The sequence below is a fragment of the Tateyamaria sp. LSS28 genome, from assembly GCF_059611725.1.
Genome location: NZ_JCAPFI010000001.1, coordinates 618,983 through 846,342 on the forward strand (window position 1 = coordinate 618,983; position 227,360 = coordinate 846,342).

At 58.4% G+C, this 227,360-nt stretch carries 220 protein-coding genes (2 of these 220 running past the window's edge); 93 read left to right on the plus strand and 127 right to left on the minus strand.

Annotated elements, in window-relative coordinates; genetic code table 11:
* Window positions 1-1,185, plus strand: the 3' portion of a protein-coding gene (locus AC53L6_RS03135) for a gamma-glutamyltransferase family protein (protein WP_496906770.1). It extends 390 nt beyond the left edge of the window; only the last 1,185 of its 1,575 coding nucleotides appear in the window; its start codon lies beyond the left edge, outside the window; the stop codon is at window positions 1,183-1,185.
* Window positions 1,186-1,224: 39 nt separating this feature from the next.
* Here the strand turns inward: AC53L6_RS03135 and hspQ are convergent, their stop codons facing one another.
* Window positions 1,225-1,551 (minus strand): heat shock protein HspQ, encoded by a 327-nt coding sequence (gene hspQ / locus AC53L6_RS03140; protein WP_299202780.1) that lies wholly within the window; start codon window positions 1,549-1,551, stop codon window positions 1,225-1,227.
* Window positions 1,552-1,636: 85 nt separating this feature from the next.
* Here hspQ and AC53L6_RS03145 point away from each other — a divergent pair, with 85 nt between their 5' ends.
* Both AC53L6_RS03145 and AC53L6_RS03150 read left to right on the plus strand, forming a co-directional pair.
* Window positions 1,637-2,518 (plus strand): AEC family transporter, encoded by an 882-nt coding sequence (locus AC53L6_RS03145; protein WP_496906771.1) that lies wholly within the window; start codon window positions 1,637-1,639, stop codon window positions 2,516-2,518.
* 69 nt (window positions 2,519-2,587) lie between these two features.
* Window positions 2,588-3,163: a transglycosylase SLT domain-containing protein gene (locus AC53L6_RS03150; protein WP_299202786.1), complete on the plus strand. Its 576-nt coding sequence runs from the start codon at window positions 2,588-2,590 to the stop codon at window positions 3,161-3,163.
* Between the two features lie 9 nt (window positions 3,164-3,172).
* On the opposite strand, the gene AC53L6_RS03155 is transcribed toward AC53L6_RS03150, so the two are convergent.
* The 4 genes from AC53L6_RS03155 to AC53L6_RS03170 form a co-directional block, all read right to left on the minus strand.
* Complete coding sequence (locus tag AC53L6_RS03155) at window positions 3,173-3,766, minus strand: LolA family protein (protein ID WP_496906772.1); 594 nt, start codon at window positions 3,764-3,766, stop codon at window positions 3,173-3,175.
* Window positions 3,767-3,862: 96 nt separating this feature from the next.
* Complete coding sequence (locus tag AC53L6_RS03160; protein ID WP_496906773.1) at window positions 3,863-6,754, minus strand: DNA translocase FtsK; 2,892 nt, start codon at window positions 6,752-6,754, stop codon at window positions 3,863-3,865.
* Between the two features lie 18 nt (window positions 6,755-6,772).
* Entirely contained in the window at window positions 6,773-7,951 is a 1,179-nt protein-coding gene (locus AC53L6_RS03165) for an aminotransferase class I/II-fold pyridoxal phosphate-dependent enzyme (RefSeq protein WP_299746210.1), read from the minus strand.
* A gap of 213 nt (window positions 7,952-8,164) precedes the next feature.
* Window positions 8,165-9,493: an amidase gene (locus AC53L6_RS03170; protein ID WP_496906989.1), complete on the minus strand. Its 1,329-nt coding sequence runs from the start codon at window positions 9,491-9,493 to the stop codon at window positions 8,165-8,167.
* Window positions 9,494-9,577: 84 nt separating this feature from the next.
* On the opposite strand from AC53L6_RS03170, the gene AC53L6_RS03175 reads away from it, so the two are divergent.
* Window positions 9,578-10,804, plus strand: coding sequence for an FAD-dependent monooxygenase (locus tag AC53L6_RS03175; RefSeq protein WP_496906774.1), 1,227 nt, complete (start codon window positions 9,578-9,580; stop codon window positions 10,802-10,804).
* Window positions 10,805-10,950: 146 nt separating this feature from the next.
* Here the strand turns inward: AC53L6_RS03175 and AC53L6_RS03180 are convergent, their stop codons facing one another.
* From AC53L6_RS03180 to AC53L6_RS03270, 19 genes are all read right to left on the minus strand, one after another.
* Window positions 10,951-11,127, minus strand: coding sequence for a Trm112 family protein (locus AC53L6_RS03180; protein ID WP_299202801.1), 177 nt, complete (start codon window positions 11,125-11,127; stop codon window positions 10,951-10,953).
* Window positions 11,124-11,765 carry an LON peptidase substrate-binding domain-containing protein gene (locus AC53L6_RS03185; RefSeq protein ID WP_299202804.1) on the minus strand — a complete coding sequence of 214 codons (642 nt, stop codon included), beginning with the start codon at window positions 11,763-11,765 and terminating at the stop codon, window positions 11,124-11,126. The genes AC53L6_RS03180 and AC53L6_RS03185 overlap by 4 nt, the downstream gene beginning before the upstream one ends.
* A gap of 27 nt (window positions 11,766-11,792) precedes the next feature.
* Window positions 11,793-12,710, minus strand: coding sequence for a thioredoxin family protein (locus AC53L6_RS03190; RefSeq protein ID WP_299600430.1), 918 nt, complete (start codon window positions 12,708-12,710; stop codon window positions 11,793-11,795).
* 34 nt (window positions 12,711-12,744) lie between these two features.
* Window positions 12,745-13,185: a GNAT family N-acetyltransferase gene (locus AC53L6_RS03195; protein WP_496906775.1), complete on the minus strand. Its 441-nt coding sequence runs from the start codon at window positions 13,183-13,185 to the stop codon at window positions 12,745-12,747.
* A gap of 32 nt (window positions 13,186-13,217) precedes the next feature.
* Window positions 13,218-14,006, minus strand: a complete 789-nt coding sequence (locus AC53L6_RS03200; protein ID WP_299600434.1) for an exodeoxyribonuclease III — start codon at window positions 14,004-14,006, stop codon at window positions 13,218-13,220.
* Window positions 14,007-14,277: 271 nt separating this feature from the next.
* Complete coding sequence (locus AC53L6_RS03205) at window positions 14,278-16,368, minus strand: FAD-binding protein (RefSeq protein ID WP_496906776.1); 2,091 nt, start codon at window positions 16,366-16,368, stop codon at window positions 14,278-14,280.
* 19 nt (window positions 16,369-16,387) lie between these two features.
* Window positions 16,388-17,554: a Gfo/Idh/MocA family protein gene (locus AC53L6_RS03210; RefSeq protein WP_496906777.1), complete on the minus strand. Its 1,167-nt coding sequence runs from the start codon at window positions 17,552-17,554 to the stop codon at window positions 16,388-16,390.
* Between the two features lie 91 nt (window positions 17,555-17,645).
* Window positions 17,646-18,650 carry a LacI family DNA-binding transcriptional regulator gene (locus AC53L6_RS03215; protein ID WP_496906778.1) on the minus strand — a complete coding sequence of 335 codons (1,005 nt, stop codon included), beginning with the start codon at window positions 18,648-18,650 and terminating at the stop codon, window positions 17,646-17,648.
* A gap of 36 nt (window positions 18,651-18,686) precedes the next feature.
* Entirely contained in the window at window positions 18,687-18,995 is a 309-nt protein-coding gene (locus AC53L6_RS03220; protein WP_496906779.1) for a Dabb family protein, read from the minus strand.
* Window positions 18,992-20,587: a GMC family oxidoreductase gene (locus AC53L6_RS03225; RefSeq protein WP_496906780.1), complete on the minus strand. Its 1,596-nt coding sequence runs from the start codon at window positions 20,585-20,587 to the stop codon at window positions 18,992-18,994. The genes AC53L6_RS03220 and AC53L6_RS03225 overlap by 4 nt, the downstream gene beginning before the upstream one ends.
* Window positions 20,584-22,077, minus strand: a complete 1,494-nt coding sequence (locus tag AC53L6_RS03230) for an FAD-dependent oxidoreductase (protein WP_496906781.1) — start codon at window positions 22,075-22,077, stop codon at window positions 20,584-20,586. Before AC53L6_RS03230 ends, AC53L6_RS03225 begins: the two co-directional genes overlap by 4 nt.
* Window positions 22,077-23,189, minus strand: a complete 1,113-nt coding sequence (locus AC53L6_RS03235) for an ABC transporter ATP-binding protein (protein WP_496906782.1) — start codon at window positions 23,187-23,189, stop codon at window positions 22,077-22,079. The genes AC53L6_RS03230 and AC53L6_RS03235 overlap by 1 nt, the downstream gene beginning before the upstream one ends.
* 5 nt (window positions 23,190-23,194) lie before the next feature.
* Window positions 23,195-24,076, minus strand: a complete 882-nt coding sequence (locus AC53L6_RS03240) for a carbohydrate ABC transporter permease (protein WP_496906990.1) — start codon at window positions 24,074-24,076, stop codon at window positions 23,195-23,197.
* Window positions 24,076-24,969 (minus strand): carbohydrate ABC transporter permease, encoded by an 894-nt coding sequence (locus AC53L6_RS03245; protein ID WP_189367462.1) that lies wholly within the window; start codon window positions 24,967-24,969, stop codon window positions 24,076-24,078. The genes AC53L6_RS03240 and AC53L6_RS03245 overlap by 1 nt, the downstream gene beginning before the upstream one ends.
* A gap of 91 nt (window positions 24,970-25,060) precedes the next feature.
* On the minus strand, window positions 25,061-26,320 hold the full coding sequence (locus AC53L6_RS03250) for an ABC transporter substrate-binding protein (protein WP_496906783.1): 1,260 nt from the start codon (window positions 26,318-26,320) through the stop codon (window positions 25,061-25,063).
* 36 nt (window positions 26,321-26,356) lie between these two features.
* A complete protein-coding gene (locus tag AC53L6_RS03255) occupies window positions 26,357-27,892 on the minus strand; it encodes an aldehyde dehydrogenase family protein (RefSeq protein ID WP_496906784.1) in 1,536 nt (511 codons plus the stop codon).
* Window positions 27,882-28,649, minus strand: coding sequence for an enoyl-CoA hydratase/isomerase family protein (locus AC53L6_RS03260; protein WP_496906785.1), 768 nt, complete (start codon window positions 28,647-28,649; stop codon window positions 27,882-27,884). The genes AC53L6_RS03255 and AC53L6_RS03260 overlap by 11 nt, the downstream gene beginning before the upstream one ends.
* Window positions 28,646-30,217 (minus strand): acyl CoA:acetate/3-ketoacid CoA transferase, encoded by a 1,572-nt coding sequence (locus AC53L6_RS03265; protein ID WP_496906786.1) that lies wholly within the window; start codon window positions 30,215-30,217, stop codon window positions 28,646-28,648. Before AC53L6_RS03265 ends, AC53L6_RS03260 begins: the two co-directional genes overlap by 4 nt.
* Before the next feature lie 383 nt (window positions 30,218-30,600).
* Window positions 30,601-31,287, minus strand: coding sequence for a response regulator transcription factor (locus tag AC53L6_RS03270; RefSeq protein WP_299202856.1), 687 nt, complete (start codon window positions 31,285-31,287; stop codon window positions 30,601-30,603).
* 162 nt (window positions 31,288-31,449) lie between these two features.
* On the opposite strand from AC53L6_RS03270, the gene ribA reads away from it, so the two are divergent.
* Complete coding sequence (gene ribA, locus AC53L6_RS03275; protein WP_496906787.1) at window positions 31,450-32,538, plus strand: GTP cyclohydrolase II; 1,089 nt, start codon at window positions 31,450-31,452, stop codon at window positions 32,536-32,538.
* Window positions 32,535-33,029: a L,D-transpeptidase family protein gene (locus AC53L6_RS03280; RefSeq protein WP_496906788.1), complete on the plus strand. Its 495-nt coding sequence runs from the start codon at window positions 32,535-32,537 to the stop codon at window positions 33,027-33,029. The genes ribA and AC53L6_RS03280 overlap by 4 nt, the downstream gene beginning before the upstream one ends.
* Before the next feature lie 235 nt (window positions 33,030-33,264).
* Here AC53L6_RS03280 and AC53L6_RS03285 read toward each other — a convergent pair whose 3' ends face one another.
* The 3 genes from AC53L6_RS03285 to AC53L6_RS03295 all read right to left on the minus strand — a co-directional run bounded on the left by AC53L6_RS03285 (window position 33,265) and on the right by AC53L6_RS03295 (window position 35,265).
* Window positions 33,265-33,507, minus strand: coding sequence for a hypothetical protein (locus AC53L6_RS03285; RefSeq protein WP_299746262.1), 243 nt, complete (start codon window positions 33,505-33,507; stop codon window positions 33,265-33,267).
* Window positions 33,507-34,160, minus strand: coding sequence for a YggS family pyridoxal phosphate-dependent enzyme (locus AC53L6_RS03290; protein WP_496906789.1), 654 nt, complete (start codon window positions 34,158-34,160; stop codon window positions 33,507-33,509). Before AC53L6_RS03290 ends, AC53L6_RS03285 begins: the two co-directional genes overlap by 1 nt.
* Window positions 34,161-34,281: 121 nt before the next feature.
* Window positions 34,282-35,265 carry a porin gene (locus tag AC53L6_RS03295; protein ID WP_496906790.1) on the minus strand — a complete coding sequence of 328 codons (984 nt, stop codon included), beginning with the start codon at window positions 35,263-35,265 and terminating at the stop codon, window positions 34,282-34,284.
* A 265-nt stretch (window positions 35,266-35,530) separates the two neighbouring features.
* Between AC53L6_RS03295 and AC53L6_RS03300 the strand changes: the two genes are divergently transcribed.
* From AC53L6_RS03300 to holA, 4 genes are all read left to right on the plus strand, one after another.
* Entirely contained in the window at window positions 35,531-36,016 is a 486-nt protein-coding gene (locus AC53L6_RS03300; RefSeq protein WP_299600482.1) for a DUF3576 domain-containing protein, read from the plus strand.
* 81 nt (window positions 36,017-36,097) lie between these two features.
* Window positions 36,098-38,650 (plus strand): leucine--tRNA ligase, encoded by a 2,553-nt coding sequence (gene leuS / locus AC53L6_RS03305; protein ID WP_496906791.1) that lies wholly within the window; start codon window positions 36,098-36,100, stop codon window positions 38,648-38,650.
* A 5-nt stretch (window positions 38,651-38,655) separates the two neighbouring features.
* Entirely contained in the window at window positions 38,656-39,123 is a 468-nt protein-coding gene (gene lptE, locus AC53L6_RS03310; protein WP_496906792.1) for an LPS assembly lipoprotein LptE, read from the plus strand.
* Window positions 39,120-40,121, plus strand: coding sequence for a DNA polymerase III subunit delta (gene holA, locus AC53L6_RS03315; protein WP_496906793.1), 1,002 nt, complete (start codon window positions 39,120-39,122; stop codon window positions 40,119-40,121). The genes lptE and holA overlap by 4 nt, the downstream gene beginning before the upstream one ends.
* 98 nt (window positions 40,122-40,219) lie before the next feature.
* On the opposite strand, the gene AC53L6_RS03320 is transcribed toward holA, so the two are convergent.
* Window positions 40,220-40,663 carry a GFA family protein gene (locus AC53L6_RS03320; protein ID WP_496906794.1) on the minus strand — a complete coding sequence of 148 codons (444 nt, stop codon included), beginning with the start codon at window positions 40,661-40,663 and terminating at the stop codon, window positions 40,220-40,222.
* Window positions 40,664-40,781: 118 nt separating this feature from the next.
* Here AC53L6_RS03320 and AC53L6_RS03325 point away from each other — a divergent pair, with 118 nt between their 5' ends.
* A complete protein-coding gene (locus tag AC53L6_RS03325) occupies window positions 40,782-41,372 on the plus strand; it encodes a glutathione S-transferase family protein (protein ID WP_496906991.1) in 591 nt (196 codons plus the stop codon).
* On the opposite strand, the gene AC53L6_RS03330 is transcribed toward AC53L6_RS03325, so the two are convergent.
* Together AC53L6_RS03330 and AC53L6_RS03335 are read right to left on the minus strand one after the other, a co-directional pair.
* The gene (locus tag AC53L6_RS03330; protein WP_496906795.1) at window positions 41,369-42,541 is read right to left on the minus strand and encodes a TIGR03862 family flavoprotein; all 1,173 of its coding nucleotides are present in this window, start codon (window positions 42,539-42,541) and stop codon (window positions 41,369-41,371) included. The two genes, AC53L6_RS03325 and AC53L6_RS03330, sit on opposite strands and share 4 nt — an antisense overlap.
* Window positions 42,538-43,812 (minus strand): mechanosensitive ion channel family protein, encoded by a 1,275-nt coding sequence (locus AC53L6_RS03335; protein WP_496906992.1) that lies wholly within the window; start codon window positions 43,810-43,812, stop codon window positions 42,538-42,540. Before AC53L6_RS03335 ends, AC53L6_RS03330 begins: the two co-directional genes overlap by 4 nt.
* 92 nt (window positions 43,813-43,904) lie before the next feature.
* On the opposite strand from AC53L6_RS03335, the gene AC53L6_RS03340 reads away from it, so the two are divergent.
* Complete coding sequence (locus AC53L6_RS03340; protein WP_496906796.1) at window positions 43,905-44,249, plus strand: HNH endonuclease; 345 nt, start codon at window positions 43,905-43,907, stop codon at window positions 44,247-44,249.
* Between the two features lie 222 nt (window positions 44,250-44,471).
* On the opposite strand, the gene AC53L6_RS03345 is transcribed toward AC53L6_RS03340, so the two are convergent.
* Window positions 44,472-45,080, minus strand: a complete 609-nt coding sequence (locus AC53L6_RS03345) for an enoyl-CoA hydratase/isomerase family protein (protein WP_496906797.1) — start codon at window positions 45,078-45,080, stop codon at window positions 44,472-44,474.
* Window positions 45,077-45,829, minus strand: coding sequence for an SDR family oxidoreductase (locus tag AC53L6_RS03350; protein ID WP_496906798.1), 753 nt, complete (start codon window positions 45,827-45,829; stop codon window positions 45,077-45,079). Before AC53L6_RS03350 ends, AC53L6_RS03345 begins: the two co-directional genes overlap by 4 nt.
* 125 nt (window positions 45,830-45,954) lie before the next feature.
* Between AC53L6_RS03350 and AC53L6_RS03355 the strand changes: the two genes are divergently transcribed.
* From AC53L6_RS03355 to lpxK, 6 genes are all read left to right on the plus strand, one after another.
* The gene (locus tag AC53L6_RS03355; RefSeq protein ID WP_496906799.1) at window positions 45,955-47,490 is read left to right on the plus strand and encodes a DUF2125 domain-containing protein; all 1,536 of its coding nucleotides are present in this window, start codon (window positions 45,955-45,957) and stop codon (window positions 47,488-47,490) included.
* 87 nt (window positions 47,491-47,577) lie between these two features.
* Window positions 47,578-48,927, plus strand: a complete 1,350-nt coding sequence (locus AC53L6_RS03360) for a TldD/PmbA family protein (RefSeq protein WP_496906800.1) — start codon at window positions 47,578-47,580, stop codon at window positions 48,925-48,927.
* Window positions 48,914-49,696 (plus strand): 3'(2'),5'-bisphosphate nucleotidase CysQ, encoded by a 783-nt coding sequence (locus AC53L6_RS03365; protein WP_496906801.1) that lies wholly within the window; start codon window positions 48,914-48,916, stop codon window positions 49,694-49,696. Before AC53L6_RS03360 ends, AC53L6_RS03365 begins: the two co-directional genes overlap by 14 nt.
* A gap of 78 nt (window positions 49,697-49,774) precedes the next feature.
* The gene (locus tag AC53L6_RS03370) at window positions 49,775-50,017 is read left to right on the plus strand and encodes a DUF4170 domain-containing protein (protein WP_496906802.1); all 243 of its coding nucleotides are present in this window, start codon (window positions 49,775-49,777) and stop codon (window positions 50,015-50,017) included.
* 7 nt (window positions 50,018-50,024) lie between these two features.
* On the plus strand, window positions 50,025-51,245 hold the full coding sequence (locus AC53L6_RS03375) for a 3-deoxy-D-manno-octulosonic acid transferase (RefSeq protein ID WP_299600513.1): 1,221 nt from the start codon (window positions 50,025-50,027) through the stop codon (window positions 51,243-51,245).
* Complete coding sequence (gene lpxK / locus AC53L6_RS03380; protein ID WP_496906803.1) at window positions 51,245-52,243, plus strand: tetraacyldisaccharide 4'-kinase; 999 nt, start codon at window positions 51,245-51,247, stop codon at window positions 52,241-52,243. Before AC53L6_RS03375 ends, lpxK begins: the two co-directional genes overlap by 1 nt.
* A 133-nt stretch (window positions 52,244-52,376) precedes the next feature.
* Here the strand turns inward: lpxK and AC53L6_RS03385 are convergent, their stop codons facing one another.
* Complete coding sequence (locus AC53L6_RS03385; RefSeq protein WP_299202917.1) at window positions 52,377-53,075, minus strand: DsbA family protein; 699 nt, start codon at window positions 53,073-53,075, stop codon at window positions 52,377-52,379.
* Window positions 53,072-53,593 (minus strand): DUF721 domain-containing protein, encoded by a 522-nt coding sequence (locus AC53L6_RS03390; protein WP_496906804.1) that lies wholly within the window; start codon window positions 53,591-53,593, stop codon window positions 53,072-53,074. Before AC53L6_RS03390 ends, AC53L6_RS03385 begins: the two co-directional genes overlap by 4 nt.
* Before the next feature lie 82 nt (window positions 53,594-53,675).
* Between AC53L6_RS03390 and mutY the strand changes: the two genes are divergently transcribed.
* Entirely contained in the window at window positions 53,676-54,719 is a 1,044-nt protein-coding gene (gene mutY, locus AC53L6_RS03395) for an A/G-specific adenine glycosylase (RefSeq protein ID WP_496906805.1), read from the plus strand.
* Window positions 54,720-54,803: 84 nt separating this feature from the next.
* Complete coding sequence (locus tag AC53L6_RS03400) at window positions 54,804-55,940, plus strand: alkane 1-monooxygenase (RefSeq protein WP_496906806.1); 1,137 nt, start codon at window positions 54,804-54,806, stop codon at window positions 55,938-55,940.
* On the opposite strand, the gene AC53L6_RS03405 is transcribed toward AC53L6_RS03400, so the two are convergent.
* From AC53L6_RS03405 to AC53L6_RS03420, 4 genes are all read right to left on the minus strand, one after another.
* Window positions 55,937-57,289: an adenylate/guanylate cyclase domain-containing protein gene (locus AC53L6_RS03405; RefSeq protein WP_496906807.1), complete on the minus strand. Its 1,353-nt coding sequence runs from the start codon at window positions 57,287-57,289 to the stop codon at window positions 55,937-55,939. The genes AC53L6_RS03400 and AC53L6_RS03405 overlap by 4 nt on opposite strands.
* A gap of 136 nt (window positions 57,290-57,425) precedes the next feature.
* A complete protein-coding gene (locus AC53L6_RS03410) occupies window positions 57,426-58,526 on the minus strand; it encodes a site-specific DNA-methyltransferase (protein WP_299202930.1) in 1,101 nt (366 codons plus the stop codon).
* 87 nt (window positions 58,527-58,613) lie between these two features.
* On the minus strand, window positions 58,614-59,213 hold the full coding sequence (gene rnhB, locus AC53L6_RS03415) for a ribonuclease HII (protein WP_496906993.1): 600 nt from the start codon (window positions 59,211-59,213) through the stop codon (window positions 58,614-58,616).
* 188 nt (window positions 59,214-59,401) lie between these two features.
* Window positions 59,402-59,851 carry a hypothetical protein gene (locus AC53L6_RS03420; RefSeq protein ID WP_299202932.1) on the minus strand — a complete coding sequence of 150 codons (450 nt, stop codon included), beginning with the start codon at window positions 59,849-59,851 and terminating at the stop codon, window positions 59,402-59,404.
* 173 nt (window positions 59,852-60,024) lie between these two features.
* Between AC53L6_RS03420 and AC53L6_RS03425 the strand changes: the two genes are divergently transcribed.
* From AC53L6_RS03425 to AC53L6_RS03435, 3 genes are all read left to right on the plus strand, one after another.
* Window positions 60,025-60,306 (plus strand): hypothetical protein, encoded by a 282-nt coding sequence (locus AC53L6_RS03425; protein ID WP_299202935.1) that lies wholly within the window; start codon window positions 60,025-60,027, stop codon window positions 60,304-60,306.
* Window positions 60,278-60,982, plus strand: a complete 705-nt coding sequence (locus AC53L6_RS03430; protein ID WP_299700892.1) for a winged helix-turn-helix domain-containing protein — start codon at window positions 60,278-60,280, stop codon at window positions 60,980-60,982. Before AC53L6_RS03425 ends, AC53L6_RS03430 begins: the two co-directional genes overlap by 29 nt.
* Before the next feature lie 158 nt (window positions 60,983-61,140).
* Window positions 61,141-61,908, plus strand: coding sequence for an HpcH/HpaI aldolase family protein (locus AC53L6_RS03435; RefSeq protein ID WP_496906808.1), 768 nt, complete (start codon window positions 61,141-61,143; stop codon window positions 61,906-61,908).
* Here AC53L6_RS03435 and AC53L6_RS03440 read toward each other — a convergent pair.
* Entirely contained in the window at window positions 61,905-63,035 is a 1,131-nt protein-coding gene (locus AC53L6_RS03440; protein ID WP_496906809.1) for a DUF3095 domain-containing protein, read from the minus strand. The two genes, AC53L6_RS03435 and AC53L6_RS03440, sit on opposite strands and share 4 nt — an antisense overlap.
* Before the next feature lie 103 nt (window positions 63,036-63,138).
* Here AC53L6_RS03440 and AC53L6_RS03445 point away from each other — a divergent pair, with 103 nt between their 5' ends.
* The 3 genes from AC53L6_RS03445 (at window position 63,139) to AC53L6_RS03455 (ending at window position 67,108) form a co-directional block, all read left to right on the plus strand.
* Complete coding sequence (locus AC53L6_RS03445; RefSeq protein ID WP_299202947.1) at window positions 63,139-64,311, plus strand: MFS transporter; 1,173 nt, start codon at window positions 63,139-63,141, stop codon at window positions 64,309-64,311.
* A 63-nt stretch (window positions 64,312-64,374) separates the two neighbouring features.
* A complete protein-coding gene (locus tag AC53L6_RS03450; RefSeq protein ID WP_299553607.1) occupies window positions 64,375-65,397 on the plus strand; it encodes an aspartate-semialdehyde dehydrogenase in 1,023 nt (340 codons plus the stop codon).
* A gap of 97 nt (window positions 65,398-65,494) precedes the next feature.
* Window positions 65,495-67,108 carry a DUF4139 domain-containing protein gene (locus tag AC53L6_RS03455; RefSeq protein ID WP_496906810.1) on the plus strand — a complete coding sequence of 538 codons (1,614 nt, stop codon included), beginning with the start codon at window positions 65,495-65,497 and terminating at the stop codon, window positions 67,106-67,108.
* 507 nt (window positions 67,109-67,615) lie between these two features.
* Here AC53L6_RS03455 and AC53L6_RS03460 read toward each other — a convergent pair.
* Genes AC53L6_RS03460 through AC53L6_RS03470 form a run of 3 tightly spaced genes read right to left on the minus strand, consistent with a single transcriptional unit; the run spans window position 67,616 to window position 69,583 of the window.
* The gene (locus tag AC53L6_RS03460; RefSeq protein WP_299202956.1) at window positions 67,616-67,927 is read right to left on the minus strand and encodes a P-II family nitrogen regulator; all 312 of its coding nucleotides are present in this window, start codon (window positions 67,925-67,927) and stop codon (window positions 67,616-67,618) included.
* A gap of 3 nt (window positions 67,928-67,930) precedes the next feature.
* Entirely contained in the window at window positions 67,931-68,908 is a 978-nt protein-coding gene (locus tag AC53L6_RS03465) for a sodium-dependent bicarbonate transport family permease (RefSeq protein ID WP_496906811.1), read from the minus strand.
* 24 nt (window positions 68,909-68,932) lie between these two features.
* Window positions 68,933-69,583, minus strand: coding sequence for a carbonic anhydrase (locus AC53L6_RS03470; RefSeq protein ID WP_299202962.1), 651 nt, complete (start codon window positions 69,581-69,583; stop codon window positions 68,933-68,935).
* 209 nt (window positions 69,584-69,792) lie between these two features.
* Here AC53L6_RS03470 and AC53L6_RS03475 point away from each other — a divergent pair, with 209 nt between their 5' ends.
* The 3 genes from AC53L6_RS03475 to AC53L6_RS03485 all read left to right on the plus strand — a co-directional run bounded on the left by AC53L6_RS03475 (window position 69,793) and on the right by AC53L6_RS03485 (window position 72,349).
* Window positions 69,793-70,137 carry a hypothetical protein gene (locus tag AC53L6_RS03475; RefSeq protein WP_299700877.1) on the plus strand — a complete coding sequence of 115 codons (345 nt, stop codon included), beginning with the start codon at window positions 69,793-69,795 and terminating at the stop codon, window positions 70,135-70,137.
* A gap of 74 nt (window positions 70,138-70,211) precedes the next feature.
* Window positions 70,212-71,582: a leucyl aminopeptidase family protein gene (locus AC53L6_RS03480; RefSeq protein WP_496906812.1), complete on the plus strand. Its 1,371-nt coding sequence runs from the start codon at window positions 70,212-70,214 to the stop codon at window positions 71,580-71,582.
* Window positions 71,579-72,349: a C40 family peptidase gene (locus tag AC53L6_RS03485; protein WP_496906813.1), complete on the plus strand. Its 771-nt coding sequence runs from the start codon at window positions 71,579-71,581 to the stop codon at window positions 72,347-72,349. Before AC53L6_RS03480 ends, AC53L6_RS03485 begins: the two co-directional genes overlap by 4 nt.
* 90 nt (window positions 72,350-72,439) lie before the next feature.
* Here AC53L6_RS03485 and AC53L6_RS03490 read toward each other — a convergent pair whose 3' ends face one another.
* Window positions 72,440-72,787 carry a DUF2794 domain-containing protein gene (locus AC53L6_RS03490; RefSeq protein ID WP_299203632.1) on the minus strand — a complete coding sequence of 116 codons (348 nt, stop codon included), beginning with the start codon at window positions 72,785-72,787 and terminating at the stop codon, window positions 72,440-72,442.
* 115 nt (window positions 72,788-72,902) lie between these two features.
* On the opposite strand from AC53L6_RS03490, the gene paaI reads away from it, so the two are divergent.
* Window positions 72,903-73,337 carry a hydroxyphenylacetyl-CoA thioesterase PaaI gene (paaI, locus tag AC53L6_RS03495; protein ID WP_299600550.1) on the plus strand — a complete coding sequence of 145 codons (435 nt, stop codon included), beginning with the start codon at window positions 72,903-72,905 and terminating at the stop codon, window positions 73,335-73,337.
* Window positions 73,334-74,626 carry a phenylacetate--CoA ligase PaaK gene (paaK, locus tag AC53L6_RS03500; protein WP_496906814.1) on the plus strand — a complete coding sequence of 431 codons (1,293 nt, stop codon included), beginning with the start codon at window positions 73,334-73,336 and terminating at the stop codon, window positions 74,624-74,626. Before paaI ends, paaK begins: the two co-directional genes overlap by 4 nt.
* 8 nt (window positions 74,627-74,634) lie before the next feature.
* On the opposite strand, the gene AC53L6_RS03505 is transcribed toward paaK, so the two are convergent.
* From AC53L6_RS03505 to AC53L6_RS03530, 6 genes are all read right to left on the minus strand, one after another.
* A complete protein-coding gene (locus tag AC53L6_RS03505) occupies window positions 74,635-75,177 on the minus strand; it encodes an inner membrane-spanning protein YciB (protein ID WP_299770622.1) in 543 nt (180 codons plus the stop codon).
* A gap of 188 nt (window positions 75,178-75,365) precedes the next feature.
* Complete coding sequence (locus tag AC53L6_RS03510) at window positions 75,366-77,672, minus strand: glycoside hydrolase (RefSeq protein WP_496906815.1); 2,307 nt, start codon at window positions 77,670-77,672, stop codon at window positions 75,366-75,368.
* Between the two features lie 11 nt (window positions 77,673-77,683).
* On the minus strand, window positions 77,684-78,808 hold the full coding sequence (locus AC53L6_RS03515; RefSeq protein ID WP_496906816.1) for a polysaccharide deacetylase family protein: 1,125 nt from the start codon (window positions 78,806-78,808) through the stop codon (window positions 77,684-77,686).
* Complete coding sequence (locus AC53L6_RS03520; protein WP_496906817.1) at window positions 78,786-79,628, minus strand: penicillin-binding transpeptidase domain-containing protein; 843 nt, start codon at window positions 79,626-79,628, stop codon at window positions 78,786-78,788. Before AC53L6_RS03520 ends, AC53L6_RS03515 begins: the two co-directional genes overlap by 23 nt.
* Window positions 79,629-80,006: 378 nt before the next feature.
* Window positions 80,007-81,665, minus strand: a complete 1,659-nt coding sequence (locus AC53L6_RS03525) for a Y-family DNA polymerase (protein WP_496906818.1) — start codon at window positions 81,663-81,665, stop codon at window positions 80,007-80,009.
* Between the two features lie 73 nt (window positions 81,666-81,738).
* Window positions 81,739-82,356 carry a TetR/AcrR family transcriptional regulator gene (locus AC53L6_RS03530; protein WP_496906819.1) on the minus strand — a complete coding sequence of 206 codons (618 nt, stop codon included), beginning with the start codon at window positions 82,354-82,356 and terminating at the stop codon, window positions 81,739-81,741.
* A gap of 136 nt (window positions 82,357-82,492) precedes the next feature.
* On the opposite strand from AC53L6_RS03530, the gene mbfA reads away from it, so the two are divergent.
* The 7 genes from mbfA to AC53L6_RS03565 all read left to right on the plus strand — a co-directional run bounded on the left by mbfA (window position 82,493) and on the right by AC53L6_RS03565 (window position 88,235).
* Complete coding sequence (mbfA, locus tag AC53L6_RS03535; RefSeq protein ID WP_299700845.1) at window positions 82,493-83,467, plus strand: iron exporter MbfA; 975 nt, start codon at window positions 82,493-82,495, stop codon at window positions 83,465-83,467.
* Between the two features lie 28 nt (window positions 83,468-83,495).
* On the plus strand, window positions 83,496-84,419 hold the full coding sequence (locus AC53L6_RS03540) for an AEC family transporter (RefSeq protein ID WP_496906820.1): 924 nt from the start codon (window positions 83,496-83,498) through the stop codon (window positions 84,417-84,419).
* Window positions 84,420-84,519: 100 nt separating this feature from the next.
* Window positions 84,520-85,350 carry an S-formylglutathione hydrolase gene (gene fghA, locus AC53L6_RS03545; RefSeq protein ID WP_496906821.1) on the plus strand — a complete coding sequence of 277 codons (831 nt, stop codon included), beginning with the start codon at window positions 84,520-84,522 and terminating at the stop codon, window positions 85,348-85,350.
* Window positions 85,347-85,796 (plus strand): YaiI/YqxD family protein, encoded by a 450-nt coding sequence (locus AC53L6_RS03550; protein ID WP_496906822.1) that lies wholly within the window; start codon window positions 85,347-85,349, stop codon window positions 85,794-85,796. The genes fghA and AC53L6_RS03550 overlap by 4 nt, the downstream gene beginning before the upstream one ends.
* Window positions 85,793-86,413, plus strand: coding sequence for an HAD family hydrolase (locus AC53L6_RS03555; RefSeq protein ID WP_496906823.1), 621 nt, complete (start codon window positions 85,793-85,795; stop codon window positions 86,411-86,413). The genes AC53L6_RS03550 and AC53L6_RS03555 overlap by 4 nt, the downstream gene beginning before the upstream one ends.
* Window positions 86,410-87,324: an ornithine cyclodeaminase family protein gene (locus AC53L6_RS03560; RefSeq protein ID WP_496906824.1), complete on the plus strand. Its 915-nt coding sequence runs from the start codon at window positions 86,410-86,412 to the stop codon at window positions 87,322-87,324. Before AC53L6_RS03555 ends, AC53L6_RS03560 begins: the two co-directional genes overlap by 4 nt.
* On the plus strand, window positions 87,309-88,235 hold the full coding sequence (locus AC53L6_RS03565; protein WP_496906825.1) for an alpha/beta fold hydrolase: 927 nt from the start codon (window positions 87,309-87,311) through the stop codon (window positions 88,233-88,235). The genes AC53L6_RS03560 and AC53L6_RS03565 overlap by 16 nt, the downstream gene beginning before the upstream one ends.
* Here the strand turns inward: AC53L6_RS03565 and AC53L6_RS03570 are convergent.
* On the minus strand, window positions 88,232-89,473 hold the full coding sequence (locus tag AC53L6_RS03570; RefSeq protein WP_496906826.1) for an MFS transporter: 1,242 nt from the start codon (window positions 89,471-89,473) through the stop codon (window positions 88,232-88,234). The genes AC53L6_RS03565 and AC53L6_RS03570 overlap by 4 nt on opposite strands.
* A gap of 135 nt (window positions 89,474-89,608) precedes the next feature.
* Between AC53L6_RS03570 and zapE the strand changes: the two genes are divergently transcribed.
* Window positions 89,609-90,664: a cell division protein ZapE gene (zapE, locus tag AC53L6_RS03575; RefSeq protein ID WP_496906827.1), complete on the plus strand. Its 1,056-nt coding sequence runs from the start codon at window positions 89,609-89,611 to the stop codon at window positions 90,662-90,664.
* Here the strand turns inward: zapE and AC53L6_RS03580 are convergent.
* From AC53L6_RS03580 to AC53L6_RS03600, 5 genes are all read right to left on the minus strand, one after another.
* Window positions 90,661-91,227, minus strand: coding sequence for a hypothetical protein (locus AC53L6_RS03580; RefSeq protein WP_496906828.1), 567 nt, complete (start codon window positions 91,225-91,227; stop codon window positions 90,661-90,663). The genes zapE and AC53L6_RS03580 overlap by 4 nt on opposite strands.
* Window positions 91,228-91,366: 139 nt before the next feature.
* Window positions 91,367-92,644 carry a bifunctional folylpolyglutamate synthase/dihydrofolate synthase gene (locus AC53L6_RS03585; RefSeq protein ID WP_496906829.1) on the minus strand — a complete coding sequence of 426 codons (1,278 nt, stop codon included), beginning with the start codon at window positions 92,642-92,644 and terminating at the stop codon, window positions 91,367-91,369.
* Complete coding sequence (gene accD / locus AC53L6_RS03590; protein WP_299203035.1) at window positions 92,641-93,579, minus strand: acetyl-CoA carboxylase, carboxyltransferase subunit beta; 939 nt, start codon at window positions 93,577-93,579, stop codon at window positions 92,641-92,643. The genes AC53L6_RS03585 and accD overlap by 4 nt, the downstream gene beginning before the upstream one ends.
* Before the next feature lie 57 nt (window positions 93,580-93,636).
* The gene (locus AC53L6_RS03595) at window positions 93,637-94,542 is read right to left on the minus strand and encodes a CPBP family intramembrane glutamic endopeptidase (RefSeq protein WP_496906830.1); all 906 of its coding nucleotides are present in this window, start codon (window positions 94,540-94,542) and stop codon (window positions 93,637-93,639) included.
* Complete coding sequence (locus AC53L6_RS03600; RefSeq protein ID WP_496906831.1) at window positions 94,542-97,625, minus strand: ABC transporter transmembrane domain-containing protein; 3,084 nt, start codon at window positions 97,623-97,625, stop codon at window positions 94,542-94,544. Before AC53L6_RS03600 ends, AC53L6_RS03595 begins: the two co-directional genes overlap by 1 nt.
* 166 nt (window positions 97,626-97,791) lie before the next feature.
* Here AC53L6_RS03600 and ilvD point away from each other — a divergent pair, with 166 nt between their 5' ends.
* From ilvD to AC53L6_RS03620, 4 genes are read left to right on the plus strand one after another with little or no spacing between them, the layout of a single operon-like run.
* Complete coding sequence (ilvD, locus tag AC53L6_RS03605; RefSeq protein WP_496906832.1) at window positions 97,792-99,555, plus strand: dihydroxy-acid dehydratase; 1,764 nt, start codon at window positions 97,792-97,794, stop codon at window positions 99,553-99,555.
* On the plus strand, window positions 99,536-100,183 hold the full coding sequence (locus AC53L6_RS03610) for a hypothetical protein (protein WP_496906833.1): 648 nt from the start codon (window positions 99,536-99,538) through the stop codon (window positions 100,181-100,183). The genes ilvD and AC53L6_RS03610 overlap by 20 nt, the downstream gene beginning before the upstream one ends.
* A gap of 49 nt (window positions 100,184-100,232) precedes the next feature.
* On the plus strand, window positions 100,233-101,006 hold the full coding sequence (locus AC53L6_RS03615; protein WP_299600599.1) for a DUF6478 family protein: 774 nt from the start codon (window positions 100,233-100,235) through the stop codon (window positions 101,004-101,006).
* Between the two features lie 13 nt (window positions 101,007-101,019).
* Window positions 101,020-101,391 (plus strand): hypothetical protein, encoded by a 372-nt coding sequence (locus AC53L6_RS03620; protein ID WP_496906834.1) that lies wholly within the window; start codon window positions 101,020-101,022, stop codon window positions 101,389-101,391.
* Here AC53L6_RS03620 and AC53L6_RS03625 read toward each other — a convergent pair.
* The 7 genes from AC53L6_RS03625 to AC53L6_RS03655 form a co-directional block, all read right to left on the minus strand.
* On the minus strand, window positions 101,388-101,573 hold the full coding sequence (locus tag AC53L6_RS03625) for a DUF2783 domain-containing protein (protein WP_496906835.1): 186 nt from the start codon (window positions 101,571-101,573) through the stop codon (window positions 101,388-101,390). The two genes, AC53L6_RS03620 and AC53L6_RS03625, sit on opposite strands and share 4 nt — an antisense overlap.
* Window positions 101,573-103,123 carry an FAD-dependent oxidoreductase gene (locus AC53L6_RS03630; RefSeq protein ID WP_496906994.1) on the minus strand — a complete coding sequence of 517 codons (1,551 nt, stop codon included), beginning with the start codon at window positions 103,121-103,123 and terminating at the stop codon, window positions 101,573-101,575. Before AC53L6_RS03630 ends, AC53L6_RS03625 begins: the two co-directional genes overlap by 1 nt.
* 345 nt (window positions 103,124-103,468) lie before the next feature.
* Window positions 103,469-104,419, minus strand: a complete 951-nt coding sequence (locus tag AC53L6_RS03635; RefSeq protein ID WP_496906836.1) for an MBL fold metallo-hydrolase — start codon at window positions 104,417-104,419, stop codon at window positions 103,469-103,471.
* Window positions 104,420-104,432: 13 nt separating this feature from the next.
* Window positions 104,433-105,077, minus strand: coding sequence for a maleylacetoacetate isomerase (gene maiA, locus AC53L6_RS03640; protein WP_496906837.1), 645 nt, complete (start codon window positions 105,075-105,077; stop codon window positions 104,433-104,435).
* Window positions 105,078-105,137: 60 nt separating this feature from the next.
* Window positions 105,138-106,139 carry an ABC transporter substrate-binding protein gene (locus AC53L6_RS03645; protein WP_496906838.1) on the minus strand — a complete coding sequence of 334 codons (1,002 nt, stop codon included), beginning with the start codon at window positions 106,137-106,139 and terminating at the stop codon, window positions 105,138-105,140.
* On the minus strand, window positions 106,118-107,473 hold the full coding sequence (locus AC53L6_RS03650) for a sensor histidine kinase (protein ID WP_496906839.1): 1,356 nt from the start codon (window positions 107,471-107,473) through the stop codon (window positions 106,118-106,120). The genes AC53L6_RS03645 and AC53L6_RS03650 overlap by 22 nt, the downstream gene beginning before the upstream one ends.
* Window positions 107,463-108,128, minus strand: a complete 666-nt coding sequence (locus AC53L6_RS03655; protein WP_299203635.1) for a response regulator transcription factor — start codon at window positions 108,126-108,128, stop codon at window positions 107,463-107,465. Before AC53L6_RS03655 ends, AC53L6_RS03650 begins: the two co-directional genes overlap by 11 nt.
* Before the next feature lie 104 nt (window positions 108,129-108,232).
* On the opposite strand from AC53L6_RS03655, the gene AC53L6_RS03660 reads away from it, so the two are divergent.
* The 5 genes from AC53L6_RS03660 to AC53L6_RS03680 all read left to right on the plus strand — a co-directional run bounded on the left by AC53L6_RS03660 (window position 108,233) and on the right by AC53L6_RS03680 (window position 113,337).
* On the plus strand, window positions 108,233-109,216 hold the full coding sequence (locus AC53L6_RS03660) for a Bug family tripartite tricarboxylate transporter substrate binding protein (protein WP_299203074.1): 984 nt from the start codon (window positions 108,233-108,235) through the stop codon (window positions 109,214-109,216).
* A gap of 142 nt (window positions 109,217-109,358) precedes the next feature.
* Window positions 109,359-109,853 (plus strand): tripartite tricarboxylate transporter TctB family protein, encoded by a 495-nt coding sequence (locus AC53L6_RS03665; protein ID WP_496906840.1) that lies wholly within the window; start codon window positions 109,359-109,361, stop codon window positions 109,851-109,853.
* A 4-nt stretch (window positions 109,854-109,857) separates the two neighbouring features.
* Complete coding sequence (locus AC53L6_RS03670; protein ID WP_299548136.1) at window positions 109,858-111,372, plus strand: tripartite tricarboxylate transporter permease; 1,515 nt, start codon at window positions 109,858-109,860, stop codon at window positions 111,370-111,372.
* Window positions 111,365-112,558, plus strand: coding sequence for a CaiB/BaiF CoA transferase family protein (locus tag AC53L6_RS03675; RefSeq protein ID WP_496906841.1), 1,194 nt, complete (start codon window positions 111,365-111,367; stop codon window positions 112,556-112,558). Before AC53L6_RS03670 ends, AC53L6_RS03675 begins: the two co-directional genes overlap by 8 nt.
* On the plus strand, window positions 112,555-113,337 hold the full coding sequence (locus tag AC53L6_RS03680; protein WP_496906842.1) for a citryl-CoA lyase: 783 nt from the start codon (window positions 112,555-112,557) through the stop codon (window positions 113,335-113,337). The genes AC53L6_RS03675 and AC53L6_RS03680 overlap by 4 nt, the downstream gene beginning before the upstream one ends.
* On the opposite strand, the gene AC53L6_RS03685 is transcribed toward AC53L6_RS03680, so the two are convergent.
* The 3 genes from AC53L6_RS03685 to AC53L6_RS03695 all read right to left on the minus strand — a co-directional run bounded on the left by AC53L6_RS03685 (window position 113,334) and on the right by AC53L6_RS03695 (window position 117,407).
* On the minus strand, window positions 113,334-114,101 hold the full coding sequence (locus AC53L6_RS03685; RefSeq protein WP_496906843.1) for an SDR family NAD(P)-dependent oxidoreductase: 768 nt from the start codon (window positions 114,099-114,101) through the stop codon (window positions 113,334-113,336). The two genes, AC53L6_RS03680 and AC53L6_RS03685, sit on opposite strands and share 4 nt — an antisense overlap.
* Window positions 114,098-115,132 (minus strand): zinc-dependent alcohol dehydrogenase, encoded by a 1,035-nt coding sequence (locus AC53L6_RS03690; RefSeq protein WP_496906844.1) that lies wholly within the window; start codon window positions 115,130-115,132, stop codon window positions 114,098-114,100. The genes AC53L6_RS03685 and AC53L6_RS03690 overlap by 4 nt, the downstream gene beginning before the upstream one ends.
* A gap of 91 nt (window positions 115,133-115,223) precedes the next feature.
* On the minus strand, window positions 115,224-117,407 hold the full coding sequence (locus AC53L6_RS03695) for a dehydrogenase E1 component subunit alpha/beta (protein WP_496906845.1): 2,184 nt from the start codon (window positions 117,405-117,407) through the stop codon (window positions 115,224-115,226).
* A 171-nt stretch (window positions 117,408-117,578) separates the two neighbouring features.
* On the opposite strand from AC53L6_RS03695, the gene pcaF reads away from it, so the two are divergent.
* The 16 genes from pcaF (at window position 117,579) to AC53L6_RS03775 (ending at window position 130,292) form a co-directional block, all read left to right on the plus strand.
* The gene (gene pcaF / locus AC53L6_RS03700) at window positions 117,579-118,781 is read left to right on the plus strand and encodes a 3-oxoadipyl-CoA thiolase (RefSeq protein ID WP_496906846.1); all 1,203 of its coding nucleotides are present in this window, start codon (window positions 117,579-117,581) and stop codon (window positions 118,779-118,781) included.
* A 4-nt stretch (window positions 118,782-118,785) separates the two neighbouring features.
* Complete coding sequence (gene paaA, locus AC53L6_RS03705; RefSeq protein WP_496906847.1) at window positions 118,786-119,763, plus strand: 1,2-phenylacetyl-CoA epoxidase subunit PaaA; 978 nt, start codon at window positions 118,786-118,788, stop codon at window positions 119,761-119,763.
* Window positions 119,760-120,224 (plus strand): DUF3291 domain-containing protein, encoded by a 465-nt coding sequence (locus AC53L6_RS03710; protein WP_496906848.1) that lies wholly within the window; start codon window positions 119,760-119,762, stop codon window positions 120,222-120,224. The genes paaA and AC53L6_RS03710 overlap by 4 nt, the downstream gene beginning before the upstream one ends.
* A gap of 4 nt (window positions 120,225-120,228) precedes the next feature.
* Window positions 120,229-120,513 carry a 1,2-phenylacetyl-CoA epoxidase subunit PaaB gene (gene paaB, locus AC53L6_RS03715; RefSeq protein ID WP_299600640.1) on the plus strand — a complete coding sequence of 95 codons (285 nt, stop codon included), beginning with the start codon at window positions 120,229-120,231 and terminating at the stop codon, window positions 120,511-120,513.
* A gap of 20 nt (window positions 120,514-120,533) precedes the next feature.
* Complete coding sequence (paaC, locus tag AC53L6_RS03720; RefSeq protein ID WP_496906995.1) at window positions 120,534-121,232, plus strand: 1,2-phenylacetyl-CoA epoxidase subunit PaaC; 699 nt, start codon at window positions 120,534-120,536, stop codon at window positions 121,230-121,232.
* A complete protein-coding gene (gene paaD, locus AC53L6_RS03725) occupies window positions 121,226-121,693 on the plus strand; it encodes a 1,2-phenylacetyl-CoA epoxidase subunit PaaD (protein ID WP_496906849.1) in 468 nt (155 codons plus the stop codon). The genes paaC and paaD overlap by 7 nt, the downstream gene beginning before the upstream one ends.
* The gene (locus AC53L6_RS03730; RefSeq protein ID WP_496906850.1) at window positions 121,690-122,754 is read left to right on the plus strand and encodes a 2Fe-2S iron-sulfur cluster-binding protein; all 1,065 of its coding nucleotides are present in this window, start codon (window positions 121,690-121,692) and stop codon (window positions 122,752-122,754) included. Before paaD ends, AC53L6_RS03730 begins: the two co-directional genes overlap by 4 nt.
* 9 nt (window positions 122,755-122,763) lie before the next feature.
* On the plus strand, window positions 122,764-124,779 hold the full coding sequence (gene paaZ, locus AC53L6_RS03735) for a phenylacetic acid degradation bifunctional protein PaaZ (protein WP_496906851.1): 2,016 nt from the start codon (window positions 122,764-122,766) through the stop codon (window positions 124,777-124,779).
* On the plus strand, window positions 124,769-125,515 hold the full coding sequence (locus tag AC53L6_RS03740) for a PaaX family transcriptional regulator C-terminal domain-containing protein (RefSeq protein ID WP_496906852.1): 747 nt from the start codon (window positions 124,769-124,771) through the stop codon (window positions 125,513-125,515). Before paaZ ends, AC53L6_RS03740 begins: the two co-directional genes overlap by 11 nt.
* Window positions 125,516-125,557: 42 nt before the next feature.
* Entirely contained in the window at window positions 125,558-126,172 is a 615-nt protein-coding gene (locus AC53L6_RS03745; RefSeq protein ID WP_472726495.1) for a ribonuclease D, read from the plus strand.
* Window positions 126,169-127,137 (plus strand): KpsF/GutQ family sugar-phosphate isomerase, encoded by a 969-nt coding sequence (locus tag AC53L6_RS03750; RefSeq protein ID WP_496906853.1) that lies wholly within the window; start codon window positions 126,169-126,171, stop codon window positions 127,135-127,137. The genes AC53L6_RS03745 and AC53L6_RS03750 overlap by 4 nt, the downstream gene beginning before the upstream one ends.
* A gap of 9 nt (window positions 127,138-127,146) precedes the next feature.
* Complete coding sequence (locus tag AC53L6_RS03755; protein ID WP_299600655.1) at window positions 127,147-127,743, plus strand: hypothetical protein; 597 nt, start codon at window positions 127,147-127,149, stop codon at window positions 127,741-127,743.
* A gap of 13 nt (window positions 127,744-127,756) precedes the next feature.
* Window positions 127,757-128,239, plus strand: coding sequence for a lipopolysaccharide transport periplasmic protein LptA (gene lptA / locus AC53L6_RS03760; RefSeq protein ID WP_299203644.1), 483 nt, complete (start codon window positions 127,757-127,759; stop codon window positions 128,237-128,239).
* Window positions 128,239-128,997 carry an LPS export ABC transporter ATP-binding protein gene (lptB, locus tag AC53L6_RS03765; protein ID WP_496906854.1) on the plus strand — a complete coding sequence of 253 codons (759 nt, stop codon included), beginning with the start codon at window positions 128,239-128,241 and terminating at the stop codon, window positions 128,995-128,997. Before lptA ends, lptB begins: the two co-directional genes overlap by 1 nt.
* A 230-nt stretch (window positions 128,998-129,227) precedes the next feature.
* The gene (hpf, locus tag AC53L6_RS03770) at window positions 129,228-129,791 is read left to right on the plus strand and encodes a ribosome hibernation-promoting factor, HPF/YfiA family (protein WP_299203133.1); all 564 of its coding nucleotides are present in this window, start codon (window positions 129,228-129,230) and stop codon (window positions 129,789-129,791) included.
* Between the two features lie 36 nt (window positions 129,792-129,827).
* On the plus strand, window positions 129,828-130,292 hold the full coding sequence (locus AC53L6_RS03775; RefSeq protein WP_299600658.1) for a PTS sugar transporter subunit IIA: 465 nt from the start codon (window positions 129,828-129,830) through the stop codon (window positions 130,290-130,292).
* On the opposite strand, the gene AC53L6_RS03780 is transcribed toward AC53L6_RS03775, so the two are convergent.
* The 9 genes from AC53L6_RS03780 to cysQ form a co-directional block, all read right to left on the minus strand.
* Window positions 130,289-131,716, minus strand: coding sequence for a sulfotransferase family 2 domain-containing protein (locus AC53L6_RS03780; protein ID WP_496906855.1), 1,428 nt, complete (start codon window positions 131,714-131,716; stop codon window positions 130,289-130,291). The genes AC53L6_RS03775 and AC53L6_RS03780 overlap by 4 nt on opposite strands.
* A 6-nt stretch (window positions 131,717-131,722) precedes the next feature.
* Window positions 131,723-133,420 (minus strand): DUF5927 domain-containing protein, encoded by a 1,698-nt coding sequence (locus AC53L6_RS03785; protein WP_496906856.1) that lies wholly within the window; start codon window positions 133,418-133,420, stop codon window positions 131,723-131,725.
* Entirely contained in the window at window positions 133,417-134,403 is a 987-nt protein-coding gene (locus tag AC53L6_RS03790) for a glycosyltransferase family 2 protein (protein WP_299600663.1), read from the minus strand. The genes AC53L6_RS03785 and AC53L6_RS03790 overlap by 4 nt, the downstream gene beginning before the upstream one ends.
* A gap of 211 nt (window positions 134,404-134,614) precedes the next feature.
* The gene (locus tag AC53L6_RS03795) at window positions 134,615-135,490 is read right to left on the minus strand and encodes a glycosyltransferase family 2 protein (protein ID WP_496906857.1); all 876 of its coding nucleotides are present in this window, start codon (window positions 135,488-135,490) and stop codon (window positions 134,615-134,617) included.
* Between the two features lie 160 nt (window positions 135,491-135,650).
* Window positions 135,651-136,634, minus strand: a complete 984-nt coding sequence (gene galE / locus AC53L6_RS03800; RefSeq protein WP_496906858.1) for a UDP-glucose 4-epimerase GalE — start codon at window positions 136,632-136,634, stop codon at window positions 135,651-135,653.
* A 14-nt stretch (window positions 136,635-136,648) separates the two neighbouring features.
* On the minus strand, window positions 136,649-137,542 hold the full coding sequence (gene galU / locus AC53L6_RS03805; RefSeq protein ID WP_299203152.1) for a UTP--glucose-1-phosphate uridylyltransferase GalU: 894 nt from the start codon (window positions 137,540-137,542) through the stop codon (window positions 136,649-136,651).
* Between the two features lie 125 nt (window positions 137,543-137,667).
* On the minus strand, window positions 137,668-138,897 hold the full coding sequence (locus AC53L6_RS03810; protein WP_496906859.1) for a glycosyltransferase family 2 protein: 1,230 nt from the start codon (window positions 138,895-138,897) through the stop codon (window positions 137,668-137,670).
* The gene (locus tag AC53L6_RS03815; RefSeq protein ID WP_299203156.1) at window positions 138,894-139,694 is read right to left on the minus strand and encodes a 3-deoxy-manno-octulosonate cytidylyltransferase; all 801 of its coding nucleotides are present in this window, start codon (window positions 139,692-139,694) and stop codon (window positions 138,894-138,896) included. The genes AC53L6_RS03810 and AC53L6_RS03815 overlap by 4 nt, the downstream gene beginning before the upstream one ends.
* Complete coding sequence (gene cysQ, locus AC53L6_RS03820) at window positions 139,694-140,491, minus strand: 3'(2'),5'-bisphosphate nucleotidase CysQ (protein WP_299203158.1); 798 nt, start codon at window positions 140,489-140,491, stop codon at window positions 139,694-139,696. The genes AC53L6_RS03815 and cysQ overlap by 1 nt, the downstream gene beginning before the upstream one ends.
* 120 nt (window positions 140,492-140,611) lie before the next feature.
* Between cysQ and AC53L6_RS03825 the strand changes: the two genes are divergently transcribed.
* Entirely contained in the window at window positions 140,612-141,436 is an 825-nt protein-coding gene (locus tag AC53L6_RS03825) for an ABC transporter permease (protein WP_299203159.1), read from the plus strand.
* A 24-nt stretch (window positions 141,437-141,460) separates the two neighbouring features.
* On the opposite strand, the gene AC53L6_RS03830 is transcribed toward AC53L6_RS03825, so the two are convergent.
* On the minus strand, window positions 141,461-142,060 hold the full coding sequence (locus AC53L6_RS03830; RefSeq protein ID WP_496906860.1) for an alpha-ketoglutarate-dependent dioxygenase AlkB family protein: 600 nt from the start codon (window positions 142,058-142,060) through the stop codon (window positions 141,461-141,463).
* A 191-nt stretch (window positions 142,061-142,251) separates the two neighbouring features.
* On the opposite strand from AC53L6_RS03830, the gene dnaK reads away from it, so the two are divergent.
* The 3 genes from dnaK (at window position 142,252) to radC (ending at window position 146,345) form a co-directional block, all read left to right on the plus strand.
* Window positions 142,252-144,162, plus strand: a complete 1,911-nt coding sequence (dnaK, locus tag AC53L6_RS03835; protein WP_299203164.1) for a molecular chaperone DnaK — start codon at window positions 142,252-142,254, stop codon at window positions 144,160-144,162.
* A gap of 78 nt (window positions 144,163-144,240) precedes the next feature.
* Window positions 144,241-145,398, plus strand: a complete 1,158-nt coding sequence (dnaJ, locus tag AC53L6_RS03840; RefSeq protein ID WP_299203167.1) for a molecular chaperone DnaJ — start codon at window positions 144,241-144,243, stop codon at window positions 145,396-145,398.
* A 197-nt stretch (window positions 145,399-145,595) separates the two neighbouring features.
* Entirely contained in the window at window positions 145,596-146,345 is a 750-nt protein-coding gene (gene radC / locus AC53L6_RS03845) for a RadC family protein (RefSeq protein ID WP_496906861.1), read from the plus strand.
* Here the strand turns inward: radC and AC53L6_RS03850 are convergent.
* The 3 genes from AC53L6_RS03850 to secA all read right to left on the minus strand — a co-directional run bounded on the left by AC53L6_RS03850 (window position 146,342) and on the right by secA (window position 151,734).
* Window positions 146,342-147,895: a substrate-binding domain-containing protein gene (locus AC53L6_RS03850; RefSeq protein WP_496906862.1), complete on the minus strand. Its 1,554-nt coding sequence runs from the start codon at window positions 147,893-147,895 to the stop codon at window positions 146,342-146,344. The genes radC and AC53L6_RS03850 overlap by 4 nt on opposite strands.
* Window positions 147,896-147,916: 21 nt before the next feature.
* Window positions 147,917-148,927 carry a hypothetical protein gene (locus AC53L6_RS03855; RefSeq protein WP_299700698.1) on the minus strand — a complete coding sequence of 337 codons (1,011 nt, stop codon included), beginning with the start codon at window positions 148,925-148,927 and terminating at the stop codon, window positions 147,917-147,919.
* Between the two features lie 107 nt (window positions 148,928-149,034).
* Window positions 149,035-151,734, minus strand: a complete 2,700-nt coding sequence (secA, locus tag AC53L6_RS03860; RefSeq protein ID WP_299746482.1) for a preprotein translocase subunit SecA — start codon at window positions 151,732-151,734, stop codon at window positions 149,035-149,037.
* Between the two features lie 177 nt (window positions 151,735-151,911).
* Here secA and AC53L6_RS03865 point away from each other — a divergent pair, with 177 nt between their 5' ends.
* Genes AC53L6_RS03865 through mutT form a run of 3 tightly spaced genes read left to right on the plus strand, consistent with a single transcriptional unit; the run spans window position 151,912 to window position 154,376 of the window.
* Entirely contained in the window at window positions 151,912-152,751 is an 840-nt protein-coding gene (locus tag AC53L6_RS03865; RefSeq protein ID WP_496906863.1) for a foldase protein PrsA, read from the plus strand.
* 3 nt (window positions 152,752-152,754) lie between these two features.
* On the plus strand, window positions 152,755-153,981 hold the full coding sequence (argJ, locus tag AC53L6_RS03870) for a bifunctional glutamate N-acetyltransferase/amino-acid acetyltransferase ArgJ (protein ID WP_496906864.1): 1,227 nt from the start codon (window positions 152,755-152,757) through the stop codon (window positions 153,979-153,981).
* Entirely contained in the window at window positions 153,978-154,376 is a 399-nt protein-coding gene (gene mutT / locus AC53L6_RS03875; protein ID WP_299203190.1) for an 8-oxo-dGTP diphosphatase MutT, read from the plus strand. The genes argJ and mutT overlap by 4 nt, the downstream gene beginning before the upstream one ends.
* A gap of 321 nt (window positions 154,377-154,697) precedes the next feature.
* Here mutT and infB read toward each other — a convergent pair whose 3' ends face one another.
* The 6 genes from infB to pip all read right to left on the minus strand — a co-directional run bounded on the left by infB (window position 154,698) and on the right by pip (window position 161,898).
* Complete coding sequence (gene infB, locus AC53L6_RS03880; protein WP_299203194.1) at window positions 154,698-157,169, minus strand: translation initiation factor IF-2; 2,472 nt, start codon at window positions 157,167-157,169, stop codon at window positions 154,698-154,700.
* 9 nt (window positions 157,170-157,178) lie between these two features.
* The gene (locus tag AC53L6_RS03885; RefSeq protein WP_299601145.1) at window positions 157,179-157,799 is read right to left on the minus strand and encodes an RNA-binding protein; all 621 of its coding nucleotides are present in this window, start codon (window positions 157,797-157,799) and stop codon (window positions 157,179-157,181) included.
* A gap of 22 nt (window positions 157,800-157,821) precedes the next feature.
* Complete coding sequence (gene nusA / locus AC53L6_RS03890) at window positions 157,822-159,441, minus strand: transcription termination factor NusA (protein ID WP_299203200.1); 1,620 nt, start codon at window positions 159,439-159,441, stop codon at window positions 157,822-157,824.
* Window positions 159,441-160,034, minus strand: a complete 594-nt coding sequence (rimP, locus tag AC53L6_RS03895) for a ribosome maturation factor RimP (protein ID WP_299203203.1) — start codon at window positions 160,032-160,034, stop codon at window positions 159,441-159,443. The genes nusA and rimP overlap by 1 nt, the downstream gene beginning before the upstream one ends.
* Window positions 160,035-160,159: 125 nt before the next feature.
* Window positions 160,160-160,930 (minus strand): ABC transporter substrate-binding protein, encoded by a 771-nt coding sequence (locus AC53L6_RS03900; protein ID WP_496906865.1) that lies wholly within the window; start codon window positions 160,928-160,930, stop codon window positions 160,160-160,162.
* On the minus strand, window positions 160,927-161,898 hold the full coding sequence (gene pip, locus AC53L6_RS03905; protein ID WP_299203209.1) for a prolyl aminopeptidase: 972 nt from the start codon (window positions 161,896-161,898) through the stop codon (window positions 160,927-160,929). The genes AC53L6_RS03900 and pip overlap by 4 nt, the downstream gene beginning before the upstream one ends.
* A gap of 49 nt (window positions 161,899-161,947) precedes the next feature.
* On the opposite strand from pip, the gene ubiG reads away from it, so the two are divergent.
* Window positions 161,948-162,694 (plus strand): bifunctional 2-polyprenyl-6-hydroxyphenol methylase/3-demethylubiquinol 3-O-methyltransferase UbiG, encoded by a 747-nt coding sequence (gene ubiG, locus AC53L6_RS03910; RefSeq protein ID WP_299746494.1) that lies wholly within the window; start codon window positions 161,948-161,950, stop codon window positions 162,692-162,694.
* On the opposite strand, the gene AC53L6_RS03915 is transcribed toward ubiG, so the two are convergent.
* Genes AC53L6_RS03915 through AC53L6_RS03930 form a run of 4 tightly spaced genes read right to left on the minus strand, consistent with a single transcriptional unit; the run spans window position 162,681 to window position 164,995 of the window.
* Complete coding sequence (locus tag AC53L6_RS03915) at window positions 162,681-163,133, minus strand: MarR family winged helix-turn-helix transcriptional regulator (protein WP_299700680.1); 453 nt, start codon at window positions 163,131-163,133, stop codon at window positions 162,681-162,683. The two genes, ubiG and AC53L6_RS03915, sit on opposite strands and share 14 nt — an antisense overlap.
* 6 nt (window positions 163,134-163,139) lie before the next feature.
* Window positions 163,140-163,970 carry a carbon-nitrogen hydrolase family protein gene (locus AC53L6_RS03920; RefSeq protein ID WP_496906866.1) on the minus strand — a complete coding sequence of 277 codons (831 nt, stop codon included), beginning with the start codon at window positions 163,968-163,970 and terminating at the stop codon, window positions 163,140-163,142.
* Window positions 163,971-164,228, minus strand: coding sequence for a glutaredoxin 3 (gene grxC / locus AC53L6_RS03925; protein ID WP_496906867.1), 258 nt, complete (start codon window positions 164,226-164,228; stop codon window positions 163,971-163,973).
* Between the two features lie 41 nt (window positions 164,229-164,269).
* A complete protein-coding gene (locus AC53L6_RS03930) occupies window positions 164,270-164,995 on the minus strand; it encodes a ComF family protein (protein WP_496906868.1) in 726 nt (241 codons plus the stop codon).
* 21 nt (window positions 164,996-165,016) lie between these two features.
* Here AC53L6_RS03930 and AC53L6_RS03935 point away from each other — a divergent pair, with 21 nt between their 5' ends.
* Entirely contained in the window at window positions 165,017-165,835 is an 819-nt protein-coding gene (locus AC53L6_RS03935) for a methyltransferase domain-containing protein (protein WP_496906869.1), read from the plus strand.
* 54 nt (window positions 165,836-165,889) lie between these two features.
* On the plus strand, window positions 165,890-166,951 hold the full coding sequence (hemH, locus tag AC53L6_RS03940) for a ferrochelatase (protein ID WP_496906870.1): 1,062 nt from the start codon (window positions 165,890-165,892) through the stop codon (window positions 166,949-166,951).
* 69 nt (window positions 166,952-167,020) lie between these two features.
* Here the strand turns inward: hemH and AC53L6_RS03945 are convergent, their stop codons facing one another.
* Together AC53L6_RS03945 and AC53L6_RS03950 are read right to left on the minus strand one after the other, a co-directional pair.
* A complete protein-coding gene (locus tag AC53L6_RS03945; protein WP_299203229.1) occupies window positions 167,021-167,200 on the minus strand; it encodes a hypothetical protein in 180 nt (59 codons plus the stop codon).
* Between the two features lie 138 nt (window positions 167,201-167,338).
* Window positions 167,339-167,932 (minus strand): L,D-transpeptidase, encoded by a 594-nt coding sequence (locus AC53L6_RS03950; protein ID WP_496906871.1) that lies wholly within the window; start codon window positions 167,930-167,932, stop codon window positions 167,339-167,341.
* Window positions 167,933-168,103: 171 nt separating this feature from the next.
* Here AC53L6_RS03950 and dalA point away from each other — a divergent pair, with 171 nt between their 5' ends.
* Complete coding sequence (gene dalA / locus AC53L6_RS03955; protein WP_496906872.1) at window positions 168,104-168,748, plus strand: divisome-associated lipoprotein DalA; 645 nt, start codon at window positions 168,104-168,106, stop codon at window positions 168,746-168,748.
* Here dalA and AC53L6_RS03960 read toward each other — a convergent pair whose 3' ends face one another.
* The 8 genes from AC53L6_RS03960 to hslO form a co-directional block, all read right to left on the minus strand.
* A complete protein-coding gene (locus AC53L6_RS03960) occupies window positions 168,749-169,249 on the minus strand; it encodes a L,D-transpeptidase family protein (protein WP_299203240.1) in 501 nt (166 codons plus the stop codon).
* Between the two features lie 105 nt (window positions 169,250-169,354).
* Window positions 169,355-170,122, minus strand: coding sequence for an ion transporter (locus AC53L6_RS03965; RefSeq protein WP_299203243.1), 768 nt, complete (start codon window positions 170,120-170,122; stop codon window positions 169,355-169,357).
* A 12-nt stretch (window positions 170,123-170,134) separates the two neighbouring features.
* A complete protein-coding gene (locus AC53L6_RS03970; protein WP_496906873.1) occupies window positions 170,135-171,364 on the minus strand; it encodes a class I SAM-dependent RNA methyltransferase in 1,230 nt (409 codons plus the stop codon).
* A gap of 39 nt (window positions 171,365-171,403) precedes the next feature.
* On the minus strand, window positions 171,404-173,236 hold the full coding sequence (locus AC53L6_RS03975; protein ID WP_496906874.1) for an ABC transporter ATP-binding protein: 1,833 nt from the start codon (window positions 173,234-173,236) through the stop codon (window positions 171,404-171,406).
* Window positions 173,233-175,074: an ABC transporter ATP-binding protein gene (locus AC53L6_RS03980; RefSeq protein WP_496906875.1), complete on the minus strand. Its 1,842-nt coding sequence runs from the start codon at window positions 175,072-175,074 to the stop codon at window positions 173,233-173,235. The genes AC53L6_RS03975 and AC53L6_RS03980 overlap by 4 nt, the downstream gene beginning before the upstream one ends.
* A gap of 162 nt (window positions 175,075-175,236) precedes the next feature.
* Window positions 175,237-176,409 (minus strand): CCA tRNA nucleotidyltransferase, encoded by a 1,173-nt coding sequence (locus AC53L6_RS03985; protein WP_496906876.1) that lies wholly within the window; start codon window positions 176,407-176,409, stop codon window positions 175,237-175,239.
* The gene (locus tag AC53L6_RS03990; protein ID WP_496906877.1) at window positions 176,382-177,029 is read right to left on the minus strand and encodes a CoA pyrophosphatase; all 648 of its coding nucleotides are present in this window, start codon (window positions 177,027-177,029) and stop codon (window positions 176,382-176,384) included. The genes AC53L6_RS03985 and AC53L6_RS03990 overlap by 28 nt, the downstream gene beginning before the upstream one ends.
* A complete protein-coding gene (gene hslO, locus AC53L6_RS03995; RefSeq protein ID WP_496906878.1) occupies window positions 176,974-177,960 on the minus strand; it encodes an Hsp33 family molecular chaperone HslO in 987 nt (328 codons plus the stop codon). Before hslO ends, AC53L6_RS03990 begins: the two co-directional genes overlap by 56 nt.
* A gap of 76 nt (window positions 177,961-178,036) precedes the next feature.
* Here hslO and AC53L6_RS04000 point away from each other — a divergent pair, with 76 nt between their 5' ends.
* The gene (locus tag AC53L6_RS04000) at window positions 178,037-178,474 is read left to right on the plus strand and encodes an NUDIX hydrolase (protein ID WP_299203265.1); all 438 of its coding nucleotides are present in this window, start codon (window positions 178,037-178,039) and stop codon (window positions 178,472-178,474) included.
* Here the strand turns inward: AC53L6_RS04000 and AC53L6_RS04005 are convergent.
* Window positions 178,462-179,745 (minus strand): PP2C family protein-serine/threonine phosphatase, encoded by a 1,284-nt coding sequence (locus tag AC53L6_RS04005; protein ID WP_496906879.1) that lies wholly within the window; start codon window positions 179,743-179,745, stop codon window positions 178,462-178,464. The two genes, AC53L6_RS04000 and AC53L6_RS04005, sit on opposite strands and share 13 nt — an antisense overlap.
* A 149-nt stretch (window positions 179,746-179,894) precedes the next feature.
* Between AC53L6_RS04005 and AC53L6_RS04010 the strand changes: the two genes are divergently transcribed.
* Window positions 179,895-180,212, plus strand: a complete 318-nt coding sequence (locus AC53L6_RS04010; protein WP_496906880.1) for an Hpt domain-containing protein — start codon at window positions 179,895-179,897, stop codon at window positions 180,210-180,212.
* 11 nt (window positions 180,213-180,223) lie between these two features.
* On the opposite strand, the gene ilvA is transcribed toward AC53L6_RS04010, so the two are convergent.
* Complete coding sequence (gene ilvA, locus AC53L6_RS04015) at window positions 180,224-181,450, minus strand: threonine ammonia-lyase IlvA (RefSeq protein ID WP_496906881.1); 1,227 nt, start codon at window positions 181,448-181,450, stop codon at window positions 180,224-180,226.
* A gap of 117 nt (window positions 181,451-181,567) precedes the next feature.
* Here ilvA and AC53L6_RS04020 point away from each other — a divergent pair, with 117 nt between their 5' ends.
* Window positions 181,568-182,785 (plus strand): argininosuccinate synthase, encoded by a 1,218-nt coding sequence (locus AC53L6_RS04020; protein ID WP_496906882.1) that lies wholly within the window; start codon window positions 181,568-181,570, stop codon window positions 182,783-182,785.
* Here the strand turns inward: AC53L6_RS04020 and AC53L6_RS04025 are convergent.
* Window positions 182,778-183,476, minus strand: a complete 699-nt coding sequence (locus tag AC53L6_RS04025; RefSeq protein ID WP_496906996.1) for a sulfotransferase-like domain-containing protein — start codon at window positions 183,474-183,476, stop codon at window positions 182,778-182,780. The two genes, AC53L6_RS04020 and AC53L6_RS04025, sit on opposite strands and share 8 nt — an antisense overlap.
* Window positions 183,477-183,604: 128 nt before the next feature.
* On the opposite strand from AC53L6_RS04025, the gene msrA reads away from it, so the two are divergent.
* Window positions 183,605-184,264 (plus strand): peptide-methionine (S)-S-oxide reductase MsrA, encoded by a 660-nt coding sequence (gene msrA, locus AC53L6_RS04030; RefSeq protein WP_496906883.1) that lies wholly within the window; start codon window positions 183,605-183,607, stop codon window positions 184,262-184,264.
* Here msrA and AC53L6_RS04035 read toward each other — a convergent pair.
* Both AC53L6_RS04035 and AC53L6_RS04040 read right to left on the minus strand, forming a co-directional pair.
* On the minus strand, window positions 184,261-185,136 hold the full coding sequence (locus AC53L6_RS04035; protein WP_496906884.1) for a ribokinase: 876 nt from the start codon (window positions 185,134-185,136) through the stop codon (window positions 184,261-184,263). The two genes, msrA and AC53L6_RS04035, sit on opposite strands and share 4 nt — an antisense overlap.
* Window positions 185,136-187,391, minus strand: coding sequence for an NADP-dependent malic enzyme (locus AC53L6_RS04040; RefSeq protein WP_299600755.1), 2,256 nt, complete (start codon window positions 187,389-187,391; stop codon window positions 185,136-185,138). The genes AC53L6_RS04035 and AC53L6_RS04040 overlap by 1 nt, the downstream gene beginning before the upstream one ends.
* A gap of 121 nt (window positions 187,392-187,512) precedes the next feature.
* On the opposite strand from AC53L6_RS04040, the gene mutS reads away from it, so the two are divergent.
* Window positions 187,513-190,143 (plus strand): DNA mismatch repair protein MutS, encoded by a 2,631-nt coding sequence (gene mutS / locus AC53L6_RS04045; RefSeq protein WP_496906997.1) that lies wholly within the window; start codon window positions 187,513-187,515, stop codon window positions 190,141-190,143.
* A gap of 34 nt (window positions 190,144-190,177) precedes the next feature.
* On the opposite strand, the gene AC53L6_RS04050 is transcribed toward mutS, so the two are convergent.
* Complete coding sequence (locus tag AC53L6_RS04050) at window positions 190,178-190,741, minus strand: nucleotide exchange factor GrpE (protein ID WP_299700620.1); 564 nt, start codon at window positions 190,739-190,741, stop codon at window positions 190,178-190,180.
* Window positions 190,742-190,744: 3 nt separating this feature from the next.
* Entirely contained in the window at window positions 190,745-191,815 is a 1,071-nt protein-coding gene (hrcA, locus tag AC53L6_RS04055) for a heat-inducible transcriptional repressor HrcA (RefSeq protein WP_299203300.1), read from the minus strand.
* A gap of 100 nt (window positions 191,816-191,915) precedes the next feature.
* Here hrcA and rph point away from each other — a divergent pair, with 100 nt between their 5' ends.
* The 3 genes from rph to hemW are packed head-to-tail and all read left to right on the plus strand — an operon-like array spanning window position 191,916 to window position 194,375.
* Entirely contained in the window at window positions 191,916-192,629 is a 714-nt protein-coding gene (rph, locus tag AC53L6_RS04060; protein WP_299203302.1) for a ribonuclease PH, read from the plus strand.
* A complete protein-coding gene (rdgB, locus tag AC53L6_RS04065) occupies window positions 192,626-193,237 on the plus strand; it encodes an RdgB/HAM1 family non-canonical purine NTP pyrophosphatase (RefSeq protein WP_299700616.1) in 612 nt (203 codons plus the stop codon). The genes rph and rdgB overlap by 4 nt, the downstream gene beginning before the upstream one ends.
* Entirely contained in the window at window positions 193,230-194,375 is a 1,146-nt protein-coding gene (gene hemW, locus AC53L6_RS04070) for a radical SAM family heme chaperone HemW (RefSeq protein ID WP_496906998.1), read from the plus strand. Before rdgB ends, hemW begins: the two co-directional genes overlap by 8 nt.
* Here the strand turns inward: hemW and AC53L6_RS04075 are convergent.
* The 7 genes from AC53L6_RS04075 to AC53L6_RS04105 form a co-directional block, all read right to left on the minus strand.
* On the minus strand, window positions 194,372-195,265 hold the full coding sequence (locus AC53L6_RS04075; protein WP_496906885.1) for a ParB/RepB/Spo0J family partition protein: 894 nt from the start codon (window positions 195,263-195,265) through the stop codon (window positions 194,372-194,374). The genes hemW and AC53L6_RS04075 overlap by 4 nt on opposite strands.
* Before the next feature lies 1 nt (window position 195,266).
* Window positions 195,267-196,076, minus strand: coding sequence for a ParA family protein (locus AC53L6_RS04080; protein WP_496906886.1), 810 nt, complete (start codon window positions 196,074-196,076; stop codon window positions 195,267-195,269).
* Window positions 196,069-196,680, minus strand: a complete 612-nt coding sequence (gene rsmG / locus AC53L6_RS04085; protein ID WP_496906887.1) for a 16S rRNA (guanine(527)-N(7))-methyltransferase RsmG — start codon at window positions 196,678-196,680, stop codon at window positions 196,069-196,071. The genes AC53L6_RS04080 and rsmG overlap by 8 nt, the downstream gene beginning before the upstream one ends.
* Window positions 196,677-198,545: a tRNA uridine-5-carboxymethylaminomethyl(34) synthesis enzyme MnmG gene (gene mnmG, locus AC53L6_RS04090; RefSeq protein ID WP_496906888.1), complete on the minus strand. Its 1,869-nt coding sequence runs from the start codon at window positions 198,543-198,545 to the stop codon at window positions 196,677-196,679. Before mnmG ends, rsmG begins: the two co-directional genes overlap by 4 nt.
* A 4-nt stretch (window positions 198,546-198,549) precedes the next feature.
* Window positions 198,550-199,833, minus strand: a complete 1,284-nt coding sequence (mnmE, locus tag AC53L6_RS04095) for a tRNA uridine-5-carboxymethylaminomethyl(34) synthesis GTPase MnmE (RefSeq protein WP_496906889.1) — start codon at window positions 199,831-199,833, stop codon at window positions 198,550-198,552.
* Window positions 199,834-199,855: 22 nt separating this feature from the next.
* Window positions 199,856-201,127 carry a transcription termination factor Rho gene (rho, locus tag AC53L6_RS04100; protein ID WP_299203324.1) on the minus strand — a complete coding sequence of 424 codons (1,272 nt, stop codon included), beginning with the start codon at window positions 201,125-201,127 and terminating at the stop codon, window positions 199,856-199,858.
* A 123-nt stretch (window positions 201,128-201,250) separates the two neighbouring features.
* Window positions 201,251-201,697 carry a CopD family protein gene (locus tag AC53L6_RS04105; RefSeq protein ID WP_299700597.1) on the minus strand — a complete coding sequence of 149 codons (447 nt, stop codon included), beginning with the start codon at window positions 201,695-201,697 and terminating at the stop codon, window positions 201,251-201,253.
* A 409-nt stretch (window positions 201,698-202,106) separates the two neighbouring features.
* Between AC53L6_RS04105 and AC53L6_RS04110 the strand changes: the two genes are divergently transcribed.
* The 4 genes from AC53L6_RS04110 to dnaQ are packed head-to-tail and all read left to right on the plus strand — an operon-like array spanning window position 202,107 to window position 204,822.
* Entirely contained in the window at window positions 202,107-202,706 is a 600-nt protein-coding gene (locus AC53L6_RS04110; protein WP_496906890.1) for a Maf family protein, read from the plus strand.
* Between the two features lie 16 nt (window positions 202,707-202,722).
* On the plus strand, window positions 202,723-203,553 hold the full coding sequence (locus AC53L6_RS04115) for a shikimate dehydrogenase (protein ID WP_299746570.1): 831 nt from the start codon (window positions 202,723-202,725) through the stop codon (window positions 203,551-203,553).
* The gene (coaE, locus tag AC53L6_RS04120) at window positions 203,550-204,134 is read left to right on the plus strand and encodes a dephospho-CoA kinase (protein ID WP_496906891.1); all 585 of its coding nucleotides are present in this window, start codon (window positions 203,550-203,552) and stop codon (window positions 204,132-204,134) included. Before AC53L6_RS04115 ends, coaE begins: the two co-directional genes overlap by 4 nt.
* 1 nt (window position 204,135) lies before the next feature.
* Window positions 204,136-204,822 carry a DNA polymerase III subunit epsilon gene (gene dnaQ / locus AC53L6_RS04125; protein ID WP_299203339.1) on the plus strand — a complete coding sequence of 229 codons (687 nt, stop codon included), beginning with the start codon at window positions 204,136-204,138 and terminating at the stop codon, window positions 204,820-204,822.
* A gap of 46 nt (window positions 204,823-204,868) precedes the next feature.
* Here the strand turns inward: dnaQ and secB are convergent, their stop codons facing one another.
* Both secB and AC53L6_RS04135 read right to left on the minus strand, forming a co-directional pair.
* On the minus strand, window positions 204,869-205,357 hold the full coding sequence (gene secB, locus AC53L6_RS04130) for a protein-export chaperone SecB (RefSeq protein ID WP_299600789.1): 489 nt from the start codon (window positions 205,355-205,357) through the stop codon (window positions 204,869-204,871).
* Between the two features lie 61 nt (window positions 205,358-205,418).
* A complete protein-coding gene (locus AC53L6_RS04135) occupies window positions 205,419-205,886 on the minus strand; it encodes an FxsA family protein (RefSeq protein ID WP_299203345.1) in 468 nt (155 codons plus the stop codon).
* Window positions 205,887-206,000: 114 nt separating this feature from the next.
* Between AC53L6_RS04135 and AC53L6_RS04140 the strand changes: the two genes are divergently transcribed.
* Genes AC53L6_RS04140 through AC53L6_RS04150 form a run of 3 tightly spaced genes read left to right on the plus strand, consistent with a single transcriptional unit; the run spans window position 206,001 to window position 208,278 of the window.
* The gene (locus tag AC53L6_RS04140) at window positions 206,001-206,660 is read left to right on the plus strand and encodes a Tim44/TimA family putative adaptor protein (protein WP_299203348.1); all 660 of its coding nucleotides are present in this window, start codon (window positions 206,001-206,003) and stop codon (window positions 206,658-206,660) included.
* Between the two features lie 41 nt (window positions 206,661-206,701).
* Window positions 206,702-207,691: a murein transglycosylase A gene (mltA, locus tag AC53L6_RS04145; RefSeq protein WP_496906892.1), complete on the plus strand. Its 990-nt coding sequence runs from the start codon at window positions 206,702-206,704 to the stop codon at window positions 207,689-207,691.
* Window positions 207,688-208,278 (plus strand): Smr/MutS family protein, encoded by a 591-nt coding sequence (locus tag AC53L6_RS04150; protein WP_299700577.1) that lies wholly within the window; start codon window positions 207,688-207,690, stop codon window positions 208,276-208,278. The genes mltA and AC53L6_RS04150 overlap by 4 nt, the downstream gene beginning before the upstream one ends.
* Here the strand turns inward: AC53L6_RS04150 and AC53L6_RS04155 are convergent.
* Genes AC53L6_RS04155 through hslU form a run of 3 tightly spaced genes read right to left on the minus strand, consistent with a single transcriptional unit; the run spans window position 208,261 to window position 211,967 of the window.
* Complete coding sequence (locus tag AC53L6_RS04155; RefSeq protein WP_496906893.1) at window positions 208,261-209,466, minus strand: MFS transporter; 1,206 nt, start codon at window positions 209,464-209,466, stop codon at window positions 208,261-208,263. The genes AC53L6_RS04150 and AC53L6_RS04155 overlap by 18 nt on opposite strands.
* A gap of 38 nt (window positions 209,467-209,504) precedes the next feature.
* The gene (locus tag AC53L6_RS04160; protein WP_496906894.1) at window positions 209,505-210,605 is read right to left on the minus strand and encodes an alpha/beta hydrolase; all 1,101 of its coding nucleotides are present in this window, start codon (window positions 210,603-210,605) and stop codon (window positions 209,505-209,507) included.
* Window positions 210,606-210,659: 54 nt separating this feature from the next.
* Entirely contained in the window at window positions 210,660-211,967 is a 1,308-nt protein-coding gene (gene hslU, locus AC53L6_RS04165) for an ATP-dependent protease ATPase subunit HslU (RefSeq protein WP_496906999.1), read from the minus strand.
* Window positions 211,968-212,138: 171 nt separating this feature from the next.
* Between hslU and AC53L6_RS04170 the strand changes: the two genes are divergently transcribed.
* Window positions 212,139-212,531 (plus strand): DM13 domain-containing protein, encoded by a 393-nt coding sequence (locus AC53L6_RS04170; RefSeq protein WP_299203369.1) that lies wholly within the window; start codon window positions 212,139-212,141, stop codon window positions 212,529-212,531.
* A gap of 52 nt (window positions 212,532-212,583) precedes the next feature.
* Here AC53L6_RS04170 and AC53L6_RS04175 read toward each other — a convergent pair whose 3' ends face one another.
* Together AC53L6_RS04175 and hslV are read right to left on the minus strand one after the other, a co-directional pair.
* Complete coding sequence (locus tag AC53L6_RS04175; protein ID WP_496906895.1) at window positions 212,584-213,621, minus strand: aldo/keto reductase; 1,038 nt, start codon at window positions 213,619-213,621, stop codon at window positions 212,584-212,586.
* A complete protein-coding gene (gene hslV, locus AC53L6_RS04180; RefSeq protein WP_496906896.1) occupies window positions 213,618-214,175 on the minus strand; it encodes an ATP-dependent protease subunit HslV in 558 nt (185 codons plus the stop codon). Before hslV ends, AC53L6_RS04175 begins: the two co-directional genes overlap by 4 nt.
* Window positions 214,176-214,273: 98 nt before the next feature.
* Between hslV and AC53L6_RS04185 the strand changes: the two genes are divergently transcribed.
* Entirely contained in the window at window positions 214,274-215,185 is a 912-nt protein-coding gene (locus AC53L6_RS04185; protein ID WP_496906897.1) for a capsular polysaccharide export protein, LipB/KpsS family, read from the plus strand.
* A 32-nt stretch (window positions 215,186-215,217) separates the two neighbouring features.
* Here AC53L6_RS04185 and trxA read toward each other — a convergent pair whose 3' ends face one another.
* From trxA to regB, 8 genes are all read right to left on the minus strand, one after another.
* Window positions 215,218-215,538, minus strand: coding sequence for a thioredoxin (gene trxA / locus AC53L6_RS04190; RefSeq protein ID WP_496906898.1), 321 nt, complete (start codon window positions 215,536-215,538; stop codon window positions 215,218-215,220).
* A 38-nt stretch (window positions 215,539-215,576) separates the two neighbouring features.
* Complete coding sequence (gene addA / locus AC53L6_RS04195; protein ID WP_496906899.1) at window positions 215,577-218,897, minus strand: double-strand break repair helicase AddA; 3,321 nt, start codon at window positions 218,895-218,897, stop codon at window positions 215,577-215,579.
* Complete coding sequence (addB, locus tag AC53L6_RS04200; protein ID WP_496906900.1) at window positions 218,894-221,845, minus strand: double-strand break repair protein AddB; 2,952 nt, start codon at window positions 221,843-221,845, stop codon at window positions 218,894-218,896. The genes addA and addB overlap by 4 nt, the downstream gene beginning before the upstream one ends.
* A complete protein-coding gene (locus AC53L6_RS04205; protein WP_496906901.1) occupies window positions 221,838-222,506 on the minus strand; it encodes a nucleotidyltransferase family protein in 669 nt (222 codons plus the stop codon). Before AC53L6_RS04205 ends, addB begins: the two co-directional genes overlap by 8 nt.
* Window positions 222,506-223,525: an aminoglycoside phosphotransferase family protein gene (locus AC53L6_RS04210; RefSeq protein ID WP_496906902.1), complete on the minus strand. Its 1,020-nt coding sequence runs from the start codon at window positions 223,523-223,525 to the stop codon at window positions 222,506-222,508. The genes AC53L6_RS04205 and AC53L6_RS04210 overlap by 1 nt, the downstream gene beginning before the upstream one ends.
* Window positions 223,518-223,991, minus strand: a complete 474-nt coding sequence (tsaE, locus tag AC53L6_RS04215; RefSeq protein WP_299700553.1) for a tRNA (adenosine(37)-N6)-threonylcarbamoyltransferase complex ATPase subunit type 1 TsaE — start codon at window positions 223,989-223,991, stop codon at window positions 223,518-223,520. The genes AC53L6_RS04210 and tsaE overlap by 8 nt, the downstream gene beginning before the upstream one ends.
* A gap of 44 nt (window positions 223,992-224,035) precedes the next feature.
* The gene (locus AC53L6_RS04220; RefSeq protein WP_496906903.1) at window positions 224,036-225,556 is read right to left on the minus strand and encodes a PAS-domain containing protein; all 1,521 of its coding nucleotides are present in this window, start codon (window positions 225,554-225,556) and stop codon (window positions 224,036-224,038) included.
* A 73-nt stretch (window positions 225,557-225,629) separates the two neighbouring features.
* Window positions 225,630-227,027, minus strand: a complete 1,398-nt coding sequence (regB, locus tag AC53L6_RS04225; protein ID WP_299700547.1) for a sensor histidine kinase RegB — start codon at window positions 227,025-227,027, stop codon at window positions 225,630-225,632.
* Window positions 227,028-227,101: 74 nt separating this feature from the next.
* Here regB and AC53L6_RS04230 point away from each other — a divergent pair, with 74 nt between their 5' ends.
* Window positions 227,102-227,360, plus strand: the beginning of a protein-coding gene (locus tag AC53L6_RS04230) for an SCO family protein (protein ID WP_496906904.1). It continues 362 nt past the right edge of the window; 259 of the gene's 621 nt are visible here — the first part of the coding sequence; it begins with the start codon at window positions 227,102-227,104; the stop codon falls past the right edge of the window.

Genomic DNA, 227,360 nt, shown 5'->3' on the forward strand with positions numbered 1-227,360 from the left:
CTCGACCGCATTCTGGCGCCTGCAATCCACTACGCCGAAACCGGCGTCCCTGTCGCCCTCCGAGTCGCCTTTGACTGGGCCAAAGACCAAGCCGTCCTCCAAGGGTCTGCCCGCGACACTTACCTTGTAAACGGCGCTGTCCCGACAACCGGCCAGATGTTTGCGGCCCCCAAGCAGGCCGACGTGCTGCGCCGCATCGCCAAAAACGGGCGCGACGCCTTCTATGGTGGAGAGGTGGCCGAAGACATGCTGGCCACCCTCAACGCCTTGGGCGGCAAGCACACCGCAGAAGATTTCGCGTCGACCAAATGCACAGACACCACGCCGATCAGCAGCAGCTATCAGGGTCGGGACCTGATCGAACATCCGGCAAACGGGCAAGGCGCAACAGCGAATCTGATGCTCAATATCCTCAAACATTTTGACGTCGCGGATATGGACCCATGGGGCACCCAGCGTGCGCATATCGAAGCGGAAGCCGCCAAACTGGCCTACGACGCGCGCAACCGCTTCATCGCAGATGCGGATTATGCCAACCGCATGGATCATATGATGTCGCCGGAAACAGCGACACAGCTCGCTGCGCTGATCGACCCCGGCAAGGCAATGCCGAATGCCACAACGCTCAGCGAACAGGTGCACAAGGACACGATCTATATCACCGTCGTGGATCGCGACGGTATGGCCGTCTCACTGATCTACTCGATCTTCCATGGGTTCGGATCAGGCATTGCCAGCGACAAGTTCGGTATTCTGTTCCAGAACCGAGGCGCTGGGTTCACACTGGAAGAAGGGCACCCGAACGAACTGAAGGGCGGAAAACGTCCGATGCACACCATCATCCCAGGGATGCTGGCCAAGAACGGAAAACCGATCATGCCCTTCGGCGTGATGGGCGGGGCATACCAGCCCAACGGGCACGCGCGCTTTGTCTCGAACCTCACGGATTTCGGCCTCGACCCGCAAACGGCAATCGACGCACCGCGCGCCTTCTCGGACGCGGGCGATATGAAGGTCGAGCGGGGCTATTCCGATCAGGTCAGATCAGAACTCGGCGATTTGGGTCACAATGTCAGTATCCCGGATACCGCCATCGGCGGCGCGCAGGCCATCCTGATCCGGGACGATGGCGTGCTCGAAGGGGCCAGTGATCCGCGCAAGGACGGGTGCGCACTTGGCTACTAGGCTGACAGTGTAAGGCGGAGGTGTCCTCCACCCCGCAGGTCAATTCAGCTGGAAGTGCAACGGATAGGATCCGTCTTCAAACGGACCAAACAGGTCCGGAATGTCTGGGTGATCCACTGGCTCCCCGGAATAGTCAGCAACAAGGTTCTGCTCGGACACATAAGCCACATAGTAGCTTTGATCATTCTCAGCCAGCAGGTGATAGAACGGCTGGGCCTTTTTTGGACGGCTGTCCTCTGGAATCGCCTCGTACCACTCTTCGGTATTCGAAAACTCGGGGTCCACATCAAAGATCACCCCGCGAAAGGGGTGCTTCTTGTGACGGACCACCTGGCCCAGATGATATTTTGCGCGTGTTCTAAGCATAACATTGCGCCCCCTACGGCACGTGACTACACGGTGCAAGGGACACTTGTCCAATAATTGAGCACAATTTCGCTGGAAACAGTTTGTGAACCTAACCTTAACAGTCCTCCAAATCGTCGCCCCCGTTTTCCTGCTCGCAGGCATCGGTTTCACATGGGTTAAGGTCGGCCTGGAATACCGTATTCAGTTCGTCACGCAGTTGGCCATGACCCTCTCATTGCCTTGCCTCATCTTCGTCTCCCTGATGCAAACAAAGATTGATCCGGTCGCCTTGGGAACCCTGTCAGTTGCATCGGTCGTCGCCTACGCCGCGGTCACTGTGGTCATGTTGGCACTGGTGCGCATCGCGCGTCTGAACACGCGCACATATGCCGCCCCCCTGATCTTTGGAAACACCGGAAATCTGGGCCTGCCCCTCGCCCTTTTTGCGTTCGGCGATGTCGGACTCAGCTACGCGATCATCGTCTTCGCCATCATGGCGCTCTGGTCATACACCTATGGTATATGGCTCGTGGCGGGAGCCGGTGCATTCGGCAAGGTGCTGCGCGAACCACTGGTGTGGAGCACTGTTCTGGGCGCGCTGTTTCTGTGGCAGGGCTGGCAGACACCCACCTTCCTCACCAACACGCTTGATCTGATCGGGCAAATGGCGATCCCGATGATGTTGATCACACTGGGCGTCGCCGTGGCCCGGCTGTCGACCAAGGGGATGCTGCAAGCCGCGGGGCTGTCCGCCATCAAGCTGACCCTGTGCACGGGCATTGCATGGGGGGTTGGACGGTTCTTTGCCCTTGATCCAGTTGCCTTTGGCGTGCTGGTTCTTCAGGTCGCCACGCCCGTTGCCGTGACATCCTATCTGCTTGCGGAAAAGTACGGCGCGCAGTCCGAAAAGGTCGCGGGCCTCGTCGTTGCCTCCACGCTGATGGCAGTCGCGGCACTTCCTGTGATCCTTGCGCTTGTGCTTTGACAAAACGTGTTTTCCACGCGGCTCATTTTCCTGTAAACTAACAAAAAAACATAAAAGCGAGTGAGGCAGATGAGCAGACTCTTTCGCGCAATGGCTTTGGTTCTTTTGGCTGCCAGCTGTGGTGGCGGGTCGGGTACGGCCCCCAACCAGCTGGACAACGCCTGTTCCATTGTCCGTGAGCGCCCTGAATACCTTCGCGCCTTCAAGGCGGTTGAACGCAAATACGGCGTGCCGGTGCACGTGCAGATGGCAACGATCTACCAGGAAAGCAAATTCATATCGGACGCGCGGCCCCCGTACCGCTATGCAGCCGGGGTGATCCCCACGGGCCGCATTTCCAGCGCCTTCGGCTACAGTCAGGCCCTTGATGGGACGTGGGATGAATACCGCACATCCACCGGCAAGCGTGTGGCCCGCCGCGATCGCATCCGCGACGCGACAGACTTCATGGGTTGGTATATGGCGGAAACAAACGCACGGCTGGGCATTCCCCTCAGCGACACGCGCAACCAGTACCTTGCCTATCACGAAGGGCGCACGGGCTATACGCGCGGAACCTACCGCAACAAGGCATGGCTGATGCGCGTCGCGGGCGAGGTTGATGCCCGGTCCGATCAGTACGCGGTGCAGCTGCGGTCCTGCTAAGGCCCCGGTCTAGTTTGACGTCCGGCGCGGCGCATCAAACAGGCGGTTCGAGAGAGAGCCGCCTGTTTGCAGCTCTCCCAGGACAACGGTCGTCTGACCACCACCACTGTCATTCACGACCCATTGGCGCAATTGCACCGGGTTACCCGTGAACTTCATTTCGATGTTCCCGTATTCCGGATGCTCGGGATCCTGCGCCGTGACAACGGTCGCCGTGCCGTCAAAGTCATGGCCGACCACCATATTGGCCTGACCCAGATTCACATTCCGCGCGAGGATCAATGACAACGGCGTGCGGCGCAGCGGATAGGTTTCGGGCGGTTGATTTGATTTGGAATCGACGATGTAAACCGCGTTCGCACTCGCAATCATCAGCGTTTCATTGGGCGCGTTGTACTCAAATCGCATCTTGCCCGGCCGCTTGATATAGATATTGCCGGTGTCGACAGTCCCATCATCATTGACCTGCGTGAACGTCCCCTGCGCTGTCCGCAAATCGTTCAAATAGCTGGAAATCGCGTTCAACGGCAGCTTGTCCGCCCACGCGGCCTGCGCTGTTACCACCGCGACAGAAATCGCTGCAATCCGGGTCCATAGGGTCATACCGCCCACCTTTCACATCTTTGTCTTGGCGATGATATAGGCCGGGACGGCCTGTTATACGATATCAACAGGCCGTACGGTACGGCAGGTCCCCGCTTACCCCTGTTCCGGCACCAGAATTTCGCGCTTGCCCACATGGTTGGCTGAGCTGACAACACCCTCGTCCTCCATCTGCTCAACCAGACGTGCCGCCTTGTTATAGCCGATGGCCAGCTTCCGCTGGATGTACGAGGTCGAGCACTTGCGATCCTTGATCACAATCGCCACCGCCTGATCATACAGCGCGTCTTCGCCATCCGTGTTGCCACCCAGACCCAGAACAGCGTCAATGTTGCTTTCCTTGTCCTCGGGCGGTCCTTCCACAACACCCGACACATAGTCCGGCGCGCCAAAGGCTTTGAGGTGGTTTACGATCTCTTCGACCTCTTCGTCGCTCACAAACGGACCGTGACAGCGCGTGATCTTGGCACCACCAGCCATGTACAGCATGTCACCCATGCCCAAGAGCTGCTCGGCCCCCATCTCGCCCAGAATGGTGCGCGAGTCGATTTTCGAGGTGACCTGGAACGAAATCCGCGTCGGGAAGTTCGCCTTGATCGTCCCGGTGATCACATCGACCGACGGGCGCTGTGTCGCCATGATCAGGTGAATACCAGAGGCCCGTGCCATCTGTGCCAGACGCTGGATGCAGGCCTCGATTTCCTTGCCCGCGACCATCATCAGATCGGCCATCTCGTCCACGATGACAACGATATAGGGCATCGCCTCGGGCGCGAATTCCTCGGTCTCGAACACGGGTTCACCCGTCTCGTCATCAAACCCGGTCTGCACCGTACGGCTGAACATCTCGTCCTTGGCCAGCGCCTCTTTCACCCGGCCATTGTAGCCGTCGATGTTGCGCACGCCCATCTTGGACATCTTGCGATAGCGTTCCTCCATCTCGCCCACGACCCATTTCAGGGCCACAACCGCCTTTTTCGGATCGGTCACAACAGGGGACAGAAGGTGCGGAATACCGTCATAGACGCTGAGTTCCAGCATCTTCGGGTCGATCATGATCAACCGGCATTCCTCGGGCGTCAGCTTATACAGCAGCGACAGGATCATCGTGTTGATCGCCACCGACTTACCCGACCCGGTCGTACCAGCAATCAAAAGGTGAGGCATCTTGGCCAGGTTCGCCACAACCGGATCACCACCGATGTCCTTACCCAAGGCAAGCGGCAGCTTCTGGTTGCCATCGCCAAAGTCACGGCTGGCAAGAATCTCGCGCAGCACAACCTTTTCGCGGTTCTCGTTCGGCAGTTCGATACCAATCACGGACCGGCCGGGCACGGTCGACACACGGGCCGACAGGGCGGCCATGGACCGGGCGATGTCATCGGCCAGACCAATCACACGGCTGGCTTTCAAACCGGGCGCAGGCTCCAACTCGTACATGGTGACAACGGGACCGGGACGGACCGAAACGATCTCGCCCTTCACGCCGTAATCATCCAGCACGTTCTCAAGCATCCGCGCGTTTTCTTCCAACGCCTCGTCACTCAGATGATGACGCTGCACGACGCTGGGACTTTCCAGCAGATTCAAAGGGGGCAATTCGAAACCGGGATGGGTGTCCTCAAAGCTCAGCTTGGGCTGTGCCTCCAACTGCGCGCGTGTGCTGGGCTGCACCGGCTTGCGGGTCGGCTGATGAACCACTGTGCGCGGCTCGGCCACAGGAATGACCGGGGCAGCTTCAACAGGTTCTGGAATGGGTGCATCCAGTTGTTCCGGCTCCGGCACGTACTCCTGCACCGATTCAGGCGCATAGTCTTGTACCGGCTCAGGCGCATATGCACCGGGCGCAGCCGTCAAAGGTGGTTCCGCACGACCAAGCGATGCGGCAGCGGTCAACGGCGGTTCCGGCGGCAAGATCGGTTGTGACGCGGTGTTCAGCACCAGCGGATCCGGTCCGCGCCCACGGCCCTTGGTCAATGGCGCGACGCTTTCCGCCTGCACGGCCGGGTTCGACCGCACACGCGCCTTGATCACATCAGCAATCTTGGTCTTGATCCGCTCGTTTCCGGGACCTTCGCCCACATCCACGTCGCTGTAGGTCTCGATCAGTTCCTGCTCAGGCATCTCATCCGGCATCTGATCGGGGCGTTTGATCAGCGCAGGCATCCGCGACAACAGGCTGGGTCTGGTCGGCTCTTCGACAAGCGGCTCATCATAGGCAGGCATCGGCGGAACCGCAGCAGCATAGGCTTCGGCCTCTGCCGCCTCGGCCTCACGCGCCGCACGGCGTTCTGCCTGACGTTCCTGCATGGTACGTGCAGCCTGCACCGCGCCGCTGGCACCACGACCCAAAACGGTCATCAACATGGCATAGACCACGACCAACCCGACAAGTAGGAAGCGGGCCAGACGCGCAATCTCGACCCGGGTAAAGCCCAGAACAAAGGCGCCAAAAACCACGATGCCAATGCCCATCAGCAACGACATCAACTTGACGGTAAAACTCGACCCGACAGGCAAAACCGTCAGGATAAAGGCCATGACAGTATCGCCGAACAGACCGCCCAGACCGAAGCCGTGGGTCGCTTGCCACACGTCACCCGGTTGCAGGGTCGCGGCATAGATCGACCCGAATGCAATCGCGATGGGGGCAAAGATCAAACGACCCAGCGCCCGTTCGGTCCCCAGATGCAAGCCAAAACGCACACCCCATGCCATCAGCACGATGGCAATGCCAAACACGCCCCAGCCGCCAATCATGAACAGTGGCGCGGCAATCGAGGCGCCCGTACGACCCAGCCAGTTCTGCACCGGCGCGTCGGTCGAGGCCATCCAGTTCGGATCGTCCGGCGTATAGCTCAGCATCATGGCCGCAGCCATCAGGCCCGCGATCAGCAGACCAATGCCCACCAACTCGCGTCCGCGTTTTTCCAACGCCGCCTGCATTCCGTGGTCAAAAAGCGGATCCCGCCGTGTCTGATATGCCATGCTTCGCCTCGTCTTTTCTTATGTGGCGTAAAGTACGTCACGAATAGCCGTCAGGCCCCGCTCCGTCTCTGCCCTTGGGGCCACAAGCGCAGCCCTGATAAACTCATGTCCGGGATTGAACCCGTCGATCTCACGCGCCAGATACGCGCCCGGCAGCACCCGCACGCCGGTCTCTTTCCACAACTTCAACGCCGCCGCCTCGCCATCGCCAACAGGCAGCCACAGGAAGAAACCGGCTTCGGGCGACATATATCCCGGCACATTGCCTAGGATGCGATCGGCCATGTCGTACTTCTCGTGATACTGCGCACGGTTCTGGATGACATGCTCCTCATCCGCCCAAACTGCCGCCGCCGCGTGTTGAAGCGGCGAAGGCAACGGTGTGCCTGCATAGGTGCGCAACTGCTTGGCCTCGCGAATAGTCGCAGGACCACCAACGATGAACCCGGACCGCAACCCAGGCAGGTTCGACCGCTTGGACAGCGAATGAAAGGCCACGACACGCTCGGGGTCCGCATCACCAATGCACTCCAAAACACCCACGGGCGGCACATCACGGTAGATCTCGGAATAGCACTCGTCGGCAAAGACCTGAAAATCGTACTTCTCGGCCAGCGCGATCAAGTCCCGCCAGTAATCCTTGCCCGCCACAGCGCCCTGCGGGTTCGCCGGCGAACACATGTAACACGCAACGGTGCGGTTCAGAATCTCCGGATCAACCGCCGTGTAGTCCGGCAAATGCCCCGTCTCTGCCGTGGCAGGCACCAACACCGGTTCCGCCCCCGCCGAAATCGCGGCGAGCATATAGACCTGATAAAACGGGTTCGGCATCAGCACGACCGGCTGTTGTCCGTTCTTCACCTCGGGGCAAAGCGCCATCCCCGCATTGTAAAGACCCTCGCGCGTCCCATTCAGCGGCATCACATTCGCATCGGCATCCATCGACACGCCATAGCGGCGGCCCAGCCAATCACAAAACGACTGCCGCAGCTCGGGCAAACCTTCGTTCGGGGGGTAGTTGTTGAACCCTGCCGCATGCTCGGCAATCACATCCGTGACCCAAGCAGGAAAGGCATGTTTCGGCTCCCCAATGGTCATATGCACGACATCGCCGCCCGGATCGTGATGATCCAAAAGGGCGCGCAAACGCGGGAACGCATAAGCCGGAAGGTTCGAAAACCGCTCGGGAAACTTCATCAAACTGCCTCAGGTTCGGGATCATTTTCGCCCCGTTTGCCTGAATGTACCCCAAGGGTGACTCCCTCGTCCAGAAAAACCACGCCAAATCGTCACCTTGTGGCAAATCCGCCAATCAGCCCCTTCTTCTGACCGAAAATACCATGGGGGAGGCCAAAGGCCGGGGGTGAAACCCCCAACAAAATATGGTGTCGCCGCAAGGCGGCCTTTGGATCAGCCCAAAGCCGCCTCTGCCGCAACCCCCAACCGCAACAACGCCTCTTCGCCGTCCTGCACACCCATCATCATCAGGCCACAGCTCGGCACACCCGTCGGCAAGGTCAGGGCACAAATGCCCATCAAGTTGCCCACCCGCGTGTTGCGCAGGGCCAGCAGGTTCTCGGTCTTGTAGTAGTCACTGTCGCTGTTCAGCCGTTCCAGATTCGGCGGCAGGATCGGCGCCGTTGGGGCCAACACGGCGTCATAAGACGCAACGGCCACGTCCCAAGCCTGCCGAACTGCATCCAGTTTGGCCCAAGCCGCGTTGTAATCCGGCGCGCTGAATTCCTTGCCCAAACGGAACCGCTCCAGAATCTCGGAATACATCGCCTCCGGCTGTGCCTCGATCACATCGCGCCATAACCCGTACACCTCGCCGGGCATCAAAGGCCCAGCCTGCGCCATGGCCTCTTCCAACTCCGGCACTTCCAGCGGCTCAACCTCTGCCCCAGCCGCACGCAACTTCTCGACAGCACCGTCAAACGCAGCCTTGGGCGCATCCCGAATGTCATCCAAAACAACGGTTTTCAGCAGCGCAAACCGACGCCCCTGCAACGACGCACCCCGCAAATCCACCGAACCACGCCCCTCCAGCGCCGCCATCAACAGCGCTGCATCCTCAACCGTCCGGGTCAATGGTCCCACCGTGTCAAACTTCAGCGAAAGAGGCACACAGCCTTCCAAGGACAACCGCCCATGTGTCGTCTTCAGCCCCACCAGATCATTCCAAGCCGCAGGAATACGCACCGACCCGCCCGTGTCAGATCCAATGGCCGCAGGCGCCAGACCAAATGCAACCGACGCCGCAGCGCCCGAGGACGAGCCACCCGGCACAGCATCGGCATCGTTCACACATGGGGGCGTCGCGGTGGACGGATTGTAACCAAGACCGGAAAAGGCCAACTCGCTCAGATGCGTCTTGCCCAGACACACCAACCCCATCGCCGTCGCATTCTGCAAAACAACGGCATCTCGGTCCGGCACACGGCCCGCCAACAGCTTCGATCCAGCCTCGGTTCCGTCACCCGCCGTATCAAACAAGTCTTTCCAACTAATCGGCACACCGTCCAGCAAGGACAAACGCGCACCAGCCTTGGCGCGGACAGACGCGGCCTGCGCCTCGGCCATCGCACGGTCTTCGGTCAGTCGGGCGAAAATGCGGTCTGACAACGCATGTGCCTTGATCCGTTCAAGAAAGGCTTGGGTCAGGTTGACCGGGTCCACCTCGCCCGCACCGATGGCGCGGCCCAGATCCGCTGCACTCTTGTCCAACCACGCCTGCATGTCCTGCCCTCCATCCGGTTTTGTCGGACGGTAGCGACGTGACAACGCATGGACAATCCCAAGCACCCGTCCATATTGCGCGACATGACGCATGACAGCGATATCCTGATCGTCGGCGGCGGGCTGTCCGGCCCCATTCTCGCCCTCGCCCTTGCACAAACCGGGCAACGCGTGACCGTGATCGACGCACTGACGGAAAAGGTCCGCAAAAACGCAGCCTTTGACGGGCGCAGCTACGCCGTGGCGCTGACCTCGCAACGGCTGCTGGATGGAGTCGGCGTCTGGGACGCTATCGCGGACAACAGCCAACCGATCCTTGAAATCAAGGTCACGGACGGCCGCGCGGGCGAAGGACCATCGCCCTTCTTCATGCATTTCGATCATGCCGAGATCGAGGAAGGCCCGATGGGCTACATGGTACAGGACCGGCACATCCGGCGCGCACTTCTGGAGGCTATGGCGGCCACGGACGGCATCACGCACCTGTCGGGCGAAACAGTGACGGCACAGCATATCGACCCCGGCGCGGCTACGGTCACGCTGGCATCGGGCAAGGTGCTGACAGGCCGCGTTTTGATCGGCGCCGACGGGCGTGGCAGCGGCACTGCCGAACGGGCGGGGATCAAACGCACCGGCTGGGGGTATGGCCAAACGGCGCTGGTCTGCGCAATCGCCCATGAAAAACCGCATCACGGGATCGCACACCAGTTCTTCATGCCCCCGGGGCCGCTCGCTATCCTGCCGCTACCAGGCAATGTAAGCTCGATCGTCTGGAGCGAAACGGACGAAACGGCGGCAGCGTTCAACGCCCTGCCGGATGTCGATTACCTGACCATGCTGCGCCCCCGCTTCGGCGACTTTCTGGGTGAGATCAGCCTGTCGGGCCAACGCTATACCTATCCGCTGTCGCTGTCCTTGGCACATAGGCTGGCGGACGACAGGCTGGCGCTGATTGCTGACGCAGCACACGGCGTACACCCAATCGCAGGGCAAGGGCTGAACGCGGGCATGCGCGACATTGCTGCACTGGCGCAAGTGATCACCGACGCGGTGCGCCGAGGTGAAGACCCCGGCAGCATTGCAGTACTACGCCGATACGAAGAGTGGCGGCGCTTTGACAACACGACGCTTGCCCTTGCCACGGATGGATTCAACCGTTTGTTCTCAAACGACAACACGATGGTGCGTGGACTGCGCGATATCGGGATGGGCGTCGTGAATGCACTGCCCGGTCTGCGCCGTAGTTTCATTCGGGAAGCCGCCGGGCTGACCGGAGACCTGCCCCGCCTGATGCAGGGCCAACCCCTCTGATCGTAAGGCGGAGGTGCCCTCCGCCGGGCGCACGGCACGTGCGCCTTACAGTTTGAAAACAGCATTTCGGGGGCATCGCAGCAGGGTCGCAGCAAGCTGCGCCTTACCTGGCAATCGTAAGGCGGACGTGTCGTCCGCCCCGCGCGTCAATCCAACTTGCGCGCTTCGTCTTCCAACATGACAGGAATGCCGTTGCGGATCGGATAGGCCAGCTGCGCCGCGTCCGAGATCAGTTCCTGTTTTTCGGCATCATAGCGCAATGTCACATGGGTGAGCGGGCAGATCAGTGCCTCCAGCATCCGGCGATCAACATCCGTACTCATTGCATCATTTCGCCTTCACCGCCACGCAACGCAAACTCGATCAAAGTGATCAAGGTTTCGCGACGGGTACTGAGGGACGGCGCCTCGAGCAAGGCCTGTTTGTCCTCGGGGTCGAAGTCCAGCATCATCGACAAGGAATTGATCAGCAATTCGTCATCTGCGTCCTTCAACGTTTCCCAATCTGCCGACAAGGATTGCGCCGCAAAATAGCGACCCAGAAGGTCCAAAAACGTGGGCCGGTCAAAACTGGGATCTTCCTCGCAGCGGCCCTGATCACGATCAAAACCGGACCATGACACTTCGCATCGACGATACGGCGTGAACCCATCCACCTCATTCTGCACTCGAAAGCGCGAGATGCCACTCAGGGTGATCAGGTAGCGGTTGTCCTCGGTCTCGGAAAATTGCGTGACCCGGCCCGCGCAGCCAATCGTTTGCAGCCCATTGCCTTTGCGCCCTTCCACCTCGTTGGGCTGCACCATACCGATCAAACGGTGCGGCGTTTTCAGAGCGTCATCAAGCATTTGCAGATAGCGCGGTTCGAAGATGTGCAGAGGCAAACGAGAGCGCGGCAACAGCAGCGCCCCCGGCAATGGAAAGACCGGGATTACGCCGGGAAGGTCAGCCACTTTTATCATGCAATGTCAGCTAGCCCGTGAATCGCATCAGGCAAATATCATTGAGCTCAAACGACGACGTCCATTCAGAACAATCGGGTCGTTTGGCTTGAGAGCATCGAAGATGGTGAAGAGCTGTTCCTTGGCAGCGCCGTCGTTCCACTCGCGATCCCTGCGGAATATTTCGAGCAGCTCATTGACCGCTGCCTCTGCATCTCCGCTGGCGTGCAGCGCTTGCGCCAGTTCGAACCGGGCCTCCGAGTTGCCCTCATCCGCCTCAACTGCGGCGCGCAGCTCGGCGACCGGCCCCGCATCCTCGGCCTGACGGGCCAATTGCAATTGGGCATGGGCCGCTTCCACTTCGGCACTGTCAGAGATTTCGGCAGGTGCCCCGTTCAGGATCGCCTCGGCCTGATCCAAATCTTCCATCGCGATATGCGCTCGGACCAATCCACCGTAAGCGCCTGCATGGTTGGGGTCCTCTTCCAGGATCGCGGCAAAGGTCTGGGCCGCGTCCACGGCAGCACCTTCGGTCAGCATTTCTTCGGCGGCTTCAACGGCATCGTTCAGGCTGTCCCCGGGCGCTTCACCGCCGGCCGCCTTGATCACCCGATCCACGAACTCCGTGATTTCCGAACCCGGAACAGCGCCTTGGAATCCATCCACTGGCTGGCCCTGCCAAAAGGCATAAACAGTCGGGATCGACTGGATGCGCAGCTGGCCCGCGATCATCTGTGCCTCGTCTACGTTGATCTTGACCATCTTGACGGCGCCCTTGGCGGCCTTGACCGCATCCTCGAGCAGCGGCCCAAGCGTCTTGCACGGGCCACACCATGGCGCCCAGAAGTCCACGATCACCGGCACGGTCTGACTGGCCTCGACCACGTCCTGCATGAAGCTCGCTTCGGAGCCATCCTTGATCAGGTCGGCGTCATCGGGGCCTGCGGACAATCCCAAATCCATCATTTTGTCATTCCTTCTTGGCGCGGCGGGTCGCGCTTTATATGGACCCGCAGGCGTCCGGTGCCAAGCCACTAAGGTCAATCTGCATGAGTGGCAGGGTGCGACCGACGATGGCCTCGGACGGAACGCCCCCGATCACACGCGCGCCCATGCGTTCATAGAACGGCACAGCATCCGGGTCCGCTTCGATCTGCATCTGTGTGGCCCCCTGCGCACGTGCCTGGTCAATGGCCCAAGATACAAGAGCACGCCCGACACCCTGTCCCATCGCTTCAGGATCAACAAACAGCTTGTCGAGGTCCGCGCGATTCTCACGGACCACCAACTTGCACAGACCCTGCGGACCGTTGTTGTCGAACACACGCAGTTCGTCGCTCTCAATATCTCGCGGAGTCAAAACCAGAACGGCGCGGGCGGCCTTCATGAAGTCCTCGTCATAGCCCCAATGGGCCTTTGACCGGTGCATCAAGGTGGTCAATGCATCCAGTTCATCAAGGCGTGCGGGCCTGATCAAAGGTCGAAGCTCGCAAAGACCGGGGCGTGGTCGCTGGGTTTTTCCCAGCCGCGGGCGTCACGCATGATGCGGCTGGAATGCGCGGCGTTCGAGATGTCGGGCGTGGCCCAGACATGATCAAGGCGGCGGCCCTTGTCGGCGGCATCCCAATCCTTGGCGCGATAGGACCACCAGGAATAAAGCTGCCCCTCGGGGATGTCGGCACGTGTGACGTCAACCCAGCCACCGGCATCCTGCGTTTCGGCAAGGTGCTCGACCTCGATGGGTGTGTGGCTGACGACCTTCAGGAGTTGCTTGTGGGACCACACATCATCCTCGCGCGGGGCGATGTTGAGATCGCCGACGAGGATGGATTTCTGCGGTTTGTCGCCGTGGAACCAGTCGCGCATATCGGTGAGATAGTCGAGTTTCTGACCGAATTTCTCGTTCTTCTCGCGGTCAGGCACGTCGCCCCCCGCGGGGACATAGAAGTTGTGGACGGTCACGCCATTTTCGAGCTGTCCCGCAATGTGGCGGGCGTGGCCAAGGCCTGCGAAATCCTGCGCGCTGGATTCGACCATGGGGATTTTCGACAGGATCGCGACGCCGTTGTAGCCCTTGTCGCCCCGCGCAACCATGTGGGTATAGCCGAGCGCTTCGAACCCTTCACGGGGGATCTTGTCGACCGGGCTTTTGCACTCTTGCAGGCACAGCACATCTGGGCCTTCTTCCTTGAGCAGCTTGAGCACGATGGGTTCGCGCAGGCGGACCGAATTGATGTTCCAGGTGGCGAGGGTGAAGGACATGGGCGGCTCCAGAAATCCGGGTTTGGAGGCCAGACTAGACGCCGGAAACCGCAGTCTCCACCCGGAAAATGCGTTTTGTCCCCGTGGGGACAAGCCCTTCGGTCTGTTCACGGGATTTCAATGGTTCCGTTATTGTCACGACGTGTCAGCAGGTTGGGTGTGCGGACGGTGGATTATGTCCATTTTAACCGGCGCGGAGACAGACTGACCCACGAAGGCAGGCGGCTTCGCGGGTCAGGCGCGGCACTGGCTGCGTGTGATCGTACCGACTTTAGGGCGTTTGATCATTCTCGGCAGGCAGATCGTAGATGCCGCCAGTGAGCCAGGCAGGCCAATCTCGTTCGAAAAAGGATTTCGCATTGGCGTTAAAAGCGCGGTTGGGCCGGGTCGAGATCACGATGTCTGTGCCGTCGAGCCGCACGAGGATTTGTTCGCGCATATCCGCGTCACGCTCGGGGCGAAACCTTACATGCGACAGCGGCCCCGTTCGCGCCATGGGCAAGGCGGCGCCTGCCGGATCGCAGATGGCCCGTGCACCGCGGCTGCCCCCGCCGTTCGAGATGTAGTGATCAAGCGCGGACAGCACCGCCTCGGACGCGAGCGCCATTTGCTGCCATTGCAGGGCGCGGCCAATTTCGTTTTCGCGCGTATAGGCGATACCGTTCTGGCGGATGGCATCGTTCAATTGCCGCGCCTCTGAACGCGCCGATGTCACGTCTTTGGCGGTGCAGAGAATACCTGCGTGATCGCTCATCCGGGCCTGTATGTCGCTGCGAATGTCCTTGATCGTGTGCGGACTGTCCGTTTTGAGGACGGCCTTTATTTCAGTGATGGCGCGGTCGATGTGCGGCTTAGTATCTGAGGGCGCATGGGCTTTGCCGCTGGCGGCCACATGTTCGGCCACGCGGGTGCCAAACACCTGACCGGCATTCAAAGCCGAGCCGCCGGGCCGGGTCGCCCCGTGCGTACCTGACGCTTCGCCCACCGCATAAATACCTGCGATGTTGGTCCGCCCCCATGTATCGACGGCGATACCACCGTTCATGTGCTGATTGTTGACCGCAAATTCCAACGGGTCAGAGGTGATGTCGACCTTGTAGCGTTTGTAGAGCTCAATCGCGAGCGGGTTCATGTGGCGCAGCCGGTCGATGGGCAGGTCGTGCGCGGCACCGGCACTTGAAAGATACGTACGCACGTCGTCGTCCAGCCGTTCGAGATCAAAGCCCTGATCCCCCGGCACGGGCAGCGGGTTGCGGTTGAAGTCCATAAAGACCCGCCGCCCTTTCTGGCCTTCGGTGAAGATCGCGAGGTCCACGAGGCTGGACTGGAAATCCAGCATCCGACTGGCGTGGAAGGGCCATTGATAGCCCTTGCGGAAAATGTTCGAGGCCATTTCCTGCGTGGTGCGATAGTAGTCGGCGAGAAAGTGGTGCTCGGCCCCCGTATCATCCACGGAATAGATATGCGGGATCACCTGCACGTAGGTGCCGGACAGGTTCCACGGAAAACCTTCACGGCGGGTGCCGATGCCAAACTGGCTTTCCGTGATGTTGACCAGTTCCAGCCCGGTTTCAAGTGCGAGCCCAAGCGTGCCAAAACACCCGTTGGGGAACACGCTGTCGCGATAGAGCTCACCCGGACCACCTGCTGCAAGGATAAGCGCCGCGCATTGGAACAGCGCGAGACCAAGCGGGTTGGTATCCGTGCGTGCCTTGGGCCGGATCGTCAGCACACCCGTGACTTGCGTCTGATCCCCCTGCCCGTCGGTCAGCACCTTCAAGGCGGTGGTGTGGTTGAACAGTGGGACGCCAAGGCGGATCGCCTCTTCGGCCAGCACCTTGACCATGAGCCGTGAGGTGCGCGGACCGCAGGAGGTGGCGCGCCCGACCTCGTCATGGTCGGTCTGATACCGGAGCGTGCCACCAAGATCGTCCTGCGGCAGCGGCAGACCGAGATATTGCAGTGACGCCATGGCCCGGATCGAGCCGACGGCTTCGATATATGCCGTGTCTTCGTCCATCGCGCCGCCTGCGCGGATGGCGGCGGCCATGGCCTGGAAATTGTCGCCCTGGTCCTTGGTGTTGGCGGTGTGCAACGTTTGCTTGTCCGACCCGGAACAGGCCGACGTTCCGCCCCATGCGCTTTGGCTGATGACCGTGACATCCACGTTGCGGCGCTTCATCTCGACCGCCGCACGCAGGCCTGCCGCGCCGCTGCCGATCACGACGGCGCCACAGGGAAACACGGGGATTTCGTAGCCCGAGGCTGTTACGTGCCGGTCCGGCGCGGGTTCTGCCGGCAAACGCGGCATGACCACGTCCGTGAGCGCATCAAGAATGTGCTGGGGAACAGAAAGGCTCATTCATCCGGGTCCTTTGGGGTTAGTCGATGTCGACCCATCGTTTCAGACGCGCGGAGTCCATGCAGGCGTCTACGATCTGGCAGATGTGGTGGCCCGTCTCGAAGGTTGGCCACATGGGTTGGTTCGAGACAATGGATCGGATGAGCTCGGCCACTTCGATGATCTTGCCCTCGTTATAGCCCAGCGCGAAGTTTGGGAGCGGCAGGAACGCGCCATAGGTCGGGTGTTCCGGGCCCACGTCGATCTCACGGAAACCCCGCCGTCCGGTGGGGTCATCGTTGGAATAGAACCGCAGGCGATTGACCTCGTCGAACGTGTAAGCGAGGCTGCCCTTTGTGCCGTAGATTTCATATGTTTGCGTGAATTTGCGGCCCGTGGCGACGCGACTGAAGTCAATGATGCCTTTTGCGCCGTTCTCAAAGGTACAGAGCAGGTTTGTGCCATCAGGGTTGGTGACATCGCCCCACTCGGTCTGATCCGTGATCTCCGGGGCTGCGCCACCAAAGTCCACCCCTTCGATCTTGGGCCGTTTCGGGGCGGTAATGTAGCTGTCGGCGATCAGCGATGATACGCGCCCAATCAGAAAATCCATAAAGCTGAACACGTGGCTGCCGGTGTCGCCGATGATGCCTGTGGGGGCGAGGTCGCCATTGGCGCGCCACATGTAAGGGGCGAGCGGGTCGGCATAGATATCCACGTGTTGGCAGCCTTTGAACAGCTTGACCTCGCCAATTTCACCCGCCTCGATAATGTCTTTGGCGCGGTCATGGATCGGGTTGCGGGGAAAGGAGTGGCCGACGCGCGTGATCAGGCCCTTTTCGCGGGCTATGTCCGCAAGCTCGCGCGCCTCTTTGGCGGTGTCGGCCAGAGGCTTTTCACAATAGACGTGCTTGCCGGCCAGAAGGGCCGCCTTGGCCACGTCATAGTGCAGGTTGTCCGGCAAGCAGATGTCGATCAGGTCGATGTCGGGATCGTTCACCGCCTCTTGCCAACTGGTCAGGATCTTGGCCCCCGGGGCACGAAAGGCCAAATCCTTGGCCGCATCGGGGTTGGCCTCGACCAGGGCTGTGACGCGAGCTGTGCCACCACCGTCTCCGAAGAAATGCGGAAAGGTCTGGTAGGCCATGGTGTGAACCTTGCCCATCCAGCCCGACGCGCCCAGAACTGCGACTTTTACTTCCGTCATGTGCTTTTCCTTCTGTGTTGCTGGCGCTTGGAACGTTCCATCGTTTTGGCGCAGCGTGTTTCGGGGCCACCCACTGTCGGGCGCGTTGCAATCAGGGTCCGCTAGAGGCCCTCTTGATCAGTTGGACCGGGCTGCGGGCGGTCAGCGCAGGGCGTTTGCCGTCCTTGATCCACCCGAGGATTTGCGCAGCCGTTGATTTTGCAAAGTCAGGGATGTTGCAGCTGACCGAGGTCAGGGACGGATAGCTGTCGCGGCAATCTTCGATATCGTCAAAGCCCACGACCCGCAGGTCGGTGCCGACGCGCACGCCAAGCTCGGGACAGGCTGCAAGCACGCCGAGGGCGACAAGGTCGTTGAAACATAGCACGCCATCGACATCCGGGTGATTGGCTTGCAGGTCGGCGGCCATGGATTTGCCAAAGGATCGCGTCGCCTGCCCGGTCAGGACAATCGGTTCGATCCCGGCCTCGGACAAGACCGCGAGGTAGCCGCTCATCCGTTCTTCGGTGACAGGGCGGCCATCCAACCCGCCCAGAAACGCGATGCGCTTGCATCCCATCTCGAGCAAATGCTCGGTCGCGAGGCGTCCGCCCCGTTCATAGTCCGGTGCGACGAAAGGAAACTTGCGATCACTGGCATCGAGCGCCCGGAACACCTGTAGCGTGGGCGTGTTGGATGCTTCGAGGACGGCGAGGGCGTCCTGTTCAGCGCCATAGCTAGGTGAGACAATGAAGCCGGACACGCCATGTTCGACCAGCGAAGAGATCATGCGCGTCTGCAGGTCCGGGTCTTCGTCCGAGTTGGCAAGCACGGTCGCAAACCCGTTCTTGGCCAGTTCCATCTGAAACAGGGCCGCGAATTCGGTAAAGAACGGGTTGCGCAGGTCGTTGATCACAAGACCGATCAGGCCGGACGAGGACGAGCGCAACGTTGCGGCCGAGCGATTGTAGACATAGCCGATGTCGGCCATCGCCTGCCGCACCGCCTGCCGGGTCGATTCCTTGACCGTCTTGTTGCCTTGCAAGACTAGGCTGACGGTCGATTTCGACACGCCCGCCCGTTTGGCAACATCCAGTATGGTTGGTCTTTGACCCATCTGCAGGCTTTCCTTTGCTATCGGCCTTTTCTGGTCTCAAACATCGAGGTCGAGCACAAGGATGCCGTCGATCCCGCCCACGGCATTTTCAACAAGTTGCCCGCCAAGTGCCTTGTGTTCGTCATTGTCGGCATAGGTTTGCAGCGCATCCCAGCCATCGAAATCAATCACGAAGCCATGCATGTAGCCGCGTTCGATCTGTTCGGGGCTTTCTGACCGGCCGCCGGTGAAGTTTTGTGCGCCGGGCAATTTGTCCGCCAGTGCAGACAGGCCCGCATAGATACCGGCAATCTTGTCTTCGGACGTGTCCGGCTTGAACTTGGTGATTACGATGTGACGGATCATTGCATGAGTCCCTGATCTTGCTTGATCATGTCAGCGGCCTTTTCACCGATCATGATGGATGGAGCGTTGGTGTTGGAGGAGTTGACCGTAGGCATGACCGAGGCATCGGCCACACGCAGCCCTTCGATCCCATTGAACCGCAGGCGTGGGTCCAGCACGGCATCGGCATCATTGCCCATGCGGCAGGTGCCCGCGCAGTGGTGTGATGTTTTGGAATGCACGCAGATAAAGTTGAAGTAGTCCTCATCCGTCTGCACATCTCGCCCCGGCAAACGTTCGGCCATGATGAAAGGTTTCAGAGCGTCCTGCGCCAGAATGTTCTGTACCAGCTTCAGGCCCCGGATCGACATTTCCCGATCATAGGGGTCTGACAGATAGTTCGGGTCGATCAGGGGCATATCGGCGGGATTGTCGCTTTGCAGCCTGACGCTGCCGCGAGAGCGCGGGCGTAAGTGGCATGCGTTGAGGGTCACACCGCCGTTTGGCATGGCTTCGACCCCGGCCTCGATCCCCGTACCAAGCCCGAGATGCATCTGGATATCGGGCGAGCGTGCGTTTTCATCCGCATACCAGAAACCGCCGGTTTCAAAGAGGCTGGAGGCAACCGGCCCCTTGCGCGTGAACAGATATTGCAGCCCGGCCAGCGCGCTCAGGTGCAGCTTGGCAAAGCGGTCATAGGTATGTGGACCGGTCACCTCGCAAATCGCATAGAGATCAAGGTGATCCTGAAGGTTCGCGCCGACCCCCGGCTGGTCCAGCACAACGTTGATGCCAAGCCCGTGCAGGTGATCCGCCGGACCGATACCCGAGAGCTGCAAGAGGCGGGGTGATCCGATGGCGCCGGAGGACAGGATAACTTCGCGATCTGCTGCGACCTTGGTGCCGTCTGCCATCTCGACCCCTGTGGCGCGCCCGTTTTCGACGGTGATACGTCGGACCTGCGCCTGCATCTGAACGGTCAAATTGGGCCGTGACTTGGCTGGGGTCAGAAACGCCATCGCAGCCGAGGATCGGCGCGCATTGCGCTGTGTCAGCTGATAGTAGCCTGCCCCGTCCTGCTTGGCCCCGTTTACGTCGGTGGTCTTGGGAATGCCCAGTTGTTCTGCGGCCTCGATGAACGCGTCACAGATTGGCAGCGGTGCGGCTGGCATGGAGACGCCCAGTGGGCCGCCCTGGCCGTGATACTCCCCATTGTAAGTGTCGTTGTCCTCGGATTTTTTGAAGTAGGGCAGAACGTCTTCATAGCTCCACCCCTCGCATCCCATTTGCCGCCACTCGTCATAGTCCTGAGCCGCACCGCGCGTGTAGATTTGCGCATTGATCGCCGAACCGCCGCCGATGACCTTGGCCTGGGTATAGTTGAAGACCTTGTCCTGCATGGAGCGCTGCGGCGTGGTCGACCACCCCCATGATCCGATGCCCTTGGTCATCTTGGCGAAGCCTGCGGGCAGGTGGAAAAACGGGTGGCGGTCGCTGCCACCAGCTTCGAGCAGCAAAACACGCGCGTCTGGGTGTTCTGTCAGCCGCGCTGCAATCACCGACCCCGCCGATCCGCCCCCGATGACAATGAAATCATAGCCCTTGGCCGTCATGCCGCAAACTCCGTCTGGGCAATGTGCCGCCCGGCCCGGTGGGCGAGCGCCGCGATGGTCAATGCGGGGTTCACCGCCGCGGATGTCGGCAGAACCGAGGCATCGACGATAAACAGGTTCTTGTGGTCATGGCTGCGGCAGAACGTGTCCACGACGTTTGCCGCCGGGTCGGCCCCCATGCGTGCCGTGCCACACTGGTGTGATGGGGTGCGGCGGTCGAAGGGCCGCGACATCACGATGGGAAACCCTGCCTGTTTCAGTTTGGCCGTGAGCTTTTTCACCAAAAGTTCGTGCCCGGCCCAGTTCGACCGTTGCCAATCAAGCTTGATCTTCCCGTTCTTGAGCGTCACCCGGCTGTCCGGGTTCGGCAGGTCCTCTGACATGGCGTAGAAATCGAAACTGCGCGCGGCGATCTGGTGGGCCAGCCAGCGCGGCAGGCGTGCATTGGCCGCAAGGATGGGGCCGGTGATTTTACCAAGCAACTGGATGTTGCCAAGAGGACCGTCGCCGTCACTGTCCAGGTAGTAGTCATTCACCATCAGCGTTTTCTGGTACACCGCCCGGTTCCGCCGGAACGGATGCAGGGCCAGCACGGCGCTGCAATTGTGGTTCATGAAGTTTCGCCCGACCTGATCCGAGCGGTTGGCAAGGCCCGTCGGGCAGTTGTCATTGGCCGATGCAAGCAGCAGTGCCGCCGTCTGCACCGCACCAGCAGCCAGCACGATGATCGGTGCTGTCAGCGTTTCGGTGCCTCCATCCACCTCGCAGGTGACACCTGTCACTTGACCGTCCGGGTCCGCGATCAGGGCCGTTGCACGGCATCCGGTGCGGATCTGGACGTTGTCATGTGCCAGTGCGGTAGAGAGACCGCAGGTTTCCGCGTCCATCTTGCCGCCACAAGTGTCGGGATAGGCATCCCATGTGGTCTGCCCCGCCGCCAGCCAGCGGTCGATGTCGACGCCAAGCGGGAGATGGCTGGGCGTCAATCCAACCCGTTTCAACCGGGCGCGCAGATCGGCGACGTCGTCCTCATCCGGCACCGGTGTGTGCGGGTAGGTCCCGGAATGGGGCGGCTCTGTCGGGTCATCGCCCAAGGCCCCCCGCACAGCATAGAGCTGTTCCGCCGCCTGGTAGTCGGGTTCAAGCTCGTCATAGCTGATCGGCCAACCGGGTGTTGCGCCGCCTGCGTGATGCACAACACCAAAATCCTCGGCCCGGTATCGGATCAGCACGGCACCGTAGAATTTCGAATTGCCCCCGACATTGTAGTAGTTGCCGGGGTTGAAGGGCTGGTCTTTGCCATCCAGCCAAACCTCGTCCGGGCGAAAGACACCGTCCCCGAAAATCGCCTGCGCGTCACGGTCCCGTGGCGACGGGCGCAGGTGGTCCCCCCGTTCAAGGATCAGGATGCGGCGGCCCGTGGGAGCAAGCACCGCAGCCAGTGTCGCGCCGCCCATGCCCGAGCCGATTATGATAACGTCGGGCTGCATTAAGGTGCGATGCGCGCCTCGGTCGCGGGATCAAAGGCGACCGCTTTTTCCATGTTCACGGCAAAGGTGAAATCCGCGCCCGGATGTACCTCGGCATCAGAGCGCATCCGCGCGATCACGTCCTTGCCACCCATGGTCATCGTCACGAAAGTGTCGGAGCCTGCGGGTTCCGTCACAACGATCCGATTGGTCATATGCGCGATGTTCGAGGATTTGCGGTCTGCCGCGTCTTCGTCCGTGATCGTTTCGGGCCGGATGCCCAGAAGGATGTCTTTCCCGTCCCAGTCCGCCATGTTGTCCTGGCTGAATGGCAGGGCGGTTTCGGTCCCGTCGTGCAACGCAACGCGCGCCATGGGCTTGCCGTTTTCGACCGCGACCCGTGCCGGTACGACGTTCATCGCCGGTGACCCCATGAAGGTCGCCACAAAGATGTTCGCGGGCGTGTCGTAGATATCCTGCGGCGTACCAAGTTGCTGGACATAGCCGCCGTTCATCACGGCAATGCGCGTCGAAAGCGTCATCGCCTCGATCTGGTCATGGGTCACATAGACGATGGTTGTGCCAAGCTTCTGGTGGAGCTTCTTGATCTCTGTCCGCATGTCGACGCGCAGTTTCGCATCGAGGTTGGACAGCGGCTCGTCAAACAGAAACACATCCGGATCGCGCACCAGTGCGCGGCCCATGGCAACCCGTTGCCGCTGCCCACCGGACAGTGCACCGGGTTTGCGATCAAGCAGTTGTTCGATCTGCAAGAGGTTGGCCACCTCCTTCATCGCCTTCTCGCGCTCGGGCTTGGGCGTGCCGTGCATTTCCAGCCCGAAGGTGATGTTCTGTCCAACCGTCATGTTCGGGTAGAGCGCGTAGGACTGGAACACCATTGCGATGTTGCGCTTGGACGGGTGGACCCCGTTCATCACCCGATCCTTGATCCGGATTTCACCGCTGCTGATCTCTTCCAGACCGGCAATCATGTTCAGAAGCGTGGATTTCCCACAGCCCGACGGGCCGACGAGGACAAGAAACTCGCCCTCTTCGATCGAGATGTCCACGTTGTGCAGAACTTCGACCGCGCCATAGGACTTGGTTGTGTTGTCGATATCGAGAAAGCCCATGGGTCTTATCCTTTGACGGAGCCAGCCATCAGACCGCGCACGAAATAGCGGCCCGCGACGATGTAGACGAGGAGAGTGGGAAGCGCGGCCAGGATCGCACCGGCGAAGTGAACGTTGTATTCCTTCACCCCGTGGCTGGCCTGCACCAGATTGTTAAGCGCAACCGTCATGGGCTGGCTGTCAGCGCCCGCAAAGGAGGCGCCGAAGAGGAAGTCGTTCCAGATATTGGTGAACTGCCAGATGATCGACACCACCGCGATGGGGCCTGACGAGGGCAGAAGAATACGCCAGAAAATCTGGAAAAACCCCGCCCCGTCGATCTGTGCCGCGCGCACCAGTTCGGTCGGGAAGACGGCGTAGTAGTTGCGGAAGTAGAGCGTCGTGAACCCGATCCCGTAGACCACGTGGACCAGCACAAGACCCCATGTTGTTCCGGCCAACCCCATCAGGCCCAGCATCCGCGCCATGGGGATCAGAACGATCTGGAACGGGATAAAGCAGGCAAAGAGCATGAGGCCGAACAGGATCGTGTCCCCACGAAACCGCCATTTGGTCAGAACATAGCCATTGAGGGCGCCCAGGATGGTCGAGATGGCGACAGCAGGCACGACCATCTTGATTGAGTTCCAGAAATACGGGGACAGGCCTGTCGGCTCGACCCCGATCTGCGCCGAGGACCACGCCTTGGCCCACGGTTCCAGCGTCCAGAGCTGCGGCAGGTTCATCATGCCGCCGCCTGTGATTTCTTCCAGCGGCTTCACCGAATTCACCAGCATCACGTAGAGCGGCAGCATGTAGAACAGCGCAAACAGGACCAGCACGAGGTAGATCAGCATGCGCACGGCGCGCCCTGTGCGGATGGCGGTATCTTGGGTTGCGTGCGCCATCATTTCTTCTCCCGCAATTCGGCGTAGAGGTATGGGATCATGATGGCCGCAATGGTCATCAGCATGATCGTGGCCGAGGCCGCACCGATCCCCATCTGGTTCCGCGAGAACGTGTAGGAATACATGAAGGTCGCGGGCAATTCGGTTGCCCGCCCGGGGCCACCGCCGGTTAGAGCGATGACAAGGTCAAACGTCTTGATGGCGAGGTGGCTGAGGATCACGAAGGCCGACAGGAACGCGGGCCGCAACTGTGGAATGATGATCCGGCGATAGAGGTTCCAATTCGAGGCGCCATCCATCTGCGCCGCCTTGAGGATTTCGTTGTCGATCCCGCGCAGACCCGCAAGGAACATGGCCATGACAAACCCGCTTGTCTGCCAGACTGCCGCAAGAACCACGGTGTAGATGGCGAAATCCCGGTTCTTGATCCAATCGAACTCAAAGCTGGTCCAACCCCAGCTTTGCATGACATTCTCAAGCCCGATGCCGGGATCGAGAAACCATTTCCACGCCGTGCCTGTCACAATGAAGCTAAGCGCCATCGGATAGAGGTACACGGTTCGAATGAACCCTTCGGCCCGGATTTTCTGATCGAGGAAGATCGCAAGGCTAAGCCCAAGGACCGTACAGATCCCGATATAGAGCAGGGCAAAGATGCCCATGTTGGTGATCGACGTTTCCCAATGGCTGAGGCGCCAGAGCTTGGAGTAATTCTCCCATCCGACCCAACCGAAGGACGGCAGAAGCCGACTGTCGGTAAAGGACAGATAGACCGAGAACGCGATGAACCCGTAGACAAAGATCAGGACCATGGCCAGCGATGGTGAAAGCACCAGCTTGGGCAACCATGTCTGTAGCCGTGTCTTGAAATCCGCGTTGGCAGCCTGTGCCATGACGCGCCCTCCTCACCCAGAAGTCATTGGTTTGTTTTGCATCCAAAGTGACGGGGCGACGGCACTGTGCCACCGCCCCACCAAGGGAGGATCACTTGGCGATCGACACCGCGTCGACAAGTTCCACAATAGCGGTTTCGCTGTCGTACTCGCCGTTGAAATGCGCCGTGACCACGTCGTAGATCGCGTTCTTCACCGACGCAGGGTTGGCATGGCCGTGGGCCATGGAACCAAAGAGGTTACCCGAAGATGCGGCGGCAGCCAGATCGGCCATGCCTTTCTTGCCGCAATCGTCAAACGCCTCGTTCGACACGTCGGTGCGTGCGGGAACCGACCCTTTCACCACGTTGAAGGCGGATTGGAACGAGGGCGACAGGATCGCCGTGGCGAGCTTGGCCTGTTCCGGGGAAACGGCACCGCCTTGGTCGAACATCATGAACTGGTCCGCGTTGAACGTGACCTGATCAGACGTGCCGGGGAAGCGGAAGCACAGGAAGTCCTGACCCGGCACCTTGCCCGCGTTCAGAAACTCGCCCTTGGCCCAGTCGCCCATCATCTGGAAACCGGCTTCGCCATTGATGACCATGGCAGTTGCGAGGTTCCAGTCACGGCCCGAGAAATTCTCGTCCACGTTTTCGCGGATCACGGCCATGCGATCGAACGCCTCTTTCATGCCGTCACCACCCAGAACGCTGTCGTCAAGGTCGATGAACGCGGCCTTGTAGCCATCCGGTCCAAGCACCGACATCGCCACAGCGTCAAAGACAGTGGCTTCTTGCCAGGCCTGCCCACCGTGCGCGACCGGCGTGACACCGGCTGCCTTGAGCGTATCCAGTGCGGCGGTGAACTCTTCCCATGTGGTTGGCACCGCGATGCCATTGGCATCAAGCACAGCCTTGTTGGCCCAGACCCAGTTGGTCGAATGCACGTTCACCGGGGCAGAAACCCACTTGCCATCCACTTTGGCGAATTGCTGCAGGGCGGCCGGGATCACGTCGTCCCACCCTTCTGCCGCGGCAACATCATTGAGGTTCGCCAGAGCGCCCTGGTTTGCCCAGTCGAGAATGTCAAAGCCAAGGCCCTGAACGGCTGTCGGTGCATTGCCAGCAGTGACGCGTGCGCGCAGAACAGTCATCGCCTGTTCGCCGCCGCCGCCTGCAACCGGCATGTCGGTCCAGCCGACACCCTGACCTTCCAGGTCATCCTTCAGAACGTTCAGCGCTGCGGCCTCACCGCCCGATGTCCACCAGTGCAACACCTCGACACCGCCGTGTCCATCTGCATGAGCAGCACCGGCGCTGACCGTCAGCGCCAGCGCGATTGCTGTTTTGGTCTTCAAAAAAGAACGCATTGGTTTCCTCCCATTTTGCGTTTGCAGTGACGCGCGCTATGCGCACGTCTCGACCCAAGGTGCCCGGCTGCGTCCGATGCGCATGACCATTGATTTCACCTCGAGAAATTCATCAAAGCCATAGCGGCCAATCTCGCGTCCCTGCCCCGATTGCTTCATGCCGCCAAAGGCCAGTTCTGGGTATCCGTCCATCCAGGTGTTGGTCCAAACCGTACCCGCTTCGGCGCGGCGTGCAAACTCCAGACAGGTATGGACGTTTTCGCTCCAGACTCCAGCAGAGAGGCCATAGTTGCTGTCATTCGTCAGCGCGATGGCCTCGCCCAGTGTGCGGAACGTCAAGACCGACAGAACCGGGCCAAAGACCTCTTCCCGCGCAATCGCCATGTCAGGTGTCACGCCGCTGATGATCGTCGGCTGATAGAATTGTCGGCCAAGCCCATCGACGGACAGAGCACCCCCGCCCAGTTCCAGCTTGGCACCGGCGGCAATGGCGGCTTGCACATATCCGTCAATCTTGGCGTTGTGTTCGGGCGTAACGATGGCACCGACTTGCGTGGACGGATCAAGCGGGTCGCCAAACTTCACCTGTTTGGACAGCGCAACCACGCGGGCCACAAACGCATCCGCGATATCCTCGTGCACGATGATGCGACTGGACGAATTGCAGCATTGTCCGACATTGAAATAGACGCCGAAGGTCACAGCGTCAGCGGCGCTTTCCAGATCGGCGTCGGGAAAGATCACCTGCGGGTTCTTGCCACCCAGTTCCAGCGCGACTTTCTTCAGTGTTCCAGACGCGCTTTGCGTAATCAGCTTGCCCACAGCAGTTGAGCCGGTAAACGTCACCATGTCCACGTCGGGGTGGGTCGACATCAGGCTTCCGACCGGCTCACCGTAGCCCAGAACGATGTTGCAGACGCCCGCAGGCAACCCCGCCTCCACCAGTAGTTCACCCATCATTACGGTCGAAGACGGCGTCATCTCGGACGGTTTGACCACCACCGTGCAGCCAGCGGCCAAAGCGAAAGGGAGTTTCTGGGACAGGATCCAGAACGGGAAATTCCATGGCGTGATGATGGACACCACGCCAACTGGTTCTTTGACGACAACGCCCAGCATGTTATCGCCAAGCGTGTTGTGACTGTCGCCATGCGTGGTCCGCGCAAGGGATGCGGCGTAGCGCCATAGGTCTGCCGCACCGCCCACTTCGCCACGCGCCTGGGAGATTGGCTTGCCACTTTCCAATGTCTCTTGCAACGCGATGCGTTCAACTTTGGCCTCGATCAAGTCCGCGACCCGAAGCAGAACGGTCGCACGTTCCTTGCCCGAGATGCGGCTCCAAACCCCCGCATCATAGGCACGCCGCGCGGCCAGGATGGCTTGCTCTGTAACCGCCGCGTCGCCCTTGGCCAATACACTGACAACCGTACCGTGCGACGGCGATACACGGTCGAATGTCTCGGTGCCTTCGACCCATTTGCCCTCAATCAGATGACGCCCGGCAAAGGCAGAAGGCAGTGCGTAGTCAATCGCCGTGTTGATCGTCAGGTCATTCATCGTCTCAAGATCCATCGAAACTAGCTGTGCGCTTTTCAAGGAAAGCCTGCACGCCTTCATCACGGTCGGCGCTGGCGGCAGCTGCCGCACTGCCGAGCACCTCAATCGCGGCGCCCCGATCTTCGCCGACGGCACCGTGAATCATTGCCTTGGTCAACTCATTTGCGCGTGGCGACAGGGCACTCAGGGATGCGGCCATGTCTTTTGCAGTGGTCAGCGCGTCGTCGGTCACATCCGACGCAAACCCGAGCATGTGCGCGCGTTCGGCAGTGATGCGCCGCCCGAATATCGCCATTTCTTTTACAACCGGCTCCGACAGAAGCCGCACAAGGCGCTGTGTGCCGGACCAACCCGGCACAATGCCGACCTTGCCTTCGGGAAGTCCAAGCGTCGCCTGAGTAGAAATCACGCGCACATCACAGCAGGCGGCCAGTTCCAGTCCACCACCAAACGCATGGCCATTGATGGCTCCGATCGTCGGCTTGGACAGCCGTGCCAGCATATCAAAGATCCGATGACCGTCTCGGACCCAATGGCGCGCAAACTCGGCCGGGCCAAGTCCACCCCACTCAGCAATGTCTGCACCACAGCAAAACGCCTTGGGGCCCGCACCGGTCACAATGACAGCCCGAATGTCGGGGCGGTGTTCAATGTCGATCAGATGCGCCTCTAGCGACCTGAGCATGGCTGTTGTGAAGGCGTTTAGCTTCGCTTCATTGGACAGCGTCAGAACGGCCGTGTCCTGATGATATGTGCAGACAACCTCGGTCATAGTGCGAGGCCCATTGGAGCGTCGGCAAGCAGCGCCTTCGGCATGATCTTGGCATTTTCCGCCACTTGCACGCGGCCTTGCGACGGTCCGACGATATGCTCTGCCGGGTCCACACCCGGCATGATTTCGGTTGCGACCAGCCCGTTGCCGGTCAGTGCGATTACGCAGCGTTCGGTGACATAAAGCACGTTCTGCCCCTGCTCGCGCGCGCGCTTTCCCGAGAACGTCACATGCTCCACCTCGTCCACCATCTTGGTGAACTTGCCGGGTGCCGCGATGTCGATCTTGTCATCAAGCAGGTTGACCTTTGCCCCTGCCTCAAACCACCCCGAGAATACGATGTTCTTGGCCCGGGCGGTGATGTCCACAAATCCACCGCATCCCGCCGTCAAATATGGTTTCTTGCCAAGCTTCGAGACGTTGACGTTCCCTTCAACGTCGACCTCAAGAAATGATAGGAACGACATGTCAAAACCGGCGCCCTGAAAGTAGATGAATTGCTGCGGCGAGGGCACGAACGCATCCGCGTTTGACGCGCATCCAAAGGCAAATCCGGTCAATGGCACACCGCCGACAGCGCCTTGCTCAATGGCCCAGGTCACGGCATCTGGGTGCCCTTCTTCAAGCAGAACCCGGGGCACCATCGCGCTGATGCCGAAGCCAAGATTGGCGGTCATCCCACGACGCAGTTCCATTGCGGCGCGGCGAGCGATCACTTTTTCAATGCCATGGTCCGCCAGCGAGAAGCTGTCCCAGGGCCGCATGATCTCTCCGGAAATGGCGGGGTCATAGGCGGTTTCGGTTGTTTGCTTTTGATCCGCATCGACAACGACGTAGTCCACGAGATGGCCGGGAACCCGCACATCATGGGGCCGAAGGCTGCCATTGGCGGTTACGCGTTTGACCTGCGCAATGACCACGCCACCGTTGTTACGCACGCAAATCGCCTGCTCCAGGCCGCCCAGATAAGCGCCTTCGTGTTCGTAGGTAAGATTGCCGCGCTCATCCGCCGTGGTGGCCCGAATGATGGCCACATTCGGTATGACATTCGGGAAATGCAGCCAGGTTTCACCGTTGAACGCCACGCGGTTGACGATGGGCGCTGCGGCGCCCTTGTCGTTCATCGCACAACCCTGAAGATTTGGGTCCACGAAGGTTTCAAGCCCCACTTTGGTCAAGACACCGGGACGATGCGCCGCCGCCTCACGATGCATGTCGAACATGATGCCGGACGGAACATTGTAGGCGGCAACGCGATCCTCGACGATCATCTTCCAGATCTCTGGCATTTCGACACTGGATGGACCGGACGGATAGGACCCGGCCAATACGCGGGCAAGCAAACCGTCTTTGGCAAGATGATCCATGCCTTTGACGCCATACACATCCCCGGCCGCAATCGGATGCAGTGAAGTGATGTTGCGTGGGTGCCCTTCGGTTGTGAACCGTTCGCCAATTGCCTTGAGCGTCGCATCCGGACACCCCAACGTCGAAGAAGAAGATACGGACAGCACGGCCCCATCCGGAATCTGACGCGCGGCTTCGGCAGCTGGAACGACCTTCTTCATAGTATCCTCCCCACGCCAAGCTCATCGCTTTTGGAACGTTCCATTAATCATTACTGGAACGTTCCAATTCTTGCAAGGCGTAATCTCATACCCGGCAAGGTGTTCAATTTACGGGACGAACTCCGGGTTTACTGGGTTAACGGCTGTGCGTCGCGCTTCATCCAGGATGAAGGACACGATCACCAGTGCCGTGACCGATTCGGCCGGAGATTTCGCGTCGCCGACCACAGAACCGAACCGCAATAAAAAAACCCGGGCACTCAGGCCCGGGCAAGTCCAACAGGGAGGTACATGCTTTGCCGCGCGGCGGCCCCGGCATGTGCGGGCTTTCGTGCCTTCAATCTGGGCCATGGCAAACATGTCTGCCTTGACCCAAATCAATCTCAGGCAATCAGACGATACCCACCAGATTCGGTCACAAGAAGGCGGGCATTGGACGGATCTGGTTCAATTTTCTGGCGTAGACGGTAGATATGCGTCTCGAGCGTGTGGGTCGTGACGCCTGCGTTGTATCCCCAAACCTCGTGCAGCAGCACATCGCGTGCTACCACGCCCTCGGTCGAACGGTAGAGGAACTTAAGGATGTTCGTTTCTTTCTCCGTCAGGCGGATTTTGCGGTCATCCTCGGTGATCAGCATCTTCACGGACGGCTTGAACGTGTACGGCCCAAGGGTGAACACGGCGTCTTCAGACTGTTCGTGCTGGCGCAGCTGGGCGCGGATGCGGGCCAAAAGGACGGGAAATTTGAAGGGCTTGCTGACATAGTCGTTGGCACCTGCATCAAGGCCAAGGATCGTGTCCGCATCAGTATCGTGGCCGGTAAGCATCAGAATGGGCGACTTGACCCCCTGCTTGCGCATGACCCGGCACAGTTCGCGACCGTCGGTGTCGGGCAGGCCGACATCAAGGATCACGAGGTCGTAGATCGCTTCCTTGGCTTTAACCAACGCGTCCTGACCGTTACCCGCTTCGAACACGTCGAAATCTTCGGTCATGATCAGCTGTTCGCTGAGCGCCTCGCGCAGATCCTCATCGTCGTCGACCAGCAGAATTTTTTTAAGTTGCGCCATGGGCCTCGTCTCCCTTGAAGTTGAATGATAAATGCGCTGCCTTCGCTGTTTCAGCAAGTTATGGGCCTTTTGTTTCACGCCCATGTGTCGGTGAACCGGCAAATGTTTCAATTCTCGTGCGATTTGCTTATGTCGGGCGGGGTGTAGGAGAGGATTTGTTACATGGGGCTGGGCCCGGATATCGTCGAGACGCTGGCGCGGGCACGGGCCGATCTGCGGATGGGTGTGCCAATTGTGGTCCTGGGTGACACCCATATGTTGGCCGTGGCAGTCGAGACGTTGACCGAGGCACGGTTGGTTGGGCTGCGAGCCCTTGGCGCAGCACCCGAGCTAGCCCTGACAGGCTGGCGGGCAGACACTTTGAAGGCCCGCGTTTACGATGGTGATGTGGCCCGGATCGCTGTGCCTGAAGCTGCGGCCTTGGGGTGGCTGAAGTCTTTGGCAGATCCGGCTGACGACTTGGCGACACCGATGAAAGGGCCCTTGCGTTCAGTCCGCGACGGGGATGCGGCTCCGCATCGTGCGGCGTTACAGTTATGCAAATCAGCTCAGTTATTGCCAGCCGCGCTGTGCGTTGAGATTACAGACGGGTTAGGTTTTGCGGCCACACATGGCCTGACCGCCGTGCCGCTGGCATTGGCAGCACCCCTGTTGGGCGGCTCAAGCCTTTTGCATCCGGTGGTGCAGGCCCGATTGCCGGTCGAAGCATCCGAAGCCGGGCGTTTGCATGTCTTCCGACCCGACGATGGGGGCGAAGAGCACTATGCGTTCGAGATTGGTCGGCCAGACCGCAGCCAGCCTGTTCTGGCCCGTTTGCATTCGGCCTGTTTTACCGGCGATGTGATGGGCAGTTTAAAGTGCGATTGCGGGCCGCAGCTGCGCGGCGCCTTGGCCCAGATGGGGGCCGAGGGGGCAGGTGTTTTGCTGTATATGAACCAGGAGGGCCGCGGGATTGGCCTGGCCAACAAGATGCGCGCGTATGCGCTACAGGATCAGGGCTTTGACACTGTAGACGCAAATCACCGCCTGGGGTTCGAGGATGACGAGCGGGATTTTCGGCTTGGGTCAGATATTCTGAAGTCCATGGGATTCACGGCAGTGCGATTGCTGACCAATAACCCGGCGAAAGTGAAGATGATGGAAGCGAGCGGCATTACTGTGGCTGAGCGTGTGCCGCTAAAGGTCGGTGAAAACCGGTTCAACCGGGACTATCTTGCGACCAAGGCGGCAAAGTCCGGGCATTTGTTGTGACACCACAGGATTTGGTGGTGACGCCGCGCGGGATGCGCTTTGCCGGACGATGGTTTCCCTGCACGATTGGCAAGGGCGGCATCAGCGATGCAAAGCGTGAGGGAGATGGAGCCACGCCGCGAGGCTGCCACAGGATTGTCGGAATGCTGTATCGCCCGGATCGCATGGCCGCTCCGACAGATTGGGCAGTGCCGATACGCCCCGGTGACCTGTGGTCTGATGATACCAACGACGCTGACTACAACCACATGGTGCACGCGCCCTATGCACCGAGCCATGAAGTCCTGCGCCGCGCCGATCCGCTTTACGACCTGGTGATCCTGACAGACTGGAACTGGCCCCATGCAGTGCCGGGGCGCGGGTCAGCCATATTTATCCACCGTTGGCGCAGGCCCGGCTATCCGACCGAAGGGTGTATCGGACTGCGGCCAGACGATCTGCGATGGATCGCCCTTCGGATCGGTTATGAAACCCGGCTGATTGTCCTCTAGCGGTTAGGCAAGCCTGCTGAGCGACGTTGCGCACGCAATTCAGATTTTGGTGGGATCGCCGCGATCAACTCATCCAGCCCCGCAAGCACATTGGCGTGGATCGCACCAAACCGCCCGCGCGGATAGGCCGGATCATCATTTTCAGCAGCCCATTTGCGGGCGCATTCCAATGCCGCAATTCAGTCGTCACGATCCCCGCCCAGCCATTGATTGATCGGTCGCGCCACGGTTTCGTTCAGGGATGCAAACAAGGCCGGGCACCGTCGGACGACTGGTCCGGTTCTGCCAACAACATTAGGCGCGCACGAAACTGGCCGCGATACATGACACAACCCACCTGCACCCGCGCACCTGCGTTGAACAGTTCGGCCGCACGGCGGTAATCATCCCAGGCGGTAGGAGTGATGGGACCCGGTTTCACGCCTTGTGCAAGTGCGAGAGCAGGCCAGAACATGGTAAGAAACAGAAGATATCGCATTAAATAACCTCCCGTTCCCCAAAGATGGCGGAGCCGACCCGGACATGGGTGGCCCCGAGCGCGATCGCGCTTTCAAAGTCGCCGCTCATCCCCATGGACATGCCCGTTAATCCGTTACGCGCCGCGATCTTGGCCAGCAGAGCAAAGTGCAACGACGGCTCTTCATCCATGGGGGGGATGCACATCAAACCGCGAACGGGCAAGTCAAGCGCGCGGCACTCGGCGATGAAAGCGTCAGCGTCCGCAGGTAATACACCGGCTTTCTGAGATTCTTCACCCGTATTGACCTGAAGAAAAAGGTCCGGGCATTTGCCCATCTCTTGCGCAAGGCGCGCGATCGTTTTCGCCAGTTTGGGGCGATCGACAGAGTGGATAGCCTGAAACAGCTCCATCGCCTGCCGGGCCTTATTGCTTTGCAGCGGGCCAATCAGATGCACATCAATTGCGCCGTACTGGTCGCGAAAATCGGGCCATTTGCTTGCCGCTTCCTGCACGCGGTTTTCGCCGAACAGGCGGTGCCCTTCGTCCAAGACGGCCTGAACCCGGTTAAGCGGCTGCACCTTGCTGACGGCGATTAGCTTGACAGTATCTGCTGCCCGCCCGGCCTTGATACAAGCGGCTTCGATCCTAGAGTTGATTTCGGAAAGGGACATGCGAGTACCTGTTGTATCTGGGGTATCCCGCAGAAAGCACGGTGCGCGTGCAATTGCAAAGGTCCAGAAACGAAAAGGGGCAGGCCAAAGGCCCGCCCCAAATCATTAGGCTGTGCCTGACTTAGAAGTCGAAGCGAACACCCAGGTCAGCAACGGTGTCGCCAGCAACTTCCGCAACACCACCTTGCAGCGATACACCGCCGCCCAGCGAGTGGCGGAAGCCGATGCCGTAGGCGTCGGTGTCGGAGCCAGCTGCGCCGGTTTCGGAGTAAGCAAAGCGGATTTCAGTCGCTGCGCCAACGTCATACTTCGCCGACACACCGTATGCGGTGTCAGGGTTTTTGTCTGTGTCTGCGATCAGCAGAGTAAATGCAAATGCACCGATTTCGCCGCCAAAGCCCAAGGCCCAGAAGTCGAAGTCGCCCTCATCACCGCCTACGGTGGCAGCGCCGCCGTCGACTACTACAGACTGTGTTACGTCTTCGTTACCGAAGGCAACACCAACATTGTAGTTGCCAAAGTTGTAGCCGAAGCCGATCTGCCACTCTTCCCGCGAAGTAGTAGTGCCTGTGATCGTACCGTCGGTACCCGAAACCTCGGTCAGAGTCACGTCGCGATCATCGGTGATCGACGCTGCAACTGTGAAGTCACCTGCGGTGTAGCGCAGTTTGATGGTTGCAGGGACGTCGTCGTCGCCGCTGATGCCGGAAACAGGCAGGCCAAAGCCGGTCGATGTTTCGACGATCGCTGTCAGACCAACGCCGTAACCGTAGTAGTCCAGAACGTCGCCGGAATCGATCACGTCGGAAGTGTTACCGATGTCCAGACGGAAGCCGCCGGATTCAACGTTGAATTCAGCCGCGCGAACGTCGGAGTCTGCACCGTCGTTGGTCTCGATACGCGCACGCGCACCAAATTCCAGACCGTTGTCGGATGTTGCAGTACCTGTGATGTTCAGGCGGAAACGCTGCTCGATGCTGGTTTCGTCGTCAGCACCATCGTTGTAGATCAGGCCGAAACGGCCAAAGCCACCAAAGCTAATGTCTGCAGCTGCCATGCCCGTGGTGGCAATCAGCGCAGTTGTAGCGAAGAGAACTTTTTTCATGAGTTTTCCCTCGGTTTTCAGTCACACGCCCTAACCGGGGAATCCGGCGAGGGGATGAATGCTGTCTCAACCATTTGCCTCGGCATCTCAAGCGACGCATCGGGTCGTGGCCGCAATTCCGACATGGTTGGTGCAGCTTTGCCACAGTACTGCCATCCTGCGCATGTCACTTTTCCGACCAGCCTACCTGGTATGTGACCCCGTCTTGCGAGCGCAGGTCAACTTGGCTATCACGGGCGTCAACGAATATGGGTTGGGAATTCCGATGCGTAAAACGCGAGTGGCAGGCCGGATGGTCACAATGTGCATGGCCATGTTTCTGGCTGGATGTGGGGGGTTAAACTTCCGTGGAAGCACCCCATCTTCCGACCCTGAAACATCTGGGCGCGAAAGAGGCCAGAGGAATGAAACCACCCTCGGCGAAGCCTTGCGTGCGCGGCGCAACCAAGAATCGATCGTCCGCGTCAACAAGTACATATGGTCGGCAAGCCTGCAGGTGCTGGATTTCCTTCCAATTCAATCCGTTGATCCATTCACGGGCGTCATCGTAACTGGCTTTGGTACCCCGCCCGGTGGCGGTCGTGCCTACCGCGCGACAGTTCTTATCAGCGACCCAGCACTGGACGCCCGCTCGCTCAACGTGGCGTTGCAAACGCGCAATGGTCCTGCCAGCACAGCAACCGTGCGCGCAATCGAAGATGCGATCCTGACCCGCGCCCGCCAGCTACGGGTGGCTGATAACCGCCTTTAGGCCCTTTCAGCGCAACCCATTCCCTATTATCAGATGCGCCGGGCTTCATGCCCGGCGTTTTTACATTCAGGACCAGAACCCATGGCCACCTATACCCCATCCGAGATCGAAGCCCGCTGGCAGGCCGCCTGGGAAAAAGCCGGCGTGTTCACCGCAACCCGCAGTGCCGACAAGCCAAAGTACTACGTGCTCGAGATGTTCCCCTACCCCTCGGGCCGCATCCACATGGGTCACGTGCGCAACTACACAATGGGTGACGTGATTGCCCGCTACAAGATGTCGACCGGACATAACGTGCTGCACCCAATGGGGTGGGATGCGTTCGGGATGCCCGCCGAAAACGCCGCCATGGCCATCGGAGGCCACCCCAAGACGTGGACCTACGACAATATCGCGGACATGCGCGGACAGATGAAGCCGCTTGGCCTGTCCATTGACTGGTCACGGGAATTCGCCACCTGCGATCCTGAATACTATGGCCAGCAGCAGGCGCTGTTCCTCGATATGCTCGAAGCCGATCTTGTCTATCGCAAGAATGCACAGGTGAACTGGGACCCGGTCGATATGACCGTGCTTGCCAACGAACAGGTAATCGACGGCAAGGGCTGGCGCTCGGGCGCCGAGGTGGAACGGCGTGAACTGACACAGTGGTTCTTCAAGATCAGCGATATGGCAGGGGAGCTGAAGGACGCGCTTGGCAAACTCGACAATTGGCCTGCCAAGGTCCGTCTGATGCAGGAAAACTGGATCGGTGAGAGCCGTGGGATCGACATTCCTTTCGTCCGTAAGGATGGGCAAGGCACCATCCTGTGCTATTCGACCCGCCCCGACACAATGCGCGGCGCATCTTTCGTTGCCGTATCGCCTGACCACCCGGTCGCCAAGGCGCTTGAGGCCGACAATCCTGACCTTGCCGCGTTCATCGATGAATGCCGCAAGATGGACACGACCGAAGCCGCAATGGAGAAGGCCGAAAAGAAAGGCATCGATACGGGTATTCGGGTCAAGCACCCGGTCTATCCTGATGTCGAACTGCCGGTTTGGATCGGCAACTTTGTTTTAATGGATTACGGCACCGGTGCCGTCTTTGGTTGTCCTGCGCATGATCAGCGCGACCTGGATTTTGCGCGCAAATACGATCTGAACGTTCAGAACGCATTTTACATGCCCGGTGACACCAACGAAGTAGAGAACGAAGCGCTTGTTCCGGCCAAGACAGAAAAAGTCGCCTTCATCGACCACTTTGCGGGCATTGGTGAGGTCACAAGCCAGGAAGCCATCGACGCCACGATCAACTATTTCGAGGCCAATGGGCTTGGCAAAGGCCAGACACAATACCGTCTGCGCGACTGGGGTTTATCCCGCCAACGCTATTGGGGTTGCCCGATCCCGGTTGTCCATTGTGACGATTGCGGCGTGGTGCCTGAGAAGAAAGAAAACCTGCCGGTCGAATTGCCAGATGATGTCAGCTTTGACATTCCGGGCAACCCGCTTGATCGCCATCCGACGTGGCGGAATGTGCCCTGCCCATCGTGTGGCAAACCTGCGCAGCGCGAAACGGACACGATGGACACGTTCGTTGATTCCTCGTGGTACTTCGCCCGCTTTACAGCGCCGCACGCAGCGGCTCCCACCGATCTGGAAGACGCAGCCTATTGGATGAATGTGGACCAGTACATTGGCGGCATCGAACACGCGATCTTGCACCTGCTCTATTCCCGCTTCTTTGCGCGGGCCATGCGCATCACCGGGCACTTGCCGCAAGGTTGTGAGGAACCGTTTGACGCGCTGTTCACGCAAGGGATGGTAACGCACGAGATCTATGTGACCCGGGACGAGAATGACCGGCCCGTCTACCATCTGCCCGAGGATATCGAGTGGACCGAATCCGGCGCCCGCCTTGGTGCCACTGGCGCCATGGTCCAGGTTGTCCCGTCGGCCAAGATGTCGAAGTCGAAAAAGAACGTGGTCGATCCGCTTGGCATTATTGCCAGCTACGGGGCAGACACGGCACGCTGGTTCGTGCTGAGCGACTCGCCGCCCGAGCGCGATGTGGAATGGACCGCAAGCGGGGCCGAAGCAGCATTCAAGCATCTGTCTCGCGTTTGGAACATTTGCGACCGCATCGGACAGATGGACAAAGAAGCTGCGGGCACGGGCGACGATGACCTGCTGCGCGTCATGCACAAGACTATCCATGATGTCACTTTGGGCGTCGAATCCTTTGGCTTCAACGCGGCCATCGCCAAGCTCTATGGCTTTACCGCGGCGCTGCAGAAGTCAAAAGCCAGCCATGCCGCCCAGCGCGAGGCCGTGATGACGCTTGCCCAACTCATGGCCCCCATGACCCCGCACTTGGCCGAGGATATATGGGCACGTCAGGGCGGCGACGGGCTTGTTATCAACGCCCCCTGGCCGACAGCGAACGAGGCGATGCTGGTGTCTGACACCGTAACATTGCCCATTCAGGTCAACGGAAAACGGCGTGGTGAGATCACCGTACCTGCCGACATGGACAAGGCTGAGGTTGAAAAACAAGCGCTGGCAACCGAAGCTGTGCAAAAGGCACTGGACGGCGGCACCCCCAAGAAGGTGATTGTCGTGCCGGGCCGTATCGTCAACGTGGTGGTCTGACCGACATGCGCATCATTGCAGCTCTTGCCCTGACCCTGATTCTGACCGGCTGCGGGTTCGAGCCCGTCTATGGCCCGGGCGGCACGGGCACGAAGCTGCAAAACCGTGTGCAGGTCGACACGCCCATCGACCGCGAAGGCTTCCTTCTGGTGCGGCAGTTGGAAGAGCGGCTGGGGCGCGCGGGTGACCCCGCCTACCGGCTTGGCATAGAGCTGGCGGTGCGGGAAGAAGCGCGCGCCATCGACCCGGATGGAGACATCCGCAGGTTCCACGTGATTGGCGATGCCACATATACGCTTTCGGACACTGCGACAGGTGCCGTTCTGCAATCTGACACTGTGGATAACTTCGTGGGTTATTCGGCAACCGGCACAACTGTTGCGACCCTTACGGCCAAACGTGATGCGGTCGAACGGCTTATGACCATCCTTGCAGACGAAATTATTCTGCAATTGCAGGCCTCTGACCTGTGAAACTGAACACGGCCCAGGCGACTGCGTATTTTGCCAAGCCGGACCCGGATGCAGCGGGCCTGTTGATATACGGTGCCGACGGCATGCGCATCGCCTTGAAAAGGCAACAGGTTGTGGCTGCCCTGATCGGTCCGCAGGGTGAAGAAGAAATGCGCCTGACCCGGATTGCAGCGGGTGATTTGCGCAAGGAGCCCGCCCTGTTGCTGGACGCGACCAAGGCCATCGGATTTTTTCCCGGCCCCCGTGTTGCCTTGGTCGAAGATGCAAACGAAACCGTCGGGCCCATCATCACCGAGGCCCTGTCGGATTGGATGGCCGGGGATGCACAGATCGTGGTCACCGCAGGCGCACTCAAGCCCACGTCAAAACTCCGAAAGGCGTTCGAGGCACACCCATCGGCCAATGCCGCAGGCATCTACGACAATCCCCCGACGCGAGACGAGGTTGAACGCGACCTAACCGCCGCTGGCATCACCAACCCGCCGCAAGAGGCGATGCACCTGCTGATGGACCTCGCACGCCAACTGGAGCCGGGAGATTTTCGACAAACACTGGAAAAGGTCGGGCTGTACAAGCTGAACGATCCAGACCCGCTAAGCGCAGACGACATTGCCGCTTGCGCGCCAGCCTCAATCGAAGCGGATGTCGACGACGTTCTGCTGGTTGTAGGTGACGGAAACGCAGCAGCCATCGGCCCGGTGATGCAACGGTTGCAGGCGCAAGGGGTAAACGCGGTCAGCTTGTGCATTGGTGCCATGCGCCATTTTCGGTCGCTGCACCGCGCAGCTTGCGATACCTCCGGTCGTCCCCAGATCTGGGGACCGAACCGCGACAAGATGCTGGCGCAAGCGCGAAACTGGGGGGCACCCAAGCTGGAAATGGCCCTGACGGAACTGACTGACACAGACTTACAGTTGCGCTCAGCCGGTCAGAATGCGCCGGCTCTTGCGCTGGTCGAACGCTGCTTCATCCGGCTTGCCATGCTTGCGCGTCGATAGATCAAGCGAGCGTCCTTCTTTCCTATCAAGAACCCATCTGAGCGCGTATCGCGAGGCGGAGCCTCTTCAATAATGTCGTCGCGCAAGCGGCCTTTGGATCACGGGTGCTCTTCAGGCGGGGCCGCAAACATAGCCATCACTTCAGTCTCCGTCATCTGGTGCCGCCCTTCACCGGCAAAGGCATAGCCGTCGGGTTTCAGGTCGATAAACAGTTCACCCGTCAAAGGAATGCCTGAAGCGTCAGTGAAGGTTCCCATTCCAACATGCATCTCACCATTCAGGGGACCGGGCGCTGTTACTCGGTAAAAAAGCGATGAGCCGCAGTGTTTGCAGAACGCCCGTTCGGCCCATTCCGACGAGGTGTAGACGGTCAGGTTGTCCTCCCCCTCAATCTGCATTCCACCTTTCGGCACCTGCACACCCAGGAAAACGCCACCGGACCATTTGCGGCACATGCTGCAATGGCACGCGCCGGTTTCCGTGATGGGTTTGGCTATGGTGAACTTCACGGCTCCGCACATGCAGGATCCTGATCGCGACATGGTGATCTCCTCTGGCTCGTTGCCCATGATGTATCCCACCCAACTGCCAAATTCTGTCAGTAACCTTGCAGCGTCGCCCCGGGCCTGCGATCCTCTGACCAACCAACTTGGAGGCCTCATGTACCGCGTTATTGGAACCGTCAAAAGCCGCGCCTTTCGCGTGCTCTGGATGCTTGAGGAGTTGGAGCAGCCCTATGAGCTGGTTGAGGCATTCCCTCGCTCGGACGAAGCGACAGCGCATAACCCGCTGGGCAAGATACCGGCGCTGGTAGATGGAGATGACGTGCTGACCGACAGCGTCGCCATCATGACATACCTTGCCGACAAACATGGTGGGCTGACAGCCCCCGCCGGTACAGCAGCCCGCGCCCGGCAGGACGCCATCACCCTATGGCTGATTGACGAGTTGGACGCACTACTCTGGACGCACAGCAAGCATACCTTTGTTCTGCCAGAGAAGCTGAGGCTTCCCGATATCTCATCGACGCTGCAAAAGGAGTTTGCCCGAAATGTGGACATTTTCTCTGGCATGCTGGACCAATCCGGCGACTTCATCATGGGCGATCACATTTCGCTGCCTGATCTGTTGGCCGTACACTGTTTTGGCTGGGCGTTTGGCGCCGAATTTCCAGCGCTACCCGACAGCATTAAGGCGTACTCGAAACGCCTGCGTGCCAGGCCCGCGTTTCGTGCAGCAGCAGGTCGCTAACGCTTCATGTAGCGCACGGCACCCTGTCCGGCCCAGCGGCCCGTGGCGAGGCACGCGGTCAGAAGATAACCCCCTGTCGGCGCTTCCCAATCCAGCATCTCCCCGGCGCAAAACACGCCCGGCCGTGCCCGCAGCATGAACGCGTCGTCCAGCGCATAGGCAGGCACACCTCCGGCAGTTGAAATAGCTTCATCCATCGGGCGCAGTCCGCTGTGTGTAATCCGCAACTTCTTCAGCCGCCGGGCAATCTTCAGGGTCTCAACCGGCCAAGGCCGCCCCCATTCCTGAGCCAATGCGATTTTCAACGGCGACAGACGCAGCATCTTTCGCAAATGATTGGCAAAGCTCGCCTTGCCGCGGGGGCGGTTCAGCCGGGCGACCACATCATCCACACTCAAATCGGGCAACAGGTCCATATAAAGATCGGCACCTTCGCGCACCCCGCGCGAGACGGAATAGATACCGCCGCCTTCGAGACCGCGATGTGACATCACCGCTTCCCCCCGCGAACGATACGGGCCCGCACGCCACGCGACGCCCTTGATCGGTTGTCCCATATGTTTGGCCATATGACCGGACCACCCCACCGCAACTGCGGCATTCGCCGCCGCGAAGGGGCGCGGATCGACACCGATCCAATCCGCCCAAGCCCCATCGGACCCAAGCCGTGCCCAACTGGCCCCGCCGCAAGCCAACACGACAGCGTCGGCGTCTATGGGTGACACCGTTCCATCCGGCCCTTTCATCATCGGTTGCTTACCCTCCCAACCGATCCACCGATGTCGGGGCAAGATGTTCACCCCCAGACCGTCCAGCCGTTGCAACCATGCCCGCAAAAGCGGTGATGCCTTCATCGCCTTGGGAAACACGCGACCGGTTGAGCCTGTGAACATCTCTTGTCCCAAACCTTCGGCCCAGTGGATAACAGCGGCGCTGTCCCACGCTTGCAGCGCTGGGGTCAGCCAATCCGTTGCATCTGTATAGTGCGGCAACATGGTGCTCAGATCTTCGGCTTTGGTCAGGTTCAAGCCCGACTTCCCGGCCATCAGGAACTTGCGTGCGACGCTTGGCTTTGCCTCATAGACTGTGACCGCGAGTCCCGCCTCGGCCATCACTTCCGCAGCGGCCAACCCCGCTGGTCCACCACCGATCACGGCAACGCGGGTCACTCCGAAGTGGTCCGAAGCTCACCCTTCATCTCGACCACTCGATGCGGATATGGGATTTCGATGTCGTTGTCCTTGAGTGCGTTCCAGATCGCAAAAAGCACATGGCTCTTGTATTTGTTCCGCCCGTCATCGATTCCGTTGACCCAGTATTCAACCGCAAAGTCGATGCCGCTGTCACCAAAGCCCACAAGCTCGCAATCTGGCCCTTCCGGTTTGTGCAGGACAAAAGGCAGCTTGGACACCGCTGCATTGATGATGTCAGGGACCATGTTGATATCCGTATTGTAGCTGACCGAAAACGGTGCCTCGTACCGGTTCGCCGATCCGCTGTCGGAATAGTTGACGACCCGGGTGGTAATGAAGTCCTCATTCGGGACAACGATCCAGCGGCCATCATAAGTTTCAAGGATTGCAGCGCGGGCGGTCATCTTGACGATGGTGCCCGCCTCGCCTCCATCCAGTTCAACATAATCACCAACGGTCGCCTGCCCTTCGACAAGCAGGATGACGCCCGAGATGAAGTTCGACGCGATCTTTTGCAGTCCAAAGCCAAGGCCGACACCGATCGCGCCCCCAAGCACAGCGAGGGCAGACAGGTTGATACCCATGATGTTCATGAGCACGAGGAAGGCGACACCAAAGATTAGGAATTCGACCGATTTCGCCACCAGTTGCCGGAGCGATGGACGCATCTCTTCCTGTTTCTGGATGAAGGTGCTGGACTGGCTGTTGGACCACTGCCCAAGCCAGAATATCACGCCACCAACGGCCAAAAATTGCAAGAGCCAGAGCAAGTTGAATGACAGGTTGCCAAGCGGCACAACCGTCTCTTCAAGGCGGGTCGCAGCCAATTCGAGCAGCCCCAGAGCATAAAGCGCTGCAATCGGGATCAGAACGTACCGCCCCAGAAGTTTCAGGAACGGATCGCTGATAATGTCCCGCACCAGCGCACGCACGGCCAGAAACAAGAACACCCGTTTGCCAAAGGCGATAACAGCGCCACTGTCAAAGATCGAGCGGACAACGCTTTCGCCGATCCCGGTCAGTACATAGGCCAGAAGCGGAAGCAGAAGCGGCAGGAATTGCGCCACGAAACGGCGCGCCTTGGCAAGGATGCCGTCACTATCGCCCGGGTCAAGCACACGGGCCAGCGTCGGCCGCAAGCGGCGCGTAATCACCACGGCAGCCAGATAAGCAACGATCAGTAGGGCAAACTGTGACCATGCGGCAGGGCTGAGCAGCCAGGACAGCGCCAGCTCCCATCCTTGCATGGTGTAGCCCGCAATGGTCTGCACAATCTCGGGCTGGCTTTCGAGATCAAACTCCACAGCGCACCTCTTGCCTCATTCAAACAACGCGCCAATTGTCACGGGCAACCCCATCTGCGCAAGAGAGCATACCACTGTCCGACCCGACCAAAGCCCCAATTTGTCCGCTCTGTGGCCGTCCTATCCCACCAGAGGCGCCGCAAAGCCTGCATCACCTGATCCCGAAACTAAAAGGTGGCAAAGGCGGCCCGACGGTGTTGCTGCATCACATTTGCCACCGCGAGATCCATGCAACGCTGACAGAGGTGGAACTGGCCCGCGACTACAACACGCCCGAGGCACTGCGCGCGCATCCCCGCTTGGCCAAGTTCTTTGCATGGGTGGCAAAACGTCCACCGGGCTTTGCATCAAAGGTCCCGGGGGCCCGCCGCAAGCGTTAGCGTTTGCGCGGGGACGTATCGATTGTGCGCTTTTCCTCAAGCCGAATGCTAACGTCACGCAATACGCCTGAAACCAGCAATTCTACACGCTCACACGTCGTCAGTTCCCGCGAACCCTGAGCAGGTTTGGGGTCGCGCCGTGCGTAGTCTATGCGTGAGTCGCGGGCCATTGATAGAAAGCCTACAACGTGTAACGTAAAGTTGACAACCGTTGTGTCTGAACTATCTACACATCGCCTTTATTGCGCGCGCCGTTTCACTCTTTGCCGCCGCAATATCGATACATAACTGCTGAGCCCGATCCAACACAGCCCCGTTCTCGACCAGTTCATCGACCAAGCCAAATTCATAAGCTGTTGCGGCAGGTAACTTTTGACCACCAAGGAAGATCATCTTCGTCCGTGCAGGACCGATCAGCGCCGCCATGCGGACCGGATCACTGGGTTGTGGCAGGTACCCCAGCTTCATGACCGGATAAAAGAACTTGGCAGATGGCACGGCAATGCGCAGATCGCAGGCCAACACCATTCCGGTGGCACCGCCCGCCACCGTTCCGTTCAGGGCTGCAATGGTCAGGCCGGGCAAGTCAGCGATGGCCCCCGACAGTTCTTCCCACAAGGGAGAGGTTGCGAGGCCCGCGCGCGCCGCATCCAGATCAGCACCCGCACTGAACACCTTGCCCGTCCCGGTCAGGATAACAGCGGCAGCTTGCCGTGCATCCCGTGCAGTGTCGCGCAGATCGACCAGCATCTGCTCAGTCAGTGCCCCCGCTTTGTCCGGGCGATTGATCGTGATGGTCCAGATCGGGGCAGAGCGATCAACCTCTATCATATCAGGCCCACCCGTGTACGAATGTCGGGATCTCGCAGTGAAATCTCCTGCCCGATCCAATCGTCTGCATCGGGGGAACACATCCAAAGGAGCGCCTTGGCGGGCCAGTCTGCTGGAATGTGATCGGACCAATCAAGCTGACTGACAGGGTTAATACCGCTGGCCTTGATCTCGCGTTGCATCTGGGTGGCGACGGTGCCGGGCGACAGTCCCATGGCGCGGATACCTGACCCCGCGTTTTCCTTGTCCACGCATCGGGTCAGCATGGCGGCTCCGGCCTTGGACGCGCAGTAATGCGACCAGGCTTCGACCGGACCATGCGCAGCGCCGGAACTCACGGTCAAGATCGTGCCGCCCCCTGCCTTCAACATGAAGGGTAGGGCCGCGCGCATGCCATAGAAGACGCCTTTGAGGTTGATGTCGATCGCGTGGCCCCAGGCATCCGGGTCGGCATCGGACAAATGAGAGATGGGTTCAATCACGCCAGCGTTGCCGACCAGCACATCCAGACCTCCGAACTGGCGAACCGTGTCGTTCATAGCACTTTCGACGGCAGCATAGCTGCTCACATCACAGGGCAGAGCGATGGCTTGCGTGCCAATTTCTGAAGCCAAGGCAGCGACAGCATCGGAACTGCGCGCCACAAGGGCAACATTTGCCCCGGCTTGGGCAAAGACGCGGGCCGTGTCTGCGCCTATCCCGCGGCTGGCACCGGTGATCAACGCCGTCTTTCCGCTCATATCCTGCATTCTGTCCTCCACTTCATAGACTTGGTCTTGTGGTACGGACAACAGCGGCTTAGGTCCAGCCTGCGGCCTTGACGCTCCGCGCACTGTCCCGGACGATATGGCCAAAGCTGTTTAAGGATTCTGATATGTCTCGTATTTCTCATCTTTTTTCCGGTACCGCCTTGGCGCTGTGCCTGCCCGCCACTGCCGCTTTAGCGGATCTGACAGCCGAGGAGGTATGGGCCGACTGGCAGTCTTACATGTCCAGCGCCGGCTACACTATTACAGCATCCGAAGCAGTCGAAGCCGGGAGCGTTTCCGTATCCGACATGACCCTGGACGTGGAATTTGCGGATGACACCGGTGCGGGTGCCTTCAAAGTGGTGCTTGAGTCCATCAACTTCGTCGAGCAAGGCGATGGCACTGTGGCAATCGAACTGCCCTCAAACACAACAATGAACATGTCCTTTACGCCGGAAACCGGTGAAGACGTGACAGTAGCTGTCGATTTTGACCAAACCGCGCCGAGCCTGGTTGCGTCCGGTGATCCGGGCGACCTGACATACACCTATGCGGCTGAAGCCGCACGCATGGCCTTGCAAAGCCTCACAATCGACGGCGTTTCGGTTGGCCCCGAGATCGCGCAGGTGGACGTGACCATGACCGATCTGGCACAGGTCGTTCAAACGTCCGTGGGCGAAGTGCGAAAGATGTCGCAGGACATGTCCATCGCATCCGTCGACTATGACTTCGCGTTCAACGATCCGGAAAGTGACGACAATTTCCAGATCAAGGGCGTGATGAACGATCTGAAGCTGGACGGCACAGGCGACCTGCCCATCGAAACAGATGTTCAGGACATGAACGCAATGCTGAACGATGGCTTTCAGGCGCAGGCGTCTTTCACCACAACCGGTGGCAACTACGATATGTCATTCAGCAGCGAGGAAGACGGCAGCGGCACCGCCAACGCGACATCGACCGGTGCAAAGTTTGACGTCACCATCGGACCGGATGGCCTGCTGTACGACGTGGCGCAAAGCGGTGTGGACATGAACATGCTGCTGACAGAGCTGCCTCTGCCCTTGTCCTTCTCCGCTGCAGAGATCGGTACACGCTTTTTGGTGCCTCTGCAGAAATCGAATGATGAGCAGGATTTCGGCATGGCCGTGACACTCAGCGAGTTTTCGATGTCGGACGCGATCTGGAGCTTGTTTGATCCAACTTCGCAACTGCCGCGGAACCCAGCGACGCTTGTTGTCGATCTGAGTGGTAAGGCAAAGGTGTTGTTTGACTTCCTGGACCCGGCGCAGGCCGAAGTGCTCGAGCAAGCCGATACCGTACCTGGGGAACTGAACGCCCTGACCGTCAACAAGCTTGAGCTTGACGCGGTTGGCGCCCGTCTCACCGGTGCCGGTGACTTCGTCTTCGACAACACAGATCTGACCACATTCGACGGCATGCCGCGCCCTGAAGGTGCAGTTGATCTGACATTGGTCGGTGGCAACGGGTTGCTCGACAAGCTGGTGGGCATGGGCCTGCTGCCCGAGGATCAGGCGATGGGTGCCCGCATGATGATGGGCCTGTTTGCCGTTCCTGGCGAAGGCGAGGACACGCTGAACTCGAAAATCGAAGTCAACGGCGAAGGTCACGTGCTGGCCAACGGTCAGCGCATCCGCTGACGCAGACATGCGGGGCGGCGCCTGTCGCCGCCCTTGCACCTCACCCCCTGCACCGCTACCTCAGGCCCAAGAATGCGGAGCAGACGAATGACCCCAACCGACCTTTCGACCCTCAGCCAACGCTTGCTTGACGCGGCCAAGGCCGCTGGCGCGGATACGGCAGACGCTATTGCCGTTCAGGGCACATCCCTGTCTGTCGATGTACGCGGCGGGGCACTGGAACAGGCCGAGCGGTCCGAAGCCATCGACATCGGCTTGCGCGTATTTGTTGGTCAGAAACAGGCCAACGTCTCTGCCTCTGATACAAGCGATCGCACGATCGAAGAGATGGCAATGCGTGCCGTTGCCATGGCTGGCGAAGCACCCGAAGACCCGTTTGCCGGGCTCGCAGACCCGAACCAGTTGGCAACGGATTGGGACATTGAAGCGCTCGAACTGAACGACACCTCGCCGGAACCTGCGGCGGAAGATCTGCAATCCGATGCGCTTGCCGCCGAGGCAGCCGCAATGGCCGTCAGGAATATCAGCCAAGTTGAGCAAGCCTCGGCGGGATACGGGGCACGCAACATCTGGTTGGCGGCCAGCAACGGATTTTCTGGCGGCTACCGTCGCACCGACCGCGCCCTGAGTTGTGTCGCGATTACCGGAAGTGGCACCGAGATGGAGCGGGATTACAGCGGCGACAGCCGTATCTTTCAATCCGACCTTCGCAGCGCAGAGGATATCGGCACCGAAGCTGGCACGCGAACCATAGATCGTATTGGCGCTCGGAAGCCTCCGACGGGAACATACCCGGTCCTGTTCGACGAACGGATTTCATCGTCATTAATTGGTCACCTTTTGGCGGCTGCAAACGGTTCAAGCATTGCACGTGGCTCATCCTGGTTACGGGACAAGTTGGGCCAATCTGTTTTGCCAGACGGCCTCAACCTGATTGAGGACCCCCATCGCCCGCGTACCGCAGGTACACGCCCCTTCGATGCCGAAGGGTTGCCCACACAACGACGAATAATCGTGGAGAACGGCGTGCTGACGGGTTGGACACTCGATCTTTCAACAGCACGGAAGTTGAAAATGGCGCCCACGGGCAATGCAGCGCGCGGTACATCCGCCCCGCCTAGCCCATCGAACTGGAACGTAACACTGGATGCCGGAACAGCCACCCGCGACGACCTGATCCGCGATATGGGCACCGGGCTGCTTGTTACGTCGATGATCGGCTCAACCATAAATCCGAACACAGGCGACTATTCTCGCGGCGCAGCAGGTATGTGGATCGAGAATGGAGAGATTACCTACCCCGTCAATGAGTGCACCATTGCGGGCAACCTGATCGACATGCTGCGTCAAATCACGCCAGCCAATGATGCACGCTCATATCTGAGCCGTGTGGTCCCGTCCCTGTTGATCCCGAGCATGACTCTTGCCGGCAGCTGATCTGCCTCTTCTGATTGATGCCGCCCGCGTCGCGGGTAGGGTTGCGACCAGCTTTGTCGGTCCATCCGCGGCCCGCTGGGACAAACCCAACGATGCAGGCCCTGTCACCGAAGCCGACTTGGCCGTAAACGATGCGCTTGCCTCAACTCTACGCCTCGCGCGCCCGGACTATGGCTGGCTGTCTGAAGAAACCGAAGATAACGACACTCGTCTTTCGGCTGACACGGTTTTCATCATCGACCCAATCGACGGAACGCGCAGCTTCGTCGAGGGCGGACGGACCTGGGCCATTTCAATTGCCATCGCACACAAAGGACAGATCAGCGCTGCCGTCATCTATTTGCCGCGCCGCAACAAACTCTATGCCGCTGGCATTGGTTTGGGGGCCACGTTGAATAGTACCTCGCTGACAACAACGCAGGTCGGCATGGCACCCGGCAGCACCGTTTTGGCTGCGCGACCCACGTTCGATGACGAGCATTGGCGCGATGGCGCACCGTCAATTGACCGGCATTATCGTCCATCGCTCGCGTATCGTCTGTCGCTTGTCGGCCAAGGCCGGTTCGACGGAATGCTCACCCTGCGGCCCAGTTGGGAATGGGACATCGCAGCTGGTGCACTGATCGTAACAGAGGCCGGTGGCAGGATCACGGACCGCACTGGCGCACCGCTGCGCTTCAACAACGCCCATCCGGCTTTGAATGGTGTCGTCGCGGCGGGACCGCATCTTCACGGCGCATTGGTTGGTCGGCTGGGGCCTGTCCGTTAGACCTGATTACCTTGACCCTCCGACCCATATGCGCAAACTGCGCGCGGCAAGCCCAGCCCATAGTTAAAGGAAATTGCAATGACACAGCGCCTGCACCTCGTCTTTGGTGGCGAACTGGTGGACCCGTCCCAGAACGTGTTCAAGGACGTTGACGACTTGCATATTGTCGGGATTTTCCCGAACTACCAGGCAGCCTACGACGCCTGGAAATCCGAAGCGCAGCGCACCGTCGATAACGCGCACATGCGTTACTACATTGCGCATCTCCACCGCCTGCGCGACGAAGAGAACGCGGCAACTGCAACCGAAGAACTCGGCTGATAACCACGTGCGCGGATCGCTTGGGCTGTCGGCCTATCGCACGGTGTCAGGGCGGCGCGCGCCGCCCCCATTTGCACCCACTCGGGACAGACCATCCGGTGAACTGGTTTGGATTCATGCGGCCGAACCGGGCAACAACCGTGCGCTCAATGATCTAGCCCATCGGCTGACCGCAATGCGACCTGGATGCAGCGTTTTGTTGACGGCAGCACATGATGATTTTGGCGACCGCGGCTCTGACTGCATCTGGCAGGAATCAATGCCGCCCGATCATCCCGTTGTTACAGACGCGTTTATTGCCCACTGGGCGCCCGATGTTCTGATCTGGGCCTGGGGTGATCTGTTGCCCAACTTAATCCTGTCTGCGGCCGAGAAGGGTACCCACATGATGTTGGTGGATGCTGCCCGGGATGGATTTGAAAGCAGACGTGACCGGTGGCTACCGGAAGTGCCGCGCGCCCTTCTTGCGCAGTTTGACCACGTCACCGCGCGCGACGAAGACGCGCATCTCCGTCTTGCGCAGATGGGTCGCCCGGTCTCTGCAATGGAACTGGCACAGCCGCTGCATCCGTTTGGTAAAATGATGCCCGCTGTTGAAAGTGATTTGGCAGATCTGGCGGCTGCGCTTGGGGGGCGACCGACATGGCTGTCTGCACGCACCTCGCCGGCGGAATGTCCAAGCGTGTTGGCAGCGCATAAAACGGCGCTCAAGGCATCGCACCGGTTGCTGCTGGTGCTGCACTTCTCCGATCCGGCGCAAGCGCAAGAAGCGGAAAAACATGCAAGCGATCAGGGACTACGCGTTGCCAACTGGGCCGACAGTGCCTTTCCGGACGAGAACACACAGATTCTGATCGCTGACGAAGATGCGGAACTCGGGTTATGGCTTCGCGTGGCCACCGTAACATTCCTGGGTGGGTCCATGAGAACTGGTTCAGACGTATGTGACCCTTACTCCGTTGCAGCACATGGAACGGCTATCATTTACGGCCCCCATGTCGGCCCCCATGTCGATGCTTTCACGCGATTGATGAATGCTGGTGCCGCGCGGATCGTGAATGACACTACATCACTCGGCCGGGCTGTGGGTCAGATGATCACACCGGATCACGCTGCACATATGGCCATGGCCGGATGGGATGTGGTGACACGCGGCGCGGACAGTCTCGACCGGATCATCTCGCTGACGCAAACCCGCCTTGACGCACGACACAAAGGAAAACCCTAATGCGGGCCCCGGCTTTCTGGTCCAAACCGCAACCTGACTGGACGGCGCGGCTGCTGAAACCACTTGGTGCGCTCTATGCACGCGCCACGGCACGCCGACTTGCCCGCGGCACGCCGGAAAGGATGCCGGTTCCCGTTATTTGCGTTGGCAATATAAACGCAGGCGGCACCGGCAAGACACCCACGGTGATGGCAATCGCCGAACGGCTAAGGAACGCCTTTCACGACCCTCATATTGTCAGCCGTGGCTATGGTGGCACCGAAACTGGCCCCGTTGAGGTAAACCCGACCCAACACAAGGCCGAACAAGTTGGGGACGAACCGCTACTGCTCAGCGCCTTTGCCCGGACATGGGTTGCGCGCGACCGCGCTGCTGGCGCACAGGTTGCCATTGCAGCCGGGGCGACGGCAATCATCCTGGATGATGGTTTCCAGAACCCAACCCTGCACCAAGACATATCCATCGTAGTTGTGGATGCCGAAACCGGCTTCGGCAACGGTCTGTGCCTGCCGGCAGGACCATTGCGCGAACCTGTGGAAACCGGACTGGCGCGGGCGGACATGATATTGTCGATCGGCCCGAAAGAGGCACAAAGCCAGTTTGACACCAGCCGCCTTCCACAAGCGTTGCCGCACATCCGCGCCGACCTGCAGCCGCTGCAAACCGGGATGGACTGGACGAACACACCGATGGTCGCCTTCGCCGGGATCGGACGACCGGACAAGTTTTTCAACACCTTGCGCGGGCTTGGAGCAAAAGTTGTCCGCACCGAAGCACTCGGCGATCACCAGAAACTCAGCACTGCATTCCTGACCCGTCTGGAACGCGAAGCACGCAGCATCGGTGCACAACTGGTCACAACGGAAAAGGATGCAGCGCGATTGCCGGCCGCTTTCCGATCACGGGTCATCACCCTGCCCGTCAGACTCGTCTTCGAAAACCCGGACCAACTGGACGCGAAACTCAACGCGCTGCCAAAACCAACTTCTTCTGACTGAAAATACCACCGCCGGAGGCGCAAACGCAGCCGCCAGGCGCGTATGGAAAACATCATGTCGCGCGTTAGCGCGTCTATTCGACGGATACAAAAGGCGCGGTGCCCAACCATCAGGCCGGGCACTGCATATCAGATCAGCTGCCTGCCGCCTCGTCGATCAGGCGGGACATCTCGTTGTAAGCCATGTTGTTGTACTTGGTGCCGTTGATGACAAAGCTCGGTGTCGAATTGATGCCATCCTCTGCCGCGTTCTGCTGATACCAGGCGACAAGCGTACGAAGGTTGTCAGCATCTGTCAGGCACGCCTCAATCGTGTCACCCGACAGACCGGCCAAGCGACCGATTTTGCGCAACTCATCCGCGATCTGTGCTGGATCCCCGCCACCAGCACGCGCCCATTCGGACTGCCCGGAATACAGCATATCTGTGACGCCAAAGAAGGTTTCAGGCGTGCCAGCGCAGCGTGCAATGGCCGAGGCCCAGAGGCCAAAACGATCGAAATAGACCTCGCGGTAGATGAAGTTGACCTTGCCCGCATCGATGTAGTCCGACTTGAGTTGCTTGTACGCACCGGTGTGGAAAGTGGCGCAGTGCGGGCAGGTGTAGCTCGCGTACTCGATCACTGTGACAGGCGCATCTGGGTTGCCCAACTGCATTTCGACCACCGATGACGTGTCGATATCATCCGATGCTTCCTGTGCATTGGCGGCACCAAGCAAGCGCTCGGCCTGTGCCTGTTCCTGCGCGCTCGGCCCGCTGGATTGCATCGAACTATAAAGGAAATACCCTCCAACGCCGACAACAACGGCGAGGATAGCAACGATACGGTTCATGAGCGTGTTCCTTGTTTTTCTTTTGTAAGGATATGTGCGCCCAGCCGTTCCAAGGCTGCGCGCAGTGTTTCATCTTCGACAGGGGCGACAACATCGGCTGCGGCTTGCGTCATTTCAGGTGCCGGTTGCGCCGGTCCCGCATCCTTTGGACGATGCTCAAAGGCGACTTGCCCATCGGCAAAACCGGTGGCCGCTGTTTGCGTGATCCGAATGCGCGCAATGGCATTGTAGCCATAGACCGCATTTACCCGTTCGCGCAGCTGGTCCTTCTGCATCTCCAGCATTGGGGCTTGTGCCCCCGTGGTCAGCAGGGTCAACGTCGCCCCCATACCACCACGGCCATAGCTGACCTCGACCGGGCGAGCGATGGCAGCCACGTCCGCCCCAGCCACTTCGGCCCAATCTGTCAATAGGCGGCTTTGGGCAAAACCCCGGCTTTCGCTGGCCTGCCGAATCCGCCCGGTCAGCAAAGATGCTGTCCGTTTGAACCCTTTTGTACTGGCACGCCGCATGGCCATGGCTATGTTCCCTGTCACTCACTCGTGATCATAGCGGATCAATGCGTGATCACCAGCAATCTCAATAGGAGAGCCATAACTCTTGCGTGACCTCAGCAATGAACTTCTGGACTGGTACGACGTCCACGCCCGCAAGATGCCGTGGCGGGTTGGCCCGGCAGACAGGAAAGCGGGCGTGCGTCCGGACCCTTATGCCGTCTGGATGTCCGAGATCATGTTGCAACAAACGACCGTTGCCGCCGTCACAGAGTACTTCAAACGGTTCCTCTCACGTTGGCCTACGGTAACCGACCTCGCGACAGCGGAAGACTCGGAGGTCATGGGAGAATGGGCCGGCCTTGGATACTACGCCCGCGCCCGTAACCTGTTGAAATGCGCACGCGCCATTGTCGCCGATCACGATGGCGCATTTCCTGCGGACCACGCCGCCCTGCTCAAACTGCCCGGCATCGGCCCCTATACGGCCGCTGCCATTGCATCGATTGCCTTTGGCTTGCGGCACGTCGTGGTCGATGGAAATGTCGAGCGGGTCATGGCACGCATGTTCGACGAACATACCCCCCTGCCCGCATCCAAGCCGGTCCTGACCGAACACGCCGACAAGCTGACACCACAGAACCGCCCGGGCGACCACGCACAGGCGGTCATGGATTTGGGGGCCACCATTTGCACCCCCAAGTCGCCAGCTTGCGGCATTTGCCCCTGGCGCGATCCGTGCAAGGCGCGTGCGGCGGGAACGGTACCAGAACTGCCGAAGAAAACCCCGAAGAAAGCCAAGCCGATCCGGCACGGCACCATCTACCTTGCCCAGCGATCAGATGGCGCATGGTTGGTCGAAACGCGCCCGAACAAAGGGCTGCTGGGCGGCATGATGGGCTGGCCCGGGTCAGATTGGGTAGACACCTCGCAACCACGCCCCCTGAACGCGCCGCTTGAGACCGACTGGAGCAAGCTGGAAGGAGAGGTGCGGCACACCTTCACTCACTTCCACCTGATTCTCGATGTGATGGTCGCCAAGGTCAGCAACACGGAACCCGAGCGCGGATACTACCTTCCGCAAGACAAATTCCGGCCCTCCGACCTTCCAACCGTGATGCGTAAGGCCTTCGATCTGGCACAGAAGTGACGACACGCGGCGTCGCGTCACCCTTGGCAGAAACGGGCACTTGTCATTAAGCTACGGCGCGCGCAACCAGAGGATCAACCGAGCATGACACTCCCGCCGGAAACTGTCGCAAGAGTGCAGAATGCCCTGCCCTTTGCAATGTCCTTCCTGTTGATCCCGCTGGCAATCATCAGCGCCATCTACGGTGGCTGGACCGTTATCCTTTTGCCTGTGGTGACGTGGTACATGTTCTCGATCCTCGATCTGGCGGTGGGCCTGAACACCGACAACGCCGATCTTGAAGCGACCGATGATGACCTGTTCTGGTACCGGATGATCACGACGGCCTGGGTGCCCGCGCAATTCCTGATGCTGTTCGGCCTGATCGCTTACGTCGCCCCGGCAGATCACCTCAACACGCTCGAAAAACTGGCGATCTTCTTTGGCGTGGGCGTCATTACCGGCACGGTCGGGATCAACTACAGCCACGAGTTGATGCACCAGAAGAACAAGCTCGAACGCTGGTTGGGCGATGCGCTCTTGGCTATGGTGCTCTATTCCCATTTCAGGTCCGAACACCTGCTGGTGCATCACCGCTATGTCGCAACCCCACGCGACCCGGTCACGGCCCGCATGAATGAAAGCTTCTACCGATTCTACCCGCGCGTTCTGAAACAGTGCTTCCTGTCTGCGTGGACCGCCGAGAAGGCGATGCTGGCCCGTAAGGACCTACCAACCACGGACAGCTCAAACCCGTTCTGGAAATACGCCTACCTACAACTGGTGTGCTTCCTTCTGGCCTTTGCGCTTGGCGGCTGGCCGGGCGTGGGCCTGTTCATCCTGCAAGCGGGCGTCGCCATCTGGCAGCTGGAACTGGTCAACTACATCGAACACTACGGCCTGACGCGCAAACATCTGGGCGATGGCAAATACGAACACGTGCAACCGCGCCATTCGTGGAACGCCGCACACAAGGCATCGAACTGGTTGCTGATCAACCTGCAACGGCATTCCGATCACCACTACAAGCCCGACCGCCGCTTCCCAGTGCTGCAAAACTATACCGAAGCCGATGCACCCCAGTTGCCCTACGGCTACCCCGTCATGACCATCGCCGCGATGATGCCCAAGGTTTGGAAACGGGTTATGAATCCGCGCGTTCAGAAGTGGCGGGATATGTACTACCCCGAAATCACAGACTGGACAGCCTATAACAAGGCCGCGAATCCGCTCCCGCGCTAGTCCATCACCCATACAGGCAGAGGTTCGGTAACACCACGCACAGACTGGTCGGGCGCACGGCGGAAACCCTCTGACGCTCCGGCAGCAGTTACAACAGCGTCGCTCACGATGGCCCGCACATTCAGCGCACGCGTCATCGCTTCAAGCCGGTTTGCCACGTTTACCGTATCGCCAAGAACCGCGAACTCCAGCCGATTTGCACCGATATCCCCTAGAACAACTGGCCCGTAGTGAAGGCCAAATCGTGCATCGATTTCAGGCAAGCCATCTGCACGGCGATCAACATTCAGCGCATCCATCCGGTCCGCCATCGCCTTCACACAGGCCACGGCGCGGGCCGCGTCGTCCTGCAATGGCAATGGCGTGCCAAATGTCGCCATCAACCCGTCGCCCAGGTACTTGTCGAGGGTTCCACCATGGGCAAACACCTCGCTCTCCATCCTGGCGTGAAAGGCGCGCAGGGTCTCGATCACCTCTTGGGCCGGTCGCTTGTCGGCATAGGCGGTAAAACCCGCGATATCGACAAACAGCACCGCCGCATCATGGCTACGGATCTGGCCCAACGGCTCGTCCTTGGTCGACAACTCTTCGACCATAGTGGGGGAAAAATACCGCGCCAGGTTGGTCCGTTCGCGCGCCATCTCGGCACTGTCGAGGACAAGCATCTGATACCGGCGCACGGCCACGGCCAGAATCACAGCCACCACAAGAAAGACGACAACCTGCTGGAACCGCAAATCCCAATTGACGTTATTGGGGTCGAACGCCCGGGCCAGATCAGGATGGTTCGGAAACATCGCATTGGCTGCATCAGTCAGCTCAGGAAACGTCCGACCAAACCACCAGACACACAATGTCCCTATTAGCCACAGGGCCATGGTCCAGTTGCCAATGGCTATGATCGTTCGCCAAGAATAGGTCAGGACCCCGGCGGCCAGTATGATAAAGAAATACTGAAAAACCTCGAAGTTGTAGATCAACGCTGTCGGCATCGGTTCGCTCTGCAGCGGGTTAGGCACCAGCAGTGCAAGTGTCATCAGCAGAAGGTCCGCAAATAGCAGTGCCAACTCGGCCCGCGACTGTCCCACGCGGCCGACACGGCGCTGCGCCAAACCGACGAGAATCAGACAGAACAGCAAGAACAGATACCAGATCACGTCCCAGTTCGGGTTCAGAAAGACCAGCATGACCGCCGTCACCGACAACGCGCCCACACGCGCCTTCACCGCCAGGTCCATGCCTTCCCGCTTGTTGCGGGCCAGCGCTTCCTGCGCGTGCCGATGTGCGGGAATTTCGTCTTCGCGATCCGTGCGTTGCGACACCGGCAACGCACTGCTTGCATCCACCATGATCTCTGCCCTCTTTGCCTCCACCGTCTAATGTAAACCGTATTAACAAAAAAGCCCCGCCAAAAAGGCGGGGCATAGGTGCAGTGCCCTATTGGGCCTTCACTGAGGCCGCAGGCACCTGGCGGTGTCTCGTGAATTAGTCGTGCATCTCCGACCGGATCTGCTGGCGCAGCACGTCGATTGGCACAACCTTGCCTTCGCGCTTGAAGCACCAGTATGTCCAACCGTTGCAGCTGGGCGCGCCCTCAAGATGGGCGCCGACCTGATGGATCGATCCCTTGATATCGTCGCCGATCAACGTGCCATCGGCACGGACCTTGGCCTTGTGACGCTTGTTCATGGAATATAGCTCTTCGCCCGGACGCAGCATGCCGCGTTCAACCAACTGGCCAAAGGGCACGCGCGGTTCGGCACGCTTGGAGGCGGACACGGACAAGGCTTCCTTGTCGAACTTGCGCACGGATGCGATGCGTTTCTCGGCAACCTTACGATAGGCGGCTTCACGCTCAATCCCGATGAATTCACGGCCCAGCATCTTGGCAACAGCCCCGGTTGTGCCCGTACCAAAGAACGGATCAAGCACAACGTCACCCGGATTGGTCGACCCAACCAGCACACGGTGCAACAGGCTCTCGGGCTTCTGTGTCGGATGCGCTTTATCCCCTGCCTCGTCCTTCAGACGTTCATGGCCGGTGCAGATGGGCAGAACCCAATCGCTGCGCATCTGGATACCTTCGTTCAGGGCCTTCAGTGCTTCGTAGTTGAAGGTGTATTTGCTGTTCTCGTCTTTGCCCGCCCAGATCATCGTCTCGTGCGCATTGGTAAAACGCTTGCCACGGAAGTTCGGCATCGGGTTGGACTTGCGCCACACCACATCATTCAAGATCCAGAACCCTTCGTTCTGAAGCGATGCGCCCACGCGGAAGATGTTGTGGTAACTGCCAATGACCCAGATTGCGCCATTAGGCTTCAGCAGGCGGCGCGCGGCTTTTAGCCAGGCAGTGGTGAACTCGTCATAGGCACGGAACGAATTGAACTGGTCCCAATGATCGTCAACTGCATCAACTTTCGAGTTGTCCGGGCGGTGCAGCTCACCCTTGAGCTGCAAATTATAGGGCGGATCAGCAAAGATCAGATCAACGCTGCCAGCAGGCAAGCTATTCATCACATCAATGCAGTCACCCGCAATAATTTGGTTCAAGGGAAGCGCGTCGGCGCCCTTTACATGTTTCGTCATCGTCTGCCTCTGTCCCGGCGCTTTGTGCGCTCATTGGTTGCAGCCAATGTGAGTCATACCCGATTCGCCGTCAAATTCTTTTTTGAATCAGGAGCTTACGATTTTTTCTTGATACAATATATTGTGGACGGGTTTGAAGGTTCGTCTATGGTGTGGGGTCACCCCAAGATTTTCCAATGCCAACCTGTGGTTTTTTGACGGATATCCCATGTTCGTTTCCCAACCATAGCCGGGATGCTGTTGCGCCAAATCCACCATGATCCGATCGCGACATATTTTGGCCACAATTGAGGCCGCCGCGATGCTGAACGACCGGGCATCGCCGCGCACGATCGGGGTCGCAGGTAATGTCAGGCCACGCGGCAACATGGTGCCATCAATCAACAGGTGATCAGGGCACTCACACAACCCAGCCACAGCGCGCTCCATCGCCAGATGTGAGGCACGTAGGATATTCAGTTCCTCGATCTCATGTACGGTGGCATGGGCAACAGAAACATCCGCAGTTGCCAGGATCGCCCCCCACACAGCCTCCCGCTTGCGCGCGGTCAGTTTCTTTGAATCATCCAACCCCTCGGGGATCGCACCAGGGTCCAAGATCACGGCTGCCGCCGTCACAGGCCCTGCCAATGGCCCACGGCCAACCTCGTCCACGCCAGCCACACGCCCGCCAATCCGCGCTTCCATCTCAAAGTCTGGCACAGCCTGTCCGTTTCTTCTGACCCAAAATACCACCGCCGGGGGCACAAAACGCACTTTCTGGAAGAAAGTGCAAACATCTCGTGCCGCCGCAATGCGATGCAACAAAAAAGGGCGGTGCCCGAACACCGCCCTTTGCAAGGTGGACCATGGGGGCATGGTCCATCCGCCCGCTCTTACCGACGGGCCAACTGATATCCATGACGGTTCAGGCATCGCGCCGCGTAACCCCGACGCCAGCCACGATCTGTATAGACTTCGCGGTGACATGCGGCAGGCAGGCTGCGCGCGAACTTGTAATGGTTGTTCAGACAACGCTGACCAAAGATGCGGCGATGACCGCGATCAGTGTTGAAGCTGCGCAGACATTTTTGCGGCAACAGCTTGCGGTCCACACGCTTGGGCAATGGCTTCGGATGCACCGGCGTGTGAACAGTATGACGACGCTTTTTGTCTTTCTTCTTTTCGTGAATGACGGCGCCCACGATGGCCAGACCCAACAAGGCAGCAAGCGCCGCACCAACCTCATCATCACCTGCTCGGGCAGGGGCAGCACTGAAACCTGTGATGGCAATGGCAACGGCGGCAATAGTTCCGATAAACTGGCGGTGAATGCGAAGTGTCATGGGGCGTCCTTTCCAACGTGATTTGACCGAGCAGACCAAGCAGCATCTGCGCTGGTTCAAACTTGGGGCCACCCCCGCCAGACAGGCAATAACGCCCCCTTGCTATCGAATATCAGGTATCTCAGCCCTCTGATGTTATTGAATATCTGCCCAAGTCAGCGCAGGTTGGGATCATGAAAAAGATCGCCATATCTATCGCCTTGTCGCTGGCACTGGCCGGGGCTGCTCAGGCCCAGTGCTTTGCGGACTACAAAGCCAAACAGGACAACCCCCTGCGCCTGCATTATGGTGTGGCGCAAGTCTCTGGCGCATGCAGCGCTGGGAACGCCACGCAACAACTCAGATCACGACTGGCGGCGCAGGGCTGGACATTGCTGCAGGTCCAATCTGTATTCGGCCCCGAAGGTCTCGATCAAAGGAAAGCCAGTGCAGGACAATACTACCTCCGCTTCTGACATGCGGCGCACGGGCAGCAGGCTCGTTACCCTTGGCATCGCGGGTATCCTCCTTCTGCTGGTTCTGGCCGCTGCCCTTCTCTTTTTCACTCTGCCCGATGCAGGCGCCTTTGATGCCCGTGTCGAGCGTATGTTTATTGAAAACGCTGACCTCACCAGCCAGGCCGAAATCAAGCTGCTGGAAATCCTCGCCCAGTCCGGCACCGCCTTTGCCGACACTCTGGCAAGCTACCGTTTGGTGATCTTCGTGCTGCTGGTCTTTGCCACCGCCATGATGATCGCCGCCCTCGTGTTCGTCATACTGCTGGTGGGCTTCAACCGCCGTATGGCCCAAATCGAACGGGCAGGTATTCAGGTGAACTCCCTATTGATCAGTCGCGAGGAAAACACGGTCTACCTCAACAACCTCGGCTTCAAACTGACAGACGCAGCGATGGAAACGATGTCTGTTCTGGCCGAGGCGCGAATGGACGACGATGTCCTCTCGGGCTCCGAAATCGAAGGGGTCATCTCGGGCCGCTCCGCCGCCGATTGCGAGGAAGCTGCGGGCGCCACCCGCATCAAGCGCCTGCGCGATACCCTCGGCAACCAGATCGTCAGTGAACTTCTGGTCAAGAACATCGCACGGCGCGGTTACATGCTGGCGGTCGAAAAGGACGTGATCAAAGTTCTCTGACAAGCCTCTTCATCTTGCCAAATAAACTTCCGCCGGCGGCACACCCATCTGCCAGCGGCAGATGTATAAAATCGCGTGGCGCGTATGCGCCGCATTTCAGCAGTAGCCACCGGCGCGCGCGCGGGTCTAGGGTGCTCCCAAAGACAAGGAGACCACCCATGCCCGCGCCCATCAACCCGTTCAAAGCCGCGATCAAAAGCGGTGACACAGTCATCGGCTGCTGGCTCAGCCTCGGCGACCCGCTGGCCACCGAGATCGCGGGCACCGCCGGGTTCGACTGGTTGCTGATCGACGGCGAACATACACCTTATGACATCTCGAAAATGCGGATGCAGTTGATGGCACTGGAAGCATCGGACAGCCACGCCGCTGTGCGCGTTCCGGTGGGCGAGACATGGATTATCAAACAGGTGCTCGACGCAGGCGCGCAAACCGTACTGGTGCCCATGGTCGAAACGGCAGAACAGGCTCGGCAACTGGTGCACGACGTCCGCTACCCCCCGACCGGCGGGCGCGGGGTGGGCTATTCCGGCGCGCGGTGCAGCCGCTTCGGCGCAATCACCGATTACGGCCCCACCGCCGATGACCAGATCTGCCTGCTGATCCAAGTGGAAAACCGCGCGGGCATCGCGAATCTGGACGACATCCTCGCAGTCGACGGCATCGATGGCGTTTTTATCGGCCCAGCAGACCTCTCTGCAGATATGGGCCATATGGGCCAACTCACCCACCCAGATGTGCAAGCCACGATCAAGGATGCCATCACCCGGATCGAAGCGGCTGGCAAAGCGCCCGGCATCCTCGCCACAACGCCCGACTTCACGCAGGACGCACTCGACTGGGGCGCACGGTTCGTCGCTGCAGGGCTCGACCTCCTGATCCTCGCCAAAAGCCTGCGCGAGTTGGCGCAACGCTGGAAACGCTAGGACGCGGCCTTCAGCCCGACCGACGCCTGTGTGTAGCCGCCCGCAGCGCCGTCGATGAAGTGCACATGGGTGTCATCCATGATGGAGGGCACGATACATGTCATCATGGCTTCGTCTTGGGTGTGCATGCCGTAGCGCACGACACCCTCGGCCCGCGCCTTGTCCAACACATCCCGCAATCGCGCGACCGTGCCCGCATCGCAATCAATCGTCATTTTCAGCCCGTCATCGAACTTGCGGAAATCCGCGTTGCCGCCGACCGTCTTGCGATAATGCGTTGGATCAAAACCACCGAGCTTGATGCCGGTCTTGATCAACACCCAGGCGATAAACGTCTCGAACAATACCTTACGACGCGCCGCCTTCACACCTTTTCCGCCATGGCTTGCATGCGCCTCAAGCGTTGCCCCCACCGGCGGCCAATCCGTGCCCGGACCCTCGGGCGGCGACGGGTGACCGCCCCGATCCAGATGCGCTACCTCGGCCAGCACAACCTCGACCACCGCGCCAAACCGCGCTTGATCCACTCCCTCAACCGGCGACAAAAGCAGCGAGAGGATTGTCCCGTTCCGCGCCTTCATGTGGCTCCACCGACAACTTAAGCCTGTCAGATCGGGCTGTGTCCCCGCGGGGACAGGCGGCACGGTGTCGGCTCCTGCCTTCATCTCTGCCTCGGCCCAACTGACGCCGCCACCGGCAAACATGGCGTAATCCACTCCGTCCGATACAGCATAGCGGGCCACGGCCACCTCTGGCCCAGCAGCCCGAATGTCGGCCACGGAATACTGCCCCACACGCAGACCCATATCAAATTCGGTGCGTGCCCAGTTTTGAACTGCAGCCAGCGCCCGCCCCGCCTCTTCCGCGAACTCCGGCGGGTGTGCAAAGGCCGCCCCATCCCCGCCAAAGACAAAAGGAAAAGCCCGGCCGCCAGCCGCATTCATCTGGGCCGAGATCACCGCCGCCCCAATCATGTTCACCGTCTTGTACTTGCCCGCAGCCACCGCATCCGTGGACCCCACGATGTCAGAAACACCGACCACCCAATCGTCAGGCAAAGGCGTGTAGTGGCTCAAATCAGCCACATCCGCAAAGACCGTCAATTGCGGCAGATCGTCATAAAACATCTTGTACCTCTTCCCCCCGACCCTATCACGGGCGGGTCCCCACACAATGCGCCTTGCACCTCCCCGCGCCCCATGCCACGCAAGCAGCAGAAGTGAGGACCCCATGCAAACCGGATTGATCCTGCTGGCGCTGGCCTATGTGCTGAGCCAGTTCTTTCGCGCCTTCCTGGCAGTTCTGACAGGCCCGCTTGAGGCTGATCTGGGCATCACGCCCGACGTGCTTGCCACGGCTTCTGGCTATTGGTTCCTTGCCTTCGCACTTATGCAACTGCCCGTGGGCAAGGCGCTGGATACGCTTGGTCCCCGCCGCACGGGTGGCTGGCTGTTTCTGGTCGGTGGCGCAGGCGGGGCGGCCCTTTTCGCTGTGGCCCAAGGCCCAATCTACATCCACGCCGCCATGGCCCTGATCGGCATTGGCTGCTCACCCGTCCTTATGGCCAGTTTTTACATCTTCGCGCGCGAGTTTGATCCGGCCCGGTTTGCGACGCTGGCGGCGCTGATGATCGGGATTGGTACCATCGGCAATCTAATCTCCAGCTACCCCATGGCCTTTGCGGTCGACATGATGGGCTGGCGCCTCAGCATGTGGGCGCTCGCAGCCGTCACAGCCATGGTCGCAATCGGAGTCCTGCTGTCTGTCCGCGACCCGGCCAAAGCCGACTCTGCAGGCAATGGATCCTTGTTTGACCTGCTGCGCATGCCGGTCCTGTGGTTCATCATCCCGATCATGTTCGTCAACTACGCTCCTGTCGCTGCCGTGCGTGGCCTGTGGATCGGGCCCTACCTGCGCGACGTGTTCGACCAGACCACGGCCCAGATCGGGATTGCCACGCTGGTAATGAGCCTTGCCATGATCCTCGGCACCATCGCCTATGGCCCGCTCGACCGAATTTTTGGGACCCGCAAGTGGATCGTCTTCACAGGCAATGCCCTGACGGTTGCAATTCTGGCCCTGGTGATCTTCTGGATCGACGCTGGCCCATGGACTTCGATCATACTCTTCGCCGCCATCGGCGCACTCGGCGCATCCTTCCCGGTCATCATCGCCCATGCCCGCAGCTTCTTCCCCCCGCACCTCACTGGGCGCGGTGTTACCCTGATGAACCTCTTTGGAATCGGGGGCGTCGGAGTCATGCAAACCATCTCGGGGCGCATCCACACGGCCACGGCAGGCGGCGATCCATCCGCACCTTACATCGCAATCTTCGGCTTTTTCGCCATCGCGCTCGCGATAGGTGTGGCGATCTATGCACTAAGCCGTGACTCCACCGACTGACGCCCTTTCCCCCATCCGGCAATGGGTGTAAGGGCCACGCACCTACCCGAAAAGGAGTTGATTATGGGGTATCGTGTCGTCGTCGCGGGCGCCACCGGTAACGTGGGCCGCGAAATGCTGAACATCCTGGCCGAGCGCCAGTTTCCCGTGGACGAGCTCGCCGCGCTGGCAAGCCGCCGCAGCTTGGGGACAGAGGTGTCCTTTGGCGAGCAGACATTGACGACAAAAGACCTGGACACGTTCGACTTCACGGGCTGGGACATCGCGCTCTTTGCCATCGGCTCGGATGCGACCAAGAAATACGCACCCGTCGCGGCCAAGGCTGGCTGCGTGGTCATCGATAACTCGTCGCTCTATCGCTACGACCCTGATGTGCCGCTGATCGTGCCCGAAGTGAACGCCGACGCGATCGAGGGCTACGCGAAGAAGAACATCATCGCCAACCCCAACTGCTCGACCGCGCAAATGGTCGTGGCGCTGAAGCCGTTGCATGATCGCGCCAAGATCAAGCGCGTGGTGGTCAGCACTTACCAATCCGTGTCCGGTGCTGGTGCTGCCGGCATGGATGAGCTGTGGGACCAGACCAAGGCCGTGTACAATCCCACGACCGATGTAGAGCCCGCCAAGTTCACCAAGCAGATCGCCTTCAACGTGATCCCGCATATCGACAGCTTCATGGACGACGGCTCGACCAAGGAAGAGTGGAAGATGGTCGCCGAGACAAAAAAGATCATTGATCCGTCGATCAAGGTCACGGCCACTTGCGTGCGGGTGCCCGTGTTCGTTGGCCACTCCGAAGCTGTGAATATCGAGACAGAGGATTTCCTCGACGAAGACGAAGCCCGCGACATCTTGCGCGAAGCGCCCGGGATCATGGTGATCGACAAGCGCGAGGACGGTGGTTACGTCACGCCGGTGGAATGCGTGGGCGACTTTGCCACGTTCATCAGCCGCCTCCGGCAGGACAGCACAATCGACAACGGCCTGAACTTCTGGTGCGTTTCGGACAACCTGCGCAAGGGTGCTGCCTTGAATGCCGTGCAGATTGCCGAAGTGCTGGGCACACGGATCCTGAAAAAGGGCTGAAGCCAAAACGCATATTGCGGGGAACAAGGGGCCAATCGGCCCCTTTTCTTTTGCCCGCCCCGGTGCAGAGTAAGGATATCAAACAAAAGGTGTCCACATGCGTTTTGCCGTGATCCTCGCCCTGCTGCCATTGCCCGCCATCGCCGATACATTTGTGGTGCAGGCTCCACCGGTTGCGGCAACCATCTATGCCCAAGGAGCCCTTGTTTCACGCAACACCAGCCTGCAATTGCCTGCCGGTCAGCACAGGCTGGAACTGCGGGACATGGACCCATCCCTGTCACTGGATGCGATGAACATCCGCCTGAACGGAGCAACCATTACCTCGCGCAGCTGGACCGCTCGACCGGACGGCCCCTATCGTGCGCCGCGCACCCCCGAATGGATGGTAGCGAAAGCTGCACTGGAAGCCGCCACAGAAGTCTTGGCCGTACTTGATGATGAGATTGCACTGGCTCAGGCCTCGGCCCAGGCGGCGCAAGATCAGATAGACTTCCTGAACGGCCTGACCGTTTCCGAGGATACAGCGACAGATGTGGATACGCTGCGCGCCATCGGACAACTGATTGCAAGCGACGGAACCGCTGCACGCGCGGCCATGCGAGGCGCCGAGGTCGAGATACGGAAACTGCAACGCGAGCGGCCCGACCTTGAGTTTGCCGTTGCCAAAGCGCAGGCAGCGCTTGATGCAGTGACGCCCACCAACACGGCGCCCGCAACGCTCGCCTTGAATGTCTCCGTACCGCAATCAGTCGAAGCAACGCTCGACCTCTCCTACATAACCGGCGGCGTGTCATGGGCGCCCGTCTATGCCTTTGATCTGGTGGACAACACATCGCTTTCCATCAGGCGCAGCGCCGTTATCTCACAGTTCACAAACGAGGATTGGACCGACATCGAACTGACGCTGTCCACGCTCGAACCCTTTGCCCAATCCGAACCCAGCCAGTTGTGGACACAACGTCGCCGGATCGAAGATCCGGTACAGCAGAAACGTGAACTGCTGCGCATTGAATCCGACAGCGCCATGGGTATTGCCGAGCCCATCATCGAAACGCCGGTCATCGTCCAAGAGGTGGCCTCCGCCAATTTCGACCGCATCGGGGTGACCTACACCCTACCCGCACCCGCAACGATCCGTGCACAAAGCGAAGAGCTTGAGATCGCCCTGGATACGTTAGTGATGGACGCAGCACTGAGCGCACGCGCTGTCCCGCGCTTTGATGATGCTGCTTTCCGACTGGCTAAGGTCACCAACACCAGCGCCGAAATCCTGCTGCCGGGGCGCGCATTGCTCTATGTAGACGGGCAGCTTGTGGGCAACACCCAAGTAAGCGCACTGCCGCCGAATGCCGAGGCAGACATATTCTTTGGCCGCATCGAGGGCCTGCGCCTGACCCGTACCGTCCTCAACCGCAACGAAGGTGATCGCGGGATTATCACCCGCTCGAACGAAGAAACCGAAGAGGTGCGGATCGAAGTTGAGAACCTGACAGGCCAAGCATGGGACTTGGCAGTGCGTGACGTCGTGCCCTTCTCAGAACAGGAGGACCTCGTTATTGATTGGTCTGCTTCGCCTGCGCCGGACATCAGCGCGGTGGACGATCAGCGCGGCATTCTCGAATGGCAATTGGTAGTTGCTGCTGGGGAAACACAAAGCATATCGGTAAATACCAAGCTTACCTGGCCCGAAGACAAAGTGCTACGCTAGCAACCGCCCGAATAGCAGTGATCTAGGCGGTTTCATCAAAGTTTAGCCAAGTAGAGACCTCACTCAATCACCTGATTTTGTTCAGTGTTTACAGGTCTTGGGCGGTTTTCGGCATAATGCTGGTTTCTGGAAAGGAATCGGTAATTCCGCGCTGGGATACTTACATCACCAACGGGGGCCCCGGGGCCGCATACGACGCAGGACACCGCAACTCCGGTTGCCCATGATCCTGAAATCGGGGCGATGCAAAAGCGCGCCGGCCTGCAGTACATGATGCTGCATGGGTCAGTGGCAGGACGCCATGTTTAGTTCGCCTGATCGATGGATGCGCGGGCTTCGGGTTTTTGCACATGCATCACAGCTTCGACGGCGCTGCGCCTCGTGCTGTGCCATCGAAACAAGACTTCTGCGCGGTGAAGGAACCAGTGAATGGGTGAGTGGCGTGCGGATGAGTGCGGTAACGAGTGGTTTGGGCGGTGCATCCAGTGGGAGGCACCGCCATTTTTTTTAAAACCGTTCGGCCCGTAGCACTTCGCAATCGCCCACAGTGACAATGCCGATATGACGCTCCACCACGGTAAAAGCCGCATCCAACAATGCGTCCAACCGCTCGGGCCGTATCACACAGATTACCTGCACCATGCCCGTTCCACGGCTGACCTGACCTTCACGGCTCCATGTGCCAGACTGACCGGACCCACCCAGAACGGGCAATATGGTCCATCCCGTTACACCAGCGTCGGCCATGGCATCAGTCAAACGACTCTGCATCACTTGCTCAATGATGATGGCAACGCGTTTCGCCTTGTGCGTCTGCATGGTCTATCCTCCGGTCAGCGCGCTGGCGACGGCAACATAGATCGGGATGCCCAGCGTCAGGTTGAATGGAAACGTGACCCCCAGCGACAGGGTCAAGTAGATGGATGGGTTCGCCTCGGGCAGCGCTACGCGCATCGCGGCGGGCACAGCAATGTAGCTGGCTGACGCAGACAACACCATAAACAGCGCCACGCCCCCGGTGCTGACGCCCAGCAGCAGACCTGTAAGACAACCAAACGTGGCGCCAACCAGCGGCATCACCACACCAAAAGCCAGTACACCTGGCCGCAAAACACTTGATCCACCGCGCAGGCCGCGCCCCGCAACCAGTCCCATGTCCAACAGGAACAGACACAGCACACCCTGAAACGGCGATACGATAAACGCCTCGATCTTCGCCAGCCCGTCCGTGCCGGTGATCCAACCAATCAAAAAGCTGCCGACCAGCAACACGATGGACCCGTTCAACAGGATCTCACGCGTCAGCTCTGGGTCCATGCGACGGCTATCTCCGCCGCGAGAGATCAGCCATAAGGCCGACAGGATCGCTGGCGCTTCCATGGCAGCGGCAACGGCCACCATGTACCCTTCGGCCGCAATCCCGCTGCCCTCCAGCACAGACGATGCGGCCACAAAGGTCACGATGGAAATCGAGCCATAGTGGGCTGCCACCGCTGCTGCATCCAGGCGGCTGAGGTTCCCCATCACCTGCAGCAACCCAAAGGCCACCATGGGCAAAGCCGCCGATAACACGATCCCCGCCAAAAGGGAGGCCGCCAGCGTTCCGTCAATGCCGTGATCAGCCACGCTCACGCCGCCCTTGAAGCCGATGGCAAACAGCAGGTAGATCGACATGCCCTTGGCCACGGCCTCTGGAATATTAAGGTCGGACCGCGCCAGCGACGCGGCCACACCCAATGCAAAACTCAGAATGATGGGCGACAACAAGTTTGTCGCCGCAAGGCTCAGGATCTGATCCAAATCTGTCCCCTCGGGTGTGCCGGCTCAGACCGGCTGGAAATCAAGTGTTTTGCCCATGAACTGCTTCAGCCCGCCCTCGGCAATGTCCGTCCAGAGACCGTGGATGCTCAAAGAGCCATTGTTCACCCGCTCTTCGACAAAGGGGAAGGACATCAGATTCTCCATCGAGGTTACGACGGCCAACTGCTCAAGCCGTTCGGCTTTGTCCTCGGGGGTTTTCATATCGGCCACCTCGGGGAACTTCGGACGCAGGATGTCCATCCAGCGTCCCACAAAGCTGCCCCTTTCTTCCAGCTCAGGCGCACGCCCTTCGCACATGTCAATACAGCCCTGCACACCGCCGCAACGGGAATGGCCAAGCACAACCAGATGCGCAACTTCCAGAACATTGACCGCATATTCGACCGCCGCAGACGTGCCATGATGCTCTCCATCAGGCTCAAAGGGCGGCACCAGATTCGCAATGTTGCGATGGATAAAGAACTCGCCCTGATCCGCACCAAAGATCGAAGTTACATTCACCCGGCTGTCACAGCAGGAAATAACCATGGCGCGCGGGCGCTGCCCTTCGGTTGCAAGACGTTTGTACCAAGCCCCATTCTCGGCATAGGTCGTCGCCTTCCATCCCTGATAGCGCTGCAAAAGGAAGGTCGGAAGCGGCTTGATCCTGTGCATGTGCGTCCCCGGTTCATCTGGTCATTGATTGTCTGGCAGGGTGACTAGCCCGAATTCTTGTCAAATTCGAGCGAAAAGACTGACCCATCATAACGATTTGGGAAGAGTGTTTGACCCATAACGGACCCAAGCCGTGGGGGCATACCGACTTTTGGGTGAGTAGAGGTGACGTTTTGTCGACAGTAACACAAATTCAGTTGCACGAATCCGTGCAAGTCAATCATGACCGCCTGAATGCGCTATACGGGGAGATGGACCCCGCCAATGCGGAAGATGTCGTGTGCCGCGCGATGGAGGAGTTGGCCCTGCGCATGGCACATTGTGATCGGCTGTATCGCAAGGGCGAACTGGACGATCTGCGCCGCGCAGCCAAATCCATGATCGCAATCGCGGATCAGATTGGCATGGATGTGCTGGCAGGCGTTGCGGGTGACGTTGTCCGGTGTGCGAAGGCGCGGGATCAAGTGGCACTGGCAGCCACGCTTAGTCGCCTTATGCGCACCGGCGAAGGATCGTTGAGTGCGATCTGGGATCTGCAGAACATCACTTTGTGATCTGTACGACCACTTGCGGCAGCAACCAAACAGTCTAGGCTCTGCGCGACACGACACGCAGGACCTTCACCGCCATGAACCTCAGCTTTGCCAAGCCGGATGACGCAATCCGCCCTATCCACATTCTTGATGAGACTGCGGCGCCTGATTGGCTGAAAAAACAACCACAGGCTGTTCAGGATTGGGTTACGACACATGACTTCAAGGGCGCGCTGGGGCAAGCTCTTCTTCTGCCAGATGATGCAGGGGCGGTCATTGGCTACGGCAATGAAGAAACACGCGCCCGCGGCCGTTTTCATCTGGCCGCCGGGGCCGCCAAGTTACCCGTAGGCACGTACAGCCTTGTCTCCGACCTTGATGCCGACACCCTCGCCAACGAAGCGCTCGGCTGGCTGTTGGCCAGCTACCGGTTCGACCGGTACAAGGACCAACCACCGATGCGTGCCCATCTAGTCGCACCGGACGGCATCAATGCTGCACAAATAGAAGCGATCGCGAATGGCGAAGCGCTTAGCCGCACCTTGATTAACACGCCGGCCTCGGACATGGGTCCACCCGATCTGGAACAAGCCGCCCGTGACCTCGCATCCACATTCAGCGCGCAGGTAAGCGTCACCGTTGGTGACGACCTGTTGACGCAGAATTTCCCGATGATCCACACGGTTGGCCGGGCCGCAGACCGCGCGCCACGACTGATCGACATGACGTGGGGCACCACTGGCCCGAAACTCACCCTGGTGGGTAAGGGGGTCTGTTTTGACACCGGTGGGTTAAACCTGAAACCCGGTGCGTCCATGGGACTAATGAAAAAGGATATGGGCGGGTCCGCCGCCGTGCTCGGCCTCGCGCACATGATCATGGCAACCGGTCTGGCAGTCCAACTGCGTGTCCTGATCCCGGCGGTGGAAAACAGCGTTTCCGCCAACGCCTTCCGCCCGCAGGATATCCTGACCAGCCGCAAGGGCCTCACGGTCGAGATCAACAATACCGATGCCGAAGGGCGCTTGGTTCTCGCTGACGCATTGGCACTGGCAGATGAGGACAATCCAGACCTCATCATCTCGATGGCCACGCTCACCGGGGCAGCGCGTGTGGCAGTTGGCCCGGACCTTGCGCCCTACTATGCCGACGACGCCAGTCTCGTCGCAGCACTCGAAGCCGCGGCCCTCACCTCCGCCGACCCGGTCTGGCGCATGCCGTTCCACGCACCCTACGAGTCCATGATCGAACCCGGCATCGCCGACCTCGACAACGCGCCCAAGGGCGGGTTCGCAGGTTCGATCACTGCGGCCCTCTTCCTTCGCCGGTTCGTGGAGCAAAGCCGCTACATGCATTTCGACATCTACGGCTGGCAACCCACCGCTGCACCCGCCCGCCCCAAAGGTGGCGTGGGTCAGGGCACGCGTGCGCTGTTCGCCGCCCTACCAGACATGTTGAACCTGTGACGGACCGCCGAACCACCCCCGATCCACGTCTGGTGGACGGCAACAGACCGGGTCAGGTCATCGTGCCTCACGTGGATCTGCTGTCACGCCCGAATGGCCTCCGCGACCGGCAACTGATCGGTGGCGCAACGCTCACAGTGCTCGGCAACAGCGATGACCACGCCTATGTGCGCGCCGATCTCGATGGTTATGTCGGCTTCGTCCCCGCCGCTGCGCTTGGCCCTGTCACGAACCCCACACATGTCGTCACATCACCTGCCGGACACACCTATTCAGACGCCAGCATTAAATCCTCGGAAACGGCCAACCTGACTTTCGGAACGAGGCTTACAGCTCTCTCCGACACGCCAGATTTCATCGAAACCAACCTCGGCCACGTCCCAAAATCCCAAATCTCGCCTGCGCCCTACACAGCAGACGCCATCCAGACCGCACGCCTCTTCCTCGGGACACCCTACCTCTGGGGCGGCAACACGCGGTCCGGCATCGATTGTTCTGGCCTCGCTCAGATCGCATTGACCACCGCGGGTATACCCTGCCTCGGTGACAGCGACCTGCAGGAAACAGCCTTCAAAGACGCCACGGGGCCATACGCACCCGGTGACCTGATCTTCTGGAAAGGACATGTCGCGCTTGTGACCAGCCAAACCCACATGATCCACGCGAACGCCTTCCATATGAAAGTAATCGAAGAACCCATCGCCGACGCAACAAATCGCATCGCGCAAAAAGGCGACGGCGATATCACCAGCCACAAACGCCCCTGATTTTCTTCTGACCAGAAATACGATCAAGGGAGTTCGAGTGGGCAGACCGCCCCCTGGTCAGCAAACCGACCTCGCCCGCGTCAGCGGACCTTACTCAACCGCACGGATCAGCTTACGCTCCAAAACGCGCAAAACGGTTTTCAGGTCCTGCCCCCGGCGCAGCACCTGACCATCCATGCCAATGACGGCGTACATCCCCTGCTTGCCCCGTAGCTTCGGACGCTTCTCGATCCGATACATCGGGTTCTCGGCTGTCCGACGAAACACCGAAAACACGGCCACATCACGCAAGCACGAAATGCCATAATCCCGCCATTCCCCAGCCGCCACCATGCGACCGTAAAGGGACAGGATCACTGACAACTCGGTCCGGTGAAAAGCCACCTGCGGGCTCGGCATTTCGCGTAGATTTGAGGGGGGAGGCGTGTGCAACGTCATGCCGCCACAGTTGCGCGACCCGCTCACAATTTCAAGAGCCATGGCAACACGCTTGAAAGCGTTACAGAAGCGGGGCAAAGTCGCGCGAGTCTGAAACGCATGGGGAGGATGCCGGATGACACCACAAGAACGCGCCCAGCGCTGCGCCGACACCATGTGGGCGACGGATGAGGCAAGCCAGGCTCTGGGAATGCGGATCGTGCACATCGCGCCCGGTGCGGCGACGCTCACCATGCAGGTGCGCAAACATATGCTGAACGGACATGGCATCTGCCATGGTGGCATGATCTTCACACTGGCTGACAGTGCCTTTGCCTTTGCGTGCAACACCTACAACCAGATCACGGTCGCTCAGCAAAACCAAATCACATACCTTGCCCCCGGCAATGCGGAAGAGGTCCTGACAGCCACCGCCACGGAAACCGCCCGCCAAGGCCGCTCCGGCACCTATGATGTCACTGTCACTGGTGCGGACGGGCGCAAGATCGCCCTGTTTCGCGGCCTCTCCCGCACGATCACAGGCACTCATTTCGACGAGGACCCGACATGAAAGACCTCACACCCGACCGCAGCACACTCGATCCCATCGAAATCGCCAGCCGGGACGAGATTGCGGCGCTGCAAGTCGACCGTCTGAAATGGTCCCTGAGCCACGCTTACACGAATGTCCCGCACTACAAGGCTGCCTTCGACGCAGCAGGTGTGCACCCGGACGACCTGACAGCGCTCAGCGATCTGTCGAAATTCCCCTTCACGACCAAACAGGACCTGCGCGCAAACTACCCGTTTGACATGTTCGCAGTGCCGCGAAACCAGGTTAAGCGCATTCACGCGTCCTCGGGCACCACAGGTCAGCCAACCGTCGTGGGCTACACGGAAAATGACCTGGCCAACTGGAGTCAGGTCGTCGCCCGCAGCCTGCGTGCAGCGGGCATGCAACCCGGTGACCTTCTGCACAACGCCTATGGTTACGGGCTGTTCACTGGCGGGCTTGGCATCCACCTCGGCGCCGATGCACTCGGGCTCACCACCATCCCCATCTCGGGCGGTATGACCCCGCGACAGGTCCGCCTGATCGAAGATTTCAAACCAAAGGGGATTACGGTCACACCGTCCTACGCCCTGTCTGTTCTCGATGAATTCAACGCGCAGGGGCTCGACCCACGTGCCTCCTCTCTCGAAGTAGGCATATTTGGCGCAGAACCCTGGACGAACGCCATGCGGACCGAGATTGAGCAGGCTTTCGATATGCACGCTGTCGACATCTACGGTCTATCCGAAGTTATCGGCCCGGGCGTGTCGATGGAATGCGTCGAAACCAAGGACGGGCTGCATATCTGGGAAGATCACTTCTTGCCCGAAATCATCAATCCAGAAACGGGCGAACCCGTGGCTGATGGCGAAATAGGCGAGCTTGTCTTTACCTCACTGACCAAGGAAGCGTTTCCGATTGTTCGCTACCGCACCCGTGACCTGACACGGCTGCTGCCAGGCACGGCGCGCAGCATGCGGCGGATGGAAAAGGTCACGGGACGCAGCGACGACATGATCATTCTGCGCGGCGTCAACGTCTTCCCCACCCAGATCGAAGAATGCCTGATGGCCTCGCCTGGCCTCGCCCCGCATTTCCAGATCGAACTGAGTAAACCTGGCCGCATGGACCAGATGCGCGTGCTTTGCGAGGCGGCAGATGCCAGCACAAATCGCGCGGATGCAGGGAAAACACTGGCCAGCCGGATCAAGCAAACCATCGGGATCAGCGTCGCCGTGGATGTGGCCAATCCGGGTCAGGTTGAGCGATCACAAGGCAAGGCAGTGCGGATTCTGGACAAACGATAGGGTCGCGCTCAGGCCTCGCTCTCTTCGATCCAATACCAGTACGCCACCGACCACGTCGCCAACCAGATCAAGCCAAACAACGCCGGGTCAGATAGCACGTTGTAAATAGCCCACTGATCTGTGGTCAAAGCCCGCCGTGCCATCTCGTTTGCTCCAGCCGATAGCAGCGTGATCGCGATCCACGCGGCATGCAACACATGCCAGCCCTCAGGCTCAATCTCCAGCGCATGGCCCAACGTGCGCTCCAGCAGGCTGGGACGCGCAAGTGCACCAACAGCAAGGATACCAGCAAAAGCAACGGCCCCTACGGTCGGGCGGATCAACACGAATGTCTCGTCGTTCAACACGATACCAAAGGCGGTCAGGATCAAGGCAAGGACCAGCGTCGACACCGCCAACCACGGAACACTGCCATCCCATCGCCATCGCACGGCGACAGCCAGGGCAGTTGCCACAACGGCCAAAGCGGCGGCCCACAACAGCCCGCCGATCACATGCCCCAGCAGAAACGCGGCGCCGGGCAACAGCTCCAGTACAATGCGGCGATCCATTGGAGCGATAAAGTAACGCGCTGGCCTTGCGACAAGATGCAGGGCGACAAAACTGGCAAGGGACAGAGCTTTTCTGCCTCAGCATTTGAGAGTTTGGACGGTCAAAACGCTTCCACGCCGTACAGGAAATACTCCGCGCAATTGATGTATTGGGCGGCTTGAATGTTACCGAGCCGCAATGCTGAAACTCAGTCAGCCCCGAGTTGAGCGGTGGACAGCACAAAGGGATCATGCCCAGCCAGTTCTATTCTGATTGAAAACGGTGGTATCTCATGCCCATCCGGTACCACACGCGCGTGGTCTGAAAAATTTGCCAAGGCTGTTGTGCCATCTGCAAACTCTGTCCTCTGCACCAACCGATCCTCCGAGGCGAATTCAAAACCTGTCATCTGTTCGGTCATGAGGCGGCGATGCAGCGGAGCGAAATCCGAGACATAGCGAGCGATTCCGGGCAGATCATGCTCAAGCACACTTGTATTGAGATGATAGAGAGGCGGCACCGCATAGAGTAATCCAATTAGCTCGTTATGCGTACGCTCACCTTGCGGTTTGAGAGTGCTGAAATGCCAGTGATGTGTCGTAACCACGCTGTCCCCAAGTGCGATCTGATACAGCGGAATACGGTTGGCGGGGTCAAACACGATCTTACGCATATTGGGCGGAGGCGGTGTGGGATCAAAGAAGCGGACTGGAGCCTCGGGAGGCCAGTAGCCGCCGACATTATAGGCCGGGTCCGGATCGCGCCGCATTCTTGGGTCCATCCAATCGAACGCGGGGGTTGTGACACCGTGTGCGAAATCAATGTGAGGCGCAAAGGCGGCCACGCCAACCTCTGATCCCAGAACTAGGCTGAGATCTTGTGTCACAAAATCAAGTCGTTGCTTCACTGCCTCCAAGGCCGCAGCTCGGGTGGTCCGGCGTCCGGCCATATAGTCCTCGAACAACAGGCCGGTGGCATCGACATCAAGGAAGTAGCTGTTGAAACCAACACTTTCGGACACCGCCGTGATGCGGGACTTTGCATAATCGGCGACGGCGCTTGGGTTCACATAGGCCCCGATCCCGCGAAACCCGGACCGCGCAGACCCATCTGGGCCGATGACCCTCGCGTGCTCAAAAAGGGTGTCCCCCATTTGAGCGGTCAGCCAAGTCTGCTGAGCGCCCTCGGAATGGGCGCTTGCGTAGCTGTCATAAGGGCCGATCAGATAGCCCCGCGCCTTTGCCTCAGCCACGGCCTCGGGATGCCCAATGGCGTGACGCCAGTTTTCCACTCCAAGCCAAGCCGCGGAAATCCCCGCCTCGGCAAGAGCCTCCAGCATGCGCAACCCAATACCGCCGCCCCATGTCTCTGGTGAAGCAAGAGTGCCCTCAAACTCTTCGAACAGGTCCGAACGCAACTCCATCATATGCGCGCGTTCCTCAACAGGATCATGTCCACCAGCAAGCGCCGTGTCGGTCGGGAAAGGCCTGGCGCGCAGCAATGCGGCGTTGATCGCGCGCGTCACATGCGTCCGGCTGTATCGCGATACAAACCCGTCAGCGCCCTGTGCCTCACGGATCGCCGCCTCAAAGTCGGCCCGCATGTCGTCAGGCATAGCTTCCCACAGTTGGGCAGAAAGTGTCATGGCAGTCTCGCGCTTCCGGGCGAACTGACGCATGAAACGGCGCCATGCGGTAACATCCTGCGGCGCAAGCAATCCGTCCGACCACAGATAAATGTGAGGTGCGCCAGCGAGCATGGCGACATCGGGCCTCGCCGCGATTTTTTCGTTCAAGCTGCGGAACACACCCGCCTCTTCCAGATGCGCCCTGTACAAGCGCGCACCGACCACCGGGTCACGGGGGCCGAGTTGAGCAGTCATGCGATATGGCTGATCCAAATTGAGCGACGTGAACTGCTGAACAATACCCACGGTCAGAGCAAATTCAGTGTCCAGAAAGGACAACCGTGCATCCCAAGGGCTGTTCATGCGCCATGTGACCGACCCCTCAGCGTCCAGACGTGTCCAGAAGGGTTGCGAAAACTGCTCTCCCGCAGCGCCGCCATCCAGAACATCCACGAGAAACGTACGCCAGTTTTGATCCCGCGCTTCAACAAGGCGGCCCTCACCGAGAATGGGCAAAGCCCACTCATCCGAAGGTCGTGCAGGGACTTGCGGCCATGCCAAGTCCGTCAGGTGATCCGAAGCGATTTCGAAGGTCACACGCTCACCAATTGCGCGGGCAACGATGGAGAACTGTCCGCCATCGATGTCGATCTGCCATTTAGCAGCGGACCCGTCCCTGACCAAACCCTGCGTCTCTCCAGCAAAAGCAGGCAGCGCAATCACCTCCTGCTCCGCTCCGATCAGGGCTGCAGACACAGCCAGTGTATCCGTATCGACGTCGAACGTGGCTGTGCCTGTCTGCAAGGTTACTTGTTCGGCGAGCACAGAGTGACCCAGTAAGCCCATGCAAAACACTAGGCTAGACAGCAGATAAGCGTTTGTTTTCATGTCGAATAACCCTATTGGCGTGGTAACAGACCACTCGTGACAAACCGTGCTCTCAGAACTTCCTCTTCTTCCGCGGGCGACACCAATTGCCCGGGATGCGCGCCATTGGCATGCGCAATGGCGGCAACGCGACCTTGACCATTGAACTGTGTATCCGGGCGCTCATCCGCTATGGGGTCGGTATAAGCTTCCGCCACGGGGACAATCTCCCATCCGTCGCGCATGAGGGCCTCGGCCAATTCATCGACAAACAGGGCAGCCAAGTCGTTTTCGTGCAACAGAAGTACGTGGTCCGGATGTCGCCCAAGCGTTTGCACGGCAAGCGCGTCGTAAAACTCGATCGTCTCGACAAGAACCTCGACATAGACCTGTTCGAGTTTGCCCATGTCGATCTGGTGACCCGCCTCAATGGCCTCGGCCACCAGTGCCTGCATGTACCAATCATAGGTGTCGATGGTGACATAGCCGTTCGAAAGACCACGCGCCGTTAGTCCATCGACCACGTTCAGCCGTTTTTCCCTCGTGTTCCCCTCATCAAGATACGGGTAGCGAAAGTAGGGTTGAACACTGCCGAATGTGTCCAGCATCTCGGCAGCTTGGTCGATATCGGCGAGGTAGGCTGTTGGCGCAGTCTCACGCAGCCAAGGATGGGTGTGCGTGTGATTTGCCAGCACATGCCCGGCGCCGGTGTATGCACGCAGACGCGCAGCGCCATCGGGGTTGTGAACAAGTGATTGGGTCAGAACAAAAAATGCAGCGCCATGGATGTCTACTGTTTCAAGCGCCGCGATCAAGGTTTCCGTTCTTTCCAGACCGTTCAAAAGCGGGCCGTCGCCCATCGGCGCATCATCAAAGCTGAAGGCGATGCGGCGTGTTTCTTCGGCCAAAACCACATTTTCACAGCACAACAGAGCCAAGACAGCGAAGCAGCCAACGCGTAGAAGGCGTGTCGCGTCCTTCCAGCAGGCTTTGGCCCACGGCTTCCGGGATGTTTTCGTCACGATCACCTTGGCATCCTCCTGCAAACCTGTTGCGATACGGATCAACTTGGCCCGGCAAAGGTGGTGCGCCGGGTCAGCACGGCGCGGCACCGTGCTCCCTTGGCAGATGTCTTCACTGGCAATCGAAAGCGCCAATTGCCTCCAGCACGGCAGTAGATGTCGTGATGCGCAAGTTCCGAAAGGACGCGTCGGGCATGTCCATATTCAGCGCAAACACATAGGTGTCTGAACCGCACCGCACCCAACCGGCGTACCAGCCGATGTCCATGATATCGGCCCCATGGCGCCAGCCGGTCTTGCTGTACATGGTCCAACCATCGCCCGTATCTGTCTGCATGATCGCATCGGCCGCAGCGTAGGTTGTATCAGAGAGCGGCAGGTCACGTTCGACCAGGCGATGCAAGAAATTTACCTGCTCCACTGCCGAAACCAGCAAGATGTCCTGCAGCCAGTACGTGGTCAGCGTTGCCTCGGTCCCGATATTGGCGTTGCCGTAATCGAACCGATCCAGCCACTCCGCCATGCCCGCTGCGCCAACGCGCTGCACGATGTCCTGATAAACCCAGACGGCCGAAACCTGGAAAGCTGAAGTCAAAGTTTGATCGCGGTTCCACGCATCGACCCAGCGCGACTTGCCGTCCCATTTGAACACGGTATCCGGCGCGGCAACACCGGTTTCCAGTGCGATCAGCGTGTGCGGAATCTTTGATGAGGACGCAGGCGAAAACCGTTCCTCGGAACGCGCGGCATTGCTGACCCAGACTTGTCCGTCCGACAAGCGTTGGACCATTACAGTCGATGCCGCTGCTTCAACGCCATTGTCCTGAACAACCTGCGATATGTCGATTGGTTCGGCGGCACTGGCTGCACCCGACAGCGCCAAAATGAAGCCAGATATCGCGAGAACGCTCGCCTTTAGTGTCCCACCTTTTCGGTTGGGGAGAATACTGTTCATATTTTTATTTCCCTGATACACAAATTCGAGGGCTGAATAGGAATTTGTGAATTGTTTACAAGAACATGGGCGGAAACGCATATGTCAGAAAATTGACCGACGGCGTAGTGCCGCATGCAACTTCTGTATGAACTGTGACCACCCGTTCGACAAGCCGCAGACGCGGTATTGTGCGGCCGTTGGCCGGAAATCGCCCAAAGGTGTTCAGGCGCCTCTTGGAACTGCTCGAAGCAGGCTTAGCAATACTGATACGCCCGTGACTTTGACACCCATAACGAAGCGTTGCCTGCAGGATGACAAGAGCCAATGACTGCGGGATGGACATCATTGGACACAATGGCTCGCGATCTGGAAGCCTGTGTTAACCTCACCATGCGCTCAAGCAAAAGATCCCTGACAAAACCACCCCGGCGACATGGCAGCGCCGTGCGCATAGAACAACCACAGCCGCTGTCCGTCCTCTGTATCAGCCACCCAGTAATCCCGAGTGCCTGACCGCCAGTTCGGGTCGTCCAGCCACCATTCCGGCGCAATCCGTTCGGGGCCGATGGCACGATGCCGCTTCAAATCCATACCGCGCCACCGGAATGTCTCGGGTAATTCGGGCGTCGCAGGGGCGTGCACAGGCTCGGGGTGCCATAACAACAAAGGCCGCGGATTGGTCGGCCGTGGCCAGGGCCCCTTGTGTGGCTTCGACCACGCGGCCGCCATGATTTTATGGGACTTCTCGGGGATATGACTGTCCGCAGGTTCAAAGCGCCGGATCGCGTCCAGCCCAACACGCGCACCCAGTCGCCCGATCAAATCGTCCATGGCGTTGGCATTGTTCAAACGCGCCTGCACCGCCGCGCCCGCCTCGCGGTGGCCGACGGTCATAGCATCATGGACGGGTTCGACCTGCACAGCCAGCAAGCGGATCATATCGATGCCAAAGCCGGCATCGATGTCCTCGATCTTCATCTCCAGCAACGGTCGGATGCGATGTGGGTCATGGCTGGGACGGGCCAGCCCCACCTCAACAGTCTCGACCGCATGGTCACTCCGATAGGCTTGCAGCATGACCTGCCGCGTACCTTTCCCCTTGTCCTCCAGCATCTTGCATAGGCGGGGCAGCACACGGTCTATGGCTGCCATAACATCTTCGACCAGCCCAATGGGGTCAGGCAAGGTCATCCGTACTGCAAAATGATCAGGCGGCTTGGCCGGCGACACAGGCTCGGGCGCGCTGCCCATCGCCTGATCCAACCGCAAAACCACCCCCCGGCCAAAGCGGCGCGCCAGCCCGGCGCGCGGTTGACCCAGTAAATCCCCGACGCGACGCAGCCCAAGGCGGCCCAATTGTGCTGTCATATCAGGCTCCAACCGCAGTGCAGCAATTGGTAAGGGGGACAGCGCACTATACGTTTGACCCGGTTGCGCAATCCGCCTGATGTCCGGGGCTTGGGCCGTAACGGCAGGCGCAGAGCCTCCCTTGGTCCAATGCCGCCGCTTGCCCGCACGCGACCGCGTGGCACGGGCCTCCTGATCAATGGAATCTCCTGATCGATCCGACCCTGTCGCCTTGCCCGCATACCGGGCCAAGGCCCATGCCGCCCCCCGCGTATCAGCCAGCCCTATCAACGCGCTCAGCCCCAGATCAGTGCAATCGTCCTGCACGACCTGCATCAACCGCTCTTCGCCTCCGAACAGATGCGCGCAACCGGTCAGGTCCACCACCAGTGCATCTTCATCCTCGGGCGCTACCCACGGGCTGAAGCGGCTCGCCCAGCGCTGCAGCGCTTCCAGGAACTGTGTCTCACCCTGCGGGCTCCGGGGAAATGTCAGTAGCCCCGGACACATGGCATGGGCATCACGTACTGGCTGCCCAATCTGCAAGCCATCCGCCTGCGCCATCTCGTTCAAGGATGTAATGATCTGCATATTGTGATGTTCTTCAACCACAGCCACAGGCCGATCCCCCAGCATGGGTTGGCGACGGATCAGACGCTCGGCCCCCAGCCGGGGGAACCAGATGGACAGGATACGGCGGTTAGACATAAAATGTTCTACATTTGTTCCATTCCTGAATACGCTGAGTCGCCTGTCAGAGTCGAGCAATCAGATCCGGAGATCAGGTGCCGTAGCGGGCCAGAAAGGTCTGGACCGCATTATCCACAACCCGGTCAATGTCTGCATCCGACACCGTATCGACCACACCGAACATCAGACGCGGCCAAACATCAGCTTTGCACAACTCGCCAAACTGATCAGCAGCCAACGTAAAATCGTCGATATCAAGGTCACCGCGTTCAACCGCAGCGCGGAAGTACTCACCCATCACGGCCCGCATACGTTCAGGGCCAGATTTGTAAAAGGCGCGCCCGATCTCTGGAAAACGATCCGACTCTGCCACGCATATGCGAAAAATCTGTTGCCCGAACTTCGAAGTGATGAATCGCAGAAAATGTTTACCTGCCTGACACAACACATCTCGCGGGGCGGCATTCATATCGATGAAATCCACGGCTGACTGGCTTTGTCGCGCGCATTCCATGTTGGCCACTTCCATGAACAACAGCCGCTTGTCCGGGAAATAGCTATACAACGTCGCCTTGCTGACACCAGCAGCGCGGGCAATATCGTCAACGCTGGCACCTTCGAACCCGTCCACCATGAATACGTCGCGTGCACCATCCAGCACCTGGTCAAATTTCCGGCCTTTGCGGACAATCAGGGTCGCGTCGTTCATTGAGATTCCTGCATGAGAGACACCGCACAATATAAACTGTTCCGTTCAGTTTCTATAAAAAAACGACAAACGACATTGCATCATCCATCAGGAACGCCTTCATTGTTTGGAACAGTTCTAAAGAAGCAGGCAACCCATGCGCTTCACCATCCAACGCAAACGCTTCAGAGACTTGTCGGAACAAGAGGTTCTGGCCCTCGCCATTTCCTCCGAAGAAGACGACGCACGCATATACCGCGGTTATGCCGAACGACTGCGCACAGACTATCCCGCCAGCGCAGCGATCTTCGAGGAGATGGCGCTTGAGGAAGACAGCCACCGCCACCGCCTCATCGATCTACACCGCACCCGGTTCGGCGAAACGATCCCATTGATCAGGCGCGAACATGTGTCCGGCTATTACGCGCGTAAACCTGTCTGGTTGGTTGAAAACCTAAGCCTCGCGCGTATCCGCTCAGAGGCTGAAGCAATGGAGCGCGATGCCGAACGCTTCTACACTGCTGCCGCCGCGCGATCATCCGACGCGGCCACCCGGAAGTTGCTTGGCGACCTTGCCGCCGCCGAGGCTGGCCACGAAGCCAAGGCCGAAACACTGGAGGCGACCCACCTTGATCCCGACACCCGGACGGAAGAGGACGACAAGGAACGGCGCCAGTTCATACTGACCTATGTCCAGCCGGGCCTTGCCGGTCTGATGGATGGGTCGGTCTCGACTCTCGCACCCATCTTTGCTGTGGCCTTTGCGACCCAAGACACATGGACCACGTTCCTTGTGGGTCTGGCCGCGTCTGTGGGCGCAGGCATCTCGATGGGATTTACCGAAGCCGCATCCGATGATGGCGAACTCTCGGGACGCGGCTCACCCATCAAACGCGGCTTTGCGTCCGGCATCATGACGACGGTTGGCGGGCTGGGTCACGCGCTGCCTTACCTGATTCCCGATTTCTGGACAGCCACCATCACCGCGATCTTCGTCGTATTTGTCGAATTGTGGGCTATCGCATGGATCCAGAACAAGTATATGGACACACCCTTTTGGCGCGCGACTCTGCAAGTGGTCGTGGGTGGGGCTCTTGTTTTTGCGGCAGGGGTACTTATCGGCAGTGGATAGGCAACGCAACACGCGCTATCCCTGACCCATGCTGCCGATCCTGTTGAAGACCCTGCCCTTTTTTGCCCTGATCGGCCTTGGATACTGGGCCGGACGCACGCGGTTTTTTACGGAAGAGGCAACCGCGTACCTGACCAAGTTCGTATTCTACTTCGCGCTGTCTGCGATGATCTTCCGCTTTGCGGCCAATCTGGAACTGGCACAGGTCTGGGATGGGCGTTTGGTCGCCGCCTACCTCTGGGGAACGGCCTTCGTCTACGGCATTGCGACGTTGGTCGGCTTCCTGCGCGGCCTCGACGTCCAAACCAACGCAGTCGAAGCACAATGCGCCGTCATTGGAAACGCAGGGTTCCTTGGCCTGCCTATGCTGGCGCTTCTCTTTGGCCCACAGGCCATCGGCCCTGTGATGCTGGTTCTAGCAACCGACCTGATCGTCTTTTCCAGCCTGATCGTCATCCTGATCACCGTTGGGCGCGACGGGCGCGTGTCTCCGGCGATCTTCAAGACCATTGGCATGGGGCTGATCAAAAACCCGATGATCGTTGCCATGGCGCTTGGCCTGACGTGGTCCGGCCTGCAAATCCCGATCCCTGACCATATGAATGATTTTCTGAGCATCCTGGGTGGTGCCGCCACACCCGGCGCACTCTTTGCCATCGGGGCCTCGCTTGCGTCAAAATCGACCGAACGCATCCAGATCGCGGGCTGGCTCAGCTTTTGCAAACTGGTGCTGCACCCCGCCTTTGTTGCGTTTTCAGCAATCTTCCTGTTCAGCGTTGAACCTTTCGGCGCGGCCATGATCATCGCTTGCGCAGCAATGCCTGTGGCGGGCAACATCTACATGCTCGCGCAGCACTACGGCGTTGCCCCACAACGCGTCTCGGCAGCTATCCTTGTCTCAACGACACTCAGTGTCGCAACTTTGACTGCAGTTATTGCCTGGATCAGTTGAGCCTCCTTCATCTTGCCAAATAAACTTCCGCCGGAGGCTCCCGAAACTTGCCGCACGGCCCACCGCCAGATAGCGATAGAGCAACGAAAGGATCACGCCCATGGAAACCAAATCCGAAAACGCCTGCTTCGGCGGCACCCAAGGGGTTTACACCCACCCCTCATCCTCCTGCGCGTGTGACATGACATTCGGACTGTTCCTGCCGGAAGAGACCAAGGACGGGCCGGTGCCCTTGCTGTGGTATCTGTCGGGCCTGACCTGCACGCATGAGAATGCCATGACCAAGGCCGGGGCACAGGCGTGGGCGGCTGAACACGGGATCGCGCTCTGCTTTCCCGACACCTCGCCACGCGGCGATGATGTGGCAGACGACGAAGGATATGATCTGGGCAAGGGTGCGGGGTTCTATGTGAACGCGACCGAAAAGCCATGGGCCCCGCACTACCGCATGTGGGACTACGTGATGGAAGAGCTGCCCGCTTTGCTGGGTGAGCATTTTGCCCTCGACATGGACCGCCAGTCGATCACCGGACACTCCATGGGCGGGCATGGCGCACTGACTATGGCGATGTCCCCGCGGGGACAGTTCCGATCGGTCTCCGCCTTTTCGCCCATCACCAACCCAACCGCCAGCGATTGGGGGCGTAAGCAACTGACTGCATATCTGGGCACCGACGAAGAGCTTTGGTCGCCCCATGATGCGACGCGGTGCATGCGCGCACATGGCTTCGATGGCCCGATGCTGATCGACACAGGCACCGATGACCAGTTCATTGACCTTCTAAAACCCGACGCGCTGGCCGAAGCCGCTGCAGCCCGTCGCCAGCAGATCCAGTTCCGGATGCAGCCCGGATACGACCACTCGTATTTCTTTGTCTCGACCTTCATGGAAGATCATGTGGCCTTCCACGCAGAACACCTTTGGGCATGACAACGCTCTACATCGACGCTGACGCCTGTCCTGTGAAGGCAGAGGCAGAGCGGGTCGCCACCCGGCATAAGATCCCCATGAAAGTGGTGTCCAATGGCGGACTGCGCCCATCGCAAAACCCCTTGGTAGAGACTGTTATCGTCCCGGATGGCCCTGATGTCGCCGACATGTGGATCGCCGAGCGTGCGGGCGCAGGTGACGTGGTGATCACCGGCGACATACCCCTTGCCGCCAAATGCGTAGAAGCAGGTGCGCGGGTGCTGAAGCATAACGGAGAGGCATTGACCCAGGCCAATATCGGCAACGTATTGGCCACCCGCGATCTGATGGCAGACCTGCGCGCGGCAGACCCGTTTCGGCAGGGCGGCGGCAAAGGCTTTACCAAGGCGGACAGATCGCGTTTTCTGGACGCATTGGAACGAGAACTAAGGGCAGCCAAACGATGACGATCAAAGCTGTAGTATTCGACATCGGCAACGTATTGATCGAATGGCAACCCGAGCGCTTCTATGACAGCGTCATTGGCGAAGAGCGCCGCCGCGCGATGTTTGATCAGGTCGATCTGCACGGCATGAACGACAAGGTCGACATGGGGCATCCTTTCAAGGAAACGATCTATTCCGCAGCCGAAGAGTATCCCGGTTGGCAGGACGAGATTCGCATGTGGCATGACCGCTGGATCGAGATGGCCTCGCCTGCCATCGACCACTCCGTTCGCTTGATGAAGGCGCTGCAATCAAAGGCGATACCGGTCTTTTCCCTGACTAACTTCGGGATTGGAAGCTATGATTTTGCCGCCACGCGCTACGACTTTCTGAACGACTTCGACCGCGATTTCATCTCGGGCCATATGCAGGTCATCAAGCCCGACCCGACCATCTACGAGATGCTGGAGCAGACCAGCGGGTTGAACGGCGACAGCCTGATTTTCACGGATGATCGCGCCGACAACATCACCGCTGCTCAAACGCGCGGTTGGCGAACCCATCATTTCGATGGCCCCGAAGGCTGGGCCAACCGTCTTGTCGCAGAGGGGCTGCTGACCGAAAGCGAGGCGGCGTGACATCCGTTCCGTTCATCCCCTTTGCAGAAGGCGAGGCCCTACTGGACTGGATCGGCCTGACCGACGCGCTGGCAGCTGGGCACGATCTACCCAAGGCCGAGATTGGGGACACATTTCTCTACCGCGATCCAGATACGCTGCTGAGCCGGGCAGCATGGATCGACGGGATGGGCATGGCAGTCAAGACGGCTACAGTATTTCCGGGCAATCCCAGTCGCGGTGCGCCGATGATCAATGGCGGCGTGAACCTGTATTCCGACGGAGACGGGACACTGCAGGCCATCATTGACTTTCATCTGGTGACCAAGTGGAAGACGGCAGGTGATAGCCTGCTGGCCGCGCGGAAGTTGGCGCGCTCTGATAGCAAAAACATCCTGATCGTCGGGGCAGGAACGGTGGGGCGGTCACTGCATGACGCCTACTCCGCCGCTTTCCCGGAGGCACATTTCCAGGTCTGGAACCGCACCCGCGCCAATGCTTTGGCCATGGCAACCGAGCGCCCGATGCTGACCGTGGCCGATGATTTGGAACAAGCGGTGCGCAGCGCCGACATCATCACCAGCGCCACCATGTCGACCGAACCTTTGATCCAAGGAGACTGGCTGCAACCCGGCCAGCATATCGACCTGATCGGTGCCTACCGGCCAGACATGCGCGAAGTGGACGACGCGGCCCTCCAGAAGTCCCGCGTTTTTGTTGACAGTTTCGACACCACCATCGGCCATATAGGAGAGGTGAAAATCCCACTTGAGGCAGGCACGATCACCCGCGACCACCTATTGGCCGATTACTATGAACTCGACGCTTTCCGACGGGCGCCCGATGATATCACCCTGTTCAAGAACGGGGGCGGTGCGCATTTGGACCTGATGACCAGCCGCTACATCCTGGATCGGTGGACAGCAAAATGATGTGGGTCACGCTGGTACTGCTTGGCCTGCTGGCAATCCCGGTCACCACGGAACTCACGCGCTCGGGAATGACCGACGCGGTGCGCGCCAAGGCGCCGGGTCAATTTGCGCTGCTATCGCAAGGCACCACGCATTTCGAATGGCTGGGACCTGAGCGTGGTCCCGTTGCAGTTTGTATCCACGGCCTAACCACACCGTCTTTTGTCTGGTACGGCATGGCCAAGGGGCTCGCATTAATGGGGTTCCGGGTGCTTGTTTATGATCTGTATGGTCGCGGATACTCGGACCGGACGCGTGGAAAACAGGATGCCGATTTCTTTAACCAACAGCTGACCGACCTCTTGGCACACGAGAACGTGGGCAATCACCTGACGGTCCTTGGCTATTCAATGGGCGGGGCAATTGCGGCTCATTTCGCCGCGCGACATCCCCAGCGGATCAAACAACTGATCCTGCTGGCCCCGGCGGGCATGTTTGAATTGGCTGGGCGCAAGATTGCCCTTGCCCGCGACCTTCCAGTGATCGGCGATTGGCTGTTCCTGGCCGCCTACCCTTGGGAAGTCCGCCGCGGAATCGCATCCGAAGCACATTTGCCGACGTCGGTTGAGGGTATCCACGATCTGCAACAGGAAGAGACCGGGCGCCGGGGGTATTTTCCCGCTGTCTTGTCCAGCCTGCGCGGGCTGCTGAGAAAACCTTGCGATGACCAGCACCGCGCCATCGCCGCCGCTGGCATTCCCGTTCTGGCCGTCTGGGGCGATCAGGATGATGTGATCCCACTGACCTGCAAAGACACTCTGGCCGATTGGAACTCGGCCGCGCAGCAGGCAATGATACATGGCGCAGGGCATGGCCTCCCCCACACGCACACAGAGGCTGTGCTGGACGCAATCCGGTCGTCGCGCGGTTAGGCGGTGGCGGGCTGACCCAAGGGCCGTTCGCGGATCGGCAGATGCACGACCGCGCTGAACGCACCGATTGCCACGCCAATCCACCACACCTGCTCATACGACCCATAAAGATCGTACAAACGACCACCCAACCAGACACCCAAAAACGACCCCAGCTGGTGGCTCAAGAAAACGATGCCATAGAGCGTTCCCATGTATCGCAAGCCGTAGATATGTGCGACCAACCCCGATGTAAGCGGTACCGTCGCCAGCCATAACGCACCCATGGAAATGGAAAAGACGATGACAGTCATCGGTGTCATCGGAAAGATGATGAAAAGGGACGCCACAACGGTCCGGCCCGCGTATATACCCGCCAGCAGATACTTTTTGGGGAAATGCTTGCCCGCCCATCCTGCCAGCAACGTGCCTGCGATGTTCGCCAAGCCGATCAATGACAGCGCAACCGCACCCAAGGCTGACGTCGTTGTGATACCAATGTTGTGCAGCATGCCACCCGGGACGATGGGACCACACACTTCGGTCACAAAGGCGGGCAGGTGGGCGGTCATGAACGCGACCTGATAACCACATGAGAAGAAACCGAGGAAGATCAGGGTATATGACGGATCACGAAAAGCCTTGATCAGAACCTGACCAAGCGATTCCTCCAGCTCCGCCTTCGTTGCCATCGGCGGTACGCGCATCGCTGGCAAGGTCAACACCAGCAAAATGACAGCAAGCGCAAACCACAGGAACACCGATTGCCATGGCATGAAACTTAGCATCCATTCAGCCACCGGCGCACCAAAGATCTGGCCGCCCGACCCCATGGCCGCCACGATAGCAAGGGACATGGACCGGTTTTCATCGCTGCTGGAGCGGCCCACAACGGCAAGGATCACGCCAAAGCCGGTGCCAGCAACACCAAATCCAACCAACCAGGCATAGAGTTGATGTTCGATGGGTGTGGTTGCCCCGGCACTCAACACGAGGCCCACGGCATAAATCACGGCACCCATCAGGATCGCCTTGCGGTCTCCGATCTTCTCGGCAATTGCGCCAAAGATCGGCTGGCCGATGCCCCAGGCAAGGTTCTGGATCGCGATGGCCAGCGAGAATTCGGTCCGCAGCCAGCCGAACTCTTCGGCAATCGGGATCTGGAAGACGCCAAAGGACGCGCGAACCGCGAAACTGACCATAATGATGACGCAACCCACGATCAGAACGGGGGTAAAGATGGGGGTGCGAGTAGTCATCGGAAATCCCTCAAACGTGTGTGGTGACTGTATGGACGTGATGGCCTGCGTCAAATCAGGAATTCTGCGCCGCGCTTAACCATTCCTGAACTGACCATGCTTCCCATGGGCGAACCTGCACGCTACCACGGGGAAATGACTAATTTGCTGACTGAATATCAGGCGCTTGTAGACAAGAGCGAGTTACAGGCCGACGCCGCACAACTGGCTGTTCTGCCCGAGTTCGAGCGCATCCGCGCCGCCCTTGCAGCGCCGGTCAAAAAGGGGCTGTTTCGCAAGGCGCCCGAGCCACCCAAGGGACTGTACCTGTGGGGTGGTGTAGGGCGTGGCAAATCCATGCTGATGGATTTTTTTGCATCCCGGCTTGATGTGCCTGCCCGGCGCGTCCACTTCCACGCCTTCATGCAGGAAATCCATGCGGCGATGCACGCAGCACGCAAACGTGGCGTAGACGATGCGATAGCCCCCGTTGCTGCTGACGTCGCAGCATCGGTTCGCCTTTTGGCTTTTGACGAAATGCAGATCACGGACATCACAGACGCCATGATCGTCGGACGCCTGTTCGAGGCTCTGTTCGCGGCAGGGGTTGTGGTGGTCACTACGTCAAACCGCGTGCCAGATGATCTGTACAAGGACGGGCTGAACCGGCAACTCTTTGTGCCCTTCATCGACCTACTCAAGGACAAGATGGTTGTCTGGGAGCTCGCCTCGCCCACCGATTACCGGCAGGACCGGCTGTCTGGCAGCCCGGTTTACTTCACGCCCTTGGGCGCCACTGCACGGGCCGAGATGGATGACATCTGGGCGGATCTGTCCGGCGGAGCGGCTGATCCGCTTGATTTGACCGTCAATGGGCGCACCGTGAACATTTCTCTGTTCCGAAACGGGATCGGGCGCAGCAGCTTTTTCGATCTGTGTTCAAAACCATTGGGACCAGCCGACTACCTTTCCATTGCCGAAGCCTGCAGGGTGCTGATGATCGATGATATCCCGTGTCTGGGACGCAGCAACTTCAACGAAGCCAAGCGGTTCGTCACCCTGATCGACGCACTGTACGAGGCGCGTGTACGGCTGATTTGCTCTGCCGCCGACACCCCCGAAATGCTGTACCTGGAAGGGGAAGGCACGTTCGAGTTTGAACGCACGGCGTCGCGCCTGCGCGAGATGCAAAGCGTGGATTGGGCTGCCTAGCCTTGTGATTGACTGACCAGAGCCGTCAACAGGGTTTCCGTGTCCAGACGCCCCGCCGCCGTGGTCAACTGGCGGGGCAATTTAAACTCACCGCGTGCCGCTGCCGTGTTCAAAAGCGCATCAATGTATGCGTTGGACTGCCCCTCGGTCAGGGCCTGCACCAGCAACGCCTGCAAACGGTCATCTTGGGCAGGCGTATGGCCAAAACCGATCAGTACAATCCCCGTCAGGCTGCGCAGGTCCGTATGGCGCGCATCGGTGTCGGTCAGCCGGATTGGCTGACGCAGCTGACGGCTGACAGCCTCGGAGGCAGGTAGGGGTTGCGGCTCCAGCAAGGAGGTATCCGCACGCGTAACCTCGGCCTCATCTTCAACGTCAATTGCGATCTCGGCAAAGGACTGGTGTTCGATCGTAGGCCCACCCGGTTGCATCAGGATTAAGCCAATTGTCACGACCAAAAAGGTCGCCGCAATCACCAGCATCTTGATGTTGGACGAGGAGTATTCCTCTGGCTCTATGGCCGCTCGCGACACCGTTTCGGTCGCATCATCACGCCTGAACATACTGCTTCCCCAAAAGCAGACCCGTCACGGTTGATCCGTGTTGGGGCCAAAAACTATACTAGATGTAGCAAATACGATGCCGTTTGGTCAATATCCTGTGATTTGACCGGATTGCATGTCGCTCAGGGGTTGAGCGTTTTCACCCGTTTTCGCGCAAGACCGCACCAGCGAGATAAAGCGATCCGCAGATCAGAACGCGCGCATGCGGATCACGGGCAAGGATCGCATCCAAAGCCGCACCCACATCTTCCGCCTCGTGCGCCACCATGCCCACCTCGCGCGCCGCCTTGGCTGTATCTGCCGCAGACAGCGTATTGGCCTCACCCGGAATGGAAAGGGCAGTCAGGCTGTCTACCTCAGCCGCAAGAGGCGCCATGTAACCGCCCGCATCTTTGGTGTTCAACATGCCGCAGATCATGTGGGTGGGTCGTTTGGGTAGGCTCCGCAAAACACTGGCGAGCGCCGCCCCGGCCGCAGGATTGTGCCCGCCATCCAGCCACAGTTCTGCCCCCGCTTGCGCCGCTCGTTCGGCCAGTGGTCCTGAGCGCAAACGCTGCATCCGAGCAGGCCAATGCGCTTGCGTCACTGCAGCGTGGCACGCGGCCTCATCACATCCAAGATGGCGCAACGCGGCCAAGGCCATTCCGGCGTTCTGGATCTGGTGATCCCCCGGCAGAACCGGACGGGGCAGGTCCAACAGGCCAACCTCGTCCTGGAATATCATCCCATCCCGTTCAGGCGCTGCATGCCAATGCTGCCCATACGCCAGCACAGGCGCACCCAGTCGAGCGGCCCGCGCCTCGATAACATCCAGCCCTTCTTCGTCCTGCGGACCGACGATACAAGGCACGCCGCGCTTGATGATCCCGGCCTTCTCTCCCGCAATCTTTGCCAGCGTGTCGCCCAGAAATGCCTCGTGATCCATGGACACGGGCGTGATGATCGTCAGCGCCGGGGTATCAATGACATTGGTCGCGTCCAAACGCCCACCAAGGCCAACCTCAAGCAGTGTGTAATCCGCCGGAGTCCGAGCAAAGGCAAGGATGGCGGCGCAGGTTGTGATCTCGAAATAAGTGATGTTGGCCCCGCCATTGGCGGCATAGCATTCATCCAGATAGACCGTCAGATCGGGTTCAGAGATCAACTCTCCGGCAAGCCGGATACGTTCATGAAATCGCGCGAGGTGGGGCGACGTATAGGCATGAACCTTGTGACCCGCAGCCTCAAGCCCAGCGCGGATCATGGCCTGCGTCGATCCTTTGCCATTTGTCCCGGCAATATGAATGACGGGTGGCAGGTCGTTCTGCGGATTGCCCAGCGCCTCAAGCAGTCGCCACACGCGGTCCAGCGTCAGGTCGATCACCTTGGGATGCAGCGCCATCATCCTTGCAAGGATGGCGTCGGAACCCGTGCTCATTCCTTGGGTGCGTCTTCGGCCACCGGTTCTTCCGGTGCAGGGTCAGCATCCGGTTCAGGGGCCGGCAAATCGCCTTTGATAGCGGGTGGCTGACCCATCAGCATGCGCGCGATGGTGATCAACTCTTCCCGCATCTCGGTCCGCTTGGTCACACGGTCAAGCATGCCGTGATCCAGAAGGTACTCAGCCCGTTGAAACCCCTCGGGCAGCTTTTCCCGGATTGTCTGTTCGATCACACGGGGACCCGCAAAGCAGATCAGAGCGTTGGGTTCGGCGATATGCACGTCACCCAACATGGCGTACGAGGCCGTCACACCACCGGTCGTCGGATGGGTCAAAACGACGATGTAAGGCAGGCCCGCCTCTTTCAGCATCTGCACAGCAACAGTGGTACGCGGCATCTGCATCAGGCTGAGGATACCTTCCTGCATACGTGCGCCACCGGCGGCGGAAAACAGGATCAGCGGGCGCTTCAGCTTCACCGCTTCTTCAGCCGCGGCGATAATGGCATTGCCCACATACATGCCCATGGACCCACCCATGAAGGAAAAGTCCTGCGCACAGGCCACGATGGGCGTGCGGCCCATCTCACCCGCAGCGACAAGCATCGCTTCTTCTTCGCCCGTAGACTTCTGGGCGGTCTTCATGCGGTCGGGATACTTCTTCTGATCACGGAAATTCAACGGATCGGCCAGCGGGGCCGGCACCTCGACCTCGGTAAAGATGCCACCATCGAACAGAGCCGTGAACCGGTCCCGCGGCGTGATCGCCATGTGGTGATTGCAGTTGGTGCAGACGTTCAGATTATCCGACAACTCGCGGTGAAACAGCATGGTGCCGCACTCATCGCACTTGGTCCACAGATTGTCCGGGGTTTCGCGCCGCGAAAAGATCGAGTTGATCCGGGGCCGGACGTAATTGGTGATCCAGTTCATAAGGGCTTCCTGCTGCCGTTCCGCATTTCAGATAATCCGGTGGACCAGCAAATGCAATCAGGCGCGGATGGCAAGGCGGGCCGCCAGCCAACTGACAAGCATGAACCCGAAGTCGACCGGCAACCACGCAGCCATCGCCGCTTCGTCCCCCATGCCAAAGGGCAGAACATACAGCGCAAGGCCTGACATCTCGTCCGGGGTGGCGGTTAGAACCATGGCAGAAATGTTGTTGGAAAAGTGCACCGCCATCGCTGGCCCCAACGTACCGGACCGGGCAGTCAGGTCCGCCATAAGCAAACCAAACATGGTCGCCCAAAGGGCAATGGTGAACGCGTTGCTACCTGCGCTTTCCGGCAAGTAATGGCCAGCCCCAAACAGGGCTGCAGGGGCAATCATCCAGATCAGGGGCGACCGGAACCGCGCCGCCAGTTGCTGCTGAAGATAGCCGCGAAATACGATCTCTTCTGCGCCAATCTGCACCAGCACGGCAACAAGAGCGAAAGGCAAAAGGATCAGCCAGCGGCCAACGGGCATGTTCAGAGCAAGCGGCTCACCCGCATCGTAGGGCGGCAACACCCACAGCGCGACGGTCAGCAGGAACATCATAAACAAAACCGACCCGAACTGCCGCACGGCCAGGCCAATCGGCCCAATCAGGGTCGAAGGACCCCGATTGTGCACCATGATCACAACCATGGCTGCCGCGACTCCCAACAATCCCAATTGGAACAACAAGAGCAGCATCCCACCGGCTGTCTGACCCGTTCGCGCGCCCCTCAAAATCGCGCGTGCAGTCTCCGGGTCAAGCAGCCCGAGAATGGCACCAAACACCAACTGACTGAGCACAAGGAAAAAACCTGCGACAAGCACAACGCCCAGAACCAGACGCCAGATCTGTGCCCGATCCCTTGCCGGCGCAACGAAAAGGTCATGCGGTCGGTAGTCGAAGCTCAGAACACCCATCACACGTCCAACGGAGGAGGCGGCGGCCCCTCATCTTGCGGAATCTGCACATTGGCTTGGCGCAACAACTCGGCGGCGCCCGTCAGATGCCCGGCAACCGTGTGCAAGAGGCTCATCAGAACCGTTGAATCCTCTTCCAAAACCGCGCGGAACTCGGCGGCGCCAATACGCAGGAACGTCACCTCGGTCAAAGCGGTCAGATGCAGCTGGCGCGGCTCGTTCAGGATGATGGCAAGATCGCCAATCAAGCGGCCGGGTTCGATGACCGACACTTGGCGGTCTTCACCGTCTTCACTGTCATAACTCAGCACGGCGCTGCCCTTGACGCACAGATACGCCGCGTCCGGCTTTTCATCCATGGAGAAGATGCGCTGCCCCGGTTCAGCCGTGTACCATTGCGCCGCAAAGGCCAAGAGCCGTTGGTTCCGGCTTTCCACACCTGAAAACAGCTCGGCTCGCGCGATGACGCGCAGCTTGCGGCTCAGATCATCGGTTTCTTCGTCGTCTTCGTCATGGGCCTGAACACCGTCAACGCGCCCGTCCTTGATTTCGACAAACAGGTCGTAAGCATCGGGATTATTGAAATTCTCTTCCAGGAAGATCAGCGTGGCATCGGGCAAAAGCTTGCGTAATGCGGCCCGGGTCTCGCGCCGTTGATCGGCGCCGTGGCTTGCCAGGGCGCGATCCAGAACAAGCACATCTGGCCGCTTGATCCCGGCGCGGGAAAAGGCAGCACGCTCATGGAAAATCGTGGGCAAATTCGACCCACCCAAACCTGTAGGTATATCAAAGACGGTTTCGGCAACCTGACGACGCAAACCGTTGTCATTGATCAGCTCGGCCACCAGATCCTCGATCAGATCGCCCTTGGTACCTGCCACCATCGAAACTCGGCCATACAATGCGTTTTCCAAAAGATTCAGGCGCGGCAGGTATGTATCCGGCTCTATAGGAATAAAGATTTCCTCGGTCTGCGCCCGCAATGCGGCCCCGCTCGTCTTGCGGATCTGTACGATCTCGTTCTTGAAGCTTTCGGGAAAGGCGGGACCGATTTGTTCAGCCGTGAAAGCGAATGGAACAGTCAGCAGCAACGAAAACTCGTCATCGGTCAGCGCGACATCGCCACGCTCTCGTCGGCGCTGGGAAATGTCGACAAGCTGCTCGTACATTTCTTCTTCGATGTTGAGCGCAGTAAACAGCGGATGGCTTGTGCCATCGCGACCAAAGGTCTGGTGCAGCGTCTCGATCAGGGTCTGCGATATGGCGATACCCTGTTCCGCCAGCCCGTGTTCAAAGACCAGGTTGATGAACCGGTGATCCCGGGCAAGGCCCTGCTGCGAAATCTCACGCGAGGGGGACGCAAACAACAGGTTCCCGCCAAGCGGCACCGCCGGATTGAATTCGTCCGGATCAAAGCGATAAACCGCGTCCAGCACACCCTTTTCGCGCAGGCATTCCTCTACAGCGGGGCGTAGATCAACAATCGCCTTGGCAAGTTCAGGGTGCTGTTGCGGATCGATGTGGCTGACCAGCATGCGGCGGAACATGAACTCGTCGATACCCATCGCCTCGACCAGCTCGAACCACCACGCGCGCACCTCGTCCTCTGTCCCGAGACCGGCAAGGCCGGGATCAACCCAATCCACATCCACACGGTCCGCGCTGTTGCCAGACCGCATTGCTTCGTTTGTATATCGATCCTTTCGCCCCTGATCCCAAGGCACGGAGTTCGGACGGGTCATCAGCGGCATCAACAGATTGCTGCCTAGTGTTCCGTCAAAAAGATACGGGCGCGACTGGGCGTAACCGATCCGGGCAGACACGACCTCTTGGTGCAATAGCGACAGATCGTGCCCTGCAATGGTGATCACGCCCCGCGTTGGCAACACCTCCCGCGTCAGCAACTCGGCCAGCGCCGTTCGCTCGGTCTGGTTCTTGACCTGGATCGCGACACGTGCGCCCTTGGGAATGGTCAGATCAATCCGCTCCAGAACGGGCGTGTTCTCCGTGTTGCGGATGGTCACGTTGTCCAGAACAATATCGCCCTGCAGATGCGGAATGACCTCCGGCTCACCTTCGAACAGCGCCTCGTCGATCATGTCGCGCGGGGCAAAGCGATCGGTGACAATCTCCCACCGCAGTGACATATCCTGCGTCTGGTTGTAGTAGGTCAGTAACTCTTTCCACGGGCTGGACAGGTCCTTGTAGGCAGCAATCGCGGCCACAAGTGCACCCACCGTGATGTCACCCCGGATGGCAAGATACCCCCCAACGGAATAGAAGAAGAACGGCGTCAGCTGCGTGATGAAGTTGTTGAGAAACTTCATGAAGAATTTCTGCTGGTAGATCTTGAACCGCAGTTCAAATATCCGGCCCAACCGTTCAGTGAACTGCGCCTGCCGATAGCGCAGACCACCATTGGTGCGCAGATCAGAAATACCCGCGGCACTCTCGCCAATCTCGGCCGAAAAGGCACGGACCTGCTTGATCCGGTCCTTGTTCAGCAGGTTGATCCGACGCTGCAACATGGGAATGATCCACGCCTGCAGCGGGATCAAGGCGATACCGGCAAGCCCAAACCAAACCGACTGCAGAAACAGGAACACCACGATGATCAGCATCTGGCCCGCCTGGAACACGGGCTGGGCCACCATGTCGCCCATCAACCCGCCCATCGGCTCGGCCTCGGACGTGACCATGCTCACCAGCTCGCCCTGACTGGTGGATCGGAAGTAGCTGCGCGGAAAACGCAGCATGCGACTGATCAGCTGGAAGCGGAAGCGGCGCAGCAGCCGTTCGGCTGTCACACCCTTCATCGTATTCAGCCGCATCTTGAGCAATCCATGCGCCAACACGGCTGCCAGATAGCCAAAGCACAGGGCCAGCAGAAACTGGATCTGGCTCAGCTCGTAACCGAAGGCGTTGATGACACTGTCCGTTGCACCGATGGCATCGTTGATGATGCGCTTGGGCAATTCCAGCGTGGCGTAGAGAAACGGGAACGTCACCACGGTCAACGCAAGTAGCATCAACTGATCACGTTTTGAGTGCCTCCAGATGAAAGCAAAGATAGTGGAATCCATTGTCTATCCCAATCGGCAGCGCCCCTGTCCAATTGGCCGCCAATTCAGCCTGGTGCCACGCGTTGGAAACAACTAGTGCCAGCAACGCTTTATTACAACCGCGGGCGCTTGCAGCAGGGCAGGGCAATGGCTATTGCAGTGCGGACGCTTTCAGGGGAGACGCCAGATGCTTAAAGGCAAGTTCGATAAGTCCAAGCTACCCAGCCGGCACGTGACCGAAGGGCCCGCGCGCGCGCCGCACCGGTCCTACTACTATGCCATGGGTATGACCGAGCATGAGATTCACCAACCGCTCGTCGGCGTGGCCACATGCTGGAACGAAGCAGCCCCCTGCAACATCGCCCTGAACCGTCAGGCACAATCGGTGAAGATGGGTGTAAAATCAGCCGATGGCACGCCCCGCGAATTCACCACCATCACCGTCACCGACGGCATCGCCATGGGGCACGAGGGCATGCGGTCTTCGCTGGCCAGCCGCGAGGCTATCGCCGACACTGTTGAGCTGACCATGCGTGGCCACTGCTACGACGCCCTTGTCGGACTTGCAGGTTGTGACAAATCCTTGCCGGGTATGATGATGGCGATGATCCGTCTGAACGTGCCGTCCGTCTTCCTCTATGGTGGGTCGATCTTGCCGGGCCGTGCGCCCGTCGGCGCCAAGGTGCCCGCGGAATATGCCAACCGCGACTTGACCGTGCAGGACATGTTCGAAGCGGTTGGCCACCAGCAAAACGGCACCATGACCGAGGCGGAACTGGACGTGCTTGAGCGCGTCGCTTGCCCCTCTGCCGGGGCCTGCGGCGGCCAGTTCACCGCGAACACCATGGCCTGTGTGTCCGAAGCGATCGGCCTTGCGCTGCCCAACTCTGCCGGGGCCCCTGCACCTTACGAGAGCCGCGACCAATACGCCGAAGCCTCCGGTGCCGCGGTCATGAACCTGATCGAAAAGAACATCCGCGCGCGTGACATCTGCACACGGCAGGCATTCGAAAACGCGGCCCGCGTGGTTGCCTGCACGGGCGGCTCCACCAACGCCGGTCTGCACCTGCCCGCCATGGCGCACGAGGCAGGGATCGATTTCTACCTCGATGACGTGTGCGAAATTTTCCGCGACACCCCTTACTTCGTCGACCTGAAACCGGGCGGCCAATACGTCGCCAAGGACATGTACGAAGCGGGCGGCATCTATGTGGTGATGAAGGAACTGCGCAAAGCGGGCCTGATCCACGAGGATTGCATGACCGCCACCGGCAACTCCATCGGCGAAGAGCTGGACAAGATCAGCCTCGAAGCCGACGGGCGTGTGATCTACCCCATCGAAAACCCGATCACCAAAACGGGCGGCGTTGTGGGCCTGAAAGGCAACGTGGCCCCCGAAGGCGCCATCGTTAAGGTCGCAGGCATGGAAGCGCAGCACCAAATCTTTACAGGCCCTGCGCGCGTGTTCGAATGCGAGCAGGATGCCTTTGAGTCGGTCCAGAACCGCACCTACGAAGAAGGCGACGTGTTCGTGATCCGCAATGAAGGACCGTCTGGCGGCCCCGGCATGCGCGAAATGCTGGCAACCACCGCAGCCTTGTCTGGTCAGGGCATGGGCAAGAAGGTGGCGCTGATCACCGATGGCCGCTTCTCGGGCGCAACACGCGGCTTCTGCATCGGCCACGTTGGCCCCGAAGCGGCCCATGGCGGTCCCATCGCATTGCTGAAAGACGGGGACGTGATCACCATCAACGCGATCGAAGGATCGATCAATGTTGACCTCTCGGACGAAGAATTGGCGGAACGCAAGGCCGCCTGGTCCGGCGCGCGCGAAACCATCTATGCCTCGGGTGCGCTGTGGAAATACGCGCAGCTTGTGGGCGAGACATACAAGGGCGCGGTCACGCATCCGGGTGCCAAGGCGGAACGGCATGAATACTGGGACCTCTAAGGGTCTCCTGCTCGGCGCGCTGCTTTTCGGTCTTGCGGCTTGCGAAGATTTCGCAGGGCTCAACCTTGGCGGCGCGACGGGTGAAAACCTTGCACTCAGCAGCGCTAGACTGGCGGACGGCAAGGTACGTTTGGTGCCACCACCAGGCTTCTGCGTGGACAAGCGCAGCCTGCGCCAGAATTTTGCACTCATGGCGCGCTGTGACGCGTTGGGCGGTAGGCTCACGACAGACGCCCCGCTCGCCATCATCACGGCCACTACCGTCATGGCCAACGGTACGACACAAATCAGCACATCGGCCTTCGACAGCACCACGGAATCTGTGATTCAACGCATTGATGACGCGCCGCTCGCCCTTGTTCAGGTCAAGGGCAAGCCACCCAGCGCTGACATGCGCGACACCTACTGGCGTGGCGCGACCCGGATTGGCGATCGGGTGATTGGCCTTACGCTGTATCAAAAGGCCGACGAAGCGGATTTGGGCAATGTTGCACCCGATCTGCTGATCCAAACGGTCGAGCAAACGCAGGAACAATCCATCGTCGCCGCCATTGCACTGCAGGACAATTCTGCAACGCAAACGCCGAAACCGGTAGGCAAGGGGTTTCTCGCGGGTTTATTTGAGTGAAACCTTTGGCATAGATAAACTACCGGCAAGAGAACCGGCGCAGGGGCATATGGCAGGCAACCGCATCTCATTCCTGGACAGGGTCACGCACCGTCATACGGTGCGTCGTTGGGCACGCGCAGCCCGCAACGCCAATGATGCGCATGTTTCCGAGTTGCGCGGACTGCGCTCAGCCGCACGACTGTTGCGCAGTCATCTTGACCGTCTGATCCACCGCGCCGATGAACGGTTGGCCCTACCCGCCATCGGCTCCACCGCCTTCCCCCGTCCGCACAACGCGGACTGGGCGTGGCGCCCTGAACTTTGGCGTGGTTCGCTGCCCAGCCCGGGCATGTCGTCGGTCCAGACGAAATCGATGCTCGGCAACGAGGTTACGCTGTTCCACGACTGCGCTTTCAGTGAACTGACCCTCCGCCAGCTTCGTAACCTGCGCGAAGAGGATCTGGCCCCCTATGGCGTGCGTCTTGATGTCTTCAAATTCGACGGCTCGTTCCTGTCGCTCGTGATCGATCTACCCGAGGATGCGGTCAAAGGGCTGACCAAGAACCATCTTCTGGGCATGAACACGATTGTCGAGATGGAAAAACCGCTCGAAATCTTTGCCCGTCTCAACGTGCGCCATGGTCCCAACACCGAACAGATCGTGCGCGAACTGCCCCTCAATCAAGAGGACGTCACGGTCGAATTCGATCTTGCTTATTCCAAGTTGAACGAAAAGCGGGTCGAACGGGCCTGGATCGACCTGATCTTTGAAGGCCCCGAAATGAACCAGGTCACTCTGCGTGACCTCACCTTCTCGCGCCGCCCCCGCGCCGCCTTGTGATGAAAGGGAAGCGATGAGCACTCTGACCCTCACACCGACCAAGATGCGCTATGGGATCTGGCAGGGACTGATCCAGCAGAACGGCACCGGCGTGCCCCAGATCAAGGTGACCCACCTGAACAACGATGTCCCCGACGTGCAAGTCACCGAGCAGGACGAAGACGGGCAATGGCTGTTGCAGGTGCCCGTCCCGGCCGAGGCAATTGCCGACGGTGTGCAGGTCTTTGTTATCGCCGATGCGACCGACGACGAAAAGCTGGGCCATTTCACCCTTATCGCGGGTGAGGCCCTGGGCGACGATATCCGGGGCGAAGTTGCCCTTCTGCGCGAAGAGCTCGACATGCTCAAACGCGCCTTTCGCCGCCACTGCGTCGAAACCAGCTAACGCTGCGCCGCCTTCAACGCGGCGTTCAACACCTCCCGATCCCCAACGTGATTGGCAAGGATCAGTATCAGCCGCGCGTTCAGGGCGTCGCTCTCCTCCTTGCTCAGCCCCTGATGCACCGCCAGCAGCTCGTCATAGAACCCATCCGGGTCCGCGATGTTCGGCTCAAGGTTCAAGTCCATCACGCGCCCTTTCCCAATGCGATGCGCATCGCCACCGCCACATCCTCCGCAGACGCCTCTGGCCACCGCGCCACAACATGTTGATCCGGACGGAACAGGTACACCGCACCCCTCGCATCGCCCAGGTAACGCTCTTTCAGAAACGGATTGCCTCGGGCGGTCAAGCCCAGATGGGTCAGTGGCACGCCGTCCACCTCGTCAATGTCCGGCGCAGGCACATCAACGCAAAGCAGCGTGAACTCACCCGGCAACCGATCCAGCAAATAGGTCTCGCCCAGCTTCGCATCCACCGCGGGCGTCCCAACGCGAGTCCGTTCCGGCCCGTCCAGCATATCCGGTCCATTCAGTGACAGCCCGTCATACACACACGGCACCGACAACCGCCCCGAATTCACCAAGGGCCGGCCAAAGGGATGATCCCGCGCCAGTTCCAGCACCGCATTGCGGAACACCTTGCTGATCTCGCTTTTGGGGGTCAGGAAATCGGTCGCTCGGGTGGAGTTCAGAATATTCTCATCCGCCCCATGCACCCGCTCCTCCGAATAGCTGTCCAGCAGCGCCTCGGGCGCCAAGCCTCGGATCACGAAATCCAGCTTCCACGCCAGATTGTCCGTATCCTGCACCCCGCTATTCGCCCCGCGCGCGCCAAACGGCGACACCTGATGCGCGCTGTCCCCGGCAAAGATCACGCGGTCATGCCGAAACTCCTGCATCCGCCGGCACTGGAAGGTGTAGATCGAGGTCCACTCCAACTCATATTCCGCCCCTTCATCCAGCATCGCATCGACGCGGGCGCGAATGTTCTCTTCCTTCAGCTCCTTCTCACGGTCGATGTCCCACCCAAGCTGAAAGTCGATGCGCCAGATGTCGTCAGGTTGCTTATGGAGCAGCGCCGACTGCCCCGCATCTTTGAACGGCGGCTCGAACCAGAACCACCGCTCGGTCGGGAAATCGGCGGTCATCTTGACGTCAGCAATCAGGAAATTGTCCTCGAATACCCGCCCGTCAAAGCTCAACCCCATCATGTCCCGCACCGGCGACCGCGCGCCGTCACAGGCAATCAGCCACTCGGCTTCGATCTGATAAGGACCATCGGGCGTGTCCACATCCAACAGAACGTGATCGTCCCGCTGATCCATCGCGGTGACAGCGTTGCGCCCACGTATCTCAATCGGCGCGCCCTCGCTCTGCGCCACCCGAATCTCATCGACCAGAAACTTCTCGAAATAGGGCTGCTGCAGATTGATAAACGCCGGGCAGCGATGCCCGTCCTCGGGTTGCAGGTTGAACTGAAACACGCGGTCCTCACCGTGAAAGACCTTCCCCACGTTCCAGACAACCCCCTTGTCGATCATGCGCTGCCCAGCGCCCAACCGATTGGCGATCTCCAACGTCCGCTTGGCAAAACAAATCGCCCGACTGCCCTGACCCACACCGTCATGGTCATCCAACACCAGCACCGGCGTGCCCTTGCGGCCAAGGTCGAGGGCCAGTGCCATGCCGATAGGTCCTCCGCCGACAATCACAACGGGGTGCCGTTGCGCCGGCATCGTCTGCGCTGAAACAGGGGCGTACGGGTAGAGCTGGAATTGAGTTTTATAGCGTTGCTTGATCACGTCAGGCCCCGATCTGGCTTACCAAGTAACTTGCCATTGCAAGGACGAGCGCCAGGACAGCCGACACCACGCTAAGCCGCCCCACCCTTGATCGAAACACGGTGGCAAAGATGTATCCCCAAGTACTTGCCGCAATCTTCGAATTCCGGGGGTAATCCCGCGGCGTTTCAAGTGTCGCCCTCGAACCAATTGTAAGTAGTGGCGCTGCATGAAAAAAGAAAAGAATCCACGCGCAAAAACCGGTTGCGCCAGAAGTCCACCCAAGGATCACAGCCCAACTCACCCCTGCAACGCCTCCCACATCTCGATATCCCGCTTGTCCGTCCAGATGCGCGGATGCGCAATGCCACGGGCCTCGTCATGGGCGCGGGCGACGTTGAATGGCAGGCAGTGTTCATAGATGGCATAGTCGCTGAACTTCGGATCGCATTCGGCGCGCACCGCATCCCAAGCCTCTTTCAACGACCCGCCGCGCGCCGCGATCCGTGCTGCCGGGCGGTAGGTGCTATCGACAAAATCCCGTGTGCTCTCAATGGCCTTGTTCACCATCTCGGACCCCACAAGCGCATCGCCGCGCCCCGGCGCAATGGCATCAACGTCATATGCTTTGATCGCATCCAGCGTCCCACCCCAATCACCAAAGTATCCATCCCCGCAATAACAGGCCGAGTGATACTCAACGATGTCACCCGTAAACATCACGTTCTGATCCGGCACATGGATCACAGCATCCCCCGCCGTATGGGCGCGGCCCAGATGCTTGATGTCCACCCGGCGCGACCCGAGGTAGACCGTCATAGACTCCGAAAACGTCGTCGTGGGCCATGTCAGCCCCGGAATGCTCTCGTGCCCCTCAAAGAGCCTCGGAAAACGCTGAAACTCGCTGTCCCAATCCTCCTGCCCCCGCTCGGCCACCATGCCACGCGCCATGTCCGACATGATGATCTGATCGGCGCCATAGGCCGACGCCCCCAGCACGCGCACGGCGTGATAATGGGTCAGCACCACATGGCTGATCGGCTTGTCGGTCACGCCGCGCACCTTCTCAATCACCTTCTCGGCCAGACGCGGGGTCGCCTGCGCCTCGACAATCATCACGCTGTCATCGCCGATGATCACACCTGAATTCGGATCGCCCTCGGCGGTAAAGGCCCATAGACCCTCTCCGATCTCGTCAAAGGTGATCGTTTTTTCGGTCATGTCGCCTTGAGAGGCGAAGGCTTTGGCCATGTATCAGGTCCTTTCAGGAAGCGTCGGGTTGTTGGTCGGGATGGGCGGCGGCAATGGCGGGCACGTTCAGACAGGCCGCCTCGATCCGCTGTACTTTGGGAAAGGGGGTCACATCCACCCCCCAGCGATGCGCGTTGTAAACCTGCGCCACAAGGCACAGATCGGCAAGGTCAGGCGCGTGTCCAAAGGCAAAGGGTGTGTCGTCCTGCACCAGCGTCTCGAAGGCCATGAAACCTTCGACCATCCAGTGCCGCATCCAATCCATCGCGCCGTCCGTGTCCGCGCCATAGGCATCTCGCAGATGGGTCACGACGCGCAGGTTGTTCACCGGGTGCACATCCACGGCAATGGTATGGGCCGCCGCCTGCACCCGTGCCCGCACCAGCGGATCGGTGGGCAGCAGTGCAGGTTCAGGCCAACGCGCGTCGATATAGTCCAGAATGGCCAACGACTGCGTCAGCACCGACCCATCCTCCAACACCAACGTCGGCACGCCTCTGCCGGGGTTGATCTCTGCATATTCTGCGCTCTTCTGCACCCCGGCCAATAGGTCTACGGGCGCCGTTTCAAACGGCACACCCTTGAGGTTCAGGGCCGCACGTACACGGTAGGACGTTGTCGAACGCCAATAGCTGTACAGGGTCAAAGGGGCAGTCATGTAAGTGTCCGTTGCCAAAGTCGTCGCATCGGTAACTGTTGATTTTGTAACCAACAAGCCTCAGCGCAGCAGCGCCGACGACCACGCCTCAAGAAACAGCTCGCGTTTCAACCGGTCCAGGTAGACAAGCAAACCGGGATCAAGGCTGACGACGTTCAGCACCTGTGCATCCGCATCCCCAATCGATGGCAAGGGAAAGCCGGGCCGATCCTGCGCCGCCCAAGCCCCGGACGTCAGGTAAGACACCATTGCCTCAGCCGCGCCGCCCACATCCGTGCTGTCCAGCACCAGCGCTGTACGCATCATCGTCGTGGCAAAATCCTCGGGCGTGATGATTGTGACCGTGTCCAGCGTCTCGGGTCGGGTCGACGCGTAGCTTCCCAGCACATTATAGGCCACGAACAATTCACCCGAGGCCAAGTCGTCAATCATATCGCCCGAACAACAATAAAGCTGCGCATCCAAGTTCCCGAACACCTCCATCAGCCGCCAAAACGTCTCGGACGCGCGGGCATCCTGCGTGGCGAACAAATACCCAAGGCCGGACAGACGCACATCGTAAGTGCCAAGCCGCCCACGAAAATGCTCTGGGTCCGCGCGCAGTGCTTCGATCAACTCCTGCCGCGTGCTGGGCAGTGGGCGCCCTTTGAACGCTGCGCGGTTCAGTACCACGGTCGCAGGTTCCAGCGTGAAACCAAACACGCTTTGCCGCCACTGCGACCCGCCCTGTTGCGCCAAGCCTGGCAAGCGGCGCGCCAGCCCGTCATTCGCCAGCTTCAATTGCAAATCCATGGCGCTCGAAATCACCACGTCAAAGCAATCACCGCAATCCGCAATCAAGGTCAGAATGTCCGCTGACCCCGCAACGGCATAGTCCACCGAAACGGACGGATTGCGGGCGATAAACCCCTCGACAATAGGCGCGAAAATATCCGTGTCCGTGCTCGACAACACGCGCAATGTCACACCGTCCTCGCCGTGAAACATCTGGCGGTCTTCCAGCTCTGCCGCGGCCAGCGCACCCGCCCAAAGGCACAGGATCACAGATACAAAGTTGCGCATGCCCCACCCTCATCCAAGTTCGCCAGTCCCAGCCGCCCGCCATGGGCTTCGGCCACATCCTGCGCGATGGTCAGACCCAAACCAGAACCCACCGTATCGCCTGCATTCGCACCGCGCTGAAAACGCTGCGACAGCTCCGCCATCTGCTCGGCAGGAAACCCGCCACCTTCGTCACACACAACAACGGCGACCGGATCGCGCTGCACCTCGATCCGCACCACCCCTTCGGGCGGGGAATACTTCAGCGCGTTGTCAATCAGGTTGCGCACCGCATTCTGGATCAGAATAGGATCACCCTGCACCTCGACCAGTCCCTCGGCAATCAGCACCAATTCCAGGTCCTTCATCTCGGCCACGGGCGTCAGCCGGTCCACCAGCTCCCGACAGATGCCGACCAGATCAATCTGCCGCCGCTCCAACTGGTCCCCGCGAAAGGTAACCATGGCATGGTCCAGCAACTGTCCCGCTGCCCTGCTGCTCTCGTCAATCGCGCGGATCATGGATCGCAAGGCGGCGCGGTTCTCGTCCTTGTCCACGCGCATCAGCGTCGCTTCGGCATGGGTGCGCACAGTGGCCAAAGGCGTCCGCACCCGATGCGCGGCCTCGGCAATGAATGTCTCGGATTGGGTCAGCGAATGGCTCAGCCGGGTCATCAGTGAATTCAACGATGTGACCAAGGGCGACAACTCGGTCGGCACCGGGCGCACCACAGGGCGCAAATCACGGGGACCCCGCCGCGCCACAGCTTCAGCCATCTGGCTCAGGGGGCGCACCGTCGACCGCGAAGTCCACAACGCCATGCCCGCCGCCAAGACAAAAAACGCCCCACCAAACAGCGCCGCATTCACCGAAATCGCCCAAAGCGTCCCGGCCAGACTATCGCGCGTCTGGGCCACGCTCACGGTCAGCAACACGGGCGCAGGACCCGCAGGCAAAGCACGGGTCAACGTTGCACGTCGCACCTCTGCCCCACCAAACGCTTGCGTCTGAAAATCCAGCCCCACCGTCGGATCAAAAGGACCCTCCGCCAACCCGTCATAACCGGTCAGCAACGCATCCCCCTGATGTACGGCATAAAACACACGGTCATCGGCCGCCGTATCCAACATGGCAAAGGCGGCATAGGGGACATCCACTTCGATCTCCCCATCGCGCACCACCGCCGCATCCATCAAAGACGTCAAGGACGCCTCAAGAATCCGATCCTGACTTTGCTGCGCGATCTGCTGGGCATAGGTGCGCACAACAAGGAAAAACAGAACAGCCAACAGCGTGGCGCCCCCAATCAGGGTCCAGGTCAGCCGCCGCCGCAAGGATGTCGCGCTACGCCTCATCCAACCGGTACCCCAAACCCCGATGGGTCGAAATGGTCAGGCTCGATGGCTCCAGATGCTTGCGCAACCGGCCCACATAAACCTCGATCGCGTTCTCGGTTACCGTCCCGTCATAGGAAAACAGCCGATCCACCAGCTTGTCCTTGGAAAAGATCTGGCCGGGCGCGTTCATAAACAGCTCCAGCAAACGCAGCTCGCGATTGCGAAGGGTCACATTCTGCCCACCAATGGTCAAAACGGATGCCACCGGGTCCAGCGCAGCATTGCCCCGGCGAATGACAGTCTGCGCCGACCCCGTGCGACGGCGCAGAACGGCGCGGCAGCGGGCCTGCAATTCAGCGTGGTCAAAGGGCTTGGTCAGGTAATCATCGGCCCCAAGGTCCAACATGCTCACACGGTCCGACACTTCGGATCGCGCTGTCAGGACAATGACAGGCGTGTCATCCTCTTGCGCGCGGTGACGCTCCAGAAACACGCGACCGTCGCCGTCGGGCAGCATAATATCCAGCAGGATCAGATCGTACTCTCCGACACGCAAAAAGTCTGATCCCTCGGACAATGTCGCGGCATGGTCAATCACGTGCCCATCCAAGCGCATCCGGGTACAAAGTGCACCCGCCAGTTCTGCATTGTCCTCAATCAGCAGGTATTTCATCCAATCCGCCCAGAACTGCGCCGCCATGACAGGTTTATGTCAGGTTCGCATGTTTTCAGGGCAGCATTCGCGTGAAAACGCGTGAAGTCAAATGGGAGGACATCATGAAAACGTTCCAAATGGGCCGCAGGGCCCTGCTTGGCGCAGCTATGGCATTTGGCCTGGGCGGCGCAGCAATTGCAGACGGCCACCAGGTCGTTGACAGCATCCACTTCCTGATCCCCGGCGGCGCCGGTGGTGGTTGGGACGGCACTGCCCGCGGCACAGGCGAGGCGCTGACCGGCGCAGGCCTTGTGGGCACCGCATCCTTTGAAAACATGTCGGGCGGCGGCGGCGGCAAAGCCATCGGCTATCTGATCGAAAACGCGGAAAGCAACCACGGCACGCTGATGGTCAACTCGACCCCTATCGTGATCCGCTCGCTGACGGGCGTGTTCCCGCACAACTTCCGTGACCTGACGCTCGTTGCAGGCACCATTGGTGACTACGCTGCGATGGTCGTGGGCAAAGACAGCCCCATCAATTCGATGGAAGAATTGCTGGCAGCCTATGACGCAGATCCGAACAGCACTGCCATCGGCGGCGGCTCGGTTCCCGGTGGCATGGACCACCTGGTTGCAGCCATGGTGATGGAAGCCGCGGGCAAGGATGCGCTGGGCGTGAAGTACATCCCCTACGATGCGGGTGGCAAAGCCATGGCGGCGCTGCTGTCGGGCGAAATCGCGGCGCTCTCCACCGGCTTCTCCGAAGCGGTTGATCTGGCCAACGCGGGTGAGGTCAAAATCATCGGCGTGACAGCACCCGAGCGCGTGGACGCAGCCCCGGATGCCATGACCATGAAGGAACAAGGGATCGACACCGAGTTCGTGAACTGGCGTGGGTTCTTCGGTGCCCCCGGCCTGCCCGAAGACAAGGTGGCGATGTATCAGGACGCACTGACCAAGATGTATGACACCCCCGAATGGGAAACCGTGCGCGCGCGCAACGGCTGGGTCAACATCCACAACAACGGGGACGAGTTCAAAGCGTTCCTCGAAGATCAGGAACAGGTCATTGGCGACCTGATGAAGAAGCTCGGCTTCCTCTGATCTGAAGCGCCTTTGGTGCGGAGCGAACACGCTCCGCACCTGCCCCATGGGGGGCTAAACCGTTAAAATTAAGTAAAATTAACCCTTTTTCTCAATGGAATCAGAGTTGTCCCCGCGGGGACAGATCAATCGGGGGGATATCATGGCACTGGATCGCTGGATCGGACTGATCCTTTTGGGCATTTTCGCCGCCTACGGCTACGCCGCGTGGTTCACGATGGACGGCAGCCTTGCCCCCTTCATGCAGCGCAATCCCATCTGGCCCTCGACCTTCCCGAAGGTACTCAGCATTCTGGGTATCCTCGTTGGCCTGGTCATCGTTCTTGGCTTGGAAAAAGGCGACAAACCGCGCGAGGAAAATCCCTCCGTCATCGTCTACCGCCAACTCCGCGAATTCAAGCTGGGTCAGGCCGGTCTGCTCCTCGGTCTCATGGTTGCTTACGCCCTGCTGCTGCGCCCCGCCGGTTTCGTCATCGCTACGGTCGGCTTCCTGGTCATGGGTTCCGTCATCCTTGGCGAACGTCGGTGGATCGCAATGATCGTGACCGCGGGCCTTGCCACCGGCATCGTCTGGTATCTGGTGCAGGTGGTGCTTGGCATCTTCCTGCGCCCCCTACCCGCATTCATGGGGATCTAAGACCATGCTCGAAGGTATCCTGATCGGCCTGCAAACGGCCTTCTCCATCCAGAACCTGCTTATGGTCATCGGCGGCTGTCTGATCGGCACGTTCATCGGCATGTTGCCGGGCCTTGGCCCGATGTCGATCATCGCCATCATGATCCCGGTCGCCATCTCTTTGGGCGATCCGTCGGCCGCGCTTATCCTGCTGGCGGGTGTCTACTACGGCGCCATTTTCGGCGGCTCGACGTCCTCCATCCTGCTCAACGCGCCGGGGGTTGCAGGCACCGTCGCGACCAGCTTCGATGGCTACCCAATGGCCCGCGACGGCAAGGCGGGCAAGGCACTGACCATCGCCGCCATCGCATCCTTCTGCGGCGGCTCAATCGGGGCGATCCTGCTGATGATCTTTGCGCCGATGCTGTCGTCGGTCGCGCTCCTGTTCCACTCCGCCGAATACTTCGCGTTGATGGTCGTCGGCCTGTCGGCCATCGCCGCCTTCGCGGGTACGGGTCAGGTCGCCAAAGCGATCATGATGACCCTGCTGGGCCTCATCATGGCAACCGTGGGCGAAGGCGCGCTGTTCAACATGCCACGCTTCACCATGGGGCTGATGGACCTCCAATCCGGGTTCGCCTTCATCACTCTTGCCATGGCGATGTTCGCCTTGCCCGAGGCGCTCTACCTCGTGATGGACCCGAACCGTTCCAAGTCCGGCCAGTCCGGCGACATCAAGGATCTTCGGATCACACGGGACGAAGCCAGGTCCATCGCCCCAGTCATCGGTCGTCAGTCCCTGCAGGGCTTCTTCATCGGCGTGCTACCGGGGGCCGGAGCGACCATCGCGTCCTTCCTCGGCTACGCGGTCGAACGCAACATCGCACCCGAAAAGGAAAAGCAGGAGTTCGGCAAGGGATCCATCAAGGGCCTCGCCGCCCCTGAGACAGCGAACAATGCCGCGTGCACTGGGTCGTTCGTGCCGCTCCTGACGCTCGGCATCCCCGGTTCCGGCACCACCGCCATCTTGCTAGGTGCACTGATCGCGCTGAACGTCACACCCGGCCCACGCCTGATGGTGGACGATCCGCAGATTTTCTGGGCTGTCATCATCTCGATGTATATCGGCAACCTCGTCCTGCTGATCCTGAACCTGCCGCTGATCCCCTACATTGCAAAAATCCTCGCAGTGCCGCGCAACTTCCTGATCCCCTTCATCCTCTTCTTCACGCTGATGGGGGCGTATATCGGGCAGAACAACGCGACGGAGCTTCTGCTGCTCGTCGGCTTCGGCATCTGCGCCACGATCCTGCGTTTTGCCGACTACCCGCTGGCCCCGCTGCTGATCGGTTTCATCCTTGGTGGTATGCTTGAGGACAACTTCTCTCGCTCGATGCAGTTGTATGATGGCGTCAGCTTTGTCTGGGAACGGCCCATGACGCTGGGCCTGCTGGTCATTGCAGCGCTTCTGGTGATCTTGCCCAGCTACCGTGCACGCCGTGCGCGTCTGCGGGCGCGGGGGGTGGCGGACGGTGACTAAACCGCTGGACGGGGTCCGGGTCCTTGACCTGACCAACGTCCTGGCGGGGCCGTTCTGTTGCCACCAACTGGCCCATATGGGCGCCGAAGTGATCAAGGTCGAGGCCCCCGGTCGTGGGGACCTTGCCCGGCAACTGGGTGCCGATCCCGCGCTGAATGCGAAAGGGATGGGGGTGTCTTTCCTTGCCCAGAATGCCGGCAAGAAATCGGTCACGGTGAACTTCAAACATGTAGAAGGAAAGGCGCTGTTCCTAAGGCTCGTCGAGACCGCCGACGTGGTGGTCGAGAACTTTCGCCCCGGCGTCATGGACCGATTGGGGCTGGGGTACGAGGTGTTGAAGGAGCGCAAGCCTGATCTCATCTATTGCGCGATTTCCGGGTTTGGACAGGACGGTCCTTGGGTGGATCGACCCGCCTATGACCAGATCGTGCAAGGTGTATCCGGCATCATGTCGATCACCGGCGATGACTCCAGCGCACCCCTGCGCGTGGGCTATCCGGTGGCAGATACGGTGGGCGGGATGACGGCAGCCTTTGCCGTCGCTTCCGCCCTCAATGCCCGTCCCCGCGGGACGTTTATTGATTGTTCGATGCTGGAAAGCGTGCTGGCCACCATGGGGTGGGTTGTGTCCAACCATGTCATCGCTGGGGTGGAGCCACGCGCAAACGGGAACGAGAATCCGACGTCCGCCCCATCCGGCACATTTGAAACCGGCCTTGGGCTGATCAACATCGCGGCCAACAAGGATGAGCAGTGGATGTTGCTGACAGACTTCCTTGGTTTGGATGAACTGCGCGACCGGGCCGAATACAACACACGAGAAGATCGAAAACGGAACCGTATGGTGCTGCGCACAGAGATCGAGGCGGCGCTTTTGGAATGGACTGCAGTTGATCTTGCGCAAGCATTGAACGCCATCGGTGTTCCCGCAGGCGCAGTAATGTCGGTGCCAGAGGTGTTGTCCCATCCACAGATTGCAGACCGTGGGCTGATGTCGCGCTACCCGGACGTACCGGGGGTGGGGCGCGATATCGAGGTGGTGAATACAGGGGTCAAGCTGAATGGTGCACCGCTGACGGTGCCCACCCCGCCGCCACAGCTTGGGGAACATGCGCACGAAATTTGGCGCGCACTGGGTCTGAGCAACCAAGACATTGCGGACCTGACCGACAAGGAGGCGATATGAGTGACGTTTCGGATTGGTGGTCCACCGACATCATCGACATGGCACCCGGTCAGATCCGGCTGCGCGGACATCCGATTGAGGACCTGATTGGCGCGGTGAGCTTTCCGCAAATGATCTGGTTGATGACGCGGGGCGACATGCCGTCCGAGGCACAGGCGAAACTGTTCGAAGCGGCCTTGGTCGCCGCTGTGGATCATGGGCCGCAAGCCCCGTCAATTGCGGCGGCGCGGATGGCCGTGACTTGTGGTTTAAGCCTGAACGGGGCAATGGCCTCGGCCGTGAACATGCTGGATGATGTACATGGTGGCGCTGGTGAGCAGGCGGTTGAGTTGTACTGTCGTATTGATGCCAGCGATGCCCCCTTGGCCGAGGTTCTTGATGCGTGGCGTGCGGAGCATGGGCCGTTTATTCCAGGTTTCGGCCACCGATTTCACAAGCCGGTCGATCCGCGCGCACCAAGGCTTTTGGCGCTGGTTGATGAGGCCAAAACATACAGTGTCGTATCTGGCAACTATGTTACGGTGGCGCGCAGTATTGAGGCGGTTCTTGCCGCAGAAAAAGGCAAGCCGGTGCCCATGAATATCGACGGTGCGACGGCTGTTATTTTTGCCGAGCTAGGCTTTCCCGCACCTTTGGCACGAGGGCTGTTCTGCCTTTCCCGGTCCGTCGGCATTCTCTCGCACGCATGGGAGCAACAGCAGCAGGGAGGCCGGAACAAGGGACCGACCCCGCCGAGCTATCGCTGGACGTATACCGGTCCTAATCCCATTGAAGACTAGCGGCCCATCCAGCCGCCATCGACCAACATGACATGGCCGTGCATATAGGCTGACGCGTCCGAAGCGAGGAAGACAGCGGGACCTTTGAAGTCTTCTGGTTTGCCCCAACGGCCCGCCGGGATACGTTCTAGTATAGACTTGGAGCGAACCGGGTCATTGCGCAGCGCTTCGGTGTTGTCGGTGTCGATATAGCCGGGGGCGATGGCGTTCACGTTCACGCCCTTGCCTGCCCATTCATTGGCAAAGGCCATGGTGAGTTGGCCGATCCCGCCCTTCGAGGCTGCATAGCCGGGCACCGTGATCCCGCCCTGGAAGGTGAGCAGGGAGGCGGTGAAGATGACCTTGCCCGACCCGCGTTCGACCATGGTCTTGCCGACCTCGCGGGTGAGGATGAACTGCGCGTTCAGGTTCACCTCGATCACTTTGTCCCACATGTCGTCGGGATGTTCGGCGGCGGGGGTGCGCAGGATGGTGCCGGCGTTGTTGATCAGGATGTCGATCTGCGGGTGATCTGTGAGGACCTGCGCGGCGAAAGCTTTGACTGCTGCACGGTTCGAAAAGTCGCAAGAGTATGGTGTGAATGTGCGACCCATGGCTTCAATGCGTTGTTGGACGTCCGAACCGGGGGCGAGTGTTGCGCTGACACCGATGATGTCGGCCCCGGCTTCGGCCAGCGCCTCGGCCATGCCGCGTCCTATACCGCGTTTTGCGCCTGTTACGAGGGCGGTTTTGCCAGACAGGTCGAAGGAGTTGCGAACGTTCATTGCAGCCCCTCCGTGACCCGGATCATGGATTTCATGGCATTGGGGTTTTCGGTGAGCGTTTTGAACGCGCCTTCGATGTCGTCCAGCCCCTGGATGTCGGTGATAAAGGCATCACAATCGACGACGCCTTTGGCGAGCAGGTCCATGGCCTTGTCATAGTCCTCGGGTCGGTAGACTCGGGCACCGATCAGGTCGAGCTCGCGCCAGAAGAACTGGAACATGTCGATCTGCGGTTTGGTGGCGTGGATGGCGACCATAACGATACGTCCACGTGTGGCGGCAGCGGCAGTCATCAGGTCGACACCCGGTTGGCTGCCAGAGACTTCGAAGGCAACATCGGCGCCCTTGCCGTCTGTCGCCTCGTGCATGGCCTTGGCGACATCGGTGGTTTTGGGGTCCATCGTTGTGAACCCGATCTTTTGCGCGAAGGCGAGGCGGTTGTCGTTGATTTCGGCCACTGTGACACTGGCACCCGCATCGCGCGCGGCCATTGCAACAAGCATACCAATGGGGCCGCCGCCGATAACAAGCACGTCTTCGCCCGGCTGCACCTTGCCCCGGTCCACGTCGTGGACGGCCACAGCAAGAGGCTCGATCAGGGCTGCGTGAGCGAGGTTCAGATCGTCGGGCAGAATGTGCACAGTATGGGCGGGGACGTTCCATTTTTGCTGGAACGCACCATCGCTGTCGATGCCGATGAATTTCAGATTGTGGCAGATGTGCTGGTGACCGGCATTGCAGGCAGGGCAATCGCCACAGTGGTCGAGCGGGCGGACGACAATGCGTTGGCCCGGTGCGAACCCGCCAACGCCCTCACCAACGGCAGAGACAACGCCGGACATCTCGTGCCCGATGGTCCGTTCGAAACCTACCCGTGGGTCCATGTGGCCAAGGTAGATGTGCAGATCCGTTCCACAGATTCCGCAATATGCGACGTCGATCTGTACCTGGCCGGGGCCAGGTGCGGGTGTCTCCACCGCCTCAACAGAAAAGCGTTTTTCGCCACGGTAAAAGGCCGCCTGATGCGTCATGTCCCTGTCCTCTCTCCCTGTTTTGCCGGGACATTGGACCGGATTGAAACACGCGATCAAGAGCACGGGCGAATTTCGTGAAACCGGAATCTCAGGACTTGGAGAACAGGGCCTTGGCGGCGTCCACAATCCCGTCGGCGGAAGGCAGCGTCGCGGCGTAGGCAGGGCCGGTGGCGATAAAGCAATCTTCGGCCGTGACGCGGGCGAAATTGGTGATGCCAGCCTCGGAAAAGAGCGCCATGAGTGCTTCGGATTGGCTGCCCGTGCGACGGCATTCATCAACGATCAGGGTCGCGCCACACATCTTGGCCTGTTCGATCAGCGCCGCTTCTGGAAGGGGCGCGAGCCAGCGCATGTCGATGACACGGGTGTTTATGCCGCTTGAGCGCAATCGTTCAGCCGCTTGTTCAGTCAGGTAGCGCCCATTGCCATAGGTCACGATGGCAAGATCGGCGCCGGTACCGCTGACCCCAACTTCGCCCAGCGCGATCCGCTCGTCGGGGGCGGGGTAGACCGACATCCATCCCTTGTCGCCCTCAGCGTGCAGGTCGCGCATGGGATAGAGGGCGATAGGTTCAACAAAGACCACGACCCGCTGTTCCTCGCGCGCAAGGCGGACGGCTTCGCGCAGCATCTTGGCCGCGTCGTCACCGCGCGACGGGCAGGCGATGATGAGGCCCGGGATGTCACGCAGAACCGCCAAGGAATTGTCGTTGTGGAAATGCCCGCCGAACCCGCGTTGGTAGCCAAGGCCGGCGATGCGCAGGACCATGGGGTTGGTGTATTGGCCGTTCGAAAAGAAGGGGAGTGTGGCAGCTTCGCCTCTGAGCTGATCCTCGGCGTTGTGGAGGTAGGCGAGGAACTGGATTTCGGGGATCGGAACAAATCCGTTATGCGCCATGCCGATGGCAAGGCCGAGGATGGATTGTTCGTCAAGCAGGGTGTCGATGACGCGGTGCGGGCCGAAGCGGGCTTGCAGCTTTTGCGTAGCACCATAGACGCCGCCCTTTTTACCTATGTCCTCACCCGCCATGACGACTTCGGGATGTTCGAGCATCAGGTCGGTGAGCGCCCACGAGATGAGTTTGCTCATCACCTGTGGGTCTTCGCTGCTGCGCAGATCGGTGCCGAAGACCTGTGCGCGTTGTTCGACAGAAGGCCCGTTTGTAGTTTCACATTTGCGCTCTGGGGGGATCAGGCTTGCGCTGACATCTGCGGCGGTTTGCAAACGCGCACGCTTGGTGGCCTTTGCGGCGAGGTCCTCGCACTCCGCCCCGATCTGTTCGTAAAGCGCCAGTGCCTCCTCTGGCGTGGCGGTCCCGCTATCGCGGAGAAGGCGCGCGGAGTGGAGGAGCGGGTCGTTACCCTCATCAGCTTCGATGTCGGCCTTGGCACGATAGGTGGCTTCGACGTCGGAACCGGCGTGCCCATATAGTCGGACGGTGCGTATATGCAGGAACGCGGGTCGTTTTTGGCGGCGGACAAAGGCAGCCGCCTCGGCGGCAATCCGTGCTGTTTCAGCGACGTTCAAACCATCACAAAAGAAATATTTGAGACCCGGCTTGGCCGAGAAGTTGGCAGCAATCCAACCGGATGGTGTGGACGTCGAGATGCCGATGCCGTTGTCCTCGCACACGAACAGCAACGGCAGAGGTGCGTTTTGGAAACTTGTCCAACACGCCGTGTTGATCGCCCCTTGCGCCGTGGAGTGGTTGGCCGACGCATCCCCGAATGAGCACATGGCAAGGCTATCGTCAGGTAGATGCGCATGCTCCGGACGTTGCCGTTTGGCGAGGCCGATGGAGTAGGCTGCTCCGACCGCCTTGGGCAAGTGGCTGGCAATGGTCGAGGTCTGCGGCGGGATGTTCAGCGCCTTGGACCCGAGCACCTTATGACGGCCACCGGACATCGGATCCTCGGCAGAGGCCGCAAAACTGAGCAGGATGTCCCATGTGGGATCCTGGTCAGGCACCTGACCGGCGCGCGCGATCTGGAACGCGGCATCGCGGTAGTGCAGGAACGCCATGTCGGTGGGACGCAACGCGTGCGCAACGCCCGCCATTCCTTCGTGCCCGCTTGAGCCAATGGTGTAGTACCCCTGCCCTGCCTTTTGCATCGCACGGCTGGTGCGGTCGAGTTGCCGGGACAGGCATTGCGCACGATAGAGGGTCAGAAGCGTTTCGGCATCCATGTCGCCCGCACCGCTGCCGCTTGGCAGGTTATTGGCCTTGAGCCGCCGGTGGAAGTTGTCGTGAACGATGGCGGCGCGATCCATGGGGTGATCCGATGTGGTTGAGGTCGATGCCCGCATAGAACAGCGCACATGCGGAATGGTCCAGTGGCTGCGAGAAAGCGTTACGAAATTTCGATCACTGCACATACAAGTGTAACATTTATCATTGATCGGAATCGCCGCACGCTCTATTTTCCAAATAGGAGGAGTTTCATGGACGCATGGATTTGTGATGCGCAGCGCACGCCCATTGGGCGTTACGGCGGTGCTTTGTCCGGCGTTCGCGCCGATGATTTGGCAGCGGCTCCTATCGCGGCGCTGATGGCGCGCAACCCGGACATGGATTGGGCGAGTGTCGATGATGTCGTCATGGGCTGTGCCAATCAGGCGGGTGAGGATAATCGCAACGTCGCGCGGATGGCTGGGTTGTTGGCGGGTCTGCCTGTGGATGTGCCGGGCATCACGGTGAACCGCTTATGCGCGTCGGGCATGGACGCTGTGGGCTTTGCAGCGCGCGGGATCAAGGCGGGCGACATGGATGTTGTTATCGCTGGAGGCGTTGAGAGCATGAGCCGCGCGCCCTTTGTCATGCCGAAGGCGGAAGCTGCGTTCAGCCGAGCCAATCAGGTTTATGACACGACCATCGGGTGGCGGTTCGTGAACCCGAAGATGAAGGCGGAGTATGGAATCGATTCCATGCCGCAGACTGCCGACAACGTAGCTGCCGATTGGCAGGTCGAGCGTGAGGCTCAGGATGCCTTTGCCGCGCGGTCGCAGACGCGGTGGGCAGCCGCGCATGAAACGGGAGCCTTTGCTGAAGAGATTGCGCCGGTGACCATCCCGCAGCGCAAAGGCGACCCGCTTGTTGTCGATACGGATGAGCACCCGCGTCCCGGCACGTCCGTCGAGAAGCTGGCGGGGTTGCGTGGCATCAATGGTCCAGAGCTGACCGTGACAGCAGGCAATGCGTCGGGCGTAAATGACGGTGCAGCGGCGATGCTGATCGCCTCGACCAAGGCGGCTGAGGCGCAGGGACTGGTGCCCATGGCGCGCATTGTCGGGATGTGTGCTGCCGGAGTTGAACCCCGCGTGATGGGCATTGGGCCGGTGCCTGCGTCCGAGAAAGTGCTGAAGCGCGTGGGACTGACCGTCGATCAGATGGATGTGATTGAATTGAATGAGGCGTTTGCCTCGCAGGGCTTGGCGACGCTGCGCAGCCTTGGTGTGGCGGATGATGATCCTCGGGTGAACGCGCAGGGGGGTGCCATTGCGATTGGGCATCCTTTGGGGATGTCGGGTGCACGGTTGGTGATGACCGCCGCCTATCAACTGAAACGGACCGGTGGCCGCTATGCGCTATGCACGATGTGTGTGGGCGTGGGGCAGGGCGTTGCCATGATACTCGAAAGGGCTTGAGACGATGTATGCACAGATGATCAAATCCGAAGCGACGCAGGACGATCCCGAGAAGCTGGCCGCCTTTCAGGCGCGGATAGATGCGGGAGACAAGATCGAGCCGAAAGACTGGATGCCTGCAGGCTACCGCAAGACGCTGATCCGCCAGATCGGCCAGCACGCCCATTCCGAGATCGTGGGCCAACTGCCCGAAGGCAACTGGATCACCCGTGCACCCACGCTGGAGCGCAAAGCAATCCTGCTCGCGAAGGTGCAGGACGAGGCGGGGCATGGCCTGTACCTGTACTGCGCGGCCGAGACGCTGGGAGTGAGCCGCGATGAGCTGACCGAGATGCTGTTGGATGGACGGATGAAATACTCGTCGATCTTCTCATATCCGACCCTAACATGGGCGGATATGGGCGCTGTGGGTTGGCTGGTCGATGGCGCGGCGATCATGAATCAGGTGCCGTTGCAGCGCACGTCCTATGGGCCCTATGCCCGGTCGATGGTGCGTATCTGCAAGGAGGAATCGTTCCATCAACGCCAGGGCTTCGACATTATGATGAAGATGGCGAACGGGACTGAGGCGCAAAAGCGGATGGCGCAGGATGCACTGAACCGGTTCTGGTATCCGTCCCTGATGATGTTCGGCCCGTCGGACAAGGAAAGCGTGCATTCCGAACAGTCGATGGCCTGGAAGATCAAGATGAATTCCAATGACGAGCTGCGCCAGAAATTCGTCGATCAGACGGTGCCGCAGGCCGAGTATCTGGGTCTGACGATTCCGGATGAGACGCTGACCTGGAACGAAGACAAGGGCGGCTATGACTTTGCCGAACCGGATTGGTCCGAGTTCTTTGACGTGCTGAAGGGCAACGGCCCCTGTTCGGTTGAACGGATCGAAGCGCGGCAGAAGGCCTGGGATGATGGCGCGTGGGTGCGCGAGGCGCGACTGGCGCACGCGGCCAAGAAACGGGCAGCAAAGGTGGCGGCGGAATGAAACTGGCTCAACTCAATGTGGGGTATGCTCGCTATCCAACAGCAGATCCGCGCATGGCGGAGTTCATGCACAACCTCGATCGCATGAACGCGATGGCGGAACGCAGCCCGGGCTTTGTCTGGCGGCTGCAGTCGGACAGCGGGAACGCGACCGATATTGCCGTTCCAGGCGATACAGAGATGATTGCAAACATGTCGGTGTGGGACGATGTGCCGAGCCTTGGGCACTATGTGTTCAACACGCTGCACGCGCGGTTTTACGAGAAGGGCACGAATTGGTTTGTGCCGATGAAAACGCCTCACTTTGTCATGTGGAACGTGCCGGACGGACATATCCCCACGCTGACAGAAGCTATGGAGCGATTGGCACATCTGAGGGAACATGGATCAACTGAAGATGCCTTTGGCTGGGACGCAGTCGATTCATCAGCATGGCGCCGCTGCGCTATGGCAGCGGGGTGACGCGATGAAACAGGAATGGCCCCTTTGGGAAGTTTTCATCCGCGGGCAGCACGGGCTGTCGCATCGGCATGTCGGGTCGCTTCATGCAACCGATGCTGCGCACGCGATCCAGAATGCGAGGGATGTCTATACCCGCCGCAAGGAAGGTGTGAGCATCTGGGTGGTTCCAGCCGCCGACATTACGGCCTCATCCCCCGATGACAAGGGATCACTGTACGATCCGGCGGACGACAAGGTGTATCGGCACCCGACCTTCTTCGACATTCCAGACGACGTGGGGGCGATGTGAGCGTCACGGGCCTTATCCGCATGGGCGACAACACGTTGGTTTTGGGCCAGCGGGTGTCGGAATGGTGCGGGCATGCGCCTGCACTGGAAGAGGATATTGCCCTTGCCAACACGGCATTGGACCTGATTGGACAGACGCAACTGTGGTTGGGTCTTGCCGCCGAGCGTGAAGGTGAGGGGCGCACCGCCGACACGCTCGCCTATCACCGCGACGCATGGGACTTCCGCAACCTACTGCTGGTGGAACAACCGAACCGGGAGTTTGGCGTGACTATGATGCGGCAGTTTCTGTTTGATAGCTGGCATCTGGAGGCGCTGACAAAGTTGGTCGAGCATGACGATACCGAGATAAGCGCAATCGCGCAGAAGTCGGTGAAAGAGGTCACATACCATCGCGAACGGTCCGGCGACATGATCATCGCTCTGGGTGACGGAACCGAAGAAAGCCATGCGCGGATGCAATCGGCCCTTGATCGGCTCTGGCCCTATGTCGGCGAAATGTTCAGTACCGATACGGATGACCTGATCGATATGGCTGCACTGCGTCCCGCCTTTGATGCACATGTTGGGGCCGTTCTGGCCGAGGCGACGTTGACCAGACCCGAAAGCGACTTCGCCCATCTTGGTGGCAAAACGGGCGCGCGGCACACCGAACATCTGGGGCATATGCTGGCCACCATGCAAGTGCTGCCCCGCAGCTACCCGGATGCGACATGGTAACAACCCGCCCCTCGGTACAGGACGTCTGGACATGGCTGGCCGACGTGCCGGACCCGGAAATCCCTGTCATCTCTCTGGTCGATTTGGGGATCATACGCGATGTGCAATGGCAGAGTGATACGCTGGAAGTGACCGTGACACCGACCTATTCAGGTTGTCCAGCGACCAGCATCATCAATATCGAGATTGAGGCTGCACTGCGCGCCAACGGGATCGAAAACCTGTCTCTAAAAAGGCAGATCGCACCGCCTTGGACCACCAACTGGATGAGCGATGCGGGCAAGGCCAAGCTGGAGAACTATGGTATTGCACCGCCGCAACCGGCAGGTGGGCCCGAAAGATGCCCGCACTGCCAATCCACACATGTGGAAAAGATCAGCCAGTTCGGGTCGACCCCTTGCAAAGCGCAATGGCGCTGCACGGATTGCCTGGAACCCTTTGATTACTTCAAGTGCATATGAACCAGTTTCACCCCCTGACCGTGACCGATATCCATCACACCATCCGCGATGCGGTGGTGTTGACGCTCGAACCAAAGGACCCGGAGGTTTTCCGCTTCATTCCGGGTCAGTACCTGACCTTCAAACAGGACTTTGACGGGACCGAGCTGCGCCGCAATTATTCGATCTGTGCAGGGCTGGACGAGGGCCATCTGCAGGTGGGCGTCAAGCGCGTGGATGGTGGAGCCTTTTCCACCTACGCCAACACGGAGCTGCAGGTAGGCGATACGCTGCATGCAATGCCGCCCATGGGCAACTTCCACACGGAAATAGAGCCCAACAGAGGCAAATCTTATCTTGGCTTTGCCGGTGGATCCGGGATTACACCCGTTCTGTCGATCCTGAAAACCGTACTTGCCCGCGAACCTGACAGCACCTTCACCCTGATCTACGCCAACCGGGCCGTGCATACGATCATGTTCCGCGAACAGCTGGAGGACCTCAAGAACCGCTACATGGGTCGCTTCACCCTGATCCACGTGCTGGAAACCGGGCAGGACATCGATCTGTTTTCGGGTCGTGTGGATCAGGAGAAATGCGCAGCGCTATTCAAATCCTGGATCAATGTGGAGGCGGTCGATGCAGCGTTCATCTGCGGGCCTGAACCGATGATGTTGGCGATTTCCGAGGCGCTTGAGGCGCACGGGCTGTCCAAGGACCAGATCAAGTTTGAATTGTTTGGCGCCGGGCAACAGGGACGGCTGGCAAAACAAACGGTGAGCGCACGGGCCGAGGGTGCGGCTGAAACCAGCGTGAAAATTACGCTGGACGGAACCACCCACCAGATGGAAATGCCCAAGGATTCGTCAGTGTTAGAGACTGCTTTGGCGAATTCTCTGGATGCACCCTTTGCCTGCAGGGCGGGCGTCTGTTCGACCTGCAAGGCCAAGGTGACCGAGGGCGAATACGAGATGCTGACCAATCACGCGCTTGAGGATTATGAGGTCGAGGCAGGGTTTGTCCTGACCTGCCAATGCTATCCGATCAGCGACACGCTGAGCATCGACTACGATCAACACTAGGGGGGCATCATGCGCCAGGTTCATTCTTTCGCCGCCGGTGCATGGGTGCCGCCCGGGTCCGGCGCACGGTCAATTGCCAGCGCCATCACGGGGGACGTGATTGCCGAAGCCGGGAACGACGGTTTGGACGTGCAGGGTATGCGCGCCTATGCGCGAGACGTGGGTGGCACGGCGCTGCGGGCAATGACCTTTCACGACCGGGCACGAATGCTCAAAGCACTAGCCCTGCATCTGCGCGAACATCGTCAGGTGCTGTATGATCTGAGCTTTGACACAGGTGCGACGCAGGCCGATCACCTGATCGACGTGGATGGTGGCATTGGCACGATGCTGGTCTTTGCCTCTAAGGGGCGGCGCGAGATGCCGGATGCGCAAGTGTATCTGGATGGCGCGCCAGAGCAGTTGGGCCGGTCGGGCCAGTTTCATGGGCAACATATTTGCACGCCGCTGCAAGGGGTGGCGGTGCATATCAATGCGTTCAACTTCCCCGTTTGGGGGATGCTGGAAAAGGTCGCGCCGACGCTGCTGGCAGGCGTGCCCGCCATTGTGAAGCCTGCCACGGCAACGTCCTATGTGACCGAGGCGTGTGTGCATTTGATGATGGACAGCGGCCTGCTGCCCGAAGGTGCATTGCAGCTGGTGTCGGGGGGGATTGGCGATCTTCTGGATCATCTGGATTGTCAGGATGTGGTGACCTTCACCGGGTCCGCCGATACGGCGCGCGTACTACGCAGTAACGCCAACCTTTTGGGCAACGCGGTCCGGTTCACGGCTGAGCAGGACAGTTTGAATGCGTCGATCCTTGGCCCGGATGCGGGTCCGGGGACGCCTGAATTCGATCTGTTCATAAAGGAAGTGCAGCGCGAGATGACGGCGAAGGCGGGGCAGAAATGCACCGCTATTCGCCGGATCATGGTGCCGGGCGCGCAAGTGCAGGCAGTGATCGACGCGATTGCTGAACGGCTGGGCAAGGTTACCATCGGCGACCCCCGGGATAAGGCCACGAAGATGGGTGCGCTTGTCTCAAGCGCGCAGAAGATCGACGTGCTGGAGAAGGCGATCGAGATCGGGGCGGAGGCCGAACATGTGTTCGGCGATCCTGAGGCCTTCGCAATGGCAGACAGTCGCGGCGCATTCCTGCCGCCCATGCTGTTTCACTGCGCACACCCCGACGCGGCACAGGCCGTGCATGATGTGGAAGCCTTTGGCCCCGTGTCGACCGTCATGCCGTATCGAGATGTTGCCCATGCAGCCGAGTTGTTGAACCGAGGCAAGGGATCGCTGGTGGCGTCCGTCATCACCCACGACAGAGATGTTGCGCGCGAGATCACGATGGCCTCGGCTGCGTTCCACGGGCGGCTCTATTTCAACAACCGTGACAGCATGTCCGAGGCGACAGGACATGGCGCGCCGCTGCCGCACATGGTGCATGGCGGTCCAGGACGGGCTGGCGGCGGCGAAGAACTGGGCGGTATCCGCGCCGTCAAACACTACATGCAGCGGACGGCGGTCCAAGGCAGCCCTGACATCCTGACGGCAATCGGGCAGCGCTGGGTGCCGGGTGCAATCGAAACCTCTGAAAAACCACATCCTTTCACGCGGCCCTTTGGCGAACTTGCACTCGGTCACACCTTCAACAGCCCGTCGCGCGAGGTGACGCTGGATGATATCGAGACTTTCGCCCATTTCACTGGCGACACGTTCTATGCTCATATGGACGACGAAGCCGCCAAAGCGAATCCATTCTTCCCCGGCCGGGTGGCGCATGGTTATCTGCTGCTCAGCTTTGCTGCCGGGTTGTTTGTGCAGCCTGATCCCGGGCCGGTTCTGGCCAATACCGGTCTTGATAGCTTACGCTTCATGAAACCGGTCGAGGCGGGCGACAGCATCAAGGTGCGGCTGACGGTCAAGGCCAAGACGCCGCGCAACGAGGAATATGGAGAGGTGCGCTGGCACGTGACCCTCACCAACCAGGATGACGAGGCGGTGGCCGAATACGAACTGTTGACGATGAATGCCTACTGACACCTATTCCCAAGCCATAAGCAGCCTGAGTGATCTGGGGCCCATGCGCGTTTGGTCCTTGTTAGTGACTGTTTTTGGTGATCTGGCACCGGATCGACCGCTTGAAGGCCCCACTTTGTCGGCTATCATGGCCGAAATCGGGATCAAGCCGGAAGCCTCCCGTGTTGCCTTGCATAGACTACGAAGCGATGGGTGGGTCGGGTCAGAGAAGCTGGGCCGGACCAGCCTGCACAGCCTGACGCCGAAGGGGCAGAGTGACAGTGATGCCGCCCGGGGGCGCATCTATGGTCAACCGCAGGACGCCGAGGCTGTCGTGATCCTGACCGGTGCTCCGGTCGAGCTTGACCCGACCCAATTCGCGCAAGTCGCACCACGCGTGTTTCTTTGCGGACCGTCAGCCGCAATTCCCGCAGATGCCATGCAACTGGCGCCGCAATCCTTGCCGACATGGTTGGGTGCGCAAATCGAGACTGAGGCAATGCGCGATGCGTACAAATCGCTTCACGCCGTTCTAACCGACATCAAGGAGGAGCTTGAAGACGAGTTGAGCGCTTTGCAAACGGCGGCCCTTAGGGTTTTGATCGTACATGCATGGCGGCGACTGACATTGAAGCACCCCGACCTGCCGCGCGCGGCGCACTCATCGGACTGGCGTGGGCATGACTGCCGCGCACTGGTATCACACTTGCTTATGCGTTTCCCAAGGCCCGACCTGGATGCAATCAAAGCCGCCTAAACCACGCTTCCCCATCGGGATAACGCGCGTTATAGCGGGCACATGACAAACCACCTGCATATTTCCGACCTGCCTGACGATCTGGATCTTGGGCCGGTTGTCGCCATCGACTGTGAAACCATGGGTCTGAACCCGCACCGCGACCGGCTGTGCGTGGTGCAATTGTCGGGTGGTGACGGCAACGCGCATATCGTGCAGATCAAGCTGGGTCAGACCGAGGCGCCGAACCTGTGCCGCCTATTGGAAGACCCAAAGGTGCTGAAACTGTTCCATTTTGGCCGCTTCGATATTGCCGCCATGCTCAATGCCTTTGGCGCCGTCACGGCCCCTGTCTATTGCACCAAGATCGCCAGCCGCCTGATCCGCACCTATACTGATCGGCATGGGTTGAAGAACCTTTTGCAGGAAATGTTGGGTATCGACATATCGAAACAGCAGCAGTCCAGTGACTGGGGCGCAAACACGCTGACCGATGCGCAACTGGAATACGCCGCATCTGATGTTTTGTACCTACACAAGCTGCGCGACGTTCTGAATGAACGGCTGGTGCGTGAAGGGCGGATGGAGATGGCGCAAGCCTGCTTCGACTTCCTGCCTATGCGAGCACGCCTGGACCTTGCGGGCTGGCCTGACACGGACATTTTTGCGCACTCATGACCAGCAAGACCCCCTTCATCGACACGGCCAAGCGCGTCATCCGTACCGAGGCCGAGGCACTGACCATCATGGCCGACCGGCTCGATGGCAGCTTTCGCGCGGCGATTGACCTGCTCTTGAATGCCAATGGTCGAATCATTGTCACGGGGATCGGCAAGTCTGGTCACATCGCGCGCAAGATCGCAGCGACGCTTGCAAGCACAGGTACGCCAGCGCAATTCGTGCACCCGGCTGAAGCAAGCCATGGCGATCTTGGCATGGTCACGCGATCAGACGTGGTGCTTGCCATTTCCAATTCGGGTGAAGCGCCGGAACTGGCGAACATGATCGCCTTTTCACGCCGCTTCGAAATCCCGCTGATCGGAATTACCAAAGCGCCCAAGAGCGCTTTGGGTCGCGCCTGCGACGCGGTCCTGCAATTACCCGATCTCGGCGAAGCCTGCGGCACCGGTGTGGTTCCAACAACCTCGACCACGTTGACCCTTGCAATGGGTGATGCCCTTGCCGTGGCATTGATGGAGCACCGGGAGTTTACGGAAGAGCATTTCCGCGAGTTCCACCCAGGCGGCAAGCTGGGGGCCAAGCTGAGCCGCGTGAGCGACCTAATGCATACTGGTGCCGCGATGCCATTGGTCGGCAAAGACACTCCGATGGCAGATGCTCTGATTGAAATCAGCCAGAAAAGCCTCGGGGTCGTGGGCGTAACCGCAAATGATGGCACACTGGCGGGGATCATCACTGACGGTGACCTGCGGCGGCACATGGACGGTCTGTTGTCCTTGACAGCAGCCGATGTGATGACCACCTCCCCCACAACGATCGACGTTGCCGCCCTCGCTGAAGAGGCGGTGGCGGTGATGAATGCGCGCAAGATCACATGCGTGTTTGCCGAGGACGCGAATGCGCCAGGCAAGCCGCGGGGGATTCTGCACATCCACGACTGTTTGCGCGTGGGGCTGGGTTAAGGACATGGCATGGACGGCTATTCAAAACTCGTCGCTTGGCTCAAGGTGCTGTTGCCACTGACAGCACTTGGTTTGCTGTCGACGCTGTTCCTGTTGTCGCGGAACATTGACCCTGTTGCCTCTATCCCCTTCGCGGACACCGAAATCCAAGAGCGTTTGCGCGGGCAGCAAGTGACTGCACCGTTCTATTCCGGCACATCTTCGAGCGGTGACCGCATATCTGTATCGGCTGGTACAATGGCGACTGCCAACGACCAAAACAACGCGGCAACCGATCTGGCGGCGCATATTGACCTGTCGTCTGGAACGCGTGTTGTCCTGTTTTCCGACACGGGCGAGTTTGACCTTGCCTATGGCGCATCGTCGCTGGCGGGGAACGTCGTGATCACAACATCGACCGGTTACAAACTGAATTCAGACGAACTTTTAACCGATTTCGAGAATATGACGGTGAGGTCACCTGGCCCGGTCGCTGGCACTGGCCTGTCGGGGACCCTTGAAGCGGGCCAAATGACGCTCGAAAAAACAGACAATGGCGAAAACGCCCATTTGATTTTCACAAAGGGCGTAAAGTTGGTATACCGCCCTGAAGAATTGGAAGAGTGATAAATCCGTGACTATTTTGCGTGTTATAGCCTGCCTGATCACGATCGGCCTGATTACACCGCTCTACGCCCAGGGAACGCAGGTCGCATTCGGCGCCATAAGGCAGGATACGTCAGCCCCGGTAGAGGTAAGTGCAGACGAGTTGAATGTGGATCAGACCACCGGCGCCGCCATCTTTACCGGCAATGTTGTGATCGGTCAGGGTGAGATGCGACTGTCGGCCCCCCGCGTGCTGGTGATCTATCGCGAGGATCAGGCGGGTATCGAACGGATGGAGGCGACGGGCGGCGTAACCCTGGTATCCGGCCCGGACGCAGCCGAGTCGCAGCGCGCCGACTACAGTATCGATACGGGATTGATCGTCATGACCGGCGACGTCTTGCTGGCCCAGGGGCAAAGCGCCATCTCATCCGATCGCATGACTGTGAACCTGGATGACGGCACCGCACGGATGCAAGGCAGCGTGAAAACAATTCTGCAGACTGGCAATAACTGATGGCCAAACCCAATCTGAAAGTGGCGGGCGGGTCGTCCGGTCTGCGCATATCGCACCTGCGCAAGTCCTATCGCAAGAAACTGGTCATCCGCGATTTCTCGATGGAGCTAAACCGGGGCGAGGTTGTGGCGTTGCTGGGACCCAATGGCTCGGGAAAAACAACGACTTTCTATGCAGTGGCCGGGTTGGTGACACCGGAAGGCGGCACCGTCACCCTGGATGGAACGGACGTAACCAGCTTGCCCATGTACCGCCGCGCGCAAATGGGTATTGGGTACCTGCCGCAAGAGATGAGCATCTTCCGGGGGCTGAGCGTGCAGGACAATATCCTTGCCATCCTCGATATCGTTGAGCCCGATCGACACAAGCGGCGTGAGCGGCTCGAAGAGTTGTTGAGCGAATTTTCCATTGAACACATGCGCCGTGCCCCCGCGTTGGCCCTGTCAGGTGGGGAACGGCGTCGGGTCGAGATTGCGCGGTCGCTGGCTGCAAATCCGAAATATCTGCTGCTCGACGAACCATTTGCCGGGGTCGATCCGATCTCTGTCGGAGATATCCGGCATCTTGTTGCGGATTTGAAAAAGCGGGGCATTGGCGTCCTGATTACGGATCACAATGTGCGTGAAACCCTCGAAATCGTGGACCGTGCCTATATCCTGCATGACGGGCAGGTGCTCATGTCAGGTACACCGCAAGACGTGGTGCAGAATGAAAATGTGCGCCGTGTCTATCTTGGCGAAAACTTCCGTATCGGCTAAGCAACGGCGCGCTTGCCATGTCCGCTTTTCATTGACTCCGAGTGCACTTTTGGCGTGCAATGACAGTATGGCTTTTACGCTGACCAAGATCTGCAACACTGTCACCCCGCCTAAGGGTTTTGACATAGATCACGGTCACGACGTGCCTTTTCCGCAATTCTAAAAACATAACGCCGCCAGCATCTTGGCGGCACGGAACATGCATTGCGGACACATCAGAAGGAGCAAGAATGCAGTATCAAATCAGTGGCAAACAGATCGATATCGGCGAAGCGCTGCAAACCCATGTGCGGGACGATTTGGGCGCGGTTGTACAGAAATATGCCGAACGCCCGACAAATGCCCAAGTGGTGTTTTCCAAGTCTGCACATGAATTCGTATGTGAAGCGACGGTGCACCTGTCCACCGGTCTGACCGCTCAGGCTAAGGCCCATGCCATTGAAATATATGCAGCTTTTGACGGATGTTCCGAAAAAATGGAGAAGCAGTTGAGGCGGTACAAACGCCGTCTCAAGGACCATCACAAGGAACGCGCGCAGCCTGTTGAACTCTCTGGCGCGGCCTCTTATATCCTCGCGTCTGACGAAGGAGCGGGCGACTCGGAACCCGAGACGCTGCAACCCATGATCGTGGCCGAGATGGAAACCAAGATTCCGTCGCTGTCGGTTGGTGAAGCGGTCATGCAAATGGAATTGGCGGGCGCCCCAGTGTTGGTGTTCCGAAACGAAGGAAAAGACGGGCTGAACGTGGTCTACCGTCGCGAAGACGGGAACATAGGTTGGATCGACCCGTAAGGGATCGGTGCTTCGGCGCACCGACGAGAGAGCAGAATGAACTTTGGGACTCTTCTGAAACCCGAGGCGGTCAAGGTTGTTACCTCCGCCTCGTCCAAGAAACGGCTTTTTCACGAGATCGGTGATCTTGTGCAGTCAGCCTATGACCTGAATGCAGCGCTCGTTGTTGAGTCTCTTATTGCGCGTGAAGCGCTGGGGCCAACCGGCGTGGGCCATGGTGTCGCACTGCCACACGCACGTCTGGATGGCATTTCGGACGTGATGGGTGCCTTTGTTCTGCTCGACAAACCCATAGATTTCGACGCGGTCGACCGCCAGCCGGTCGACATTGCCTTTGCCCTGTTTGCGCCTGAAGAGGCCGGTGTGGAACACCTCAAGGCATTGGCCCTAGTGTCGCGAACCCTTCGCGACGCCGCAATCTGCAACAAATTGCGCGCCAACCCAGACGCGAGCACACTGTTTGCAATTCTGAACGAAGCGAAACCCGCGCAAGCCGCTTAAACCGGCACCCAATCCTTGAAACCGAACATCAGGTAGTCGCGCGTGTAAGCTGCACGCGCCAAATCCTCGATTTCCGTATCATAGATATCAGTCAGCGTGTGAGGCATATCGTTGATGTGGCCATCGAGTGCAGGAGCTTCTGCCAGTCCGACGGAAGCGCCAAGTTCCGCCAGTTCATGTGCCAGTGTTTCAGCCCGCATCAGACGATGCGGCAACGCAAACTCTGCGAACCCTTCGATCGTCTTCGATTGGCTGGCCCAATCCGGATCTACACGTACAGCAGTTTGACCGTTCAAGTTCGACTTAAGAAACCGAAGGAAAGCCGCAAAGGCATCCCGGTGGGCCGCCTTGTCGTAGGACGGATCCGCAGGATCCTCGGGCAACGTCAGTTTATACCGCTTGCCCAAAGTGGTGCGAATGCCGCCATATCCGCCTTGGCCTGCGTTCAAAATACGATGACAGAACACGGCATGCGCGCGGTCAAGGGGGTGGCGCAGTACTGAGAAGCTGCGGTGTCCGGGATTGGCCCGCATCCAGTCGCGCAAACCATTCTGGGACAGCTTCGATTCCGGTTTGACCCCCTTGGCCTTGTCGAGCACCTGCAGCCAACGTAGCGCTGGGTCATTCGGCCAACCCCGGATTGGCACATACAGAAGCGGTTGCGACTGACTGGCAAAGTAGGTCGGCACGGCTGCCCCGCGCCGCGGTTCAAAGTTGGGTGTCCGGGTTAGATTGAACTGGTCCACACCCGATAAGGCCTCGGCCATTTGACCGAAATTGCTTACCTTGTCTGACAGAGCGCTGGGATTTTGCACCTTCAGGCTTTTGTCCAATGAGTCCAGCTGGCCGTCGACACCAAGCCATTTTGCCAGGCCGTTCATGACCGAAAGGCTCTGTAGATCCTCGTAAGCCAAATAAAATGCGGTTTGCCCAGAAGACTGCAACCGATTCAGCAGCGTCACTTGGAAGTCCTGCAAAGCGCTGAGATGTGAGGCAAATTCATCGGCAACAAAGGTTGCCTTGCCATCCTTGCGCGCCTTCACATCGGTCAGCTTCCACTGACCCGTTGCTTGCGCAATCTTCCATGACACATAGCTGTCGACAGGATTCCGGGTCAGCACGATCTTGGCGCATTTAGGATCATCTACAACCTTGTCAAAGATGCGGGGATCATGATCGTGGAAATACCGAAAGCCACTCAGGTCTGTTGTCTTCTTAATCTCGCGCAGCAGTATTTTAGGGTCTGCGTCCCGTATTTCCTGAGTGACACCAAGGACCTTGTCGGTGTTCGGATACCCAATGAAGAACGGATTGAACGCCTCACCATGACACGACAACCCGTCAAAAGCATTCAGATTGGTTTCCAAAAAGTTCGAACCTGTGCGCATCTCCGCGAACACGACAAAGTAGTCGAATTTGGCCATATCAGATCAGCGCACCAAGTAGGGTTTGCGCGCAGGGTCCGGGGCAGGCTTTGGGCCCAGCGCAACAGGAAAATCACCCATCAGGTATGGGTGCATCCCTTGGTTCTTGAGGTTTTGCAAGAATTGACCAAAGCCCGTGAGATTTGCAAGCTTCGGCACTTCGGACAGGCGGCGGGTATGGGTCAAACCAATTTCATCCAGAATGCCCTGAAGTGGTTCCATCGGCGCCTCAACGAATTCCGCCATTGTCCACACGCGAATACGCGCCTTGGCGTATGGTGATCGCAACACGTTCAGGTGATCACTTTCGATCCTTTGCAGGCGCGCTGCTTCCTTTCGAATATCCATGAAGTTCATGTTCGAGCGGAACAGGGGCACAGACCATGCACCCGAGATGACAGAGATCTGGGCGTTCGGGTCTTTGGCCACACGCCAATTGATATCCTGGTTGTCACCGGGGCCAAACTGGAAGCATTGCCGCTCGCCCCGCGTGTTCCATATCAGGTTCGCCAGAAACGAGTTCGGATTGTAGTCACGTGTTTTCGCACTGTTGCTGAGCGCACCGTTCAGTGTGGCCTGACCTTCTGCAAATTCGGCCCGGTCAGGGTGAAAGAGATGCCCGTGGACGCGCGCGCCAGTTGCTTTGGCAAGCCAGGGTTCGAAGTTCTCAAATATCTCGGTAAAGCCTTGGAAAACCGAGTACGGAGCAGCGGTCACACCGTTTTCCCAGTCTTCGTTCGGAAAACGGCTTTGCATATACAAACCGGGCCGCCCGCGCGTTCTTCGCTCGACCGCTTTGGCGAAGATGCGGTCGATTTTGCCGGGGTTGGGTTCCGTGCGCTTCATGGCACCGGCTGGGTCCGTCAGGAATGCGTTGTACAGTCGGTTGGCATGGGGCCAGATCTTGCGGGCGACAAAACAGTCAGACCGCCGCAGGAGTTGCAAGTGATCATCGTAAAAGATGTGGGGCTTGCCCTGAAAGTCGAACTTTGACAGCGTCAGAGACCTGCTCTCAATTTCAATGGCGTACTGACGAGCAAGCGTTTGGTAGTAGCTTTCGTCAGGTATCCACACCTGTTTGAAGTAGGCGTCATATTCTTTGCGGTCCGGACCTTGAAGGATCGCTGACAGCGTTTGCCGTGTCAGGCACCACCATTGGCTGCCCATGTGCGGAACCAGGCCAGCCGGTATCTTGCGCTTCAGTCCAAGCCTGCGCTGAAGCTCAACGTATTTGTCGAACAGAATTCGCTGACGTTTCCAGGAAAACGGGAAGCGCAACGTAAACCTCTCATGATCGAGGCCGCCGACGGTCCAAGGTACATCCGCGGTCGTCGCACTTTCGATGAAGTCCGTGCGCGGACGAGCGGCGAGGTAGTCCACCAATTCCTCAACCGGGCGCAGAGGCAGGCATGAACCCGAAGCGAGGTAAACATGCCGCACGTCCGCAAATTCATTCAACATGAGCTCAGACGCTGCCTGACTGGCAGCGACAATGCTCCATGTTCCCCATTCACATCGGAAGCGCTTTGAGAATTTGATGGTCGGAACGTCGGACAGGGCCTTGGCAAATGCGACATATTTTTTTTTCGGCACATTCACATCGACATGGATCACAACCGGACATCCACCCATCGCCCAGAAGCGCGCCGCCTGTTCCGCGCGATCAAGTGCGGTGTGCACGAGCATGACGATACCGACGGTCACGCCCAGTTCCCCTTGGACATTAGCCCCAGAATCTCTAGCTGACGCCAGTTGATGTACTTCTCAGACCATTTGCACCACAGGTCCGGATCGTCGCGCTGTGTGGCGGCATAGGCCTTGTACTCGATCGACGCCGCATAGTGCTGCTTGCGATCAAGCTCTTCCGATGCTTTGGTAGCAAACGTGTCGAGGAACTTGGCATGCAACAGCACGCCCGACGCCTTTTCGCCGCCCCATTCATCATAGACCTGGTTCAGACCGCGCGGCAAAAGCATATGTGTGGAGCTGGCATAAGCATATCTCCGATTCCATTTAACCAGCGGAATCTTGTTCAATGCCGGGGCTTGTGCAGGCTCGTCGGGGAAAAAGGCACGGGCACGTGGACCTCCTTGAATCCAAAGGTTGCCCATACTTTCATTCTTGGAAATCGTGTAGTTGCCGCTATCGAACCAGCTGGCAATTTCCAACGGATTTTGGCCTGAGGAATACGGTTGTTCATCCAGCCTACCCTTCGGGTACATATCCAGGAGCATCGCCGAGAAGGACCGGATTGATGAAGCATCCAACCAATCCGTCAACGCTCTCAGTGGTCGTGTGTCACAGAATGGATAGACAAAGAACTCATCCGGATCGACGACAAGCGTCCAGTGACCATGCGCGTATTTTCGTTGCAACCAATTCAGCCAATCCACACCGAAGGTGGCGGACTTGTAACTGCCTTGCGTATGCCAGATCGAGATATCATCCTGCCCGACAAGATGATCAATGCCAGCATCTGTGCTGTCATTGTCCACAAAGAAAAAGTGATTGACCCCAAGATCACGGTAGTAAGACAGAAAGTACGGAAGACGCACGCTTTCATTGCGAAATGTGCAGAACAACAACAGATCGTTAGGCCGGATAAGATGCGTCCGGTCCTGCACTTTGTGCAACTCTCTGGACTTCCGCATCGCGCGGACAATGCGGCGCTTCCGTCGCAAGCGCATTTTATAGGAGTTCCAAACGCCCACCTGTTTGTTCCATTCCTTCGACAAACCCTGTTTTCAGTTCGAAATCAGAGGTTTCCGGTTTGCTCTCGGACTCTATTTGGCCCATTTTTGTGTGTACGGGCAACGAACTTACAAACAGTTACCAGAATTTTTTATCGATTTCACCAAAGTTGCCGCTGCGAAGCGGACTTGAACGCGCCAATTTCCGTTACTTCCATCCCCCAGACGACATCAAACCAAGCGCTTCCAACTGTTGCCAACCCTCGTATTTGACCGACTCCGGCGTCCACATACACGGGTGACCCAATATGGCATCGTAATAGCCCAACATTGCATTTGGCTCTGCGAAATGCTGCTGTCTGCTCCTGTCCTCGCGCGCTTTCTCCACAATATCAGGCAGAAACTTGGTGTGAAGCAAGACGCCGGATGGCATGTCAGACCCGGGACCATCAAATTCACGGTTCAACCGCGGAGGCAACGCCGAATGGCACGAGTTCAAGTATGCGAATGAATGATGCCATTTGATCAACGGTATCTTGTTCAGCGTTGGTGAACGCTGCGGCGCATTCTGAAAGAATACGCGTTCGCGCACGCCGCCCTGTACCCAAAGGTTCTGAACGGGCAACTGTCGTTGCGCGCGATACGGTCCTGAATCGAACCATTGCACGCAGTGCAACGGGTTTTCACCGATGTTGTATTTTTGATGTCCCAAAGGCTCGCGCGGATACAAGTCAAGCATCATCGTGCCAAATGCTGACCGGCCCTGCGCTTCCAGCCATTGCGTCAACTCGGCCAGACTTCTGGTTTCATGGTGCGCATACACCAGCAACTCATCCGCATCCAACATAAGAGACCACAGGCCGCTGCAATACCGCATCTGTAACCACGTCATCCAATCAACGCCAAAACGGGCGGCGCGATAACTAGACGGGGTCCACCAAACCGAGGTGTCAGGTTGATCCGCCAGGAAGCCCGCTGTTCCATCGTCACTGTGATTGTCGATAACAAGAAAATGGCTGACCCCAAGCGCACGATAGTATTCAAAGAAATGAGGCAGTCGCTGCAGTTCATTGCGCAGGGTCATCACAGCGACCAAATCATTCCGTCCAATCAGTGCGGTCCTGTCGGCAATGCATGTCAATTGGTGTCGGCTGCGCCATGATCGCCACAAGAGACGTCGACGCTTCCATCGCATCCGATAAGCTGAAGACGCACTTGCCACATATGACTTCGTTGAGCGTGGATTATGTGTCGTAGTGGCCAGTTTGATGCCATCTCCATGCATCGGTGATCATCGTTTCCAGCGTAGACCGGGTTGGGGTCCACCCCAGTTCGGCTTCCGCTCGTGTAGAGCCTGATACCAGCTTGGTACAGTCACCCGGACGGCGTTCTCCGTCCACATAGGGTACTGCCTGGTTTGTTACGGCCCGGGAATGGTCAATCACCTCCCGAACGGAAAACCCGCTTCCCGTTCCAAGGTTGAACACGCGGCTATCTTTGCCATTTTCCAACCAGTTCAGGCCCAACACATGGGCATCCACCAGATCGCAGACATGGACATAATCGCGGATGCAGGTGCCGTCAGGTGTGTCATAGTCGGTGCCATGCACCGTCAGCGCATCACGTTTTCCAGCGATGGCATCCAGCATCAAAGGAACAAGATGCGTTTCGGGCTGATGAAATTCACCCACCTCGGCCTCTGGATCAGCACCCGCCACGTTGAAATAGCGGAATATTACGTGCCGCAGGTCATGGGCGGCCTCGAAATCGCGCAGGATATCCTCGATCGCGCGCTTGGATGCACCGTAGGCGTTGATGGGATGTTGTGCGCTGTCTTCATCAAGGACAACGTTGTCTTGATCGCCATAGGTGGCGCATGTGGAAGAGAACACAAAATCAAGACATTGGGCAGCCACTGCCGCCTCGATCAACGTCAGGGAGCCCAAGACATTGTTGCGCCAATATCGGCCCGGATCTTGCATGCTTTCGCCGACTTGGCTGAGGGCTGCAAAATGCATGACCGCAACGGGTTCGTATTTGGCAAAAGCCGCATCAAGCGCGGCGCGATCCAACAGGTCGCCCTGGACAAACGGGCCGAACTTGACGGCGTCACGCCAGCCCGTTTCCAGATTGTCAAAAGTGACGGGTACGTATCCAGCAGCGCGTAGTGCTTTGCAGGCGTGGGAACCGATATATCCCGCGCCCCCCGTCACAAGAACATGTTTCACGTCAAAGTCCTGAGTTACTCGGCAGCTTTGTCCATTTGGACAACATCACGAATATAGCCAAGCAGGTCATCCCGCAATTCATCCCGCGCCAGACCAAAGGCAACGGTCGCCTGCAGGAAACCAGATTTGGATCCACAATCGAAGCGCTGACCGCGGAAACGGAAGCCGTACACGCCATCCTCACCGCCAATTTCGCTGGCAATTGCATCCGTCAGCTGGATTTCCCCGCCTGCGCCCGACTTCATCTGGTTGAGCGATCGAAGAACCTTGGTGGTCAGAATGTAGCGTCCGATCACGGCTAGGTTCGAGGGTGCTTCGCCTGCCGGGGGTTTTTCGACCATACCTTTGGCTTCGACCAGATGGCCCATATCGTTCTTGATGTCGAGCACACCATAAGAGGACGCACGCTCAGGCGGAACTTCCATGGCGGCCACGATGTTGCCGCCGGTTTCGTTGTAAGCTTCCACCATCTGTTGCAGACAAGGCGTGTCCGCAGCAATCACGTCATCCGGCAGGATCACAGCAAAGGGTTCGTTCGCGATCAAGCGGCGTGCGCACCATACGGCGTGCCCAAGGCCAAGCGCCTTGTGCTGGCGGATATAGGCAATTGCCCCGCTTTCCATATTGGTGTCCTTGAGGGTCTCAAGAAGCTGGTCTTTGCCCTTTTTGCGCAGCTCCTGTTCGAGTGTTGGCGCGTGGTCAAAGTAGTCTTCGAGCGCCCCTTTACCGCGCGAGGTGACAAAAATGAACTCTTTGATCCCGGCGGCGCGCGCTTCATCAATCGCGTACTGGATCAACGGGCGGTCAACGAGTGTCATGATTTCCTTTGGCACCGATTTCGTTGCTGGCAGGAATCGCGTTCCCAAACCCGCAACCGGAAAGATCGCCTTGGTCACCTTTTTGCGCATAGTCACCCTCTGCTTACAAAACACGAATTATTAATGTGATTACTACTAAACTGCGTCAAACGAATGTCCAATTCCCTAATCCCGGTCAGCACAGGCTAAGTGTTGCCCAGACGCGCCAAAATTCGCTAATCAATCAGCCGCTGTTTGCCGATGCGGCTTGTTTCTGCTGCGACACGTTCGCCAAAGCTGAACATTCGAAACACCGGCGCGTTGCGGTTTGATTTGCCGAACAGGCCACCACTTTGTTCCCAGAATCCAGCAGGATCAAAGCGCACGCGATGCCGTAGCGTAGTCGGTGAGAACAAAAAAAGCGATACAATTTCGCCCTGCTCTACGCGCCTTGCTGCCTCGGTGCGAAGACGTTCGCACTGCCAGCTCCGCCCGGCCAACACAACGGATGTTCGTCGTTGCCACGGAAAGGGCTTGAACGCAGAGATCGGACTGCGTGAGACTTGCGCGCCGCCGCGCTGACGCATCAACCCCTGACTATAGCCCTTGTCCAGACGCGAAAGCAGATGGCGCACATCGCGAGGCAACAGCCGCCCGGCAACCATATGGGTCAACACCCGCCTGCGCTCGCTGCTTCGGATGGCACGCCAATGGTCTCGGCGCTGGGGTTCAGAGAGGTATTTGCGCTGAAAAACCGCCCAACTTGACCCGATATCAAAAAGGTCGCGTGGAACACGATCCTGACGCCTGCGCGGGCTTGCCGCGAACCCATGATGCACTTCTGCCATCGGCACGATGGCCGTTGCATACCCGCCGCGGGCCAAACGCAAGTTCAGATCGGTTTCATCCAGATAGAATGCAAAACCGGGATCAAACCCCTCCAGCGTCACCAACACATCACGGCGCACGGCCATGTTCGTGCCTTCGGTCTTGGTTGCGCGCCGTCCCTTGGGTGTCAAAAGGGTCGCCCGGTTCGGGCTGACGTCCAACGGCTGTGCGGCACCCATCGTGTCCACGGTACGCGCCTGCCATTGCCAAGAGATACCATTCCGCCCCCGAACAAAGCCTCCAACTGCCGCAACGTGCTGTCGGTCTGCTGGTGCAACGAGCTGGTGAAGCCAGCTTGGCTCAGGCACGGCATCGTCATCGATGAACGCCACGATGTCGCCTGCCGCATGGCTGATACCAAGGTTACGCGCTTCGGAAATGTTTGGCCGGTCAAATTCCACCAGCTTGACTTGATCGGCAAATGGTCCCGCCCGCACCGCACTACAACCGGCTGGGTCCGCAACAACCACGACCTCGAATGCCGGATACTGAAGTTGAGACAACCCGGTCAGGCACCATGTCAGAGCGGTCGGCCGGTCGCGGCTTACCACCACAACACTGACCGTCGGTTGCGTCATGCCACTCCCATTTCTGCCATCATTGCTTCGATCCGGGGAACATCGGCGGGGTTGTTCAACTCCCAGAACTGACGGCCTCGCGCCTCAACTTCGACACACAGAACCTGACGTCCGTTTTCAAGAAAACGCAGCTGTTCCAACCCTTCCAGTGTCTCCAATGGGCCCACGGGCCACGTCGGATAGGCAGCCAAGGCATCGGGTCGGTAGGCGTAAACGCCAACGTGATGGAACACGGGCGTATCCGCATCATCCGCATAGGTGTCATTCGTGTAAGGGATCACCTCTTTGGAGAAATACATCGCCTGACCAGCCACGCCAAAAACCGCGGTCGTGCCGCCAACACGGCCTGCCCTTCGGTCTTCGAGAAAACCGCGCAAGGTCGCTCCGTCGCAACGCAGCACCGGTGTGGCAATCTCGGCATCAGGCGCTGCGCGCAGTCCAGCCACCAACCCCTCGATGAACCAGGCCGGGGTCAGGGGCGCGTCCCCTTGCAAGTTGACCACAATCTCGTACCCAGCGCCCAGCGCCTGGTGCGCTTCGGCACAGCGCTCGGTGCCGTTGCCACAGGTGTCCGAGGTCATCACGACCTCGGCTCCAAAAGCCTCTGACGCCTCTTTTATCCGATCATCATCCGTCGCCACGACAACACGGTCGACGCCATCCACAGCCAAAGCAGCGCGCCAACTGCGTTCAATCAACGTTTGCGACTGACCGGTCGCGCCGGTCAGCGGCACCAGCGGCTTGCCCGGATAACGGGACGACGCATAGCGCGCCGGGATAACGATTAGGACAGACATTAGGCTGATTTCAGATCAACGGCGGGCGCGTAAGCGATAAAGAAAGGATTGGCATAGCCTTCCTTGCCGTAGACCAGCGGGCTGTGATCGTCAAAACGAACAACCTTACCGCCGGCACCGGCCAGCACAGCGTGACCAGCCGCAGTGTCCCATTCCATCGTGCGACCGACGCGCGGATAAATGTCGGCCTCACCAGTTGCCACGAGGCAGAATTTCAGAGACGACCCCGCGCTTTTCATGTCTTTGACCGCGTATTTGTTGATGTAGTCGTCTGTCGCTTGATCGCGGTGTGACTTCGATGCAACCACCATCAAGGCGCTGTTGTCGCTCTTGGCAACAGACAGTGGGGTAACTGCACCCACGGTGTCTTTGTCGAGTGCACCGGTTTCTTCCACCGTTTTTCCGTCTGCTTGAGTATAGAACATGCGACCCTTGGCCGGAGCGTAGACGACACCGCGGGTTGGCACGCCATCTTCGACAAGGGCGATGTTCACCGTGAAGTCTCCACGGCGGTGAACGAATTCCTTGGTCCCGTCGAGCGGGTCAACAATCAGGAAAGTCTTTCCAGTCGTGTCATGGGTGGCCGACTGTTCTTCGGTCACCAGCATGACGTCAGGAAACGCGGCGCGGAGGCCAGCCGAAATCAGTGCATCCGCAGCTTCATCCGCTTCGGTCACTGGGCTGTCATCTGATTTGACTTTCACATCGAAGTCATCGGCGCCATAAATCTCCATGATCTTGTCGCCCGCTTCCAAGGCGAGCTTGCGGATCACGGGGACCAATTCTTCGTACGTCATCAAATAGCCTCCTTGGCTGGGCATTTGTTGAAAACTGCCTGCGCGGCCCTTATGATGCGACGATAACGGAACGGCAAGAATTCCCTGCGACCATCGCGGCATACGAGGCAAAAACCGCTCATGTTTCAATCAACGCGCAAACCGCAGTCAGGGATGGGAAGTGCCTTGGCGATGTTCGAGGTGATCTATCACTCGATCGTGCGCAATGTGCGCAAGACCCACAACAACGCCTTTCTAGCCATTGCAATGAACATGCTGCAGGCGGTGATTTTCGTGATGGCGTTCTATGTCATGTTCTCGGTTTTGGGCCTGCGGGGCGCAGCAATCCGAGGCGACTTCCTGCTCTACATTATGACGGGCATCTTCCTGTACATGACACATGTAAAATCATTGGGCGCGGTCACCGGTGCCGAAGGACCCGCCAGCCCCATGATGCAACACGCGCCGATGAACACCATCGTGTCCATCTGTTCGGCCGCACTGGGCGCGCTGTATGTACAGGTTCTGTCGCTGTTTATGATCTTGTTCGTCTACCATGTGGCTTTCACACCTGTCGAAATCGACCAGCCTTTCCAGGCGTTTGGGATGCTGCTGCTGGCGTGGTTCACAGGGTGCGCGTTGGGGCTGGTGCTTTTGGCCATCAAGCCATGGTTTCCAACCTTCGTCTCCATTTTCACCCAGGTTTATCAGCGTGCAAACATGATCGCGTCGGGTAAGATGTTTGTCGCCAACACATTGCCTGGGTTCATGCTTGCGATGTTTGACTGGAACCCACTGTTTCACGTGATTGACCAGTCGCGCGGCTACACCTTCATCAACTACAACCCGCGCTATTCAAGTTGGGAATACGCATGGTGGGTGGGTGTTGTCCTGATCATGATCGGTCTTATGGGCGAGTTCTATACCCGCCGCCATGCATCGATCAGTTGGAACGCGCGGCGCTGACCACCACGCTGGTGGCCACAGCCGTCAAAACACAACACGGCATGTCAGGTTGATACGCCCACCCTTGGGCAGCAATGATGAGGACCTAAACCTGATCCGGTCCACACCGTGATAGGTCAGTCGCGCTTCATCACCCATCAGCACGACATCTCCGCTTTCAAGCCAAAGCGACTCTGTCTTTCCGCCGCGCGTCGTGTTTCCGATTCGGAACAGCCCGGCATCTCCCAAGGATACGGACAAAACCGGCCACTTGAAATTTGCCTCGTCCTTGTCCTGATGCATCCCCATGCGCGCACCTTCTCCGTAGTAGTTGATCAGGCAACAATCAGGCGCGCGTTCCAATCCGGTCATGTCATGCCACAATTCCAGAACGGCATCTGGGATTGGCGGCCAGTCCACACCATTTGGGTGCTTGGGAGCATAGCGATAACCGGAATGATCCGCATACCATCCAACTGCCCCGGCAGAGGTCATGCGCACCGACATCGGCTTGCCGTACGGGGTCTCGGGCGAGAACATCGGCGCCACCTCGGCAACACGCCGAATATCGTCAACCAGGCCTACTTGCTGAGTCGGATCCAGATACGCCTTGTGAATATCAAATCCCCGCACGATGACGTGCATGGCCCAGTCCCCTTCAGTTATGTGCAATTTTGCCGTTTTGAGGCCCGTTAGAACGGTTGCAGCGTCTATTCACCCTCCTTATATACGCCGCAGCGCGCACGAAATCGTGCGCAAACCTATGCGGGGCGTCGATGCCAAAACGGGTCGTCGCCTCGTGTCATCGCCTTGAACTGATATGAGGGATCGAAAACATGGCTAAAGTCATCGGTATTGACCTTGGGACAACAAACAGCTGCATCGCCATCATGGATGGCAGCCAGCCCCGAGTGATTGAAAATGCAGAAGGCGCACGGACAACTCCGTCCATCGTTGCCTTTACGGAAAACGAACGGCTCGTGGGCCAACCAGCCAAGCGTCAGGCCGTCACCAACCCGGACAACACTATCTTTGGCGTCAAACGCCTGATTGGCCGCCGCAATGACGATGCGGATCTGGCCAAGGACAAGAAAAACCTGCCCTTCGCCGTGATTGACGGCGGCAATGGCGACGCATGGGTCGAAGCACGCGGTGAAAAATACTCGCCGAGCCAGATCTCTGCCTTCATCCTGGGCAAGATGAAAGAGACAGCCGAGAGCTACCTTGGCGAAGACGTGACCCAAGCGGTCATCACCGTTCCCGCCTACTTCAACGACGCTCAGCGCCAGGCGACGAAGGACGCCGGCAAGATTGCCGGCCTCGAAGTGCTGCGGATCATCAACGAACCAACAGCGGCCGCGCTGGCCTATGGCCTCGACAAAGAAGACAGCCAAACCATTGCGGTCTATGACCTTGGTGGTGGTACGTTTGACGTAACCATCCTCGAGATCGACGAAGGACTGTTCGAGGTTAAATCCACCAACGGTGACACGTTCCTCGGTGGTGAAGACTTTGACATGCGGATCGTCAACTACCTGGCGGGCGAGTTCAAAAAAGAGCACTCGGTCGACCTGACCGCTGACAAGATGGCGCTGCAACGCCTGAAGGAAGCGGCAGAGAAGGCCAAGATTGAACTGTCCTCCTCCAGCCAAACCGAAATCAACCAGCCCTTCATCTCTATGGGATCGAACGGTCAGCCGCTGCACATGGTGATGAAGCTGACGCGCGCCAAGCTGGAAAGCCTGGTGGGTGACCTGATCAAGGCGTCGATGAAACCGTGTGCCGCAGCGTTGAAAGACGCGGGCCTGTCCGCGTCTGACATCGACGAGGTGGTTCTGGTCGGCGGTATGACCCGCATGCCCAAGGTGATCGAAGAGGTTACCAAGTTCTTTGGCAAGGAACCCCACAAGGGTGTGAACCCTGACGAAGTGGTTGCCATGGGCGCGGCCATTCAGGCCGGTGTTCTGCAAGGCGACGTCAAAGATGTCGTACTGCTCGACGTGACCCCGTTGTCGATGGGGATCGAAACATTGGGTGGCGTGTTCACGCGCCTGATCGATCGCAACACCACGATCCCAACGAAGAAATCGCAAATCTTCTCAACGGCAGAAGATAACCAGAACGCTGTCACCATTCGGGTTTTCCAAGGTGAACGCGAAATGGCGTCGGACAACAAGATCCTGGGCAACTTCAACCTGGAAAACATCCCGCCTGCACCGCGCGGCATGCCGCAAATCGAAGTGACCTTTGACATCGACGCCAACGGCATCGTGTCAGTGGGCGCCAAGGACAAGGGCACTGGCAAGGAGCAGCAGATCACGATCCAGGCCTCGGGCGGTTTGTCGGACGAAGACATCGAACAGATGGTCAAGGATGCCGAGGACAATGCCGAGGCGGATAAGGAACGTCGCGAACTGATCGAGGCGAAAAACCAGGCCGAAAGCCTCATCCACTCGACCGAAAAGTCGCTGGAAGAGCATTCGGACAAGGTCGATCCGACCACGGTCGAAGCGATCGAGCTGGCCATTGCCGCGCTCAAGGACGAAATCGAAACTGAAAATGCCGACAAGATCAAATCGGGTATCCAGAACGTGACCGAATCGGCCATGAAACTGGGCGAAGCGATCTACAAGGCAGCACAAGACGACGGAGACGACGAACCGCAGGCGGCTGATGAGCCTCGTGCGGATGAAGACGACATCGTCGATGCCGAATTCGAAGATCTCGACGACGACAAACGCGCCTGATTTTGGGCCTCAGAGGAACCAATCACGAGGCCGGCCACAAAGGGCCGGCCTCAGACGTTCCAGCAAAGGACATAATCCATGGCAAAACGTGACTATTACGACGTGCTTGGAGTCTCGAAAGGTGCATCCGCCGACGAGATCAAGAAGGGCTATCGCAAGAAAGCCAAGGAACTGCACCCTGACCGTAATTCGGACAATCCAAACGCCGAGGCACAGTTCAAGGAAGCGAACGAAGCCTATGACGTTCTAAAGGATGCCGACAAGAAAGCTGCCTATGATCGGTTCGGTCATGCGGCATTCGAGGGTGGAATGGGCGGTGGCGGCGGACGTCCCGGTGGTGGTTTTGGCGGCGGACAGGGTGATTTCGGCTCTGCCTTCTCTGACGTCTTCGATGACCTGTTCGGCGACTTCATGGGCGGCCAACGTGGTGGCGGCGGGCGCCAACGTGCATCGCGCGGTTCTGATCTGCGGTATAATCTGCGTGTCTCCCTCGAAGACGCGTTTGCAGGGCTGCAAAAAACCATCAACGTGCCCACATCCGTGCAATGCGACAATTGTTCGGGTACCGGGGCCGAGGGTGGATCTGAACCGACCACGTGCCCGACATGCTCCGGCATGGGTAAGGTGCGTGCACAGCAGGGCTTTTTCACCGTGGAACGGACCTGCCCGACATGTTCCGGCCTTGGCCAGATCATTAAGGATCCGTGCAAGGTCTGCTCGGGTGCGGGCCGTGTCGAAAAAGATCGTGCGTTGTCGGTGAACATCCCCGCTGGCGTCGAAACCGGCACGCGCATCCGTTTGGCGGGCGAAGGTGAAGCGGGGATGCGCGGTGGTCCGTCGGGTGATCTCTACATCTTTATCGACGTGGCTGATCACAAGCTTTTTGAGCGCGACGGCACCAACCTGTTCTGCCGCGTGCCCGTAAGCATGGGGACAGCGGCATTGGGTGGATCCATTGAGGTTCCAACCATCGACGGTGGACGTGGCCGGGTACAAATCCCTGCTGGTTCACAGTCAGGTCGGCAGATGCGCCTGCGCAGCAAAGGTATGCCTGCCCTGCGGGGTGGCGGTGCAGGTGACATGTTCATCGAACTGGCCGTGGAAACCCCGGTCAACCTGACGGCCCGGCAAAAAGAGCTGCTGCGCGAATTCGAAGAACTCTCGGAAGAGAACAACCCAGAATCGTCCAGTTTCTTTTCGTCTGTTAAATCCTTTTGGGATTCGATGAAGGGCTAACACCTCACGTAAGGCGGAGTTAACTCCGCCTTACAAAATCCACTCTCCAACGCATTGAAGATAAACCTGTAAAGCGGATCAAGATCCGCGTTACGGGAGCAAGTGTAAGGCGGATTCAATCCGCCATCGGCGATTCCCCGTCAACCTCTGAGCCTTAATTAATCCTTCGCTAACCTAACTTGCGGCATTCTGCACATATGTCGCATTTCGCTGAACAGCCGCTACCTTTCGATCTGGACGAGGCCGTAGCCGTCCCACTGCCCAAAGGCCGTACACCATCCTATATGGCGGACCACCGCAAACGTCTGCGCGCCAGGTTCATGGATGGGGGCGCTGGCGCCCTACCCGATTACGAGATGCTTGAATTGGTTCTGTTCCGCGCCATCCCACGGCAGGATGTGAAACCGCTCGCCCATGCCCTGATGGCAGAGTTTGGTGATTTTAATCGCGTGGTCACGGCACCTATTGAACGGCTACGCGGCTTCAAAGGCATAGGTGACGCGGTGATCTGCGAGCTGAAGATTGTCGAGGCAGCCGCACAAAGGATGGCACGTTCCAAGGTATTGAACACACAGGTAATCACCAGTTGGGACGCCCTGCTCGACTACTGCCACACCACCATGGCACACCGCGAGACCGAACAATTTCGCGTCCTCTACCTTGATCGCAAGAACGTACTGATTGCCGATGAAGAGCAAGCCAAGGGCACAGTCGATCATGTGCCCGTCTATCCGCGCGAAGTGGCCAAACGGGCGCTGGAGCTGAACGCATCCGCACTGATCCTGGTTCATAATCACCCATCGGGTGATCCCACCCCCAGCCAGTCAGACATCGATATGACAGCAAAGATGGAAATGGCCTGTTCCGCCCTTGGCATCACCCTGCACGATCATCTGATTGTCGGCAAAAGCCGCGAGTTGAGCTTCAAGTCGGAAGGGTACCTCTAGCGCACCCAAACCTCGACCCGGCGGTTGGCTTTTCGGCCCCATGCGCTGTCGTCGCACGCCATCGGAAGCGCCTCTCCGAATGCATCAACACCCAATTGAATACGCTCAAAATTTGCCGTCTCGGCGGCCGCAACAACAGCGCGGCGTACCGCATCAGCGCGGCGTAGAGCAATGTCCCGATTTGCGGTTGCGGGACCGTCTCCATCGCTAAACCCAACCAACAAAACCTGCCGAGCGTCGTACTTGCCCTGCTCCATCGCCCGCGCAAGTTGTTGAACATTTGACCGCGACTGCGCGTCCAAACGCACCGACCCCGCCTCGAACCGGAAAGAAGTTGTCAGGCGTGACATGCCGTAAAACGTACGCGTCATGCGCTGCAGCTCCTCAAGAGATATCTCCGGGCCAGCGGACGTTACAGCGTTGGCAAAGCGATAGCCTTGATCGTTGATCGACACCTCTTCTGGTGCCTGATCGACGAACCCGACGCGGCGAATGACCACTTGCGCGGATGGACCGCGCGTAAAGGCCAGAAACTCCCGCCCAATCTTGGGCAACCGCCTCGCAGGCAAATACAGAAACATTGGTGCCGTAAGCGGATAATCTTCTGTCTTGATGGTCTCCCGACCCGCCGACAGGGAAAACCCGCACGACCCCGTCAAAGTAAGTGCGCGTGCGTTACCAGTGTCGGCATAGCTGGCGATGCCAATGGCAAATGGGTCAGTCAGAACAGCATTCAAAACATCCAAGCCACGGTCATGACGCGTGATCACATCGGCAAAGGTGAAGCGTGCGGGGCCCATAACGTCATCCTCGACAGATTGGCCAAGCCCCGTCCGAGCGCCCGGTAAGTGCAATGATATGGGGGCGTTTGCCCCACCGAGGTCCGCCCAGTTCGTGATCGTCCCGGCAAAGACAGCGGCCAGATCCTGGGGAGAGATACGATCAACTGGGTTTGATGGTGCAACGATTGGCACCATGGCATCCAACGCCAGGACGCGGCTGCGGTTGGCCTGCGTCATGTCACCCATCCCGGCATCCCGGGCAAGCCGGCGCTCGTCAGGCCGAATTTCACGCAAAGCCATGACAATGTCCGCATCGTTGGCCAATAGGTCTGCGAAACCCTCGTCCGTGGTGGACACGTGGAAAAAGAAACGTGCAACGGGTTTACCGGTTTCTGTATCTGCTAACTCGTAGACAAAGTTGCGCGCGTCGATCTCTTCCCGCTCCGCCTCGTAATTGTTGCGCAGCGCGAACCCTTCGATCAAGGCAGGCATCAGAACAGCGCCCATGGTGGAAGAACCGGATAAGCTGATCTCGGCCACAAAGTCCTGCAGATTTGGGCAGGCGGGCCCATCGCACAGCACACCGGAGCCATCGACGGTCAGTTCGCCGTAGACAGTTTCAATACGGTAGAACTCGCCGTCAAATCCCAGAAGCGTCCCGCTGAGTTCCACTTGCCCATCGGGCGACGTGAGCGTGACGTCCTGTGCAAAAAGCACGGTTCCACAAAAAGAAAGTGCGGCGAAAATCGCCGCACGTATCGAAGCCATGATAAGCCCTTGTCGCTGCGGTCAGTTGCTGGCGACTTTCATGTCTGAAACCAAATTGTTCAACACCAGAAAACTGCCAACTGCGTCACAACCGGGTACGGCCAGGGTCAAATCCTGGGTTTTCATCTTGCCGCCGGTCATCATTTCCAGCGATTGCGCCTCAACCTCTAGTCCACAGTTCGCTGCGGTCACTTCGGCCTCAACAGTCAGGTCAATCGTTCCAGACCGTGCCGACATTCCCGACGGAAAGGTATAAACCTCGGCCATCAACGGCTCCACAGACTGGCTGTCGCCAAGGCGAACGATGTATCCGTTCTTGCCGTCAGTCATGCCATCAGTGTTCTGAACAACACCTGACCAAACATGCCCATCCTGCCCATAGTCGGCACCGAATTCGCGTGCGTGCAGTTCAAAACCAGCGCGCCCCCGCCATTGCAAGGTCGTGCGCTCGTACTGTCCAAGCTCTGGCACTGTTGCTTGAGCGACGGCACCATCCCCGTTGGTCAAAGCGAGGATAAAAACCGCCTGCTCGATCAATGCCGGGACGGTGACAGTCAGTCTGCCAGCAGAATCGGTTGTTTCAGTGAACATCATGCCGTTGTGGTGCACCGTCAGCCGTTCATTGACAGCACATGGCGCGTCCAGTTTCAGGGTGACCATGGCAGCGGACACAACCTCTGCATTTGCGATGACTTTGCACTCTTCAGCCTGAGGGAGGATATCAGCGCCTTCCAGCAACTCTGCTGTAGCCGGGGCCGAAACACGGTGCACATGGCTGTCCATGCGCGGGACTGGCGTTGCAGCTGCATCGCTGGCCGACGTCAATTCGATCTCTTGAACCTCAAGAAGAATGTCCGCACTGGCGGTGCTACTCAGCTGTTTGCCGGTCGGAATGATTGAAGACTGGGCTATCGGTCGGGCGACCGCACCATATCGTTCGCGCGCGGTCTCGCCGCTTTGCATGACAAAACCGATACCGACTGCGATTGCCAGTGTCGCGACTCCGGTCGCGATTTCTTTCGTACGTCCCATCGTCCCATTCCCTTCCCACGGATTGGTTAAGAAAGGGATTCGCACAGCAACACGGCCTGGTTGTGACCGACCTTAGGACTCTTTGAGGCAGGAATGCGGCGGCGGGGTCAGACCAGCGCGCCGTGGCAATGCTTGAACTTCTTGCCGGAACCGCATGGGCAGGGTTCGTTGCGGCCCGGATTTCCCCATGTATTTCGATCGTTTTCATCAAAGCCGTTTTCGACCGCTTCGGCGGTCGGTGCAGGCGGCGCATTGTTCTCTGCCACATCTTGCACCTGCTGTTGTTGCTCCGCCATCTGGGTCAGCATCTGCTCGCGTTCTTCATCTGTCAGCGGTCGAATACGGGACAGCTTGTTTGTCACCTCGGTGCGCAAGCTCTCGAGCATCGTTTCGAACAGTTGAAACGACTCGTTCTTGTACTCATTCAGCGGGTCACGTTGCGCATAGCCGCGGAATCCGACAACTGACCGCAAATGTTCAAGCGTCAGCAGATGCTCCCGCCATTTTCCATCGATGGCTTGCAGAATGAGCTGCTTTTCGATGCTGCGCATGCTCTCTTCGCCGAACGCTTCTGCCTTGTCAGCCATCAACTTGTCGCTGGCTTCGATCAGCCGCTCGCGGATCTGCTCGTCATCTACACCCTCTTCCTCGCACCAAGCCATAACTGGCACGTCGATGCTGAGGTTTTCGATCACAGCGGCATAAAGGCCCTCTGTGTCCCATTGATCAGCATAGCTTTTGGCGGGCATGTACTGATCAATCAGGTCATCAATGACCTCGTCGCGCATATCCGATGTGATTTCCGACAGATCCTCGGCTTCCATGATTTCCCGGCGTTGGGAAAAGATCACCCGGCGTTGATCATTCATAACGTCGTCGAACTTGAGCAGCTGCTTGCGGATGTCAAAGTTGCGGCCTTCGACCTTGGCCTGCGCACGCTCAAGCGACTTGTTCACCCAAGGGTGCACAATCGCCTCGCCCTCTTCCATGCCAAGGGTTTTGAGCACCTTGTCCAAACGGTCAGAGCCGAAGATCCGCATCAGGTCATCTTCAAGGCTTAGGTAGAACGATGTACGGCCCGGGTCACCCTGACGCCCTGAACGACCGCGCAGCTGGTTGTCGATGCGTCGGCTCTCGTGGCGTTCGGATGCCAATACAAAAAGGCCACCGGCGGCAAGCACCTTCTGTTTTTCATCTTCATGCTCGGCCTCGATGCGCTTGCGCACTTCTTCGGGGTCGGCCTCGGGATCAGCTGTGATGGCCTCCAGTACCTTCATCTCGACATTGCCGCCGAGCTGAATGTCGGTGCCGCGGCCCGCCATGTTCGTGGCGATGGTTACAGCGCCAAATTTACCGGCGTCCGCGATGATCTGCGCTTCTTGCTCGTGCTGGCGTGCGTTCAGAACATTGTGCGCAATGCCCTCCGCCTTGAGCGCTTCCGAGAACATCTCGGATTTGTCGATGGAAGTGGTGCCGACCAGAACCGGCTGCCCCTTTTCATGGGCTGCCTTGATTTCGTCGATCATGGCTTTGTATTTTTCCTGCCCCGTGCGGAAGACCTTGTCGTCTTCATCCAAGCGCGCAATTGGCTTGTGGGTTGGGACCTCGACCACACCAAGACCATAAATCGTGGCAAATTCCTCGGCCTCGGTCGCAGCCGTACCAGTCATGCCCGCCAGTTTGTTGTAGAGGCGGAAATAGTTCTGGAACGTCACCGATGCCAATGTCTGGTTCTCGGGCTGAATCTGCACGCCTTCCTTAGCTTCGATGGCTTGGTGCAAACCGTCGGACAGACGGCGACCAGCCATCATACGCCCGGTAAATTCATCAATCAGAACAACATCGCCATTGCGAACGATGTAGTCCTTGTCTTTCTGAAACAGCTTGTGGGCGCGCAAACCCTGATTGACGTGGTGCACGATGGACGTGCTTTCAGGGTCATAGAGCGACGCCTCGGGCTCGATCAGACCACGCACGCGCAACTGTTCTTCCAGAAATTCGTTACCTTCATCGGTGAAGGTGACGTTCTTCTGCTTCTCATCGAGAGTAAAGTGATCTTCCTCGATCAGCGGAATGATACCGTCGATAGTCACGTACATCTCGGACCGGTCGGCCAAGGGGCCGGAAATGATCAAAGGCGTCCGCGCCTCGTCGATCAGGATACTGTCGACCTCGTCCACAATGGCGTAGTTGTGGCCGCGCTGGACCATATCCTCGATCGTGGGCTTCATGTTGTCGCGCAGATAGTCGAACCCAAGCTCGTTGTTGGTCGCATAGGTCACGTCACAGGCATAGGCCGCGCGCTTGGCGTCTTCGTCCATGCCTGCAATAGCGACGCCGGTGGTCAGGCCCAAGGCACCGAACACTTTGCCCATCCATTCCGCATCGCGCTGGACGAGGTAGTCATTCACGGTCACAACGTGAACGCCCTTACCAGTCAGCGCATTCAGATAGGTGGCGAAGGTTGCGGTCAGGGTTTTGCCTTCACCGGTCTTTTGCTCGGCGATGTTGCCCTGATGCAAAAAAATGGCACCTAGAAGCTGGGTGTCGTAGGCGCGCAGTCCAAGCGTGCGCTTGGCAGCTTCGCGGCAATTGGCAAATGCCTCAGGCAGGAGGTCATCCAGGTTCTCGCCATCCATCGCGCGTTTGGCCAGGGCTTCGGTCTTGTCCTTCAGCCCTTCATCACTGAGCGCTTCGAATTCCGGCTCAAGCGCATTGATCTTTTCGACCAGCGGACGCGCGCCCTTGACCTTGCGATCATTGGGTGTGCCAAACACCTTCTTGGTGAGAGTTCCGAAACCGAGCATGCGTTCTCCAGCCGATCAATTCATGTTGTGCAGCAATTGCTTGCCGGACGCGCGCCAAGCCCATAAATACGGTGGGCGAAAACCGGCCCGGGCCGCGTCCATAGGGCGATGTAAGGGTCACGCGAAACCGTGTCAATGCGCGCCTCAGGTGGGGCGCCGAAGCCCAAGGACTGTTCCATGAAAAAACGTTTCCTTTCCCTGCCAGCGCTTGGTCTGGTCGCCGCTATGGCGTTGCCTGCCGCTGCACAGGATGCAGACACGGTTGTGGCGACTGTAAATGGCACTGATATCACCATCGGTCACATGATCGTGGCACGCGCATCTTTGCCGCAACAATTCCAACAACTGCCCAACGACGTGCTGTTCAATGGCATCCTTGAACAGCTGATCAACCAGACCCTGCTGTCGCAAGCATTTGATGGCGAATTGCCGAAACGCACCGAACTGCAGATCGAAAATGAGACACGTTCCTTGACGGCGGGCGAAGAACTGGAAAGCCTGTTTCAAGAGAAGCTGACGGACGAAGCGATCCAGTCCGCCTATGACGCCAAGTACGAAGGCGTAACGCCGCAGGAAGAATACAACGCCTCGCACATCCTTGTGGAAACCGAGGAAGAGGCGAAGGCGATCAAAGCAGAGATTGAAGGCGGTGCCGATTTTGCCGCGACCGCTCGGGAGAAATCGACTGGTCCGTCAGGCCCGAACGGTGGTGAGCTTGGCTGGTTCGGCAGTGGCGCCATGGTGCCCAGCTTTGAAACGGCTGTCATCGCGCTTGAAGTGGGCGAAGTATCGGACCCCGTGCAAACTCAGTTCGGCTGGCATGTGATCATCCTGAACGAAACCCGCACCCCGGAAGCCCCAGCGTTGGATGAGGTGCGCGAAGAATTGACCGAGGAAGTGCGCGGTACCACCGTCGAAACCTACGTTGCGGAACTGACTGCCGGTGCGCAGATCGATCAATCAGGTGCTGCCGAAGTCGATCCATCGGTGCTGTCCGACTTGACGCTGGTGGAATAACATATGGCTGGCGCACTGCCGCGATCGCCTCTGGCACCCGATCATTTCCCCGACATGCCACCCATTGACGGACTGACCTTCGCAGCAGCAGCTGCGGGGGTGCGTTACTCCGGACGCTTGGATGTTATGCTTGCCATATGCGCTCCGGGAACGACGATTGCAGGTATGTTCACAAAATCATCGACACGCGCCGCACCGGTTCTGGATTGTCAGGCAAAGCTGGGACACTCCAGTGATACGGGCGCGGCCATTCTTGTGAACGCCGGGAATGCCAACGCCTTTACGGGCAGAAATGGAACGGACGCCGTGGCAACCTTGGTTGGTGCAACCGCGGACGCTGCAGACCTGCCGGAAAGCCGTATCTTTACAGCATCCACAGGGGTCATTGGCGAGCCATTGCCATACGACAGGATCACGGCACATCTGGCGGATTTGGTGGATAGCCAGTCATCGGCCGCGATTGGGGATGCCGCTGCGGCCATCATGACGACGGACACGTACCCTAAGGGCGCCACCCAAACGGTAACCATCGATGGGAAATCCGTGAAGATCGCTGGCATCGCCAAGGGCAGCGGCATGATTGCGCCAGATATGGCCACCATGCTGGTGTACATCTTTACAGATGCGAAGATTGGGCAGGATGAGTTGCAAGGCTTGGTAAGCGAAACCTCTGATCAAACCTTCAATTGCATCACAGTAGACAGCGACACCTCAACCTCGGACAGCCTGCTTGTTGCTGCAACAGGGGTCAGTGGTGTGGATGTTGCCGGAAATGCAGACTTCGCGCACGCGCTCCATGCGGTCATGTTGGACTTGGCACACCAGGTTGTCCGCGATGGCGAAGGGGCGACGAAGTTCGTGGAAATTGAAGTGACTGGATGCACGGATAAGGCAGCGGCCAAAACCCATGGCCTGTCCATCGCCAACTCTCCGCTCGTTAAAACAGCCATCGCCGGAGAAGATCCCAACTGGGGCCGCGTCGTCATGGCCGTTGGCAAATCCGGTGCACCTGCGGATCGTGATACGCTGTCGATCTGGTTCGGGGATATTCTGGTTGCAGAGAATGGTTGGGTCAGTGCGACTTATCGCGAAGAAGATGCCGCAGCGCATATGAAGGGTGATCACATCCGCATTAGCGTCGATTGCGGCATGGGGTCAGGAAAAGCTACCGTTTGGACCTGCGATTTGACCCACGGATACATTGACATCAACGCGGATTATCGGTCGTGAAAACAGTTCTTGTTTCTGCCGTCGCGTTGATCGACGTGGACGGTCGCGTGTTGATCGCGCAGCGCCCTGAAGGAAAATCCATGGCCGGGTTGTGGGAGTTCCCGGGGGGCAAGGTCGAGGTCGGGGAAACACCCGAAGCAGCCCTGATCCGCGAATTGCAGGAAGAATTGGGGATTGATACCTGGCAATCGTGCTTGGCCCCCCTCACTTTCGCAAGCCACAGCTATGATGATTTTCATCTATTGATGCCACTCTTTGCCTGCAGAAAATGGGACGGCACGCCGAAATCGCAGGAAGGGCAGGCATTAAAGTGGGTCCGTCCGAAGGACTTGCGGGACTATCCTATGCCCGCAGCCGACCTGCCCCTGATCCCCGTTCTCCGAGATTGGCTGTAACATCGGGTAACAATATTCTTAAACTGTCAAAAAAAGTGACGGTTTTGTAACATTGTTGATGACTTATTAACCTTCGTACTTATAGTTGAAGCATAACTTTCTTTTTGGGGAGGAAAGTCATGCTACGCACGATTGCTATGGGCAGCGCCATTCTTATTCAGGGGATCTATGTCAGAACCCTTCCGGATGGACGAGTGACTGTCAGAGTTGACGGGGCTCACTATTCTGGAACTCCCGTTTCGCAAGCTGCCTAACGCGACAATATGAAAAAGGGGACGGTGTTTTGCACCGTCCCCTTTTTCATTTCCAATTGCAGGGTGCTTACTCGAGCGTCCGCGTGATCTCTTCCCGTTCGAAGATCTCGATCACATCTTGTGGGCGGATATCGTCGTAGTTTTCGAACGCCATACCGCATTCCTGACCCGACTGAACCTCGGCCACTTCATCCTTGAAGCGCTTCAGCGTCTTCAACGTACCTTCGTGGATAACCACGTTGTCGCGCAGCAAACGTACACCTGCGGACCGACGCGCCACACCTTCGGTGACCAGACAACCCGCGACCTTCCCGACACCAGACACCTTGAAGACTTCCTTGATCTCGGCATATCCGATGAAGTTTTCACGGATCTCGGCACTCAGCAGACCAGATGCAGCAGCTTTCACATCATCCACAAGATCATAGATGACCGAGTAGTAGCGAATTTCGACACCCTTCTGGTTTGCCGTGTTCCGGGCCGATGCGTTTGCACGCACGTTGAAGCCCATGATCGGTGCACCAGACGCCTCGGCCAAACCAACGTCGGTTTCGGTGATGGCGCCAACACCCGAGTGCAATACGCGCACGCGCACCTCGTCGTTGCCGATCTTTTCCATCGCCTGAACAATGGCCTCGGCAGACCCTTGTACGTCCGCTTTGACAAGGATTGGCAATTCGCTGACATTCTCATCCGCCTTGGCATTCGCCATCAGCTGTTCGAGGGTCGTCGCCGCACCAGCCGCCGCGCGTTTGTCCTTGGCCGCTTTCTCACGATATTCGGCGATTTCGCGCGCCTGCGCTTCAGTCTCTGTCACGTTTAGAACGTCGCCTGCCTCGGGCGTGCCGTTCAGGCCCAGAACCTCGACCGGCACCGACGGGCCCGCCTCTTTCACGCGCTCGCCCTTGTCGTTGATCAGCGCACGGACCTTACCGTACTGCTCACCCACAACAAAAATATCACCCTGACGCAGCGTACCTGTCTGAATCAGAACGGTGGCCACTGGACCGCGGCCAACATCAAGCTGCGCCTCGATCACCGCACCTTGGGCGGCACGATCAGGGTTAGCTTTCAGTTCGAGGATCTCGGCCTGAAGCGCGATGGCCTCCAGCAACTCGTCAAGTCCCTGACCGGTGATGGCGGACACTTCAACATCCTGTACCTCACCCGACATCTTCTCGACGATGACTTCGTGCTGCAGCAAGTCAGTACGCACTTTGTCCGGGTTCGCCTCGGGCTTGTCGCATTTGTTGATTGCCACGATCATCGGCACTTCGGCGGCTTTGGCGTGGTTGATGGCCTCAATGGTCTGCGGCATCACGGCGTCATCCGCCGCAACCACCAGAACCACGATATCGGTGACCTGTGCACCGCGCGACCGCATCGACGTGAAGGCCGCGTGACCGGGTGTATCCAAGAAGGACAGCACCGCGCCGCCATCGGTTTTCACCTGATAGGCACCGATATGCTGGGTAATGCCACCGGCTTCGCCAGCAACAACCTTGGCATCGCGGATTGCGTCCAGAAGCGAGGTTTTACCGTGGTCAACGTGGCCCATGATAGTGATGACCGGCGGACGACCTTCCAGATCCTCGTCGCTATCCTCTATTTCCTTGATCACGTCTTCGACGTCGGCATCAGACACACGTTGTACCTTGTGGCCGAACTCTTCGATGATCAGCTCTGCGGTATCAGCGTCAATGGTCTGGTTCTGCGTGACCATCATGCCGTTGTTCATCAACGCCTTGACCACGTCGCCTACGCGTTCGGCCATACGGTTTGCCAGTTCCGAAACGACAATGGCTTCTGGCAGGTTCACAGTGCGCATGACCTTTTCACGCTCAACCGAACCACCCATTGCTTTCTGCCGGGCGCGTTCCTGCTTGCGCTTCATAGCTGCCATGGAGCGCTGGCGACCACCATCGCCCGACAGGGCTTGGTTCAGAGTCAGCTTGCCAGAGCGGCGTCCACCATCATCACCGCGTCCCCGGTTGTTGGGACGCTGGTCACGATCACGGTCTGTCTTGCGCGGCGTGGATGCGGGTTGAGCTTGCCGCTGCGCCGGCTTCGGCGCCTCGGTCGGGGCCGCAGCAGCAGCCTGCGCAGCAGCTGCCGCTTCGGCCGCTTTGCGCTTCTCTTCTTCTTCCTTGGCCTTCAAGGCTTGCTCACGCTCGCGTTCGGCCTGTTCCTTGGCTTCCGCTTCGGCGCGGCGACGCTCGCGTTCAGCCTCGCGGGCCTTTTCCTCGGCTTCGCGTTTTGCGGTCTCTTCGACCTCGCGTGCCTTGGCGGCTTGCACGGCCTTCAGGCGGCGCTCCATCTCGGCATCAGAAATACCAGCAGGGCGACGGCTTGGATCACCAGCAGAACCACCACCAGCGCCAGCAGGCTTTGCGGCACCCGGCTTGGGCACCACAACGCGCTTGCGTTTGGTTTCGACGACGACATTCTTGGTCCGCCCGTGGCTGAAACTCTGTTTCACATTGCCCGGACGCGCGCCGCTGCGCAGACCCAAAGTCTTCTTCCCGTCAGTATCGCTCATAAAGCTCGTCTATCCTTCCCGGCGGCCCTTGCCGCCGTCATATTCGCGCACGCCGCGTAAACGGTTGGCTTCCTCTACAACACGTTGCGTGAGTCCACCAGAGGCGAGCGCCCCATGTATCACAGTTTGACGGCCAAAGGCCAAACCCAACTCATCTGCCGTCAGCCAGCCAATATACGTTCCGAAATGCGGCGTACTCAACTTGGACTTGCCACGGCCCGAACCATCAACCGCCTGGATCAGAACATGCGCCTCTTCTATCTGGAGCATATTCTTGACTTTTTCATAGCCTGCTACGGCGCGTCCGCCTTTGCGGGACAATGCGATCAAATCGACCACACGCCGCGCCAACTGCCGCTCGACCTCGTCGACCAGATCGTCTTGCACCTGCACGGGTTGCTTAGCGCCCCGCGCAAACAATTTCTTCTTAACAGCCTTGTCCAAGGCCGACCGATCCGCGGCGACATAGATACCACGACCGGGCAACTTGCCCGCAATGTCCGGCACGATCTGTGCATCCGGACCCACGACAAAGCGGATCAACCCGTACTTGGGTTGCACCTCGCCCGTGGCAATGCACTTGCGCTCCGGTCCATCCGACCGATCCTTTGAGACGCCACCGCGACCCATCAGGCTCACCCGAGGCCTGAGATCAGGCCTCGGCCTCCTCGGTCAGTTCTTCGCCGTCTTCTTCCGCTGCTTCAGCTTCCAATTCAGCGGGGTCGACCCAGCCCAGAAGGATACGCGCCGTCATGACCAATTGCTGTGCCTCTTCCAAAGACATATCGAAAGGTTCCAGAACACCATCGTCCTTGTGACGTTCGCCATCGACGGTTGTCCAGCCACCGGCCAGTTCCCAGTCTGCGCATGTTGCAAAATCTTCGAGGGTTTTGACGTCGTCTTTGGCGAGCGCCTCTACCATTTGGGGTGTAAGCCCATCGAATTCAATAAGGCTGTCCTCGGCACCCATGCTGCGTGCGTTGTCCAGCGCCGCCTTGGCTTGCGCTTCCAGAACGTCACGGGCGCGGGCCTGCAGTTCTTGAGCGGTGCCTTCGTCCACACCGTCGATGACCAGCAGTTCATCCAGTTCGACGTAAGCCACCTCTTCGAGGTTGGTGAACCCTTCGGAGACCAAAAGCTGAGCAAAGAACTCGTCCAGATCCAGATTGTCCATGAATAGCTTGGTGCGCTGTTCGAATTCGGCCTGACGGCGCGCCGATTCCTCGGCCTCGGTCATGATGTCGATGTCAAGGTTGGTCAGTTGGCTCGCCAGACGCACGTTTTGACCGCGACGACCGATGGCCAGCGAAAGCTGCTCTTCGGGCACAACAACTTCGATCTTACCGGCTTCTTCATCCAGAACCACCTTGCTCACCTCCGCGGGTTGCAATGCGTTCACGAGGAACGTGGGTTGATCCTCATTCCATGGAATGATGTCGATCTTTTCGCCTTGCAGCTCGTTCACAACGGCCTGCACGCGAGAGCCGCGCATACCAACGCAGGCACCGACAGGGTCGATAGAGTTATCATAGGAAATGACAGCGATCTTCGCGCGCGAACCGGGGTCGCGGGCTACGGCCTTGATCTCGATGATGCCGTCATAAATCTCTGGCACTTCCATCTTGAACAGCTCGGCCATGAACTCGGGCGCTGTGCGGCTCAGGAAAATCTGCGGGCCGCGCTGCTCGCGGCGCACATCCTTGATGTAGCAGCGGATACGATCATTGGGGCGGTATGATTCGCGGCCAATCTTTTCGTTGCGACGCAGGATGGCTTCGCCAGCACCCACGTCCACGATGACGTTGCCGTATTCCTCGCGCTTGACCAGCGCGTTGATGATGGTGCCCGCACGATCCTTGAATTCTTCGAACTGACGGTCACGCTCGGCTTCACGCACCTTTTGCAGGATCACCTGCTTGGCAGATTGCGCGGCGATGCGGCCCATCTCGACCGGGGGGACTTCCTCGACAAAGGTATCACCGACGGCGGGGTTTTCCATATATTGCTTCGCTTGCTCAATGGTGAACTCAGCCTGGTAGTTTTCCAGCTCTTCTTCCTCGACCACGGTGCGGACGCGGGTGAAGGTCGCTTTACCCGTCTTGCGGTCGATCGACACACGAATGTCCATCTCGGCGCCGTAGCGGGACTTGGCGGCGCGGGCGAGCGATTCTTCCATCGCCTCGACCACCAAACCTGGGTCGATCATCTTTTCGCGCGCAACAGCTTCTGCGGTTTGCAGCAGCTCAAGCTGGTTTGCAGATGTAATGGCCATCAGCTTTCCTCCTCTGACCCTTCGGTCTGAATCTCGTCAAAATTGTCTTCGTTCAACACGCCCGCAGCTTTGCGCTGGCGCAGCATTTCCTTGATCAGCTCGTCCGTCAGGACCAGCTTGGCATCGCTCAACCAATCGAACTTGAGGCCGATGGTGATCTCTTCGCCGTTGCCGCCACCCGGGACGTTGATCAGCACCTCGTCATCCTCGACACCTGCCAGCACACCCTTGAAGCGGCGGCGTCCGTCGATCAGCTCGTCTGTTTCCAGTTTCGCGTCGTAGCCTTCGAACATGTCGAAGTCCTTGAGACGCGTCAGCGGGCGGTCAATACCGGGTGACGACACTTCGAGCGTGTAGGCATCCAATATAGGATCCTCGACATCCAGTGTCGCGCTGACCGCAGTAGAGATCGCACCGCAATCGTCGACCTCAATACCGCCATCGGGCTTGTCGGCCATGATCTGCAACGTCGTTTCCTTGCCGCTCATCAGCCGAATGCGCACCAATTCATACCCCAGATCCTCGATCACCGGAGTGATGATCTCGGCCAATCTGCGGTCGATGGCTGCTTTGGCGATCAGGTCGTTGGTCATAGTGTCCAAGCACAAAAAAACGGGCGCGCGGCCCGTTGATGTTTCCCGGTGGAGCGTTGGGTTTGGACCCCAGCGCGCCGCTGATGAAAGGCATATACGCATGAGGGGGTGAGTCTGCAAGCCCCTCAGGTCATCCACCACCGCTCGGCCATACGCAGGTTGTCCAGCGGCCAGGATTTTCCGACCGTCACGGGTACTGTAACCGATCGACTGGCGATGTGTGTCGCGACATGTGCATTGGGCAATGTCTGGAAATCACGGGGGTCTGCGTAGTCATCCAAAACAACCACATCCGCCACATCAACCAGCCCATCCCGCAGCGCTTCGCCGCGCACCTTGTCAGCGCTGAATTGAACGAACTCCACGCTGTCGAACCAACCCGCATTCTGCTTCCAGTGGTTTCTCACCCGAGTGCCAATGAAATGGCGGCCCTCATCAAGTTTCTGGACTTCGTACATTCCAGTTCCCGTGGCGCCACGCACCTCGAACCCCGGCTGCGCCAGCAGGTAAGGTAGGCTCGGGTTGGGCGCGTCCAAAGTGATCTGAAGGGTCAGCGGGTCCAACACCTCAATATTCCAGATCAAACCCGACACAGCGGACGCATCAAAGGCAGTGCCATCGTGGAATGTTACACCTTCACGCAGGCCGAACCGCCAAACGCGGGCATCTGCATCAGACGACCAGTCTGTCGCCAACTCACCGCGCAGGGTCCCATCGGCTGCAATCTCGGTCAGGTTGTCGAACAAGGTCGCCGTGACAGCCTGATCGAACAAGTCAGGCGACAAGGCCGCCCGCAACCGCCCGCCCCGACGCGGCAACGCAGACGCACCGGTTGCCGCCAGCAAGGCTGCGGCAGCACCTGATGCAAAGAGCGCGCGGCGGTCGATCCGAGTCATTTTCCTGCAATCCTGTCCATGGTGCGCACCAGTTCAGCCGAAATTCCCGGTTCAGACAAGGCATGACCGGCATTGCGGACCATTTTCAGCTCACCCATCGGCCACGCCTGCGACAGCGCATAAGCGCTATCCGGGGGGCAGATCATATCATAGCGGCCTTGCACAATTGTGCCGGGAATATGCTTGATCCGACCCGCATGGGCGAGGATTTGACCGTCAAACTCCAGGAAACCGGCATTGGTGAAGTAATGATTCTCAAGCCGTGCAAAGGCGCGTGCATAGTCCCCGGGGGCTTCAGCCCCCGACCCGGAGGAATGGATCGACGCCAGCGCGTTCTCCCAAGCCGACCATGCGCGGGCAAAGCGCGTTTCAAGCGCGACATCGCCGGAAAACAGCCGCCGGTGGTAGGCCCCAATCAGATCGCCCCGTTCGTCTTCAGGGATCAGCCCTTCAAACCTGGCCCAGACCTCGGGCCAGAACTTGCCTGCCCCGCCGCCATAAAACCAGTCCAGCTCAGCCTGCGTCATCAGAAACACGCCTCGCAGAACCAGGTTGCGGACGCGCGACGGGTGCGCTTCGGCATAGATCAGGGCCAGGGTTGCACCCCAACTGCCGCCAAAGACAATCCAGGCGTCTATGTCCAGCGTCTTGCGAATCATTTCGATGTCATCAACCAGATGCCACGTCGTATTGTTCATCACCGAAGCGTGCGGACGGGACCGTCCACATCCACGCTGATCAAACAGGATAATCCGGTAGTGTTCCGGGTCGAAGTACCGCCGCATCGCCGGACTGCACCCGCCACCGGGGCCGCCATGCAGAACGACGACAGGCACACCATTTGGATTGCCGCATTGCTCGACATAAATCCGGTGCCCCTGCCCAACTTCGAACATCCGTTGGTCGTAGGGGTCCATAGGCGGGTACAGATATTGTACCGCGCGCTTTTGATCGCTGTGTTTGTCCATTACTGACCTACATAGGGCTTGAGAGCCACATGAGCATACGGAGACGCAAATGCAAACGCATCAAACCACCGTTGACCCCTCGGAAATCGCAAAATTCGAGGCGATGGCAGCGGAATGGTGGGACCCGAACGGGAAATTCAAGCCGCTGCATATGCTGAACCCGTGCCGGTTGGATTACATCACGACACAAATTGCTGCGGAGTTTGATCGGGATCTGACCGGACCAAAGGCATTCGAAGGGCTGCGCATTCTAGATATTGGATGTGGTGGCGGGCTGTTGTCCGAACCCATGGCACGTTTGGGGGCAGAGGTCGTGGGCGCGGATGCGGCAGAGCGCAACATCCCCGTGGCACAGGTTCATGCCGAACAGTCTGGCCTGACCATCGACTATCGCCACACCACGGCCGAGGATATGGCAGCCGCTGGTGAGCAGTTCGACGTCGTTTTGAACATGGAGGTCGTAGAACATGTGGCCGACCCCCTCAGCTACCTGACCGCCTGTCGCCAACTTCTGAAGCCAGGTGGGTTGCATATCTGTTCGACAATCAACCGGAATCCCAAATCCTATCTCATGGCCATTATCGGGGCTGAACATGTGATGCGCTGGCTGCCGAAGGGCACACATGAATGGAACAAGTTCATCACCCCGGACGAACTCTTTGATTTGATGCGGAATGCGGGCCTGGACCCGGTGGATCGCAAGGGGTTCATCTTCAATCCACTGACATGGGGTTGGAAACTGTCGGACACAGATCTGAGCGTGAACTACGTCACGGCCAGCATCAATCCGGCTTAGGTTTATTGGACATCTGCTCGCGCAGTTGGCGCAGGATCGGCAACGTTGCACGCACGCTGTCCTCGCCCAGCTTGTCGATCACATCGCCCACCATGGGGGCGATCGCGCTCAACGCTTGATCACGGGCGCGCCGACCGGCAGGGCTGATGGCGATCATCTTGCGGCGGGCATCGTCCCAGTCGGGGCGGATATGGATGTAACCGGACCATTCCAAACGGCTCAGCGTGTTGGTCATGGCCCCGCGGGTGACATTGAATGTTTCGGCCAGTTGCGCCGGGCTGCGCTCACCTTCGTGCCAGGCCAGGTGGTTCAGAACCGAAAAATGGGAAATCTCCATCCCCTTGGGCAACACGCGGCTGAGGCGGTTGCGAACCATCTGGTCCGCCGCCAACACTTCGCTGAACAGCGAAATGGCAAGTGCGTTTTTTTCCGTGCTCATGCGCCATCAGGGGCCTTCAAAAGCGCGCGCGTTGTCCCGCGAGGGGATACGGCGGCGGGCCTCGGCCACCTTTTCCAAGTCTAGATCAAAGACATAAATGCCGGGCGCCGTGCCTGCGTCAAGTACGACCTCGCCCCAAGGATCGACAACCAGACTGTGTCCGTAGGTGTCCCGGGTCTTGTGCAAAGCACTGGAATGCGTGCCTGTCTGGGCGGGGGCCAAGACCCAAGCCCCGCCTTCGATCGCGCGCGCTCGCAGCAAACTGTGCCAATGGGCCGCACCGGTGACGGGCGAAAAGGCAGCCGGAAAGGTCAGAATTTGTGCCCCCGCTGTAACCAGAGCGTCAGCCAATCTGGGAAAGCGCATATCATAGCAAATGGCCATCCCAACGGCGCCACAGTCGGCTTTGGCCAATACAGCACGGTTGCCAGGTTGGTATCCTGCCGACTCTTGGAACGTCTCTGTATTGTTGATCGCGACGTCAAACATATGAATTTTGTCGTACTGCGCGACGATGTCCCCGCGGGGACAAATCAAGAAGGAACGGTTTAACAACCGTTTGTCTTCTGTATCACTCTTAAGCCCAAGCGAACCGATCAGAATATGTACATCGTTTTGCTTGGCCAGATCACGTAGCGCAGCAAGGGTCGGGTCATCATCCTGATGGTGCAGCACATCATGCTGATGCGTGCGGCTCGTGCTGACGCAGTTCGTGACCTCGGGGGTCAGGATGAACTCGGCACCCATATCGACGGCCTGCTGCACCATCTGAACGGTCCGGGGCAGATTCGCCACCGGATCGTCAGATACATTCAGCTGCAACAGCGCCGTTTTCATTTATGCGGCAAGCAACGGATCAAGCTTGCCTGCACGCTCGAGAGCATAGAGGTCGTCGCAGCCGCCCACATGGGTGTCACCGATAAAGATCTGCGGCACGGTCCGGCCACCGTTGGCGCGTTGAATCATCTCAGCCTTACGCTTCGGTTGGGCAAGCACGTTCACTTCGGAGAAGGTCACACCTTTTTCGTTCAGCAGACGTTTGGCCGCGTGGCAAAAGCCACACAAGGGCGACGTATAGATTTCGACAGCTTTCATGGCGCAGGTCCTTTTGGCGCAAATATCAGGTTGCGGCGTATTTAGGCATCTTTCGCAACCCGCGCCAGTACAGCCACGCACACCTCTGTTGCACCTGCCGCACGGCAGGCTTCGGCACAGGCGGCCAGAGTTGCACCCGTTGTCATGACGTCATCGACAAGTATGACAGGCCTGTTGACGATACGGTGACGACGGCGCGGCGTGACCCTGATCGCGTCATCAAGGATATCGGCACGCTCGGCCTTGGTCTTGCCATCTAGGGATGGCGTGCGACGCGGGCGCTCGAGAAGATCGGCACAAACCTCATGTCCGGTCATCGCAGACAGGTGTGTCGCAATCAGAGCCGACTGATTATAGCGGCGCTTCACCAACCGCATCCAATGAAGGGGCACCGGCGTAATAAGCGCATTGTCAGCCGCCATGCCGGCCACTGCTTGCTGCATCCATCCCGCTGCGGGCTTGGCGATTTCCTGTCGATCCCCATGCTTAAGTTGTAGAACCAGCTTGCGCCCCATGCCGGTGTAAATCAGCGCCGCACGCCCATGTTTCCAAGGCTTTGGAGCGCGCAGGCAGGCGTCACAATGCACCACCTCGTCCTGTGCGGAGCCGGGCAAAGGCGTACTGCAACTGTCACATACCGTGCCGCCCACAAAGGCGGTCTTACCCCAGCAGACACCACATAGGCCAAAGTCACTGTCCACCATGTCTCCGCACCCCAGACAACGCGGGGGATAGATCGCAGTGAGTGCTGTTTGTAAAAGCCCCATGCCTGTCCTACCTATGCCGCCATGACGCAGCCCACTCCATTGACCGATTTGCAGGCCTTGACCCGCAACCGTGCCCGCGCCGATGCCTCTGCCCTGTTTCTGCAAGAGGCAGCGCGGGATGAGATTGAGGATCGGGTGACGATGGTTAACAAATCCTTTTCATCAGCCGGAATTGTGGCCGCATTTCCAGACGTGTGGCAAGGGCGCATAGGCGTTGCACAGGTTGTGGAGGAAGCCGAGACGCTGCCCTTCTCACCGGGTGAACACGATTTATTGATCCACAGCCTTGGCTTACATTGGGCAAATGATCCCGTTGGCCAGCTGATTCAATGCCGCCGCGCGTTGCGGCCCGATGGGTTATTGCTGGCTGTGGCTTTGGGTGGGCAAACGTTACACGAATTGCGAGCTTGCCTTGCCGAGGCCGAGATTGCCGAAACCGGGGGTCTGTCCCCACGCGTAGCGCCAATGGCAGAGGTGCGCGACCTTGGCGCACTCTTGCAAAGGGCTGGATTGGCCTTGCCCGTGGCAGATACCGTTCCGCTGCGCGTCCAATATCAATCCATGTGGCATCTGATGCGTGACTTGCGCGCCATGGGCGAGAACAACGCACTAAGCGCGCGGTCACGCATTCCGCCCCGACCCCGCATTCTGAAACGTGCTGCGGACATCTATGCAACGACGTTTCCCGGGGATGACGACGGAATTATAGCAAGCTTCGAGTTGATTGTTCTTACCGGATGGGCCCCCGATGACACTCAACAAAAACCACTACGTCCCGGATCAGCACAGGCGCGTTTGGCAGATGCACTTCGTACGGACGAAACGTCGCTGCCAGATTGACCTGTAAGTAAAACCGTTTATCTGAGGCCCATTGCAGACCAGGATATGACCCAGATGCTTGATACCAGCAAAACTGCGACCCGCCCAACCCATGCGGCGGACGATCACCCGGCGATTCCGGCAGCGCGCGTGGGCATCCTGTTGGCCAACCTTGGGACGCCAGACAATTACGACTACTGGTCGATGCGCCGCTATCTGGGCGAGTTCCTGTCGGACAAGCGTGTCATCGACTACAGCCCGTGGATCTGGCAGCCGCTGTTGCAATTGATCATCCTGACCAAGCGTCCGTTTTCATCAGGTGCTGCATACAAATCGATCTGGAACGAAGACGCAGGCGAAAGCCCCTTGATGACCATCACCAAGGACCAGACTGCCAAGATCAAAGACGCCATGCACGCGCAGTACGGCGATCAGGTCATGGTCGATTTCTGCATGCGTTACGGTAATCCGTCGACCAAATCCAAAGTGCGCGAGATGGTCGAGGCGGGGTGTCAGAAGATCCTGTTCTTCCCACTATACCCTCACTACGCCGGTGCCACGTCAGCCACCGCAAACGACCAGTTCTTTCGCGCGTTAATGGAGGAAAAGTGGCAGCCAACTACGCGAACAGTCGAACCCTACTTTGAGCACCCAAAATATATTGAAGCGCTGGCCCAATCCATCGAACGTGCTTATGGCGATCTGGGTGCGCGTCCGGATATTCTGGTCTGCAGCTATCACGGTGTGCCACTGCGCTACCTGATGGAGGGCGATCCCTATCATTGTCAGTGCCAGAAAACGACTCGCCTGTTGAAAGAGCGGCTTGGCTGGGGTGACACCGAGATTACAACGACCTTTCAGTCAAAGTTCGGGCCGGAAGAGTGGCTAAAACCATATACTGTAGAAGAAGTGGCGCGGCTCGCCGAAGCTGGAAAAAAGAACATCGCCGTATGTGCACCTGCATTCTCAGCTGATTGCATCGAAACGCTTGAAGAGATCAATGAAGAGATCAAGGAAAGCTTTGAAGAAGCGGGCGGCGAGAGATTTACGTATATTCCGTGTCTGAACGATGATGACGCGCACATCGATGCATTGAGCACGGTGATCCAAGAAAACTTGCGCGGCTGGCTGGACTAGCTTTTCGCCCTTTAACAAAAAAAAGGCGGCTCACTTAGAGCCGCCTTTTTAATGATATTATTCCGCCAATTAGTCGGAAACAGCCGCCGCAACGAGAATCAGAAGCAGCAGGGGCAGAACGATGCCGCCCGAGGAGCTTTGCGTCTCTTCAACGATCACGGGAGCTTCGATAACAGGCTCGGCAGGTGCGCCGGCGAATGCGGTCGAAGCAGCAGCAGTCAGAGCAGCAGCGAGAACGAGTTTTTTCATATTAACCTCCAGTTACGCGCACCAACAATTATCATTGGAACGCACCCAAGACTTACCTCGTGAGTCTCTGTAAACAGCAATACCGGGCGATTGCAAACCATGTTTCAGGGACTTAGCCGCCGATCCGCCTTAATGTCGTCAAATTAGCAACACTTGAGTTCCGACATTCGCCATTTCGTACAGCTCTTCGATGTGTTCGTTGTACAAACCAATACATCCATTCGAAGATTTGCGACCAATCTTGCGTGTATCGTGGGTGCCGTGGATCCGGTAATAGGTCCAACTCAGGTGCAGTGACCGCGTACCAAGCGGGTTCTCAGGACCGGGACCGATATAGTCGGGCCACTCGGGGTTCCGCTTTTTCATGGACGGTGTTGGGCGCCAATCCGGCTTTGGATCTTTGAGGATCACACGGGTACGACCGCGACGGGTCAAATCATCAGTCAGCGGCACGCTGGAAGGGTAGAGCTTGTAGACTGTCTGCTCTGCGTTCCAGTAATGCACCGCACGACTGTCGATATCGACCAGGATCGCCCCGTTGCGCAGGTTGTCGAAATAAGGCTGCCAGTCCAACGAACGGAAGCTGGATACATTGCGTCGAGCGGACAATGTCGGGTCACGTGATGCCTGGCCAGCGGGAATGTTCTGTGCCAGCGCAGGCGCGCCAATCAACGCAGCGGAGCCGGCCAAAAAAGCACGCCGACTTGGTGTATTATACGATTTCTTGGACATTGAATGTCTCTCCGGTGGTGTAATCCTGCCAATCGGCGGAAGAATATTGCCTGAAAGCCGCAGTCGCAAATCAAACAGATGTCATCACGCAGCATCACGCCGATGTGGGTTTGTAATGCAACGTTCAAGCCGCTATCGAGTTATAAACAACAAAGATGATGTGCAGGAACAATGCGAATTTTCTCGGTCCTTCTGGTCGCTCTTATTACACTTGCGGCCTGTACAACACCCGAAGCGCCCACGCTTGGCGACGATGGACGTGCGCTGCCCCAACTCTATCGTATCCGCAACGGTGATACGGCCAAGCTCCAGTTCCGTATGCTGGATTCAGTCAATGCATTGCGCAGCGCACAGGGTGCTGCACCGGTTGAGCTTGATCCTCAATTGAACGCTGCAGCCGCGACGCACTCACGGGATATGTCTTTGCAGAATCGCCCCTGGCACTTTGGGTCTGATGGTTCATCACCGATCGATCGCCTGCAGCGCGTGGGCTACACCGGAAGCCTTATCGGCGAAAACATCTCGGAAACATACGAGACCGAGCTTGAGACCCTGGCCGCATGGATGGAACAGCCGGACACGCGCCGGACGATCCTTTCCCCGCAAGCACAAGACATGGGATTCGCCTGGTTCCAGGAGAGAAACGGCAAGATTTGGTGGACCATGGTGATGGCCAACCCTTCCAACACACCTCTGATTCCTACAGCCAACCCGTCAGCATCCCGCCTTGTGCCTGATCCCACACCCAATCCCGAAGAAACAGCCACGGATTCTACTGAAGAGGACGCGGTGATTATCACCACGCCTGCGAGCTGACTACGGGTTGATCTGGATCGGCGTGCCGTTGCGGACCATGGAGTAAACATCTTCCATCTCGCGGTTTGGAACGGCGATGCAGCCCCATGTCCAGTCACTACGCCGCCGCTTGAGTGGGCTGGACTCACCGTGAATAAAGATATCTCCGCCGGGCGGCTTGCCCAATGCCGCCGCCTCCGCCCGGTCCCGTGCGTTTGGGTATGAAATACCCAGCGACAAATGAAACTGGCTGTTCGGATTGCGACGATCAATAAGGTAAGTACCCTCGGGTGTGCGACCGTCGCCTTCAAAGAACTTGTCGCCGATCGGTGCAAATCCAAGGTCGATCACATAATCCTTGAGCACCTTGTCATCATTCAAAAGATACATGCGCCGCGCTTCCTTGTTCACCACGATGTAAGTGATGTCAGGCCCGTTATAGCTTTTGAATTTGCTTCGAGAAGAACAGGCGCCCAACGTCATAGCTGCGGCCCCGCCCATCATCAGATGTCTGCGCTTCATGAAAATCCTGTCCCAATGCGTCGTTTTTGTATTTGAGCCAAAAATACCACGGTTTATGTCGGCACGCCTAGCCAGATTTTGCCCGCACGGATCACCAGACTGTGATCACTTGTCCTTCAACTGCTCTTCAATCGCATCCAAGCGCTTCAATACTTCGTCTCGGTAACTGTCCGTCGCCGCATTACTTTCCTCTGCATGCGCATCCTGCATCGAATTGACGATCAGGCCGACCAACAGGTTCACCACGGCAAAGGTCGTGACCATGATGAAAGGAACAAAGAAAATCCACGCATAAGGATACACTTCCATCACTGGGCGGACGATGCCCATTGACCACGATTCAAGGGTCATGATCTGGAAAAGAGAGTAGGCACTCAGGCCGAGATCACCGAACCAATCGGGAAAGCTGCTTGCAAACAGCTTCGTTGCCATCACTGCGCCAATATAAAAGATCAACGCCATCAACAAAAACACACTGCCCATACCGGGCAGGGCAGTCACAAACCCTTCGACCACGCGGCGCAGGCTGGGCGCGACCGAAATGACGCGCAGAACCCGCAAGATCCGCAGGGCGCGCAAGACCGACAGACCCCCCGCATTTGGCACCAGCGCGATCCCGACAATCACGAAGTCGAACAGATTCCAGCCATTGCGAAAAAACCGGCCGCGGTAGGCGATCAGTTTGACGATGATTTCAGCCGTGAAGATGCTCAGGCATGCCTTGTCGATGGCGACGATCAATCCACCCGCAACTGACATCGCTGCCTCTGACGTCTCAAGCCCTAGCGTTATGGCGTTCAGGATGATGATCGCGATAATTGTGTTGGTAACACGCGGGCTTTCCAGCCAGCGGGCAAGGGCGATGCGGTCCATATGTGGTCTCCTTCACGCGGCGATATGGGCCAAACGGAAGGCACCGACAAGTTCGACATGGGCCGACCAGCGGAACTGGTCCACCGGCTGCACCCAATCCAGCACATATCCTGCGTTGCACAAAGTTTCGGCATCACGTGCAAAGGTCTGTGGATTGCACGACACATGGGCAATGACAGGCACCTGCGCCACGGCAAGTTCAGCAATCTGCGCAGCAGCCCCAGCGCGTGGCGGGTCGATCACGACAGCATCGAAGCGGGAAAGCTCATCAGGCAATAGGGGGCGACGAAAGAGGTCGCGGGTTTCAGTTGTGACCCGCTTAAGTCCTTGTGCCTGCCGCCAACCCACATCGAGGGCATACATCATTTCAGACGATCCTTCGACCGCATGCACCTCGGCGCTTTCCGCGAGGGGCAGCGCAAAGGTGCCGCAGCCGGCGAAAAGATCTGCCACCGATTTGGCTGATCCGACAATCTCTTTGACCAGATCCGTCAGTTTCATTTGCCCGTGTTCCGTGGCCTGGAGGAATGAACCGGGCGGCGGAACAACCTGCGCCTTGCCCATCCTTTGCGCTGGAGGAACGCGCATACCTATCAACTCGTCGTCCCAAGTCAGCCGGGCCAGGCGATACTGTTCGCAGAGTGCAGCCAATGTGATCCGCAGCGGGCCGTCCAGTGGCTTGCCGCCGGTGACGGCCACGTCCAAACCTTCCAGACTGTCTGTCACGGTGACAGCAAGCTCTGCCTTACGACTGGTCCCGACCAGGGCAAGGTCTTCGGACAGTTTCAATCCAGCCAGGAGTGCTGGTGTCACAAGGATGCAATCGGGCACGGAAATGATGGCATCTGATTTGCGGGCATGGAACCCGGCCATAGCCCCTTTCTTTGTGCGACGTGCCGCGAAAACTGCACGACGCCGCGACCGGTCAGACGAGGTTACTGTCGGTCGAATATCAGCCTCTAATCCAACGCTTTTTAACGCTATGACGACGATATCGCGCTTCCAATCAGCCACGAGCTGATCGCTTGCGTGCTGCATCTGACAGCCACCACAGGATCGGAAATGGGGGCAGGGCGGTGACACGCGATCAGCCGACGGCGTGTCAATCCGAGGCTCTGTCAGATGTGTTCCATCCAATATCCCGCTCACCACTTCACCCGGCAGAGCGAGCGGCACAAAGACCGGTCCAGGCGCGATACCATCGCCCTGCTGACCAAGTCGTTCAATCGTCACAGTTGTCATGTGCCGTGGCCTAACCGGACCTGTCCGTTTGCAAAAGCCCTATTCAGCAGCACGCGTGCTGATAAAGCCGCCGGACTGACGCCGCCAATAGCGCGCATACAGCCCGCCCTTGGCCAGCAAAGTATCATGCGGCCCTTCTTCGACGATGCGACCCTCATCCATGACGATGATCCGGTCCATCTCGGTCAAGGTTGATAGGCGGTGAGCAATGGCGAGCACGGTCTTACCCTCCATCACGCGGGACAGGGCTGACTGGATAGACGCCTCAACCTCGCTATCAAGTGCACTTGTGGCTTCGTCCAGCACCAAGATCGGGGCATCTTTGAGGATGGCGCGGGCCAAGGCGATGCGCTGGCGCTGACCGCCAGAGAGCTTCACGCCGCGCTCACCCAGATGAGCATCGTATCCTGTGCGCCCCTTGTGGTCCTGCAAATCAAGGATGAAGTCATGCGCTTCTGCCTTCTTTGCGGCAGCGATCATGTCATCTTCGGATGCGTCAGGGCGGCCATAAAGAATGTTCGCGCGCGCGGACCGATTGAACATGGCCGTTTCCTGCGTGACCATGCCAATGTTGTGCCGCAGGCTGTCTTGGGTCACATGGTTGATATCACTGTCGTCGATCAGAACCCGGCCTTGTTCTCCTTCGTAGAGACGCATTAGCAAGGAGACGAGCGTGGATTTACCAGCGCCCGACGCGCCCACAATTCCGACCTTTTCACCAGCGGCAATGTGCATGTTGATATCGGTGATCCCGCCCGTTTCCCGCCCATAGGAAAAACCGAGATGATCAAAGCGGATCTCTCCCTTCACGCCCACAAGTGGCAAAGCGTCTGCCGCGTCTTGCACGCGGGTGCGAGGGGTCAGGGTACGCATCCCATCTTCTACCTCACCCACATTGGAATAGATCGCCATAAGGGTGAAGCTGACCCATCCGGTCATCTGCGCAATGCGGATCGCAATAGCGCCTGACGCAACAATGTCACCAGGGGTCGCGATCCCTTGTCGCCACATCAGGATCGTGCCGCCCAGCAGGAACACAGGCAACAGACCCGCCAGTGCCATAAGGGCAAAGCGGAACCATGCGGACAGGATGCCAAAATCCACTGAGGTTTTGCGGAACCGACCCATGGCGTCCAAGGCTGCCTGATCTTCGTGATCATCGTGGGCGAACAGCTTGACGGTCTTGATGTTGGTAATCGTATCCACGACCTGCCCCGACACCATGGCACGCGCCGCCGCCCTTGCGGCGGATCGCTTGCGCACACGCGGCAGGTACCACCGGATCAGGGAAAAGTAAGCGACCAGCCAGATAGCAAACCCAACGGCCACACGCCAATCGATTGCCAGAAGCAACAGGATCGAACCCACCAACGACGCGAGCGCAAATGCCACCACGTTGATGAATTCCGATACGATATCGGTTACGGCGCGCGCGGCCTGCATCTGCTTTTGCGCGATGCGGCCGGCAAAATCGTCATCAAAGAACGTGACGGACTGGCCCAATGTCCAGCGGTGCAGGCGCGAAAGAACCAGAGGATTCACATTTGGCTGCACGATGATTGCGTTTGTAGCCGCGCTCAGCCCGAACAGGATTGGTCGCGCGATCAAGAAAAAGGCCAGCGCACCCGCCACAAGACCTACATTAGAGACTGAAAAGAACCCGTCAGTTCCCAAGTCTACTGTCGCGTCGATCACCATACCAAGGATCAACGCGGTGCCAGCCTCAAGCGCGCCAGCCGCAGCCGAACACAAGGCGGCCAACCAAAGGGCTGGCCACGCCCCGGACACGCACCAACGCAGAAAGGGCCACAGTGTTTGCGGTGGCGGACCTTCCGCCCGTCGAAACGACTCTATCCAGTTTGAAATCTTCACTCTGCCGCCTCGGTCGCGAGAAACCCGCCGGATTGGCGCGCCCAGAGGTCAGCATATAGCCCGCCCCTGGCCAAAAGCGCGTCATGTGATCCGTCTTCAACGATTTTCCCGTCATCAAGAACAAGGATGCGATCCATTTCAGCGATGGTGGACAGGCGATGCGCAATGGCAATCACTGTCTTGCCCTCCATCATCTGATAAAGCGTGTCCTGAATCGCCGCCTCAACCTCGCTATCAAGCGCACTTGTCGCCTCGTCCAGCACAAGGATCGGCGCGTTCTTGAGAATGATACGGGCCAAGGTGATGCGCTGGCGCTGACCGCCCGACAGCTTCACGCCCCGCTCGCCAACTTGCGCGTCATATCCCGTGCGTCCCTCGGGGTCAGCGAGGTCGAGGATAAAATCATGCGCCTGGGCCTGACGGGCGGCGGCCCGCATCTCCTCCTCGGTCGCGTTGGGTCGACCATAAAGAATATTGTCGCGCACGGATCGGTGCAGAAGCGAACTGTCCTGCTGCACCATCCCAATGTTCAAGCGCAGACTGTCTTGGGTCACCTGTGCGATGTCCTGACCATCGATGATGATTTGCCCATCTTCGGCATCGTAGAAGCGCAAGAGCAACTTCACCAAAGTCGATTTTCCAGCGCCTGACCGCCCCACGAGCCCGACCTTTTCACCTGGTTGAATGACGGTCGAGACCTCCTGCAACCCGCCGCTGCCGCGCCCGTAGTGATGCGTCAACCCGTGCAAGGCGATCTCACCGCGGGTCAGCTCAAGTGATTTGGCGTCTGGGGCATCCACGAGGGTGACAGGCTGGGCAATCGTCTCCATCCCCTCCGAAATGATGCCGAGGTTCTGAACCAGAGATGTCATCGCCCACATGATCCAATAGGTCATGTTGTTGAGCCGCAATGCGATCGTCAGGGCGGCGGCCACCATGCCTTCGGTCGTGAAACCACCGATCCACAGCCAGATCGCAAGCGCACCCATCGACACGATCATCATGGCGTTCAGGACCGTCAGGCACACATCCATCTTAACGACGATGCGCATTTCTTTCATGAACGTTTGACGCGCGTTCTCGATTGCCTCTTTGGCATAGTCGACTTCGCGATCATGGTGCGCAAACATCTTGACCGAATGGATGTTAGAGTAGCTATCGACAACCCGGCCAGTGATTGCACTACGGGCATCCGAGCTGGCCTTGGCCGCAGGACCCGCACGGCGGATGACCCAGCGTAGCAAAAGCAGATACCCCAAAATCCAAACGATCAGTGGCAACGCCAGCCACAAATCAAAGCTTATCAGAAGGATGACCGCACCAATGACCGACACCGCAAAGAATGACCCGGCATCAAGCACCTGGAACATCGCCTCGCCCGTGGCAGGTGGCGTTTGCATGATACGGTTGGCGATACGCCCGGCAAAATCATCCTCGAACCAGCCAACCGACTGACGCAGAACGTGTCGGTGTGACCGCCAACGGATAAGCGTACCAAGGTTGGGCAAAAGAGTGTTGTGCAACAGCGCTACATCGACAAATCCCATAACGGTGCGCAGCACCAGAACCCACAGCGCGACAAGTGTGAACTCAATGCCATATTCCGGAATGATCATCTCCGGTGCACCCTGTGCGAGCAGGTCCACGATGCGGGCCACATACCAGATCAGCAGAATTTCCCCGAATGCCACCACCGTGCTGAAGACAAAAGTGATGGCGATCACTGCACGGAACGGCCTCAGATACTCCCGCAGAAACGGCCACAGCCTGGTCGGCGGCGTGTCGTTTTCAGCGTAAGGAAGATAAGGATCGACGAGCGATTCAAAGAACTTGAACATGACGGGTTCCGTAGAATTCTAGTGCAATAGGCACGTGACACGGGCAATGGCCCGGTACGTCACGAAGGACAGTCAGCGACGATCAGGCGTCGTTCCAGATTCCTAGTACCATCTTGCACTCCATCAGGTTCCCACATGACATAGCGTCAGGACCCTGAATTGTCACGGGTACAGCAAGTCATCTTTTGTTTTTGACAGGTCGGAGTCGAGCCAGATCTGTTTCAGCGCCTTGAGTTCAGCGCCCAGCGCTGGTCCATTGAGGTGCGGTAAATCACTGGCGTTAATCGGAAAAACGGCGCTTGCCCCAGCTACAATTTCATCAATTTGCCCAGTCGTAATCGGGACATTTCCGTAGGCGGACCGAAGCAGAAACGCGCCGCGCCCGGCTTCCACACCGCCCATCTGCCCGAGGACTTTGGGACCGCCCACTGCCGTGGATAGGGTGCGGATCGAATCGAGTTGACGCTGATCGCGCCGCGACATCCGCAGGCGGCCCTGAACATCCTGACCGCCCAGCGCCGCGAGGCGCGCAATGGGATCAATCGGAGCATCAACCATCTGCTCCAAATGAACGAGCGGCCCCACATAAGTGGGGTCAGAACCAGGCAGAATCTTCCCCAAAACACCTGTGTGTTGCATGATGCACAAGGCCGGGGCTGGGTCAGGAGCGCCTAGCAGTTTCAGCATCTCGGCTCCAACCCGTTCGGCCGACAGGCTTTCCAGACCGCCCAGATTTTCGGCGATCCCGGCAAGCGCGTCCGCATCCCACGCTGCATCTGCTGGGGCATATTGTGCGCTGAATCGGAAGAAACGAAGAGTGCGTAGGTAGTCCTCGCGAATGCGCTGCCCGGCGTCTTCGATAAACCGGACCCGACCAGCACGCGCATCCTGCAAACCATGCACCGGATCGGCAAGCTGACCATGCCGGTCCGCGTACAACGCGTTCATAGTAAAATCGCGTCTGCGCGCATCTTCGGCCAGGTCAGTCGAGAACGCGATGACAGCACGCCGTCCGTCCGTCTCAACGTCCCGGCGAAATGTTGTCACTTCGAATGGTTGATCCTCAACAACCACCGTGATTGTGCCGTGGTCAATGCCCGTAGGGACGGCGCGAAAGCCGGCTCTTTTGGACAGCTCCATAACCTGATCCGGCACTGCATCCGTTGCAATATCAATGTCCGAGATCGGAACGCCCATCACCGCATTGCGCACGCAGCCGCCCACGAAGTAGGCGCGGTGACCGCCATTCTCCAAAGCAACACAAAGCGCTTGTGCAGCCGGATTGCTCAGGAAATCCGATTCCGGGTCTAAGTGTGTGGCAGAAGGTCCGTCCATGCCCGCAATATACGCGCGGTTGCGCCCCAGATGTAATAGGGTCCGTAGGGGACGGTGTAATACATCCGCTTTTGACCACGCCAACGACGGGCTTCGACAACGTAGTTGTTGACCGTCAGCACATGGGCGAGCGGAACGCGAAATACTTCTGACACCTCACCAGCTTCCGGTGTCGCATCGAACTCGTTTTTCACAAGAGCAATCACTGGGGTCACATTGAACGACGTTACAGTCTCGTGAGGGGCAAAGGTGCCGAGTACATCGACATTGCGATCCAGCAACCCGATCTCTTCGCGCGCTTCGCGAAGTGCAGTTTCAATCAGGTCCCGGTCGCTTTCGTCACGCTTGCCACCGGGAAACGCGATCTGGCCCGGATGGTGCTTGAGTGCCGAAGACCGTTTGGTGAGGATCAATTCATACCCGTTCCGCCCCTCGATGATCGGGGCCAACACGGCAGCCGGGCGTAGTTTTCGACCAGCCGGCAGATCAACTCCGCTGTTCAGATCAAAGTCCGACGATGCGGCGCCTGATTGCTCAAGCGCCGCACGTGTTTGGTCAAGAAGATCAGGCACCGTCCTGGGTTTCCGCTTCGAATCCCACTGTGGCCGGGTCGAGATCATAGTGCGCGCCGCAGAATTGGCAGTCTGCAGTGACGCGACCGTCTTCGGTGGTCATCTTTTCTATATCCCGGGCCGAGTAGATGGACAGGCTTTGGCGCACGCGATCCTCGGAACAGGTGCATCCAAACCGGACAGGCTGCGCATCAAAGACACGTGGGGTTTCCTCGTGGAATAGGCGCAAAAGCAGATCGTTTGGCGCCAGTTGCGGGCCAATCAACTCCATCTCTTCGACCGTATCCAACAAGATGTTTACACGGCTCCAATTCTCGGACTCGTCGCCCTCCAGCAGATCATCAGACCGCAGTACATCACCATTTCCTTCGGACGTTGCGGCAAAGGGCGACGCCTTGGGCATGTGCTGCAGCATGACGCCGCCCGCGCGCCAGTGTTCAGGCGCACCCGGTTCCGTTGACTTGCCAAAGCTCAACTGGAAGCGGGTTGGCAACTGTTCAGATTGGGCAAAATACGTCTCGGCACAGGCCGCGAGCGATCCGCCGTCCAACGGAGTAATTCCCTGATAGGGCGTCATCCCGGTGCCTTGGTCGATCATAATGGCAAAATAGCCCTCACCCACTTGGTCAAAGGGGGCACCATCGGTCAGCCGGTCGCGGTCAAAGCTGGCATATGCGCGGATGCGGGCAATGTCGCCATCCTTCTCAGGCCCATAGTAGTCGGTCGCGATCATGCGAACCGGACCCTTGGACTGGACCTGCAACGACAGCTTCCAGCGCAGCTTGATCGTCTGACCGATCAATGCGGTCAGCAAAGCCATCTCTGCGACCAGCGCTTCGACCTGTGCAGGGTAATCGTGTTGTTTCAGGATGCCATCCAACACTCCGTCCAGACGCGCAACGCGTCCGCGAATGTCGGAAGCATCAAGTTGGAATGGCAGGACGGTATCGTCCCACGCGAGTTGCGAACCGAGTGTCATTGGGGTTTCCTTTGGCGCCAGTCATTGGCATATCGCGACTATATAAGGCAGCGAGCAAAAACTGAAAGGGGGGCGCATGATCCGACGATTTGGCCAGCAGCCCGACCCGAAACGCAGGTACACCACCAGACCCGGCGCCTATGCCATCCTGCCACGCGGTGCATCGCTTTTGTTGACTTTGCAGAGTACGCCCGAGCGGGAGTTTCAATTGCCAGGCGGTGGCATCGATCCGGGCGAAAGCGCCATACAGGCCCTTCATCGAGAGGTGTATGAAGAAACCGGGTGGCGCATTGCGTCACCTCTCAGGTTGGGAGCCTTTCGGCGGTTCACCTTCATGCCCGAATACGACCTGTGGGCCGAAAAGATCTGCCACGTTTTCGTTGCGCGACCCGTCATGCGCCTAGGCAATCCTATTGAGCCGGATCATACTGTCGCGTGGATGGCTCCAGAAATTGCGATGGAGGCCGTCTATAATGACGGGGACCGGATGTTCCTGAGACGCTACTTCGGCTGATCCGGGCCACGATACTCGAACAATATGCCAGATACATCGTCCGGGAATGTGGCTTCGCCGGCAAACTCAGTGAGACGCCAAAGCAATGCTTCAAAAAATGCGGGTCCTGTGACGTCTGACAAATCCCGCATCATATCCTCCAAACCTGACTCTTGCAGCATGTCACCATCGTCCCTGGGACATTCGGTAACGCCGTCGGACAAAAGCAGGATGCGATCACCGGGATACAATTGAACTTCAAATTGCGTGAATGAAATTCCCGACATCAACCCAACCGGAAAACCACCAGGTCCATCCTGTTCAATGGACCCGTCCCGTCGTTGTACCGCGGGATGCGGATGACCTGCTTGCGCCATGCGAACATGACCAGTGTTCAAGTCCACATCAGCCAAAAGAAGGGTAAAATAGTGCTCGGTCTCCATCTCATCGAGGACAAGATCGTTGAGTGTTTCAATCACATCCTCCGGGGGCAAGAACGCATATGTTCCGTCATCACACCGCCGCAAGGCAACATTCTGATCGGGCGCAGCTGCAGACAGGTATCCCGCAAGCCGGGCCGTCATCAGGGCGGAACTGATCCCATGGCCAGACACATCAATCGAGAACAGGCCCAGATGCCCCACTTGCGCCGGAAAGAAGCCCACCAGATCACCACCCACGTGACCACTGGACCGCAACATCAGGCTCAAGTCGCCTGTTTCAAACGACTTGTACCGCTCACGCACAAGCGACTGCTGAAGTTTCTTGGCTTCTTGCAAATCGCTGTCGAGCGAATCGTACACACGTTGCAATTCGTCCAATGTGTCTGTGATCAGCCGGTTCTTTTCCGTCAGCTCGCGCTGCATATGCAGAATACGCTCACCGGCCGCGATCCGCGCCCGCAATTCGTTCGCGTCAACCGGCTTGGTGACGAAATCATCCGCACCCGCTTCAAGGCCCATCGCGATCTCGGCCTTCTCACTCTTCGACGTCAAAAGGATGAAGTAGCCGTATCTGTCCTGGCTCACCTTTCGGAACGCATCACAGAATTCCAGCCCGTTCATGCCCGGCATCATCCAGTCGCTTAACACCAGATCAGGCAGCGTATGCCTGCATATCTCAATCGCTTCTTCAGCGGATCCCGCCTCGTGAACCTCGAATCCCCAACGTTTGACCGAACTGGACAGAATCTTGCGTTGCAAACGACTGTCATCAACAATCAAAACCCGCTGCGGTGCATCGGTATCATCGGGTGCAGGAGGCACCTCCTGCTGGATCAACTCAACGGTCATTTGGTGTGCATTCCAACTGCTTGAACGCTTGATAGTCAGAGCCGCTTAACACCCCGTGAAGCACCGTCGCTGATTGCCTAAACCTTTAACGGTCACCATTCCTTAAGGGTCCTCATGCTCAAAAGCGGACGCAATTGTTGGAGACAGCCATGATTGACTGGGAACGAGTAAGCACTTTACGTGCCGAAATCGGCGAAGAAGATTTCGAAGAGGTTGTACCGCTTTTTATTGAAGAGGTGACTGGCATCATCGATGGTCTGCGTGATGGGCCGGATCTATCCAGACTCGAAGATGATCTGCATGCGCTCAAAGGCAGCGCTTTGAATCTCGGTTTCACTGATTTTTCCACGCTCTGTCACAAGGGTGAAGCGATGTCGGCAAGGGGGAAAGCGGCTGAAGTGGACGTGCCTGCCATTCTGGACAGTTTCGATGCGTCCAAAGCTGCTTTCACTGATGGGCTTTCATAAGGTCAACCCGCCTAAATCACGAACTGAGCCAAAGTCTCATCGTTGGTAATGTCGGTATAGGTGAAGCCCCCCGCATCAAGTTCGGCCAGGAAGCGGTCGAAATTCTCAGGCCGTTTCGTTTCGATCCCGATGAGAACGGAACCGAAGTTGCGTGCGGATTTCTTGAGATACTCAAATCGCGCGATGTCGTCCTCCGGGCCCAGTATGTTCAGAAAGTCTTTCAGCGCGCCCGGACGCTGCGGCATACGCAGAATAAAGTACTTCTTAACCCCGGAATAGCGCTGCGCCCGTTCCTTTACTTCGGGCAAGCGTTCAAAATCGAAGTTGCCACCAGAGGTCACACATACAACGGTCTTTCCCGCGATCTTGTCTGCGACATCGCCCAGCGCTTCGATAGCCAAGGCGCCCGCGGGCTCCAGAACAATCCCCTCAACATTCAGCATATCGATGATTGTCGTACAGATTCGATCTTCGGGAATATTAATCACATCGGCAGTATTTGCAGATTTTAGACGTTCGAAAGTACGGGCCCCGATGGTCGCAACGGCCGCCCCGTCCACGAAGTTGTTGATCGGAGAGACGTCGACCGGACGGCCAGCGGCAAGTGCCTTGGCCAATGACGGCGCACCTGACGGCTCAACAAAGGTATAGGCGACGCGTTCCTCAAAAAAACTACGTGTTCCCGCAGACAATCCACCACCACCAACGGGCAAGATGATATGATCCGGCACGCGCCCCAACTGATCTTCAATCTCGACCGCTACGGATGCTTGCCCTTCAATCACGTCCTCATCATCGAAGGGGGACAGAAAGTGGGCGCCCGCTTGGGCGCAGAAGGCTTGAGCCGATGCAAGCGTATCGTCGAAATAGTCACCGATCAGACGCACTTCGACATGATCACCGCCAAACATCTGGGTTTTCATGATTTTCTGCTGTGGCGTCGTAACGGGCATGAATATGACTCCACGCACTCCGAAATGCTTGCACATGAACGCGACGCCCTGTGCATGGTTGCCGGCGCTTGCGCAAACAAAGACAGCGTCGTCCTGCATCACCTTTCGCATCGCATTGAATGCGCCACGCAGTTTGTAAGATCGGACCGGACTCAGATCCTCGCGCTTTAGCCAAATATCTGCCCCAAAGCGCCCGGACAGCACGTCGTTCCGCAACAGGGGCGTCGCCGGAAAAACCTTACGCATCGCGGCAGCACCGGCGCGGGCATCATCCTGAAAGCTCATGTTTTGATCCCCTTGCGGCAATCTCACTGAGGTAGCGGCGTGGACAGCGCGGGTCAATCTTGCCCCTGTGCCGCAAAACAGCTATCGGCACGCAACTCTTGCAAGGGAAGACAGACGATGAGCGCACCCAAGAAAGTTGTGCTGGCCTATTCCGGCGGCCTTGATACTTCGATCATCCTGAAATGGTTGCAGACCGAATACGGCTGTGAAGTTGTGACCTTCACCGCCGATCTGGGTCAGGGCGAGGAACTGGAACCTGCCCGCGCCAAGGCAGAAATGATGGGTGCTTCGGCCATCTACATCGAAGATGTCCGAGAAGAGTTCGTGCGCGATTTCGTTTTCCCCATGTTCCGTGCGAACGCGCTTTACGAAGGGCTATACCTTTTGGGCACATCCATAGCGCGCCCGCTGATTTCGAAACGGCTGGTCGAAATTGCCGCTGCCGAAGGTGCCGATGCCGTTGCACACGGCGCGACCGGCAAGGGCAATGACCAGGTTCGGTTCGAATTGGCTGCCTATGCCCTGAACCCCGACATCAAGGTTATCGCTCCATGGCGTGAATGGGATCTGTCCAGCCGCACCAAGCTGATCGATTTCGCCGAAATGAACCAAATCCCCATCGCCAAGGACAAACGTGGCGAAGCGCCGTTCAGCGTGGACGCCAACCTGCTGCACACCTCGTCCGAGGGTAAAGTCCTGGAGGATCCGGCAGAGAATGCGCCCGACTACGTCTATCAGCGCACCGTGAACCCCGAGGATGCGCCCGACACGCCCGAGTACATCGAGGTTGGGTTCGAAAAGGGCGATGCAGTCTCTATCAACGGAGAAATGATGTCTCCGGCCACTGTTCTGACCAAACTGAACGAGCTGGGTGGCAAGCACGGCATTGGTCGTCTGGACCTGGTCGAAGGACGGTTCGTGGGCATGAAGTCGCGCGGGATTTACGAAACACCCGGTGGCACAATCCTGCTGGAAGCGCATCGTGGGATCGAACAGATCACACTCGATCGGGGTGCTGCGCACCTCAAGGACGAGCTGATGCCGCGCTATGCCGAGTTGATCTACAACGGCTTCTGGTTCTCGCCCGAGCGCGAAATGCTGCAAGCCCTGATCGATAAGAGCCAGGAACATGTGACCGGCACTGTCCGCCTGAAACTTTACAAAGGTCTGGCGCGCACGGTTGGCCGGTGGTCAGATCATTCGCTCTATTCTGAGGCGCACGTGACCTTCGAAGATGATGCGGGTGCATATGATCAGAAGGATGCTGCAGGCTTCATTCAACTGAACGCCCTGCGTCTAAAGCTGCTGGCCGCGCGCGACCGTAGGCTCAAGTGATCTTGTGTGCGGCGAGCGCCTCGTAATGGGGCATCGCCGCATCCGCCAGATCGGCATAGGCACCATCCAACACCGGCAAGGGCCCTTCAGCGCCATCAAACCCGGTTGAGGCGTGCACGGCGTTGTACCAATACGCGGCCCAAATGCCGTCCCCAGAGTGACCCCCGGCAGGCCAGGACAGCATGTTTTCAGTCCAGGGCACGCCAATCTTGTTACAAAGCTTCGGCAACATGTCGCTTGGATCGGCGCGGATATCGCTTGAATCCACAACCACACCGCCCCCGACCTGATCAAAAATCCGCGTCTGCTGAACGAACCCCAGATCGTCAAGCACGGGCGCTTCGCGCTTGCGCGCATAGCTGGCTACCACACGCGCCGGATGACGGATCAGAAAAACATGTTGGACGGCTGCCATCCACGCATCGTTCCAATCGGGCAACATGTGATGCGTCATGTGTTTTTGATAGAAAACAGGCTCTAATACTGGCGAAACGAGCGTTTCCGCAACCCGTTCGGGGTCTCGGTCCTGCGACCTCAGAACCGCATCACGCATTGGGTGATAAGCTCCAGTCTGATCCAGATATGCGGCATAAAATGGTTCATCCACCACCCGGCAGTCACCGCGTGCGGCAAAGCTGTACATCATGGCAGTCGACAGGTTGCGTGGACCAGACCACATGGCAATGCGTATCGTCATGCCACGAGGCTAGGTCGGTTTGACTGTTTGGTAAACAACCTCACGCTTGCGCGACCTCTCTGTCCTGTGAGTTGAGAGTGTGTGACGGTAAGGTAATTCTGTCGCCAAAGAGGAGACATGCCATGACATCGCTTCGCACGTTTAAAACTGTATCCCTTAGTCTGATGATTGCACTCGGGCTGCTCGCACAATCCAAAGTGGGTCATGCCCAACAGTTAGAAACGATCACCGTAGCAGGCGGCTGCTTCTGGTGCGTTGAGGCCGATTTTGAGAAGGTGAACGGCGTCACGGAAGCCGTATCAGGTTTTGCGGGCGGTACGGTCGCCAACCCGACTTACAAGCAGGTTGTCAAAGGTGGTACCGGCCACTACGAGGCCGTACAAATCACCTATGACCCGGCCAAAGTATCAGCAGCAACGCTATACGATATGTTCTTCCGCTCTGTTGATCCAACAGACGCGGGTGGGCAATTCTGCGACCGCGGTGACAGTTATCGGACCGCAATCTTTGCCTCCGCGGATCAGACGGCCGAAGCCGAGGCGGCCAAGGCCGGAGCGCAGGCCGAGTTGGGCCAAACAATCGTAACGCCAGTTTTGGGTTCGGCCGAATTCTACCCTGCAGATGGCTACCATCAGGACTACTACAAGCAGTCGGGGCTGATCCTCACGCGTTTTGGGCCAAAGTCCAAGGCGAACGCCTACAAAGCCTATCGCGAAGCGTGCGGCCGTGATGCGCGGGTCAAACAGCTGTGGGGTGCTGCCGCGCCGTTCGCCGGAAGCTAACCCAGTTTCGCATCCTCGATCTCTTTCAGATCGGGGATAACATCGGCAGTGCCATGCCGGGTGACCATGAGCGCGCCCGCCTGTGTCGCAAGACCAAGCGCCTGACGCATGGGCATACCGCGGTCCAGTCCAGCCACCAGGTAACCGGTGAAAGTATCCCCAGCTCCGGTAGTATCGACGGGTGTGACGGAAATGGCGGGAACATACGTTTCCTGGCCCGCGGCATTCAACCACCGACACCCATTGGCGCCTAACGTGACCACAATATCGTCTACACCCAACTCAGTCAGCGACTTATTCAGGCTCGACTCAAGTTGCACCGCCTCAACCTCGTTCAGTACGAGCAGGTCAACAAAAGCTAGAACATCTTGCACAGCGACGGAATCAAACGGCGCAGCGGCATATACGACCTTCAATCCCAACCGCTTTGCCATCCCTGCGGCAACGCGTTGTCCATTGGTTTCGTTCTGGGTCAGGAACGTGTCGCCGGGCGACGCCTCAGCCAACGCACCACCGATCATTTCATTGGTAATCGCTTTGTTAGAGCCTGCAAACAATACGATCTGGTTTTCACCATCGTCAGCAACCGCGATGTTCGCGTGTCCGGTCGCGGTATCTTTCAACACCTCGATCCAGCGTGTGTCGACGCCGTATTCCATCAACCGTTCAACGGTCCACTTCCCGTCCACTCCAACAGCCCCGATATGAGCCACCCGCGCTGCAGCGCGAGCGATGGCAACAGACATGTTGGCACCCTTACCACCCAGACCTTGGCTGAAATCATTTGCACCCAAGGTTTCTCCGGGCGCTGGCAGATGCGGCACCCGGTAGACATTATCGACGTTGATTGAGCCAAGGTTCCAGACTGCCATCAGCCCACCTTGCACGCAGCGAGAACGGCCATATTGAGAATATCATTCGCCGTTGAAACTGACGAACAGATCTGGATCGATCCTCCCACTCCGGCAAGGATCGGGCCAATAACGGTCGCCCCACCCATCTCTTGCATCAGCTTGACCGAAATGCTGGCCGAGTGGCGCGCTGGAACAACAAGAATGTTGGCCGGTCCGGTCAGACGCGAGAATGGGTAGGCTGCTTGCGCCTGTGCATTTAGGGCGACATCAACTGTCATCTCGCCTTCGTACTCAAAATCCACACCGCGCTGATCCAGCACGACTGGCGCCTTGTGCATCTTTTCGGCCCGCTCCGACACCGGGTACCCGAATGTCGAGAAACTCACGAAAGCGACTCGCGGCTCCAGGCCCATATTCCTGGCGACTACGGCAGCCTGCTCTGCGATATCCGCAAGGTCCTCTTCATCCGGCCACTCGTGCACCAACGTATCCGTGATGAATACGATGCGACCTTTGTGAATGAGCGCGGTAACACCTGCAGCTTTGCTTTTCTCGTTCACATCAAAAACGTGACCGATACGGTCCAGAATATGCGCAGACTTGCGCGTTGCGCCCGTCACAATACCGTCGCCATGCCCATGCGCCAGCATGAGCGCTGCAAACACGTGGCGGTCCCTTGCCGCAAGGCGATGGATGTCCTGTCGGTCAAACCCACCGCGTTTCAGGCGGTCATAGAGATGCGACTTGTAGGCATCCAGATGCGTGGTGTTTGCGGCATTCACCACATCCAACTCGCGCACGGCATCACCCAAACCAGCGGTTTCCAGCTTGGCTTTGACGTCGTCCTGACGACCGACAACCAAGGCTTTGCCAAATCCATTGCGTTGGTACATCACTGCGGCGCGCAAGACGCGGGGATCGTCGCCTTCGGCAAAGATCATGCGGGCCTGGGCAGCACGTGCCCGAGCGTTGATACCCGTCAGAATACTGGCCGTCGGATCCATGCGCGACTTAAGGCTGAGTTCATAGGCTTCCATGTCGATGATCGGGCGACGGGCCGCACCTGTATCCATCCCAGCCTTTGCGACGGCGGGTGGAATGCGATGGATCAAGCGCGGGTCAAAAGGGGTCGGGATGATATAGTCACGCCCGAAGGACAGGGACTTGCCATAAGCCAGCGCAACTTCGTCCGGCACGTCCTCGCGCGCCAAAGCAGCAAGGGCATGTGCGCAGGCAATCTTCATCTCATCATTGATGGCGCGGGCGTTGATGTCCAAGGCGCCGCGGAACAAGTACGGGAACCCAAGCACGTTGTTGACCTGGTTCGGATAGTCACTGCGCCCGGTGGCAACGATGGCATCCATCCGCACCTCGTGCGCCTCTTCGGGTGTAATCTCGGGATCAGGATTTGCCATGGCAAAGATGACCGGATTGTCGCCCATACTTTCGACCATTGCGGGCGTCACCGCCCCTTTGACCGATACGCCCAGAAACACATCTGCGCCCTTCATGGCGCTTTCGAGCGTGCGCAGTTCAGTTTTGACCGCGTGGGCTGACTTCCATTGGTTCATCCCCTCGGTCCGACCTTGGTAGATGACGCCCTTGGTGTCACAGACAATGCAGTTTTCGTGCCGTGCGCCCATGGATTTCAGCAGCTCAATACACGCGATCCCTGCAGCCCCTGCCCCGTTCAGAACAATCTTCACATCCTCGATCTTTTTGCCCGAAATGTGCAGCGCGTTGATCAACCCTGCCGCACAAATCACGGCGGTGCCGTGCTGGTCATCGTGGAAGACCGGGATATCCATCTCTTCCTTCAGGCGCTGTTCGATGATGAAACATTCGGGCGCCTTGATGTCCTCAAGGTTTATACCGCCAAAGGTGGGTCCCATCAGCCTGACGGCCTGACAGAACGCATCCGGGTCTTCGGTATCGAGTTCAATATCGATGGAATTCACGTCGGCAAAGCGTTTGAACAGGACGGCCTTGCCTTCCATTACCGGCTTTGAGCCCAGCGCGCCCAAGTTGCCAAGTCCCAGAACGGCAGTGCCATTCGAAATAACCGCCACAAGGTTACCCTTGTTCGTATAATCATAGGCCGTTTCGGGATTTTCAGCGATAGCCTCACACGGGACAGCAACGCCCGGGCTATACGCAAGGCTCAGATCCCGTTGGGTCGTCATTGGCACTGTGGCCTGGATCTCGAATTTGCCGGGTGTGGGTTCCATATGGAACGCCAATGCATCCTCCGGCGTGACCTTTGTCTTGCTCATGTGCGGCTGTCCTCCCGTGACACCATGGCCTCTTAACCTGCCGGATGCCGCGCCTCAATCGACTTTGGCTTTTACTCGGGTCACACCGTTTGTAATGTCGCGCGACGAACAGGGGGATGTCATGTCAGTCACGCCGATGATGGCGCAATATCTCGAGATCAAGGCAGCGCATCCCGGTGCGCTCTTGTTTTATCGGATGGGCGATTTTTACGAGATGTTCTTTGACGACGCGGTTGCGGCAGCCGAGGCGTTGGACATCGCACTGACCAAGCGTGGCAAGCATGACGGCGCGGACATCCCGATGTGCGGCGTACCGGTGCATTCTGCCGAGGGGTATCTGCTGACTCTGATCCGAAAAGGGTTCCGGGTTGCCGTATGCGAGCAGATGGAAAGTCCGGCAGAAGCGAAAAAACGCGGATCGAAGTCCGTCGTAAAGCGCGATGTGGTGCGGTTGGTGACACCCGGTACGCTGACCGAAGATACGTTGCTTGAGGCGCGGCGACATAATTTCCTCGCTGCATTTGCTGATGTGCGGGGCCAAGGGGCGCTGGCTTGGGTTGATATTTCGACGGGCGCATTTTCTGTGATGTCGCTCGATTTGGCTTTGTTAGGGCCTGAATTGGCACGTCTTGCGCCATCCGAACTGATCGTCACCGACGCGAAGGAAGCCGATTTGCGCCCTTTGGTTGAGGAGTTCGGCATTTCAGTCACAACACTCGGCGGCGCGGCCTTTGACAGCTCGGCCGGAGCAGAGCGCCTGGGTGCACTGTTCAATGTGCAGACATTGGATGCGTTCGGAAACTTCGCACGGGCCGAAATCGGCGCAATGGGTGCGTTGGTCGAATATCTTGAGATCACGCAGAAGGGTAAACTGCCCCTGCTGCGCCCGCCGCGGCAGGAGGTTCAGGCGCGAACCGTACAGATCGATGCCGCGACCCGTCGCAATCTTGAACTGACATCCGCCTTGTCCGGCGGGCGCAGCGGGTCGTTGCTGTCTGTGATCGACCAAACCGTCACGGCGGCCGGTGCGCGCTTGCTGGAGCGGCGTCTGGCCTCTCCTTCCCGCGTGTTAGAGACAATTTCTGATCGCTTGGATGCAGTAGATTTTAGTGTTGAGCATACCAGTTTCACTCAAGCAACCCGGGACACGCTGAAGCGCGTGCCGGATATGGATCGCGCGCTATCTCGACTGTCCTTGGACAGAGGAGGTCCGCGTGACCTTGCTGCCCTCCGCAACGGCTTGGCGCAGGCGCAAACCTTGTTTGATACGCGTCCAGAGGAGATCCCGCCACTTCTGTCAGGCGCGTTCAAGGATTTGGCCGGTCATTCAGATCTGATTGATCGACTGGAAAATGATTTGGTGGCGGACCCTCCGCTTCTTGCGCGAGATGGGGGGTTCATCGCGTCAGGCTGTGACGAAGAACTGGATGAAGCGCGACAACTTCGTGACGAAGGCCGATCAGTTATCGCCAAGATGCAACAGAACTATGCCGCGCAATCCGGCGTCCAATCGCTCAAGATCAAACACAATAACGTACTGGGTTATTTCATCGAGGTCACTGCAACGCATGTGGACAAGATGATGTCGGCGCCGCTCAACGAAACCTTCATTCACCGCCAAACGACGGCCAACCAGGTGCGTTTCACCACTGTAGAGCTGTCCGATCTGGAAACCCGCATTCTGAACGCTGGCGGTCGGGCACTTGTCATCGAAAAACGTCTCTATGAAAGGCTAAAGCTGCTAATTTTGGATCAAGCGGCCAAAATCAGCCAGACGGCAAGGGCCCTTGCCGAGATTGACCTGGCAGCTGCACTTGCTGATTTGGCGACGTCAAAGAACTGGTGCAAACCGGAGCTCGACAGCTCACGTGCATTCGCGGTGGAGGGTGGACGTCATCCAGTTGTGGAACACGCCCTTTCGCAACAGGGTGGGTCGCCATTCATCGCCAATGACTGCGAACTCAATGCAGAGGACGGCGCAGCGGTTTGGCTTTTGACCGGGCCAAACATGTCGGGTAAATCGACATTCCTGCGACAGAACGCACTGATCGCAATTCTGGCACAGATGGGCAGTTTTGTTCCGGCCCGCTCTGCACATATCGGTCTGGTCAGCCAAATCTTCAGCCGCGTGGGCGCGTCCGACGACCTGGCCCGGGGTCGTTCAACCTTCATGGTCGAGATGGTGGAAACGGCGGCAATTCTGAATCAAGCGGATGATCGTGCACTTGTTATTCTTGACGAGATCGGACGCGGAACGGCCACCTACGATGGGCTGTCGATTGCATGGGCGACGCTGGAACATCTGCATGATGTGAACAAGTCGCGGGCGCTGTTTGCCACACATTATCACGAGATGACGGCGCTGGCTGGCAAGCTGAACGGAGTCGAGAATGCGACCGTGTCAGTCAAGGAGTGGGATGGGGAGGTCATCTTCCTGCACGAAGTTAAGCGCGGAGCAGCCGACCGATCCTACGGTGTTCAGGTCGCGCAGCTGGCGGGACTGCCTCCAGCAGTTATTGCCCGCGCCCGCGTTGTTCTGGATGCGCTGGAAAGTGGTGAACGCGAAGGTGGTGCGACACAAAAAACCTTGATCGACGATTTACCTCTGTTCTCAGCAACGCCGGCGCCACAGCCTGTGAAAACGGTGAATTCGCCCGCGCTAGAGATGCTCGAAGACATTCATCCGGATGAGCTGACTCCGCGGGAAGCGCTCGACATCATCTACAAACTGAAAGACGCGGCCAAATCCTGACCGCGTCTTTGCTGTTTGTCAGATTGTTGAGACGTCAGCTTGCAGGCGTAGAAGACACGCCAACTTGCGCCGGGCGCAGCAGACGGTCATGCAACATGAACCCTTCGGCAGAGACCTGAATGATCTCTCCAGCCTTGGTACCTGGCACGGGCGCTTCGAACATCGCTTGGTGATGCTGAGGATCAAAGGTGTCGCCGACTTCGGGCGAAATCCGCTCAATCCCATGCTTCTTGAACACGTTCAGCAGCTCACGCATGGTCAACTCGACGCCCTCAAGCAGCGCCGCAGACACTTCGCGCTGTTCTTCGGTCGCCGACTCAAGCGCGCGCTTCATATTGTCGTAGACGGGCAGCATATCGCGCGCCAGTTTCGACCCGCCATAATTCTCGGCCTCGCGCCGATCTTTTTCAGACCGCTTGCGCGCGTTTTCGGCATCTGCCAACGCACGCATGAAGCGGTCTTTCAGTTGATCCCGCTCGGCACGCAATTGATCAAGCTCAAGCGCTTCATCATCAATCTCGGCCATCTCTTCGGCATATTCTTCTTCCGCGGCGATATCGATGTCGTCAAGAAAATCGTCGTTCTTGGGCTCAGCCATGTTTCACCTTTCATTGCGGTCGGTCAGCATCCGCCCGACCAGCTGGGCTGTGTAATCCACAATCGGAACGATCCGGCCATAGTTCAGCCGCGTGGGTCCGATGACCCCAACCGCTCCGATAATCTTTCGATCCGCGTTCATATATGGGGAAACCACCAAAGAGGAACCCGAAAGTGAGAAAAGTTTGTTCTCTGAGCCAATAAAAATGCGCACACCATCGCCGTCCTGGGTCAGGTCCAAAAATTCAGCGATATCCCGTTTACGTTCCAGATCGTCAAACAGCGTGCGGATACGCTCCAAGTCTTCAGCTTGTGTCGATTCGTCGAGAAGGTTGGACCGACCGCGGACGATCAAGCGTTCGGGCGTGTCCCCCTCACCTTCCCACGTGGCTAGCCCGCTTTCGACCAAGGCACGCGACAGCGCATCGATCTCCTGCCGGCGATCCACGATCTCACGCTGAACGATGGTCTTCACCTCGCTCAAGGTTCGACCTTCGATGATTGCGTTCAGGAAGTTTGCTGCCTCGCGCATCGAGGATGGCGTTTGCCCGGGGGGCGGTTGAAACAAACGGTTTTCAACATGCCCATCTGCGAACACCAGGACAACCAACGCTTGTTCGGGACCCAGCGGCACGAAATCCAAATGCTTGATTTCCGCTTCGTGTTTGGGTGTCAGGACCAGCGATGCGCCGTGGGTGACGCCAGACAAGGCAGAGCCAACGCGGTCCAGCAAGCCGCTTACATCCCGTTCATTCGATCCAAGCGTCGCGTCTATCTTTTCCTTGTCCGAGTCGTCCGGGACTCCTACCTCCAGCAACCCATCGACAAACATGCGCAACCCGAGCTGTGTGGGGATTCGTCCGGCGCTGATATGCGGGCTGTTGAGCAGGCCCATGAATTCGAGGTCCTGCATTACATTGCGGATGGTTGCAGCGCTGACCTTTTCGCTGAAGTCACGGGTCAAGGTGCGTGAACCTACTGGATCCCCGGAATCCAGGTACCCTTCGACCACACGGCGAAACACCTCGCGTGAGCGATCGTTCATCTCGTCCAGAAGTTTCTGTGTATCGGTCATCGATTGGTATTAAAGGGCGCAGGTTTCAAAGGTCAATCGGGGTTGCCAGTGGGCACGACCCAAGGCTATCCCCGTTTCATACATGAAATAAGGAAATCACATGCGCCCCTCCGGTCGAGAACTGAGCGAAATGCGGTCCGTTTCCATCGAAACAGGCTTTACAAAACACGCCGAAGGGTCGGCCCTGATCAAAGTGGGCGACACGCATGTACTGTGTACTGCAACGATCGAGGATCGCGTGCCTCCGTTCATCAAGGGATCCGGACTTGGCTGGGTGACAGCAGAGTACGGAATGCTGCCGCGCGCAACCAACACACGGATGCGCCGGGAGGCGGCCTCGGGCAAGCAGGGCGGTCGAACCGTTGAAATACAAAGGCTTATCGGCAGATCTCTCCGGGCTGGGGTTGATCGCGTCGCCCTGGGTGAACGCCAGATCACTGTCGATTGCGACGTGCTGCAAGCTGATGGCGGTACACGTTGTGCATCCATTACAGGTGGCTGGGTGGCACTTAAGCTGGCGGTGAACAAGTTGATGAAAGCCGGAGATGTTGTGACCGATCCGCTGGTATCGCCGGTCGCGGCTGTCAGCTGTGGTATCTATGCCGGTCAACCTGTGCTTGATCTCGATTATCCCGAAGACAGCGAAGCAGGCGTCGACGGCAACTTTATCATGACCGGTGACAAACAACTGATCGAAGTCCAAATGAGTGCCGAGGGAGCCACCTTTAGCCGCGATCAGATGAATGCGCTGATGGACCTTGCCGATAAGGGAGTCAGCGAGTTGGTGGCCATGCAACAAAGCGCAACCACATGACCCGACGGTTCGAAGGAGACCGAATTCTAGTCGCCACTCACAACGCCGGAAAGCTGGAAGAGATGGAGCAATTGTTCCAGCCTTTCGGAGTGCAGGTCGTTGGCGCGGCAGAAATGAAGTTACTGGAGCCCGAAGAAACGGAAACCACATTTGTTGGCAATGCCCGGATCAAGGCGGTTGCTGCCGTTAAGGCGACAGGTTTGCCAGCGCTTGCCGACGATTCCGGCATCGAGGTTGACGGCCTTGGCGGCGCGCCAGGCGTATACACTGCGGATTGGGCAGAAACGCCAAACGGCCGTGATTTCATGATGGCCATGACACGTACCCACTCCGAATTGTTGGAACTTGGGGCCGGGCAGCCTTGGACAGCGCGGTTCTGCTCCACCCTTGTTCTGGCTTGGCCGGATGGGCACGAGGAGGTCTTCGCCGGGACGGCTGAAGGGACGTTGGTTTGGCCGGTGCGTGGTCAGCTTGGCCATGGGTACGACCCAATGTTCCAGCCGATCGGCTATGATCGCACTTTTGCCGAGATGCCTTCGGATGAAAAAAATGCGATCAGCCACCGCGCGGACAGCTTCAAGAAACTGATTGCAGGCTGCTTTGGCTGAGGATTGGGAAGCGGGTGGCTTTGGCCTTTACATCCACTGGCCGTTTTGCGCAGCCAAATGCCCATATTGCGATTTCAACAGCCACGTCACTCAATCAGTGGATCACGATGCTTGGCGTGATGCCCTCGTGTCAGAGGTTGAACGCGTCGGCGTTCGGACTAAGACCCGCGTTTTGCGGTCCGTCTTTTTCGGCGGCGGCACACCAAGCTTGATGGCCCCGAAAACGGCCGAAGCCATACTTGATACCGTCGCAAAGACATGGCCGCTCGCCAATGATGTCGAGGTCACACTTGAGGCCAACCCCACATCTGTTGAGGCAGACAAGTTCGCCGCCTTTCGTTCTGCCGGTGTGAATCGGGTATCCATGGGCATACAGGCGTTGAACGATCCGGATCTGCGTGCGCTTGGGCGTTTGCACACAGCTGCCGAAGGTTTGGCTGCGTTTGATATCGCGCGCTCCACCTTTGACCGAGTTAGCTTTGATCTAATGTACGGTCGCCAAAACCAGTCTCTCACCCAATGGGAAGCAGAGTTGAGAAAGGCCTTGGTCCTTGGGTTGGATCATGTGTCACTGTACCAACTTACCATTGAACCAGGTACGGCATTTGGTGACCGGTACAAACGCGGAAAGCTGAGTGGCCTCCCGAATGATGATTTGTCGGCAGACATGTACAGCCTGACGCAGGATGTGTGTTCAGAGTTTGGAATGCCGCGATACGAAGTGTCGAACCATGCGAGGGATGGTGCGGAATCTCGTCACAATCTGATCTATTGGCGATACGGTGACTACGCGGGCATCGGACCCGGCGCACATGGTCGGCTGACGTTGCAAGGGCAACGACGAGCAACTGAGCAACCGCGAATGCCTGCAGCTTGGCTACGTGACGACAACAGAACACACGAAGAAGTCTTGTCAGGCGTGGATCAGGCTGTTGAATTCCTGATGATGGGCCTTCGATTGGCGGAAGGCGTTGATTTGGATCGGTATACTCAACTGGCCAATCAACCATTGGACAGCACCCGGATAAGTGAGCTTGCCGATATGGGCCTTGTCACCCAAAGAGATCGTAGATTATCCGTTACAAATCAGGGGTTTAGCCTGTTGAACGGCGTATTGCGCGCCCTTTTGAATGACTAGGTAGAACTCAAACGCCGGCACAGGTCATCAAGCTGGTCCAAACTCTCGTATTGCAGTGTCAGAGTGCCAGATTCGCCGTCCGGCTTGTGCGTCAAAGACACCTTTACCCCCGTTGCCGCCGACAGATCATCTTCAAGAGCGCGCGTATCAGCGTCTTTATTAGATGCTTTGGGCTTGGATGATCCCTTGAAGATATTGTCGCTGACATCTTCCGATGCTTTCTTAACAAGTGCTTCAGTTGCGCGAACCGATAGCCCCCCAGCAATCACCTTCCTCGCAAGCGCGCTGGGATCATCCGCAGTAATCAACGCCCGGGCGTGTCCAGCACTCAGGGAACCATCAACGACAAAGGCTTGAATGTCATTTGGAAGCTGCAGCAGCCGTAACAGGTTTGCAATATGGCTGCGCGATTTGCCCAGTGCCTCGGCCATCTTCTCTTGCGTATGACCGAAACGGTCCATCAGCTGCTTATAGCCAGCAGCTTCTTCGATGGGGTTCAGGTCAGCCCGCTGGATGTTTTCGATGATCGCCACTTCCAGGACTTCGGTGTCCGAGAAATCGCGCACCAGAACCGGAAGGTCGTGAAGCTGTGCTTGTTGCGCAGCGCGCCAGCGGCGCTCGCCGGCAACAATCTCGTACTCATCTCCGGCAGGCCGAACGATCAAGGGCTGCAAGACACCCTTTTCTTTAATGGATGCGACCAAATCCTCCAGCAGGCCAGCATCGAACTGACGCCGTGGCTGGTTTGGGTTGGGCTTGATCTTTTCGATCGGGATGCGTTGCTCGCCCGAGCCACCGGATGTGGTATCTGTCAAAACTGGTTCCGCAACATCTGCCATCAATGCAGAAAGCCCGCGCCCCAAACCACGTTTCTTGTCGTTGCTTGCCATGTCAGGCTCCTACTGCTGCGTTATTGGCGACCAGCTCTTTGGCCAGGTCACGGTAGGCGACCGCGCCTTTCGAAGTACTGTCGTAAGACAATACCGGCATCGCAAAGGACGGCGCCTCACTCACACGTACATTTCGGGGAATACGCGTCTTGAAAACGATATCGCCCAAATTGTCCCGTGCATCCTGTTCCACCTGCTGCGACAGGTTGTTCCTCGCATCGTGCATCGTCAGCACCACACCTTCAATCCGCAGATTGGGATTGCCCGTTTGTCGTACCTCTCGAACCGTCAGCATCAGTTGCGACAGCCCCTCCAACGCAAAAAACTCGCTCTGGAGCGGAACAAGAACAGAGTTCGACGCAATCATCGCGTTCACAGTCAAAAGGTTCAGAGATGGAGGACAGTCAATCAGGATGAAGTCAAACCCGTAAGCATCCATATCCGTTTGCCGAAGCGCATCATGCAAAAGAAAGCTGCGCTTTTCATTCGAAATCAGCTCAATATCCGCAGAGCTCAGATCGACCGTTGCTGGCACAATGGCAAGATCGTCGATGTCTGTGGCGAGAATGACGTCCTTCAGTGGGATGTCATCCAACAGCAGATCATATGTTGTATGCTCACGGTCCTCCATCTCAATCCCGAGACCGGTGGACGCGTTGCCTTGTGGATCCAGATCAACAACCAGCACACGATTGCCAATCTCCACAAGTGCCGCTGCCAAATTGATGGTCGTGGTTGTCTTGCCCACGCCTCCTTTTTGATTTGCAACAGAGATAATCTTGGGCCCGGGTGGGCGCGTCGGGTCAGACACGCGTAATATCCTTGATTTTGAGGACGACTGCTTCTGCGTTTGTTTTACTTGGCATCGCTTCGTATGAAAACCGCCAGTTTTGCTTTGTGGCTTCGACTTCTTCCTTCCACTGAGCGCCCTTCTGAAAAAGGCATAGTCCTCCAACTGCTAAGTGTGGTGATGCAAGAGAAAGCAGCGTGTCCAGGGGCGCCAACGCGCGCGCCGAAATGGTCGGTGCCTGCAAGCCTTCAACCTCTTCGATGCGGCGTGCCACGATTTTCATGGGCAGATCCAACTCGCGCGCGCATGTCCGCAAGAATGTGGCCTTGCGCTGATCGCTTTCAACCAACAAGACCGAAGTATCCAGCCCATTCGATTGCGCAAGAATTGCAATAATTACGCCCGGCAGACCGCCACCACTTCCCAAGTCAACCCAAACTCCAGACCGTGGCGTGAAAACTTGTGCGCCATCCCAAATATGTCGTGCTTCAATATCAGAAACCGTCGATTTCGAAACGAGGTTGATCCTCGGGGTCCATTTGCGGATCAGATCTGCATATGCCTGAAGTTTATCGAGTGTTTCACGTGAAACACTCTCACCCCACCAATCCGGCGTCTGCATCATGCTGACATCTTTTCCAGAAACCTGATCCGCCCAAGAACAAGTGCAAGCGCTGCGGGTGTCATGCCATCAATGCGCGTTGCTTGGGCCAAATCAGCCGGTTGAACGCGCTCGAGCTTACTTTGGAGTTCTGCCGACAGGCCAGAGATAGCCGTGTAATCAAAGCCAACCGGGATTTTCAGAAGTTCATCTTTCCTCAGCCTTTCAACATCCTTCTGCTGGCGCGCAATATAGTTTGCGTAAAGCGCGTCGCGCGCAACCTGCTCTTGAATGGGCTGTGGAAACTCCAAGATGTCGGGTACAAGCCCTGCCAATTGCTCAAAAGTCACGTCTGGAAAGGCCAACACCTGAAATGGCGTTCTTTTGGTTCCGTCCTGATTGATCCGAATACCCTGAGCCGCAATTTGTTTCGGTGTGAACTCAGTTTCGCTGAGGAGGTCCCTCATCGACGTAAGCTGTTCGTTCTTGCGCGCATAAGATGACATGCGCCTATCCGACACACATCCCAAATCGCGGCCAAATTCAGTCAGTCGCTGATCGGCATTGTCAGCGCGCAGTGAAAGCCGAAACTCGGCACGGGATGTAAACATGCGATACGGCTCAGCAACACCGCGCGTGGTGAGATCGTCGATCATCACACCGATATAGCTTTGATCGCGGCGGAAGTGCACTGGCTCGACACCCTTGACGCGACGCACAGCGTTTAGACCAGCCACAAGACCTTGTGCTGCTGCCTCTTCATAACCTGTCGTACCATTGATTTGCCCTGCCAAGAACAAGCCAGGCACATCTCGGACAGAAAGGTCAGCGTTCAGCGCTCTAGGATCCACATAGTCATATTCAATCGCATAGCCCGGCTGCAAAATCTTTGCCTGCTCCAAGCCAGTCATGGATTGTACGTAGTCGACCTGTATCTCAGCCGGGAGAGATGTTGAAATTCCATTGGGGTAGATTGTGTGATCATTCAGCCCTTCGGGCTCCAAGAACACTTGATGTGACTCTTTATCCGCAAACCGCACAATCTTGTCTTCGATAGACGGACAGTATCTTGGTCCAACCCCCTCGATATGACCGCCATACATGGCAGATCGATCAAGATTCTCCCGGATGATGTCGTGTGTTCTGCTGTTTGTATGCGTTATCCCGCAGGAGATTTGCCGGAGGGGCGCGGTTGAGGACAAAAAGGAAAAGAGCGATGGATCATCATCGGCCTCTTGCCGATCCAACCCATCCCAATTGATCGTGCGTGAATCCAGCCTTGGTGGCGTGCCCGTTTTCAGCCGCCCCGTGGGAAGTCCAAACCCGTCAATTCGATCAGCAAGGGGGACTGAGGCATCATCCCCCATACGCCCACCGGAGTACGACTTATCACCAATATGAATCGTGCCACGTAAGAATGTACCCGTGGTCAGAATAACAGCTTCAGCTGAAATCTCTGACCCATCTGCTAGACATACACCTGAAACAACGTCGCCTTTCATGAACAAATCAACCACTTCGCCCTCAACAATTGTGAGGTTTTGTGTGGTTTGCATCATCTTAAGCATGGTTTCCTGATACACAGCGCGATCCGACTGTGTGCGAGGGCCCTGAACTGCAGGCCCTTTGCGCCTATTCAAAAGACGAAACTGAATTCCGGAAACATCAGCAACACGGCCCATGATCCCATCCATTGCATCGATTTCACGAACAAGGTGCCCCTTCCCCAGCCCACCAATGGCTGGATTACAAGACATCACGCCGATTCCCGATACTTTCATGGTGACCAAGGCAGTCGAGGCGCCGAGTCGTGCCGAAACATGGGCGGCTTCCGTTCCCGCATGCCCACCGCCAATGACAACCACATCAAAATGTTTCACGTGAAACACTCCATCATTTACCTAAGCAAAAGCTCGAGAATATCTCGTCCAGCAGATTCTCAACATCAACCCGACCAACCACAGCTTCCAAGGACCGAATCGCAACCCGCATTTCCTCTGCCGCAATATCATAGTGTTCTGGCCCGACACCAACCAACGCTGATGCAGAAGACAGCGTCGACAAGGCTTTTGTCATCGCAGCGCGGTGCCGTTCATGAGTGAGCAGTCCAGCATTCTGCGCTCGTTCGGATAGCGTGGCAGTGACACTTGATACAAGCTCATCCACACCATGCCCAGTGAGTCCAGAGATCGCTGGCACATCGTCGTTTCTTTGATCCGCCTTTGGAGCCAGTACAATATCCCCTTTTGAAACAGGAACACTCAGATGCTCCCCTGGCTCAGCAAGGAAGATCCGCAACTGCGCGGCACTGGCACGCGAAATTGCCCTTGCTATTCCCTCCGCCTCAATCTCATCGCCAGAATCCCGTAATCCGGCTGTGTCAAGCAAGGTCACCGGCAGTCCGCCAAGGTCCATACGGACCTCGATTATATCTCGTGTTGTGCCAGCGACCTCAGACGTTATTGCAGCATCGCGACGCGCCAACGCATTCAACAAAGTAGACTTTCCAGCATTCGGCGCGCCAACAATAGCCACTTCAAAGCCTGTTCGAATTCGTTCTGCAGCACCAAAGCCATTCAGTTGATTGGAGATGTCTTTTTCAACAGCCGACAAAAGGCTTTGAACCTCGGGCGTAACGTCAACCGGCACCTCCTCGTCAGCGAAGTCAATTGTTACTTCGATTAGCGCTGCAGCTCGGATCAACTGGCTGCGCCATACTTCAATCCGCTGCCCCAGCTCACCTGACACTGTGCGTAGCGCTTGCTGCCTTTGTGCCTCGGTTTCAGCTTCAATCAGATCGCCAAGACCCTCAACCTGCGCAAGGTCCATCTTATTGTTTTCAAGCGCACGACGCGTGAATTCACCCGGCTCTGCCATCCGCGCATTGCACTTCCCAAGTTCACGAACCACGGCAGAGATAACGGCGATGCTTCCATGCAAATGAAACTCAACCACATCCTCGCCTGTAAAACTGGCCGGCGTATCGAAAACAAGGATCAGTGCTTGATCAAGCGTTTCACCAACGTCATCGCGTAGGATACGCACCACAGCTTGCCGGGCCCCGGGCAGCGACCCGCACAGCTGCTCAGCACAAGACTTGGCTTCCGGTCCCGAGATACGAATGACCGCAACACCTGCACGACCCTGCGCCGTGGCAAGGGCAAAGATTGTATCCATCCCCCTACCTCCGGCCGACAGATTAGGTGTTCATGGAATCGAAGAATTCACTGTTTGTCTTAGTCTGCTTGAGTTTCGAGATCAGGAACTCGATCGCATCCGTTGTCCCCATCGGGTTTAGGATACGACGCAAAACAAAGGTTTTTGTCAGGTCGTTCTTGTCGACCAACAAATCCTCTTTCCGTGTGCCAGACTTGAGGATGTCGATGGCTGGGAACACGCGCTTGTCTGCGATCTTGCGATCCAGAACGATTTCCGAGTTACCCGTGCCTTTGAATTCTTCAAAGATCACTTCGTCCATCCGGCTACCCGTATCGATCAGAGCCGTCGCGACAATGGTCAGCGATCCACCTTCCTCGATATTCCGCGCCGCGCCGAAGAACCGCTTGGGGCGTTGCAGGGCATTTGCATCCACACCACCGGTCAGAACCTTACCAGACGACGGCACCACAGTGTTGAAAGCCCTACCAAGTCTTGTTATCGAATCCAGCAAGATCACAACATCTCGTTTGTGTTCAACCAACCGCTTAGCTTTTTCGATAACCATCTCAGACACAGCGACGTGGCGCGTAGCAGGTTCATCAAAGGTCGAGCTGACGACTTCGCCCTTGACCGAACGCTGCATGTCCGTGACCTCTTCAGGCCGTTCATCGATCAGCAAAACGATCAGGTAGCATTCCGGGTGGTTCTTTTCGATGCTTGACGCGATGTTCTGAAGCAAAACCGTCTTACCCGTCCGTGGTGGTGCCACGATCAAGGAACGCTGCCCTTTCCCGATAGGTGAAACCAGGTCGATAATCCGCGCCGACCGATCTTTGGTCGCAGGATCGTCTGTTTCCATCGTCAAACGCTCATCCGGATATAGCGGCGTCAGATTGTCAAACGCGATCTTGTGCCTGGCCTTTTCCGGCTCTTCGAAATTGATCTTCGTCGCATTGGTTAGGGCAAAATAGCGTTCATTGTCGTCAGGGGCCTTGATCACCCCTTCGATCGTGTCGCCAGTCCGCAGCGAGTACTGGCGGATCATATCGGGCGAGACATAAATGTCATCAGGACCTGGAAGATAGTTTGCTTCGGGCGAGCGCAGAAAGCCAAAGCCGTCTTGCAGAACTTCCAGCACACCGTCGCCGGAAATCTCCCATCCCTCGTCCGCGCGTTCGCGCAGGATTTGGAACATCATCTCGCCCTTCCGCATGGTCGAGGCGTTTTCGATTTCCAGCTCCTCTGCCGTGGCAAGGAGGTCTTTAGGGCTTTGCGCCTTGAGTTCAGCAAGGGCGAGGCGTTCTGCGGTCATGGGAATACTCTTGGCCCGCTTGGTTCAAGCGGTGCGCGTCCAGTCAATTGTAAAAGCTGTGTGCGGTCCCCGGACGGGGTGCGATACCGCAGATAGGGGCTGTCGCGTCTTAAGTCAACGGTTTCAGAATTTCACGACCACGGACAGAACAATCAGCACCATGAGAAGTGTGGGCACCTCGTTCATCATTCGATACTGCCGCCCCGTCTTAATTGGTCCACCTGCTGCGAACACCTTGCGTTGCGCGGACAACCAACCATGGAAGCCAGACATGGCGAGAATGCCAAACAGCTTGGTCCAAGGCCACACCGCACCCCAATCGATCACACCGGGGATCAAAGCGAGAAGAAGACCAAACACCCATGTTGCGATCATGGCCGGGTTCATGATCACCTTGAGCAGCTTGTATTCCATAGTTTGGAACAACGCGTGCGTCTCACCCTCCAACCCGACACTTTCAGAGTGGTAGACATAGAGTCGGGGTAAGTAGAACAGTGCCGCCATCCACGCGATAACCGACATGATATGGAACGCTTTGATCCATGGATAAAAAGTTATCAGAAAATCCATGATGGTTCGGCCCTCTCTATTCCGACCCACCCTTATTAATAAATAAAAGAAAGAAAAAGGATGATGATTTTGTAGGGTGCAGGATTTCTGTGGATTACTATTTTTCCCAAAGGTTTGTGCACAACTTGATATGTTTGTCCTCAAAGATGCACAAGGATTGAACATCTCAGAAAATAAAATTAAAACAACAGCTTAAGCTACAAATATGCAAATCAAAGGGATGGAAAAACCTGTGGGTAACACCAGACAACACCTGTTGCCCTCAACATGTCATTTGTTCTTTCGCACTTGGGAAGGCTCGTGGTGAATCTGGCTCAAGCGTCAGGTACCTCATGTGATCCCGACATCCGGCTTGCTTTCACATGTTTGATCCCGCAGTTCACAAGGTGTGACACACAAGGATATCCACATGATCACCCCCATCGTTCTTGCTTCGGGCTCCTCCATTCGGGCCCAATTGCTGCAAAACGCAGGGATTGAATTCGAGGTCACGGTGCCTCGAATAGATGAAGAAGCGATTAAAGCTGCCTTGATCGCGGATGATGCGTCACCGCGCGACATCGCCGATGCGTTGGCCGAAATGAAGGCGCGCAAGGTGGCTGACAAACGGCCGGACGCCATGGTTATCGGATGCGATCAGGTTCTTTCTTTCGACAGTGGGCTTCTATCGAAGCCGATTGACCGGATGGATGCCGCCGCGCAACTGCGTGCCATGCGGGGACAGCGCCACATGCTGTTGTCGGCAGCCGTCATCTATCATGAAGGTAGCCCTATCTGGCGCCATGTTGGACAGGTCCGTTTGCGCATGCGAAATGTGTCCGATGCGTATCTTGATGGATACATCGAACGGAATTGGGATGACATTCGCCACTCAGTTGGCGCATATCAGCTAGAGGCCGAGGGGGTGCGCCTGTTCCACAGCATCGAAGGGGACTATTTCAACGTCCTTGGGATGCCATTGTTGGAGCTTCTGGCGTTCCTGACGCTGCGCGGTGTGATCGACGGATAATCAAAGGCATGCAAGGATGAGCGATAAAATTCCTTTGGCGGGCGTCATCGGATCCCCCATTTCACATTCAAAATCACCACAATTGCATCGCCACTGGCTCAAGACACTTGGGTTGCGGGGTGACTATATCCCCATGGACGTTTCCGCGCAGGATTTGGAAACCGTCCTGCGGACCTTGCCCAAAGCCGGTTTTGTCGGGGTGAACATCACCATTCCCCATAAAGAGGCGGCGTTGGAGATTGCCGATCTTGTCACAGATCGTGCGACGCTGATCGGTGCGGCGAACACCCTGATTTTTCGTAAGGACGGTCAAATCCATGCTGACAACACGGATGGGTATGGTTTCATTGAAAACCTGAAAGCCGGCGCGCCTAACTGGCAACCAAATGCCGGTCCCGCAACTGTATTGGGTGCAGGTGGTGCAGCGCGTGCTGTTATCGCATCTCTTCTGGATGCTGGGGCTCCGGAAATTCTTTTGACGAACCGCACCCGGGTTCGCGCAGAAAAGCTGGCTGACGACTTTGGAAAGAAGGTGTCGGTCGTAGATTGGGTTCAGGCAGGGAACATTCTTGAGGACTCGGCACTTGTGGCGAACACAACGTCACTCGGAATGATCGGCAAACCTGCAATGCGCATCCCCTTGGATGGTCTTCGGCGCGACACCCTTGTCACTGATCTTGTTTACACGCCGCTGAAGACCGACTTGCTTGCGGCGGCAGAGGCTGCGGGCTGTGTGACTGTTGATGGGCTTGGTATGTTACTCCATCAGGCAGTGCCCGCCTTTGAGCGTTGGTTTGGTCATCGGCCAGCAGTGGACAGTGCCGCGCGCGCTGCGGCCTTGAGATGACATTCAAACTTGGGCTTACCGGATCCATTGGGATGGGAAAGTCCACAACAGCCCAGATGTTCACGGACGAAGGGTGTGCGGTATGGGATGCCGATGCTGCTGTTCATCGTCTGTATGGGCAAAACGGCGCAGCGGTTGCCCCAATCGGAAACATATTCCCTGGTGCTGTCGTGGATGGAGTCCTCTCTCGCGATGCGTTGCGCGCTATCATCTCGCAGGACGCAAGTGCCTTGGCCCGGATTGAAGCAATTGTGCACCCGCTGGTTGCCGATGACCGGGCGCGGTTTGTTGCTACAACAAACGCCGAAATCGTCGTCTTTGACATCCCGCTTCTGTTTGAAACAGGTGGCGATGCAGGGATGGATGCTGTCGCCGTTGTTCACGTGGACGCCGAAGTACAAAAGGCGCGTGTTCTTGCACGTGGAACGATGAGCGAAGACCAGTTTTATGCAATCCTGGAAAAACAGATGCCAAGTGCTGAAAAATGTGATCGCGCCGACTTTGTGATCGAAACCGACACGGTTGAACATGCCCGTGCTCAGGTTCATTCTGTGGTTCAGCAGATAAAAAGCGGGTTGTGACATGCGTGAAATCGTTCTCGACACCGAAACGACCGGGTTTGACCCCGAAGGCGGCGACCGGATTGTTGAAATCGGTGCCATTGAGCTGATCGGCCATGTCCCGACGGATAACGTGTTTCACGAATACATCGATCCTGAGCGCTCGATGCCGCAGGAAGCGTTCGAAGTGCACGGGCTGGGCGACGACTTCCTTCGCGGTAAGCCAAAGTTTGCGGAGCTGGGCCAAAAATTCCTGGACTTTGTGGGTGACGCAAAGTTGGTGATCCATAACGCAGCCTTCGATATGAAGTTTCTGAATGCCGAACTGAAATGGATAGGGCTGCCGCAACTTCCATTTGATCGCGCTATCGATACGCTCGATATAGCGCGCCGCCGCTTTCCCGGCTCACCTGCTTCACTGGACGCATTGTGCCGTCGGTTTGGAATCGACAACTCCGCCCGAACGCTGCACGGCGCTTTGCTCGATAGTGAAATCCTGGCCGAAGTTTATCTGGAACTGATTGGCGGACGTCAGCCCGACTTCGGGTTGTCGACGTCATCCGGGTCTGGGTCCAATACGATCGAGGTCGAAAGCTGGACGCCGCCGCCCCGCCCACGTGCTTTGCCATCTCGGGTGACTGGACAAGAGCGTGAGGCCCATGCGGCGTTTGTCGCCAAACTGGGCGATGACGCCCTTTGGCCGAAATAAGAAAGGCCCGGTGCGTTGACCGGGCCTTCCTGCATATTCACATCTATCAGTTGATCGGCTGTTCGGCCGGCGCTGCCTCTTTCTGACGGCGCGCGATTTCGTTCCGATACAGAGATACGAAATCGATATTCTCAAGGTTCAGCGGCGGGAAGCCACCGTCGCGCGTGATGTCGCTGACCACACGGCGCAGGAATGGGAAGATCATGCGAGGGCATTCGATCAGCAGGAAAGGATGAAGCTGGTCTTCTGGTACGTTTTCGATGTGGAACATGCCAACATAGTCAACTTCGAGAACGAAAAGGACCGTGTCCCCCTCTTTCGCCTTTGATGTCACGTTCAGCTTGATCGCGCTTTCGTACTGGTTCTCCTGGCCGCGCTTCTTGGCATCCAGATTGACTTGCACCTGTACATCGGGCTGCACGTCTGGCGCTGCGCCCTTTTGCGACACGATGTTTTCAAATGACATGTCGCGAATATATTGGCCCAGCACACGCATCTGCGGCGCTGCGGGTGGTGTGGCTTGTTCTTCGGCCATCAGCTCTTTCTCCGAGGGAAACGATAAATCCCGCGCTTCGTATCAGCTTGGGCCCCTGGCCTCAATGCTTGGTCCAGCCTGATGGCCCCCGAACTTCACGCTGATCGGGATCAACTTCGGTGTATTCACCCTCAACAATGTCTGGCCGCGGCGGTCTTTGTCCGTGAGTTGAGAATGTGGTGACGTTGATGCGGCTGCGTGCCCAACGGAAAACAGCAAGCCGCACGCCCGGCACAAGCAGTGCAAATCCGACCGCATCCGTGAAGAAACCCGGGGTCAGCAGCAAGGCACCGGAAAACAGTATCATGGCCCCGTGCGCCAATGCTTCGCTTGGGTCGCGCATCTGGCTGAAGGATGATTTTACCTGCCCCAGCGCCTGCATGCCCTGAGCACGAACCAGCATAGTGCCCAGAACAGCCGTGATAACAACAATCAGAAGGGTCCAGCCCAAACCGATGGCACCGCCAACCTGTATGAAGAGGGCAATCTCGATCAATGGGACCAGAAGAAAGGCCAGAAACAGCCACATCCGCGTTATCCTTTCGTTTCCACAAGGAGCCGTACAGTGGACTTGCGCCTCCCGTGCACCTACATAAGGGTCCGACGAGGCTGTTGCCACCCGACCCCGAATGACGAGGCATTAATGAATTCTCCGCTTATCCAGTTGCTGGTCCTTGCTGGCATCGCTGTTTTCCTGATCCTGCGCTTGAAAAACGTGCTGGGAACGCGCGAAGGATTCGAACAGCCCCCCGCTCCGAAACAGGTGTCTGAGCGTTCTGGCAAACATGATTTTGAAGTGATTGAGGGCGGCCCCGACCTGGATATCACCGACCATGTTGACGAAGACAGCAACGCCGCCAAAGCGCTGGCGGAAATGAAACGGGTTGAACCATCTTTTCAGGTGTCTGACTTCTTGCAGGGTGCCCGCGGCGCTTATGAGATGATCGTAATGGGATATGAACAGGGTGATTTGGCCGATATTCAACCCTTCCTGTCAGAAGAGATTTATGAGTCGTTCGTGGATGGTGTTGCTGCCCGCGAGGATCAAGGTCTGACCATCGAGGCCGAATTTATCGGCGTCCGGGAGCTGAAACTGATGGACGCCACCTTTGATCCTGAAACGGGCGAAGGTGAGCTTACCATCCGTTATGTTGCAGAATTGAAATCCGCTGTTCGCGATCAGGGCGGAGATATCGTAGAAGGTAGCCTAACTGAGGTGAAGCGGCAGAAGGACACATGGGCCTTCGCCAGAACCATGGGGGCAAACGACCCGAATTGGCTACTGGTGTCTACAGACGCGTAGTACGTTCCTGCGCCTTAACATTCTGCGCGATTTTCTGGACCATGACCGCCGCTGCCTCTGATGTGAAGTACACGGTGTTGGACTTTGCCGCACTGGATGGTTGGGCGCAGGATGATCACGCCGCAGCGCTGACCACGTTTCGCAATACATGCCGGGATATGGATGACCCCGATTGGCGGTCTTTGTGTGCATTGGCTGGGGATGTGCCGGATGCGCGCGCGTTTTTTGAACTCTTCTTTCGCCCTGTTTTGATCGAGGATGGCGCCCCAGCGCTGTTCACAGGATACTTTGAGCCAGAGCTGGACGGATCACGCCGCCGCAGTGCACGTTATCGCTTCCCGGTTTACGCCATGCCGCCCGAAGCCCGGCACATACGTCCGTGGTTGACCCGTCGCCAAATTCTTGAAGGGCCAGTGATGCAGGGCCGTGGCCTCGAGATTGCCTGGGTCGATGATCCGGTTGAGCTGTTCTTTCTCCAAATTCAAGGATCTGGTCGCATCCGTCTGCCTAACGGTCAAATGATGCGCGTTGGGTATGGCGGAGCCAATGGGCACAAGTATCGCTCGATCGGCGCCGAGTTGGTACGCCGGGGCACTTATGCCGCGCATCAGGTCAGTGCGCAGGTCATTCGAAACTATGTTCGAAACAATCCGGTGGTGGGTGAGGAGCTGCTTTATCACAACCCATCCTACGTATTCTTCCGCGAAGTCAGTGAGGTTCCGGCAGATCGGGGTCCCTTGGGAGCGATGAACCGGTCTATCACGACGATGCGGTCCATCGCGGTTGATCCGGCCTTTGTTCCTTTGGGCGCGCCCGTATGGATTGAAAAAGACGGGGGCGGTCCCTTGCGGCGATTGATGATCGCGCAAGATACCGGATCAGCTATCAAGGGCGCGCAGCGGGCTGATGTGTTTTTTGGCACGGGGGACAATGCGGGCCGAGAGGCTGGGCGCTTGCGGGATCCAGGCCGGATGATGGTGTTGATGCCGATCCAACGTGCCTATGCCCTGTTGCCTGAGAGTGCGATATGACCCGCCGCAAGTTGCGCCCAGACGAAGAAGAGCTGTGGCGAAAAGTGGCGGACAGGACCGATCGTTTGCACCCTGAAAAGCCATTTCATCCAGACGATTTTGTCACAACGCCCGCGCCGAAACCGCGCTTGAAGCATACGTTTGAAGTTACCCCGGCGTTGGGCAAACCATCTGCTTCTAGGCCAACCACCGCGGTGAACCTGACGCCCTCCATCGTGGACCAAGTTGCGACCCAACCAGTACAGATGGATCGCAAGGCGTTCACCCAGATGAAGCGCGGCAAACTCAAGCCTGAGGGTAAGCTGGACCTGCATGGTATGACTCTTGATCGCGCGCACCCCGCGCTTACGCGGTTTATTTTGTCTGCGCAGTCTCAAGGCAAACGACTGGTTCTGGTTGTGACGGGCAAAGGCAAGAACCGCGATGATGATAGCCCCATACCAGTGCGTTTTGGCGTCCTGCGCCATCAGGTGCCGCAATGGTTGTCCATGCCACCTTTGTCTTCGGTCGTGTTGCAGGTCAGTCAGGCCAACGTTCGCCATGGCGGTGGCGGCGCATACTATGTGTATCTACGCCGTCAGCGGTAGATCGTTGCGTGCCCGCTGTATTCCGATCCACATGCTGGCAGTCGCCAACAGGAAATAGACAGCCACACACACGTATTGCACATTCAAATCAATGCCCAAGTCGATCAGCCCACCAGTGAGACCGGGTCCGATTGCTGAGCCCAACACCATGACCGCAGCAGCCATTGCCTTGATCGCACCAATGTGGCGGGTGCCATAAAACTCCGCCCAGAACGCATTGGGTAAGGTCGAGTTTGCACCGGTTGTCAGGGCCAGAAACACGAAGCCGATGGCGGCCGCAGCCAGCGATTGTGCAAGCGCAAAGGTTACGAAGGCCACAACCATTGGCAGCTGGAAAAAGGGGATCAGCCGGGCAGTGCCGAACCGATCCAATGCGATGCCGGACAGGATCATCGCCCCGATTCCGACAACGGTGTAAATGGGAAACAAAGCCACAAGGGACAGGTGTGACCACCCCTTGATCTCCGCAAAATAGACCTGCTGGAAGAAGAATGCAGTGTTGAAAGCAGCCGGGCCAATCAGCGCCGGCACCATGAACCAGAACAGCGGGTGACCTAACGTATCTGTGCGTGTCCAATGGCGGGCTTTCATCCCGACGCTCTGGTTTTCGTCGGCCATGGATTGTGGTGTGCGTTCTTCCCCCAACAGACGCCACAGGATGGGTACACCCAGTAGTGCGATGGCGGCAGCCAGAATCCACAACACGCGCCAATCCAGAAATGCCATTAATGCCACAAAGAGCAGTGGCAAAATTGCCTCGCCCAAAGAAAAGCCCAAAGTCGCTACCGCAAGTGCCCGGCCGCGCGTCGCCACGAACCAGCGCGCCATCGCGACAATTGCAATGTGGCCTGTCATACCTTGCCCGGTCAGACGCAGCGCGAATATGACGATAGGCAGAAATGCAGCGTATGGATTAACAGCCATCAACAGGCACGACCCAGCAAGCAACGCGAGCACGATCACACCCAAGCTCCGAGCTCGGAAACGGTCTGTCAGGCCGCCTGCCCAGATCATGACCACAGCGGATGCAGCGGTTCCAAGACCATAGATTGCGCCCCAGCTTCCGTGGGTAAGGGAAAAGTCACCCTGGATCTGTGCAGCAAAGATCGAGATGAAAAATGTCTGCCCAAAGGATGACAGCAAGGTCAACAGCGCACCAGCCGCCAGCCATTGCCGGTTGCTCTTCAAAAAGTGGCACAGAGGCTGCGACCCTGAAATGGTCGCCACTAGCGGGCCTCGCTGCGGATTGCACTGGTTGAGGGTCGGCGTGGCGGGGATTGGATGCGGCGCGCGCCCGGAATGGTCAGCACCGACCCGGCCCGTCCGCGCAAGAACTCACTGTCCAGTTCAGATGAGCGGCGAAGTAGCTGGATCAAAGCGGGCGATCCCGCCGCAACGAAATGGTTGCCGGATTTCCGATCGCTGAATGCGGTCACGTCGACGACCGTAATCGGCAAGTCTGCGACGGCGTCAGTGTTTTGGATGTTGCCCAGTTGGGTCCTTTCGCCGCGCAGTCGTGATGACAGGCGCAAGATTGCATCCTTACGTGACACCATAACAACAAAAGGATCCGGTGCCGTCTGGATACGAGAAAACTGACTGCGAAAGACATCGACGTTAATGTCGGGGGACAAAAGGATCACACCACTGACATTCCGGCCTACCCAACCGGGCTCCGCGATGTCGAGCTGGCGGAGCGTTTCCATCACCAATGCACTGCCCATCGAATGAGCGACGAGGACGATATCTGGCTGTCCCACAGATCGGATCAAGTGCATCAGATCAGCAAGGCCATCGCGGGCAAACAGTGCGCTGTCCTGATCATATTCATACCCAAGTGGGTTACCGCGGCTGGGCCATGAATAGGTGACATGGGTACCAGGCAACTCTAGGTCCTCGGCCATTTGCGCGATCCGGAAAGCGGAGTTGGTAAAACTGTTGTTGAACCCGTGAACGAACAGGGTCACGTCGCGCTCGGATGGGGGATGCGATGCAAGATCAGCGGCCAGAGCTCTGCGAAACACATCGTTTGACTCGTAGATGTTCAATGCAGCAATTGCAAAATCGCGGTCTGGTTTCGGGCGCTCCTGACCGTCCGATACGCTACCCAATGTACGACCGGGCGGAAGCGATACCGTGGCCTGCAACAGGTTCAAGGAAGCAGACCTGCCAATTCCAAATTCTCCGGCCGCATTCATGCTGCGCGTGGTGCCGATGAACACGTCGCGGTTTTTTCCGACTAGCTGGGCCTCGGGCAAAATGGGCGCAGCCGTCCTGTCACTGCACGCAGCAACGATAAGAACTAGAATAAATAGAATCGCGCGCATCAAATACCCCTGCCCGATCATCCCATGGGATGTACCCGAGCAGGAAGCAAACAGCTAGAGTACGTAACGACTGACGTCCGTGGATCGCGCAAGTTCGCCGAGGTGGGTTTCGACGAAATCAGCATCAACGGTGATCTCGTCTCCGGCCCGGTCAGGTGCATTGAACGAAAGCTCTTCGAAAACACGCTCCATCACAGTGTAGAGGCGACGGGCGCCAATGTTCTCGACACTCTTGTTTACGTCTGCTGCAATACGAGCCAAGGCGCGAATACCTTCGGGTTCGAAGGTCACTGTCACCTTTTCGGTCTGCATCAAAGCGGTGTATTGCAGTGTCAGCGCATTGTCCGTTTCTTCCAGAATCCGTACGAAATCGTCTTCGGTTAGATCGCGTAGTTCGACGCGGATGGGCAGTCGGCCTTGCAGTTCCGGCAAAAGGTCGGATGGCTTTGCAATGTGGAAGGCGCCGGATGCAATGAACAGGATGTGATCCGTCTTGACCGGCCCATGTTTTGTACTGACGGTGGTCCCTTCGATCAGCGGCAACAGGTCACGCTGCACGCCCTCGCGGCTGACATCCGCGCCGCGCGCATCAGAGCGGGCACAGACCTTGTCGATTTCGTCCAGAAAAACGATGCCGTTTTCCTGAACAGCCTCCAGCGCAGTCTTGGTCACGGCTTCGTCGTCGAGCAACTTGTCGGCTTCTTCACCGATCAATACTTCATAACTCTGCGCGACCGTCAGCTTTTTGCGCACGGTACGACCGCCCATCGCTTTGCCAAAGATGTCGCCAAGGTTCATCATGCCCATGCCACCTCCGGGCTGGCCGGGGATGTCCATGGTCGGGAATGGGTTGCTGGTATCGGCGACGTCCAGTTCGATCACGGTATCGTCCAACTCGCCCGACTTCAGCTTCTTGCGGAACATCTCGCGGGTGGCATCGCGAGCATCTGTGCCAGCAATGGCTTCGATGACCCGCTCCTCTGCCGCTTGGTGGGCGTTGGCCTTCACGTCTTCACGCATATATTCCCGTGTTTCCACGATGGCAGCGTCCACCAGATCACGGATGATTTGCTCCACGTCACGCCCGACATAACCAACCTCGGTGAACTTGGTTGCCTCGACCTTCAGGAATGGCGCACGTGCCAGTTTGGCCAGACGGCGGCTGATCTCGGTCTTACCGACGCCGGTTGGACCGATCATCAGGATATTCTTGGGATAGACCTCGTCCCGGAGATCGTCATCCAGCTGCTTTCTGCGCCAGCGATTCCGCAGCGCGACAGCAACAGCGCGCTTGGCATCCTTCTGGCCAATAATGAATCGATCAAGTTCAGAGACAATTTCGCGGGGGGTCAGGTCAGTCACAAGCGGCCCGTTTGTTACAAGTTTCACGCCTTACCTATGCGAAAACTGGCGAAACGCAACGATTGACGGGCATTTCATCAACACAGCATCACTTGCGCGAGAGGTTGGGTTATTTTGTCGCGGCATAGGCGTACCTTGTCTCCACCAAATCAATCCCTCGGAGACGATCCCATGACCAACCGCCGCTCATTCCTTATCGGGTCCGCCACCCTGATGGCGTCCACTGCACTACCAACTTTTGCGCTAGCTGGTGGACATGGCCGCATCGGTGAATTCACCGGCAAAAGCAATCATGTCACGAAGGGTCGCGCCGAAGTCGTGACCAAGAATGGCAAAAGCCAGGTAATCCTTCTGGACGACTTCTGGTTCGATGGTGCCCCAGATCCCAAGGTTGCGCTGGGCCGTGATGGCTATGACAGCGACACACTTATGGGGTTGCTGAAAGCCAATTCAGGCAAGCAGACATTTGATGTTCCAGACGGGATCGACGCCGCCACGTATAACGAAGTGTGGATCTGGTGCGAGAAATTCAACGTTCCGCTGGGCGTTGCCAAATTGAACTGATCCTGCTGTCTATCAAGAGGAAGGCCGCTGCAACCGCAGCGGCCTTTTTCGTTCATGATAGAATTTTGGTATTCAGTTCATCCGTCATCATCGCATCGAACCAATGCGGATATCTCTTGGCTGGAGGCGCGATGCCGGACAGTTCCGCCAATTCGTGATCAGTCAATTCTAGCTCCGGCGCGGCCAAGGCCGCATCCAGATGACTCATCTTCGAGGCGCCGAAAATCACGCTATGGCTGCGGTCTTGAGCAAGCAACCATGCCAAGGCCGCGGTTGCCGGATGTACGTTGTGTGTCTTTGCAATGTCGGCCAGAGTTCCAATCATCTTGCGAGCGGTTGCTGTGTTGATGCCAAGGAAATCGCCGCCTTCACTCAACCGTCCGTCGCCTTCCTCCAGTTTCTCCGGATCGTACTTGCCCGACAGCAAACCGCCAGCCAGAGGTGACCAGGCCATAAGCCCACCGCCCATCTCGGCCATCATGGGCAAGACATCCAGTTCGATATCCCGTGCCACCAGATTGTACAGATACTGTCCGGCGATGAAGGGCGTCATCCTGTGGTCACGCTGGTACTGCACGGCGCGGGCCATGTGCCAGGCGGGCCAGTTCGATACACCAACATAGCGCACCTTGCCTGCTTCAATGGCGATTTGAAGTGCGGCCAGAGTTTCTTCCATCGGCGTCGTGAAATCGGTTTTGTGCAGCACTAAAAGATCGATGTGGTCCATCCCCATACGGTCCAGGCTGCCGTCGATCTGCTTGAGGACATGACTTCGATTCAGACCTGCATCCCCCACCTGATCTGTCTGACGAAAGCCAAGCTTTGTACAAATCACTGCCTCGTTTCGGCGCTTTCCCAACGCTTTCCCAAGAATATCTTCCGATTCACCGCTCGAATAACCGTCGGCGGTATCAAAGAAGTTCACGCCGGCATCCAGAGCGTGGCCGACCATCTTGGTCGCGGCGTCCTGACCGACCTTTGCAACACCGGGAATCCACTCCGATCCATGGTTGAAGGTCATAGTACCAAAACACATGCGGCTCACGATCAAGCCGCTGTTGCCCAGACGTGTATATGTCATCTCGGTCATTTGCTGATCTTCTCCACTGTCAGGTTGCCGTTGGTATAAACGCAAATGTCAGCCGCGATTTGCATCGCGTCGCGCGCGACGGCTTCGGCATTACGGTCGCTGTCCATCATGCCCCGTGCCGCGGCAAGGGCGTAGTTTCCACCAGATCCGATCGCCGCTACATCGTGCTCAGGCTCCAAGACGTCACCTGCGCCAGTGATAACGAACATGTCGGCGCCATCCGATACGATCAGCATCGCCTCAAGCTTTTGAAGATACTTGTCAGTGCGCCAGTCCTTGGCCAACTCGACGCTCGCACGCGCCAATTGACCCGGCGTTGCTTCCAGCTTGCTTTCCAGTCGCTCCAGCAAGGTGAATGCATCCGCCGTGGATCCGGCGAAACCCGCCACCACATCATATCCACCAGGGCTAAGTCGACGCACCTTACGCGCCGTCCCCTTGATGACAGTCTGTCCAAGAGACACCTGGCCATCCCCGGCAATGACGACTTCGCCACCCTTCTTAACACCGATGATCGTGGTCCCGTGCCATCCGGGAAAGTCTGAGCTGGCCATTTGGCTCTCCTTCAACAGTTGGGGGGATATATGGCGGTCAGCTCACGGACGGGCAAGGGCCGGTTGCTCGCTCGATCCGCTGCGCCTAGGGTCTGATCATGTCGCACCCCAAACGTGTTCGCTTTTACCTCAATGATGGCACGCGTCGCCGGGCTCGGAATGGAGAACACAACTTCATCGCCAAGATTGTGCATGTGTTGGAACGAACCGGATACGAGATATCCTATCATGCGAACACAATGGCCGAGCGCTTGAAGGCGGGCACGCGACGTGGCTACGCGCTTTGCGAGATGACGCCGCCGCCAAACAAGCGTGCGATGACGTTTCGCCGTGTCTATCACTATCCGTTTTGGCAAATTCAGGCGTCTGACAAGCGCTGGGAGTGGGATGTTGCCCGGGCGAGTTTCGATCCTTTGGCTTGCCCCGCAAACGAGGTGCAACGCTTCTTTTCTTATTGGCAGAAGCGGATTTGCGGGCCTCTGCTTGACCATGTCCGCGATGATGATTTTATCTACGTACCGCTGCAGGGCCGCCTGACGGATCACCGTTCCTTTCAATCCTGCAGTCCGATCGACATGCTCGTCCGGACGCGCGCGGCTTGCCCCGGAACAAGAATTATCGCGACTTTGCATCCAAAAGAAACCTACAACCCGGATGAGCTGGCAGCGCTGGAAAGGATGCAAGCGAGCGACCCCAATCTCACTATTCAAACTGGAGGGCGAGATACCCTTCTGCCACGATGTTCGTACATTGTGACGATGACGTCGAGTGTGGCGTTTGACGGGATGTTTTTTGGGAAGCCTGCAATCACGTTCGGTCAAACCGACTTTCACCACGTGGCACTAAATGGGCAAGACCTAGATGCATTTGACCGCATCCAATTGCATCAGCCCGACTACGCCGCGTATCTTTGGTGGGTCTGGCAGCACATGGCAATCAACGCTGGCCATGACAGTGCCGAGGCCAAGATTGCTGCGAAGCTGTCCGCTGCCGGTTGGCCGATGGAGTAAGGGCACCCGCTTTGCGGATGCCCCTGGAATTCTCAGATGCTTTCTTCGATCCAGCTTTGCAATGCAGCCTTGGGCGCTGCACCAGCCCGGTTCGAAACGATTTCACCGTTCTTGAAGATGAAAAGTGCCGGAATACCTCGGACACCCATCTGCGCAGGTGAGTTCGGGTTTTCATCCACGTTCACCTTGGCGATCTTGATCTTGCCTGCCATTTCGGCCGACAGCTCCTCGAGGGCTGGGCCAATCTGCTTGCACGGGCCACACCATTCGGCCCAAAAGTCCACCACAACGGGGATATCGGAATTTTTGACTTCGGCGTCGAAAGTTGCGTCTGTGACTGCCACGGTTGCCATGTGAGTTCTCCTGCCAGGCTCAAGCGTAGGCTGGCAACCTAGGTACCCCCCACAGCATCGTCAAGATATGGCGTGCCCGACAACGCCGACGTCACGATATCGTGCGGAATGGACATCAGTGCGCCTGTGTGAGTCCACAGAATGCTTAGCCGAATGGTGCGATCAGGATAAATTTGAGCCATTGCATGGGCATAGGCACCCATCTGTCGCAACACACCTTCTGGAGTCTGCTCTGGTTTTTCCGGGATGACGCGGTTTGTCTTGAAATCAATCACGTGCACAGTATCCGATGTCACGTGCAGCCGGTCGATCATTCCGTGCATTCGGCGTTTTCCAAGCGGTGCGGTTACGGGCACTTCGGCCAGCACGTCATCAGCAAAAAGCCATGACAGCGTTGGATCAGATCGAATGCGATCTGCTTGCGCCTCAGCCTCAGTTTTCAGGTCATCGGGCAGGTTGGCGTCACGCAATGCCCGCGCACCTATTTCGGGTGCTTCCAATAACGCATGTACAGCAGTTCCGAAGGTCTTGGCGGTTTCTTCATCAAGCCCGTCGCCGGGAAGCGCCTTGGGACCGCCCAAATCCGATGGCGACAGCGTTTCTGGCAGTGGTGCTGGGCTTGGCGCAGCTTTCTTATAAATGGTCGGTAGGGAGATACCCGGTTCAGCTTTTGCCATCCCGATGCTTGTTGTTGAAAACGCCCAATCGCCATGTTGCAGACGCAGGCCTGAACCTACCGGCGTGTCCAGCGCCGTTGCATCGTCTGCCTCCATGCCGACCTGAACGCGTTGATGCCAATCGTCACCATTTCTATCAAGCTCGCCCGCTGCTCCAATAATTAACCATTTTTCAGCCCGTGTTAGAGCAACATAAAGCAACCGTAGGGACTCTTGTCGCTGCGCTGCCTTCATCTCGTCCAGTCGGGTTGCCATCTGCTCCGGCAGTTGGGCCGATGGCATCTTCCAAACCGGTGTATCACTAATGTCGGTGATATTGTTGCGGACCTGAAAGTCGCGTTTGCCGCATTCAGGCAGGATCACGATGGGCGCTTCCAGCCCCTTTGACCCATGCACAGTCATTACCCGGATCTGGTTTGATGCGCTGTCGATCTGGCGTTTGACCTCAAGATCGTCTGTTTCCATCCAGGTCAGGAAACCAGTCAGGCTGGGCACTTCGCTGCGTTCGTACGATAACGCCTGGGACAAAAGCGCGTTTATCCCATCCTCGGCTTCGGTCCCCAGCCGTGCCAACATCCGCTGACGTCCACGATGTCGGGTCAGCATGCGTTCGATCAGATCATAGGGGCGCAGAAAGTCGATATTGTCCCGCAAGTCCCGCAGAACCGAGACTGTTTGAGGGTAGTCCTCAGTTTTTGTGCGCAAGCTGCGCCACAATTCGTCTTCGGTTCGGTGATGCGCAAGGGTGTACAAATCCTGTTCAGACCACCCGAACAGAGGTGACCGTAGTGCAGTCGCTAGCGACAAGCTGTCCTCGGGTGTGGCGAGGAACGACAGAAGTGCGCCAAGGTCACGCACAGCGGTTTCCGCCCCTACCTTGAGGCGATCCGCCCCAGCGATGGGGAGCTCCAACTCTTTGCAGGCGCGAATGATGTCGGGAAAGATGCCGCCGCGCCGCTGGACAAGGATCAGGAAATCCCGCGGTTGCACCGGCCTTGGTCCGCTTGAATCCGGGATCAACGTGCCTTCATCCAGCATTTGCTTGATCTGTCCAGCGACCGCCATCGCCAGTGTTCGAAATTGGTGTTCGGGACTGCGCCGGTCCACGGGATCATACCATTCACGTTCCGGTGTCTTTTCCGGTTTTGGCACCAGCGGCCACAAATCGACACGTCCAGGCAGATCAGCGTTGAACGCAATATGCTGACCATCGCCGAAACCGGCGCCCTTTTCGGTTTCAAAGACCTTGTCGACCAAATTCAGGACCGCAGGCGATGACCGGAACGAAAAATCGAGGCTTCGGCCCCACAGCTTCTGGTCCGATTCAGCCAGTTTAGAGCCGAATTCTGATTGCATTCGATCGAACTCGCGCGGGTCAGCGCCTTGGAAGGAATAGATCGACTGCTTCTTGTCGCCCACAACAAAGATTGTGCGGGTCACATCGGCCCGCGCACCCTCGCCGCTCGAAAACTCTTCGGCCAGTCGCCGGATCACGTCCCATTGCGTCGGACTAGTATCCTGCGCCTCGTCCACGAGGATATGATCGATACCCCCGTCGAGCCGATATAGAACCCATGCCGCCACCCTGTCATCACTCAGCAGTTGCTGCGCTTTCTGGATCAGATCATCGAAGTCTAGCCACCCACGCCGCTGTTTTGCTTCGGCGTAGCGCTGGGCAAATCGCCGGGCGAACTGGTGCAGGGCGACGGTATGTTCAGCCGCATCAAGGGCCAGGCGGGCCTCGCGGGCCGCTTCGACCCGTTCTATCAAGGCCTCAAGCTGCGGCAGCAGATGTGCGGCCTGCTGTTGTGTCGACTTCGCGGGAAAGCGTTTCTTGCGGGTTCCGGCTTGGGTCAGAAACGCGGCCTCGGCAATCGAAAGGCTTTCGGTGTCGAGCGCAACAATTTCCCTCAGCGTTTCACCAACGGCTTGGTCAGTCACACCTTGCGTTGCCAGAATCGGCAACAGGTCTTGCAACATCTCCCAATCACCGGGGGCAAAGGTGGCGTCGACAATGCTGTCGCGTGTCAGGTCATTGGACTGTCCAAGCAAGGTGAGCGCATCGCCAGTAGTGAGATCATCAAACTTCGCCGCCTTGCCTGCGATTTCCTTGGTGAGCGAAAGAAAATCTTCACCCTTGTACTGTGCGGCTAGCCGGACAAGTACGCCGGCATCTTCACCTTCCGCCATCTGGTCTACAAGCTCTGCCCGCAAGAGGTCGGCGGCGCGATCTTCAATCTCTGTGAATTGCGGGCTCACCCCGGCTTCGAGCGGAAAGCGCCTTAATAGAGACGCACAGAACGAGTGAATCGTCTGAATCTTCAGACCACCGGGTGTTTCGATTGCCATCGCGAATAGGGTACGCGCGCGGCTCAACTCTTGTGCATTGGGGGCGTGTGCCAATCCCAACTCCGCCAGCTCCGACCGCAACGCGTTGTCGTCCAGCATGGCCCACGCACCCAAACGCTGAAACAGCCGGTTCTGCATCTCGGATGCGGCCGCCTTGGTGTACGTCAAACACAGGATGTTTTGTGGCTTCACGTCTTCCAGCAACAAGCGCGCGACCCTGTCCGTCAAAACGCGCGTCTTGCCCGACCCCGCGTTGGCCGATAGCCAGGTGGACTGCATGGGCTGTGCCGCCTCCTGCTGACGGCGGGTGGCTTCGTTTGCCAATCCGGTCATGTCAGCACCTCTGACGTCGGTTCTTGCGTCACGTCCCATTCGCCAAAGCGCGCAAGTTGGTCGTAATCCCGCGCCTCGCGATCCTCGTAAAGCGCGCGACGCGAGGTATAGCCCTTGTCCCCCTCAAGATACGCACTCAGCAACCCGACGAGTTCTGCAAGGATCTGGCCCGGTGTCTCAACGTCCAATGGCGCATCCTCGGTCTTGGGATTGCTGCCCATCCCGATGAATTGTGCAGCACGGACAGAACGTGGACCTAGGGTGACAAACCCACCTTCCTCGACCATGGCCGCTTCGATCAACAATTGCTTGTCAAAATGCTTTTGCTGATCTTTGGTTGGGGGCGCACCGGTTTTGTAGTCATACAAAATGACTGATCCAGCATCATCCACATCTATCCGATCCGCACGCCCCTCCAACTCGGTTTTGATCGCTTGCAGGGTAAGTTTTCCAACCGCCTCATTCTCAAACAACGTGGGCGTTGCGATGGACTGCCGCACCATTTCTGTCTCAACAAGCCACTCGGCTGCCCGCCCAAACCGCGCGAGCCACAGCGCACGGGCTGCGGGCCAAGGTACGTCCCGGTTCAGGACGTCGCGGGCGTGCACCATGAGCGTGTCGACGGTCAAAGCGGTGTTGTCATTCAGCGTCTCGCGCACGAAACGCTCCATCACGTCATGCGACAGGATTCCGCGCAACAGCGCATCCGGTGTTTGCACCAGGGGTCGCAATGCCCGCAGGCGCAGCACGTGCTTGGCGTAGATGGCATAGGGATCGCGGATCAGCTTCTGGACTTCAGTCACGGTAAACCGACGAGGACGCGCGGACACGGGTGGACAAGGTGAGGGGCGGTGCGCCTTTGGAACCTCTCTAGCTCGATCCAGTTCCCGGGACAGCGCCAACCAATGTGCGCCACGAGTCCTCATGGCGTCCCAGTGATCCGGTTCTCCCTGTACCGCCAATCCTTGCAGCAGGTTGCGCAGCCTGTTTATCCAACGTGACGGCACTGTTTCCGCATCATCCGACCGGATGGAGCGGGTCAGCCAGACCTCCGGTGCGGCGATTGCCTGCTGGAAGTCGTGTGCCGATAGGCCAATGCGCCGTTCAGGTAGCAGCAAACCGGCATCAAAGCGCATCTTTCGGTTCAGCCATGGATCGGGCGCTGGCGGTTCGGGCCACGTTCCGTCATTCAACCCGGCAAGGATCACAAGGTCAGCCCCCTGAACGCGTGCCTCAAGCGTGCCCCAGATCATGATGTTCGGGTGTGGCATATCGCGGTCGCGTACATCCTCACCCTGGCGGAGGGCGGTTGCGACCAGACCAGCGTAGTCGCGAGCAGACATCTCACCGCCGTAACCCGCATGTTCGGCTAAGCCGTCCATCACGTTTCGTGCTGCCTGGCCGGCTTTCTTTTGCCATAGCTCGCCCGCATTCGCGCCGTTTGGTCCCTGCGCCAGCGTTTCGGCAAGGGTGCGATGCAGTGAAACCCAAGTCTCCAGCGTCAGAGTTCTGGCGATCTCACGACCACACAGAATGTCGCTTATCCAAGCTGCCCATGGTTCGATCTCTTCCACGTGCTTGGTGGCTTTCAAGGCACAACGCATCAAGCCTTCTGGGGTAGGGTACGGCAAGCCATCCTTGCGAATTCGCAATTCAAGCCGTTGCGTGTTCAGCTGGTGCAGGTTCCGATCCGCGCTGGAATGCGACAGTGGATGCTTGAGTAAGGTCAGCAGTGCCTCGGCGTCTAGCGGGGACTGAAACAGGGCCGCGACATGGCGCAGGAACCGTCCCGGCGGCGACAGGTGCAGGGGTGTGCCGGCGCTGTCGTCGGGCAAGACATCCCAGCGATCCAGCGCCGCTGTGACTTGCCGCGTCAACATGCGATCTGGCGTTATTAGAGCCGCTTTTTCCCCTGCCTCGGCGGCTTGCCGCAGGCGCATAGCGATGGCAATCGCCTCGGCGCGGGGGGTATCGGCCTCGACAAGTGTGATGGCGTCCGTGGCCGGGCCAAGATCGGTCAGTTTCGGCCCTTCCTCTCGCCATGCATCTGTAACGGGCGCTGGGCGCAGCGCCAGCGAAACAAGCGCGTTGCGTGATGCAGAGACTGGGGCCAACAGTGTCCATGGTTCAACATCCGACGGATGCAGGCCGAGCGCGCGACATAGTTTCAGGAAGCGGAATTGCGGGTGATCTTCCGCCGTCTGATCTTGGGCCAGAGCACCCCAAACGTGACCGGGCATGTGATCATCGAAACCGGGCAGCAACACTGCGCCCTGCGGCAGTGCGGCCACAGCCCGCATGAGCAACAACGTCGTGCCACGTGACCCTGTCGAACCGACAACAAGCAATGGATCTGCAGGCGGTGTATGCGCCCAGTGATCAGCCAGCCGTAGAACAGTTTCGCGCTGTCGGGCCTCGGGGTCCGGTGCGCTACTGCTGGCATTGATGTAGTCCTGCGCGATGGCGATGAACTGCTGCGCGCGCGCCCAGTGCCCAGACTGATCCGATACATCCAATTGCGCAATATCGGCAGCACTTACGCCTTCGCCCTGCATCTCGTCCATAAGGGTGACCAGACTGTCGGCCAGATCAAACGGCCCCGCGTCAGGTGCAAGATCTGGCTGGCGTTCGATCAGGTTCTGGATCAGCGTGGCCAGTTCAAGCCTTCGCCGCAAGGGCGAAGCGGCGGCCGGCAAGGGTGAACCCGGCATCAGATCATCCAACTGCGTGATCATACGGATGCGCGGCATCAAACGTGCGGGTCCCTCATCGAACAACGTGCGCAAACGTCTGGCCATACGTGTGGTGTTGACCAGCAACGTGAGCTTTGCCCACGCTTCAGGTGGTGCACTGCTCAAGCGGTCTTCAAGCCCGCGTACCACAGCAAGGGGGAAGTCGATGCCGGGCGCGCATCCGAACAGACGCGCCTTGTCCGATGGATCAAACATGGTGGTCCCGCAACATATTTTCGGCGATCGTGATTCCGTCAGGATGGCCGACATCGGACCAATGACCGGGATAGGACAAACCGAAAAGGCGCCCCTGTTCGGCCATCATATTCCACGGGACGTTCAGAGAGAACGCATGTTCTTCCACCTTGTTCAGAAGGTCCGTCTTCATGATCTGTGCGCCGCCATAGACCATGTCGCCACCGCGATGCAGGCGACCGTCTTGGTCGATGCCAAAATCTCCCATGCCGTTCCGGCCATGTACCCGTGCGAGCGGGACACATATCAGCAGTGCATCCATCTGTTCCGGGTTCCAGGCGTCCAGCAACAAGCGCAACGGGTTTGGTCCGGCCCAGATCGCATCTGGATTCAGGGTCAGAACCGGGTCACCTTCCAGCAGCGGCAAGGCGTTGCGTAGCCCGCCGCCTGTCTCAAGAATATCGGGTTCTTCCCGTAACGTGATGACAGGGCGATTGGCCAGATACGCTTCAAGCACATGAGGCAAATAGTGCAGGTTGATGACCACACGTGGCGGTTTGACCGCCTCTGCAGTCTCAAGCGCATGATCAATGAGAGGTTTGCCCGCTACAGGGATCATCGGTTTGGGTTGCGATTGGGTCAGGTGTTTCATGCGCGTCCCGAACCCGGCTGCAAAGATCATTACGGCTGGGGAATCGTTTGGCATTGGTTTTTGAGACTTTGTAGGATGGTGGGTGTTGGTGCAGGCAATGCCGTACGGACGATGGGTGCGATATCGGTCGCAACTGGGTGTGAGAGGCCGGTTTCGATGTGGCCCCAGACCCGCGGAATCAGATCAATGTAATGGGGTTTGCCTCTTGCAAGACATAGTCGTGCAAAAACACCAAGAATACGCAGGTTGCGTTGTAAGCCCAGCAGGGCATAGGTGTCGCGGAATGCTGGTGGTTCAACGTTTGCCGCCGCTATGTATCGGTCAATCATTTTGGTCTGTACATCCAGCGACACGTCGCGACGCGCGTCCTGCAGCACGGACACGAGATCATAAGCGGGATGGCCCAGCATCGCGTCCTGATAATCCAGAAGGCCAACACGTTTCAGCCCTGCGCGCTCGGGCAACCAGATCAGGTTTTCAGCGTGGTAGTCCCGCTGGACGAGCACCGGTTTTTCAGAATCCAGAGGTTCGAGAGCCGCATACATAGCCGCATCGAATGTAGCGCGTGCGCCTACATCAACTGATCCGACGGCGCCCCGCTGATACCAATTAAAGCTCAAACAGGCGACATCGGTCATAAAACGCGCGTTATAGCGTGTCAAATCCGGCGGCGCTGCCATGTGCAAATGCAGCAATACGTCAATCGCCGCTTCGTAAAGCGGTCCTTCGCGGCTTTTGTCCGCCGTGATCAGTCGGGCAAACAAGTCATCGCCCAAATCTTCGATAAGCAGGAAACCTTGCGTGGTGTCTTCACCGTAGACTTGCGGCGCTGAAAGACCCACGCTGCGCAAGTAGTTTGTGATGTTTACGAACGGACGCACATCTTCGCCCTTGTGTGGCGGTGCGTCCATCAGGATGCGCGTTTCACCATTCAATGTGAGCCGGTCATACCGTCGGTTTGATGCATCTCCGGCGACCAGTTCAGACTCGGCCCTGCTCCAACCCAAACCGTCGAGAAAACCCGTTCTCAGATGTGCACGGTCAAGCATTGGCAGTGACCTGTTCCAAACGATCCGACCAACGTGGATCGGTCCACTGCAAGGTCGCTGTGCGACCTTTGCCATCGTGCTGGATCGTGATGGTCAACGCTTTGGTTGGCGTCAAAGGACCCAATCGATCAGGCCATTCAACCAGGCAAATCGCATCTTCAAAAGCGTCCATCAGGCCCAGCTCGTCTATCTCGGTATCTGCTAACACCCGGTATAGGTCCGTGTGCCAAAGTGCTCCGTTCCGAGTGTCATAGACCTGCACCAACGTGAAGGTGGGCGATGGCACATCTTCGGGTTCCAGAAGTACGGATTGGATAACGGCGCGTGCAAAATGGGTCTTGCCCGCCCCGACATCACCCTCCAGCAAGACGACATCACCAGCGCGAAGAACAGGGCCAAGTGCCGCCCCGGCGCGCGTGGTTTCTTCTTCGGATGGCCAATGAAAGGTGAGGGTGGCGGGCGTCATCCCGTCAACCTACTGGCATCCTTGTGCGCTGCAAGTCTGAATGGTCAGGACGGTGCAGGATTCGTTGCCACAGGTTGACCGACCAACTCGGAAAAACGGATCACCGTGGCGCCTGACACGATTGGAGAGATTTGCGCGCGGATCGCACCGGTATTCTTGTGCTGCACTTCGGCCTCCCAAGGCGCGCGTTCGCCAACCTTCATAACGAAATCGCGCATGTCGCCCCACGCAGGGTCAGGTTTGCATTGGCCCTGCCAGGCTTGCAGGCAATCCACTATGGTGACGTCGGCAAAGCTGTTGTCCGGGTCCAGCTTCCACATCTCGCGATAGGCGGCGTTGCAGAACGTCAAAACGCCAGCCGACGAAAACACAACCAGTGCATCCTCAAACGTGTCCATCAGTGATTGTCCCAGCTCAAGCTCCGCCCGGAAGTTGCGGGTTAGCGAAATCTCGGCCGTAATATCTTCGATCAAAAAGGCGATGGCGCCATCGGGATGAGGCCGTCCGCTGACGCGGTAGGTGTGGCCGGTATCCAGTGTCCAGGTCTCGTGATAGCTGCCGTGTGAGGCGGCGTTAATCATCTCTGAGATTTCCTGACGCCATGAGCCATAGTTTTTTGGTTCCGGCATCACGCGATTGTCCCGAAGCCTGTCAAAAAACGAAAGCATGTCGGGGCGTCCGCTCAGAAACTCTGCTGGCAGTGATGTCAGATCGACAAGGGCGGGATTGAATAGGGCCAATTGGCAGTTGCGATCAAAGATCGCCAACCCGATGGACAATTGTGCAAATGTTTTGGCCAGTGTCTGGACAAAGTTGCGCTGTGCGACTTCAGCCTGGATCACGGCATTGATGTCCACAGCGTGAAACGCGCTGGCCTTGCCAGCCTGCGTCGCTGTTACGCTGTACCACTCAGTCGTTCCATTGCCGTCCATCTGTACTGGCGCCCGTACCGAAGACTTGCCGGTCAGGTCGTCTGGATCAAATTGAAAGATTGGGGATGCATCATCTGCGTCGATACCCTTTGCCGCCTTTTCAAGTGTTCCATAGGCTGCGTTTCGCCATGTGATGGATCCCGTTTCATCCGCCAGCCATATCGGATAGGGCGCGGCCGTCGCTGCCAAGCGCAGGTTTTTCAACTCGGACTCCAGGGATTGGATGGCGTGTTTCGCGTTTGGATCCGCGCTGACCTGATCCTCTATCTCTACGCGGGTCATGCCCGCCTCGCGGTGGAGGCGCAGAACCGCACCGTCGTCACTGCGGGCAGCTTGAAGTGTCAATGTTTCAACTGACTGGATATCGTCGGCGTCTGGAAGGCCCGGAAACCTCGAACTCAGCCCCGCTTTCAGCGCCTGCCAATCGGTCACGCCTGGTTCGCGCCGCATTGCGATCTCAGCCTGTGGTGAGGCGTGTTCCAAATCGACGCCATCGAACAAGAAAGATAGACCCGGCATTTCGGGTTCCGTGGATTGAACAGCGCGCACCGGCGCGCGGCCGAGATACAAGATGGCTGCCGTCACGGCGGACAAGGCGGAACCGAACATCACGATAACTTCTAACAGTGCCATCGCGTAACCTTTCTCCAAACTGACTGAACTATCCGGCCAACAGGGTTAACGCGTTCTTAACACAGGTCGGTTTTCATGCCCGGATTTGTTCGTTCCGGCCCATCGAAACGGCATTTTCACCGCTTCGCGCATCCACCTTTTTCCTTGGCCAGACGACCTCGACGATGGCGCCGATATGGTTGTCGTGTTGTTCCCGCGCGGCATATGGATCTGCGCCATTGGTAAAGGTCAGTTCGGCGCCCGACCGTTCGAGCAACGTTTTGGCGATGAACAGTCCCAGACCCATTCCTTCATACTCGGGTCGTTGGGTACGTTCTGTGGATGACTTGCGGCGACGGACAAAGGGGTCGCCGATGCGACCTAGAAGCTGCGGAGGGAAACCCCGGCCATCATCCATGATACGGATCGTGATTTGCGTGTTGGTCCAGTGCGCTTCGATCCACACGGTCGAGCGTGCGAAGTCGACGGCGTTCTGAACAAGGTTCCGCAGCCCATGGATGATTTCGGGCTGACGCAAGATCGCAGGTTGGTCGATTTCATCGCCCGCATCTGGGTCGTGTGTGTATTGCACCAGCTTTCCGCGGTGGGTGTGCGGCTCCGCGGCTTCTTGCACGACCGTCATTAACGGGGCCTGGCGCAGGTGAAGGTCATCTTTTCCGGCACGACCCATGTCACGTAGAATGTCGCGGCAGCGGTCGGCCTGCTGGCGGATCAGTGCGGCGTCTTCTTTCAGTTCCGGGCGATCGTCCAATTCTTCAATCAATTCGGCGCTGGTCAGCTTGATCGTGGCCAAAGGGGTTCCCAACTCGTGAGCGGCGGCGGCCACCACGCCGCCCAAGTCGGTCAATTTCTGTTCACGCGACAGGGCCAACTGTGTGGCGGACAGGGCATCCGACATGGAATGGATTTCCGACGTGACACGGCGGGAATACAGGCCGATGAAACAGATCGCGATCACAAGTGCGATCCAGTTTCCAAATACGAACAGATCCGGAATGCGAAGGATGAATCCATCCTGCGTTCGCAATGGCAGGTGATAGTCCGACAAGATGGTCACAATAACGATGGCGGTGGCCCCGACCAGCAGGGTTGACCGAGTTGTCAAAACGGCAGCCGAAATGGTGACGGGCCCCAAAAGCAGTAACGCAAACGGATTGTTCAACCCCCCGGTCAGGAACAGCAGGAAGCCAAGCTGCAGCACGTCGAACAGGACCATAAGCAGGTTCTGAAACTCGTTGAGGCGCTTGTTTTCGGGAAAGATGAAGATCGCGATCAGGTTGCCAATTACAGACACGCCAACGGCTAGATAACAGAGGCCCAGCTCGAGCTGTAGGCCGTACAGCCGCTGCGCAACCGTCAGCGCCACGAGCTGTCCGACAATCGCAACCCAGCGCAGCAGGATCATTGTGCGCAGACGAATCCAGTTTGATCGTTGCTGCCCGGTCAGCAGGCCAATGTCAGGTTGCGCCATTGTGTCACTTCTTCGTTTCTTGAACTCGCGCCCGGGATTGATAGCTAAGGACTACCCCAACCCGGAGGCCGAATATGACCCGCATCATCGCACCCGTCGCTGCCATTGTCGCTGCCCTTTTTATGGCGGGGCTTTGGTGGGTCAGCCAGTCAGGTGGCGAGGAGACTGCATTTGCTCAATGCAATGCGACCCAGGTCGCGGGTGACGGTAACGGAATTGGCGGTCCGTTTGAACTGGTCAACGCGGAAGGGCAAACCGTGACGGATCACGATGTGATCACGGAACCGACCCTAATCTATTTCGGCTACACGTTCTGTCCGGATGTTTGTCCAC

Bases quoted from the DNA above. Each gene is read 5' to 3' on its own strand.
- hspQ (WP_299202780.1), bottom strand. From the start codon at position 1,551: ATGCTTAGAACACGCGCAAAATATCATCTGGGCCAGGTGGTCCGTCAC.
- AC53L6_RS03150 (WP_299202786.1), top strand. From the start codon at position 2,588: ATGAGCAGACTCTTTCGCGCAATGGCTTTGGTTCTTTTGGCTGCCAGC.
- AC53L6_RS03155 (WP_496906772.1), bottom strand. From the start codon at position 3,766: ATGACCCTATGGACCCGGATTGCAGCGATTTCTGTCGCGGTGGTAACA.
- AC53L6_RS03160 (WP_496906773.1), bottom strand. From the start codon at position 6,754: ATGGCATATCAGACACGGCGGGATCCGCTTTTTGACCACGGAATGCAG.
- AC53L6_RS03165 (WP_299746210.1), bottom strand. From the start codon at position 7,951: ATGAAGTTTCCCGAGCGGTTTTCGAACCTTCCGGCTTATGCGTTCCCG.
- AC53L6_RS03170 (WP_496906989.1), bottom strand. From the start codon at position 9,493: ATGCAGGCGTGGTTGGACAAGAGTGCAGCGGATCTGGGCCGCGCCATC.
- AC53L6_RS03175 (WP_496906774.1), top strand. From the start codon at position 9,578: ATGACGCATGACAGCGATATCCTGATCGTCGGCGGCGGGCTGTCCGGC.
- AC53L6_RS03180 (WP_299202801.1), bottom strand. From the start codon at position 11,127: ATGAGTACGGATGTTGATCGCCGGATGCTGGAGGCACTGATCTGCCCG.
- AC53L6_RS03185 (WP_299202804.1), bottom strand. From the start codon at position 11,765: ATGATAAAAGTGGCTGACCTTCCCGGCGTAATCCCGGTCTTTCCATTG.
- AC53L6_RS03190 (WP_299600430.1), bottom strand. From the start codon at position 12,710: ATGATGGATTTGGGATTGTCCGCAGGCCCCGATGACGCCGACCTGATC.
- AC53L6_RS03200 (WP_299600434.1), bottom strand. From the start codon at position 14,006: ATGTCCTTCACCCTCGCCACCTGGAACATCAATTCGGTCCGCCTGCGC.
- AC53L6_RS03205 (WP_496906776.1), bottom strand. From the start codon at position 16,368: ATGAGCCTTTCTGTTCCCCAGCACATTCTTGATGCGCTCACGGACGTG.
- AC53L6_RS03210 (WP_496906777.1), bottom strand. From the start codon at position 17,554: ATGACGGAAGTAAAAGTCGCAGTTCTGGGCGCGTCGGGCTGGATGGGC.
- AC53L6_RS03215 (WP_496906778.1), bottom strand. From the start codon at position 18,650: ATGGGTCAAAGACCAACCATACTGGATGTTGCCAAACGGGCGGGCGTG.
- AC53L6_RS03220 (WP_496906779.1), bottom strand. From the start codon at position 18,995: ATGATCCGTCACATCGTAATCACCAAGTTCAAGCCGGACACGTCCGAA.
- AC53L6_RS03225 (WP_496906780.1), bottom strand. From the start codon at position 20,587: ATGACGGCCAAGGGCTATGATTTCATTGTCATCGGGGGCGGATCGGCG.
- AC53L6_RS03230 (WP_496906781.1), bottom strand. From the start codon at position 22,077: ATGCAGCCCGACGTTATCATAATCGGCTCGGGCATGGGCGGCGCGACA.
- AC53L6_RS03235 (WP_496906782.1), bottom strand. From the start codon at position 23,189: ATGGGCTTTCTCGATATCGACAACACAACCAAGTCCTATGGCGCGGTC.
- AC53L6_RS03240 (WP_496906990.1), bottom strand. From the start codon at position 24,076: ATGGCGCACGCAACCCAAGATACCGCCATCCGCACAGGGCGCGCCGTG.
- AC53L6_RS03245 (WP_189367462.1), bottom strand. From the start codon at position 24,969: ATGGCACAGGCTGCCAACGCGGATTTCAAGACACGGCTACAGACATGG.
- AC53L6_RS03250 (WP_496906783.1), bottom strand. From the start codon at position 26,320: ATGCGTTCTTTTTTGAAGACCAAAACAGCAATCGCGCTGGCGCTGACG.
- AC53L6_RS03255 (WP_496906784.1), bottom strand. From the start codon at position 27,892: ATGGATCTTGAGACGATGAATGACCTGACGATCAACACGGCGATTGAC.
- AC53L6_RS03260 (WP_496906785.1), bottom strand. From the start codon at position 28,649: ATGACCGAGGTTGTCTGCACATATCATCAGGACACGGCCGTTCTGACG.
- AC53L6_RS03265 (WP_496906786.1), bottom strand. From the start codon at position 30,217: ATGAAGAAGGTCGTTCCAGCTGCCGAAGCCGCGCGTCAGATTCCGGAT.
- AC53L6_RS03270 (WP_299202856.1), bottom strand. From the start codon at position 31,287: ATGGCGCAACTTAAAAAAATTCTGCTGGTCGACGACGATGAGGATCTG.
- ribA (WP_496906787.1), top strand. From the start codon at position 31,450: ATGGGGCTGGGCCCGGATATCGTCGAGACGCTGGCGCGGGCACGGGCC.
- AC53L6_RS03285 (WP_299746262.1), bottom strand. From the start codon at position 33,507: ATGCGATATCTTCTGTTTCTTACCATGTTCTGGCCTGCTCTCGCACTT.
- AC53L6_RS03290 (WP_496906789.1), bottom strand. From the start codon at position 34,160: ATGTCCCTTTCCGAAATCAACTCTAGGATCGAAGCCGCTTGTATCAAG.
- AC53L6_RS03295 (WP_496906790.1), bottom strand. From the start codon at position 35,265: ATGAAAAAAGTTCTCTTCGCTACAACTGCGCTGATTGCCACCACGGGC.
- AC53L6_RS03300 (WP_299600482.1), top strand. From the start codon at position 35,531: ATGCGTAAAACGCGAGTGGCAGGCCGGATGGTCACAATGTGCATGGCC.
- leuS (WP_496906791.1), top strand. From the start codon at position 36,098: ATGGCCACCTATACCCCATCCGAGATCGAAGCCCGCTGGCAGGCCGCC.
- lptE (WP_496906792.1), top strand. From the start codon at position 38,656: ATGCGCATCATTGCAGCTCTTGCCCTGACCCTGATTCTGACCGGCTGC.
- AC53L6_RS03320 (WP_496906794.1), bottom strand. From the start codon at position 40,663: ATGTCGCGATCAGGATCCTGCATGTGCGGAGCCGTGAAGTTCACCATA.
- AC53L6_RS03325 (WP_496906991.1), top strand. From the start codon at position 40,782: ATGTACCGCGTTATTGGAACCGTCAAAAGCCGCGCCTTTCGCGTGCTC.
- AC53L6_RS03335 (WP_496906992.1), bottom strand. From the start codon at position 43,812: ATGCAAGGATGGGAGCTGGCGCTGTCCTGGCTGCTCAGCCCTGCCGCA.
- AC53L6_RS03345 (WP_496906797.1), bottom strand. From the start codon at position 45,080: ATGATAGAGGTTGATCGCTCTGCCCCGATCTGGACCATCACGATCAAT.
- AC53L6_RS03350 (WP_496906798.1), bottom strand. From the start codon at position 45,829: ATGCAGGATATGAGCGGAAAGACGGCGTTGATCACCGGTGCCAGCCGC.
- AC53L6_RS03355 (WP_496906799.1), top strand. From the start codon at position 45,955: ATGTCTCGTATTTCTCATCTTTTTTCCGGTACCGCCTTGGCGCTGTGC.
- AC53L6_RS03360 (WP_496906800.1), top strand. From the start codon at position 47,578: ATGACCCCAACCGACCTTTCGACCCTCAGCCAACGCTTGCTTGACGCG.
- AC53L6_RS03370 (WP_496906802.1), top strand. From the start codon at position 49,775: ATGACACAGCGCCTGCACCTCGTCTTTGGTGGCGAACTGGTGGACCCG.
- lpxK (WP_496906803.1), top strand. From the start codon at position 51,245: ATGCGGGCCCCGGCTTTCTGGTCCAAACCGCAACCTGACTGGACGGCG.
- AC53L6_RS03385 (WP_299202917.1), bottom strand. From the start codon at position 53,075: ATGAACCGTATCGTTGCTATCCTCGCCGTTGTTGTCGGCGTTGGAGGG.
- AC53L6_RS03390 (WP_496906804.1), bottom strand. From the start codon at position 53,593: ATGGCCATGCGGCGTGCCAGTACAAAAGGGTTCAAACGGACAGCATCT.
- AC53L6_RS03400 (WP_496906806.1), top strand. From the start codon at position 54,804: ATGACACTCCCGCCGGAAACTGTCGCAAGAGTGCAGAATGCCCTGCCC.
- AC53L6_RS03405 (WP_496906807.1), bottom strand. From the start codon at position 57,289: ATGGTGGATGCAAGCAGTGCGTTGCCGGTGTCGCAACGCACGGATCGC.
- AC53L6_RS03410 (WP_299202930.1), bottom strand. From the start codon at position 58,526: ATGACGAAACATGTAAAGGGCGCCGACGCGCTTCCCTTGAACCAAATT.
- rnhB (WP_496906993.1), bottom strand. From the start codon at position 59,213: ATGGAAGCGCGGATTGGCGGGCGTGTGGCTGGCGTGGACGAGGTTGGC.
- AC53L6_RS03420 (WP_299202932.1), bottom strand. From the start codon at position 59,851: ATGACACTTCGCATTCACCGCCAGTTTATCGGAACTATTGCCGCCGTT.
- AC53L6_RS03425 (WP_299202935.1), top strand. From the start codon at position 60,025: ATGAAAAAGATCGCCATATCTATCGCCTTGTCGCTGGCACTGGCCGGG.
- AC53L6_RS03435 (WP_496906808.1), top strand. From the start codon at position 61,141: ATGCCCGCGCCCATCAACCCGTTCAAAGCCGCGATCAAAAGCGGTGAC.
- AC53L6_RS03440 (WP_496906809.1), bottom strand. From the start codon at position 63,035: ATGTTTTATGACGATCTGCCGCAATTGACGGTCTTTGCGGATGTGGCT.
- AC53L6_RS03445 (WP_299202947.1), top strand. From the start codon at position 63,139: ATGCAAACCGGATTGATCCTGCTGGCGCTGGCCTATGTGCTGAGCCAG.
- AC53L6_RS03450 (WP_299553607.1), top strand. From the start codon at position 64,375: ATGGGGTATCGTGTCGTCGTCGCGGGCGCCACCGGTAACGTGGGCCGC.
- AC53L6_RS03455 (WP_496906810.1), top strand. From the start codon at position 65,495: ATGCGTTTTGCCGTGATCCTCGCCCTGCTGCCATTGCCCGCCATCGCC.
- AC53L6_RS03460 (WP_299202956.1), bottom strand. From the start codon at position 67,927: ATGCAGACGCACAAGGCGAAACGCGTTGCCATCATCATTGAGCAAGTG.
- AC53L6_RS03470 (WP_299202962.1), bottom strand. From the start codon at position 69,583: ATGCACAGGATCAAGCCGCTTCCGACCTTCCTTTTGCAGCGCTATCAG.
- AC53L6_RS03480 (WP_496906812.1), top strand. From the start codon at position 70,212: ATGAACCTCAGCTTTGCCAAGCCGGATGACGCAATCCGCCCTATCCAC.
- AC53L6_RS03490 (WP_299203632.1), bottom strand. From the start codon at position 72,787: ATGACGTTGCACACGCCTCCCCCCTCAAATCTACGCGAAATGCCGAGC.
- paaI (WP_299600550.1), top strand. From the start codon at position 72,903: ATGACACCACAAGAACGCGCCCAGCGCTGCGCCGACACCATGTGGGCG.
- paaK (WP_496906814.1), top strand. From the start codon at position 73,334: ATGAAAGACCTCACACCCGACCGCAGCACACTCGATCCCATCGAAATC.
- AC53L6_RS03505 (WP_299770622.1), bottom strand. From the start codon at position 75,177: ATGGATCGCCGCATTGTACTGGAGCTGTTGCCCGGCGCCGCGTTTCTG.
- AC53L6_RS03510 (WP_496906815.1), bottom strand. From the start codon at position 77,672: ATGAAAACAAACGCTTATCTGCTGTCTAGCCTAGTGTTTTGCATGGGC.
- AC53L6_RS03520 (WP_496906817.1), bottom strand. From the start codon at position 79,628: ATGAACAGTATTCTCCCCAACCGAAAAGGTGGGACACTAAAGGCGAGC.
- AC53L6_RS03525 (WP_496906818.1), bottom strand. From the start codon at position 81,665: ATGTCTAACCGCCGTATCCTGTCCATCTGGTTCCCCCGGCTGGGGGCC.
- AC53L6_RS03530 (WP_496906819.1), bottom strand. From the start codon at position 82,356: ATGAACGACGCGACCCTGATTGTCCGCAAAGGCCGGAAATTTGACCAG.
- mbfA (WP_299700845.1), top strand. From the start codon at position 82,493: ATGCGCTTCACCATCCAACGCAAACGCTTCAGAGACTTGTCGGAACAA.
- AC53L6_RS03540 (WP_496906820.1), top strand. From the start codon at position 83,496: ATGCTGCCGATCCTGTTGAAGACCCTGCCCTTTTTTGCCCTGATCGGC.
- fghA (WP_496906821.1), top strand. From the start codon at position 84,520: ATGGAAACCAAATCCGAAAACGCCTGCTTCGGCGGCACCCAAGGGGTT.
- AC53L6_RS03550 (WP_496906822.1), top strand. From the start codon at position 85,347: ATGACAACGCTCTACATCGACGCTGACGCCTGTCCTGTGAAGGCAGAG.
- AC53L6_RS03555 (WP_496906823.1), top strand. From the start codon at position 85,793: ATGACGATCAAAGCTGTAGTATTCGACATCGGCAACGTATTGATCGAA.
- AC53L6_RS03570 (WP_496906826.1), bottom strand. From the start codon at position 89,473: ATGACTACTCGCACCCCCATCTTTACCCCCGTTCTGATCGTGGGTTGC.
- zapE (WP_496906827.1), top strand. From the start codon at position 89,609: ATGACTAATTTGCTGACTGAATATCAGGCGCTTGTAGACAAGAGCGAG.
- AC53L6_RS03580 (WP_496906828.1), bottom strand. From the start codon at position 91,227: ATGTTCAGGCGTGATGATGCGACCGAAACGGTGTCGCGAGCGGCCATA.
- AC53L6_RS03585 (WP_496906829.1), bottom strand. From the start codon at position 92,644: ATGAGCACGGGTTCCGACGCCATCCTTGCAAGGATGATGGCGCTGCAT.
- accD (WP_299203035.1), bottom strand. From the start codon at position 93,579: ATGAACTGGATCACCAATTACGTCCGGCCCCGGATCAACTCGATCTTT.
- AC53L6_RS03595 (WP_496906830.1), bottom strand. From the start codon at position 94,542: ATGGGTGTTCTGAGCTTCGACTACCGACCGCATGACCTTTTCGTTGCG.
- AC53L6_RS03600 (WP_496906831.1), bottom strand. From the start codon at position 97,625: ATGGATTCCACTATCTTTGCTTTCATCTGGAGGCACTCAAAACGTGAT.
- ilvD (WP_496906832.1), top strand. From the start codon at position 97,792: ATGCTTAAAGGCAAGTTCGATAAGTCCAAGCTACCCAGCCGGCACGTG.
- AC53L6_RS03610 (WP_496906833.1), top strand. From the start codon at position 99,536: ATGAATACTGGGACCTCTAAGGGTCTCCTGCTCGGCGCGCTGCTTTTC.
- AC53L6_RS03615 (WP_299600599.1), top strand. From the start codon at position 100,233: ATGGCAGGCAACCGCATCTCATTCCTGGACAGGGTCACGCACCGTCAT.
- AC53L6_RS03620 (WP_496906834.1), top strand. From the start codon at position 101,020: ATGAGCACTCTGACCCTCACACCGACCAAGATGCGCTATGGGATCTGG.
- AC53L6_RS03625 (WP_496906835.1), bottom strand. From the start codon at position 101,573: ATGGACTTGAACCTTGAGCCGAACATCGCGGACCCGGATGGGTTCTAT.
- AC53L6_RS03630 (WP_496906994.1), bottom strand. From the start codon at position 103,123: ATGCCGGCGCAACGGCACCCCGTTGTGATTGTCGGCGGAGGACCTATC.
- AC53L6_RS03635 (WP_496906836.1), bottom strand. From the start codon at position 104,419: ATGGCCAAAGCCTTCGCCTCTCAAGGCGACATGACCGAAAAAACGATC.
- maiA (WP_496906837.1), bottom strand. From the start codon at position 105,077: ATGACTGCCCCTTTGACCCTGTACAGCTATTGGCGTTCGACAACGTCC.
- AC53L6_RS03645 (WP_496906838.1), bottom strand. From the start codon at position 106,139: ATGCGCAACTTTGTATCTGTGATCCTGTGCCTTTGGGCGGGTGCGCTG.
- AC53L6_RS03650 (WP_496906839.1), bottom strand. From the start codon at position 107,473: ATGAGGCGTAGCGCGACATCCTTGCGGCGGCGGCTGACCTGGACCCTG.
- AC53L6_RS03655 (WP_299203635.1), bottom strand. From the start codon at position 108,128: ATGAAATACCTGCTGATTGAGGACAATGCAGAACTGGCGGGTGCACTT.
- AC53L6_RS03660 (WP_299203074.1), top strand. From the start codon at position 108,233: ATGAAAACGTTCCAAATGGGCCGCAGGGCCCTGCTTGGCGCAGCTATG.
- AC53L6_RS03665 (WP_496906840.1), top strand. From the start codon at position 109,359: ATGGCACTGGATCGCTGGATCGGACTGATCCTTTTGGGCATTTTCGCC.
- AC53L6_RS03670 (WP_299548136.1), top strand. From the start codon at position 109,858: ATGCTCGAAGGTATCCTGATCGGCCTGCAAACGGCCTTCTCCATCCAG.
- AC53L6_RS03680 (WP_496906842.1), top strand. From the start codon at position 112,555: ATGAGTGACGTTTCGGATTGGTGGTCCACCGACATCATCGACATGGCA.
- AC53L6_RS03685 (WP_496906843.1), bottom strand. From the start codon at position 114,101: ATGAACGTTCGCAACTCCTTCGACCTGTCTGGCAAAACCGCCCTCGTA.
- AC53L6_RS03690 (WP_496906844.1), bottom strand. From the start codon at position 115,132: ATGACGCATCAGGCGGCCTTTTACCGTGGCGAAAAACGCTTTTCTGTT.
- AC53L6_RS03695 (WP_496906845.1), bottom strand. From the start codon at position 117,407: ATGGATCGCGCCGCCATCGTTCACGACAACTTCCACCGGCGGCTCAAG.
- pcaF (WP_496906846.1), top strand. From the start codon at position 117,579: ATGGACGCATGGATTTGTGATGCGCAGCGCACGCCCATTGGGCGTTAC.
- paaA (WP_496906847.1), top strand. From the start codon at position 118,786: ATGTATGCACAGATGATCAAATCCGAAGCGACGCAGGACGATCCCGAG.
- AC53L6_RS03710 (WP_496906848.1), top strand. From the start codon at position 119,760: ATGAAACTGGCTCAACTCAATGTGGGGTATGCTCGCTATCCAACAGCA.
- paaB (WP_299600640.1), top strand. From the start codon at position 120,229: ATGAAACAGGAATGGCCCCTTTGGGAAGTTTTCATCCGCGGGCAGCAC.
- paaC (WP_496906995.1), top strand. From the start codon at position 120,534: ATGGGCGACAACACGTTGGTTTTGGGCCAGCGGGTGTCGGAATGGTGC.
- paaD (WP_496906849.1), top strand. From the start codon at position 121,226: ATGGTAACAACCCGCCCCTCGGTACAGGACGTCTGGACATGGCTGGCC.
- AC53L6_RS03730 (WP_496906850.1), top strand. From the start codon at position 121,690: ATGAACCAGTTTCACCCCCTGACCGTGACCGATATCCATCACACCATC.
- paaZ (WP_496906851.1), top strand. From the start codon at position 122,764: ATGCGCCAGGTTCATTCTTTCGCCGCCGGTGCATGGGTGCCGCCCGGG.
- AC53L6_RS03740 (WP_496906852.1), top strand. From the start codon at position 124,769: ATGCCTACTGACACCTATTCCCAAGCCATAAGCAGCCTGAGTGATCTG.
- AC53L6_RS03745 (WP_472726495.1), top strand. From the start codon at position 125,558: ATGACAAACCACCTGCATATTTCCGACCTGCCTGACGATCTGGATCTT.
- AC53L6_RS03750 (WP_496906853.1), top strand. From the start codon at position 126,169: ATGACCAGCAAGACCCCCTTCATCGACACGGCCAAGCGCGTCATCCGT.
- AC53L6_RS03755 (WP_299600655.1), top strand. From the start codon at position 127,147: ATGGACGGCTATTCAAAACTCGTCGCTTGGCTCAAGGTGCTGTTGCCA.
- lptB (WP_496906854.1), top strand. From the start codon at position 128,239: ATGGCCAAACCCAATCTGAAAGTGGCGGGCGGGTCGTCCGGTCTGCGC.
- hpf (WP_299203133.1), top strand. From the start codon at position 129,228: ATGCAGTATCAAATCAGTGGCAAACAGATCGATATCGGCGAAGCGCTG.
- AC53L6_RS03775 (WP_299600658.1), top strand. From the start codon at position 129,828: ATGAACTTTGGGACTCTTCTGAAACCCGAGGCGGTCAAGGTTGTTACC.
- AC53L6_RS03780 (WP_496906855.1), bottom strand. From the start codon at position 131,716: ATGGCCAAATTCGACTACTTTGTCGTGTTCGCGGAGATGCGCACAGGT.
- AC53L6_RS03790 (WP_299600663.1), bottom strand. From the start codon at position 134,403: ATGCGCTTGCGACGGAAGCGCCGCATTGTCCGCGCGATGCGGAAGTCC.
- AC53L6_RS03795 (WP_496906857.1), bottom strand. From the start codon at position 135,490: ATGACCCTGCGCAATGAACTGCAGCGACTGCCTCATTTCTTTGAATAC.
- galU (WP_299203152.1), bottom strand. From the start codon at position 137,542: ATGCGCAAAAAGGTGACCAAGGCGATCTTTCCGGTTGCGGGTTTGGGA.
- AC53L6_RS03810 (WP_496906859.1), bottom strand. From the start codon at position 138,897: ATGACGCAACCGACGGTCAGTGTTGTGGTGGTAAGCCGCGACCGGCCG.
- AC53L6_RS03815 (WP_299203156.1), bottom strand. From the start codon at position 139,694: ATGTCTGTCCTAATCGTTATCCCGGCGCGCTATGCGTCGTCCCGTTAT.
- cysQ (WP_299203158.1), bottom strand. From the start codon at position 140,491: ATGACGTACGAAGAATTGGTCCCCGTGATCCGCAAGCTCGCCTTGGAA.
- AC53L6_RS03825 (WP_299203159.1), top strand. From the start codon at position 140,612: ATGTTTCAATCAACGCGCAAACCGCAGTCAGGGATGGGAAGTGCCTTG.
- AC53L6_RS03830 (WP_496906860.1), bottom strand. From the start codon at position 142,060: ATGCACGTCATCGTGCGGGGATTTGATATTCACAAGGCGTATCTGGAT.
- dnaK (WP_299203164.1), top strand. From the start codon at position 142,252: ATGGCTAAAGTCATCGGTATTGACCTTGGGACAACAAACAGCTGCATC.
- dnaJ (WP_299203167.1), top strand. From the start codon at position 144,241: ATGGCAAAACGTGACTATTACGACGTGCTTGGAGTCTCGAAAGGTGCA.
- radC (WP_496906861.1), top strand. From the start codon at position 145,596: ATGTCGCATTTCGCTGAACAGCCGCTACCTTTCGATCTGGACGAGGCC.
- AC53L6_RS03850 (WP_496906862.1), bottom strand. From the start codon at position 147,895: ATGGCTTCGATACGTGCGGCGATTTTCGCCGCACTTTCTTTTTGTGGA.
- AC53L6_RS03855 (WP_299700698.1), bottom strand. From the start codon at position 148,927: ATGGGACGTACGAAAGAAATCGCGACCGGAGTCGCGACACTGGCAATC.
- secA (WP_299746482.1), bottom strand. From the start codon at position 151,734: ATGCTCGGTTTCGGAACTCTCACCAAGAAGGTGTTTGGCACACCCAAT.
- AC53L6_RS03865 (WP_496906863.1), top strand. From the start codon at position 151,912: ATGAAAAAACGTTTCCTTTCCCTGCCAGCGCTTGGTCTGGTCGCCGCT.
- argJ (WP_496906864.1), top strand. From the start codon at position 152,755: ATGGCTGGCGCACTGCCGCGATCGCCTCTGGCACCCGATCATTTCCCC.
- infB (WP_299203194.1), bottom strand. From the start codon at position 157,169: ATGAGCGATACTGACGGGAAGAAGACTTTGGGTCTGCGCAGCGGCGCG.
- AC53L6_RS03885 (WP_299601145.1), bottom strand. From the start codon at position 157,799: ATGGGTCGCGGTGGCGTCTCAAAGGATCGGTCGGATGGACCGGAGCGC.
- nusA (WP_299203200.1), bottom strand. From the start codon at position 159,441: ATGGCCATTACATCTGCAAACCAGCTTGAGCTGCTGCAAACCGCAGAA.
- rimP (WP_299203203.1), bottom strand. From the start codon at position 160,034: ATGACCAACGACCTGATCGCCAAAGCAGCCATCGACCGCAGATTGGCC.
- AC53L6_RS03900 (WP_496906865.1), bottom strand. From the start codon at position 160,930: ATGACTCGGATCGACCGCCGCGCGCTCTTTGCATCAGGTGCTGCCGCA.
- pip (WP_299203209.1), bottom strand. From the start codon at position 161,898: ATGGACAAACACAGCGATCAAAAGCGCGCGGTACAATATCTGTACCCG.
- ubiG (WP_299746494.1), top strand. From the start codon at position 161,948: ATGCAAACGCATCAAACCACCGTTGACCCCTCGGAAATCGCAAAATTC.
- AC53L6_RS03915 (WP_299700680.1), bottom strand. From the start codon at position 163,133: ATGAGCACGGAAAAAAACGCACTTGCCATTTCGCTGTTCAGCGAAGTG.
- AC53L6_RS03920 (WP_496906866.1), bottom strand. From the start codon at position 163,970: ATGAAAACGGCGCTGTTGCAGCTGAATGTATCTGACGATCCGGTGGCG.
- grxC (WP_496906867.1), bottom strand. From the start codon at position 164,228: ATGAAAGCTGTCGAAATCTATACGTCGCCCTTGTGTGGCTTTTGCCAC.
- AC53L6_RS03930 (WP_496906868.1), bottom strand. From the start codon at position 164,995: ATGGGGCTTTTACAAACAGCACTCACTGCGATCTATCCCCCGCGTTGT.
- AC53L6_RS03935 (WP_496906869.1), top strand. From the start codon at position 165,017: ATGACGCAGCCCACTCCATTGACCGATTTGCAGGCCTTGACCCGCAAC.
- hemH (WP_496906870.1), top strand. From the start codon at position 165,890: ATGCTTGATACCAGCAAAACTGCGACCCGCCCAACCCATGCGGCGGAC.
- AC53L6_RS03945 (WP_299203229.1), bottom strand. From the start codon at position 167,200: ATGAAAAAACTCGTTCTCGCTGCTGCTCTGACTGCTGCTGCTTCGACC.
- AC53L6_RS03950 (WP_496906871.1), bottom strand. From the start codon at position 167,932: ATGTCCAAGAAATCGTATAATACACCAAGTCGGCGTGCTTTTTTGGCC.
- dalA (WP_496906872.1), top strand. From the start codon at position 168,104: ATGCGAATTTTCTCGGTCCTTCTGGTCGCTCTTATTACACTTGCGGCC.
- AC53L6_RS03960 (WP_299203240.1), bottom strand. From the start codon at position 169,249: ATGAAGCGCAGACATCTGATGATGGGCGGGGCCGCAGCTATGACGTTG.
- AC53L6_RS03965 (WP_299203243.1), bottom strand. From the start codon at position 170,122: ATGGACCGCATCGCCCTTGCCCGCTGGCTGGAAAGCCCGCGTGTTACC.
- AC53L6_RS03970 (WP_496906873.1), bottom strand. From the start codon at position 171,364: ATGACAACTGTGACGATTGAACGACTTGGTCAGCAGGGCGATGGTATC.
- AC53L6_RS03980 (WP_496906875.1), bottom strand. From the start codon at position 175,074: ATGTTCAAGTTCTTTGAATCGCTCGTCGATCCTTATCTTCCTTACGCT.
- AC53L6_RS03985 (WP_496906876.1), bottom strand. From the start codon at position 176,409: ATGGACGGACCTTCTGCCACACACTTAGACCCGGAATCGGATTTCCTG.
- AC53L6_RS03990 (WP_496906877.1), bottom strand. From the start codon at position 177,029: ATGATCTCGACCCGGCCACAGTGGGATTCGAAGCGGAAACCCAGGACG.
- hslO (WP_496906878.1), bottom strand. From the start codon at position 177,960: ATGACACTCGGTTCGCAACTCGCGTGGGACGATACCGTCCTGCCATTC.
- AC53L6_RS04000 (WP_299203265.1), top strand. From the start codon at position 178,037: ATGATCCGACGATTTGGCCAGCAGCCCGACCCGAAACGCAGGTACACC.
- AC53L6_RS04005 (WP_496906879.1), bottom strand. From the start codon at position 179,745: ATGACCGTTGAGTTGATCCAGCAGGAGGTGCCTCCTGCACCCGATGAT.
- AC53L6_RS04010 (WP_496906880.1), top strand. From the start codon at position 179,895: ATGATTGACTGGGAACGAGTAAGCACTTTACGTGCCGAAATCGGCGAA.
- ilvA (WP_496906881.1), bottom strand. From the start codon at position 181,450: ATGAGCTTTCAGGATGATGCCCGCGCCGGTGCTGCCGCGATGCGTAAG.
- AC53L6_RS04020 (WP_496906882.1), top strand. From the start codon at position 181,568: ATGAGCGCACCCAAGAAAGTTGTGCTGGCCTATTCCGGCGGCCTTGAT.
- msrA (WP_496906883.1), top strand. From the start codon at position 183,605: ATGACATCGCTTCGCACGTTTAAAACTGTATCCCTTAGTCTGATGATT.
- AC53L6_RS04035 (WP_496906884.1), bottom strand. From the start codon at position 185,136: ATGGCAGTCTGGAACCTTGGCTCAATCAACGTCGATAATGTCTACCGG.
- AC53L6_RS04040 (WP_299600755.1), bottom strand. From the start codon at position 187,391: ATGAGCAAGACAAAGGTCACGCCGGAGGATGCATTGGCGTTCCATATG.
- mutS (WP_496906997.1), top strand. From the start codon at position 187,513: ATGTCAGTCACGCCGATGATGGCGCAATATCTCGAGATCAAGGCAGCG.
- AC53L6_RS04050 (WP_299700620.1), bottom strand. From the start codon at position 190,741: ATGGCTGAGCCCAAGAACGACGATTTTCTTGACGACATCGATATCGCC.
- hrcA (WP_299203300.1), bottom strand. From the start codon at position 191,815: ATGACCGATACACAGAAACTTCTGGACGAGATGAACGATCGCTCACGC.
- rph (WP_299203302.1), top strand. From the start codon at position 191,916: ATGCGCCCCTCCGGTCGAGAACTGAGCGAAATGCGGTCCGTTTCCATC.
- rdgB (WP_299700616.1), top strand. From the start codon at position 192,626: ATGACCCGACGGTTCGAAGGAGACCGAATTCTAGTCGCCACTCACAAC.
- AC53L6_RS04075 (WP_496906885.1), bottom strand. From the start codon at position 195,265: ATGGCAAGCAACGACAAGAAACGTGGTTTGGGGCGCGGGCTTTCTGCA.
- rsmG (WP_496906887.1), bottom strand. From the start codon at position 196,680: ATGATGCAGACGCCGGATTGGTGGGGTGAGAGTGTTTCACGTGAAACA.
- mnmE (WP_496906889.1), bottom strand. From the start codon at position 199,833: ATGGATACAATCTTTGCCCTTGCCACGGCGCAGGGTCGTGCAGGTGTT.
- rho (WP_299203324.1), bottom strand. From the start codon at position 201,127: ATGACCGCAGAACGCCTCGCCCTTGCTGAACTCAAGGCGCAAAGCCCT.
- AC53L6_RS04105 (WP_299700597.1), bottom strand. From the start codon at position 201,697: ATGGATTTTCTGATAACTTTTTATCCATGGATCAAAGCGTTCCATATC.
- AC53L6_RS04110 (WP_496906890.1), top strand. From the start codon at position 202,107: ATGATCACCCCCATCGTTCTTGCTTCGGGCTCCTCCATTCGGGCCCAA.
- AC53L6_RS04115 (WP_299746570.1), top strand. From the start codon at position 202,723: ATGAGCGATAAAATTCCTTTGGCGGGCGTCATCGGATCCCCCATTTCA.
- coaE (WP_496906891.1), top strand. From the start codon at position 203,550: ATGACATTCAAACTTGGGCTTACCGGATCCATTGGGATGGGAAAGTCC.
- dnaQ (WP_299203339.1), top strand. From the start codon at position 204,136: ATGCGTGAAATCGTTCTCGACACCGAAACGACCGGGTTTGACCCCGAA.
- secB (WP_299600789.1), bottom strand. From the start codon at position 205,357: ATGGCCGAAGAACAAGCCACACCACCCGCAGCGCCGCAGATGCGTGTG.
- AC53L6_RS04135 (WP_299203345.1), bottom strand. From the start codon at position 205,886: ATGTGGCTGTTTCTGGCCTTTCTTCTGGTCCCATTGATCGAGATTGCC.
- AC53L6_RS04140 (WP_299203348.1), top strand. From the start codon at position 206,001: ATGAATTCTCCGCTTATCCAGTTGCTGGTCCTTGCTGGCATCGCTGTT.
- mltA (WP_496906892.1), top strand. From the start codon at position 206,702: ATGACCGCCGCTGCCTCTGATGTGAAGTACACGGTGTTGGACTTTGCC.
- AC53L6_RS04150 (WP_299700577.1), top strand. From the start codon at position 207,688: ATGACCCGCCGCAAGTTGCGCCCAGACGAAGAAGAGCTGTGGCGAAAA.
- AC53L6_RS04160 (WP_496906894.1), bottom strand. From the start codon at position 210,605: ATGCGCGCGATTCTATTTATTCTAGTTCTTATCGTTGCTGCGTGCAGT.
- AC53L6_RS04170 (WP_299203369.1), top strand. From the start codon at position 212,139: ATGACCAACCGCCGCTCATTCCTTATCGGGTCCGCCACCCTGATGGCG.
- AC53L6_RS04175 (WP_496906895.1), bottom strand. From the start codon at position 213,621: ATGACCGAGATGACATATACACGTCTGGGCAACAGCGGCTTGATCGTG.
- hslV (WP_496906896.1), bottom strand. From the start codon at position 214,175: ATGGCCAGCTCAGACTTTCCCGGATGGCACGGGACCACGATCATCGGT.
- AC53L6_RS04185 (WP_496906897.1), top strand. From the start codon at position 214,274: ATGTCGCACCCCAAACGTGTTCGCTTTTACCTCAATGATGGCACGCGT.
- trxA (WP_496906898.1), bottom strand. From the start codon at position 215,538: ATGGCAACCGTGGCAGTCACAGACGCAACTTTCGACGCCGAAGTCAAA.
- addA (WP_496906899.1), bottom strand. From the start codon at position 218,897: ATGACCGGATTGGCAAACGAAGCCACCCGCCGTCAGCAGGAGGCGGCA.
- addB (WP_496906900.1), bottom strand. From the start codon at position 221,845: ATGTTTGATCCATCGGACAAGGCGCGTCTGTTCGGATGCGCGCCCGGC.
- AC53L6_RS04205 (WP_496906901.1), bottom strand. From the start codon at position 222,506: ATGATCTTTGCAGCCGGGTTCGGGACGCGCATGAAACACCTGACCCAA.
- AC53L6_RS04210 (WP_496906902.1), bottom strand. From the start codon at position 223,525: ATGCTTGACCGTGCACATCTGAGAACGGGTTTTCTCGACGGTTTGGGT.
- tsaE (WP_299700553.1), bottom strand. From the start codon at position 223,991: ATGACGCCCGCCACCCTCACCTTTCATTGGCCATCCGAAGAAGAAACC.
- AC53L6_RS04220 (WP_496906903.1), bottom strand. From the start codon at position 225,556: ATGGCACTGTTAGAAGTTATCGTGATGTTCGGTTCCGCCTTGTCCGCC.
- regB (WP_299700547.1), bottom strand. From the start codon at position 227,027: ATGGCGCAACCTGACATTGGCCTGCTGACCGGGCAGCAACGATCAAAC.